The sequence below is a fragment of the Flavobacterium sp. PLA-DH12 genome, from assembly GCF_059511845.1.
Map to the genome: position 1 here is coordinate 1 of NZ_JCAMPD010000004.1, position 230,686 is coordinate 230,686.

Here is a 230,686-nt window from a genome sequence, read left to right on the forward strand (position 1 = left end):
TTTACGATTCAACAAATGATTTGAGAAATTTATCATAAGCTCAACTCCTTGATAACGGGTCTCAAGCCCAAATTTCTATCTGAGTCTTTGATAAAAGGGAAGCTAAAGTCTTAATCGAAATATGAGTCTCAAGCTCAGAGGAACGAATAGTTTACTTTTGCTTCCTTTCTCAATCATAAATCTACTTAAAATTTAAAAAACAAATCTAAAGGAGGAACGAAGAATCACACGCGGGATTCGACAAAGATTGGCGATTTAGATTGCGGAGTTTCTTGTGTGATCTCTCCTTTGTCGAGATGACAAACAGTACTGAAATGTTCTTCTGAAAACGATTGCCCGCGAGAGGGATAGGAGCAAGCTACCGAAGTAGCGCGGATAGCCCGACAGTATTAGGAAGAGTGGGCGTATATAGACAAAGTTAAATTGCCCACTTTTTCTAATACTGGCTCACCCAAATTAATTAGATAATTAGTTAATGTGGCAATTAGAAAATTAGGGAATGTGTCAATTTAAGAATTAGATAATTTTTTACGCTACTTTAAGTAATTATCAAATTATCTAATTGACTAATTTTCTCATTTAAGAATCGGAATATTAAAAGTAATTCTCGTTCCTTCGCCTGGGATTGAGTTCATGAAAACGCGTCCGTTAATGTATTGGATTCTTTCTTTCATAAACAAAAGTCCCATTCCAGATTCGCTGTTGCGCTTTTTGTCGACTGAATTTACGTCGAAACCTTTTCCGTTATCGTCAACAATAATACTTAGTAAAGTTTCACTGTGCGAAAGTTGTACAATAATATGCGACGATTCGGCGTATTTTATGGCGTTGTTGATTGCTTCTTGAGTTAATCGATAAATATTGATTTCGATTAAGGAATCAAGACGTTGATCAAAATCGGTTTTGTTATAAAAAAGGATTTCTTTTCCAGTAAGTTTTGAAAGTTCTTGTGTTAGTTTTGCTAAAGAAGAAACGATGCCGTGATCGCTTAATTCTGGTGGCATTAGGTTGAAAGTTGCCGTGCGAACCCCTTTTATAATGTCTAAAGAAAGCTTCTTTAAATATTCAATTTTTTGCTCTGATTTTTCTCTGTCATCTAAATTGATGCTTTCTAAACTGAATTTTAAACCGGTAAGCATCTGGCCAATTCCGTCGTGAATTTCTTTGGCGATTCGGTTTTGCTCATTTTCTTGATTTTCAACAATTTTACTTGAAATAATCTTTTGCTGATTGATTTTTTCCGTTGTGTTTTCAAGGTTTAAACGTTCGACTTCTCGTTGTGCTTTTTTGCGTTCAGTAATGTTGAAACAAACAATTAAGAGTTCTAGTTCGTCTTTTTTGATCATAACCGGAACCATCGATAAATCTAGCCAAATAGTTTCGTTTTCTTTGTTTAAAATACTGATTTCGCCTTGCCACCCACTTCTTTGTTTTTCAAATATCAAGCGGTCAAAATTAGTCTGTTCTTTTTCATCAACAGTTAAAACTTCAGAGAATTTTTTGTTGGATGAAAACTTGGTGTAATTCAGTAATTTGGCAAATTTTTCGCCAATATGAATGATGGAGCCGTCAGGTGCAATTCGGCAATACAATAAAGTATTTTCCATCGCATAATTAAGCGATTTTAGTTCTTTAACCGAATTTTCTTTGATTTCGCTTAGGATTTCAGTGTCGTATGCGAGCTTTAAAGCTTTCTTTTCGGAAGATAAAAGTCGTGTAATTAATCGCTCGATTTTCTTATTTGTAGGTCTGAAAATGAAGAAGAATTCTAAAACAAGAATCAAAAGTGTGAAACCGAAAATCCAATATTCTATTCGGCGTTGTTCGGTTACTTTTTCGTGTGCTTCGAGGTCGTATTGGGTTACGATTTGATTCATTTTAGAAAGGAAAATGCCTTCGTTTTCTAAAATAATCTGAACTAATTTTTGATTATCAGAAACTGATTTTTTCTGCTGTAAATTCGACAAAAAAGAATCTGTAGTTTGTGCAATTTTATTGAAAATCGGATTGATTTCAAGATATAATTTAGAAAGTGTTTCTGATTTTTCTTTTGGAAAAGCTAGACTGTCGTTGCCGTTTTCGAGCGCATTTTGGTTTTTCTTCCAAAGTGATAAAACTTCGTTTAAATGCGAAATTTGTTTTGCAGAAACTGTATCAGAAACATAGTGCAGGATCAGAACTTCTTTGACGATTTTCTGGCTCAGCATTCTTTGTTTACCAGAAAAATTGATAATCTTAGAATCGCTTAACTGCTGATTCAGATTGTATTGTACTAAAAACTGACTGATAATTATAGTTAAGGCAATAGTAAGAAGCGCAAAAAAATACAGACGACGTAAATTTTTGAATGTGATTTTTTCTGCAGCTTCCTGATTGCTTTTCTTCATATCTTTTTTACAATCCTAAAGAAGCTTTTATCAAGTTTAAGTTTTCTTCAGAATATTTGATCTTTAAGGCTTCTTGGTGTCCTTTGTCGGACATTTTATCCCAAGTTTTTTTGATGATGTTTTTTAGTTTTTCTTCGTCGTGTTTATGTACGAAAGGTTCTAAATAATATTCTAAAAATACCAGACAGATCACGTCTTCAAGTAATTGGGTTTCATGATCTTTTTTAAGTAATTTTTTCTCTATCAAAAATGAAACACGATCGATAAAAGTTTGATCGTAACCAGCTTTTTCCAGAATTTCGGCGGTAGTTTTTGCGTGGAATTTTTTCAATTCTTCTCTCCATTTCAAATAACCCACACGATCCATTGGGTAGGATTCACGAGCTACTTTCCATCGGCAGATGTGTTGTGCTTTTGAGGCAATCTGGATTTCCTCGGATGCATTTGGTTCGAATTGCATCAATCTTTCGTACATCCTGTTGGAGTACAATAATTCTTTTGGATATTCTTGGTTTTGGTCGATTTCAATATTTGGATCTTGAGCGTTTTCAGCATCAATCCATTCGCTTGCTTTTTGAAAAGGTGTAGTCATTTTTTGGTTTGATAATAGAATTTCAAAGATACGGAATTAAGTAGAAAAGTTGAAAGTCGAAAGTCAAAAGTCGAAAGTGAGATGAAAGAAGCAAGAAGCAAGATGATAAAAGTTTTTCAAATCTTACCTCTTGCTTCTTGGCTCTTTAAAAGTCTAATCTGCAAATCCAACAAAAACTTCGTTATCAACAATCTTAATCGGGTAGGTTGCAATGTTATAGTCTTCACCGTTTAAGTTCGAACCATCAACAAGTGAAAAAGTTTTTTTATGCATCGGGCAGGCAATTTTCGGAATATCATCGGCAGAGCCTGTCATTCCTCTGGATAAAACCATTTCCATTTTATGTGGGCAGGCGTTTTGGCAAGCATACCATTCGTTGCGACGAGTGAAGTTGAAAATAGCGATTTGTTTGTTTTTGTATTTGATGCATCCGCCTCGGTTGGTTGGGAAATCTTCAACTTTACCTGCTTTGAACCAAATTGTTGCATCGCTCGCATGAACTGTTTCGTATTGATTTAAGATTTCTTCCATTTTTATTGAGTTTTGGGTTCCTGTTTCTTAGCCCTCTTTTTACAATCAAGAGAGATTTGATGGCGCAGTAAAAAAGAGGGTAAGAGGACAGCAAACGTTTAATGATTTTTTTTCTTTTTTTGGAGCTTTATGGTGTTTTGCCACTAAGGCGCAAAGACGCTAATTTTTTTTTATTTTGACTTTGCGACTTTGTGCCTTTGTGGCAAGATATTTTTTTAAGACCAAGCTTTCGGCATTTTTTGATCTCTAAGCGGAACAAAAATGGCATTATCGTCTTTTTCGTCTGAGTTTATAAAGTGATTGAAACGTTTTAATAATCTCGGTTTTTCAAGAACTTGTTTCCATTCACATTCAAAAGTATTGACTAAAGTCTGCATTTCGGCTTCAAGCGTTTCGCATATTCCCAAACTATCTTCGATAATTACTTCTTTCAAATATTCTAAACCACCATCTAGTTTTTCCAGCCAAGTTGAAGTTCGAATCAGCGGGCCAGCGGTGCGGATGTAATACATTAAGAATCGGTCCATATATTTTATAACCGTTTCTTTATCAATTTTTTCGGCTAATAAAACAGCGTGTTTTGGATTTGCACCGCCATTTCCTGCGATGTATAAATTCCATCCGCCTTCAACGGCGATTAATCCGAAATCTTTTCCGCGGGCTTCAGCGCATTCGCGAATGCAAGCCGAAACACCACCTTTCAATTTATGCGGAGAACGAATTCCTTTGTATCTATTTTCCAGTTCGATGGCAAATCCGGCGCTGTCGTCCATTCCGTAACGACACCAAGCATTTCCAACACAGCTTTTTACAGCACGAAGCGATTTTCCGTACGCATGACCGCTTTCAAAACCATTATCGATTAAGATTTTCCAGATTTTCGGCAAGTCACTTAAATGCGCTCCAAATAAATCAACTCTCTGAGCTCCAGTAATTTTAGTGTACAAATCGAATTGTTTTGCTACTTCGCCTATTACAATTAATTTCTCAGCTGTAATTTCGCCACCCGCAACTCTTGGAACGACAGAATAAGTTCCGTTTCTCTGAATATTGGCCAAAAATCTATCATTTGTATCTTGAGTTGTAACGTGTTTATTAGCCGTATCGTTATAAATACTAGAGAAAATAGAGGCTACTACTGGTTTGCAAATTTCGCATCCATCACCTTTTCCGTGATGATCTAGAACATCGTAGAAATTCTCGTATTTATTGATTTTTACCAAATCAAATAATTCTTGGCGATTATAATTGAAATGCTCGCAGATTACTTCTTTTACTTCTTTTCCTAAAGATTTTTGAGTGGCTTTTACCAAATCAGAAACCATTGGTTTACAGCCTCCGCAGCCAGAAGTCGCTTTTGTAGCTTTGACAACATCTGATAATGAAGAACAGCTTTCGTCTAAAATTTTACAGCAGATCGCGCCTTTTGTCACATTTTCGCAAGAGCAAATTACGGCTGTGTCTGGCAAATCCATTACACTTCCTAAACTTGAACCTTCAGAGCCATCACGAGAACCCAAAATCAAATCTTCTGGATTTTTTGGCAAAGCCATTCCGTTATTGTAGATCTGGAAAAGCGAATTGTAATCGCTAGAATCGCCGACTAAAATTCCGCCTAAAAGCGTTTTAGAATCTTTGGTAACGTTAATTCTTTTGTAGATTCCGCTTAGTTTATTCTCATAAATAATGGCAGTTACGTTTTCATTTTCGACAAAAGGATCACCAAAACTCGCTACTTCAACACCAATTAACTTCAATTGAGTCGACATATCGATGGTTTCTCTCATGGTTTTATTGCCATTTAAGATTTGCTCGGCCGCAACATCGGCCATTTCGTAGCCTGGAGCAACAAGTCCGTAAATATTTTGGTTGTAAAGTGCCGCTTCGCCAATTGCATAAATTGAAGGATCTGATGTCTGCATTTGACTGTTTACTACAATACCACCTCTAACGCCCACTTCAAGCCCTGAAACTCTTGCTAGTTCGTCGCGAGGTTTAATTCCGGCAGAAATAACCAACATATCAACTTTTAACAATTCCTCATTCGCAAACATCATTCCTGTTATACTTTCTTTTCCGTCAATATATTGCGTTGCTTTGTTTAGATGAATTCCAATATTTAGTTCTTCGATTTTAGCTTGCAACATATCGCTTGCGCCTTGATCCAATTGTCTTGGCATCAAGCGTGGCGCAAACTCCACCACATGCGGATTCAAGCCTAAATCTCTAACTGCTTTTGCTGCTTCGAGACCTAATAATCCGCCACCTAAAACGGCAGCTTCAGTTGCGCCTTTTATTTTTATTTTTTTGGCGTAGGCCATAATAGCGTCCAGATCTTCAATGGTTCTGTACACAAAAACACCTTCTTTTTCGACACCTTCAATTGGTGGCACAAAAGCGGAAGAACCTGTTGCCAAAACTAAGTAGTCGTACGTATGTGTTTTGTTTAAGTGAGTGTGAATCGTTTTTGCATCACGATTAATATCTGTAATTAATTCAGATGTATTTAAAATAATATTGTTTTCTGCGTACCACTCGGTTGTCGATAATGATAAATCATCAGCTGTTTTTCCTCCAAAGTACTCGCTTAAATGTACGCGATCATATGCTCGTCTTGGTTCTTCGCCAAATACGGTAATCTGATACTTTTCTTGTCCTGATTTTGCAATGAACTTTTCGCAAAATTTATAACCAACCATGCCGTTTCCAACTACTATTACTTTAATCATGATTTCTTTAATTAAGTATTACTACGCAAATATAAGTATTTATACTTATAAAAATACGTATGTATTTAGATTTTTTAAAACGTATAGTTGAAATTGGTTACGTATTTCTTCGTAAACTGTTACGTAGTAAAGGTTTTTGCGAGATTTAATATGTGGGAAAAATTTAAATTTGAAAAGATTCTAAATAAGTAATTCAGAAAAAAGTCGTAAATTCATAAGAATTTTACTTGTATTTTGTTAAAATGATCTTCAAAATAAAACGTTATGAAAAATATATTGTCATTTTTGCTTTTACTTTTTTTAGTAATAGGCTGTAAATCTTCAGCCGATAAGACTTCGAATACACATAATACTTCAGAATATGGGGCCCAAGAAGATGAGATGAAATACTATTTTAAAGCAACTGGAAACGAGCCGTTTTGGGCAGTAAGAATGGGAAAGGAAAATATCGTTTTTACATCTTTAATTCCAGGGAAAGAAAAACTTGTTTTTCCTGCTGTAGAAGCTATAAAAGCGATGGATGCGAACGTGAAAATGTATAAAGTAAGCAATGAAACTTCGTCGGCAACAATTACGATTCAGCAATTGGATTGTCAGGATTCGATGTCTGGCGTAATTTCACCATATAGTGCGAAAGTAGAAATCAAAAATAATGTAGATTTAGAGACGAAAAAACTCGAAGGCTGCGGTAAATATAATACAGATTATCGCTTGCATGATATTTGGGTTTTGGAAGAACTGAACGGCTATAAAGTTTTTGCAACCGATTTTCAAAAGGAATTTCCTCGAATCGAAATCAATTCTTCAGAAAACAGATTTTCTGGTTACGGAGGTTGTAACGGAATCAGCGGACAAATTTTTTATGAAAAAGATGTATTGCGATTTACAAAAGTGATTTCAACTCTTATGGCTTGCGCACAAGGAAATAAAGAAGGTGAATTTTTGAAAGCGTTGCAAAGTACGACGACTTATTCTATAGAAAATAACAGACTGACGCTTTCGAATCCTTCTGGGAAACTTTTGGTTTTTAAGAAGGTGGATTAGGTTTTATAAGGGCTTCGACTTCGCTCAGCCTGACATTTCGTTTGTCTTCCTGAGCGAAGTCGAAGGATTTATTCTAGTTCTTTAGTTTCTTCTTCATCATCACCTTCAATAAAATCCAATTCCAAAGCTTTTACACTTTGAACCGCATTTCCGGCAATACCTCTAATAGAACCGTACATTCCTAGTGTATTATGAACCACTTTTTCGATTTGTTTTTCGCGTTGTTTCCAGATTCTCTGCATCGCTCTTTTTTCAGAATCTAAGTCGTTTTGCATTTGTGTAAACCCTTCTACAATTCCTTCAATTTGCAAACGAAATTCATTGCTGGTTAAGAAATCGTACAACATCGACATTTTATCGCCTTTGTTTTCCTGCGCTTGTACAGCTTGATTGATCTGAATTAAAGATTGACGTAAAACGGCGCTTAAACCTTTAAATTCTTCATAGGTACAAATCCAGATTCCGTCGCGCATCCCCATTCTGTCCATGCCGTTTGGCATTACTTCGGTAACCAAAACACCAATATTGGCTCTTTTGATTCTGATATCATTTTTGAATTTTTCAATCCATGAAGGCTGAAAAGCTTTTGTACGTTTACTTTCGTAATAAATAGAACCGCAATTTTGATGCTCGCGGGTGTTTACAATTTGAAGACAATCTGCACCATTAGCGCCTTTTTTAACTTCATCAATACTGTCAAGAGGGAAATTATTGGCAAGCCATTCTTCAATTGCCAATTCCATTACTTCGCCTTGCAATTGCATAGAACCTTGTTCTTGCTTGCGTTTCATTTCTTCCGTCAGCTTTTTTTGTTCTTCAAGTTGTTTCTGAAGTTCTTTGAATTTCAGTTCGTTTTTATCGTCTTCCTGTTTTCTGATTTTTTCACGTTCCAAGGTCAATTGTGCGTTCAATTGCTTTTCGGCTTCGGCTTGAATCGCTTCTTTCATTTCCAGTTTTTCGCGTTGCAACTTTGCGATTTCACCTTCCATTTTATTTAATTCCCTGATTTTTTCCGATTTTTCAGAGAGTTCTTTTTCCATCAAAAGCAAACGATCTTTGTTTTCTTCTTCAAGTTTGGTTTTAAGTTTTTCAGAAATTTCTTTTTCCGCAATTTTTCTTTCTCGTTCCAAACGCTCGGCAAAAAGTTCGTTTTCTTGTTTCTTTTTGGCTTCAAATTCGGCTTTGGCTTTGTCCAACTGTTCGTTTTTAAGCTCTAATTCTTTATTTTGAATAGTGGCTTTTTGTTGAAATTCTTTACGGATGCTGTCTTCCAATTGATGTTTCAAAACATCATTGACATCGATTGGAGTTCCGCAGTTTGGACACTGAATTGAAGATTGTTCAGCCATTTTTATAGTAGTTTTATTTTGTAGAATTTTGATTTGCTAAGGTATTTAAAAGTTCTCTTTTTATAATGTGAATTTCTGTACTAAATTGTAACGAATTTTTGTTATGGCCACGAAGACGCTAAGGCGGAAAGTTTTTTTTGCCACAGATTAAAGGATTAAAAGGATTTATTGAATTGCCTCCAGCTTTAGCTGGAGGTATAAAAGTTGAATTGGAAAAGGCTTTAGCCAAATTCGTAGTTTTTTGGCTAAAGCCTTTAAACTTAATTATTTCCCCATCCAGCTAAAGCTGGACGCAACTTTTAAATAAAAACTTTGCGACTTCGCGTCTTTGCGAGATTAATTTCACCACAAAACTTAGCGTGAACCACTTTTATTCAATAAAAAATTAACAGCAGATTTTATGATCTCAGAGTCATCTTCTTTTGAAGTTATAATCGAAACATCCGTGCGTAAATTCACTTTTTTCAATTCGATAAAACTAATCTCAGAATCTTGATTGTTTTTCGCAATATTTGACGGAACAATCGAAATTCCTAATCCGTTTTTGACTAATTGTACAATGGAATTGATGTTGTTGGCTTCGTGGATAATCTTTGGCGTAAATCCGTAAAAAGCGCACAATTCCAATAAAACTTCATGATAATGCGGTGCATAATCTTTGTTGAAAAACACAAAAGTTTCATCTTTTAAATTCAATATCTCTTTTTCAGATTTTAGCTGAATATTCGTTTTATTAAAAACAATTGAAAAACCATCCTGAAACCATAAATGCGATTGTATTTTGGGAGATTTTATAGGGGAACGAATAATTCCCATTTCAATTTTTCCTTGTTCTAAAGCATCGATCTGTTTGGTGGTTGAAATTTCAAAGAGTTTGAAATTGACATAAGGAAATTGTAATTTTAAATGTTTTATCAATTCTGAAATTGTTGCAGAATGTATAGAACTTATGTAAGCAATCCTAAATTCTCCCGACACATTCTCTGCGATCTTTTTTGTTTTTAGCGAAGTGCGTTCCAAATCTTGAAAAAGCGATTTGACTTCTTTTTCAAAATATTTTCCAGCTTCGGTAAGTTCTACTTTTTTATTGTTTCTGATGAAAAGCTTTGCTTGAAGTTCTTCTTCCAATTCAGCTATTTGTCGACTTAGAGGTGGTTGCGAAATAAATAGTTTTTCAGAAGCTTTGGTAAAGTTGAGTTCTTCGGCTACAGCCAAAAAATATTTTAAGTGACGTAATTCCATGATACTTTTAAAGTATTATTAATTGATAAAAATAGTATTTTTAAAGTATTTATGAAAGAGGTAGTTTTGATTTTGAGTTAAATGTTAGAAGTGAATCGTTAAAAGTGAGAATTGTAACGAATAATTGATAACAAAAACTTTTAATTCTTAAAATAAAAACAATTCTCTCGCGGATTATGCAGATAGGGCAGATTACAGATTAATTAAAATTATTTTTATTCTTAATCACCAATATTCCGATCAATAATAGCAAAAAGATCCCCTAAATCTGCTAGATCTGTGAGAGTATAAAAAACAAGAACTATGAAAAAATCAACTATTGAAGAAATCAAAGAACGATTTGACAATGATGTCGAACGATTTTCGAATTTAGAAACAGGACAGTTGTCTACTATTGACGCTAAAATTTCTTTAGAATTAATTACAGAAGCTTCAAAACGAATTGTTCCAAATGCCACTAATATTTTAGATATTGGCTGTGGCGCAGGAAATTATACTTTGATGATGCTTTCGAAATTACCAAATTTAAACTGCACTTTAGTCGATTTGAGTTTGCCGATGTTGAATAAAGCTTTTGAAAGAGTTTCAGCAGAAACAAACGGAAAAGTTGAGATCAAACAAGGTGATATTCGTGAAGTTGAATTGCCAGAAAATCAGTTTGATATTATTTTGGCTGGAGCGGTTTTGCACCACTTGAGAGATGACCAAGATTGGGAAACAACTTTCGAGAAAATATTCAAATTATTAAAACCCGGCGGTTGTTTTATGATTTCAGATTTGATTACTCAAGATACAGAATTATTAAACGAATACACTTGGCAACGTTACGGAGAGTATTTAGAAGGAATAGGAGGGGCAGAATATCGACAAAATGTATTCGATTATATTGCCAAAGAAGATACGCCAAGATCAATGAATTACCAATTGGATTTAATGAAAAAAGTAGGATTCTCAAAAGTCGAAATTTTACATAAAAATATGTGTTTTGGGGCTTTTGGAGGGATAAAGTAGTTTTTTTTTAGCCACGAATTCACGAATTAATTTAAAAATGTTTGCGCATAGATTTTAAAAAATAAATTCGTGAATTTGTGGCTATACAACTATGTATTAACCGGCATTGGATATTTGTTTCGAAGATCGAAAACTAAGTCGGATGGACCGTTTCGCTGAAGGTAATCTAATTTTTCGACAGCTTCTTCAAGATTAGGAATATGGCCTTTTGGAATCCACCACATTGCTGTGTGCGCTTTTCCGAATTTCTGAAACCATTCTTTTCGACGTTTTAAAAAATCGCTGTGAAAGGTTTTGTACATATAATGTTCCAGCGTTTCAATGCTTTCCCAAACCGAAACGTTTACAATGATCTGTTCGTCGTTATACGGATTTAAGTTTGTCGCATTATAGCTGTCGTCTTTAAGTCGCCAGACAAATCCGTCGCTGTTTTCGGCTAAGGTGTTTACAAGATCTAAATTGTCTACAAATTCTTTCATGATAGGGTCATTGATGTCGACTCCTTTCATTTTTGCAATATTGATTTCGGCAAGATGATAATTGCTCATAAAATATAGATTTCTGAATTTTAGGCAATTTAGCTTTTTTCGGAATAATTTAATAGCCACGAAGTCACGAATTTATTTTTTAAAATCTATACGCATAGATTTTATATTAATTCGTGAATTTGTGGCTATTGAAAAAAAACTTATAAAGTCTGTACGGTTTTGTAAACCTGAATTGGGCTTGAAACCAGCGTTTCCGTTTTTTTGATGAATTCTTGCAAGTAGGATTGATTGTTATGCAGGTCTAATCCTGGTTGGTCTTTCCATTCTTCCCAAAGGATAAAAACATTTTCGGAAGTGTGTAAATCGTAACGAATACATGCAACTTCTTTTCTAGTTTCGGTTACTAGATGTGTCAGCAGGTTTTGAACTTCATTTAAATGCTCTGGTTTACTTTTTAAAATTGCTGTAATCGAAATCATAATTATAAGTTTTTAAAAGTTTGCTCTAAATGTTTCGTGTAATTCTCTTTAAAGATAGCAATATTTTCTGGTGTTGCACCTTTTTCGACATCGTGAAAATGGAAGCTGTTTATTTTTTCCATTCCGGTGAATTTGTTCATTTTATGAAAACCAAACATAGCGCCATCATCAACCGAAGTTTGATCGAAGAATTCTCCTGGAAGTGTAAAAGCGGTTGCAGGCGCATTCCAGCTTGTGGTAAGCATGTATTTGCGTCCGTGTAGAAGTCCGCCAGTTCCGTAATTGATGTCTGGATTTACACGGCTTCTTCCGTCGCTTTTGTAAATTCCTTTATTATGGCCAGCTGTAAAAACATCATCGATGTATTTTTTGAAAAGGTTTGGAAGTTGAAACCACCAAACTGGTGTATGATAAATAATTACATCTGCCCAAACAAATTTTTCTACTTCTTGGTCAAGATCAATATTGTCCTCTACGTGGGTTGTTTTGATTTCGTATTCGTTGTTTTTGGAAAGAAAATCAATTGTCCAGTCTTGCACTGTTTTGTTGAATTTTCCGCCTGAATGGGCAAATTTTTGTCCACCGTTAATTATAAATATCTTTTTCATTTTACTTTATGTTGTTATGGATACGTGATGCGTGAGGGATAGTAGCGATATCCTTTTACTTTTTTCTTTAAAAAGTAAAAGATTTAGCGGATAGCCCTCCCGATAGTTATCGGGATTGGGACACGCCCAAATTCTAATTATTTAATTTTTGAAATTGCTTGATTGATAAATTCCAGTTCTGAAGCTGATAAATCGAAATCCATTGTTTTGGCGTTTGAAATGGCTTGTTCTGCGTTTCTTGCTCCAGCTAAAACAATTGAAATTCCTTTTTGCAAAGTCGTCCAGCGTAAAACCAATTGCGAAATTGAAATGTGTTTTGAATGCGCTAAAGAACTTAATTCTTCTATTAAAGTTTTTACCTGCTGTAAATCGAATTTTCCGAAATAGCCGTTTCTGTGGTCGTTTTCTTTTAATTTGCTGTCTGTGAAATATTTTCCAGTCAATAAACCTCTTTCCATTGGGCTGTAAGCAATGATTCCGATGTTTTCTGCCACTGTAAACGGAATTAAATCTGCTTCGATTCCGCGATTCAGCATACTGTAAGCTACTTGGTTTGAAGCTATTTGAACTGTTTTTTGTGCTTCCTGAATTTGTGCAATATTATAATTACTTACTCCGAATGCTCTGATTTTTCCTTGCTGAATTAAAGTTTCAACAGCTTCCATAGTTTCAGAAATTGGAGTTGTTGAATCTGGCCAGTGAATTTGCAGTAAATCTATATAATCGGTTTGAAGGCGTTTTAAGCTTTCTTCGACTTCTTTAATGACGTTTGCTTTTGATGAATATTTGTAAATTGGAACTTTTTTACCGTTGTCGTCTGCGTCGAAAAAGAAATCGCCTTTTCCATTATTGCTTCCGTCCCAAACTAAACCGAATTTAGTAAGTAATTGAATTTTAGAACGATCGTAAGGTTTTATGGCTTCACCGATCATTTCTTCACTTAAACCAAATCCGTAAAAAGGAGCAGTGTCAATTGTGGTAACGCCGTGGTCAATTGAAGCCTGAACAGATGCTATTGAATCTTTCTTTTCTGTTCCTCCCCACATCGTTCCGCCAATAGCAAATGCACCGTATGTAATTGCTGATAATTCAAGTTCTGAGTTGCCTAGTTTTCTATATTCCATGATTGTGATTTTTTATGTTTAAAATTGATGAGGCAAAATTATACTGTTTTTATGATTCTTATTTGGTATATATTTGTCTTTTTTAGGTATATTTGCATCTTCAAATAAAATGGAATTATGAAAAAAGAAAACTTATATGAACCTTTTACGGTTTCTTTTGAAACGCTGAATGAATATCCAGATGTTGGAGATCGTCATAATTTTTTCGAATTGGTTTATATTTTAGAAGGAACCGGAAGGCAGTGTATCAATAAGAATATTTTTGAATATGATCCAGGGCATTTGTTTTTATTAACCCCTGAGGATTGCCATAATTTTACAATTGAAACCGAAACGAAGTTTTTCTTTTTAAGGTTTAATGATATTTATTTGAAAAATTCGAGTTTACAGAATGAAAATATTCAGCGATTAGAATATATACTTCAAAATGCCAATCATCAGCCGGGTTGTATTCTAAAAAATGATCCTGATAAATGTTTGGTGAAAGTGATGATTGAAGCTATTTGTCGCGAACATCAGGATAAAGATGTTTACAATCAGGAATTGATTCAGCAGTTGGTGAATACGCTGATTATTATTGTGGCGAGAAATATCGCGAAATACTTGCCTGAACAAGTAACCATAAATACTGAGGCTAAAGCAATGGATATCCTGCAATATATTCAGAATAATATCTACTATCCTGAAAAAATCAAAGCGGAATCAATTAGTGATTATTTCGGAATTTCGAATACTTATTTGGGACGTTATTTTAAAAAACATGCGAGCGAAACGATGCAACAGTATATCAGTAATTATAAAACGAAACTGATTGAACATCGTTTGCAATTTAGCGAGAAACGTATTAACGAAATAGCCTATGAATTTGGTTTTACAGATGAAAGCCATTTTAATAAGTTTTTTAGAAAGCAAAAGGGGTATAGTCCGTCTGAGTTTAGAAAGACGATTCGATTGAGTGCTTAAGGTTTTGTTTGCTACAAATTTCCTGAATTTGCGCTAATTTTTTTAGCCACAGATTATAATGATTAAAAGGATTTTTTATTTCACGCAGATTTTAAATGATTTAGGCAGATTTAAAATAGATTTTTTAAATAAATCTGCTCAATCTGTGAGAGAAAAGAAAAAATCTGTGTAAATCCGCGTTTTCGCAAAGCGAATCTGTTTTATCCGCGTACTTTAATTCTATTTTTCGATACGAAATAAAAGTTAGATGATTTTTTTAATCACACGAAGTTTATGAGTGTGTTTGTTTATTTCTGGATTATAAATTCCGCTGTGGTCCAAACGGTCAATACGTACTTTTCCACTTGCGTGGATGATGTAGTTGTTTTCCATAATGATTCCAACATGGATGATGTTTCCTTCATCATTGTCAAAAAAGGCTAAATCGCCAACTTCGCTTTCCTCAATAAAACTTAAAGGCTCGCCTTCAAGTGCTTGTTGTGAAGCGTCGCGGTGAATTTTATATCCGTTTAGTTTATAAACCATTTGCGTAAAGCCTGAACAATCAATGCCGAAAGGTGTTTTTCCTCCCCACAAATAAGGTGCATTCAAATACATGAAAGCAGTATTTATTAAGGCACTTTTTGGTTTGATGCCGCTGGTTTTTGTTCCTTCAAAATCAAAATTTGATGTATTGATTTCGCTGTTGTTTAAAAAAGATAACGAAGCTCCAAGCGGAATAGGAAGCAGTAGGTTGTTAGGAGCTGTGATATAATCAATCAAATCAGCATTTAAGATGATTGCCTCTTTGCTTAACTGATTAAATTGCTCTTTAGTAATTTCCTGATATTGTTTAGAATCTACCCAACCAACATAATCGTCATACTGAATTCTTATTTTAGCCCACTGATTATAGCGTTCTAAAATTTCGATATGCTCGCCAAACAAGAGCTGTGTAACAATTTCACTTCTGTCGCTGGCTTCAGCTCGAACAGGTACTATGGCTAAATTGCAAATTCCAAACATTTAAGGAAATTTATAAGTTGAAAATCAGGAGTTATATTAATAACTCCTGATTTTTTGAGATATTGTTTTAAGCTCTTTCGATAACAATTGCCGATGCGCCACCTCCACCGTTGCAAATTGCAGCAGCTCCAGTTTTTGCATTGTTTTGTTCTAAAACATTAAGTAAAGTTACGATAATTCGTGCTCCAGAAGCTCCAAGAGGGTGTCCTAAAGAAACAGCGCCACCATTTACGTTTACTTTATCATTGTCTAGATTTAATATTTTTGAATTGGCTAATCCCACTACAGAGAAAGCTTCGTTGAATTCGAAATAATCAACATCTGAAATTGAGATTCCTGCTTTGTCTAAAGCTTTGGGTAATGCTTTTGCTGGACTTGTTGTAAACCATTTTGGTTCTTGCGCAGCATCTGCGTAGCCTTTTATGTAAGCTAAAGGTTTTAAGCCTAATGCATTTGCTTTTTCTTCAGACATTAATACTAAAGCAGCGGCTCCATCATTTATTGTTGAAGCATTTGCGGCTGTTACAGTTCCGTCTTTTGTGAAAACTGGGGCTAAAGATGGAATTTTATCTAATTTCACATTAGTATATTCTTCATCTTTTGAAAATATAATGGGTTCGCCACGTCTCTGAGGTACTTCAACAGGAACAACTTCATTGTCGAATTTTCCAGCATCCCAAGCTTTTGCACTTCTTTCATAAGATTGAATTGCAAATGCATCTTGTTCTTCACGGCTTATTTTGTATTCAGATGCACACAAGTCAGCGCAAACTCCCATTGCGTTATTGTCGTAAGCATCTGTCAAACCATCTTTTTGCATTCCGTCCAACATAGTTGCAGGGCCAAATTTGTTTCCAGCACGCATTTGCACATAATGTGGAATTAAGCTCATGCTTTCCATTCCGCCCGCTACCACAATTTCAGCGTCACCGCATGCGATTGCTTGAGCAGCAAACATTACAGCTTTCATTCCAGAAGCACATACTTTGTTTACTGTTGTAGCGGCAACTTCTTCAGACAAACCAGCAAAAAGCGCTGCTTGTCGTGCTGGAGCTTGTCCGACACCTGCCTGAATTACATTCCCCATGAAAACTTCATCGACTAATTTTGGGTCAAGATTAATTTTTGAAAGCGCTCCTTTTATAGCAGCAGCGCCTAATTTTGGTGCAGGTACACTAGATAACCCGCCCATGAAACTTCCGATAGGTGTTCTAACGGCAGAAACGATAACAACTCTTTTGTTCATTTTCTGTTTAATAATAGTTAGTAAGCAAATTTAATGTTTATTTGAATAAATTCAAATTTTGTATTGAATAGACGAATTTTAAATTTAAGGTGAAATTTTTGTTAATTCTATTTGTTTGATTGTGAAGTGGTTTTGAAAAAAGATGAAAAAAAACTAAAAAAACTCAAAAAAAAGCTTGTGAGAAAAGGAATGTTGTTATACATTTGCACTCGCAAAACGGAAGCAATTCCGCAAGCAAGGAGAGGTGCCAGAGCGGTAATGGAGCAGATTGCTAATCTGTCGACGGGTAACCGTCGCCAGGGTTCGAGTCCCTGTCTCTCCGCTTAAATTTTGCCTCGGGGTGTAGCGTAGCCCGGTTATCGCGCCTGCTTTGGGAGCAGGAGGCCGCAGGTTCGAATCCTGCCACCCCGACTACAATTGAAATAATGGACGCATAGCTCAGCTGGATAGAGCACCTGCCTTCTAAGCAGGCGGTCGAAGGTTCGAATCCTTCTGCGTTCACAAAAAGCCATTCAAATTGAATGGCTTTTTTGTTCTTATGTATATAGTTTTGATTTCTATTTTTAGAAATTTTGAAATACTGGTTCCATAGCTCAGCTGGATAGAGCAACGCACTTCTAATGCGTAGGTCGAAGGTTCGAATCCTTCTGGGATCACTTTATTAGGATGATCATTTTTGATCATCCTTTTTTGTTTTGGGCCTATTTTGTTTATTTTTAGTTGTTTATAGTTAAAAAATAGTAATGGTATGAGAATAGCAATACTTGGAGCTCATAAGGTTGGTAAAACCACATTTGCAGAAAAACTGCATGAAGCTCTTCCTGATTATCAGTTTTATTCAGAACCGTATTTTGAACTGCAGGAAATGGGTTTTGATTTTTCTGAAATTCCTACTTCAGATGATTATATAATCCAGTTAGAACATTCTTTAAAACAAATAGTAAGAAGTAACAGAAACGCTATTTTTGACCGCTGTCCGATTGATCTTTTAGCATATGCTTTAGCGGTTGATGATAAATTGAATTTTTTGTCAATATTTAATAAAATTCAAAATGCAATTAGAGAAATTGACGTTTTTGTATATGTTCCTATTGAAAAGCCAGATCGAATTTTGTGCTCAGCCTCTGATTTGCCTGAACTGCGGTATGAAGTAAATGATATTATCGGAGAATTAATTGATGATTTTGATTTGGAAGTAATTGAAATAAAAGGAAGTTTATCTGAAAGATTAAATCAAATTCAAAATAAAATAGAACATTAAAGAGATAAAATAAACAAAGACCAAACATTCTTGAACGCTTGGTCTTTATTCGTTTGTAACATTTGTTTTTAATGCAAATTACATTTATCAATAATTGTCAAATTCTCTTCGTTTGTAAAAAGTATCGTCATTACTTTCAGAAGCAAGGCGCGATTCCTCAGTAGGATAATAAGAATTTAATACTCTTCTTTCGTACTCCCGATCAAAATCATTTTGCCAGTTATATCTGCTTGTTTTTCTAAATGTATCATATCCAATATTGTTGGCCATGACAATTTTAGTGTCTTTATTTATACTCACAGAGCCGATTGGTATAATAATGTGGCTGTCTCCATCTTTATAGATAAATTCCTTTCCATTTTCATTCGCAATTGCATCATGTACTTCATTACGACTGTCTTCTATTAATCCTTTATCAAGATTAACGTCTAGATAAACAACACGTTGCATGTCTTTATTAACCCATAGGTTATCAATTTTTCCTATTGTGCGGTTGTCTGAGTCTACAATTTTCCAACCTCTTACATCAGAATAGTTTGAAGCAACTTTATAATCGGAAAGCTCATCTAATCTGTATAAATTTCTATCTTTATTTTCCATAGTTTCTTAATAATTTGCTGTGCTGTCTACACTAGAATTGTTTTCGATTTCCATTCTGTTTTCATTTTGCACTTGATCATCTTTTATAAAGACATAGTATACAAGTGCTGAGATTAATAGGATTGCTACAATCCATGGCCAAATTGGCTTCTTTTTCTCAATTTTAATTTCTGCCATAACCTGTATTTTTATTATGAATATTTAGTTTTATAATAAAGGTACAAATGGAGATTGCGTTTGAAAGTATTTAATTTCATATAGAAGTTATACAATTTCCAGTTGGGTAGAAAATTGATTTACAATGTTTTGTAAGCTTAGTTGCTTGAAATGCATTAATTGAAATTGTTTTTGTCTCTTTAGTTAAATCAATGTTTATAGGAGTTTCTTACGTTCTTAAAATGTTTTGCAGTAAATTGCTTCTTCATTTTTAATTCTAATAACAAATAAAAATTTTTACTACGCCCCATGAATGAAGAAATAAAATTTTACCGAAATGCCAAGAAAACGAGAAACTTACTTTTATATGCTGGCGCAATTAGTACTTTATTAGCAATTATGCTTTTATATGGTATAGGAACTTTTGATGGAGTATTTAAAATAAAACTTTCAATAGTTTCGGGTGCAATTCTTTTAATAATGCTTGTTTTAACATTTAAAGTTCTTGCTGGAATAAAAGATAAATCTCCATTAATTCAAATAGATTCAAATGGTTTTTCTGGAAGAACAACGCCAGTGGCTAAAGCTTTTGGAAGAATAGAGTGGCAAGATGTTACCGATTTGCAATTAACGAAAGTAGGTGGTGATACTTTGGTTGCCATCACAATTGATAATATAGCCAAATATGAGGCTCACGTTTCTAAATTTCTGTGGAAAATGGCTTATGATGAACAAAATTCGAAATTGAATATAATGTACTCCGCTTCAGAAATTGAAATTAATGCGGAAGAATTATTTAAGCTGTTTTTAAGATATTGGAAAAAATAAAAGCAGTTTGTTGTAAAATTTAAAGAGCCACTTTAATGAAGTGGCTCTTTTGTTAGTTCTAAATGCAAAATCGGATAGGGTTTGCCGCATCCATCTAAATCGGATGTTGATTGTATTTCAAAACCAAAATGCTTGTAAAATGCAGTGGCTGTTTGGTTATCTTTATTTACATCAACTTTTGAGATTTTAAGTTTTTCAATTGCATATAATAATAGCTTTTTTCCGATTCCTTTTCCAATTTGGTCTGCTGTTACAAACAACATTTCTAAGTTTTCATCATGAGTTCCAACAAAACCAATAATTTGTTGTTGGTCATTTTTTATACAGTGTAAAGAAACATTATCAAAAAAAATTGGAATAAGTTCTTTGTAAAATATAAAATCTTCAGGTTTTAAGAAGTCATGTGTTGCTTTTACCGAAGATTCCCAAACCGAAATCAGTTCGGGATATTCTGTTTTATTTACTTTTTGAATCACAGTCTTGATTGTTTTATTTTTTGATGACTGGCAAAAATAGCAATTAGGTGGAATACTGAATTATTTTTTGCCTGCCACCCAGAAAATTGAATTTCGAAGTAGGGTAGTATATGCTTCGTTTTGGAATAATTCTGGTGCGTGTCCCATAAAAATGTAAACATTTCGCGAAGGAAATTTATCGTTTGTCCACACTACTGGATGATCTCCCATTTTTATTTTTGAATCTGGCTGATAGGTAGACTCATCAACTGAAGCCAAAACATGCACATTTGGTCTCGGACTTTTGTCATAAATATACCATTCCTCTTTTTGGATAATGAAATCAGATGGAATTCCTTTGGTTACAGGATGAGATTTATCTTCTATATTTACTTTTCCGCTCGCAAAATCTGGAATGTAATTAACGAATCTGATTCCGCCCATAAAATCAGAAAACCATTTCCACATAGAATATCCATCAAACTCTCCAAGCAGAGTAGCATGATGCAAACCAACCCATCCGCCTTTTCCGCTGTTCATATATTTCTGAAATACCTGCATAGATTCTTCACTCCAAGTGTACGGAGGATAATCTAATTGAATAAAAACTTGATATTGCTTTAAAAGTGCCTCGTTGATTGTTTTAGTACCTTCGATATAATCAATTGTAAAGCTGCTGTCAATGGCAAGTTTATTTAACCATGGTTTAGCCGCTTGGGTAAATGGGAGATGATGCCCACCATTTTCATATAAAACCAAAGCTTTAAAACGTGATTTTTTATGTTTTTGAGCCAGACAGTCCTGCTGAATGAAACAGCTTAAAAGAAATAAAGTGGATACTATTAAATTTTTCATCAGAGATTTGCTAAGACAAATTTGTTAGATGGCAAATTACAAAAAAGTTGAAATTTAGCTGAAATAATGTTTTGATGCTAAAATTTCAAAATTACAATACGAATTAATTTTATTGGTTTTATGAAGTGATTAAAAAAAGAGATGATGTGTATTTGATAGAATTTTATTGATAGATGATATATTCCTAATTGATAATTCTTTTCACTTTTTCAATTTGGCTAAAACATTTTAAATGAATTTCAAGTCCTTCTTTATATTGTTCAGGACTCATTCCGTACAAATAAGCAATGTTTTTGAAATCATTTTTATCTGAAGATAAGATTTCAAAATGATTGTGAATAGGCTTTTGTTTAGGGTTTTCTTTTTTATTATTATTTCGGGTTGTCATAAAATGAGCTTTGGTTGTAAATTGTTTTCTTTGTTTTTGAAATTATGAGGTTAGAAGTTTAATTTTTTCGATTGCCTCTTTGTTTTCATTAGCTACTTCTACCAGTGCGAGTAAGATGTCATTTCGAAGTACGGTTTTGTTTCTAACATTTCTAATTAATGCTTTACTTGGAGCTGGCTGTCCTTTTTTTATGATACAAGCAATAGTAAGGTCAACATAGGTAACAGGTAAATGCTTATCTATAAATTCATAAGCTTTTTTATTGTGAGAATTATCTTCTTTAAAATTGCTATTATTGATTAATTTTGACATATATTTGCTAATAATTATTTGTATGTATTTTATTACGAGTAAATGTAAGAATAATATTATACTATTTATTCTTTTTAATGTTAAAAAATATATTTTACCTATATTTCTTTGAATTTTAATAATGATGTATCACGAGAAACTAAGTAAATTCTTTAAGGATAAAGGATTAAAGCAGAAGGAAGTCGGGGCAATTCTAGGATTTAGCCCTGCAATGATTGGAAGATATTTACATGGGACAGCTAGTATAGGTTCTGAATTTATTATTAGCTTGAGTAAAAATTTTCCGGATGTGGATTTGAATGATCTTTTTGCTCCTGATGAGCAAGATATGGTTACTGAAGTCGGCGCAATTTATGAAAAACAAAATATTCTGAATGATTTACAAGAGATTGAAGGTCGTATTCATAATATTAGATTGCGATTGGCAGATAAAAAGTTTGAGGAATAATAAAAAGTTTTCCAAAAAATATCTAACAATTTTAAATGTCAAATTAATTTAAACCACTCTAACAGAGTGGTTTTTTTGTTTAAAATACTCCATTTTTATTTAATTCTACACTTACGATTTAAGTTTTTTTTTACTAAATTTGGTTAACAATTTCTAGCAGTAACCAATATGGAAAAATTAAAACGACCGGTTTATGTTAAACCAGGAGCAGATGATTTTTTTAAAAAGATGCGTTTAGAAGTGAATGAAACGGTCTTAAAAAACTCGTCTTTGTATGTATTAAATGTCGTGAAGTCTTTAGGACTTCTGGCAGTATTTTTTTTGTTCTACGCCTGTATTTTAATTTTCGGAAACCAGACGCCCTTACTATTTCTTTTTTACATTTTGTCTGGCATTACAATGATCGTTTTGTTTATAAATGCTTTTCATGATGCTGCACATGGAGCTTTGTTTAAAAAGCCTAAGCATAATGAATGGTTTTTATATGTTTTAGAATTATTTGGCAGTAATCACTGGCTTTGGATGCGACGCCATATAAGTCTGCATCATGCTTATCCAAACGTGCCAGATTGGGACATTGATATCAAGCAGAGCGATATTATTAGAATATTTCCAAACAGTCCGCTGTTTAATTACCACAAGTACCAGCATATTTACATGTGGTTTATTTATCCTCTTTATAGTCTTAATTGGCTTTATATTAGAGACTTTAAAGATTTTTTTGGAACAAAGGATAATTACGTAAAAAGAGTGGTAGATAAAATACCGAGACAGGAAGTGTATAGACTTTTTGCGGCAAAGATTATTAATCTTATTTATTTGCTTTTTATTCCTATGATGTTGTTAAGCCAGCCTTGGTACATGGTTTTGTTTGCTTGGCTTTCTATGCATCTATGCGGCAGTGCGATTGGAGTTGTAGCTTTAGTTTCTACACATGTTGATGAAGATGCCCATTTTCCGCATGCCGATGAAGATGGAAATCTTTCTGACACTTGGGTAATGCATCAAATGATTGTGACTAAAGATTTTAGTACTGAAAGTAAATTGGCTAATTTCCTTTATGGCGGATTTACGCATCATGTGGCACATCATCTTTTTCCTGCTGTTGGACATACTTACTATCCTTATATTACGCCAATTATAAAACGTTACGCAGAAGAATATAATCTGCCATATACCTCGTATCCGTTTTATCATGCTGTTCGGTCTCATTTTAGAATGTTGAGAGATAAGGGTGTAAAGGAAAATATTTTGATTACAGGAGAGATATAGTTATTAAGAGTAATTTTATAAAAAACAGAAGTCTGGTTCAATATTGAACCAGACTTCCGTTTTTTAACAAGCTCGAAACGGGCATGCTGTTATTTTTTATTTAGGATATTTTGCTTTTTAATTTCGAGATCTTTTAAAAAGTTACCATTAATTTCAATGTCAAAATTATCTTCTTTTAAAACGGTTAGTTTAGATTCGGAAAATTTGTAGACATTGATTTTATTGTTTTTAACATCGATGTACAAATCATAAGAATAATTGCTGCAGTCATGCTGTTTGCATCCCCATGCATGAAGTATATTATCTTGTTTTTCAAAAGGGGTTTCTGTGTTCCAATTTTTTACCATTTGATCATAATCTGCTCCTAATAATTTTTTTAATCTCGGGGCTATACTGCTTTTGGTTAGAAATTGCGTTCCAATAACACTCTTATCTACTAAACCATATAAAGAATCATTCGGGTTTAACACTATGCTGTCTTCTTTTAAAGCTTCTGTTTTTATAGAAGTAGAATCTGTTTTAGGAACTTCTTTTATAATTTCTTTTTTGCAGGAAAACAAAATTAAACTGCTTACGATTGCTGCTGAAATGTATTTAGCTCTGTAATTCATAACATAATTGATTTTTAGAATTAATAATTTAATTTACAAAGACGTAATGGTCTAATTCTCATAAAGATATTAAAAATAAACTTTGGTTTGAAAGTAATTTATGACGAATTCTGGATTCAAAAAAATAGGTTTTTAGTTTTAAAGGAAAATCTTAGAATCGGTTTTTAAGAATTTTTTGTTTAATTTCAATTTTTAAAATCGTTTAACCATGAAATATACTCTCAAGATTTTAGTTTTTTTTCTTTTTGGAATAAGAGGTTTACATGCTCAAAATGAAACGTATACTGCATCAGCTGAAGTGAAAATTTCGGATACTACTTTTGTGAATCTACGAGATTACAGCAACGATTTTGTTTATGATATGAAATATGCGACCGAGGATAATTTCTTAAAAACAAAAGTTTACGATTGTGCAGAATGTATGCTTCGTTTAAAAACTGTAAAAGCGCTAGTTGAAGCCAATAAAGATTTTTTAAAAAAAGGATATAGAATTAAAATTTACGATTGTTACAGGCCTTTGGATATTCAGAAGAAAATGTGGGAGATTGTGTCGAATCCGATCTACGTTGCCGATCCAAAAAAAGGCTCCATCCACAATAGAGGAGGAGCCGTAGATATTTCTTTGGTCGATATAACCGGAAAAGAAGTGGATATGGGAACTTCTTTTGATTTTTTTGGAATTATGGCGAGCCATAATTTTAAACAGCTTTCAAAAGAAATTCTTTCTAATAGAGCTTATTTGAAAAAGACCATGATTAAAAATGGCTTTAACTCTTTTGATTCTGAATGGTGGCATTATAATTTAAAAACAGGTTTAAAAGATAAAGTTTCTAACCAGAAATGGAAATGCGATTAATTACTCAACGCACCTGATATTATCCATAAAATAAGTATTCGGATTCGTTACCTTTCCAGTTAATTCAGAAGTAAGTTCTCGTTTTACAATATAATCTTCTGTATTGGTAAGGTATTTTATTCGCATTATAGAAATTGGAGATTTTTTCAGTTCTTCATAATTGTCTTTCATAAACATAAAAATCCCTGTATTGATACGGTTGTCAAAACCTTTTTCGTCACGAACAAGTGTTCCGCAATTCTCTTGATTGATGTGCATCAATGTCACAATCTTTCCGTTTTCTAATTGCAAAAATATTTTTGAGTTTTTATCAAAACAGTTTGCCTTAATAAAATCTTTGCTTTTTTGGATAGATTGTAGGTTCAATGTTGGTAAACCATCTGTTTGAGCCAAAGAGAAGAAGATATAATTAAAGCTTCCGCCGAAATATTTCTCACTCATCAAATATTCATTTGTTATTTTATAAGATCCAATAGAGTCGTTTACATTTACACTGTATTCACAAGGTTTTTGGGCAAATGTGGTAAAGGTTAATAAAAATAGAGTTAGCGTAATTAATTGTTTCATTGTGTTAGATTATTTTGGTGCAAATTAAAACTATTTTGTTATCTTTTACATCTGTCGTAAAAAAACAATACAAATTTCCTCCATTTTTTATTTTCCATTTTTTTCTAATGTTCTCTACAGTCTCAGGAAAATTACGAGTGGTGATATTAGCCTGCTTATTGGCTAGTTCATTTTTCATTTCATTTTTATTGTATGAAAGGACTTTTTGAACCTCAAATTTTCTTCCAGGAAAATCAATTAAACTTTCTGAAGTATATAAATGAGAATGTTTGTGCAATTTATTAATCTGAAAAGCATTGCTAACTTGATCAAAACCGCCAGATTTCATGATTGCCGCATTTGGCTCGTAAAGATATTGTAATGGAAAACCGTAAGAAAGTGATGGAGTTTCGCTGTCTAAAACAAACTCAAAAGTTTCAGTTTTATCTTTTAAGATATTGGCCGTTTTTAAAGTTATTTCGCCTGCATATCCTCTATGAATTTCGAAAAGCAGTTCTTTAACTTCGTTTTCTAGTGCAATGATGTGAATGTTCTTTACATTTTTTAATTCTGATAATCCTGCTGAAATATCTAATAATGGAGCAGTTTTAATTAAAATGGAATTTGATTTTTCGAAATAAAAATCAAGTAATTCAGGAACATTTGGTAAACAGTCTTTCAGCATGAAAACTTTACCTTTGCTGTCATTTCTTCGAGATGGATCAATGTAGATCCAATCGTATTTTTGGTTTGATTCTTCTAATAAATGGATGGAATCTCCAGTATAAAATGTACAATTTTTAACTTTTAGTTGATTAAAATTGTGGGTTACAATTCCAGATAATTCTTCATTTATTTCGCAATGCGTTATGGCTTTAAACTTCTTCGAAAAATAATAATCGTCAACGCCAAAACCGCCAGTTAAATCAATTAAAGTTTCACCTGAAATCAAAGAAGCTTTGTAAGCTGCTGTTTTTTCTGAAGAGGTTTGTTCTACAGAAATTTTACTCGGATAAATGATGTTTTCGGTTGCAAACCAAGTCGGAAGTTTTTCCTTTGCTTTTGTTCGTGCTTCAATTTGATTTAATATTAAAATCCAGTCTACATCGGGAAATGGATTTTTTTGGAGCGCCAATTTTGTTATATCTGCACCAGTATTTTGAATTATAAATTCTTGAATATCTGGATGCAAAATAGGATTGTTCAAAGCTAAATTCTTTCGGTTAATACGGAGACGATTTTGTTGTCAGGGAAAAACTCTTTTAAAATTACTTTAATCATTGTAAATGCAGGAATTGCGATAATCATTCCGACAATTCCAAACGTAATACCGCTGATTAATATAACCAAGAATATTTCTAACGGGTGCGAATTTACACTTTTTGACGAAATTATTGGCTGGCTAATATTGTTGTCAATTGCCTGTACCAATAAAAAGCCAATAACGACATAGATTGTTGTTGGCAGAATTTCTGATTGAAAATCCTTTCCAATCATGCTTATCATAGTCAGAATTGCAGCTAAAGTTGTTCCAATAATAGGCCCCAAATAGGGAATTATATTTAAAATGGCACATAAAAAAGCAATTACAAAAGCATTTTTATTTCCGAAGATTAGCAATACAACTAGATAGAGAATGAATACAACAATTAATTGTAGTAATAGACCAATGAAATAGCGAGTTAGCAAATGGTTTATTTTTGTGACTGAATTTAAAATTTTATCTTCATTTGAATCTGGCAATATTCTTCTAGCCTGATCTTTAAAGATATCCTGATCTTTTATGAAAAAGAAAGTAATAAAAAATACAGATACCAATCCCATTCCCATATCGGCCATAAAGTTGATTATAGTGTTGATGAATCCTGTAAAATAACTGAAATCTAAGAATGAAATAAGTTTAGAATCTTTTATAACTTTATTCAAATCTATATGCGGAATATTAAAGTATTTTTCAAGACTGTTTTCTGTTTCTATAAATTGAGCCTGTAGATGTGCTGTATCAAGAAGTGCCAGATTATTTGCTTGAGAAATAATTAAAGGAACAAACAATAAAATAAAGCCCACAATTAGAAAAATGAAAAAGATAATTGTCGTTGTAGCGGCAATCGAATTGCTGAATTTTAATTTGTTCTTTAAAAACAACACCATCGGATTGGCAATCAAACACAATATTAGCGAAATGCACAAATAGACAATTACAGTTTGAATTTCATATAAAAAATATAAGACGATGCCAATTATTAAAATTGTAGCTAAGGCTCTTAATATTCCATTAGAAATAGTTTTTGATGTGATCATGCTTAAAATTTAGACTATAAATATAGGAAAAAGCATTCTAAAATTTATGGATAAACAAAAAAAGCGAGATGATTCATCTCGCTTTATTGATATTTTTAGTTTCAGCTTATTGTGCAAAAGCGGCTCTTGCTCCTCCAGTTGTAAAAATAGCCGAAATTCTATTTTTCTGTCCTGTTGAGAACATGTACATTGCTGCATCATCAACATAATCCATGTAGTTCATTGTCATTTCTACAGGAGTACCTGTACAAGTGCTGTAATGAGGGTAAGCAGGAACTCCGTAGTTTGCTGTGTTATGAGTAGGAGTATCAGAAACAAGATCGCTTCCGCAAGTTGCATCTCCCCAAATGTGACGTAAGTTCATCCAGTGACCAACTTCGTGTGTAGCTGTTCTTCCTAAGTTATATGGAGCATTTGCAGAACCAGATAATCCGAAGTATTTAGGATCAATTACCACTCCGTCAGTAGCAGAAGCGCCACCAGGGAATTGTGCATAACCTAAAATTCCGCCCCCAATAACACATGACCATAAGTTTAATTTTGTAGTTGGAGAAGTAGGAGCAATTCCGCCCTGAGCTGTTTTCTTCATAGCGTCATTTGTTCCCCAAGAAGTTTTAGTTGTCGATTTTCTGATAACCTGATCTAAAACAAAAGTAATTCCGATGTTAGCTTTTACTCCTGAGAATAATGCTGGTACATTATTGTAATCGGAGTTTAAAGCATTAAAATCTTTGTTTAAAACATCAATTTGTGATTGAATTTGTGCATCTGAAATGTTTTGTGCAGCAGTTTTGTATAAAACGTTTACTACAACTGGAATTTCAATTTTTCCATTTACCAAACGACCAGTAAAATTTGAACCTGCGTGTTGTGCGGTAAAAGTCTCGATTTCGTTCATTCTAATTGCCAACATAGGATCGGCTTTCAATTGAGCTTCTAAAACTTCTTGTGTTGCACAGCCTCTTCTTGCAGGAACACTTGCATCTGCATTGGCAGAATCAGATTGTTCATTTTGACATGCAAACAGCATTAATGCTGCAAATGTGGTAATAATAACTTTTTTCATAATAATTTGAGTTTTTGTTATAAAAATGTTGATTAGTTAAACATTGCAGCAATTTTATAACAAAAAATTATTGTGGAAAAATATTACAAAGAATATTTTGTCAGAAATTTTACAAAGCCTTACAGGTGCTGATTCCTACAAAAAATGAAATAAAAATATTAATAAGTTTTTTCTTTCTTTTATGTTTTTTGAATGTGTTTTGTCTTGATTATCTGTACTTTATCGATAATTTAAAACGGTTAAATTGATGCAAAAATGAAACAAAATACTTGAAGAATGATTTTTTACAGAGATGTAATTTCATAAAGTGCAATACTCGCAGCCTGCACCACATTCATACTGCTGTTTTTGCCAAACATATTGATATGCACGATTTGATTAGAAAGTTTAAGAAGTTCTTCAGATATTCCGTTAATTTCACTTCCAATCAAAAGTGCAATTTTTTTGTTATCAGGAATCGTAACTTCTTTCAAAGGTTTACTGTTTGAAGTTATTTCTAAAGCAATAATTTCAAAGTCATTGACAGTTAAAAAGGAGTAAATCTCATTGTAGTCTTCTATTACAGAATGCGAAACATGAAGATGTGTGCTTCTAGAAGTTTTGTTGATTTTGCGAGGTGTAAGCGGAATATCTTTTCCAAAAAAAATGATGTTTTCAACTCCGAAAGCTTCAGAAATTCTGAATAAAGAACCAATATTCTGCTGAAAATAAATATGATCACATATCAAAGTAATGGGAAATGTTTTTCTTTCAAATTGATTTTCTTCGTGAGTAAGCTGCACTTTCTAAAATTTAATTGGTAAAAATATAATTGATAATGTTTGCGCCCATTTTTAGGGCTTTGTCTCTTACGTTTGCCGGATCGTCATGAACTTCGAGATCTTCCCAGCCATCGCCCAAATCACATTCATAAGTATAAAGTAGAACCAATTTATTGTCTATAAAAATGCCAAATGCCTGCGGACGCGTTCCGTCATGTTCATGAATTTTTGGCAATCCGTTTGGGAAAGGAAACGGTTTTTGAAAAATAGGATGATTCGCAGGAAGCTCTATTAAATTATTATTTGGAAATATCTTTTTGATTTCTTTTCGAATGTATTGATCCATTCCGTAATTGTCATCAATATGCAGAAAACCGCCGGCTGTAAGATAGTTTCTTAAGTTGGCTACGTCAGAATCGCTAAAAACAACATTTCCGTGACCTGTCATGTGCACAAAAGGATACGAAAACAAATCTGGATTACTTGGTTCTACAGTCGAAGGTTTGCTTTTAATACGAGTATTTATATTGGCATTACAAAAACTAATTAGATTAGGCAAAGAAGTTGGATTTGCATACCAATCGCCACCACCGCTGTATTTTAGCAAAGCAATTTCTTGAGAAAAAGAAGAGATTGAAATTAGTAAAAATAGATAGAATATTTTTTTCATTCTTTTAGATCTTTATTTGTCATTTCGCCGAAGGAGAAATCTCCACAAGCAACTCTACAAAGTTTGGCTTTTCGTTGCGGAGCTTCTCGCAGAGATTTCTCCTTCGTCGAAATGACAATATTGAGTTGATTTGTTCTCTTGAAATGATAAATTTAATTGTCCTTACATTTATTTATTCATTAAAAAAAACAACACTATGACAAGCTACAACAGCAGCTGTTTCTGTTCTTAAACGGGTATTTCCTAAAGTTACAGGTTTGTAATTATTTTCTAATGCCAACGCAATTTCTTTTTCGGAAAAATCGCCTTCCGGTCCAATTAAAATGGTAACATCTTCATTTGGTTTTAGAACTTCTTTTAGCGATTTTTTGTCTGTTTCTTCGCAATGTGCAATTAGCTGTAAGCCATTTTGTTTTTGCTTAATGAACTCTTTAAACGAAATAGCTTCATTTAATTTTGGAAGAAAAGTTTCGTTGCACTGTTTCATTGCCGAAAGAATGATTTTTTCAAAACGATCACGATTAATCACTTTTCGTTCAGAACGATCGCAGAAAATTGGCGTGATTTCCTGAATTCCAATTTCGGTTGCTTTTTCCAAGAACCATTCAAAACGATCATTCATTTTAGTTGGCGCAACGGCCAAATGCAAATGAAACTTTGGTTTTTCAGCGTTCGTAATGTTGAGAACTTCAACAATACATTTATTATCTGAAGCCAAAGTAATCTGAGTTTCAAACAATAATCCAGAACCATTTGTAACATGCAAAATATCGGCATCTTTTTTTCTAAGGACTTTTATAATATGACGGCTTTCTTCTTTGTCAAAAGAAAAACTTTCGGTTGTTTCGTCTATATTCGGATTAAAAAATAACTGCATGATTTAAAATTGGATTCTTGCTTTAGAAACCACAGCAGAAGTTTCAAAACGATTAGATAAGTATTTTTGGTAACCTACAATTCCAATCATTGCAGCATTATCGGTTGTGTACTCAAATTTCGGAATAAAAGTTTTCCAGCCATATTTGCTTTCGGTTTCTTTTAATGTATTTCTAATTCCAGAATTTGCCGAAACTCCTCCGCCAATTGCAATTTGTGTAATTCCAGTTTCTTTTACAGCCAATTTAATTTTATCCATCAAAATTTCGATAATGGTATGCTGGATAGAAGCACAAATATCATTGAGATTTTCTTCAATAAAATTCGGATTCTGCTGTTTGTTTTTTTGAATGAAATATAGAATAGCCGTTTTTAGTCCAGAGAAACTAAAATCTAATCCCGGAACTTTCGGTTTTGTAAAAGGAAACGCTTTCGGATTTCCTTCCTTCGCATATTTATCAATCAAAGGTCCACCAGGATAAGGAAGTCCAAGAATTTTGGCACTTTTATCAAAAGCTTCGCCGACAGCATCATCGGTCGTTTCTCCGATAATTTCCATATCAAAAAAACTATTCACTTTTACAATTTGCGTATGTCCGCCACTTATCGTTAAAGCTAAAAAAGGAAATTCTGGTTTGTCATAACCTTCTTCGTCAATAAAATGAGCCAATATATGAGCATGCATGTGATTTACAGCAATTAACGGAATATTTAAGGCTAATGATAATGATTTGCTGAAAGAAGTTCCCACCAATAATGACCCCATTAGACCTGGACCTTGTGTAAATGCGATTGCGCTTAACTGTTCTTTTTGTACATTTGCTTTACGAAGTGCAGCATCGATCACAGGGACAATATTCTGCTGATGTGCTCGGGAAGCCAATTCAGGAACAACACCTCCGTATTGATTATGAATTAATTGATTGGCAACAACATTTGACAATACTTTGTCGTTATGTAAAACCGCGGCAGCAGTATCATCGCATGAACTTTCGATGGCTAGAATAAAAACCTCTGGATTTTGCATATAAAGGCACAAATTTTGAATTATATTTGACAAATCAAATGATTATATTTCTTTGATTTAAGCAGTGCCCCAAAATTAAAGAATTTTTATCAAAAACAGCCGCTCTTTGTCTGTTCAAAATAAATTATAGAAAAACTAAAATTAAAGAAGCTATCAAAAAAGTAAAGAAAATAATATCAAGAATCCTAATGGGGTTGATTTTACTTTTGTTAGCGCTCGCTATCATACTATCTCTTCCTGTCGTTCAGACACAGATTGCTAATTACGTTACCAACTCATTAAACGAAGATTACAAGGTTAATATTAATGTTGAAAAAACGGCGATTAATATTTTTGGCGGAGTAAAATTGAAGAATGTGACGATTTTAGATCATCATAAAAAAACGATGATTTATTCGGATATCATTACGACTGATATTGCCAGTTTCAGTAGATTGTTGGACGGAGATTTAATTTTTGGAGATTTACGCCTTACAGGTTTAATCTTTAATCTGAAAACGTACAAAGGCGAAGATGAAAATAATATTAATAAGTTCATTCAAGCTTTTGAGGTAGAAAATACGCCAAAGAAAAAATCAACAAAACATTTTCTTTTAACGGCTAAAAACGCGTACATAGAAAAAGGTAGATTTTCTGTTGTTGATGAAAATAAAACGATTCCTAAATTTCTAGATTTCACAAAACTAAATGCTTATATCAGTGAGTTCAAATTATACGGACCAGATGTGAATACAAACATTCACAGATTTTCATTCATGGATCACCGTGGTTTGTATGTTTCTAATTTTGCTGGAAAATTTAGTTATACCAAAAAACAGATTAAAGTTGAAAATCTGGCTATTAAAACCAAAAGATCTTCAATTTATGGTGTTGCAATCTTAAATTATAAACCATCAGATTTTCTTGACTTTACAGATAAAGTTCGATTTGATGTTTTGATAGATTCTTCTTCTATTGCAACCAACGATATTCGTCATTTTTATGATGGTCTGGGTAAAAATCAGCATTTTAAATTGAAAACCAAATTAGATGGTCCGTTAAACAATATGACGCTTACAGGATTGAGGCTAAGCGATACAAATGGATCAAAAATTAATGGAACAATCAATTTCAGAAATCTTTTGGGTAGTAAAACGCAGAAGTTTTCTATGGATGGAAAGTTTAGCAAACTACTTTCCAGCTATGATGATTTGGTGGTTTTGCTTCCTGGAGTTTTAGGAAAAAGACTTCCTACGGAAATGAAGCGAATTGGTAAGTTTAATATTGTCGGAAAAGCAAAAGTTTCAACCACAGCATTGGAAACTGATTTCAAAATTGCCACTGATTTAGGAAATGGACAAGTGGATCTTCATATGAATAATATGGATTTTATTGACCGAGCATCGTATTCGGGAAATATTATTTTAAATAATTTTGATGTTGGTGCTGTTTTAAATCGAAAAGATATTGGCAAAACAACGTTGAATCTTGATGTTGACGGAGTTGGTTTTACTGAAAAATATTTGAATACGGTTATTAAAGGAGATATTGCAAAACTGGATTACAATAAATACACTTATAATAATATTGTAGTCAATGGAAATTTTAAACTTCCATATTATAAAGGACAAATTGCGATAAATGATCCGAACTTAAATTTGAGTTTTGATGGATTGCTTGATTTGAGTAAAAGAGAAAATCGTTATGATTTTCATATTAATGTTGAAAATTCAGATTTGCGAAAACTTAAATTCGTGGGCGATTCGATTTCACATTTTAAAGGAGATGTTGTGGTTCAGCTGTCTGGGAATTCTATTGAAAATCTGCAAGGAGACATTTTTATTAATGATGCAGAATATCAGAATCCAAAAGCGACTTATGTTTTTGATCAAGTAAATTTGAACTCCAGTTTCGATGCAGATCGTTTGAGAACAATAACTATTAGCTCGAATGATGTTGTTGACGGGAAAATCGTGGGTAAATTTAGATTTGACCAATTGGATAAATTGGTTATGAATTCTGTGGGAAGCTTATATACCAATTATAAGCCCTATAAGTTGAAAAAAGGGCAATTTTTAACCTTTAATTTCCGCGTTTACGACAAAGTAGTCGAAATGCTTTATCCAGAAATAAATATTGATTCATCTACAGTTGTACGAGGAAAAATAGATTCTGATTTACAGGAATTTAAATTCCGTTTTAGATCGAAAAAAATTACAGCAGACAAAAATACATTTGATAATATTCGCATCAATATTGATAATAAAAACCCGCTTTATAATGCTTATGTCGAATTAGATAGTATAAAAACACCTTATTATAAAATACGTGATTTTAACTTGATTAACGTTACAGCAAATGACACGCTTTTTGTTCGTTCTGAGTTTAAAGGTGGAGATAAAGGAGAAGATTATTTTAATCTAGATTTATATCATACGATAGACAAGAGTAAAAATAATATTGTCGGAATCAAGAAATCGGAAATGAAGTTTAAGGACTATATCTGGTACTTAAACGAAGATGCTGAAAAAGATAATCAGATTATTTTTGATCAGTTCTTTAAAAATTTCACGTTTGATAATATTGTTTTATCTCATGAAAATCAGAAAATTGATTTAAACGGAGTTATAAAAGGAACAGATTATAAAGATCTCGAACTGACTTTTGAAGATGTTGATATTAATAAAATAACCCCCGTCAATTCTAAGTTTGTATTTAATGGTAATTTGAATGGAAATGTCAATTATAAGCAGAATAAAAATATTTATCAGCCCACAGCATCCATAAAGATTGATCATCTTGTGATGAACAAGACAGAACTTGGTACGCTTAATTTTGATATTTCTGGTGATGAATCTTTTAAGAAATTCACCGTTAATTCATCGATTCAAAATGGTTTTACAGAATCATTTAGAGCAAACGGAACTTTTGCTGTAGAGAATAAAGAAACCATTTTAGATATGAGCCTAAAACTAGAAGGTTTCAATCTTGCTACTTTAGGAACTATAGGAGGTGATGTTTTGTCTAATGTTCGCGGTTCTGTTTCTGGAAATGCTGCTGTTGTTGGTAATTTGAAAAAGCCAGAAATCAACGGGCGTTTGTATGTTGAAAAGGCAGGAATGACGATTCCGTATCTTAATACCGATTATGAATTAAGTGATAGAACAGTTATTGATTTGACTAATGAAAAATTCCTCTTTAGAAATAATCAGTTAACAGATACTAAATATGGCACAAAAGGTCTGTTGAATGGAAGTATCGAACATAATAATTTTGGTGATTGGAAATTAGATTTAAATATTACTTCTAAACGTTTAGTGGCGCTGGATACAAAAGATAGTGATGATGCAGCTTATTTCGGAACAGCATTCATAAACGGAACGGCCAGTATAAAAGGTCCTGTAGAGGGATTATTTATTAAGGTAGATGCAAAATCTGAAAAAGGTACCGAAGTTAAGATTCCAATTAATAATACACAAAGTGTTGGTGAAAGCAGCTGGATTCATTTTGTAACGCCAAAAGAAAAATATAATCTAGAGAACGGAATTGTCGAAAAAACAAGAGATTATAACGGACTTGAACTAGAATTTGATTTTGATATTACGCCAGATGCGGAAGTAGAAGTTATATTAGATCGAAATTCGGGACATGGTATGAAAGGAAGAGGATATGGATCGCTTTTATTTAAAATCAATACGTTAGGTAAATTTAATATGTGGGGGGATTTCCAGGCATACGAAGGAACTTATAATTTTAAATACGGTGGTCTTATCGATAAAAAGTTTACGGTTAAAAAAGGAGGTTCGATTATTTGGGAAGGAAACCCGATGCGTGCTCAGCTGAATTTAGAAGCAGTTTATAAAACTCAGGCCAATCCGGCTGTTCTTTTAGATAATACGTCTTCATTCAATAAAAAAGTTCCAGTAGAAGTTGTAATTGGATTAAGAGGAGATTTGGCGAGTCCAGAACCTAATTTTGATATCCAATTCCCATCGGTAAGTAATGTTTTAAAATCTGAGATACAATATAAGTTAGACGATAAAGATATTCGTCAGACACAAGCACTTTATTTATTATCGACTGGTTCGTTTATGAGTACCGACGGATTTAGCCAAGGAGATTTTTCTGGAACATTGACAGAAACAGCTTCGAGTTTATTGGGGGGCATTATTAAGTCGGATAACGATAAAGTAAATATCGATTTAAATTATATCGCTGCAGACAGAAGAACAGGGCAGGAAGTAGATGGACAGTTTGTGGCTAATATATCTTCTCAGATTAATGAAAGAATCACGATCAACGGAAAATTAGGAGTTCCTGTTGGAGGTGTTAACGAATCTGCAATTGTTGGAGATATCGAAATTCTATATCGTGTAAATGAAGATGGTACAATGAACCTTCGTTTGTTTAATAAAGAAAATGATATTAATTATATAGGACAGGGAATTGGTTATACGCAAGGTGTCGGTATTTCTTACGAAGTAGATTTTGATACCTTTAGTGAGCTTGTAAACAAGCTGTTTAAAAACCATAAAATTGAAAAAGCGGTAAAAAATTCTTCTCATGATGAACTTCAGGATTCCTATCTTCCTGATTATATGAATTTCTCTAGTAAGAAAGATTCAGATAAAAACAAGAAGAAAGCCAAAGAAGAGGAGGAGAAAAAGAAAAAAGAAGAAGAAAAGAAGAAAAAAGAACAGGAACATACACCAAGCAATAATCAAGGACTAATTCCAGACAACGATTATTAACACTTTGTTAAAAATAGCCTTTTATAAAACCATTATTCTCATAATGGTTTTTTTTGTGCTAAATTTAGGCACTCTTTTAAAATTTTCCATGTGAGCGGGAAATTCTATTTTTATAACACTTCATTAGGGTATTGTTAATTTTGACGATTTAATTAAAAAAATAGCGTTTTATTATTTTTAATGAAATTTTTTCCTAGAAAAAACTTATTAACGAAAACGTTTGAATTTAACAGATTTTATTAATTTATGATAATCGTAACCCGAAAAGTGCTGAATGTTTGCTAATTTTACACTTTAATACTTAAATAATGCCAAAAACAATAAAAAAAGTAGGTGTTCTTACCTCAGGAGGAGATTCACCTGGAATGAATGCTGCAATACGATCAGTTGTTCGAACTTGCGCATACCATAATATAGAATGCATCGGAATTTATAGAGGGTATCAAGGAATGATTGAAGGAGACTTCAAAGAAATGGGACCACGAAGCGTAAATAATATTGTAAACAAAGGTGGAACGATCTTAAAATCGGCTCGTTCAGTTGAGTTTAGAACCCCTGAAGGTAGAAAAAAAGCACACGAGAATCTTGTTAAGGCTGGTGTAGATGCTTTGGTTGTTATTGGTGGTGACGGAAGTTTCACAGGAGGATTAATTTTTAATGCAGAATTTGGTTTCCCTGTAATGGGAATTCCAGGTACAATTGATAATGATATTTTTGGTACAAGTTTTACTTTAGGGTATGATACCGCTTTAAATACTGTTGTAGACTGTATCGATAAAATTAGAGATACAGCAAGTTCTCATAACCGTCTTTTCTTTGTAGAGGTTATGGGGAGAGATGCTGGTCACATTGCTCTTAATGCAGGTATTGGTGCAGGAGCAGAAGAAATCCTTATTCCTGAAGAAGATTTAGGTTTAGATCGTCTTTTAGATTCACTTCAAAAAAGTAAAGCATCAGGAAAATCATCTAGTATAGTTGTAATTGCAGAGGGGGATAAAATTGGTAAAAATGTTTTCGAATTAAAAGATTACGTTGAAGCTAACTTGCCTGAGTACGATGTAAGAGTTTCTGTTTTAGGACACATGCAGCGTGGTGGTTCTCCGTCTTGTTTTGACCGTGTTTTGGCAAGCCGTCTAGGAGTTAAAGCAGTTGAATCTTTAATTGAAGGAAAATCAAATTATATGGTTGGACTTCGTGAAGATAAAGTGATCTTAACGCCATTGGAGCAGGCTATCAAAGGAAAATCAGAAATTGATAGAGAATTATTAAGAGTGTCAGACATTATGTCTACATAATCAATATAAAAAGTTTAAAAAGAAGAGAAGTTTATTGTGAGGAAATTAGACTTTGAAATAGTGTAATAAAAACAAAAGCAAAAAATTTAGTAAAATGTCAAAAGTAAAATTAGGAATAAACGGATTTGGACGTATCGGAAGAATCGTTTTTAGAGAGTCTTTCAATAGAGATAATGTAGAAGTTGTTGCAATCAACGACTTGTTAGACGTAGACCACTTAGCTTATTTATTAAAATATGATTCAGTTCACGGTCGTTTCAACGGAACTGTAGAAGTTAAAGAAGGAAAATTATATGTAAACGGAAGAAATATCCGTATCACTGCAGAAAGAAATCCAGCTGACTTAAAATGGAACGAAGTTGATGTAGATGTAGTAGCTGAATGTACTGGTATCTTCACAACTATCGAAACTGCAAGTGAGCACTTAAAAGGTGGTGCTAAGAAAGTTATCATTTCTGCTCCTTCTGCTGATGCTCCAATGTTTGTAATGGGAGTGAACCACGAAACTGCAAAAGCTTCTGATTTAGTTGTTTCTAACGCTTCTTGTACTACAAACTGTTTAGCTCCTTTAGCTAAAGTTATCCACGATAATTTCGAAATCGTTGAAGGTTTAATGACTACTGTTCACGCAACTACTTCAACTCAAATGACAGCTGACGGACCTTCTAGAAAAGACTGGAGAGGTGGACGTGCTGCTGCAATCAATATCATTCCTTCTTCAACAGGTGCTGCTAAAGCGGTTGGAAAAGTAATCCCATCTTTAAATGGAAAATTAACTGGAATGTCTTTCCGTGTACCTACTGCTGACGTTTCTGTTGTAGATTTAACTGTAAAAGTAGCTAAAGAAACTACTTACGAAGAAATCTTAGCTGTATTGAAAAAAGCTTCAGAAAACGAAATGAAAGGTATTTTAGGATACACTGAAGATGCTGTTGTATCTCAAGATTTTATCTCAGACAAAAGAACTTCTATCGTTGATGCTGGTGCGGGAATCGGATTAAACTCTACTTTCTTCAAATTAGTATCTTGGTATGACAATGAGTACGGATACTCAAGCAAATTAATCGATTTATCTGTACATATTGCAGGTTTAAAATAATAATATATATTTTTGCAAAATCCCGTTACTTTACAATAACGGGATTTTCTTATTTTGTTACTTCTATGATTAATGTAAATATCACACTTTTAAATTAAAAAATAGAAAAACCTAATTCCAAAAACGAAACAAATGAAATTAATAGTTGACAGTGGATCTACTAAAGCCGATTGGATTGCGATAGATGATAATGGAAAAGTATTATTCACAACACAAACTTTAGGATTAAATCCTGAAATTCTAGACGAGCCAGAAATTATCGAAAGATTAAATGACCGTTTTGATATCTTACAAAATAAAAAAAATGCTACACATTTATTCTTTTATGGTGCCGGCTGTGGTACAGACAGAATGAAAGAGTGGCTGAAAAGAATTTTTCAAGAATATTTTTCTAACGCAATTGTAGACGTTCAGGAAGATACTTACGCTGCTGTTTATGCGACAACTCCAAAAGGAGAAGAAGCGATTGTTTCTATCTTAGGAACAGGTTCTAACTGCAGTTATTTTGATGGAAAAGTATTGCATCAAAAAGTTCAATCGTTAGGTTATATCGTGATGGATGATTGTAGCGGTAACGTTTTTGGAAAAGAATTAATTAGAAAATACTATTTTAATAAAATGCCTAAAGAATTGGCTGTTGAGCTTGAAAAAGAGTACGACGTTGATCCAGATTTTATTAAAAATAAATTATACAAAGAACCAAATCCGAATGCTTATTTAGCTACTTATGCTAAATTCTTGATCAAGCATAAAGATACAGAGTTCTGCAGAAAAATTATCTTCAAAGGAATGAAGTCTTTCGTTAAGAATTACATCAAACAATTTGATAACTGCAAAGAAGTTCCAGTACATTTTGTTGGTTCTATTGCATTCTATTTGAAAGATGAATTACAAGAGACATTTAATAAATATGAACTTCAATTAGGTAATGTTTTAAGAAGACCTATTGATGGACTAATTGCTTACCATGTCGCTAATCAATAGTTCTGGTTTTATGGAAATTGCCATTATTGCTCATGATGGAAAAAAAGCGGATTTAATTGATTTCTTAATCAAAAATGAAGCTGTTTTGCACAATGAAAAAATAAGATTAATTGGTACAGGAACTACGGGAGGAAAAGCGGAAGCTGCGGGGTTTAAAACCCAAAGAATGCTATCTGGTCCTCTTGGAGGTGATGCGCAAATTGCAGGAAGAGTTGCGGAAGGAATTACGCAAATGGTGTTCTTTTTTAAAGACCCATTATCAAGCCATCCGCACGAAGCTGATATTAATATGCTAATTCGTGTTTGCGATGTGCATAATGTGCCGCTAGCAACCAATGAAGCAACGGCACAATTATTATTAGATGCTATTGCACTGCAATTATAGAAATCTCAACGTTAACATTTTTTGGCAAACAAGCCACTTGAACCGTTTCACGAGCTGGAGCGGTTTTTTCGTTAAAATAAGAACCGTAAACAGTGTTTATTGCTCCAAAGTTGTTCATGTCCATGATAAAAATGGTTGACTTTACAACGTTCTCAAAAGTCATGTTTGCAGCTTCAAGAATAGCGGCAATGTTTTTCATAACTTGATTGGTTTCATCATTAATATTGTCTGTAACCAATTCTCCTGACTCAGGAATGATTGCAATCTGTCCGGAAGCATAAAGTGTGTTTCCAGATAATACAGCTTGATTATAAGGTCCGATTGGCGCCGGAGCTTTTTCGGTGAAAATGATTTTTTTCATAATGAAATTATTTTGATTCGAAAGTAGTTTATCTGTTTGAAACGCTACGCTTGTTCCATTTGATATCGCTAAGCATACCAGATTTAATTCCAATAAAGAAGTTCCAGTTAGAATTTGTTCCTAAAGGCTGCCAGTTAAAAGCCATTCTCCAGCTTAACAAGTCTCTTTCAAAACGGAATTGTGTAAAGGTAACTCCTTTTTGAACAAAATCGTAACCTGTTGAAACTCCCGCTTTCCATTTAGGCGTAAGATCGGTATTAATAGAAACCATGATTGAGTTTCCAGAAATAGTGCTTTCCCTCTTTACGTTTGAGTATGTTAACGAATACGCAAGTGTCATATCCCAAGGGACTTTAGAATTAAAGAATTCTGTAATGACATCATCTTTTTCAGGCTCATTGGCAAACTGGCTATTACGGCTGTCATTTAAGTCTGTATTTGTACCAAATAAATCATCGCTTCGTCCACCATTCCGTTGGCTTTGCGTATTTTTTTCTTTTTCTTTTCCAGTTCCTTTATTCGAGAATGAATAGTTTAAAGTTACGTTTGCACTTGTCATTCTAAACAAACTTCCGCCATTGTCAATGTTGAATTTGTCAATTTTGTTACCTCCGTTGTCAATCGCATATGGATCTAATGTTGCACCAAAATTCATATTCATTTTGTTGTCAAAAAACTGCGTTCCACCGCTAACTAATACAGGCTGCCATCCAAATGTAGATTTTCCGTCAGCATTGAAATTATAGCTTGTGCTGAAGTTTAAGTTGTTTAACAGCATTATTTTTTTAGGTTCTGTTTTTGTGCTGTCACGATCCCTTACCTTGGCTTCAAAAGTGTTGCTTAAAGCAAAACCAACAATGTTAGAGTTGTCTTTTCCTGGAGCTCCATATAATCCGTTTTCGAATCTTGTATACTCAGAAGTAATTCTTCCAGAAGCATCAACAGCATAAGTGTCGTAGTATTTTTCAAAACTTGGCGTATAAGCATATGTTATACTCGGACGCATGACGTGTCGAATAGATTGGATTTTTTTATCGGCTCCAAAATTGAAAGTTCCGTAAATAGTGGTACCTAAATTGGTGCTGAAATTATAAGTTCTAAAAGCATCAAAACCATTTACGGTTTTATTAATGGTTTGTGCAGAAGTAGGATCGTAAACTTTTTGAATGGTTTTATTTACCCATGTTTCTTGATAAGTGGTAGAAGCGCCAGCGCTAAAGTATTTGAAAATCTTAAAGTTAGTGCTCAATGGAATAGTCTGCTGCAATCCTAGCTGTGCATCGTCAAACATTTGAGGCTTAAAAAACAGCGAATCTTTCGTTTTGAAATAGTTTTTACCGCTTACATTATATTGTAAGTTGATGTTTTTGATTAATCCTTTCTTTACGCCATTTTTTCCAACAAAAGGATATACACGGTCAATACTTCCTTGTAAAGACGGAAGTGTCATAATAATGTCTTCTGTCTGCGTATTCTGGCTATGAGTGGCTGATAACGAAATACGTGAACCAGGAATGGTATTAAATGTTTTATTGTATGAAATGGATGAACTTAAAGTGTTGTTTAAGTTTGATCCTATATTGGCTTGGTTAATAGATTGTTTGAAGTACTTACTGCTACCCATGTTGACAGAAGCAGAGAAAGTAGAGTTGGGGTTTGATTTTGTGTCTTTAGAATGTGACCACTGAATATTGTAAATGCTTTGTTTTGAATAATCAGGATAACCACGTTCGCTATTGATTAAGTTCTCAAAACGAATATTCACATTTCCTCTATACTTGTATCGTTTTGCGTATGCCGATTCAAATCGCATGGCGTAACTTCCGTTGGTATAATAATCTCCTAATACGGTTAAATCGTAATTATCACTTAATGCAAAGTAATATCCTCCATTCTGCAATGAAAAACCTCGAGTATTAGAATCGTTATAACTCGGGATAATAATACCCGATACGCTCTTTTCCTGACTCATTGGGAAATAGGCAAAAGGCAGCGCTAGAGGAGTAGGGACATCAGCAATTACCATGTTTGTTAAACCAGTAATTACTTTTTTTCCTGGTATAAATTTAACTTTACTGGTTTGGAAATAGTATTCAGGATGATCTACATCTGTTGAAGTGGTAAAACGTGCTCCTTTTAAAAAGTAAACAGAATCGTTTTCTTTTTTAGTAACTGCGGCTTTAATTTTAAATTCACCTTGTTCTGTTCTGGAATTGTAGATTAAGGCTTTTTTTGTTTTAAAATTAAATCGGATAGAGTCTGGCTGTACCTCGCTCGATCCTTGTTTGAAGTTTGGGTATTGAGTTAAAACGCCAGCAGAATCTTTAATTCTTCCTGCATACACTTCGTCTTTTTCATAATTAAGTACAATGATACCCGATTTTAATTCGACATCTTTGTAGTATAATTCAGCCTCATTATATAAAGTAATCAGCTTTTTTTTCTGGTCAATTTTAGCATAATCTTTTGCTTTATATCTAACTTTTCCGTCCAAAAAAGTCTTTTTCGGTTTAACAGTATCTAGTTTTATGGTGTCTGTAATCGCAACAGTTTCTTTATCTGTTTGTTTTACAGCAGGTAAAGGCTTTTTTTTGTTTTTTATTTCTTGCGAATATAAATTACCACAACCTATAGTTAGGAAAAATGATATTAAAACGATATTAAATAAGTTTGTATGCAAAGGTTTAAATGCTATTTTTGTAAAATTATGGCTTGTTTTTTGACACGTCAAACTTACATATAATTTTTTGGCAAAAATAATCAATTCTAAAAATTATAACAGCTGCGTTTTATTAAAATTAACTTTTAGATTTATGAATGGAATTAACAAATTTAAAGTAATATTTGCTTTATTTCTAATGATATCGTCTTTTTATGCTCATAGTCAGTCAAATGTGTTTAAAGTGACACTTGATGCTGGACATGGAGATCATGACTTTGGAGCTGTTTACAGTGGACGGATTGAAAAAAATATTGCTTTAGCTATTGTTTTGAAAGTAGGAAAGATTTTAGAGCTTAATCCAAATGTTAATGTAATTTACACTCGTAAAACAGATGTTTTTGTTGATTTGGTCGAAAGAGCAAATATTGCAAACAGAGCAAATTCGAATATTTTCGTCTCGATTCACTGTAACGCCAATAAAAATACTGCAGCCGACGGAACCGAAACTTATGTAATGGGACTAAGTAAGGTAGCATCAAACCTTGAAGCTGCCAAAAAAGAGAACTCAGTAATTACATTAGAGAAAGACTACAAACGTAAGTACGAAGGTTACGATCCAAATTCGCCGGAATCAATGATTGGTATGACTTTGATGCAAGAAGAATATTTAGATAACAGTATTACCTTAGCAACTAAAATCGAAGAAAACTTTGAGAAACTAGGGAAAAAACTTCGTCATGGTGGTGTAAAGCAAGCGCCTTTTATGGTACTTCATAAAGCATACATGCCTAGAGTTTTGGTTGAAACAGGCTTTGTTTCGAATCCAACAGAAGGAAATATCTTGAATTCAGAAGAAGGTCAGGATGATATTGCAAAAGCAATTGCAGAAGCTATTTTAAGTTATAAAAGAGAATACTTTGGTTCAGGAACTGAATCAGAGGATAGTCGGCCCATAAGAGATACTACTCCTTCAAAATCTAAAGCAACAACTCCAGTTGCTGTTGCGAAGAATGCTCCAAAAGGAACATTTTTTAAAGTACAGCTTATTGCAAGTATCAAAAAAACACCTTTAGAACCTAAAAACTTTAAAGGACTTAAAAATGTAACAATGGTATACGAAAACAATATTTATAAATATTTCTACGAAGAAACTACAAGTTACGAAACAGCACAGAAATATCTGCAAGAAGCTAAAAGTAAAGGATATGGCGCAGCATTTTTAGTAGCAACTAAAGATGGTGAGAAAATCAGTATTCAGGACGCGATTAAATAATAATCGCAAGTTCGAATATTTATATTAATTTTGTACAAACACTTAGAATTTTGAAACTAACAAGAGAAATTAAAACGGCTATATTAGTCATCGGATCCATTCTACTATTTATTTGGGGATATAGTTTTTTAAAGGGAAGAGACCTTTTTACTAATTATACAATATTATATGCTGAATATGATAATGTTGAAGATTTATCACCATCTGCACCAGTAACAATTAACGGACTTGCGATTGGTAAAGTAAATAAAATTACAATTGATGAAATTACAGGAAAACTATTAGTGGAGCTTCAGCTTAAAACAGATTTTCCGATTACTAAAAGCAGTACAGCTTCTATTTATTCTCCAAGTTTAATTGGTGGGAAACAAATTAAAATTATTCCAAATTTTGCCGATAAAGAATTAGCTGAAGACGGGCAGAAATTGACTTCAACAGTTGAATTAGGATTAACAGAATCTTTAGGAGGAAAAATTGAGCCAATTCAGCAAAAGCTTGAGAAAATGCTTTTGAATATTGATGTTTTAGTTAGTGGATTAAATAATACTTTAGACAAAAACACTCAAGAAAACCTAAAGAAGACTATTGCGGAATTAAGCCAAACAATGTCGCAGTTTCATAAAGCTTCAGGCAGTATTAATAATATTTTGGATACTAATAAAGGACAGATTAATGGAGCGGTTTCAAACTTCAATAAAATGTCTAGTAATTTCAATAAAATTTCAGATTCGTTAAATAAAGCAGATTTAGGCAAAACAGTTCGTAACTTGAACCAGACTTTAGCTAAAGTAGATGCTTTAATGGCTAATTTGAATTCTGGAAAAGGAACAGCAGGTAAGTTGTTGAACGATGATGCATTGTATAATAACTTGGCAAAAACTTCAAAAGAGCTTGAATTGTTATTGCAAGATGTTCGCCTTTACCCAACTCGTTATGTAAATGTTTCTCTTTTTGGAAAGAAAAATAAGCCATACGTAGCACCAACAGAAGAAACAAACTCAACTGATAAAAAATAAGTATAAATGAGTTATTTAGATAATATTTTATTCGCAGTACTTCTTATAGTAGGTTTCGGTTTTTTTGCAGCGAGCGTAAAAAAAATCATCCGAAATATTAATTTGGGAGTCGATGTAGATCGAAAAGATAATCCTAAAGCTCGTTGGAAAAACATGGCATTGATTGCTCTAGGGCAATCAAAAATGGTGAGACGCCCTGTTGCAGGAATCCTTCATATCATTGTATATGTAGGTTTCGTAATTATTAATATCGAATTACTTGAAATCATCGTTGATGGTTTATTTGGTACTCATAGAATATTTGCGCCTTATTTAGGTGTAGTTTATGATGTTCTAATTGCTTCATTTGAAATATTAGCTATACTTGTAATTTTTGCTGTTACGGTATTTTGGCTAAGACGAAACTTTATTCGATTAAAGCGTTTTATACATTCTGATTTAACTGGTTTTCCAAAAAGTGATGCCAATTACATCTTGTATTTTGAAACTGTTTTGATGATTTTGTTTTTATTGATGAATGCTTCCGATTTTCATTTGCAAAATGTTCCAGGAGGATATTCTCATTTCCATAAAGCAGGAAGTTACCCAATAAGTCAGTTTATTGCGCCAATTTTTAATGGTACATCTAATGAAACAGTTGGATTGTTATTTGAAGTTTTCTGGTGGTTGCATATTGCGGGTATTTTAGTTTTTATGAACTATTTATACTTCTCAAAACATTTACATATTCTTTTAGCATTTCCAAATACATATTTTGCGAATTTAAACCCAGAAGGACAATTTGATAATTTAGCTTCGGTTACAAAAGAGGTAAAATTAATGATGGATCCAAACGCTGATCCTTTTGCAGCAGCTCCAGCTGATGAAAATGCGCATCCGGCTAAATTTGGTGCAAGTGATGTTCAGGATTTAAACTGGGTTCAGTTATTAAATGCGTATACGTGTACAGAATGTGGACGTTGTACTTCTTCTTGTCCAGCAAATCAAACTGGTAAAAAATTGTCTCCACGTAAAATTATGATGGATACAAGAGATCGTTTGACAGAAGTTGGTAAAAATATCGATGCCAATAAAGGTGTTTTTGTTCCAGATAACAAAACATTATTAAACGATTATATCACGCCAGAAGAGTTATGGGCTTGTACGTCTTGTAATGCTTGTGTTGAAGAATGTCCTGTAAATATTAGTCCATTATCTATTATTATGGATATGCGTCGTTATTTGGTTATGGAACAAAGTGCCGCTCCAATGTCATTAAACGCGATGATGACTAATATTGAAAATAACGGTGCTCCATGGCAGTATAGCCAGCAAGACCGTTTAAATTGGAAAAACGAGAATTAAGATTTATTGATTAATCGGTTAGTTGTTTAACCGTTTAATCGATTTTAAAATAATATTTCGGTTTTTATAGGATTGTCATTTTGCTTTTAGCGATCAAACAATTTCACGACTAACCGATTAAACAAAAGTGAGAGAAATGTCAGAAAATTTAGTAGTACCAACAATGGCAGAAATGCTTGCCGAAGGAAAACAGCCAGAGGTTTTGTTTTGGGTAGGTTGCGCAGGAAGTTTTGATGATAGAGCAAAAAAAATTACTAAAGCGTTTGTGCGAATTTTAAATCGTACTAATGTTTCTTTTGCAGTTTTAGGTACAGAAGAGAGTTGTACTGGAGATCCTGCAAAAAGAGCTGGAAATGAATTTTTGTTTCAAATGCAGGCCATGATGAATATCGAGGTTTTGAATGCTTATGAAGCTAAAAAGATCGTTACTGCTTGTCCGCACTGTTTTAATACTTTAAAAAATGAATATCCTGAGTTAGGAGGTCACTACGAAGTTATTCATCATACAGAATTTTTGAAATCATTAATTGATGATGGAAGATTGACTGTTGAAGGCGGACAATTTAAAGGAAAGAAAATCACTTTTCATGACCCTTGTTATTTAGGAAGAGCAAATAAAGTGTACGAAGCGCCTAGAGATTTAATTCAGAAATTAGACGTTGAATTAGTCGAAATGAAACGTTCTAAAGCAAACGGTTTATGCTGTGGAGCTGGAGGAGCACAAATGTTTAAAGATGCAGAACCTGGAAACAAAGAAGTAAATGTTCTGCGTACAGAAGATGCATTAGAAGTAAAACCAGATATCATTGCAGCGGGATGCCCATTCTGCAATACGATGTTGACGGACGGAATTAAACATCAAGAAAAAGAAGGACAGGTTAAAGTTCTGGATATCGCTGAGTTAATAGCGAATGCACAGGATTTGTAAAAGAGGTGCTAAGGTTCTAAGATGCTAAGCTACTAAGTTTTGAAACCTGAGGCCTGAAACAAAAACAAACAAAAAGAGAAAAAATGTATATACCTTTTGAAAATTTACCAGGTGAATCTAGAGTCTGGATTTACCAGTCGAACAGAAAATTTTCTGAGGAAGAGTTTTCTGAAATAGAAACGGACTTAAAAGCTTTCGTAGAACAATGGGCTGCACATGGCACAAGTCTGGAAGCTTCATTTTTATTGAAATACAACCGATTTATAATATTGGCAGTAAATCAAGAAGTACAAGCGGCAACTGGATGTTCTATTGATAGTTCTGTTGAATTTATTCAAAGTTTAGAGAAAAAGTATAATGTTGATTTGTTAGATAAAATGAATGTTACTTTTAAACTAGGCGAACATATTGCTCATAAACCATTAATTGATTTCAAGAAAATGGTAAAAGATAAGTCAGTTTCTGAGAATACAATTGTTTTCAATAATTTGGTAAACAATATCGAAGAATTCAACGAATCTTGGGAAGTTCCTGCTGCCGATAGCTGGCACAGCAGATTTTTCTAATAGTATTTAAGATATATTTAAAAGGCATAAAATGTAGATTTTATGCCTTTTTTTATGGTTTCAAGTTTTAAGTTTCAGATTCCAAGTTTGAAGCCTAACAGGTTTTTAAAACGTGTCAGGTTTCGTTGCTTAAAAAACTTTTGAAAGGGATGAATTATAAAGTCGATTTGCGCATTTTTGTCAATTTCGACGAAGGAGAAATCTCCGTTAGAAGCTCGACAAAGATTTGTTCTTCGTTGCGGAGCTACTTGAGGAGATTTCTCCTTCGTCGAAATGACAATGATTGTGGTTATTTTGTGTAATACTAATGTTTCTTACAACCTTGGTTTTAAACCTTGGCAAAGTAGGTAAGATAGGTTTTTCTGAAAAACAAAAACGTCTAATCTAGCTCCGATGGGAGCGGTATCTCCCGATTTAGAAAAACAAGGCTTTTTCAGCCGTAGTTTTTGTTAATCGGGAATTTAGCGGACAGCGGGACTGCAAGCTGTTTTAACCGATATTGTTCTGCTTCTAAAAAATATTTATCAACCAGAGTTAATCTAATTTTGTCAAAAATCTAACAATTTAAACGGTTAATTAAACGCTATTTTTGAGTATTTTCGTAGAATTAAATTTTATCCATGAAAATAGCAATCGTTTGTTATCCTACTTTTGGAGGTAGTGGTGTAGTAGCCACAGAGTTAGGTCTCGAATTAGCCAGAAGAGGACACGAAATACATTTTATTACATATAGCCAGCCAGTGAGATTGGCACTTTTGAATCCGAATGTTCATTATCACGAAGTAAATGTTCCGGAGTACCCTTTGTTTCACTATCAGCCGTACGAATTAGCGCTATCGAGCAAATTAGTCGATATGGTTAAATTGTATAAAATAGAGCTTCTGCACGTTCATTACGCCATTCCGCATGCTTATGCAGGTTATATGGCAAAACAAATGCTTAAAAACGAAGGAATTAATCTTCCGATGATTACAACGCTTCACGGAACTGATATTACGCTTGTTGGAAATCATCCGTTTTATAAACCTGCGGTGACTTTTAGCATTAATAAATCAGATTATGTGACGTCAGTTTCTCAGAGTTTGAAAGATGATACTTTGAAATTGTTCAAAATCAAAAATAAAATTAAGGTGATTCCGAATTTTATTGAATTGGACAAAGTCAAAAAAGATCCAAACGCGCCTTGTCACCGTTATGTAATGGCTAATGAAAACGAACGTATTATTACGCATATTAGTAACTTTAGAAAAGTAAAACGAATTCCAGATATCATTAAGATTTTCTATAATGTTCAGAAAGAAATTCCAGCTAAACTGATGATGGTAGGAGACGGACCTGAAAAAGAAAAAGCAGAAATTTTATGTCAGGAATTAGGAATTTTAGATAAAGTCATTTTCTTTGGAAATAGCCACGAGATCGACAAAATCTTATGTATGACCGATTTGTTTTTGTTGCCCTCAGAAACAGAAAGTTTTGGTTTGGCAGCATTGGAAGCAATGGCATGTGGTGTTCCGGTAATTTCAAGTAATTCTGGTGGATTGCCTGAAGTTAATTTTGATGGCTTTTCTGGATACTTAAGCAATGTTGGAAATGTTGAGGAAATGGCACAAAATGCATTAAAGATTCTAAAAGATGATGCAGTTTTAAGTCAATTTAAAGCAAATGCTCTGGAAGTGGCAAGGAAATTTGATATTAAAAACATATTGCCTAAATATGAAGCTTTATACCAGAAAGCGGTTGACGATTACAAATTGGAGAAGCACTAATTAAAAAAGATAAAATGAAAAAAGTAATTTCTGTTTTAGCGATTTTTGTTTTGGTTTCGTGCGGAGTGAAGAAAGTTGAAAATTCAAATGCATTGTACGAAGTTTTAACAACGCAATCGGACGGTGGAGGAAATATTAAATTTTTCGAGATTTTAACTGAGCCTAACGAAATTAAAATGCTTGAAAATGATCCACTTTTGGCTAATAAGATGAAAAATCCAGATGTTCACGATTATAATTATGTAATTTTGAATATGGGCGAAAAAAATACAAGTGGTTATACTATTGATGTAGAAAAAGTCGAAGAAACAGATAAAAATATCATTATAACAGTAAAAGAAAATAGCCCTGCAAAAGACGCGATGACTATGTATGTTATTTCATATCCTTATACCGTTGTGAAAATCCATTCTAAAAAACCGATTATCATTAATTAAGAGCTAAAGTGTTTTGAAGTAATAAAAAAAAGCCTGTCGCTTAAACGACAGGCTTCTTCTTACAATTATTTTTTATTTTTATTTAGAATCTGAATTTGACACCTAAACCAACATCAAATCCGAAATTATCATCGTCATAATAACCTGAACCAATTTCTGGTCTTGCGTCCAATGATAAAGTAAGTGGCACTTCTTTAAATCTATATTCTATACCGATATCTCCAGCTGCAAAAACATAAGTTCCGCTATCGTTATATTTGTAGTTGTTATTGTAGTAATCGTGATCCCAAGCAGCTAGTCCACCTCCGACACCAGCATACCAGTTAAAACCTCCGTCGATATTCCAAACCCATTGGTAAAGAGCAACTCCTTTTATTGCGTCTACATCACTGCTGTTTCTCCATCCTAAATCAAATTCAAGTCTGTTTTTTTGATTTAATCCTAATTGGTATGATATTTCTCCTCCAAATCCGTTGTTGTCCCCTAAACGTAATCCTAAAGCGTGCTTCGAAATTTCTTGCGATTGAGCCGTAAATGCTAAACCAAGAAGCATAATGGCAGATAAAAGTATCTTTTTCATAAAAGTGGTAAATTAATTTTTTTCAAATGTATTATTACAGTCAGATAGAGAACGTATAATATTTTTGAAAATTGTTATATAATTTACATTTTTGGAAATTTGAAGCGTTAAAATTCTTAAAAAAACTGTTTCTGAGCGTCCTATTTTAGTATTATCGAAGAAATTAGCTGAGAAGTGAGAAGATCTTCCATTTCTAATAGATTTTCTTCTTCGGCAAAATTGCTGGCTTTATAAGAAAACAGTTTCCAGCGTTTTTTATGATATTCTAAAGCGGTTAAATTTTCTACCCAGTCACCAGAATTCAGGTATAGAGTGGAACCATGTTTGTTTTCTTTTGTGACGATTTTAGGCTCATGAATGTGCCCACAAATAACATAATCGTAATTTTTTTCTATGGCTAGATCGGTTGCAGTAGTTTCAAAATCGGAAATAAATTTTACTGCTTTTTTAACGCTTGCTTTTATTTTTTTAGAAAAAGAATAGGGTTCACGTCCTAGTTTAGCCAAACACCAGTTAGCAAATCTATTGGTTAGAATTAGATAATCGTAACCTAATCCACCTAGTTTTGCAATCCATTTTGAGTGCTGAACAGAGGCATCAAAAACGTCTCCGTGAAAAATCCAAGCTTTTTTATCGTCCAATTCTAAAACCAATTTATCAACAAGAGCAAAATTTCCCATATTCATATCACTGAATTTTCGAAGTATTTCGTCATGATTTCCAGTGATATAATACACCTTTGTTCCTTTAGAAGCCATTCCGATAATACGTTGAATAACTCGTAAATGTGCTTTTGGAAAATAAGATTTACGAAACTGCCAAGCATCAATTATATCACCGTTTAAAACTAAAGTTTTGGGTTTAATGCTTGAAAGATAGTTGTTTAGTTCTTTTGCGTGGCTTCCGTAAGTTCCTAAATGAACATCAGAAAGAACGACCAATTCGACATTTCTTTTTTTCAATTTTTCTTGATTTGAAGTTTTACAAATGAAAGAAAGTTTGTGAAATTTGAGTTTATTAAAAGGTTATTAAAAAGAGGATAATTTTACCAAATTGTGATTTTTATCCCATTTAATGTTTCGTTAATAATACCAGTTTTAAATTTTTTAATTTAATTCATAAAACTTACATTTGCTCAAAACAAAACACAATGGCAGGAAACAGCTTCGGCACACTATATAAAGTAACTACATTTGGAGAATCTCACGGTGAAGCTTTAGGCGGAATTATTGACGGATGCCCTCCAGGAATACAATTAGATTTTGAAGCAATTGAAGTAGATATGGCTCGTAGAAAGCCTGGTCAATCGGCAATTGTTACACAAAGAAAAGAACCAGACAGCGTTCAGTTTTTATCGGGAATATTTGAAGGTAAAACTACCGGAACTCCAATTGGTTTCATTATTCCAAATACAAATCAAAAATCAGACGATTACTCTCATATAAAAGATAACTACAGACCAAGTCACGCCGATTATGTTTACGATCAGAAATACGGTTTTCGTGATTATCGCGGTGGCGGAAGAAGTTCTGCAAGAGAAACAGCAAGTAGAGTAGTAGCGGGTGCAATTGCAAAGCAAATGCTGCCTGAAATTAAGATCAATGCTTATGTTTCTTCAGTTGGTCCAATTCATTTAGAAACACCTTATCAGGAATTAGATTTTTCTAAAATTGAAAGCAATCCAGTTCGTTGTCCAGATGAGAAATCTGCAGTGATCATGGAAGAATATATTCGTGACATCCGTAAACAGGGAGATACTGTTGGCGGTGTTGTAACTTGTGTAATTCAGAATGTTCCAGTTGGCTTAGGAGAGCCGGTGTTTGATAAACTTCATGCAGAATTAGGAAAAGCAATGCTTTCTATTAATGCAGTAAAAGGTTTTGAATACGGAAGCGGTTTCTCTGGTTCTGAAATGAAAGGAAGTGAACATAACGATTTATACAATCCTGACGGAACTACAAAAACAAATCTTTCTGGCGGAATTCAAGGTGGTATTAGCAACGGAATGGATATTTATTTCAGAGTTGCTTTTAAACCTGTTGCAACTATCATGCAGACTCAAGATTCTTTAGATAATAAAGGAAATATTACACCAATGACAGGAAAAGGACGTCATGATCCGTGTGTAGTGCCTCGCGCAGTGCCAATCGTAGAAGCGATGGCCGCAATTGTTTTGGCAGATTTTTATTTAATCAACAAAACATATTAATAAAAGGTAAGACAGTGAGGGTCTTATATTTTAATAATTAAAAAATAATTTAATGCAAGAAGTTACAGAAACTAAAAAACAATCATTTTTTTCGGGATTAACAGGGCAGATTATAATTGCAATGGTTCTTGGAGCCATCTTAGGAATTATATTGCATAATACCATTTCACCCGAAGCGGCGCAGGCATTTAGCAGTAAAATAAAAATGCTGGCCACCATCTTTATTCGTTTGGTGCAAATGATTATTTCCCCATTGGTTTTTACAACTTTAGTGGTTGGAATCGCGAAATTAGGTGATATTAAAACTGTTGGAAGAATTGGAGGGAAAGCTATTGGGTGGTTTTTTACAGCTTCATTTATTTCTCTTCTAATAGGATTGTTTTACGTAAATGTTTTACAGCCAGGTGTTGGTCTAAAACTGGATCACGTTGATATGGCAGCAGCTTCTGAAGTTACTGGTAAAACACAAAACTTGTCTTTTGATAATTTTGTTGAACATATCGTACCAAAAAGTATCGTTGAAGCAATGGCAACGAATGAGATTCTGCAAATTGTGGTTTTCTCGATTTTCTTCGGATTGGCAGCGGCTTCTTTAGGGCCTACTGTAAAGCCAATAATTAGTGCTTTCGATAAATTGTCGCACATCGTTTTAAAAATGGTAAACTATGTAATGAAATTTGCGCCAATTGGAGTTTTTGGAGCAATTGCAGGTGTGTTTGCGATAAGAGATGCAGAAGAATTGGTAATTACTTACTTTAAATTTTTCGGTTCGTTTTTAATTGGTATCAGTACTTTATGGGTTATTTTAATTGCCATTGGATATATTTTCCTTAAAGGAAGAATGACTGAATTGTTAAGACGTATTACTGGACCTTTGGCTATTGCTTTTGGAACAACAAGTAGCGAGGCCGTATTTCCTAAATTGACAGAAGAATTAGAAGCTTTTGGAGTAAAAGATAAAATCGTTTCTTTCATGTTGCCACTTGGATATTCATTTAACCTTGACGGAAGTATGATGTATATGACTTTTGCGAGTATTTTTATTGCTCAATTCTACAATGTACATTTAGATTTAGGAACGCAAATGGCAATGCTTTTAGTTTTAATGCTTACTAGTAAAGGTATTGCAGGCGTGCCAAGAGCAAGTTTGGTTGTAGTGGCTGCAACCTGTGGTATGTTTGATATTCCGATTGAGGGTATTGCGTTAATTCTTCCAATTGACCACTTCTGCGATATGTTTAGAAGTGCTACTAATGTATTAGGAAATGCATTAGCGACTTCTGTTGTAGGACAATGGGAGGAAAGTAAAGAATAAAAATAGTACTGAGATTTTAATTTTTTATCTTAGTTATTGAAATAATATTTGAAAAGCTGTATTTTTTTATGAAATGCAGCTTTTTTTTATTTTAAAGTGTATATTTGATCAAATTAGCCGATTAATGCCCCACAAACGGATTTTTTTACTTTTTCTATTGGTTCTGAATTGCCTTGCCAATTCAGCAATCGCGCAATCTAATTGTAACCTCGATCCTAAAATTGAGAACAATGTAAAGAAAGCGCTTTTAAATTTTAGAGAATCCAATTTCGAAAAATCACTCATTTATTCCAGAGTTGCCCTTAATGCTGCAACAGCAATAAAAGATTATTGCCTTACGGCTCGCTCGTATAATATTATAGCTGCCAATTATAACGAATTGGAAGAGTATGATAAAGCCATTTTTTTCTATAAAAAAGGTTTGTATTATGCTAATAAAACTACTAACGATTCTTTAAAATGTAACCTTTATAATAATTTAGGGAACATGTATTGTTTTGGAAAAGAACAATTTGATGAGGGAATTCGGAGTTATAAAAAAGCAGTAGCTTACGCTTTGAAAATAAATGATTTAAAAGAGGTTTATTTTACAAACGTAAATATTGCATGGGCTTATTTTGATATTGGAAATTACAATCAGGGATATCTATTTTTAAAGTATGTAAATAGTACTAAAATAAAGTACAATGACGAATCGACAGAGGTTATTGTTGCTATGTTGAATGGTATTTACGCCAGCTATAAAAATGATAATAAGGAAGCCAATGCTTATTTTTTGAGTGCTATTGAATCAGGTAAAAAATGTCAGGAAAAAATAGATCTGTCACGTGCTTATTTAGAATATTCACATTTTTTAAATAAAACCAACAGACATAAAGAAGCTTATGATGCACTTGTTAAACATTATGATATTTCAAATAATCTATACGATGTTAAGAAAATAAAAAAGGCATCTCAAGCTGGTTTAAGTCTAGAATTGGACGAATATAAAAGACAGATTGATAAAGTTGAGGGAGAAAAAGTAGAGCAATCTCAAAGTTTAAGGAAATCAAAAATTATTGTGATTCTCTTTGTTTTGATTTCACTGATTCTTTTAATTTTGATTATTACGCTAATAAAGAACATTCGATACAAGAAAAAACACAATTTAGAGCTTCTTAAAGCGAAAGAAATTGCAGAAGAAGCCTCTTTACTTAAAACGCAGTTTATATCGACTATAAGCCACGAATTGCGTACTCCGCTTTATGGTGTGGTCGGAATAACTAATATGTTGCTCGAAGAGCATAAAGAAATTTCAAGAAGTCAGCATTTAAGTTCTCTTAAATTTTCTGCTAGATATTTGTTATCCTTGGTGAATGATATTCTGCAGATTAATAAAATTGAAGAAAATAAAATTGTTCTCGAAAACTTGACTTTTAATATTTCTGATGAAATTACAGTAATTAAAAACTCGCTTTCTTTTCTTTCCCAAAAAAATAATAATAGAATTTCTACCAATATAGACTCAGATATTCCTGAGTATTTAATAGGAGATAAACTGCGTCTTGCCCAAATATTAATGAACTTGGTAAGTAATGCATTAAAATTTACTAAAGATGGACAAGTTGAAATTAATGTAAAGCTGAATAAAGTAGAAGGGAAGCTGTATTATTTAGATTTCTTAATTAAAGATAACGGTATTGGGATTGCGATTGCAGATCAGAATAAAATTTTTGAGAAGTTTGTTCAAGTTGGCAGAAGAGACGAAGATTATCAAGGGACAGGTTTAGGGCTTAGTATTGTAAAAAGATTGTTAGGGCTTTTTGGAAGTACCATTACATTGGATAGTGATCTCGGAAAAGGAACTGCGTTTTCGTTTACAATTGCTTTTGAACATGATTTAGCGAAAACTAAAAGTATTATTAATGAAATAGAAGTTGATCTGACTTCAAGCGAAATTTATAAAATTTTAGTTGTCGAGGATAATCTTATCAATCAGCTTGTGACGAAGAAAATTATTGAAAAGAATAATTATTCTTGCAAGGTTGTAGATGACGGTTTTGCTGCACTTAAAATTTTAGAAGAAGAAGCGTTTGATCTGATTTTAATGGATATTAATATGCCTTTAATGAACGGATTTGAAACTACCAAACGAATACGTCTTCAAGGTATAGAGACTCCAATTGTAGCCTTGACCGCTTTTGATAAAGATGAAATTACAGATGAAGCGATTTCATCTGGAATGAATGATATAATTATTAAACCTTTTGAGCCGGTTAAATTATTTAAAATAATCAATTTCCTTATAAAAGAAAAAAACGCTGTTTAATACCAGCGTTTTTTGTTTTTCTTAGCGTTTGTTGATTTTCTAGATTTATGAGCACCGCCGCTTCTGTTTGAGCTTTTAGGCTTTTCTCCAGCTTCCGGACTTCCAGAATGCCATTGATACGGATGATCTGCAATTGTTTTTACATCAACCTTGATTAATTTCTGAATGTCTTTCCAATATGGAAGTTCGTCTTTTCCGCAGAAAGAAATTGCAATTCCGCCGTTTCCAGCACGACCTGTACGACCAATGCGGTGAACATAAGTTTCTGGAATATTCGGCAAATCAAAATTGATTACATAAGGTAATTGCTCGATGTCAATTCCTCTTGCCGCAATATCAGTTGCAACTAGAACACCAACTTCTTTATTTTTAAAAGCGTCTAGAACTCTTTGTCTTGCATTTTGTGATTTGTCTCCGTGAATTGCTTCTGCAGGAATATCTTTTTTGCGAAGTGCTTTTACAACATTGTCTGCACCGTGTTTTGTTCTAGAAAAAACAAGCACGTTTGATAAATTTTCTTCTTTAATTAAAGTATATAGCAAGTTTCTTTTTTCTGTTTTATCAACAAAATAAACACGCTGCTCTACATTTTCGGCAGTAGATGAAACGGGAGAAACTTCTACTTGCGCTGGATCTTGAAGGAACATTTCTGCCAGTTCGCGAATTGCGATTGGCATTGTTGCAGAGAAAAGTAAAGTTTGTCTATTTTTAGGGGTAAGCTTTACGATTTTTTTTACGTCGTTTATAAAACCCATATCCAACATCTGATCGGCTTCATCAAGCACTAAAGTGTGCAGATGGTTTAGATCAAGAAAACCTTGTTTGTGAAGGTCAAGCAAACGTCCCGGAGTGGCAATTAAAACATCGACTCCGTTTTTTAAAGCATCTACTTGGGGATTCTGAGAAACTCCTCCAAAAATAGTCAGCTGTGTTAAATTGGTATATTTTGCGTAAGTGTCAAAGCTTTGCCCAATTTGTACCGCCAATTCACGAGTAGGTGTAACTACAAGCGCACGAATAACTTTGGCTTTTTTTGACGAGCCAACAATTCGGTGCAATTGGTGTATGATTGGAATAGCAAATGCTGCCGTTTTTCCTGTTCCTGTTTGCGCACAGCCAATTAAATCGCGACCTTCTAAAACAATCGGAATTGCTTTTTCTTGAATTGGGGTCGGATTTAGATAGCCTTCTTCAAATACGGCTTTTTGTATACTTTTTGAAAGTGATAGATCTTCGAATAACATATCTTGGTGATTAACTATTTTAGTTTTAAGTCTAAAATGCCGTGCAAAGATAGGTTTATTCAGTCAATCGTTTGTTTGAATTGGCTTTTATTTGGCAAAAACCAATTTGTTATACTCGCAATTGGCTTTTTTAAATCAGTCTTTTTCGATGTTTGCTTTGACAAAATCGGTTACTAAATAACCAATTAATTTGCCGATTAAGTTATTGTTCGGAGAATTGTCTAAATCTGGCGCGCCTTCGCAAATATGCAAATAAGCTGCGTTTTTATGTTCACCAAAGAAAGAAACAAACTGTCTTAGCTCTTCAACCGAAAATCCGCTTATCGTCATGGCACTGCTGGCAATATTCGGAATTGCATCAAGGTCAACTTCGATTCCAAAAGCATCATTTTTAATAAAATCCAAAGCTGTAATCATTTCGCGATTAAAATCTTTTTCTTTTCTAATATTAACGCTATCGTAGGTATTATAGCGAACACGATCTTCCAGTTTTTTTATAATATCTAAAACGCTTTTTGAAGTGTAGTTTTCGTGAAGTCCAAAAATGAAATATTTCTTTAAAAAACCTTCTTCATAAGCATACGAAAAGCCATTTCCGCTATGACGGCCTTCTAAAATCCTGAAATCAGAATGTGCGTCAAAATTTACGGCGTTTACAGGTTTCCCTTTCGCAAGAGCGGCACCTTTAATATTTCCGTAAGCATTATTATGGCCTCCACCAATAATTATGGGTGTTTTTCCCGCTTTAATTATTGTAAAAATAATATGAGATACTTCTTTGTCTATTTTTTCAACCAGCTGGCTTAATTTTGAGCGATCATCAATGTCGTTAAAATCAAGATTTTCGACATCGCGCATTTCTTGAGAAACATTAATTTGACCTAAGACAATAATGTTACTGCCTTTGCAAAATCTATTATGCTGAATATTGGCAATACTTTTTATAGCAGACTGCCATGCCGAAGCAGCTCCAGGTCTTCCGTAATTGGCACGCACACCAATATCTTCTGGAATTCCTAAAAGCACATATTTAGCTTCGCTTTCTTTAAGAAAATTAACTTTGTCAACTCCTGGCGGAATGACAATCATCTTTTCTCCGAACTTTATTTCACCACTTCTATGATTTGTGACTTTTGCCAAATCATTTATAGTGAAAGGGATTAATTTTTCCATGAAAAAAATTTATTTTCCAAAAATAATATAATTGTAGAAACTTACGTTATTACCTTATATTAATTCTTAAATTTGTTATTAAAGAAAATTATTTAAATATGGAAAACCCAAAGAACAACAATTCAAGTCTAAAGGCGGTAATCGCAGTTTTAGCAGTCCTACTAATCGGTAGTTTAGTGTATATTTTTAAATTATCTTCTGATACAGAGGTAGTTAAAACAGAGCTTACAACAACTTTGACTGAGAAAGAATCTGTAATGAAAGATTTACAGGAGTTAAAAGCGACTTATGATGCTGCAATTGCTGAAAACACTTCTATGTCTGACGAATTAATCCAAGAAAGAGATAAAGTAGTGGCTTTAATGGATGATTTGAACAAGTCTAAAGGAGATGTTTCTAAATACAGATCTCAAGTTCAGGCAATGCAGAGCAAAATGAAAACTTTAGTTGCTGAAAACGATGAGTTGAAAAAACAAAATGGTGTTTTAACTACTCAAAGAGATAGTACTATTGTAGTTTTAGGAGAATCTAAGAAATATAACGAAGTATTAGTTGGTCAAAACGAAGAACTAGCTAAAACTGTAGAAAAAGGTTCTAAATTATCTGTATTAAATACAAAAACTTCAGCTTACAAATTGAAAAGCTCTGGTAAACAAATCGAAACAGATAAAGCAAGCCGCGCTGATATTTTGAAAGTTAGTTTTACAATTGCTGAAAATCAAATTGCAAAATCTGGAGACAAAACGTATTATGTTCAAGTTATCGATGCTAAAAACAATGTTTTAGGCGAAAAGAAAACAGAAAGCTTTGGAGATAATACATTAACTTACAGCTTCAAAACTACAGTGAAATATGAAAACAAAACTGTACAAGTTAGTGAAGACCTTCCAGGAAAAGATTTCGCAAAAGGAACTTACTTCATCAATGTTTTTGATAATGATGAATTAGTTTCTAAAACTAGTTTCAGTTTAAGATAATTTGCCAAAGGGATAAAATACCACTTAGATATTAAAGGTCTGTGATTTTCACAGGCCTTTTTTTTTATGAATGAGATTGAATGGTTTTATTGTTTGAAAAACAATACGTTTCCCGTGGTTGAAACCACGGGCTGTACTTAAATCGTTGAAATGATTATTCTAAAATTTTACCTTCAACAAAAACAGATTCAATAAGATTGCTTCCAAATGCGTAAGGAATTTGGTAGTAAGATGAAATCGGTTTTGTCAAGATTAAATTGGCTTTTTTGCCTTTTGTAATGCTTCCGTGAGTTTCTGAAAGTCCCATTGCGTATGCTCCGTTTATTGTTGCGGCATTAATTGCTTCTTCTGGAGTCATTTTCATTTTAATACACGCCGTTGCAACTACAAAATTCATATTTCCTGATGGAGTAGAGCCAGGGTTGAAATCTGTTGCTAATGCTATCGGTAAACCAGCTTTTATCATTTCGCGGGCAGGAGTATATGGAATACTTAGAAAATAAGAACACGAAGGTAATGCAACAGGCATTGTTTCAGTTCCTTTTAATGCTTCAATATCTTCTGGGTTCATTATTTCTAAATGATCTACAGAAAGGGCGTTAAATTTAATTCCAGCCTGTATTCCGCCAATAGAATTAAATTGGTTGACATGGATTTTTGGTTTTAAGCCAAAAGCTAAACCTGCTTCCATTATTTTTTCGGTTTCTTCTACAGAAAAGTAGCCACTTTCGCAGAAAGCATCTACATAATCAGCAAGATTATTTTTTGAAATTTCAGGAAGCATTTCATTGATTATTTCATCAATATATCCTGCTTTGTCGTCTTTGTAGTGAGTAGGAAACGCATGTGCGCCTAGAAAGGTAGCTTTTATGGCAATTGGGTAATTTTCTGCCAGTTTTTTTATAACTCGAAGCATTTTTAATTCTCCGTCAACAGTTAATCCATAGCCAGATTTTATTTCTACTGCGCCAGTTCCTAAATGCATTACTTCTTCTAAACGAATTTTAGATTGTTCGTAAATTTCTTCTTCTGAGGTTTCATTTAGTTTTTTAGCCGAATTAAGAATTCCACCGCCACGATTAGCAATTTCTTTATAAGAAAGCCCGTTGATTCTATCTACAAATTCTTGTTCGCGATTTCCTGCGTATACAATGTGTGTATGGCTATCACACCAAGACGGAAGCACAACTTTTCCAGTTGCATCAATTGTTTTGTCGGCATTTATTTTTGGAAGATTGTCCATTGAGCCGAAATCTTCAATCAGATTGTCTTTTAGTATTAAAAAAGCATTTTTAATAGTTGGAAGCTTAGCCATCTCAGAACCTGACACTTTAGCAATTGAAGTTTCGCGAACCTGTAATAGCTCTTGTATATTTATGATTAATGTTGTCATTATAGATATTGTTATAAAACACAAATTTCACAAATTTTCACGGATTAATATGTGAAAACTTGTGAAATTCGTAAAATTGTTTTTCTCTAAAGATTATTCAGAAACTGTTATTTCGAATATTTTATCCCAATATTTACCTGTAACAAAAATGGTTTTCGTAGCAGGGTTGTAAGCTATACCGTTTAAAACTTCAGCATTTTTGCTTTTTACAAATTTGCGTAGTCCAGATAAATTGATAATTCCTTCAACTGCACCAGATTTTGGGTCCACAACGGCAATGGCGTCTTTTTGCCAAACATTAGCATAAAATTTTCCATTGATTAATTCTAATTCATTTAATGCTTTAATTTTTGAACTGCCAGAATAAACATTGATGTAATCAATTAGCTTTTGATTAGCAGGATCCATTTTCCAAATTTTCTCTGTTCCATCAGAATGATAAATGTATTTGTCATCATGCGTCATTCCCCAACCTTCAATATCTTTATCGTATTTGAATGTTTTTTCCAGTTTAAAAGTTTTAGCATCATAAATAAAACCAGTTTTTTCCTGCCAAGAAAGCTGATATAATTTTCCATTGAAGAAGGTGATTCCTTCCCCAAAATATTCTTTCGGAAGATCAACTTGTTTGATTACTTTTCCCGTTTTATAATCTACTTCCCTGAAGTATGAATCTTCTTTTTGCCCTGTACTTTCAAAAAGTTTTCCGTCATGAAATTCTAAACCTTCAGTAAAAGCTAAAGAGTCATGTGCAAAAGTATTTACGATTTTATAATTTAAAAGTTTTGGTTCAACGTCAGAAACAACTTCAATTCTTTTAGTAGCATCAGAAGAATCTCCACCAAAATAAACAGTAGCTTTTAGGTATTGATAACCTAATTTTTGATCTATTAATTCAAATCTAAAATTTTCTTTGCCTTTTGTACCTCCAACTCTTTGGTCATTTATGAAGTAAGCAACGCTGTCGATTTCTTTCGAATTTGGGTTTAAAATTCCAATATTAAGCACTTCTTTTTGCGTAAAATGAGCTGGAAAAGCAGAATCGTCGATAGTAAACAAAGAATTTTCACCTTTTTTTGTGTCTCCACATCCAATTAATGTGATTCCTAATAAAATGACAGCTAGGAAGTTATATTTTTTCATAGTTTAAAATTTCAATAAGCCAATATACGATGTTATTTTTATAGCAACAAAGCTCTTGCAAAAATATAAAAAGATTGTATATTTGCACCGGCAAGTCCTACACGACCAGCTCCTGCAGACTCCCCCAGGATGGGAACATAGCAAGGGTACGTGGTTGAGCGGTGCGATGTAGGTCGCTTGCCACTTTTTTTAGAATTTAATTAGTTTGCAATCTTCCTTTCAGGAGGATTTTTTTATTTTTGACCCTATCCAAAGTTAGAAGTTATATGTGAAAAGTTAGAAGTTTTTCTCAAATTGCATTAAAGTTCTCTTTTAAGGATAAATAGCATTTAACTTATAACATTTAACATCTAACTGCAAAATGAGCAAAGTCGTTTTAATTACCGGAGGATCATCAGGAATTGGAAAATCAATTGGTGAGTTTTTACATCAAAAAGGTTTTGTTGTATACGGAACAAGCAGAAATCCTGAGAAAGTTTTAAATTCAGTTTTTCCTTTAGTAGCTTTAGATGTCCGAAATGTTGATTCTATTAAAAACGCAGTAAACAAAATTATTGAAACTTCTGGAAGATTAGATATTGTAATAAATAACGCTGGAGTTGGAATTACAGGACCTCTAGAAGAAATTCCGACCGAAGAAATTAGAAATAATTTTGAAACGAACTTTTTTGGGCCGATTGAAGTTATGAAAGCTGCGCTTCCTCAAATGCGCAAACAGAATTCGGGACTTATCATCAATATAACTTCGATTGCTGGTTATATGGGATTGCCGTATAGAAGTGTTTATTCGGCTTCAAAAGGAGCTTTAGAATTGATTACTGAGGCTTTGAGAATGGAAGTGAAGTCTTTTGGAATTGAAATTACCAATGTTGCGCCTGGAGATTTTGCAACCAATATTGCAGCTGGACGCTATCATGCACCAGTTATTAAAGATTCGGCTTATGAAAAGGTGTACGGAGATGTTCTGGCAACTATGAATGATCATGTTGATGCAGGAAGCAATCCTAACGAAATGGCAGAAGCAGTTTATAAAATCATTCAGACTAAAAAACCAAATGTGCATTATAAAGTGGGCGCTTTTATGCAGAAGTTTTCGATTGTATTGAAACGTGCGCTTCCAGATAAAATGTACGAGAAGATGCTTATGAATCATTATAAGTTATAAATCGCAATTAATTGCTTGTTTTTAGATTTAAATCACAAATTGATTTGATTTTTGAAATTGTTATTGGTATTGATTTCGTAATTTTGCAGCTGCGTTTGCGTGAGGGATAGAGGCGGTATCCTTTTGTGAAGAGAAACGGAACAAAAGATTTAGCCGAAAGCCCGACCCTTGGGGCACGCCCAGAATAAATCAACACAATTTAAATAATATAAATTATGAAATTTTTTATTGACACAGCTAATTTAGCTCAAATTAAAGAAGCACAAGCTTTAGGTGTTTTGGATGGTGTAACAACTAATCCGTCATTAATGGCAAAAGAAGGAATCACTGGAAAAAACAATATCCTTAAGCATTATGTTGATATTTGCAATCTTGTTGAAGGTGATGTAAGTGCTGAAGTTAATGCTCTTGACTTTGAAGGTATGGTTAAAGAGGGTGAGGAGCTTGCTGAATTGCATGAGCAAATCGTTGTAAAACTTCCTATGACTAAGGAAGGTGTTATGGCAGCTAAATATTTTTCTGATAAAGGAATTAAAACTAACGTAACTCTTGTTTTCTCTGTAGGACAAGCGCTTTTGGCAGCTAAAGCTGGAGCAACTTATGTTTCTCCGTTTGTAGGCCGTTTAGATGATGTTTCTACTGATGGATTGAACTTGGTTCAGGAAATTAGAGAAGTTTATGATAACTATGGTTATGAAACTCAAATTTTAGCGGCTTCTGTACGTCATACAATGCATATTGTAAACTGTGCTAAAATTGGTGCAGATGTTATGACAGGGCCACTTTCTGCAATTTATGGTTTATTGAAACACCCATTAACAGATATCGGTTTAGCTCAGTTTGTAGCTGACTTCGAAAAAGGAAATAAATAGTCCTTAGATACTTATAAAATTAAAATCGTCTTTTTTCTAACGAGAAGAGACGATTTTTTTTACTTTTATATTGAATCTTAAACCATTAGATATGAAAGTTATAGTGCTTATATTGTCTTTTTTTGCAGCGAGTTTTTCTATAAACGCCCAAGCCGCTAAAGTAATTACTTCTGTAAATGAAGCGGGTGATGTTGCTACTTATGAATTAGATTGTTCGGTTAAATTTCAAACTCTCGCAAAAGGTCTTCGGTATAATATTACGAGGTACGAATTTAAAGGGCCAGAATTAAAAAATTCTTATCGTCTTTTGCTGGTAATGGATGGTTTTTATTCGAAAACATTAAATAGTCAAATGACTATTTCGGCAGTTTTAAGTGATGGGACAATTATTGAGGCGAGAAAAACCATAGAAGATGATGGTTTTTTTGACGGAGCCTGCACGTTGAAAATTAAAGATCCCCAAGCGCTTTTAAATGCCAATATAGACAAAGTAATTGTTCATGCTGATAAAGATGTTGTTTATTCTTTAACGGCGCAAAATAAGGCAATTTTCAAGAAGAATCTTGAGAATATTATTAATGCGAAGTAAAGGGGCTAATGGGCTGAGATACTGAGGTTCTGAGGTTTCTCTTCTTTGGAAATAAAAAAAAATCCAAATTCCGTTTTAAAATTGGAATTTGGATTTTTTTATTGATGTTTTTTATTTTTTAGTGTCCTCCACCAGCACTTTCGATGTGGCTGATTCCTTGTCTTTTTAAAATTTTAGGACAATAGAAACCATAGAATCCTAAATAAGCAAAGCCTAGAAGTGGCACAATATATGAGAAGTGTGTGTAAGTGATGCCTAAAATTCCGTTTGGATTTGTTGCATCTAAATCACAGATACTTCCTTGCAATAATGGAATTACTCCACCACCAAGAATCATCATGATCAAGAAAGAGGACGCTTTTCCTGTATTTTTTCCTAATCCAGCAATGGCTAAATCGAAGATTGAAGGCCACATAATAGATAAGAACAATCCTCCAGAAATAAAGAAGAATTTAGCTATTGAAGGATCTGGCCAAGCTAATCCTAATACCATCATGGTTAATCCTGAAATTCCGAAAAGCATTAATGTTTTTCCAGCGTTTTTACCACCAACAAAACTTACGGCGATAAATAATAAAATCCAGATTGGGTAGATGTAGAATGAAGAAACGTCGTGTGCGGCAAAGATATTTGCTCCTATGATTACTCCAAATGCAGCAGCAGGAACGATAAATTTAAGCGCCGTATTTACTAAGTTTGAAGTGTTAAATACGTTCGCTCCACCATTCCAACGACCGATCATTAAACTTCCCCAATAAAGCGCAATAAATGGTGCAACAGCATCTTCTAGAACGTTTCCGAATTCGTGAGTGTGTAATAATGCTGGTAGATTACTGATGATAGTAACCTCAGTTCCAACATAAATAAAAATTCCTAACATACCCAAGTATAATTGCGGATAGTCAAGAATGTTGAATTTACTGTGTTTGTCTTTTATGATTGCTTCTTCCTCTTTTACTGGATCTTCGATTTTAGAAAAATTCATAAATACGGCAACAGCAATAAAAGCAAGACCTAAAATGATGAAAGGCAATTTAATATCTTCTAATGAAAGAGCTGTTTTTTTGTTGTCTCCCATTCCAAATAAAGCAATTCCTAGTAAAATAGCTCCGATTGTTGTTCCGAAAGAGTTGATTCCGCCAGCAAGAGTTAAACGGTGTGCTCCAGTTTCTGGACTTCCCATTTTAATAGCTAAAGGGTTTGCTACAATTTGTTGGATTGAAAATCCTAGTCCTACTGTAAATAAAGCTGTTAAGAAGAAAGGGAAGCTTTGAGTGGTAGCAGCAGGAACGAATAAAAATGAACCAATAGCAGATAGAACTAATCCTGCAGATAAGGTTCTTTTGTAGCCGTATTTTTGTAAAACGTCTACTTTTAACGAAACGATAAAGAATATGATTGATCCAACAAAATAAGCTGCATAGAAAGCCCATGCTACTAATTGAGATTGTACTTGCGATAACGTAAATACTTTTTTGAATACTGGAATCAGGATGTCATTGGCTGAACCAACAAAACCCCAAAAGAAGAAGACGATTATCAAAGAGATAAATTGCCCCCATTTGGTTTGCACATTTTCTGAACTCATAATAATAAGGTTAATTTTTTATTTTATTGTTTTTTGAAGACCGTAAATATATTTGTTAGGATTATCAAAAAAAAATAAAAAGGTATAAATAATGTTAAATTTAAACCAACGACTATGTTTTTTCAACAAAGTGTTAATTTTAACCTACTTAGAAAATGTAATTCGTAATTATATTTATTCCAATATCTTATTTTTAACTTCTTTACTGTAGTTTCTGCCTATCGGAATGTTGTAAGATTGAATTTGAACGCGGTTTCCTTCTATAGATTTTACCTTATTTAGCGCAATTACATAAGATTTGTGGATTCTAAGGAAACGATCTGCTGGTAATTCTTCAGATAATGATGTAAGAGATTTATGAGTAATATAAGTTTTGTCAGGCGTGACAACTTTTATATATTCTTTCATTCCTTCAACAAATAAAATTTCTTCAATATTAATTTTCATCATTTTTTTATCGACTTTAATAAAAATATGAGAATCACCTTTTGAGGTTTCAACCTTAATATTGTTTTTAAGATTGTATTCGGTTGTAATTTTATTGATACATTTTATAAATCTTGGAAGTGGAATTGGTTTAACGAGATAATCCAGTACATCCAAATCATAACTTTCGGCAGCAAATTCTCTAAAAGCAGTAGTAATAATAACTTTGGTTTTATTTTCGATGAGACTAATAAGTTCAAAGCCAGTCATCATAGGCATGTTTATATCTAAAAAGACGGCATCGACAGGAGTACTGTTTATAAAATCGAGCGCCTCTAAAGAGTTATTGAATGTCGCGACAACTTCAAAATCTGTAAAATTGGTAAAATAATTTTGCAGGACTTTGATAGCTAAAGGCTCATCATCAATTAACACGCATTTAATCTTCATTCTGGGTAGGTATTTGCAATCGGATTATGTAGAAATTTAGTTTAGTGGTATGTTTAAGGCTGAAATTGTTTCTGTAAATTAACTTTAACCTCTTTTTTGTATTAACTAAACCGATTCCTCGTTTTGGATTATGATTTTGTGAAATTACAAAATTATTTAAGATTTCAAAATCGAGCGTTTTATTGTCGATAACTCTGCAATTGATCTTTATTTTTAGATTTTTATTGTTTAATCCGCCATGTTTGAAGGCATTTTCTACTAATGAAATAAAAATAAGCGGAGGAACGACAACATCATCAATGTTTGACTCTAGATTTATTGTTACTTCTACATTTTCAAAACGCAATTTTTCAATTTCAATATAATTCTGGATATAATCTATTTCTTTTATAAGCGGAACAAACTTGGTTCCTTTCACATCGTATAGAACATACTCCATCAAATTAGAAAGTTTGATAATTACATCTGGAACTTTCTTTGAAGACTCTAATGATAAAGCGTAGAGATTGTTTAATGTGTTAAAGAAAAAGTGTGGCTGAATCTGATTCTCGAGATACTTTAGTTTTATTTTAAACTGATTTTCTCTTAAGGATCTATTTCTTTCTCGCTCTCTTAACCATGTCAAGGTAAGGTAAACAGATGATGCCATTGCGAGAACATACAATTCTCCAATGCAAACAGCCACAATATGATTGATTTCAAAAGGATGATATTCTCTATTGGCTTCTGGCCAGATATTTTCGGATATTATATAATAGGTGAGGGCAGTTTTAGCCAAATAAATCGCAAATAGGCTGAGAAGCAATAAAAATGTATACATAATATATTTTTGCTTCAATACATATTTTGGGACTAAAACAAATAAATTTAAATACACCAAAGGAATAACCAATGAGAATTCGATTAAGTTTGATTTGAAAGAATAAGGATAATCATTAAAGTAAGCACCCCATCTTAAGAAGTTTAAAGTAAAATAAACACCCCAGAACCAAACATGATTTTGCAGTTTAATATCAAATTTAACTTTTCTTATTTCTTTCAACTGTTTGGTTTATTAGATAAATTTAGTTTTTCTTAACAATATTGAAATATTGTACAACTTTAAACAATTAACTGCAAAGAGGCAATTTTTTTGAATAAAATTTTGCCAAAAAAGGATATTAGTGCTTAATTTTTCAAGTAGAACGTTTTCGTAAAGCGTATTATTGAATGATTTATGTCGTTGGTTTAAATTTTGTTGTCGTTGGTTTAATTTATTTTTTTTAACAATGCCTTAAGAATAATTTTACTTCATAACTAACAAAATAAAATAAACATGAAAAAAATTTTCTTAATCTTTATGATTGTTTTTACGGCGCAAGTTTCGCTTGCACAAGTAAAAAATGTCAAGGGTGTGATTACAGATTCTGACGGTATGCCATTACCAGGAGCTTCTGTTTCTGTACAAGGAGGTCAAAAAGGAACAACTACCGATTTTGACGGATTGTATGCTATTGAAGTTCAAAAAGGTCAGAGTTTGGTTTTTACTTATGTAGGCCTAGAAACTCAAACAATAGTTGTAGGAGATGCTGCTACAATTAATGTGAAAATGGTTGCAGCTGCATCAAATGCTTTGAACGAGGTTGTTGTAACTTCTTTAGGTGTTAAGAAAACAAGAAAATCTTTAACATACGCTGCTCAAGAGCTTAAAGGTGAAGAGTTAACACGTGTAAAAGATGCCAACGTTATTAATACTATTGCAGGTAAAATTGCAGGTGTTGCTGTAACAAAAAGTGCTGGAGGTACTGGTGGATCTACAAAAGTTGTAATTCGTGGTAACTCTTCTATCATGAATAGCCAGCCACTTTACGTTATTGATGGTATTCCTATGTATAATGGTACTTCGAATCAGCAGGGTAATACAAATGCGTCAAATGATTCATTTGGTAGTACTGCTGGAGGTAACCGTGACGGAGGAGATGTTATTTCTTTGATTAATCCAGACGATTACGAAGGAATGACTGTGCTTAAAGGTGCTGCGGCTTCTGTATTATACGGATCACAAGGAGCAAATGGGGTTATTTTATTGTCTTCTAAAAAAGTTAAAGAAAACACAGGAAATTTAGCTGTTTCTTCTGTTACTACTTTTGAATCTGTTCATTCATTACCAGAATTTCAGTATGAATATGGTACAGCTGGGGCACAAAAATCTTGGGGAGGAAAAGTATCTTCAAATGATTTTGTAAAAGACTTCTTTGGTACAGGAGTTACTCAAATTACTTCTGCAGCTTTTACAACTGGATCTGATGTTTCTTCAACTAGTATATCTTACGCTAATACTACAGCTTCAGGAGTTATTGAAGGTAACGGCTTAAAGAAAAACAACTTTGGAATCCGCCAGACAGGTAAATTTTTCAACAATAAATTAACTGTTTCTGCTGATGCAAAATATACATCGCAAACAATTAATAACAGACCTGTAAACGGACTTTACTCAAACCCATTAACTGGAGTTTATTTGTTCCAAAGAGGAAATGACTTTAATTATTACAAAGATAATTTCGAAACATTTATTCCTTCTAGAAACCTATACGGTCAAAACTTCTACAGCGCACCAAATGCTGATATCTATGTTCAGAATCCATATTGGTTAATCAACAGAAATAAATCTATTGATAAAGATAATTTCTTCAACGGAAATTTAGCTTTAGAATACAAAGCAAACAATTGGTTAAGCATTGCTGCAAGATATAGCTATAATAGAGTTGAAAATGATTATGATAAAAAGATTTATGCTACAACCAATACTTCTTTATCTAATATAAACGGTAGATATATAAACGTTGCTAATTTAAGCACACAACGTTACGGAGATTTGATTGCTAAAATTAATACTAATTTCAACGAAGATTTTAGCTTTAATGCTATCGTAGGAGCAAGTATCAATAACACATTGGCAAATCAACAGACTACGTTGGATTCTGGTATTGTTGGCGGACTTGTAAATGCTAACTTATTTACTTTAGGGAATTTTGCAAGTGCAAGTGGTTTAGATAACTTAAGCCTTCAGGCTACAGGTTCTTCAAGAGAGGTTCAATCAATTTTTGCTTCAGCAACTTTTGGTTATAAAAACATGTTATACTTAGATGTTACAGGACGTAATGATTGGTCTTCTACTTTAGTAAATACTGATACTTCATCTTATTTCTATCCATCTGTAGGGGTTACTGCTCTTATTAGTGAAATGGCAACAATGCCAGAATGGATTAACTTCGGAAAAGTGAGAGGAACTTATGCTCAAGTGGGTAATGACGTTTCTGCTTTTGTAACTTCTCCAAAATCGACTATTCAAGGTGGTAATATTATTCCTCCTGTAGTAGGTCCAAGACCAGGAGAAGGATTGAAACCTGAATTGAAATCAGAATTTGAATTTGGTACTGAATGGAGAATGTTTAACAATAGATTAGGTTTCGAAATTTCTTACTATAACTCAGAAACTAAAAATCAATACATTCAAGTTCCTGCTCCGGCAACAAACCCTTACGGTTATACTTTTTACGGGATAAATGCTGGTAGTATAGAAAATAAAGGACTTGAGCTTGTTGTTAGCGGTAAAATTATTGAGGGACAAAAATTCTCATGGGAAACTATGGTAAATTATTCTCACAATAGAAATAAAGTAAAAGAAATTCCAGCAGAATTAGGAGGGAAAATTCCATTAACTCCTGTAAATAATATTAATTACAGATACTCTTTAACCGAAGGAAGACCATTTGGTGTGATTGAAGGAAAAGGTATTGTTAGAAATGATAAAGGAGAAATTGTTTTAGACGACAAAGGAAACTTAGCAGTTGAAGCTGATTTCCATGAAGTTGGTAATGCAAACCCTGATTTTATGTTAGGCTGGTCAAACACATTCAAATTTGGTGCTTTTACAGCTAACTTCTTAATCGATGGACGTTTTGGAGGAGATGTAATGAGTATTACAGAATCTATGAATGATTTTTATGGAGTGTCAAAAAGATCTGGAGATGCTAGAAATGCTGGTGGTGTTGCTGTAAATGCAGTTATGCCTGATGGTACAAAAGTAACTAAAATGGATCCTCAGAAATACTATGAAGCTGTAGGTGGTCTTAACGGTGCTACTGCCGAGTATGTATATGATGCAACAAACGTAAGTTTAAGAGAGGTTTCGCTTGGATATACTTTCAACAAAAAAGCAATTCCATTTGTTAATACAGCAACTTTATCATTAATCGCAAGAAACTTATTCTTCTTTTATAAAGATGCACCATTCGATCCAAACATTGCTTTAAGTACAGGTCAGGGCTTACAAGGAGTTGATATTTATGGTTTACCATCAACAAGAAGTATTGGTCTTAATTTAAATGTAACTTTCTAATTAAAACATCATGAAAACAAATAATATAAAAAAATCACTAATCTGTCTTGGTCTTTTGGCTTTAGTTGGTTGTACAGATAATTTTGACGAGATTAATAGTAATCCTGATGGTTTTACACAAGAGGAACTAACGCAAGACTTTAATCATATTAAAGGGCCTTTTACTACGATGTTTGACAACGTGATGGTAAATGTGCCAGGGTGGAAGTATCAGGTAGCTATTGATTTATCGGGTAACACTTGGGGTGGATATACTACAGCACCAGGTTTTGACGGTAATAATAATCTTTCTTATGCGCTTGCTGACAACTGGAACCTTTGGGGTTGGGAAGCTATTTACACGCAAGTAATGGCAAATTACTTGAAAGTTGAAGCTGCATCTAAAGGAAAATATGATGAGTTTTATGCTTTGGCAACAATAGTAAAAGTACAGACTTTACATAAAGCTGCAGATTCATGGGGACCAATAGTTTATTCTAAATTAGGGACTACAGATGCAGCAATTGGATATGATTCTCAAGAAGAAGCTTATGGCTTAATGTTTAAAGATTTAGATTTTGCTGTTACAGAATTAACAAAAAGAATTGATGCAGGAGAAGCAAGTTCTTTTACAAAAATCGATCGTTCGACTTATAAGGGAGACTATACAAAATGGGTTAGATATGCAAACTCTTTACGTTTAAGATTAGCAATGCGTATTGTAAAAGTTAATCCAACATTAGCTAAAGCGGAAGCTGAAAAAGCAATTAGCCAAAAATTTGGTGTAATGACAGTAAATGCAGACAGCTTTATTGTAAATAAAGATGTTTCACAACACCCACTTAGAGTTGCTGCTTACGAATATAATGATAGCCGTATGTCTGCAGATATGGAGTCTATCATGGGAGGTTACAATGATCCTAGAATAAGTGTTTATTTTAAAACTTCAGAACAGTTTCCTGGAGAATATAAAGGAATCCGTACTGGCGGTATTCTTGGTGATAAGTCAAAACACATTAATTTTTCGAATTTTGGTAAGATAATAGACGAAGACAAACAAGTTGTTTGGTTAAATGCAGCTGAGGTTTACTTCTTAAGAGCAGAAGGGGCTTTAAGAGGCTGGAATATGGGTGGTGACGCTGCAACATTCTACAAAGCTGGTATTACGGCTTCTTTTGAACAGCTTTCTGTAGGTGGTGCTTCTGACTATATTGCAAATAATGTAAAAACAGCTAAAGATTATGTAGATCCAGTTGCTCCGTTCAATAGTGGTTTAGCTGTAAATAAAGTAACTGTTGCTTGGGATGATGCTGCAAGTAACGAAGTGAAACTGCAAAAAATCATTACTCAAAAATGGATTGCTAATTTCCCTGACGGTATGGAAGCTTGGGCTGAACACCGCAGAACTGGTTATCCTAAATTATTGCCAATTCTTAACAACCAAAGTGCTGGTGCAATTACGACTGAATATGGTGTAAGAAGAATAAACTTTGTTTCTACTGAAAAAGATGGAAACCCAGAAGGTCTTAAAACAGGTATTGCAAAACTTAACGGACCTGACAACGGAGGCACCAGAACTTGGTGGGATGTTAATGCTCCGAACTTCTAAAAGAAAAAACAAGAATATTAAGTTTGGTTAGTAGTGTGGTATAGATGGCGAAAGCTGTCTATACCATATCTTAAAACCATGATGGTAATTACTACAAAAAAGAAAAGAAATGAAAAGTGCTTTAGAAATAAAACCTGATATCAGTTATAAAAGCGCGGGAAAATTTGAAGAAACTCGTTTTGAGAAAATTCATAACGAAATCTTTAAAAGTTCTATTGAAGCTTCTGTAATTGTAGCACAGGAAATTGCGCAGCTAATTAGATCTAAACAAGAAAAAAATAAACCTTGTGTTTTAGGTCTGGCAACAGGTTCTTCTCCGATCAAAGTTTATGAGGAACTAGTGAGAATGCACAGAGAAGAAGGACTTAGTTTTAGCAATGTAATCACTTTTAATTTGGATGAATATTATCCGATGACTAAAGAGAACAATCAAAGCTATCATTATTTCATGCATCAGCATCTTTTTAATCATATTGATATCAAACCTGAAAATATTAATATTCCTGATGGTACTGTAGCAATTGATGAAATTAATCAATACTGTATTGATTATGAAATGAATATTAAAAATGCGGGTGGTCTTGATTTTCAATTGCTTGGAATTGGTAGAACAGGACACGTTGGATTTAACGAACCTGGTTCGCACATCAATTCAGGAACAAGAATTATTACCTTAGATCATATCACAAGAGTCGATGCTTCATCTGCTTTTAATGGTATAGATAATGTGCCGAAACGCGCCATAACAATGGGAGTTTCAACCATTATGAGATCAAAGCGTATTGTTTTGATGGCTTGGGGACAAAATAAAGCAGATATCATCAAAAGAACTATTCAAGGAGATATCAGTTCAGAAGTTCCAGCTACTTTTTTACAGAACCATCCAAATGCAACTTTTGTTTTAGATCAGTCGGCAGCGTCAGAATTAACCCGTTTTAAAACGCCTTGGTTAGTTGGCGAATGTCTGTGGACTCCCGAATTAAAAAGTAAAGCAATTGTCTGGCTTTGTCAGAAAACAAAACAATCTATTTTAAAACTGACAGACCGTGATTATAATAATAACGGAATGTCTGATCTTTTGGCTCAGGAAGGTTCTGCTTATGATATGAACATCAATATGTTTAATATTCTACAGCATACTATTACTGGTTGGCCAGGAGGAAAACCAAACACAGATGATTCATTTCGTCCAGAAAGGGCAAATCCGGCAAAAAAGAGAATTATTCTTTTTAGTCCGCACCCAGACGATGACGTGATTTCTATGGGAGGAACATTTTCAAAATTAATCAAGCAAGGACACGATGTTCATGTGGTGTACCAAACTTCGGGAAATATTGCAGTTTCAGATGATGAAGCTTTAAAATTTGCAGAAGTTGCCAGTGATTTTATCGGAGAAGGTCAAGCTGATATCAATTTCAAATCGGTTATCGAGTTTTTAAATAACAAATCTGAAAATCAAATCGATTCTTTGGAAGTTCGAAAATTAAAAGGATTGATTAGAAGACGAGAATCTTACGGAGCAACAAGATACATCGGACTGAAAGATGAAAATACGCACTTTTTGGATCTTCCTTTTTACGAAACAGGACAGGTTAAAAAGAATCCGTTAGGGCCAGAAGATATTGCTATCGTAAAAAACATTATTGCTAGAATAAAACCACATCAAGTTTTTGCTGCTGGAGATCTTGCAGATCCGCACGGAACGCATGAGGTTTGTTTAAATGCCATTTTTGCGGCATTAAAAGAGCTTAAACCAGAACCGTACATGAATGATTGCTGGTTGTGGCTTTACAGAGGAGCTTGGCACGAATGGGATATTCATGAAATTGACATGGCCGTTCCGTTAAGTCCTTCAGAAGTATTATTAAAACGTCATGCCATTTTACATCACCAGTCTCAAAAAGATAGAGTAATGTTTCAAGGAAATGATTCTCGTGAATTCTGGGTTAGGGCAGAAGATCGAAACAAAAACACAGCAATTTTATACGACGAACTAGGTTTGGCTGAATATGAAGCAATAGAGGCCTTTAAGCGTTTTGATTACTAAAAAAATCCGATTCGTTTTTTAATGAATCAAATAGCAAAATTCAGAATGATCTCATAGCAAAAGTGAGGTAAAGCTGAAATCATTCTGAGTTTTGTTTTTAATATAAATTTAGGATAGTCATTAAAAGCTATCCGACCAAAAAAAAGAAAAATGAAATATTTATTTGTACTATTATTTGCAGGTATATCGGCAGGTGCTCAAGTCCAGAAAGAGCAGCTGAATCTTATGCCTTGGCCTCAGAATGTTGTAATTAATGAAGGTAATTTTAATTTAAGTAAAAATTTTAAAGTAAATATTACTGGTAATCCAAATGCTAGAATTTTTGGAGGAGTAACTCGTTTTTTGCGCCGTTTAGATGGTAGAACAGGTATATTTTTTGAACAAGGTTTTATTACCAAATTAAATGAATTTCCAAATGCAGAATTACAAATTAATTGTACTAAAAGCGGTAAAATTGGTTTGTACGAAGATGAAAGCTATCATTTGGATATTGCTGCAAACAAAATCACTTTAAATGCTTCGAGCGATTTAGGAGCTTTGCATGGTTTAGAGACATTGCTTCAAATGCTTCAAAACAATTCGAAAACATTTTATTTTCCAGTTTCAAAAATTTCAGATTTTCCAAGATTTACATGGAGAGGTTTAATGATGGATGTTTCAAGACATTTTCAGCCTATCGATGTAGTTAAAAGAAATATCGATGCACTGGCTGCAATGAAAATGAATGTTTTTCACTGGCATTTGGTTGACGATCAAGGCTGGAGAATTGAAATGAAAAAACATCCAAGGTTTACGCAAGTAGCTTCAGATGGAATGTATTACACACAAGAGGAAATTAAAAATATCGTAAAATATGCCGATGAGCGCGGTATTTTAATTGTTCCAGAAATAGATGTTCCGGGTCACGGATCTGCAATCTTAACAGCTTATCCAGAAATTGGAAGCAAAGTGATTACGCTGACAGGGGGAACATCCGAAAAAAATATTCAAGGTACAGCAATTGCTACCTATGGAATTGAAAGAAATGCTGGAATTTTTTCTCCAACATTAGATCCTTCAAATCCTAAAACATACCAGCTTTTAAGCGAAGTTTTTGATGAGGTTTGTCCGTTGTTTCCGGGAGCATATTTCCACATTGGAGGAGATGAAAACGAAGGAAAAGACTGGGACGAGAATCCTAAAATTCAGGAATTCAAAAAGAAGCATAATTTAAAAAACAACCACGAATTACAAACGTATTTTACAATGCAGTTAGCTCCGATGTTAAAGAAACACGGAAAACAATTGATGGGTTGGGAAGAAATTTTGACTAAAGATTTATCAAAAGAAGCAATTGTACATTCTTGGAGAGGTCCAAACGAAGGTATGCCAGCCGGTCAATCTTTGGTAGAAGCAGTAAAAAAGGGATACAAAACCGTTTTGTCTAACGGATATTATATCGATCTAATGTATCCAATTGCAAGTCATTACTTAAACGATCCGATGCCAAAAGGAGCTAATTTAACAAGTGATGAAAAAGCAAGAATTCTAGGTGGCGAAGCTACTATGTGGACAGAATTGGCTACGCCAACAACAATAGATTCAAGAATCTGGCCGAGAACAGCCGCAATTGCAGAAAGATTATGGTCTGCAGAAGATATCGTTGACGTAGAAAATATGCGCAAACGTTTAGAAACGATTTCTTTTAGATTAGAAGAATTAGGCATTACACATATTCGTAACAAAGATGTGATTTTAAGAAATATCGCAAATAATCAGGATATCAAATCATTGGAAGAGTTTTCAAATGTAAGCGAACCGCTAAAAGGATATACTCGTAATAAAGGCGGAACAGAGTATCAAATGTATTCTCCGTTTACCTTATTTGCAGATGCTTGTGGACCAGACGCAAAAGATGCTCTTGCATTTGATGCAGCTGTAAATCAATATTTAATCAATAAATCTGAAGATAATAAAACTAAAGTGGCAGCATTTTTTACCAAATGGATTGCTGTTCATAAAGGGTTAACAGAATTAAGCAATAATGCACCATTGGTACAGCCTATATTGCCATTATCTAAAAAACTAAATGATGCTTCACAAGAATTGCTATTGGCTTTGGATAATAAATCGGCTTTAAAAGCTGATGATTTGAAAAAGTTAGTAGAAGATTGTAATACGAAGGATCATGCCGATGTAGAACTAGCGGTTTATGCAAGCTTGAAGAAACTATTGTAAAATTACTTTGAATTAGTGTTTAGTATTTTATTGCCTTTATTAATTTGAAATGATTTATCTCTGCCGGAAATATTTTGGCAGAGATATTTACAAAAGACATTTTTCTGGTCTTATTATAAATGACTAGAATCAGATATATTTTCAAGAGTTAATAACAAAGTTCATGAAAATTAAGTGAAGTAAAATTTTTTACTGGGTTAAAATTGAGTTTGGTTATTTATTTTTTAATCTAAATTTTATTTCAAAACAATGTGCCAACTTTAGGTAATTTGTTATTTGGTTTTTGCCTGAATTAGGACATTTTTAAACCTGACAATTCGTTGTCAGGTTTTTTTATGATTTCTTTTTGCTAAAACAAATTATTGAGTTTTAAAATGTCTTTTCCTAAGTAAAAAAAAACTTTTATAGGCTAAACGTGATATTTAGTAGAATTATTTTTATGCAAATTTTTAATAGAGAAAAATGAATATTATATCAATTATTAAATATGTATTTACTGCTATAGGTTTGGCTTTATTGGCTGGAGCACTTTATCTTTATTTAGATAAACAGGCTTTTGTAGAAAAAGCTGAAGTTGTAGATGGTAAAGTGGTTGAATTACTTTCGAGAAGATCCAACAATTCAATAATGTATACTCCAGTTATATCTTTTATTACAAAAGAAGGAAGTAAAATTGAATTTATTTCATCTGTAAGTAGTAATCCGCCAAGTTACGGTATAGACGAAACCGTATCGATTATATATGATCCTAAAGAACCCAATAAAGCAGATATTAATGGTTTTGAATCTTTATGGCTCGCAGTCTTAGTTGTGGGAATTTTGGGGACGGCATTCTTTTTAGTTGGCTTTTGTATTATCTTGTATGGAATTAGAAAACAAAGGAATAAGCTGTATCTTCTCGATAATGGAAAACGTATTTTTACAGCATTTACTAAAGTGCATATAAATTACAGTTTCGAAATAAACGGAAGATGTCCGTATCAAATATCAAGTCAATGGTTCGATAAGCAGACAAATAAAATGTATATTTTTGAAAGCGAAAATATTTGGTTTGACCCAACTGAATTTATAAAAACAGATCAAATTACGGTTTTGATTAATCCAAATGACCCTAAAAAGTATCATATGGATATTTCGTTTTTACCTGTGTTAAACAATTAAATTTTTGAAAATCTCTTTTAATAAACAAAAAAACTGACAGTCCTTACTGCCGGTTTTTTTGTTTAAAGCAATTTCTATTTGTTTTTTAAGCCTCCAAATATGGATCTATAGTTTCTGCAAGTTGATTAAGCCAATAAAAATTATCATCGACATTCTTTATTCCCGATTCTATCGTTTCACATTTTCTCATAACTGATAACGAAAGTGCATTATTTACTTCGGGTATCATTTTTGCCATTTCTTTACAATCTATTTTATCTGTAAAGAAATCGTGTAATCTTGTTTCAAGTTCGGCTGTAAATTTATCTGTAATCATAATCTTATAATTTTTGTAAATATATTGAAATTTGACACAAATTTGTGTCAAATTAAAAAATAATTGTTATGACTTTTGAAATATGGATATTTCAGAAGAAGCTTTTATTATAAATCTTGGAGTTCACATTAGACAATTGCGTGAAAAAAAGGGCTTATCTCAACAGGATTTAGCTGATGATTGTGGTATTCCGAGAAATCAGATTGGTAGAATTGAAAGAGCTAAAATAAATACAGGAATAAAAACTCTTATAAGAATTGCGAATGCATTAGATATTGAGCTTAGTGAATTGCTCCGTTTTCAATCAAAATAAAGAAAAAAACTTAGCGAACTTTAGCGTAAACCTTTGCGCCTTTGCGGTTAAAAAACTTTCACTATTTTTGAAATCAAATACAATTGTTTCAGAATCCATGCAGAAATTCATTACCTTAGTTACACTACTTTTTATTTTTACAATAAGTACAGCTCAAAACAAATTCGGAAATCCAGAAGTAGATCCCACTCAAATTCAAAAAACATATCCAGAATGGTCCGTTTATCAGAATAAAAAAATAATGCTTTCTAGAGACTTTATCGCTTTAGATGCATCTTCAAAAGAAATTACTAAAGAAGTTTTTTTAGATCAATTGGCAAACGGAAATTTTATTCCAGTTCGATTAAAATCAGAAGAAAGTGTATTCGTTTATAAGCTTTTTAAAATCTTGCCAAAAACAGATACGAGTATAAAAGCAACCATCAATCAAATTGGTTTTGATGCTTATAAGAACTATAAAATGGAAGGAACCGCTTTTCCGCAATTCTCATTCAAAAATCTAAACGGAAATCTGGTGACCAACGAATCCATGAAAGGAAAAATTATTGTGATAAAATGCTGGTACATTCACTGCACGCCATGCATTAGAGAATTTCCGCAAGTCAATAAATTAGTCGAAGAATATAAAGACAGAAAAGATATCGTTTTTATGAGTCTAGCCGAAGATTCAGCAGAAGAATTAAAAACATTCTTAGCAAGAAAACCTCTTTCATATTCTGTAATTCCAGACATGAAAGTGTATATGAATGAATTGTTGCAGTTAAATTCGTTCCCAACACATTTTATTCTAAACAAAGAAGGAATGATTGCAAAAGTGCTTCCAAATTTTGAGAGTTTAGAAGTGGCTTTAGCTAAAGAAAGTAAATTGTAATGTATTAATTAATCTCGCAAAGTAGTCCCATTTTTGTCATTTCGACGAAGGAGACCCGAGCGATAGCTATCGGTACTGCGAGAAACCCACACAAGTATAAAAAACCTTAGCACCTTAGCATCTTTGCAACTCTGAACCTTTTTCACTACTTTTGCACCAAATTAATTAAAAAGACATTCATGTTAACAGTCAATAATTTATCAGTTCAGTTTGGTAAAAGAATTTTATTCGACGAAGTAAATACTACGTTTACTCACGGAAATATTTACGGCGTTATTGGAGCAAATGGTGCAGGAAAATCTACTTTCTTAAAAGTAATTTCGGGTGATATTGATCCAACTTCAGGCCACATTCATTTAGAGCCAGGAAAACGTATGTCGGTTTTAAACCAGAACCACAACATGTTCGACGAACACACTGTTTTGGAAACCGTTTTAATGGGAAATAAAGTTCTGTATGCTGTTAAAAAAGAAATGGATGAACTTTATTTAGATTATAATGATGCTAATGCAGACAGAATAGGGGAGTTACAAGTTCAGTTTGAAGAAATGAACGGATGGAATGCCGATTCTGACGCTGCAGCGATGTTATCTAACTTAGGAATCACAGAAGCAGATCATTATACTTTAATGGCTGATATGGAGGGAAAAATGAAAGTACGTGTCCTTTTGGCACAGGCACTTTTTGGAAATCCTGACTTGCTGATTATGGATGAGCCTACCAACGATTTGGATTTCGAGACAATCGCTTGGTTAGAAAACTTCTTGGCAAACTACGAAAATACTGTAATCGTTGTATCTCACGACCGTCACTTTTTAGATGCGGTTTGTACACATATTTCTGATATTGATTTCGGAAAAATCAATCACTACTCAGGAAACTATACGTTCTGGTATGAGTCTAGCCAATTAGCGGCAAAACAGCGTGCTCAGCAAAACAAAAAAGCAGAAGAGAAGAAACAAGAGTTGGAAGAATTTATTCGTCGTTTTAGTGCAAACGTAGCGAAATCGAAACAAGCTACTTCTCGTAAAAAAATGATTTCTAAATTAAATATTTCTGAAATCAAACCATCTAGCCGTCGTTATCCTGCGATTATCTTCGATCAAGATCGTGAAGCAGGAGATCAGATTTTGAATGTAGAAAATTTAGCAGCTTCTGTAGACGGAGAAGTTTTATTCAAAGATATTAACCTGAATATGGCAAAAGGCGATAAAATCGTTCTTTTCTCTAAAGATTCACGTGCTACAACTGCTTTCTACGAAATCTTAAATAACGAACAAAAAGCAGATGCTGGAAATTTTGATTGGGGAATTACAACCAATCAAGCCTATTTACCAGCTGAAAACCATAAATACTTTGAAAACGATTTGAGTTTAGTTGACTGGTTACGTCAGTACGCTAAAACAGAAGAAGAGCGTGATGAGGTATTTATTAGAGGTTTCTTAGGGAAAATGATTTTCTCTGGAGAAGAAGCTTTAAAAACTTCTAGAGTTTTGTCTGGAGGAGAAAAAGTACGTTGTATGTTGTCTAGAATGATGATGGAGCGTGCAAACGTTTTAATGCTAGACGAGCCTACAAACCACTTAGATTTGGAGTCTATTACAGCTTTCAATAACTCATTGAAAAACTTTAAAGGTTCTGTAATTTTTACAACACATGACCACGAGTTCGCGCAAACAGTTGGTAACAGAATCGTAGAATTGACACCAAACGGAGTAATCGACCGTTACATGACATTTGATGAATATCTTGATGATGAAAAGATTCAGGAACAAAGAAAAAAGATGTACAATCTTTAATTTTTGAAATTCCAATATATTAAAATCCCAAATTCCAAGTTTAATCCGGAATTTGGGATTTTTTTTGTCTTAATAATTTTTCCGTGTGAATTTTCATTCAATTATAAAATGTTATATTTGTAAGAAAAATATATTTATTTTAAAAAAAGTAAGTGAGCATGAAGAACATTCAAAAAGGTATAAAAGTACTATTGTTGATGATGGCTACATTCCATGTAGGCATAGCGCAGGAGTATAATAAAATTAATTCGTCGTCGATTTCATATTTAAACAATGGCTTCTTGTCGGATAATTTTATAAGTATAGAAAATGTAAATAAAACGAAACTCAAAAATGGTTTTTATGAAATGAATCTTGATGGCAGGAAAATGCAGTTTTATATTAACGAAAAAGGAAATGTAGACGGGACTTTTAAAGAATATAATTCAAATGGAGTTTTGGCAATACAAACATTACTAAGTAATGGCAAGTTGATAAGTATGACTGCGGTTGATTCTAATGGAAAAACTATCGAGAGTTTAAATGTTGGAAAGGATGCCAAAAGTGGGCATCAATTTTTCAATAGAAAAAAGTATGATTCTTTGGGGGCGTTAGTTGAACAAATCGATTATAATTGGGATAAAAAAGAAATAAAAACGTCAGATTATGAAAATAAGAAACTTGTTTCTGAAATTATCATTTTTGATGAATATAAAATTTGGAATCCAAATGGAGATATAACAGAAGCCAAGTTGACTAATCCGAAAAATACAAGCTATAAAATAGAAAAGAAATACTATCCAAATGGAAAATTGAAAAGCTCTAGATTTACAGACAGTCAATCTATTGAAGGAAAATTGAAAGAATATACAGAAGCTGGCGTTTTGATAAAAAGTAAAAAGAAATCTAATTCAAAAACGGTCAATGCAAGTGCTAAAATTAATAATGAAAAAATATATAAATTAGAAGAAGTTGAGGTAAAACCAAGCTATTCATCAGGAATAGAATCATTCTATAAATTTTTCTACAAAAATTTTGTGAAGCCCAATCAAGAAGGGGTTCAAGGAACAATTTATATGGATTTCGTTGTTGAAAAAGACGGTTCTTTGTCTGCTTTTCGCTGTTTTAAAGATATTGGATATGCTACAGGAGCAGAAGCAATTCGGGTTTTGAAACTATCTCCTAAATGGAATCCTGCCAAGATAGACGGTAAAAAAGTCAGATGTGTTTATGTATTAAAAGTTCCAATTAAATAAATAATAGAAAAATCCCAAACGCCAAGTTTTACATTGGAATTTGGGATTTTTTATTTGTTTATTTTACTACTATTTGCTTCCGAACATTTTAGCAAAAATCCAGATAATAATCGCAATAATAAATATTACGATAAAAATCCCGAATCCCATTCCGGCTTTAAAAATGTCTCCAATAACTTCACAGCTTGTAAATGAAAACAGTATTACAAATACCATTAACAATCTTAGTATTTTATTTTGCATGACTTCTGATGTTTTAAATTGATACTTAAAATTACTTTAGGAATCAGCAAAATGCGTTATAGAATTTTTTGGAAATGTTTTAGGATTTGGAGTTTGAATATTTTTCGTTTAAGTCCTTAATGAAACTTATGCGATTGAACTTTTTTAGAAATCCAGACTTTTCGCCTCTTTCTAATTCCTTATTAAGTTTTTTGATTTTGATTAATTTTTGCTTTGACATTATTATTTTATAACTTTTATTCTCAATAATTATTCTTTAGGATTATTATTTGTTTTTATTTTTGAAAGTTTAGTTTGTAATTTGCTTAAAGAATCACTTTCAATTTTCGTGTCAAATATTTTTTCGTAATTTTTAAAATGATCTTTAATGTTTGGAGTGTTTTTAAATAATAATGATAAATCACTCACACCTCTAAAACGATTAATTACTTTTTTTTCTCTGAAGTAATCAATAGTTTTTTTTGTGCTTTTTCCAACTACTTTACCAATATTGAAATCTTCTATTATTTTTGATAATGATTCCTTATCTACTATATTATCGATTGATTTTTCATATTCTGAGCTTTCAGCTATTTCCCAAAAATTATATAAAATTCTACTGCTTGTTGAATATTTTTTATTGAATACTTCCCAAAAAGAATTTATTTCATTAATAGCATCTAATTGATCTTTCATTGTATCTGCTTCTGCAATTCTTTTCTCATATTTTACTATTGAATTTCTTAAATTTGTAAAATCGTCTCGTAATTGAAAAAGTTTTGTCGAAATTTCAGTAACTTTTTCGCATTGCCCTAGTAAAATACTTACTAAAGGAGGTATTTGTTGATTCTTATAACCTAAATAAGAGTTTATTTCGGAATGATTAATGTTATAGCTTTCTGTCAGTTTGGATATGATGTCTTTTCCTATTCCTCGTTTTGGAATTTCATTTATTTGAAATTCATATGAATAAAATGGTAATACCGCTTGTACATTCGAATGAAAAGTTATTTCATTTATTTTTTGATAAAATTGTTCGGGACTATTTTTACTTTCTACAGCAATAAAACCATCATTTACTTTTCCAATATTTATGAATGAGATGTTTTTTACATCTTCGTCAAGTGTAGCAATTCTTAAATATTTTTCCTTCGCATGAGGTATACTTTTTTTATTATTAATAAAATCAGTAATTGTTTCTTGATAGCTTTTGTTTGGATCAGTTTGCCCTATACTTACAACAGTTCCAATATTATTGCCAATACCCATAATTACTTTCAGACATCCTGTTCTTGAAAGCATTTCTAGAATTGGTCGTCCATTTGGGAATATTGTTTTAGAAACAATCTGTGCATGTTTTAATTCTTGGTCAGAAACATAAAAAATGCTGTTTAGTATAAAAGATTCAATAAAAGAGTTTAAAGTGTAAAGAAATACAATATCTGGTTTTCCATATCCTCCAATTATATAATCTAATTCATCAATGAGGTTTAGACTTATATAAGTGGAATTATAATCTAAGTTAAGCTCTTTCATTTATATGTTTTTGTTAAGTGACTTGTTTATACTCTTAAGATTAAGATCATGATATAAAAGTAAGGTTTTATTGCAGAATATAAAATTTTGAAAATTGTAGATAATATTTTCGTTTTAGGGAGATTTATTAAAATATAAAACATTTAAAACTTCATTTGTTTAACAAATAAAATCAGATTCCGTATATTTGCGCAACCAAACATTACAATCACTTATGAGTCAAAAAGTATTACTTAATTCGAAAGAAGTTACTATCATACTCCATCGTTTGGCTTGTCAGTTAATCGAAAAACATCTTGATTTCTCTAATACAATTTTGGTGGGAATTCAGCCAAGAGGCGTTTTTTTAGCTGAACGTTTAAAACAACTATTAGAAAACGAATACAAGGTTCCTGAAATTACTTTAGGATATCTGGACATCACTTTTTTCAGAGATGATTTCCGTCGTACTGATAAACCGCTTGAAGCCAATAAAACCCAAATCAATTTTATAGTCGAAGACAAAAAAGTCATTTTTATCGATGACGTTTTGTTTACTGGACGTAGCATTCGCTCTGCCTTAACTGCCATTCAATCTTTCGGAAGACCTTCTGAAATTGAATTGTTGGTTTTAATAGACAGACGTTTCAGCCGTCATTTACCAATTCAGCCCGATTACAGAGGGCGTCAAGTCGATGTTATTAATGGTGAAAAAGTAATTGTAAGCTGGAAAGAAAATGATGGTGAAGATGTTGTTCACCTAGTGACGAATTAAGTTTAATCGGTTAACCGGTTAATTGTTTAATCGGTAGTAATTCCGATTAACAAATTTGACAAAAAAACGATTAAACAATTCAACGATTAAACATATAAACACACACAATGAAAGAATTAAGCGTAAATCATTTATTAGGAATAAAATATATCAATGAGAATGATATTAACCTGATTTTTGAAACGGCAGATCATTTTAAAGAAGTCATCAATAGACCGATTAAAAAAGTTCCTTCATTACGAGATATTACCATTGCCAATATTTTCTTCGAAAACAGTACCAGAACCAAACTCTCTTTCGAATTAGCGCAGAAACGTTTATCTGCTGATGTCATCAGTTTTTCTGCAGCTCAGTCATCGGTTAAAAAAGGAGAGACCTTGATTGATACTGTAAACAATATCCTTTCGATGAAAGTGGATATGGTTGTAATGCGCCACTCTAATCCCGGAGCGGCTTATTTTTTATCTAAAAATGTAAAAGCAAGTATCGTAAACGCTGGAGACGGCGCGCACGAACACCCAACTCAGGCTTTATTAGACAGTTATTCGATCAGAGAAAAACTGGGCGATGTTGCTGGAAAAAAAGTAGTTATTGTAGGCGATATTCTGCATTCGAGAGTTGCCTTATCCAACATATATGCTTTGCAGATGCAAGGCGCAGAAGTAAAAGTTTGCGGACCAAAAACATTGATTCCGAGATATATTGAATCGCTTGGTGTTACGGTTGAACCGAATTTAAGAAAAGCGTTAGAATGGTGCGACGTTGCGAATATGCTTCGTGTACAAAACGAACGTATGGATGTGAATTTTTTCCCATCAACTCGTGAGTACGCACAGCAATATGGAGTAGACAAACCGCTTTTGGATTCGCTAGGAAAAGAAATCGTAATCATGCACCCAGGACCAATCAATAGAGGAGTAGAAATTACTTCTGAGGTGGCCGATTCTGATCATTCAGTTATTTTGAATCAGGTTGAGAATGGTGTTGCGATTAGAATGGCGGTTATTTATTTGCTAGCTTCTAAGATTCAATAGTTTTTTAGTTTTCAGTCACAGTCGCAGTTTTCAGTATTGAAATGAGTGTTACAGTGAGCATAAAACTTGAAACCTGAAACTTGAAACAACAAAAAAACTTAGTAAATTAGCATCATAAAATATAAGCCCCCTCAAATTATAAAATGAAAGTAGATCAAAAAGGACATACCGTTACGATTAAAGATACTCAAGGAGATGTAAATGCTTTCTTGGAAAAAGTAACGCAACAATTTAAAACTTTTGAAAAACAAAATATTATAATCGACTTATCAGCAGATTCTAATATTTCAGAAAATGATTTAAAAGCTTTTTTACCACTTTCTAAAGTTCAGAAAAAAGCAAAAAAATCGTTTGTAATTGTAGCTACCGATCTTGATTTTAATGCTATTTCAGATAAATTATTGGTAGTGCCTTCTCTTTTAGAAGCTCACGATATTATCGAAATGGAAGAAATCGAAAGAGACCTAGGTTTCTAATAATTAACAATTGATAATTAAAAATTAATAATTGTCAATTATCAATTTTTAATTGAGAAATGAAGTTAACTATACTTGGCTGTTATGCCGCAACTCCTAGAACGCTTACCAATCCGACTGCGCAGGTTTTGGAGATTAAAAACAGATTGTTTTTAATTGACTGTGGTGAAGGAACTCAGGTACAGCTTCGCAAAAACAAGATTAAATTCTCAAAAATTAATCACATTTTTATCTCGCATCTTCATGGAGATCATTTGTTTGGATTAATTGGCACTATTTCAACTTTTTCCCTTTTAGGAAGAACCACAGATTTACATATTTATGGTCCGAAAGGAATTAAAGAATTGATCCTTATTCAATTAAAACTGACTGAATCTTGGACAACATATTCTTTGTTCTTTCACGAATTAGAATCGAAAGAAAGTGAAGTTGTTTTTGAAGATAAGAAGGTCATTGTGAAAACAATTCCGCTAAAGCATCGTGTTTATACAAATGGATACCTTTTTCAGGAAAAACCAGACGAAAGAAAGTTAAACGTAGAAGCTGTTCAGCGCTATAATATTCATGTAGCGTATTATCAGAAAATAAAAAATGGCGGAGATATTACACTTGATGACGGAACAGTAATTGAAAATGAAAAACTTACTTTTGATCCGCCGCCAGCAAAAAGTTATGCATTCTGTTCTGATACAGTTTACAATGAAGAGATCATTCCGATTATACAGAATACAGACATTTTATACCACGAATCTACATTTTTAGAATCAGAAGCAAGATTGGCTGAAAAAACACTGCATTCGACTGCAAAAGAAGCAGCAAGCATTGCTTTAAAAGCAAATGTAAAACAGCTTATTTTAGGTCATTATTCGACACGTTATGATGGTTTGAAGCCATTTAAAAAAGAAGCAGAAGAAGTATTTCCAAATGTGCTTTTGGCAGATGATGGAGTTAGTTTTGAGTTTTAATCTAAGGTTCTGAGATGCTAAGTTGCTAAGCGACTAAGTTTTGGTGTAGTTATTTTAAGTTTAAGTTGATGGAATCGTAGTATATGATTATCACACTTAGCGAAGTCGAAATGCTTTTTTTGAATAGAATATGCTTTGTGAACGTTCGACTTCGCTAAGCCTGACAGACTTGAAACTTGAAACCTGAAACAAAATAAACTAAAATCAAAAACTATGAACGATTTAAGTAATTATAGAAAATCTTACGAGAAGAGTGAATTATTAGAAACGAATATTCCAGAAGATCCGATTAATCTTTTTAACCGATGGTTTCATGAGGTGGAAGATTTTGGGGGAAGCGGGGAGGTGAATGCCATGACGGTTTCAACGATTGGATTGGATGGTTTTCCTAAATCGCGTGTGGTTTTATTGAAGAAATTTTCTGAAGAAGGGTTTATATTTTATACCAATTACAATTCGGAGAAAGGAAAAGCAATAGAAGCAAATCCAAATATTTGTTTGTCTTTTTTTTGGCAGGAAGCAGAACGTCAAGTAATCATAAAAGGAATTGCGCAGAAAACATCTGAGATTATTTCTGATAATTATTTTGATTCACGTCCTGATGGCAGTAAGCTAGGAGCAATTGTTTCTAATCAAAGCGAAGTTATTCCGTCAAGAACATTCTTAGAAGAAAACTTAAAAAAACTAGAAACCGAATTTGAAGGAAAGCCAATTCCACGACCTGAAAATTGGGGTGGTTATATAGTGACTCCACTTCAAGTTGAATTTTGGCAGGGAAGACCAAATAGACTTCACGATAGAATTCGTTATACAAGCCAGTCAGATTTTTCTTGGAAGATTGAAAGATTATCTTCCTAAAATTGCTTTTACGTAAGAATTTTACACATTAAATATAAAAAATAGTGCATTTCATCGATTATTTTTGCACTTTAACGGTAAATTGAATACGTTTGGTATACAATAATACGAACGAATTTATTCAAAGATAAATTTAAAGGATTTGCCCCAACATTTACTTTAAACCGCTAAAATGCTGATGATTATGAAAAAGATAATGCGCACCATGTTGTTCATTGCGATTTTAGTCGCAATGAACGCATGTTCTGCCGACACCGCCGAAGCAAGCGCGGATACTGCCACTCCAACAGAAGTGCTTGTTGCTAATTATACTTATAATGACACCGAAATAGAAACAATGAGGTTAATAAACGAATACCGCGTGAGTATTGGTTTGAATGCCTTGGAGAGAGTTAATCATATATCTTTTAAATGCGAAGAGCATAACAAATATATGATTGAAAATAATGTGGTAAATCATAACGATTTTGTGGCAAGATCTAATAATATTACTAGTGTATTGGGAGCAAAAAAAGTAGGCGAGAATGTTGCCTACAATTATAAAACTCCTGAAGCCGCTTTAAGAGCTTGGCTAGATAGCCCAGGGCACAAAGAAAATATAGAAGGAGATTATACTCATTTTGGATTATCTGTAACAACGGATCCAGCTACAGGAAAAAAATATTACACTAACATTTTTGTTAAGATTTAAAAGTTTATTGAACAGGTTGGTTTTTTAGAAGTCGTTGCAATTCCTAGAAATGTGACGACTTTTTAAATTAAAAAAAGCTGCCATGTAGGCAGCTTTTTTTATCTATTACGAAATTTATAAAGCGGTTATAATAAATTCGCTTCTTCTATTGGCTTGATGTTCTTCCTCAGTACATGGTACGCCATCGGAACATTTGTTTACGAGTTCTGTTTCACCGTAGCCTTTTCCAGTTAAGCGGTTAGGAGAAATTCCGTTTTTAACCAGCCATTGTATAGTCGATTTTGCTCTTCGGTCAGATAAGGCTTCGTTGTATTGATTAGAAGCCCTGCTGTCTGTATGTGAACGGATATCTAATTTCATAGTAGGATTATCGTTCAGAACAGCCAATATTTTTTCTAAATCTAATGCTGCTTCGGTTCTAATATTTGATTTATCGAGGTCGAAATAAATCATTTTAATTCCAAAACATTTTCCTAAATCATCACCCACAGTAACTTTACAAGTTGATTTTATGAGTGCAATAGGAAGGTTTGTTTTACCACTTGTTTTGTCTACAGTTATGCTAACTTCTTTTGTAGCAAATTCTGGTTTTTCTGCTCTTACATAATATGATTTTCCGCATTCTACATCAAAAGAGTATAGTCCAGAGCCATCTGCAACGGCAGAATTTTTAAGTGCCATTCCTGCGTCATACAACGTTACTTTTGCTCCAGGAAGCGGTACGCCGGTTTCTGCATCTGTAATTGTACCGTATAATACCTGAATGCATTTAAGCTTTCTAGTTTCTAAGAATTTATAAATATCATCAGAACCTTGACCTCCATCTTTGTTGGAAGTAAAAAATCCTCTTCTTGTTTCCGGATCAATAATGTAGGCAAAATCATCTTTTGGAGAATTGATATCTGCTCCAACATTCTGAATATTGCTAACTTTTCCGTTATTGTCAATATTTCCAACAAAAACATCTAAACCTCCCAAGCCTGGGTGTCCGTCAGATGAAAAATAAATTTCATTTTCGCTGGTAACATATGGATAGGTTTCTTTTCCTTCCGTATTAATACTACTTCCTAGATTTTCTGGAGAGCCATAACCTCCGTTTGAATTGATGCTGACTTTATACAAATCTGACTCGCCAATAGTTCCTGGCATGTCAGAAGCAAAATACAGTGTTTTTTCGTCTGGACTCAAAGCAGGGTGAGCTGTACTGTAGTTATTGCTATTGAATGGAAGCTCTGCAATGTTGGTCCATTTGCCATCTTTTCCCAATTCAGCTTTGTAAAGCTTGATTAAGGTGACTTTGTTTTCGTCTTTTCCTTTTTTTCCGTCGATGTAGTTATTTCTGGTAAAATAAACTGTTTTTCCATCTTTTGTGAAGACAGGAGAAGCTTCATGGAATTTGGTATTAATAGCCGATTTAAATTTATTTACTTTTGATGTGGTTCCAGTTGCAGGATCCAAATCAGCATTATAAATATTTGTAAAATATTCTCCTGTCCATTTGTGTTTACGTTGTGTAAAATTTCCTGTATCTCGCGCTGATGCAAAATAAATTTTATTGTTATACACAAATGATCCGTAATCTGAATATTTGCTGTTAATTCCAGCATCTTCTATCTGGTACCTCCCAGAGTTTGCTTTAATTTGATCCAGATAATTTACGTCTTCTTTGTAAAGTTTTCCTCTGCTGTCATTTTTTGAGATAGCATTAAATTCATCCAGAAGTTTATTTGCTTTGGTAATGTCTCCAGTCGATTTTAGAGATTGTGCATATCTAAAATAATATTCTGGTTCAACATTTGTGTTCATTGCAAATAATTCGCCGTACCATTTTGCCGCATTCTGGAAATCTGAATTGAAATAATAAGCATTTCCCAGTTTTTTAAACATGTCTTCAGATTTGTAGCCTTTAGCGGCAACTTTTTCATAGGTCTTTATAGCATCGACATAAGCATAGCCGTCATATTTTTTGTCTGCAGCATTTATTTTAGACTGCTGTGCATAACTGCTAAATGAAAAAGCACCTAGAATTGTAAGGAAAAGTAGTGTATAGTTTTTCATGATACCTTATTTTTTAGAAGAAACGAGGAGTTGTCATTTTACCTTTGTTGGAGAAGAATTCATAACGAAGGAAAATTTCGTGTGAACCTGAATTGTAATTATTTAAATGAGTGGTTTCTCTGTCATAACCATAACCTAAATAAAGTCCGTCTGTAATCTGAAATCCGACCATAGCACTTAATGAAGCGCTCCATCTGTAAGCTACACCAGCCATGAATTTGTCGTAGAACATAAAATTGGCAGAAACATCTACTTGTAGCGGTGCACCTTCGACCATTTTGGTTAAAATAGCTGGTTTGAATTTAATATATTGATATTTGTCTAGATCGAATACATAACCTGCCATTAAATAGTAATTGATTTTGTCTTTGTAAATTGCTACATCATTGTCGTCGTAACGATTTGTTTCAATAAAATTTGGAACAGATAAACCAATGTAAGCCTTGTCTGAATGCCAGTAAACCCCAGCACCAACATTAGGAGAAAATTTATTGCTTAAATCCTGAAATTGCGGATCGCCCTGATCTGCTGGATTTAGTTTGTTTACATCCAAATTGAAGATATTTGCAGTTCCTTTAATACCAAACGAAAGTTTAAAATCTGCAGATGTCTGGACAGTATACGATAGATCAACTGAGATATTGTTTTCGTTTGTTGGACCAATTTTGTCGTTAACCAAAGAAGCTCCTATACCTAGTCTGCTATTGTTTAGCGGTGTATTAATTGAAAAACTGCTTGTTTCCGGTGCTCCGTCAAGACCAACCCATTGAGTACGGTAAAGACCAAAAACACTAAATACCCCACGAGAACCTGCATAAGCAGGATTTATATTTATTGTGTTGTACATATACTGTGTATACTGCGCGTCTTGCTGTGCATACCCTGAACATGTAACTAACAGAATGACGAAGAAAAATAGCTTTGTTCTCATAGTAGATTATATTATTTTAATACTATTGACTTTTAAATCATTGTAATTCAATGTGCTCTTATTCAAGATTGATTCATTTTTTCAGTTTTAAATACGCTGTAAAAGAGCTTTTACAGCGTATTCTGAAAAGAATTATTTTGATAGGTATAAATACCCGTCTAGTTTATGATCTTGAACATTGTTGTTTCCATCTAGAGATTTATAATTAATAATGTAAAAATAAGTTCCAGTTGGTAGTCCGTCAGATTGCTTAACAGTTGTTCTTCCTCTAGAAGTACCATCAAAAGCATTTGTTGTATTATTGTAGTTTGTAGTTTCAAAAACTAAAACTCCCCAGCGATTATATATTTCGACAGAATTGCTTGGATAACAAGTGGTGTCATCGATATTGTCAATTTTGAAGAAATCATTTTTGTTATCGCCATTTGGAGAAAAAGCATTATGAACTAACACGTCACCACAAGCTAAGACTTTACAATCATCATTGATTTCCATGTTTAAAACTATACTTCTTGGACATTTTTCATCAGCTATTGCATATTCGAAAACGTAATTGCCTAATGCTAAACCAAACGGATTAAGAATTGTTCCCTGAAGGGCATTAGTATTATTTTTATCAATCCAAGTTCCTGTTGAAGGACTTCCTTCAGGAAGCAGACTGCTTAGATTTACCAATGTCGAATCATCGTTACAAGCTGTTGCACTAGTTTGAGTGACACCATTTGGAACAACTATAATCGTAACAGTTGCAGTATCACAATTTTCAGAACTTAATTTGTCGCAGATTCTGTAGCTGTACGTATAAGTGCCGGCAGGTGTTAAACTTGATACCGTTACATTTCCAGAACCATCAAAAGTGATATTTGGATTTGATTTAGTGCCAGTTGCTTCAGTAAGAAGTGTAAAGTTTACTAATTCTAATGATGCGCGAGTGATTCCTTTCGTATCATTGCTCAATACATTTCCAACTAGTCCGAAAGAGTTACATCCAATATTACTGTACGTATCGTCATTTGCAACTACTGGTGTAGGTGGCGCTGGCGGATCTAGAACTACTGCTGTTACAATTGCAGTATCGCAGTTTCCAAAATCGGCTTTTTCGCAAATTTGGTAAGTTAACGTGTAAGTGCCACCTGGCGTGTTTGGTGCAACATTTACAGATCCGTCAGGATTTAATGTCAAGGCACCAGTTGGGTCAGGAACAGTAGTTGTTAAGGTAACATCGTTTATATTTACTGACGAACCATTTAATGTGTCATTAGTTAAAACATTCACTATGTTGATTTGTCCTGCAGGTCCTGTTATTGGTGCTGGATTATCATCAGTTGCGACAATGGCAAATGTTGGTCTCGCAGTACAGAAAGGATCTGCTGGTGGATAACTAAGTGTGATAGTTTCACTAGGATTTACAGAAACGGTTAGGTTAGCAGTTGGACGTAATTTCTCAAATCCATCAGCGGCTTCAATCCATTTGTTGTTTTCAAAAATCCAGCCTGGCCAATCAATTCCTTTTCCTTGCCCATCTACAACAGCTCCAGGCCATAATACACGACCGCTCAATGGTAAATTGGTCATTGTTGTTACGACATTGTTGTTGCTATCGGCCCAAGCAATTGTCACACCATTTACAGGAGTGAAGTTTACTGGCGTTACCACATAATCAACGTAAGGAACGTCGTTCACACATATTGATGTTGCTGTAACAGTCATTACTGGTGCTTCAATTGTAATTGTAACCGTTGCAGTGTCACAATTATCTGTCTGATCGGCTTCGCAAATTTGATATACCATTGTCAATGTTCCTACTGGAGCATTTGGTAACACATCAACAGAACCATCAGAATTTAGCTGTAAAAACTCGTTTGGAGTTACAGTCGTTATAATTACATCAGAGGCAGTTATCGCTGCTCCTTCTAAAGTATCATTTGTTAATACATTTAATACGTTAGTTGTGGTATGATTTACACCAGCAATAGGACCTGCACTGTCATCATTGGCAACAATATCTTTGTATTCTTTGCAGCTTACGCCGAAGTCAATGTCTAAGTGAACTAAATCCTCTGGCGTTACAGTTACTACATAACCCGCATCTGTTGTGGTTTGACAAACGGTATGCATTTGCATTTTGCTCGTTTTACCACTTATGTTTTTAGAAGATGAAGAAGGAATAACTTTTACCAGACCAGTAGCGCCTAAAGCAGCAGCCACAGCATCGAAATTAGCATCTCTTACTAATTTTATTGTATAATCTCCATACGGATTTGCAGTTTCTGGACGTTCTCTCCAGAATCCTTCAATTCCGACAATTACATCTGCATGGTAGCCATTTGGACCATCAACAATTATATTTGAACTAAGAGCATTACCGAAACCTGCTGCATTTAGCTCTCCATTATTTTCAGGACCAGTATAGCTTCCGTCTCCGTTAAGATCTATCCATTCCCATTGGTTGTAATCGATAGAGCCATTCGAATCTGGAATATTTTTAGTAACCACTCCATCATTATTGGCATCGTACCATTCATCTTGAATTCCATTATTATTAAGATCATACCAAACATAATCTCCAAGTACAGGAAGAGTAGATTTTCCATATTCGAAATTATGAGTCTGAACTTTACAATCTTCAAGAGTTGTAAAGAATAAACTAGAATCTACAGGATATAATTGATGTGCACTATTTAAGTTTGCATCTTGTACTTGTACTAAGTAACTTCCAGCAGGCATTCCAGAGAAACTGTACATTCCATCAGTTCCTGTAATACGCATTTGTATTGCTCCAGGTGTTGTTCCTTGCGGAATTAAAGTAACAGGTACATTGGCAAGAGGCGTATTGGTATCTACATTTATTACTTGTCCAGAAATTTTTACAGTATATTCTGGTTGAGAAATCACTACTGTAGCTGTAGCAGAACAAGTTTGATTTTCGCCGTTGACTGGTGCCGTTGCAGTAAGAGTATAAGTTCCAGCTGGTAAATTTGTATTGCCAACTATTTCATTTCTCTCATTTGTAATTACTACAATAGAGCCAGGACTGCTTGTTACCGTGATTTTACCATCACTACCGCCAAAACAGCTTGTGTTTGTTGCAACTCCGCTAACAGTAACTTTGCTTTCAACTGTAAAGGTTTGAACCAATTCGGTTTTGTTTCCAGCACAGTCTGTTAAAGTATAAGTTCTTGTTAAGATATAAGGTGTTCCGTCGCAGCCGTTTCCTCCATTGTTAGTGTCCGAAACAGTGATATTTACAGTAGAGCTGCAATTATCAGCCGCGTCTTTAATATCTGACGGATTTCCTGCTGGTATTAAATCAATGCTAGCTAAGTTTGTTATACTTTCTGGAGCTGTTCCAGTTGGAGCAGTTTTATCTCTTACTGTGATAATTTGAACGTGAGTGCTAGTATTTCCACCGCAGTCACTAATTTTCCAAGTGCGAGTTAAAGTATAATTAGATGAACATTCATTCTCAATACCAGATTTTACCTCTGAAAATACTATTGGTAAATTATCATTGCAATTATCTGAAACATGCATTTCTGCTGGTTCAGGAACTGCATCGCATGATACTTCAATATCTAAAGGAAGATCGCCAGTAAACATTGGAGCAGTAGTATCTTGAATTGTAATCACTTGCGTGAAAGTTTCAGAAGTATTTCCACAATCATCTTTTACAGTCCAAGTGTTGGTGTAAGTTCCTGCATTTGAACAATTTTCAGAAGCTACAAACTGTCCGCTTACTTTAGTGATGTTTGAAACATCAGTATCGCATGAGTCAGAAGCTATAGGAAACTGAGCCTGAGCTGCTGCAAGTCCTTGAGTATCGCTGCACTCTAAAGTTGCGTTTAGGGTTCCTGCAGCAGTTGTCCACGTCGGAGCAGCAGTATCCTGAATTGTAATCACTTGCGTGAAGGTTTCAGAAGTATTTCCGCAGTCGTCTTTTACAGTCCAAGTATTGGTGTAAGTCCCTGCATTTCCGCATCCTTCAGACGCTACAAACTGTCCGCTTACTTTAGTGATGTTTGAAACATCAGCATCGCATGAGTCAGAAGCTATTGGGAACTGAGCCTGAGCCGTCGCAAGTCCTTGAGTATCGCTGCACTCTAAAGTTGCGTTTAGGGTTCCTGCAGCAGTTGTCCAAGTCGGAGCAGCAGTGTCCTGAATTGTAATCACTTGCGTGAAAGTTTCAGAAGTATTTCCGCAGTCGTCTTTTACAGTCCAAGTATTGGTGTAAGTCCCTGCATTTCCGCATCCTTCAGACGCTACAAACTGTCCGCTTACTTTAGTGATGTTTGAAACATCAGCATCGCATGAGTCAGAAGCTATTGGGAACTGAGCCTGAGCCGTCGCAAGTCCTTGAGTATCGCTGCACTCTAAAGTTGCGTTTAGGGTTCCTGCAGCAGTTGTCCAAGTCGGAGCAGCAGTGTCCTGAATTGTAATCACTTGCGTGAAAGTTTCAGAAGTATTTCCGCAGTCGTCTTTTACAGTCCAAGTATTGGTGTAAGTTCCGGCATTTCCGCATCCTTCAGAAGCTACAAACTGTCCGCTTACTTTAGTGATGTTTGAAACATCAGCATCGCATGAGTCAGAAGCTATTGGGAACTGAGCCTGAGCTGTCGCAAGTCCTTGAGTATCGCTGCATTCTAAAGTTGCGTTTAGAGTTCCTGCAGCAGTTGTCCAAGTCGGAGCAGCAGTATCTTGAATTGTAATCACTTGCGTGAAAGTTTCAGAAGTATTTCCGCAGTCGTCTTTTACAGTCCAAGTGTTGGTGTAAGTTCCGGCATTTCCGCATCCTTCAGAAGCTACAAACTGTCCACTTACTTTAGTGATATTAGAGACATCAGCATCGCATGAGTCAGAAGCTATTGGGAACTGAGCCTGAGCTGTCGCAAGTCCTTGAGTATCGCTGCATTCTAAAGTTGCGTTTAGAGAACCCGCAGCAGTTGTCCAAGTCGGAGCAGCAGTATCCTGAATTGTAATCACTTGCGTGAAAGTTTCAGAAGTATTTCCACAATCATCTTTTACAGTCCAAGTGTTGGTGTAAGTTCCTGCATTTGAACAATTTTCAGAAGCTACAAACTGTCCGCTTACTTTAGTGATGTTTGAAACATCAGCATCGCATGAGTCAGAAGCTATTGGGAACTGAGCCTGAGCTGCTGCAAGTCCTTGAGTATCGCTGCACTCTAAAGTTGCGTTTAGAGAACCCGCAGCAGTTGTCCAAGTTGGAGCAGCTGTATCCTGAATTGTAATCACTTGCGTGAAAGTTTCAGAAGTATTTCCACAATCATCGTTTACAGTCCAAGTGTTGGTGTAAGTTCCTGCATTTGAACAATTTTCAGAAGCTACAAACTGTCCGCTTACTTTAGTGATGTTAGAGACATCAGCATCGCATGAGTCAGAAGCTATTGGGAACTGAGCCTGAGCTGTCGCAAGTCCTTGAGTATCGCTGCACTCTAAAGTTGCGTTTAGAGAACCCGCAGCAGTTGTCCACGTCGGAGCGGCTGTATCCTGAATTGTAATCACTTGCGTGAAAGTTTCAGAAGTATTTCCGCAGTCGTCTTTTACAGTCCAAGTATTGGTGTAAGTTCCGGCATTTCCGCATCCTTCAGAAGCTGTAAATTTTCCGCTTACTTTTATAATGTTTGTTACATCAGTATCGCAGGCATCGCTAGCACTAGGAAATAAGGCTTGAGCCGATGCTAGAGCTTGTGTATCGCTACACTCAACAGTTTTATCTAAAGATCCTGTCTGAGTTGCCCAGATTGGAGCAGTATTATCTTGAACTATTATAGTTTGACTTACAGGAAGAGAAATATTTCCGCAAGCATCTTTTGCGGTCCAAGTTCTTGTTTTAGTATAAGAGCCGGCGCAATTCCCTTGTATAATAGTATCTTCGAAAGTTAATGAAGAAATAGTTCCATTATTGTCAGTTGCTGTTGCTTGTGTAAAAACAGGTACTGCTGGACAATTGATAGTAGTAACCTCAGGCAGCGGATTTACAATTGGTTTAATTGAATCTCCATCCAAAATAGTAAACGATTCAGAAAGTGTACATCCGTTTGCATCAGTAATAAGCACAGTGTAATTTCCAGCAGCAAGATTACTTGCAGTTGCAGTTATTTGTACAGGAACTGAGTTCCAAGAATAGTTGTATTGAGCAGTTCCACCTGAAACAGTTACTGTCGCAGAACCATTATTTCCTCCGCCACAAGTAACATCTGTTTGGCTTTTTATTGCACTTAATGCTTTTTGAGGTTGCGAAATTGTTACAGAACAATTTGTTGTATAACCTAATTTATCGGTAACAGTAACAGTGTGTAAACCGGCAGTTAAAGCAACTGCTTGCGCACTTGTTTCACTATTGTCCCATAAATATGTATACTCTCCGTTACCACCTACAGCAGTTACAGTTGCTTTACCTGTGTTACCTCCAAAACATTTTACAGCGCTATCTTGAGAAATACTGCAAGAAAGTACATTTGGTTCTGTAATTAATACGGTACATTCTGTAAAACAGCCATTTGCATCTGTAACTTTTACAGTATGCGTTCCAGCATTTAATGCTGTTGCTTTGGGTGTATTTTCACCATTATCCCATAAGTAAGTATAGGTAGGAGTACCGCCAATTGGAGATACAGTTGCTTCGCCATTGCTTAAACCATTTGCAGTTACTGGTTTGTTTTGCACAACAGAACATGATAAAGCAGCGGCAGGTCCTGTGATGGTCACAGAAAGCGGAGCAGAGGTACATCCTTTAGAGTCTTTCACCGTAACGGTGTAAGTTCCGACAGGAAGTGTCGTTCTGTCTTCAGGATCATCAGTTCCCGAAAGATCTGCCCAATCGTATGTGTAAGGTCCAACACCTCCCGAAGCTGTTATGTTGATGGCTCCCGTTGCAGCGCCGAAACATAATACATCAGTTTGAGAAGTTTTGGCTACAGTTACTGCAGCGGCAGGTCCTGTGATGGTCACAGAAAGCGGAGCAGAGGTACATCCTTTAGAGTCTTTCACCGTAACGGTGTAAGTTCCGACAGGAAGTGTCGTTCTGTCTTCAGGATCATCAGTTCCCGAAAGATCTGCCCAATCGTATGTGTAAGGTCCAACACCTCCCGAAGCTGTTATGTTGATGGCTCCCGTTGCAGCGCCGAAACACAATACATCGGTTTGAGAAGTTTTGGCTACAGTTACTGCAGCGGCAGGTCCTGTGATGGTCACAGAAAGCGGAGCAGAGGCGCATCCTTTAGAGTCTTTCACCGTAACGGTGTAAGTTCCGACAGGAAGTGTCGTTCTGTCTTCAGGATCATCAGTTCCCGAAAGATCTGCCCAATCGTATGTGTAAGGTCCAACTCCTCCGGAAGCTGTTATGTTGATGGCTCCCGTTGCAGCGCCGAAACACAATACATCGGTTTGAGAAGTTTTAGCTACAGTTACTGCAGCGGCAGGTCCTGTGATGGTCACAGAAAGCGGAGCAGAGGTACATCCTTTAGAGTCTTTCACCGTAACGGTGTAAGTTCCGACAGGAAGTGTCGTTCTGTCTTCAGGATCAGTCGTTCCTGTAAGATCAGTCCAATCGTAAGTATAAGGTCCAACTCCTCCGGAAGCTGTTATGTCAATGGCTCCCGTTGCAGCGCCGAAACACAATACATCAGTTTGAGAAGTCTTAGCAACTGTTACTGCAGCAGCAGGCTGTGTAATGACAACTCCATTCACATTTGCAGAACATCCATTTGCGTCAATAACTTTAATATTGTAAGTTCCTGCAGGTAAATTTTGCAAAGTATTTGCGGTTGTTTCTCCGTTGATGTAATATTTAAACGGACCAGTTCCGTTAGTTACATTTATTTGAACTTTACCATCATTACCGCCAAAACAGGTAACATTGCTTGTTGTTCCCAGTGCAACAGTGTAAAATGGAGGTAAAACTATATTAGATGTTACAAAATCTCTATTGGCGTACCACCACGTATTTATTGTATTTAAATTTCCATATTGTGGAGTACCATTATTGCCATTAAACCCATTCCATCTATGACAATTGCTAGGAGGGGTTCCGTTTGGTGTACATCCAGTAAGATTTACTTTTTGATCAAAACTTCCTCCACCATAACTAATATTGCCGTCATCCCAATAGAATTTTAAAATATATCCAGCTGGAGCTGCAGGTCTAACAGTTGTACATGAAAAACCATATTGATTTTCTTCTACATCATATATTGGGAAATGGAAAGCAGCTTGTCCAAAAGTTACTACTATTGGTATCGAAGTGCCTTGTGCTATAGTGTTGCCTAAACCATCTTTTCCATTCCAAGGAACACTTACAGCATAAGGAGGTGCCCCTGATGCTGTAACAGTCTGCGTGGTTAATACATCTTTTGTACCAGGGGTATAAATTCCATCTCCACCGTTAAAGTCAAGAAGTATTTCAATAGTTCCGCTTTTAAAAACGCTTATGTTTATATTGCTTTCTCCAATACCACAATTTGTAATTCCGTTAATTTGTATGTTACCATTATAGGTTCCATTTTTCCATATATTAATATCAGGATCATTTAAGAAGACCTCATATTTAGGACTCATTTGTGTAGCATTTGGCGCGTTATAAATACTTTTTTGATCATTAGCCGCGTTTCCTGAATTTCCAGGTCCTGTATTATTAAACGCTACATTAAAATACCAAGGTCTAAAACCAGCACCATTAAAATTGATTTTATTTACAAAACCGTTTTGAGTAACAGCTCCAGTTGTAGAACCGTTATCTGGAGCAAAGACGTAAAAGGAACCATTAAAATCGGTGTCAACATCATCCATAGCAAATGCCCAGCGTTTTGAATAAATACGGCCTGGAATTGATTTTTTAGTGGAATTATTAGCAACCGTAATGTCATAATAGTTGTAATAAATCTCCCCATTAGTATCGGTTGGGTTTTGAAATTCAATCCAATAATCACCAGCAGGCATGCCTGTAGGATCAAAGATTATTGGAGCATATCCTGCAGTAGCTCCATCAATGCCATTTGGACCATTTTGAGCTAAAGCGAGCCTCTGAGCTTCAGTACCAGTAATTTTTGAATTAGTAGTGTTCAAAGTGTATTCGCCAAAAGCAACTGTTCCATCTGGTTTAATGATTTTAAATACAGAAGTAATTTCAGTGCCGGTAGGGCTATCTCTTCTAGCTCTGCTAAAACCTAAATATACTTTCTCGCTATTAGGATTTTGAATTCTGATATACAAACGCTGTGCATCTGCCGAACCATATTTGGCAAAATTTCCATAAGTACCATTGTTTATCGCAAGCGAAGCCCTATGATTAATGTCAGGAGTTGTTTGTTTACTTCCTTCTCCGCCATAAACATTTAAAAACAAAATGCTTAATACAAAACTTAGAAGGATTTTTATTTTTTTTTCGAAAGTAAAGTTTTTCATATTAAAAAATTTAATATTGATATAGTATTTTAACTAACTGAAAACGATTTGTACCTACATGGAGTAGTAAAAAGCACGTAATGTTTTTGGAGTTATATTATTTTTTTGATGTAATGTTGGCATAATATAGCCAACTCCCTTTGTCTTTTTGGGTGGAATAAAAGTATACACAACAGTCTGACTTTTACTGTCTGGACAAGTTGTAGATGTTGCTGTTACCGAAGTGCCATTCCATTGATCGAGTTTAGAGGGATCTGCTACATTCAGTTTAATATAAAATTCAACAACCTCCCCTGGAGCAAGTGTAAGTGTTTTATTCAGAGGAGAATAATTTTTACTTTCCAGTCGATTGTTCATTGAAACATTGCCTTTTGTAGTACTGCCATCTGGATTTTCTTCAAAATTTGAAAAGTTCTCAGCAGATAATTGATAAGTATCCGTATTGGTTCCAGTATTTTTAACCTGCAATAAAAACGAAACTTCAAATCCATTGTACTTTTGATAATTTTCTCCATCAATAGTTATTTCAGAATTACATGAGTTAGATTGCGAAAACGCAATTGAAGTAATTAAAAAGTAAAGCAGGGTAAAAATGTTTTTAGTAAAAATGTTTTTCTTCGAGAAAAAAATAAACTTACAATCGCTTACAAATTTTACTGCTTTTTCAAGAGTAGATTTTGTTTTCATAACTTAAGATTTAGTTTTAAAGTATTTATGAAATTTTAACAGAATCAAAGTTATATTAGAGTTTTTCTAATATTATTTTTTTATCTGTAACTAACCAAAAAACTCGTTGAAGTGTTGTTTTTTTATCCAAAATTGACTCAAAAACGCTTTTTTTTAACTCTAAAAAGTGAAATTTTTTCGTACATTTTTTTGCTTTATTAGCGGTAATTGGTTTATTTGAAATATTATAAATAACTAATAATCAAATAATTAGTTAAAATATTGCGAACTGTTACATTATCGACTAAATACTAATTTTATAGACGAAGTACATAAAATGTAGTTTTTGTTTTTCTATGATTTTCCAATTGTTAACATTTTGAGGATTGTTTATTCTTGTTAAAATTTCGTTATAATGTTAACAGAAATAAAAAAAGGAGAAGGTTTAAAATATCTTTTGTAAATTAGAACTTAATTAAAAATAACCTGTACATCAGGTTTTTAAATTCTGCTGTTTATGAAAAATCTTATTTTAATTCGTCATGCCAAATCTAGCTGGGAAGCACCTTTAAAAGATTTTGATCGTCCGCTAATGAAAAGGGGAATTTTAGATGCGCATGATGTTTCACTAAATATTTCAGGATATCTTCCTAAGACATATATAATGTGGAGCAGTACTGCTGCAAGAGCCTCAGAAACTGCATTAATTTTTGCGCAAAACTTATCCTATCCATTAGAGAGTATCATTTTTAGAGATGATTTATACACTTTTGATGAAAGGCAACTCGAAAAAGTTATTAAATCATGTGATAATAGTTTTGAAAGCGTTATTCTTTTCGGACATAACGAGGCTATTACAAATTTTGTTAATAAATTTGGTGATGTTTTTATAGAAAATGTTCCAACTTCAGGCTTTATATCTTTACAATTTGATGCCGACAGTTGGGATACGATCCATAAGGGCAAAACACATAAAACTATTTTCCCCAAAGATTTAAAATAATTACAGTGTACGAACAGAAATATATCGATAGAGAAAAAAGCTGGCTAGCATTTAATGCAAGAGTGCTTCAGGAAGCAGCAGACAATACAGTGCCACTTTTAGACAGACTGCGTTTTGTTGGAATTTTTTCAAACAATTTAGACGAATTTTTTAGAGTTCGATATGCGGCAATTCGACGATTAAGCCTCTCTGGTATTTCTGGCGAAAAATATTTGGGCGGTATTTCTGCCCATCAATTAATTAAAGACATTACCGAAATCGTAATTCAGCAGCAATCTGAAAGTTTACGTATACTTGGAAATATTGAAGCAGAGCTTGAATCTGAAAATATTTTTATTATAAACGAAACACAGATTTCACCAAAACAAGAATGTTTTTTAAAGGATTTTTATACCCAAAAGTTAAGTCCAGAATTGGTAACCATCATTTTGAATGATTTAGCTGTTTTTCCAATTCTAAAAGACACCTTAGGGTATTTGGCCGTTCGTTTAGAATTGGCAAATGATGAGGTTCGCTATGCCTTAATTGAGATTCCTAAAAATATCAACAGGTTTGTTGTTCTTCCTTCTGAAGACGAAAAGCAATATGTCATTTTAATTGACGATGTAATTCGTTTCAAGCTAAAAAACATCTTTAATATATTTGATTATAAGAGCGTTTCTGCTCACATGATTAAAATTACCCGTGATGCGCAGTTGGATATCGATAGCGATTTGAGCAAAAGTATGCTTGAAAAAATTTCGAATTCTGTAAAAGATCGCCGAATTGGAGAGCCAGTTCGTTTTATTTATGATAATTTAATTGAAGAAGATACTCTGCAATTTTTCTTGGATAAAATGAAAATTGTAGAAACAGATAGTATAATTCCGGGAGGGAGATATCACAACCGCCGTGATTATATGAGTTTTCCAAATCTAGGAAGATACGATTTATTGTATAAACCAAACGAACCATTACCTGTTCCAGGTTTGAGTTTGGAAGGAAGTATTCTGGAAAAAATCTCTAAGAAAGATTATTTGGTTCATGCCCCATATCAGTCATTTTCGTATCTGACTAAATTTTTGCGTGAAGCTGCTTTAGATCCAAAAGTAACAAGCATTAAAATTACCTTGTATCGTTTAGCAAAGAATTCGCAGATTATTAGTTCGTTGATAAATGCTGCTAAAAATGGTAAAAGGGTAGTAGTGCAAATCGAGCTTCAGGCACGTTTTGATGAAGCATCGAATATTTCGTATGCAGAACAAATGCAGACAGAAGGCATCGAACTTATTTTTGGTATAAAAGGATTGAAAGTACACAGCAAGATTTGTGTAATTGAAAGAATGGAAGAAGGTAAAAACCGTCGTTACGGATTTATTTCAACTGGAAACTTCAACGAATCGACAGCAAAAATCTATACCGATGTAACACTTTTTACTTGTCATCAAGGAATTTTAAAAGACACATCAAAAATATTTGAATTTTTTGATATCAATTATAGAGTTCACAGATACAAACATTTAATCGTATCGCCTCATTATACGAGAAGCAAATTTATAAAACTGATTGATCGCGAAATTCTGCATGCTTTGGCAGGTAGAAAAACTCATATAAAGTTAAAAATGAATAGTTTATCCGATTTTAAAATGATCGATAAATTGTACGAAGCGAGCAATGCAGGAGTAAAAATCCAGTTGCAAGTTAGAGGAATATGTTCTTTGATTCCTGGGATTCCTGGAATGAGTGAAAATATCGAGGCTATAAGTATTGTAGATAATTACTTAGAACATTCGAGAGTTTATATTTTTGGGAATGCCGGTTTAACCGAAGTTTATATTTCGTCTGCCGATTTTATGACCAGAAATCTTGATGGAAGAGTTGAAGTGACGTGCCCGATTTACGATCTTGAAATCAAAAAAGAATTGATTGACAACTTCAATATTGCTTGGAAAGGAAATGTAAAAGTGAGATATCATTCTTATAAATTAGATAATAAATACAAGCCCAAAAATCATCATGCCCCATTTAGAGCGCAATTTGAAACCTATAAATATTATCAGAATAAAGTAGCGATACTAGAAGAGGTTCCTCAAAAAATAAATTAATAATAAATACCAATTTCAAATCATAAAGTGAGCATGATTAATATTAGGAAGTTTGCAGCGATAGATATCGGTTCAAATGCCATGAGGCTTTTGATCGCTAACGTTGTGGAACAAGAAGGCAAAGAACCGCAGTTTAATAAAAGTTCCCTTGTTCGTGTGCCAATTCGTTTAGGACAAGACGCCTTCACAGTTGGAGAAATTTCACCAGAAAATATAGATCGAATGGTTGATGCGATGAAAGCATTCAATCTTTTGATGAAAGTACATAAAGTAGAACGCTACATGGCGTTTGCAACTTCTGCAATGCGCGAGGCATATAATGCAAAAGAAGTTGTGGCTTTAATTAAGAAAAAAGCCGATATTAAAATAGAGATTATCGACGGTAAAAAAGAAGCAGCAATTATTGCTTCTACAGATTTACATCATTTAATCAAATCAGACGAAACCTATTTATTTGTGGATGTTGGAGGTGGAAGCACCGAGTTTACTTTATTCTCTGACGGAAAAATGATTACTTCGAGATCTTTCAAAGCGGGAACTGTACGTTTACTGAATAATATGGTTCATGATTCAGTTTGGGATGAGATCGAAAAATGGATTAAAACCAATACGGCAGATTACGATGAAGTAACACTTATAGGTTCTGGTGGAAACATCAATAAGCTGTTTAAAATGTCAGGAAAACAACAGGAAAAACCGCTTTCTTACATTTATGTTAACTCGCAGTACGCATTTTTAAATTCATTGACTTACGAACAGAGAATTGCCGAATTAGGTCTAAATTCTGACCGTGCCGACGTAATTATCCATGCAACACGTATTTATCTCAATGCGATGAAATGGAGTGGTGCACGCCAAATTTATGTTCCTAAAATCGGACTTTCTGATGGAATCGTAAAAGCAATGTATTTCGGTAAAATTTAATATTTATATTTTCTTTGTAAATGAATAAAGGCAGACTTGAAGCTTTTAGTGATGGCGTTTTGGCAATCATTATTACGATTATGATCTTGGAAATCAAAGCGCCCGAAGGGCATGAGTTTTCAGATTTAAAACCCCTTATCCCGAAGTTTTTAAGCTATATTTTGAGTTTTATTTACGTTGGAATATACTGGAATAATCATCATTATTTACTTCACGGCTTGTCAAAAGTAAACGGAAAAGTATTGTGGAGTAATCTACACTTTTTGTTTTGGCTTTCCTTAATTCCTGTTTCTACCGCATGGATGGGAGAGCATAATTTTGAAAAAGCCGCAATGAGTTTATATGGAACTATTTTGCTGCTTTCTGCAATTTCGTATGTTATTCTGCAATATACCATTATGTGCAGTGAAGGAAATGATTCGGCTTTGAGAAAAGTGCTTAAAAAGGATTTTAAAGGTAAAATCTCCTTAGTTTTATATGTAATCGGAATTGTTGCTGCATTTTACAATCAGTGGATTTCTGGAGGAGCTTATTTTATTGTAGCTATGCTTTGGCTTATTCCAGACAAAAGAATTGAACGTGTTTTTGCTTCTGAGGATTAATTTATGAAAACTGTTTTCCAGTCCATTCAAGATTTTTCTGATGATGAATTAAGCCTTTTAGATAGTTTGATTACATTTCGGACATTAAAAAAAGGAGAACTTCTCTTGACTGAAAATCAGGTTTGCAATGAAATAGCTTTTATCGAAAAAGGAATCCTCCGTTCTTTTTTTGTCAATCATAAAGGAGATGAAATTACCAATTGTTTTGCTTTTGAAAATGAATTTATGGCTTCTTTTGCCAGTTTTATTACCGAAGAAAAAGCAGAAGAAAACATACAAGCCTTAACCGATACAGAATTACAGATTTTAGACCGAAAAGGTTTAGAAAAGCTCTATCAATCAGGTTTTAATTGGCAGGAAACAGGCAGGAAATTGACTGAATTAGAATTTGTAAACCTGCATAAAAGAATGATTTCGTTTCAAAAATTATCAGGCGCAGAACGTTACGAAGAACTTTGCACAAATCATCAAAACTATATTCAGTTAATCCCGTTGCAATATTTGGCTTCGTATTTAGGAATTACACCAAGACATTTAAGCAGAATTAGAAAGGCTATAGTTTAATATTTATGTTTCCCGCAGATTTTGCAGATTAAGGAGATTCTTTCTTCTTAATTAATAAGTTTAAAATAAATCTGCAAAATCTGCGAGAGAAATAAAACTAAACAATTTTTCAGGACATTTGTCCAGTAAAAGAAAATGTACTAATAGTATTTTTGAAAAAACATAAATATGAAAAAAATACTAATAATAAACGGACACCCAAATTCCGAAAGTTTCAATTTTGGAATTGCCGAATCTTATAAAAAAGGTGCAATTGCTTCTGGCGCAAAAGTTGAAATCATAACAATTGCCAATTTAAACTTCAATCCGAATCTCAAATTCGGTTATCAAAAACGTACCGAGTTAGAACCAGATTTATTAGAATCGTGGGAAAAAATAAAAAGAGCAGATCATCTGGTTTGGATTCATCCCGTTTGGTGGGGCGGACTCCCAGCGATAACAAAAGGATTTATAGATCGTTTATTTTTGCCAGGAATGGCATTTCAGTATCGCGAAAATTCGGTTTGGTGGGATAAATTGCTAAAAGGTAAAACAGCTCATATTATCACAACTTTAGATCAGCCAGGCTGGTATTATCGCTTGTTTTTTGGAAGGCCAAGCGTAAATCAGCTAAAGAAATCGACTTTAGAATTTTGCGGTGTAAAACCCGTCAGAGTAAGTTACATCGGAATTATAAAAGGTTCTAACGAAGAGCAAAGAAAGAAATGGCTTGAGAAAGTCTACAATCTCGGACTCAATAACAAATAAAACTTTGTTATAAATTACCAGAATGAATTGATTCATGGTAGAAACAAGAGATTAAAGATTTATATCCAATCCAAATGTAGTGCGTAAAAGTTCAATGCTTGGATTGATTTCTAAGAAACGATTGTATCGATCTTGATCGTTAAGAGCTCTTACTGCTTTAATCTCTTCGTTTACAATTACTTCAATTGTAATATCATGATTATGTAAGTGACCTTTTAAGTATCCTAATAAACCATTCATTTGACCTTCAAAATCCAATTTAGAACCTTCGTTTGGCAATTCATAAGAGATTGTTGTGCCATTCAGAACAGGATCGCTAATCAATAGAATCGATTCCATAATCTTAAGACCTTTTTGGCCTAAACGTTCTGCATATTTGTTCCAGTGCAGACGCATATCAGTTTCGTTAAATTCTTCAGTTAAATAAGCAGTAGTAGGTTTAACATATGTCTTGCCGCTGGCTTCCATTTCTTTTTTCTTGCGAATACTGGCTAGAGAAAAAGCAGAAACTTTAGGAGCACCGTTTGCCTCTGTTTTTGGAGCTTCCGGAGTTTGAATTTTTGGAGTTTCAGTAGCTTGTTGCGGTTGAGAAATGGCAGTTTTAGTTTCAGTTACAGCTTGAGAAGTTTGATTCTCAGTTGCAACAGAATTTTCAACTTTCGGTTTTGGACTTTGGACTTCAACTATAGAATAGCCTCCATTTTTAAAGTAAACGGGTGGAATTATGAATTGCTCAGCTTTTTTTTTTCTCCATCAAAGTTGATAGAGGCCAATTGCATCAAGCATAGTTCAACTAAAAGGCGTTGATTCTGACTTAATTTGTATTTTAAATCGCAGTCGTTTGCAATGTCAATCCCTTTAAGTAAAAATTCCTGAGAACATTTCTGTGATTGAACGGCATACATTTGCTGCGCTTGCTCGCCAACTTCTAATAAAGCAATAGTCGAAGGCGTTTTGCTCACTAATAAATCTCTGAAATGTGAAGCTAAACCTGCAATAAAATGATGTCCATCAAAACCTTTTGCTAAGATATCATTGTATGCTAATAAAAGTTTCGGAATTTCATTTTCCAAAAGTAAATCAGTAATCGAAATATAAGTTTCGTAATCTAAAACGTTTAGGTTCTCGGTTACGGCTTGACGAGTCAAATTTGTTCCGCAATACGAAACCACACGGTCAAAAATAGACAAAGCGTCACGCATGGCACCATCTGCTTTTTGGGCTATAATGTGCAATGCATCGTCTTCAAAAACGATTCCTTGACTTTCGGCAACATCTGCTAAATGTTCTTTAGCGTCTTTTACCGTAATTCTTTTGAAATCAAAAATTTGACAGCGAGATAAAATCGTGGGAAGGATTTTATGTTTTTCTGTTGTAGCCAAAATAAAAATAGCATGTTTTGGCGGTTCTTCTAATGTTTTAAGGAAAGCATTAAAAGCGGCCGAAGACAACATATGAACCTCGTCAATGATATAAACTTTGTATTGTCCAGTCTGTGGCGGAATTCTAACCTGATCGATAAGATTACGAATATCATCAACCGAGTTGTTTGAAGCAGCATCCAGCTCAAAAACGTTAAATGCGAAATCTTCGGTAGGATCATCATATCCAGGCTGATTTATTTTTCGAGCCAAGATACGAGCGCAGGTTGTTTTACCAACTCCACGTGGTCCTGTGAATAAAAGAGCAGAAGCCAAGTGATTGGTTTCTATAGCATTTAACAAAGTGTTGGTAATGGCTTTTTGCCCCACAACATCCTTAAAGGTCTGCGGGCGATATTTACGTGCCGATACTACAAATTGTTCCATATTCTTTTTTATTCGATAGCAAATATATGACTTTTGTTTCGTTGTTTAAAACCGATTTTAGTTATTTAGCGAAATTCTTTTTCTTCAAAATAACAAAGAGTAAAGTCAGAAATAATACGATGTTGACAATCAAAGAAATGATGCTATATCTGCCATAAGATTTAAGTTTTGTCGCTGTTTTTTCTTTATCAGAAATTTCTTTTTGCGTTTTTTTTGAATAATTTTTAGAAGTTGATAAAAGTTAAATTGCTGGAAAATTTACAAATATCATAACAATATCATATAACTTGTTGATATTTAATTTGTTTAACTTTAAGGAGTTAATTATTAAAACCTATCATTATGAAAATTAGATCAATTTTATTAGGAATGAGTCTCAGTGTTTTTTTGGTGTCGTGCAAACCCAGTGATGTCGATATTGAAAAAGCAATTAATGAAAAATTAAATGATCCAGACATCCACGTTACAGTGCATGAAGGTGTGGCTACAATTACAGGTGTTTGTGATGATGAAATGTTCAAAAAAAATATTGGAAAAAGCGTAAAAGCGACCAAAGGTGTTAAATCTGTAGTTAATACCTGCGAAATTGAAAAAGCCAATCAGGAACCAGCTGCGGCTACTGTTGTTATTAATTCAGATGCCGATTTAGACAAGTCCGTTAGTAAAGTTGTAGATGCTTATGATGGTGTTAGTGCTACTGTTGTGGGAGGAGTTGTAACACTTTCGGGAGAAATAAAAAGAGACAAACTACAGCCTCTTATGCAAAGCATTCAGGAATTGAAACCTAAAAAAGTAGATAACAAATTAATTATAAAATAAGTTGTTATGAGTTTACAAGATAAATATAGAGAAGTGACAAATTTGGCATCCGAATTAGGAATTGAAAATTTGCAAGTAAGAGAGCAGGATAATGTGCTTTATATTGACGGAACAGCAAAATCCGCAGCAGATAAAGAAAAGCTTTGGAATGCTTATAATACTATAGATCCCGATTTTAGATCGGCCGATTTGGTTATGAATATTGAAGTTGAGGAAGGCGTTTCGAGAGAATATACAGTTGAAGTGGGAGATTCTCTTTCGAAGATTGGAAAAGCATACGGAGTTTCTTGGCAGGATATTTTTGAAGCGAATAAAGATATTATTTCGAATCCTGATTTAATTAAGCCAGGATGGAAGTTGAAAATACCGACAGTTTAGTTTTTTTTCTTTAAGGGCTTAGAGCTTCAAAAGAACAAAGGTTTTTATTTTATGTCATTCCTAAAAACGAAAAAGAATTTCGGCTTCTAGGAATGACATAGATTATGTAATATTTTTTTTGTTCTCATTTTTTTACTTGATTTTCTAACGTCCTCGAATGCTTAAATCAAATAAAAACTTCGCTGTTTCCTGATCTGAATCGGCTGAAAAACCAGCGACATAAACTCCCTTTTTGCCCGAAATTGATTTAATTCCGTATACAACTGCTTCATCTGCTGGGTCTGACTCACCCTCGTATCGATACACATGAACAATTTCAAATTTCTCAGGATTTTTTTTAATCGCGTCTGCATTACGATTAAAGTCGCACGTAAATCCTTTTTCATTCAATTGATCTAAAGCCTTTGAAACAGTTGCGTAATGATACATTCTTTTCATGATAAACCGAATTTAAATTATAGATTTTTAAAGATAACTATTTTAAAATTAAAAAGTTATGATAAAATTCATAAAATCTGAAATTTAAAATCATTATTGTTAGTTCTTAAATCGCTACTTTTGTAGCGCAGACCGCCTTATCGTCGTTTCGTCCCGATAGCTATCGGGATCGGGAGGGAGGAAAGTCCGGACACCACAGAGAAGCATAGCGGGTAACGCCCGTCGGTTCCGAAAGGGATTAGGACAAGTGCAGCAGAAAGTATGTACAGGTAATGCTGTAGTGAAACCAGGTAAACTCTATGCGGTGAAATACCAAGTATATCGGCATTTAAGGGCTTCTCGTTCGTTGTCGAAGGGTAGGTAGATTGAGTCCCGAAGTAATTCGGGATCTAGATAAATGATAAGGTATTGTATCATTGCAAAATGAGACAAGAACAGAATCCGGCTTACAGGTCTGCATTTTTTATATATTTGTGAACTATCTAACTTATTCTCATGAATATTACTAGTCCAAATCCTTCGCCAAAATCTAAAAAAAGCCTTTTTAGAGCCATTGTAACCAATCTTACTTTTTGGGTTTTAATAGCTATTATTTCGGGTATTTTACTTGGACATTTTTCTCCAGAAAATGGTGTGAAAATGGAATTTCTGGGTAAAAAGTTTATTCAGTTAATCTCACTCTTTATTGGGCCAATTATCTTCCTGACGATCGTTCTGGGAATTTCGGGAATGGGAAATCTAAAAAAAGTAGGTCGAATTGGAGTTAAAGCTTTAACGTATTTTGAAGTAGTTTCAACCGTTGCTTTGGCAATTGGTGTAACTGTTGCTTATATATTTAAACCAGGAAAAATTGATAAATCGGGACTGACTTTTGGCGATGCAAGCCAATATACAAACGGAGCAGCAAAAGATTTTTCGTGGTTGCAATTCTTTTTGTCCAACTTTACATTACAGGTTTTATTAGCTGCCATTATATGCGGAATCGCGCTGAACTTTTATCAGAAAAGAGAACAAACAATTTTGGTTTTGGAACGATTTTCAAAAGTCGTTTTTACTGCTTTAAAATATGTAATGTATCTTGCTCCAGTTGGTGCTTTTGGCGGAATGGCCTATACAATTGGGAAGTTTGGTCTTGCCACTTTGATTCCGCTTGGAAAACTGATGTTATGTGTTTATCTAACAATGGCATTATTTGTCTTTTTGGTTTTAGGAAGCATATTACGATATTATAAAATAAGTATTCTTTCGATTTTAAAATACATTAAAGAAGAACTTTTACTGGTTCTTGGAACTTCCTCTTCTGAGGCTGCTTTGCCAAGTATTATGGTAAAACTGGAAAGAATGGGCTGCAGTAAATCGGTTGTAGGTTTGGTGATTCCGACTGGTTATTCTTTTAATCTTGACGGAACTTCGATTTATCTTTCAATGTCCGTTCTTTTTATAGCACAGCTGTATGACGTGCACTTAACCTTTTTTGAAATCATGACCGTTATCGGAATTTTGATGATTACTTCAAAAGGAGCAGCGGGCGTAACCGGAAGCGGATTTATTGTTTTAGCATCAACCTTAACAGCCTTGCATAAAATTCCAGTTGAAGGTTTGGCCTTTTTACTGGGTGTAGATAAATTTATGAGCGAAGCTAGAGCGATTACCAATTTAATTGGAAACACAGTCGCAACTATAATAATTTCTAAAACAGAAAGAGATTTTACAGAGTTGAATCTGGATCCTTTTTCGGAATGATTGGCTACAAAGGCGCTAAGTCGCAAAGCTTTTGTTTTTCTTTGAGCTTAAAATTGCTCGCAAAGTCGCAGAGTCGCAAAGAGTTTTATTAATTTTTAAAACTTTGCGACTCTGCGCCTTTGCGAGATTAAAAAACTTCGTGCTTTTGTGTCTTCGTGGCAAAAAAAAACTAAGATTCGTCTTTTGTTGTTCGCACAAGACTTATGCCCGATGTAAAAAATACGATTCCGAGTATTCCGTAAATAATAAGCGATTTTATATCTCTAGTTTCTCCAGATGTGCCGGCAAAAATAACCGCAGTATAGATAAGTCCTACAATTCCGAGGATTGTAAGTAATCCGCCGAAAAATCTTTTTAGGTTCATGATTGTTAGATTTAAAAGTTCTCTAACAAAGTTAAATTCAACTGGTTAATTGCTGTTATACAATTGTTTAGAAAAATTATATGATTTTAATTCTTGTATTTGTAAGAAAATAGTTTCGATATTCAGTGATTCGTATCATTTAAATACTATTTTTGCCCTAAATAACCAATTGAAAAACAATGAAGAAAAATTACATTTTATTACTTCTATTTACTATTTCATTTACGACAATTCAAGCACAAGACGAAGCTTCAGTTTCTGTAAAAAATCAATTTAAAATTAATCTGCTATTTCCAGGTTTTGTCTATGAACATGCATTGTCAGCAAAAAACACACTTTACTCGGAGGCAGCTTTAGGTTTGGGATATCGATACAACAGTTATTATGACGAGAGCAATGTCTATCTTTTTCCTTTAATTAATGAGCAGTTCCGTCATTATTATAATTTAGAAAAGAGAGCTAATAAAGGAAAAAGAACAGCTTTTAACTCAGGAAATTATATTGCAGCAAATGTACTTTATAGTTTTCCTTCGATTTCGACGAATGATAAATTCGGGAATTACGTAGGATCATTTACAGTTGCAGCATTATGGGGTTTGCAGCGAACTTATAAAGGAAGATTTAATCTCGAATTTAATATTGGGCCAGGAGTAAATTTTGATAAATATGATACAGAATTTGTACCTGTTGGAAACTTTACCTTAGGTTGGGTTATCAAATAAAAAAAAATAGAAAAACCTTGATTTGTCAAGGTTTTTCTATTTTAAATTCTAATCCGATATTGCGAACGCTTTCTATTTTGATTTTTGGGTCTGAATTAAAATACTTTCTAAGTCTGCTAATAAAAACATCCATGCTTCGTCCTGAGAAATAATCGTCTTTTTTCCAAACCGACATTAAAATCTGATCTCTCTTTAATAATTGATTATGGTTGAGATAGAGATACTCAATAAGTGAAGCTTCCATCTCTGTAAGCTGCTGAACATGGTTTTTGTTATTGAGAGTCAGACGTTCGTTATCAAAAATATACGAACCAATTTCAATTATATTATTCCCCTCCAGACTTCTTTTTTGCTCTATTCTCTTTAGAATATTCTGTAAACGAAGAACCAGTTCGTCGACTTCAAAAGGTTTTGCGATATAATCATCTGCGCCAAGTTTTAGACCAATAATTTTATCTTCTTTGAGCTTTCTAGCTGTTAGAAAAATAAAAGGAATTTCTGGATTAATGTTAATTATTTTTTCAGCCAATGAAAATCCGTCCATTTTGGGCATCATGACATCAAAAATGCAAATATCAAAAGCCTGGCTTTTAAAATAGTCTAAAGCTATCTCGCCGTTTTCTGCCCAGATTACTTCAAATTGATGCAGTTCTAGATATTGTTTTAAAATTGCAGCAAAATCAAAATCGTCTTCGGCTAAAAGTAATCTTTTCAAAATAAGGTAATTAAACTTTTAATAAAATAGTAAATTGAGTTCCTTTTCCTAACTCGCTAATAACGTTAACAGAGCCTTGATGCGCTTTTACAATCTGATCAACATAATATAATCCTAAACCTAAGCCTTTTGTATTGTGCAGGTTTCCTTGTTCGACACGGTAAAACTTCTCGAAAAGAAAGGCTTGTTTGTTTTTGGCAATTCCAATTCCGTCATCTTCAAAACTAATAGAAAACTGGTTTTCTGCAATTCTTGTTTTTACCGTTATAGTGTTCGATCCGTATTTTACAGCATTTTCTAGAACATTTAAGAAAGCAGTTGTCAAATGAAATTTATCCAAAACTAGAATAGTTTTCGCTGTCTGAAAATCGGTTTTAAGATTGATTTTTGGAAAAGCAATTTTAAAATCATTGACAATAGAAAGCAGGAAATCTTCGGCATCTATTTTTTCCTTTTGCAATTCAATTTCATTTTCTGCTAAAGAATTCGCCATAACCTGATCGATTAAATTTTGCAGACGGCTATTCTGACGTGAAATTGTACTCACAATGTCATTAAAATTTTCTTCGTTCTCGCGAATGCTTTTCTGCGCCAAAATCTTTGTCGAAATCCCTAAAGTTGCTAAAGGTGTTTTAAGTTCGTGTGTAATATTATTGATGAAATCGGTTTTTACATCACTCACTTTTTTCTGTTTGATTAAAGCTTTTAAGGCAATAACAAAAAGTGTAATTAAAGTCAGAATTGATAATAGAGACAGAATGAGAATAAAAGTCATTCGCTTTAAAATAATCATTTCCCAATCTATTACAGAAACATACATGGAGTCTTCTGTCAGTAATTGATATTCCTGATTTTCAAAAATTCCGTTGGTTGTTCCAACATAATTTCGCACTAAAAAAGCATGATTGAGTGAAGCCAGATTTCCGTACAATTTATTCTGTATAAAAGGCTTTTCCGAGAAAATCGTATCGGCTTTTTTTGCACTTTGATACAAAATAAACTTGTTGAGAACAATCGCAAAATCAATTTTAAAATTTGGTAAATCTCTTTCAAATTTTCGTTGAAGATCTTGTGTTAAAGCATTTTGATATTCATTTTTTAAAACTCCAATTTTAAGATCCAGTTTGGTATTTTTTCCTTTTATATATTTTTCCGAAAGGCTTTTGTAAAGCATTTCTCTTTTTGCAACCAAAGCCGAATCAATATCACTATAATTATTCGAAATCTGGGCAATTTCATTTTTAATCTGCGTATGAAACTGTGCCACTTTATATTCGTAGGCTGTTTTTACTAAATAACATTGTACTGTCATGAGCACAATTAGTGCAATGACAGAAAATGTGATTAATAAATTGATTCTTTGTTTCATACTCTTTTAAAATTCTGTTTCAAAAATACGGCTTTTACCATACAAATAGCAGATTAACCTTGCATTAACCTACGATTAACTTTCGGAACTAGATTTTCAAAGCATTTTTGCAGCTCTACTAATCAATTTCAATTTTAAAATGAATCTTTATCTGCCTTTAAAACTTCTAATAACACTTTTACTTTTTTGTCTTTCATGTATTGCCAATGCTCAGAACGAAACACCAAAAGATTCTATTTCAAATCAATTGGATGAAATTGTAATCAGTCAGGAGAAAAAGACTTTTACAAACTCAAACGGAAACATAAAAGTTGATGTTGCCAATTCGGTTTACAATTCAATTCCAAATCCGGTTGATTTGCTTTCGAGGCTTCCTTTGGTTCAGATAAGTTCAAATCGCGAAAGTATTTCGATCGTGGGTAAAGGGAATCCGTTAATTTATATTGATAATCAGAAAGTCGGAATGAACGATTTAAATGCTTTAGCTGTGACCGATATCAAAACTATTGAAATCATTCAGAATCCGTCGTCTAAATATGAAGCTGAAGGGCGTGCTGTAATTTTAATTACACGGAAACTCAGTAAAAAAGATAGTTTTAGAACCGAAATTTCAGAAACAGCTTCTTTCAAAAAGAATTACAATAATTATTTAGGTTTTAATTCTAGCTTTAAGAAAGGCAAATTAGAATGGAAAGCCAATTTCAATTATAATAAACTAAATCCTTGGGAAAGCCACAGTATTGCGTATCAAATTCCAGAGGCCAATATTGTTTCAGATTATAATGTTTCGGCGGTTACGTATAGAAATCAGTACATTTTTGGTGGAGGTTTATTTTATAAAATAAATGAGGAAGATTATTTTTCGGTAAATGTAAATGGGAAAATGCAAAGCGATACTTTCGATATCAATACGTTTACTTTTAATAAAAATCAAGATCACATAAATAATGTTTTTACTTTTAGCGATAATTCAAGCGACAAGAATTTTATTAATTCATTTATAAATTATTCGAAAAAAATAAAAGCTATCGATACAAAGATGTTTGTTGGTTTTCAAGGTTCCAATTTCAATCAACATTTATGGAGTTTGGTGGAGAACAATTATAATGAAACCGAATTGGAGCTGTCGCAGAACCGAAATCAAAAGTTTAATGTTGATGTTTTTTCTGGAAGAATTGATTTAGAGAAAAAGTTCAAGAATGATATGAATTGGGAATACGGCGGACTTTATTCATCGGCTAAATCCAAATCAGATTATGATGTTTTTGCTTATAATAAAAACGAAAACACTTCTTTTGATTATCATTTTAAAGAAGCCAATTTAGCAGCCTATACACAACTTACGGGAAAAATTAAAAAAATCAGTTTCTCTGCTGGTTTAAGAATTGAAAACACCAATGTCAGTGGTAAATACAGTACAGATAACGCGTTTTTAGTTGATAAAAACTATACTAATCTTTTCCCAAAGGCGCAGTTTTCGTTTTCAATAGATAGTACCAAGAGTTTGACTGTAGATTATTCTAAAAGTATTTCGAGGCCTAATTATTCGTCTCTGAGCATGATTGCAACATATATAAATCCGTATTTTATTTATGGCAGTAATATCAATCTTGGACCGACATTTATAGATGTCATTTCAACGGTTTTTCAATATCATGATAAATCTGTAAAACTGACTTTATATCAAAATAAAAATCCCATTTATCAAGATTTTGTATTTGACAATCAGAATAATGTTTTGACTCTTACCGAGAAAAATTTCCAGAAAGAATCGGGTTATAATATTGAATTTACGTTGCCGTTTACTTATAAAATTTGGACAAATACCAATTCTTTAGTTTTTACAACTAATAAAATTGAGGATGAATCGGCGTTGTTTAATTCTTCTAAAACTTACTTGTATTATTATTCGAATAACAGTTTCAAACTGCCAAAGGATTTTACTTTTGTTCTATCTTTTTGGGGTGCAACTAAACAAAAAGAGGGAGTTTTTGAAAGAAATGCAAAACTGATTTTTGATTTGTCTCTGGCAAAATCATTTGGTAAAAACTGGAATTGTACTTTAAATTATAATGATATTTTTAAAAATACAATTTATACTGAACGATTTACAATTAATAATATAAGTTCTAGAGCAAGGTACTTAGTTGATGCTAACGAGATTTCCGTTACGCTTCGTTATTCTTTTGGAAAAATAAAAGATTCTGAATTCAAGGAAAAAAGCGTGAATGAAAGTGAAAATAGAATCAGATAAGGTTTGAAAAACCAAAAAAGAAAATTCCAAATTCCAATCCTGATGTTTCAGGCAAAATTGGAATTTGGAATTTGATATTTTAATATTTAAAAATTTATCCTTCGTCTTCTTCAGATTCTTTTTTAGAAGCATCGTGTGGTAATTCTTCATCATCGTCTGTCGAATTCAATTCAAAAAAACTAAAGAAAGAACCGCCATAGCTTTTCTGGAAAGAAAAATTACTCATATGATCCAATTTGGTATATTTTGAATGCTCGATAATCATCATTCCGTCATCTTCCAATAAATCTCTTTCAAAAACCGTTAGAACAATTTTCTCAAAAGTTGCCTGATCCAATCCGTAAGGAGGGTCTGCAAAGATAATGTCGTAAGTGGTTCTGCAGTTTTCTAGAAATTTGAAAACATCGCTTTTGGTCGCAGCAATATCAAAATCATATTCTGATGAAACTTGCTTAATGAATTTTACGCATCCAAAATCGCCATCAACAGAGGTGATAGGAGCACTTCCGCGTGAAGCAAACTCATAACTGATGTTTCCTGTTCCCGAAAATAAATCCAAAACCTTTAAACTGTCAAAATTAAAATGATTATTCAAAACATTAAACAATGCTTCTTTACTCATGTCAGTCGTTGGTCTTACAGGTAGATTTTTTGGCGGAAAAATTCGGCGTCCTTTGTATTTTCCTGAAATGATTCTCATGATTGAAATAAGATATAATGTTTTTGATTTTGAGCAGTTGTAAAGCTGTTTTTCTCTTTTAGTTTTGATACATCCATAAAAGAAATATGGCGCACATATTTGTAAGCTATGGCATAAAATGGATCGTTTTCTGAAATAGTCCCTAACAATTCTAATTTGAAACTCTCCGGATTCATGCTCATTTGCTCTGCCGTAAATAATATATAGTAGATAAAATCTTCTGGGGTATTGTATTCGAACGAATTAAACAATAAAAGTTTCTGATTCTGCACCACGATAATTTCAAAATTACCTGGGTTAAAATTCACAATCATCTTTTTATCGTCGTTGTTTCTAGAATTGTCGAGAATTTTTTCGACCAAAATGCTGTTGGCATGCTTAGAATTAAAAGAACCTACATTATCAATCAAGAAATTGTTGATATTCACATAAGGAATATAAACTGAATTCATCTGATAATTCGGAATTTGATCAAAAGTAAAGTGATCTGTTTCAAATACTTTTGTAGTGTATTGCAGATAGCTTCCTAAATAATTCTCATCAAATAAAGCAGTCGGAACAAAAGTCGAAAAATTGTTATTGTGAATAACCATTACTTCGTCGTAAGTCTCTTTTAATTCAGGATTTAGTTTGAAAGCGTTGCTGAATAAATCTTCAATTCGAGGTGTTTTGTTGTTAGTGTCAAACTTTATTTCTTTAAAAGAAGTAATGACATTATTTAAAGTATCAAAACAGCAGTATGAAAATCCAGTCAGGGAAACCTGAATAGAAAGTTTTCTGTAATTTTTTGAAGTAATGTTAGTATTTTGTAATGACATAGTTGATTTACAATTCGTTACCTGTTTTAAATCAAGAAAGAATTTAAGCGACCACAAACTTACAAATTAAAAAGGAACAATTATAATTGCAATTTCAAAAAACAATTTGAATCTAAGTTTAAAATAAGGTTAAGAAAAAGTGTATTTATTTGAAATTAAAATGGTTATGTTTTATTTGTGCCGATTTGATTGTTTTTATTGAATATTTGAGGCTGTTGAAATTTGAAATTGACATTGAAATTGAATTTTGTCATTGCCATTAAAAAAGTCGACCTTTGTATTTCAATATTATTTTATGAATTCTGCACAGTTTTACGGTATTTTACAAAAACGATTTCCTTTTCCTCCAACATATAAGCAGGATATTTTTTTTCAGAAGATTGCAATTTTCCTGACTGAACCTCAAAACGACACCATTTTTGTCTTGAAAGGATATGCTGGAACGGGAAAAACAACCGTTATTTCTACTATTGTCAATAATTTAGGAGATATTAATAAAAAGTACGTTTTGCTTGCGCCAACTGGTCGTGCTGCCAAAGTAATTGCCAATTATTCTAATAATCCAGCTTTTACAATTCATAAAAAAATATATTTCCCGAAGAAGTCTTCTGGTGGCGGAGTCGCTTTTACCAAACAAGTCAACAAACATAAAAACACCATTTTTATCGTCGATGAGGCGTCGATGATTTCAGACAGTACTTTGGACAGCGGATCACTTCTAGACGATTTGATTAATTATGTGTATTCTGGTCAAAACTGTAAAATGATTCTTTTAGGAGATACAGCTCAGCTTCCACCAGTCAATTTGGATGTTAGTCCTGCTTTAGATATTGATACTTTGGGTTTTCATTACAATAAAGAAATTGATCATATCGAATTGGACGAAGTAATGCGTCAGGAAGAAAATTCTGGAATTCTATACAATGCAACCGAATTGCGTGAATTGCTTAAAGAGAGTTTTATAACTGAATTTAAGTTCAACGTAAAGAGTTTTAAAGACATTGTTCGCCTGACAGATGGCTATGATATTCAAGATGCGATAAATACGGCGTACAGCAATTATAGTATTGAAGATACTGCTTTTATTGTGCGTTCAAATAAACGCGCCAATCAATATAATGAACAGATTCGAAGCCGAATTTTGTTTAAAGAAAGCGAACTTTCGGTAGGTGATTTTTTAATGGTAGTGAAGAACAATTATTTCTGGCTCAAAGAAACCGACGAAGCGGGATTTATTGCTAACGGAGATATCATTGAAGTTCTAGAACTTTTCGGAATCAAAGAATTATATGGATATACGTTTGCAAAAGTAAAGATCAGAATGGTCGATTATCCTAATCAGAAACCTTTTGAAACCGTTTTGATTTTAGATACTTTAAAAAGTGAATCGCCTTCTTTAACTTATGAAGAATCAAATCGTTTGTATGAAGAAGTGATGAAAGATTATGAAGACGAACCGACTAAATACAAAAGATTTCAAAAGGTAAAGGAAAACGAATATTTTAACGGATTACAGGTTAAATTCTCATACGCTATAACCTGTCATAAATCGCAAGGTGGGCAATGGAATACTGTTTTTATCGAACAGCCTTTTTTGCCAAACGGAATTGATTCTGATTACATTAGATGGCTTTATACCGCTATGACACGTGCCAAAAATAAGCTATATTTGATAGGATTTAAAGACGAGAGTTTTGAGGAATAATAGTTTGCCACGAATTCCACCAATTAGCACGAATTTTTTTTAAAACTAAGTAAATTAGTGTAATTCGTGAAATTCGTGGCAGAAAAAAAGTTTTAGCAAATGACAACACTAAACGATTTACATTCGATTTCATCTACGTTTTCGAATACCGATAAAATGCCTGTTCTATTTTTAGGACACGGCAGCCCAATGAATGCTATTGAAGAAAATCAGTTTGTAACTGGTTTTCGTAATCTGGCAAAAACATTACCACAGCCTAATGCTATTTTATGCGTTTCTGCACATTGGTTTACAAAAGGGACAAAAGTAACTTCTATGGAAATGCCAAGAACCATTCATGATTTTGGAGGTTTTCCGCAAGCACTTTTTGATGTCCATTATCCAGCAAAAGGAAGTCCTGAATTAGCAGTTGAAACTAAAAAGCTCTTAGATCCTGTTATGGTCGAATTAGACGAACATTGGGGATTGGATCATGGTGCTTGGAGCGTAATTAAACATTTGTATCCTAACGCCGATGTTCCTGTAATTCAGCTAAGCATCGATTATACAAAATCGGGGCAATATCATTTTGAATTAGCTCAGAAACTGCAAGCGCTTCGCTACAAAGGCGTTTTAATTATCGGAAGTGGCAATATTGTCCATAATTTAAGAATGGTAGATTTTAGAAATTTTGATAAAGACAATTACGGCTACGATTGGGCTATAGAAGCACGCGAAACGGTAAATAATTATTTATTAGATGGAAATTTCCAGCCTTTAATAGATTTCGAAAAAATGAATAAAGCTATTCAATTGGCAGTTCCAACACCAGAACATTATCTTCCGTTATTATATACTTTAGGGTTAAAAGATAAAACAGATGATTTAAGCCTGTTTAATGATAAATTACTGGCAGGATCTCTGAGTATGACTTCAGTAAAGCTTATGTAGTGAATTTTGCGAATCTCTGCGCAATTCTTTGCGGTATAATTATTACACAGAGACTCACAAAGAATTATGCAGAGATTCGCAAAAGAATTATTTTTCTTTTTTCAAGTTGTAAGCATAAAGATAACCATCTGCACTTCCATAAAAAATAACATTATTATCGACAAATGGAGAAGAAACAATCGGGCCTAATTTGTAAAATTCATTCATAACTTTTTGGTTTTCGGTATAGCTAGATAAATCTGTTTGTTTGGCTACGAAACCAAAATCTAAAAGATTGTTGTTGAGAATGCTTCCAGCATATTTAGTTCTATTTTCTGTTGGAATTATATGCGATTCTTTTCCATCAGAAAGCAGATTTAAGTCAAAGAAATTTCCAGAAAAATCACCGAAATAGATTGTGTTTCCAGCAATTGCAGGTGAAGAGTAAACGTAACCATTGCCTTTGAATCGATATTTTTCTTTTCCTGTTTTAGCATCCAATGCCAATAAAGCATAAGTATCTGAAGTTCCAACATAAAGTATATTGTCTTTGACAACAGCCGTACTCAAAATCCAAGAATTTTCAGCGTTGTATTTCCAGATTACTTTTCCTGTTTCGGCATCTAGTGCAAACAAATAAGGGTCTCTTGCGCCAAAATAGACGATTCCATCATGAACAGTGGCAGAAGCTTGAATTCCGGTAAAACCCGTTTTGACTTCGGTAGTAAATTTCCATTTCTCTTTTCCTGTTTTGCAATCCAAAGCATAAAAGACGCCATCCCATCCGCCAAAATAAACTGTGTTTTTTTCTAGAACCGGAGTACTGTGTATAGCGGCTTTTGTTTGAAAGTTCCATTTTAAACTTCCAGTTTTAGCATCAACAGCATATAGATTTCCGTCGCTGCTTCCAAAAATTGCCAATGCAGAATTATGGTTTGTATAAACAACAGGAGTAGAAAGATAAAAATCCCATAAGTCAGCCATAAGAAGATCGCTTGGTTTCATACCCCACATTCCAATTTCACTATACCAATGTTCGCCTTTGGTTTTAAATCGCCATATTTCTTTTCCTGTTTTGGCATTTACAGCATAATAATGTCCATCAAAACTTCCAAAATAAACAATATCGTTATAGAGGCTTGCAGAACTGTGAATGGCCCCATTGGTTTTGAATTTCCATTTTAGAGTTCCAGATTTTTCATCAATGGCATAGAAATAACCATCTTCACTACCAATATAAACTGTTCCGTTTTGAACGATTGGTGAAGAAAAGATTTTTCCTTCTGTTTTAAATTTCCATTTTAAATCAGTCAATGGTTGATAACCTTTTCCATCAAAAATTCGATTTGTAAATGCATTGATGGTTTTATTCTGAGAAAAAGCATTGGAGGTAAATATTAAAAAGAAATAGAGCAGGAGAGAAGTAAAGTTTCTTTTCATAGTTTTTTATATAAAAATAAAAATATTCTAAGAAATTAAATAACAATGCTTTAATGAAAATGTTATAAAAATATTTTAGAAAATTCTTTGTGAATAGTGTCTTTGTTTTTGTGTGAAAATAGAGAAAATCTCGTCAAAGTTTTTCCAATCTTTTTCCATTTATGTGGTATTGGTTTAAAAGTTATAATCTAGACAGTTTGTTTAAAAAATAAATTTTATGAGATAGTAAAATGTTTCATCTAAATTTTGTTTATTTTTGTGTAAGTAATTGTTTATCAGTTGATTGTTTTATTTATGTCTTCTTTTTAAGTAGTTTTTTTAAATGCCTTTTATGATTAACTGGTGATCATTTAAAAAACGATAGAAGGTATTTATAAATTAAGTTAAAGTGCGGCATCAGCACTATAATCACTGATAAAATTAAGATGAATCCAAACAAAGCATTATGGGAAAAAGGCGATTTTACGCGTATTGCAGAATCTATGAGAGAAAGCGGTGCGGAATTGGTTGCCAAAATTGGAATTAAAGAAAATAGCAACGTTTTAGATCTTGGCTGTGGCGATGGTACTACCGCAATACCTTCGGCAAAATTAGGAGCCAATGTTTTAGGTGTTGATATAGCAAGAAATTTAGTTGAAGCGGGTAATCTTCGAGCAAAAAAAGAAGGATTAGATAATGTTGTATTTAAAGAAGGTGATGCAACTGATTTGAATGAATTGAAAAACCAGTCTTACGATGTTACGATGAGTATTTTTGGAACAATGTTTGCTCCAAAACCTTTTGATGTTGCTAAAGAAATGCTTCGTGTTACACGACCTGGAGGTAAAGTTATTATGGGTAATTGGATACCAGGAGATCCAACGTTGGTTGCACAAATCTTGAAAATTAGCTCAGAATTTACGCCACCTCCTCCTGAGGGTTTTGTAAGTCCAATGCTTTGGGGGATTGAGGATAACGTAATCGAAAGATTTACAAATGCGGGTGTTTCTAAAGAAAATATTTCTTTTGAGAAAGATACCTTTACATTTAAAGCAACATTTCCACCTTCGGAGTGGCTAGATCGATTGAAAAATTATTATGGTCCAACTATGAATGCTTTCGAAGCTGCTGAACAAAATGGGAAAACCTCGGATTTGTATGCTAAACTTGAAGAATTAGTTAATAGCCAAAACAAAAGTAATGACAAAAATTCTACATTAATTCCCGCAACTTATCTTCGTGTTACAGTTTTGGTTTAATTTTTTGTCTTAATAAATAGCGCAAGAAAGTTACTAATAACAATCAATGTATTGTTTGCTACTAGGCAGAGAATTCATGAACATGATTTTCATCCCTTACAGAAATAGAAAAACAGAAAATTTAAAAGTAATTTTTGCATATTTGTAAACACTTAAAAGAAGTGAAAATTAAATTACTAAATTTTGAGTTTTTAAACTCAGTAAAATATAAGAATGAAAATAATAGCAGTAATTCCGGCCAGATATGCTTCAACACGTTTTCCTGCAAAACTAATGCAGGATTTAGGAGGAAAAACAGTAATTTTAAGAACCTACGAAGCAGCAGTTTCTACAAAATTATTTGATGATGTTTTTGTTGTAACTGATTCTAATCTGATTTTTGATGAAATTGTTTCCAATGGAGGAAAAGCCATAATGAGTATCAAAGAACATGAATCTGGAAGCGATCGAATTGCTGAAGCTATTGCCGATCTCGATGTTGATATTGTAGTGAATGTGCAAGGCGATGAACCATTTACAGAAGCTGAGCCTTTAGCTCAAGTATTATCTGTTTTTAAGAATGATTCAGATAGAAAAATTGATTTGGCTTCGTTAATGCGTGAAATTACCAATGAGGACGAAATCAATAATCCGAATAATGTAAAAGTGGTGGTAGATCAGTCACAGTTTGCATTATACTTTTCACGTTCTGTAATTCCGTATCCGAGAGAGAAAAATGTTGGAGTAAGATATTTTCAGCATATCGGAATTTATGCTTTTAGAAAACAGGCGTTATTAGACTTTTACAGCCTTCCAATGAAATCTTTAGAAGCTTCTGAGAAACTTGAACAATTAAGATATTTAGAGTTCGGAAAACGTATCAAAATGGTCGAAACAACTCACGTGGGAATCGGAATTGATACTACAGAGGATTTGGAGAGAGCGAGAGCTATGTTGAAGGATATTTAATTAATTTGAATAACATTCCACAATTTTGTCATTTCGACGAAGGAGAAATCTCCGCAAGTAACTCTACAAAGATTGTGTAGAACTTTGTCAAAGTTTCAAACTTTGACAAAGTTGATAAAAGATATAAAAACAAAAAAACGCTCCAAAATTTCGGAGCGTTTTTTAATATCTAAAAATCTTAATTACTGGTATAAAGCAGGATATTTAGAAGGGTTAACTTCGTGCATCATATCGTACACTTTCTCGTAAATATCTTCTGCAGATGGTTTAGAGAAATAATCACCATCAGTTCCGTATGCAGGTCTGTGTGCTTTAGCAGCTAAAGTTTGCGGTTTGCTGTCTAAATGTTTGTAAGCGTCTTGCTCTTCTAAAATCTGCTGTAAAATGAAAGCTGAAGCTCCTCCAGGAACATCTTCATCAATTACTAAAAGACGGTTTGTTTTTGCAATACTTTTTACAATGTCCTTGCTAATATCAAACGGAAGTAAAGATTGAACATCAATAACTTCACACTCAATTCCTTTTTCTGCCAATTCATTAGCTGCTTGCATAACCAATCTTAAAGTTGATCCGTAAGAAACTAAAGTAATATCAGAACCTTCTCGTAAAGTTTCTACAACTCCAATTGGTGTTTTGAACTCACCAAAATTCAAAGGCGTTTTTTCTTTTAAACGGTATCCATTCAAACATTCAATAACCAAAGCAGGCTCGTCACATTCTAGCAAAGTATTATAAAAACCAGCGGCTTGTGTCATATCTCTAGGAACCAAAACATGGATTCCGCGAATAGCATTGATAATCATTCCCATTGGAGAACCAGAATGCCAGATTCCTTCCAAACGGTGTCCACGAGTTCTAATGATTAGTGGTGCTTTCTGTTTTCCAACAGTTCTATATTGTAATGTAGCTAAATCGTCACTCATGATTTGAATAGCGTACAATAAATAATCTAAATACTGAATTTCAGCAATCGGACGTAAACCTCTCAAAGCCATTCCAATTCCCTGACCAATAATTGTTGCTTCACGAATTCCGACATCGGCAACACGAAGTTCACCGTATTTTTCCTGCATACCTTCAAGACCTTGGTTTACGTCTCCGATGTTTCCAACATCTTCACCGAAAATTAAAGTTTCAGGATATTTTGCAAATAAAGCATCAAAGTTATCGCGCAAAATCATTCTTCCGTCTAAATCTGGTTTTGCATTTTCAGCATATTTAGGAAGAACTTTTTCTACAGAATATACATTTTGTTCAGACTCAGAATGTAGATTGCTGCTGAATTTTTCCTGTGTTTCGGCTAAGAATTTTGTAATCCAGTTAGATAAAAGAACTTTGCTGTTTGGAACTTCAATAAAACGAAGAATCTTTCTTGCATAAACCAATAATTCTTTCTTAAGCGGTGCTTTAATTGCAGCTAATTCAGAAATTAATTTTTTGATTCTTTCTTTATGATTGATGCTTGCCTCGGCAATTTGCTCCAATAAAGCTAAAAGATTTTTTTGTTCATCAATAATTGGATTAATAAAGCTATTCCAAGCTTCTTTTTTAGCTTCTAAAACTTCTTTCTTTAATTCGAAATCAAGTTCTGCTAATTCTTCTGGAGAAGCGATATTAATTGCAATCATCCACAAACGCATTTGGCGAATACAGTCAAAATCTCTTTCCCAAGCCAGTCTTTCTGAACTTTTGTAACGTTCATGAGAACCAGAAGTAGAGTGGCCTTGTGGCTGTGTTAATTCGTTTACGTGAATTAAAACGGGTATGTGTTCTTCTCGTGCAATGGCTCCAGCTCTTTCGTAAGTAGAAACCAGTTCGGCATAATCCCAGCCTTTAACTCTAAAGATTTCATAACCTTTAGAATCTTCATCACGCTGATATCCTTTTAAAATTTCAGAAATATTCTCTTTCGTAGTCTGATGTTTTGCATGAACAGAAATTCCGTATTCATCATCCCAAACGCTCATTACCATCGGAACTTGTAGAACTCCAGCAGCATTTATGGTTTCAAAAAACAAACCTTCAGAAGTACTTGCGTTTCCTATAGTTCCCCAAGCAACTTCATTACCATTTACAGAAAATTTGTCTTTAATAGTAATTCCGTCTACGTTTCGGTAAATTTTTGAAGCCTGTGCCAATCCCAATAATCTTGGCATCTGACCAGCAGTAGGAGATATATCTGAACTTGAGTTTTTTTGTTTAGTTAAGTCTTTCCACGAACCGTCTTCGTTTAAACTGTGCGTTACAAAGTGTCCGCCCATTTGTCTTCCCGCAGACATTGGATCAAAAGCTAAATCAGTATGACCATATAAACCAGCGAAAAATTGCTTAGCATCCAATTCGCCAATAGCCATCATAAAAGTTTGATCGCGATAGTATCCAGAACGGAAGTCTCCATTCTTAAAAGCTTTAGCCATTGCCAACTGTGGCACTTCTTTTCCGTCTCCAAAAATACCAAACTTAGCTTTTCCGGTTAATACTTCTTTTCGACCTAAAAGACTACATTCACGGCTTGTTACCGCAATTCTATAGTCATTCAATACCTCAGTTTTGAAATCTTCAAATGTCAGTGTAGTATTGCTTTTTTCTTTTATCATAATCTTGCAGGGTCATGTTGTTTATGTCGCGAAATTACTTAAAAACAATCAATAATCATAATTCTTTGAAATAAATATAATTTAATTATTTGTATTCAAATCTAAAAACTATGTATTTTATTTATGTTATTTTTATATTAAATTTAATTTTATTGATAATTTCGCAACTTTTTGTTTAATTTTTATTTGATTAAAACCATTTTCTAGTAAAAAGTGTGACTAACGTTTTTGGTGAAAAGGTGATTATAAATCGTATTTTTTCATTGTATTTAGGTTGTGATATTTCCCATCCATTATTTGAATAAACAGGAAAATAGAGTTCAAAGTAATCAGGAACAAGGTTTAAGCGTACTCCAGAATCGTAAGCAAAGAACTCACTCTGATGCTTGTTTTTCAAAAAACCAATGTCACCGTAAAGTTCTACCCAATTCCAGATTGCATAACTCGCATTTAGAGTGGCCATCCATTGATTGGCATACGAAGGTTCTATTTGCGATTTGAAACCTCCTTCGGCAATAACATATTGCTGACTGAAAAATCCTGTGCTTTCTGATCTTCCAAATAAATTATAATCAAATAAATAATCAGTCGGACGGTCTAAACCAAAACTAAAATAATCTGAGTTTGTTGTATTGTACAGGAAACTTCCAGCGTATAATCTTAAATTTAGCTTTTTGTTATTTTCAAATAATCTTCTGTATTCGACTTCACCAGAAACTTTTCCGAATCCTCCAGAAAACTGCAGATCAGTCATAAAACTAAAATGATCAATCAATTCTGTTTTTGTATTAGAATATCGAGCATTAAATACCGAATAATTAGGTTCTGAATTATCTGTTATATAACTGCTAGCTTCACGATTTACGATGATCTCACGAAACATGATCGCTTGTTTTCTATTGTCTCTGAAATCTTTTTCGCGAATACGAAACACTACCATCGGATTTAATCTCAAATATGTAGCATCTGGCGCATAATGGTAATAATTCTGACTGATAGAATATCGAACATTAAATAAAGTGCTGTTGCGATAGTATTGGTTCCAAGAGAAAGCTGATGAGCCAGAAATAGTTCCTGCCTTTATTGAATAAGCGGGATTAATATCAAAATTAAAAGGTTTGTCTAGAATGGTTTTATTATGAAAACGAATTCCAGGTGTAAAGCCATCATAATAATTATAATTTAATGTTGGAATGTATAAAATTTGATTGTAATCTGGGTCTTCTAAATCTTTAGCAAAATTAAATTTTACTGGACGATTTAGTGAAACATTTTTTAGAGATCTCCAGTTGTTTCGTTGGTTATATTCTGGAACTTCGTTATTGTAATTGATAACGATTTTGTCCGCATTTTTTCGGCTGAACTCATAAACAGAATCTTTTTTAACAGGCTCAATCCATTCTTTAAATACGACTTCTTTCTTTTTAATTCCGTAAATCGGAATAGGAGCGTAAATTCCAGTTTTATTTTTTACCGAAAATGTAATGCTGTCTGCTGTTTTTGAAACATTAGTAAATTTATAATCGATTATATCTCTAGAGTCGATAATAGTTTTAAAGAACCAATCGATATTTTTTGGACTTTTTTGAGTTAAGATTTTTTCAAAATCATATCTATTTGATTGTCCAATCTGGTTAAGATTATAGAACTCCTTTACACTTTTAGGAACAATATCGTGATTAAGATAATCGTCTAAATAACTCAAACTTAAACCCGCACGATATTTACTAGCAATTTGTTCATTAAACTTTATCAGCGTGTTTTTAGGATCTCCGAGAGGCTGATCCAGATTTTTACGCGCCATTAGCATGTAATAATAACTGTATTGCTCATTAAAAGTCAGATTGGTAATGTTATAGCTTTTAAAGAGTTTCATGTCTGAAAGTTTTCCCAGCATTTTTTCATCCTGATGATGTTCTTCCATATACTTCATCATGGTGTAAATCTGGATTCCATCATAAATCCAATTGTCTTTTCTTGGATCTAAACGCAAACTGTTTTTGAGATAATTGTTTAAAAAAGTCTTTAAAAATTGAATCTCAAAAATAAAATCATCTTCAAACGGACTGATAAACGATGGCAGCTGATTTAAACCATAAAATGGATTTCTATCATAATCTATCTGAGAAACTGTGATTTTTTCATGCGGATATTTACCAATAAATTTCTCAGCATAAGAAACTACGCGATTAATAATAATCGCCTTCTGATACTCGTCTATTTTTTTGTTTTTTAAATTCGTTAGAACCACCAAAGAACCATTGTCGTATGCTCTAAAACTATTTTGCTTTTCAATATAAAGACTAAAATCGGTTCTATTTTGCCCAGAATAAGAATAAATACTGTAATTCTGATTGGTAGTATCTTTTGAAACCGAATTTAAATCGGTAGCAATAGAATATTGATTTGGGATTTTGATTTCAACATCATAATCACTCACTGCATTTGCAATATCATCCAAATTGAAATTATTGTACTTTACAAAAAGACCATTTTCAAAACGGGCAGGACTTAAAAACCAGTTTTTTAATGCCATTCCTCCATTTTGGTCAAAACCAAAATGACTGAATTTGTCATTCGGTATTTTTACAATGTAATTAAGATGTAAATCGATTTTTTCGTTTGGAAGAAGTTTACGATCCAGTCGGACAGTAATATAATCCGGATTCTCTGCACTTCTTTCCCATTCTAAAGCCGAAAAATTAGTATCAGTTAGATTTATAATTGTAGTTTTTCCTCGGTCTGCAGCTTTTGCTAAATGAAAACCTCTGTAAAATTCGTCAGAAAAACGCTTAGCCAATGGCGTGTTTTTGTCTGCATAAGCATTATTCCAATCATTAAGCACAATCGAAACCAAAGTGTCGTTTGTATTATTATGATAGGTAATATCCTGTTTTATGTTCAGTGTTTTAAGCTCAAGATTTACCGCCACTTCCATCTTAGATTGATGTTGTGCAGTTAGTTTTATCGAAAATGATAAAACCAAAACGAGGCAAATAATTTTATAAAGTGCTTTCAAATATTGGCTTAAAAATTATCAGACATACTTATGTTACGGATGTATTGAAGTTACGGATTTTTGTAAAAATAGTATAAAAAAAGCTGTTTAAAAAAACAGCTTTCGATTTTTGTGTATTTGCAGTATATTTTAACCCTATAAGTGATATAAGTTCATTTAAAAAGATTGCTTTAAACGCTGTGCTTATATCACTAATTGTGGTTGGAAAAATTAGAAATTCGGACTTAAATCGTACTTTTTGTAGAATTTATCCAATGCCTCAACAACTTCGTCTTCAGTATCTACAATTTTAAATAAATTCAAATCTTCAGGGCTTACTGTATGCATTTTTTCCACCAAAACAGTTTTAACCCATTCAATCAAGCCAGACCAGAATTCTACTCCAACCAAGATGATTGGGAACTTTCCAATTTTCTTAGTTTGAATCAAAGTGATAGCTTCAAACATTTCGTCTAAAGTTCCGAAACCTCCTGGCATAACCACAAAACCTTGCGAATACTTTACGAACATTACTTTTCTCACAAAGAAATAATCGAAATTCAGGTTTTTATCATGATCAATATACGGATTAAAATGCTGCTCAAACGGTAGCTCGATATTTAAACCAACCGAAGTTCCTCCGCCCAAATGTGCACCTTTATTTCCAGCTTCCATAATTCCGGGACCACCTCCTGTAATCACACCGTAACCTGCTTTACTGATTTTATAAGCTATTTTTTCTGCCAATTGATAATACTTATCTTCTGGTTTTGTTCTCGCCGATCCAAAAATAGAAACACAAGGCCCAATACGTCCCATTGCTTCGTAGCCATTTACAAACTCAGACATAATCTTAAAAATTGCCCAGCTGTCATTGGTTTTAATTTCATTCCACGTTCTTTGTTTCAAACGATCCTGAATTACTTTATCTTCATCATTATCAAAATCTTCTAATCTCATTTTAGGTATTTTAATTTATTATTTTATTTATGTTTTTGTCCCTGTATTTGTCATCCTGAGTATAGTCGGAGTTAGGAGCTGTTTCCTGCTGTCCACTATATCTTTTGTGGCGAACCCCGCCACAAAAGGATGCCGCTCCCATCAGGGCTAGGGCAATTGGTTTCAAATAAACATTCAGTTTAATCGAAACATGTTTTCTTTAAAAAGCGTGAATTTTTCAAAAAAAGCGGACACTAAATTAACGCTTTTTTCTAGAATTGTTATAAAAAACAGGAATTATAATCCAAAAGTAATGTTGCGATAATGATGAATATGGGGTTTTCGTTTCATTATCAATGAATTAAATTTGAATCAAAATTAATTATAATTTCAAATATGATCTTCCGTAATTTCAATAAATGATTGGATTGTTGACCTTTTATATCAAAAAAATTACTATTTCAAATTTTCTATTGTAATAGTACGGAACGTATCACAATAGGTATTTTTAGGAACATTATTTCTTTTGCCTGGTTCTATTGTTTCATTAAAGGATAATATAACACGATCAATTTCGTCTTTAATCACTTTGTTTGGTGCAATAGAATTTACGTTTATAATTTTTCCTTCGCTATTAATTGTAAAACGTGGTCTGAATATGATTTCACCTCTTAATTCTTGATCGTTAAGTGTTTTTAATGAAATGTTTTTTAAAATGTAATCATATAATCTGTCATAAAGACATTTATTTAATTGCCAGTATGACGAAGCATCTTCACATCCTTTTAGTATTGGAGGTACATCAACTACAGCAAATTGACTTGCTTTTATAACAACTTCATTATCTTCCTTAGTAAATAGCTGCACACTGATTTTTCCTAATTTACCACTCTCTTTTATTCCCAGTTTTTCTAATGGAAATTTTTTGAAAACTTCGATAATGTTTTTTTCTAATTCTTTGTCTTTGGTATTGATACGGCAGTTTGTTGCTTTACCTGTTTTGCTTAATTCAAAAGTTAATCGAACGCTTAGAGTTGTTTTATTCTTTGAAATTTCTTTATAAAAAGCAGACCATTTAATTGCCGAAAAATCTATTTTTTTTAGAAGTCTTTTTTCCAAGTAGACCTTGAAATGATTTGCTAAATCACTATTTTTACTTGGTTGAGCTAAAGCCAGAAAGGTATTAATTTCGTTTTTATAATTGTCTTCGAGTTCTTGCTGGCTGTAATAGGGGTTTTCGGATTGATCTTCCTCTATGTTTTTAATTCGTTCTTGAACAACTTTATTGAGGCTGTCTTTTTGAGACTGAGAATAGGAGTTAAGTGAGAATATCGATATTATAATAAATAATACGGTGGTTTTCATATTTCGCTTTTTTAAAGCTAAAATATAAAATAATTATTGTTAAATTGTTAAAATATTTAAATCTTTGTCAAAGTTTCAAACTTTGACAAAGATATTCTTATTACTCTAGCTCTTTTTTCAAAAACTTAGCTGTATAACTCTTTTTATTCTGAGCCACTTCTTCTGGAGTACCTTTGGCAACCAATTGTCCCCCGCCTTTTCCACCTTCTGGACCAATATCAATAATATAATCGGCAAGTTTTATAACATCCATATTGTGTTCGATGACTAGAATGGTGTTTCCTTTATCAACCAGTTTATTGATTACTTCCATCAAAACACGAATGTCTTCAAAGTGTAAACCTGTTGTTGGCTCATCTAGAATATAAAATGTATTTCCAGTATCTTTTTTAGATAATTCTCCCGCTAGTTTTATACGTTGCGCTTCACCTCCAGAAAGCGTTGTGCTTTGCTGACCAAGTGTAATATAACCTAAACCAACATCTTGAATGGTTTTGATTTTTCTGTAAATCTTCGGAATATTTTCAAAGAATGGAACAGCTTCATCAACTGTCATATCCAAAACATCAGAAATTGATTTTCCTTTATATCTAATTTCTAAAGTCTCTCTGTTGAAGCGTTTTCCTTGACAAGTTTCGCATTCTACATAAACGTCTGGTAAAAAGTTCATTTCTATTGTTCTTACACCAGAACCTTCACAGGTTTCGCACCGTCCACCTTTCACATTAAAACTAAAACGTCCTGCTTTATAACCTCGAATCATACTTTCTGAAGTCATAGTAAACAGATTTCTTATTTCTGTGAAAACCTCCGTATAAGTTGCTGGATTCGAACGTGGCGTTCTTCCAATCGGACTTTGGTCAATATCAATAACTTTATCAATGTGTTCTAAACCTTCAATCTTTTTGTAAGGTTGCGGTTTTTTTACGCCATTAAAATAATACGCATTTAAAATAGGATAAAGCGTTTCATTAATCAATGTAGATTTTCCGCTTCCAGAAACTCCCGTAACGCAGGTTAATTGCCCTAACGGAATTTCAATCGTAACGTTTTTAAGATTATTTCCTGTTGCGCCAGTCAGTTTCAAGAATTTGCCATTTCCTTTTCTTCTTTTCTTCGGAATATCAAACTTCATTTTACCGTTCAAATATTGAGCGGTAATAGTGTCTGAAGCTAAAGTTTCTTTAGGAGTTCCTATACTGATGATTTCTCCACCGTATTTTCCGGCTTTTGGGCCAATATCAATTACATAGTCAGCCGTTTCAATCATGTCTTTATCATGTTCGACCACAATAACTGAGTTTCCGATATCGCGTAATTGTTCGAGAGAATGAATCAGTTTTTCGTTATCTCTTTGATGCAAACCAATACTCGGTTCATCTAAAATATAAAGAACCCCAACCAGCTGAGAACCAATTTGAGTTGCTAGACGAATACGCTGTGCTTCACCGCCAGAAAGTGATTTTGAACTTCGGCTTAAAGCCAAATAATTCAAGCCAACGTTCATCAAGAAGTTCAAACGGTCTTTGATTTCTTTTACCACTTCGGAAGCAATTAAAAGCTGTTTGTCTGTCAAATGGCTATTTAAATCTTGAAACCAAGCTGTTAAATCTGAAATATCCATATCACACAATTCGGTTATATTTTTTTCATTTACCCTAAAAAATAATGCTTCTTTTTTAAGACGCGAACCGTCGCAAACAGGACAATTAATTTCGTCCATAAAATCTTTTGCCCAACGTTTTATGCTAGTTGTAGCACTTTCATCGTATTGATTTTTAATGAAATTAGAAATTCCCTCAAAATCAATTTTATATTCTCTCGTTACGCCAAGATCTTTAGAATTGATAGAAAATTTATCTTTTCCGCCATACAAAATCATTTGCATCGCTTCTTCTGGAATTTTCTCGATTGGATCGGTTATTTTAAATCCAAATTTTTCACCAATGGTTTCCAATTGTTTAAAGATCCAAGAAGATTTATATTCGCCAAGAGGAGCAAAACCACCAGCTTTTATAGATAATTTCGGATTTGGAATAATCTTCTTAACGTTGATTTCGTGTACAGTACCCAATCCGTTGCAATGAGGACAGGCTCCTTTTGGGGAGTTGAACGAAAATAAATTTGGTTCTGGATTTTGATATGAAATTCCTGTTGTAGGACACATTAAATTTCTACTGAAATAACGAACCTCATTAGAATCCTGATCTAAAATCATCAAGACATCTTCACCGTGATGCATCGCTGTATTGATACTTTCAGATAATCTTTTTTGAGTATCTGGATTGTCCTCAATCACCATTCTGTCCACCACAATTTCGATATCGTGCGTTTTGTAACGATCCAGTTTCATTCCGGCTACTAAATCCTGAACATCTCCGTTTACACGAACTTTTAAGAATCCTTGTTTGGTAATTTGTTGGAATAATTCGGCATAATGTCCTTTTCTGGCTTTAATAACTGGAGCAAGAATATTAATTCGTTTTCCGTTATAATCCTGAATAATCAGATCTTTAATCTGTTCATCAGAATACGAAACCATTTTTTCACCTGTGTTATAACTGTAGGCATCTGCGCCACGTGCGTATAAGAGCCTAAGGAAATCGTAAATTTCAGTAATAGTTCCAACTGTAGAACGCGGACTCTTACTGGTTGTTTTTTGTTCAATCGCGATTACAGGAGAAAGTCCATCTATTTTATCTACATCAGGACGTTCTAATCCGCCAAGGAATTGTCTGGCATATGCTGAAAAAGTTTCAACATAACGACGCTGACCTTCAGCATAAATAGTATCAAATGCCAAAGAAGATTTTCCAGAACCTGATAAACCAGTAATTACAACCAGTTTTTCACGCGGAATGGATATATCGATATTTTTTAGATTGTGAACTCTTGCACCAAGAACTTCAATAGTATTGTCTTTATCTAACATAATTTTGAGCAAAACGCAAAGTTACCACTTTGATTTGTTCTTTTAGTGCTCGATAGCAAAACTTTATGTTACAATTAGTAACAAAAAACGCTAGTTTAAACTAGCGTTTTCTTTTTCGGGTTGCCATATAGTTTTCTATTGCTTCTTTGGTGGTGTACCAATTTCGGCCTTCTTTGTAAGCATCGATTTTTCCTGTTCTGGCCAATAAACTTATGTATTCTTGGCCGAAAGGGGTATCTGGTTCACTAACAATGTTTTGAATAGATTGATAGTCATAAGTGCTTCCTGGCATCGCGCTTAGATAAATATTGAGTGTTCTTTCGAGTGCTTGGCACATTAAAAGGGTTAGTTTCTGATAATTACCATTATTAGCTTGATTAAGCGCTTCGTAATATTTTTTTCTGTCATTTTTAAGAATAATGGCTGGCGGAAAACCACATCGCATCAACAATAAATTCATGCTTAATCGAACGGTGCGCCCATTTCCATCAAAAAAAGGATGAATCCAGACTAATTTGTGATGATATATTGTTGCGAGTTCAATATCATTTAAACCAAGCGGATTTGTATTAATAAACTCGATTAACTCATCTAGATAATCGGAGACTTTATTGGCATTTGGAGGCATAAAACTAGCACCTGAAATGCGAACTCCTCCGTTACGAATTCTTCCAGCAAAATCTTCTTCGATAGAGCGCATTACCAAACCATGAATAGAAAGAATGTCTATACTTCTTAGTTTGTAATTTTCATCTACAATAGAGTATAGGTAATCAATGGCTTTATCATGATTATGGGTTTCAAAATGTTCACGAAGTGATTTTCCTTTAATAGTAATCCCTTCTTGAATAACCATTTGAGTTTCTCTTAGACTGAGTGTATTTCCTTCAATGCTATTAGAATTATAAGTCCATTCTAGAGAAAGACTTTCTCTTATTTTATTCAAGGCAATATTGGGCAATGGTCTGCTGTTTTGCAGTTCTTGCCTTTTTTGGTACAATCGATCAAAGGTTGATTGAAATTCTTCTCGGTATGTTAGGTCAATATTAAACATAATCCTACAAAGATACTTCTTAATATCGGATAAATGAAATTTTTAACGTATCCGATATTAAAGATTATTCAATCGTCATAGAACGAAGTTTTGTTCTATAAGCTTCAAGTGCTATCGATTTTGAAATGAATCCGTGGTATTTTCCATCTCTTAGAACAGGTAGAAAAGCAGATTTGGTAGTTTCAAATTTACGCATTACGATTTCCATACTGTCAAGTGTAGAAATTGTGGCAGCTGGCGCTTTCATTACATCTCTAATGAAAGTATATTTTACGCGGTAAGAATTAAATATAATTTCTCGAATATCGTTAAAATGAACTACTCCGACCAAATCTTTATCATTGTTTACAACTGCAAAAACCACTTGGTTAGAGTGCGAAATCAGGTCTACCAACTTGCTCATGTTTTCATCTGGATGAACAGTCAGATAATCGCATTGAATAATGGAATCGATGTCTAAAGTCGATAAAATATTAGAATCTTTATTGCTTGTAAAGGCATGGCCTTTTTTCGCTAATCCTTTTACATCAAGCGAATACTTCTCAAAACGTTTAGAAATGGCAAAACTAATGGAAGAAACAATCATTAGCGGAATCATTAATCCGTAACCTCCTGTAATTTCTGCAATTAAGAAGATTGCAGTTAAAGGCGCGTGAAATAAACCACTTAAAATTCCAGCCATTCCGACCATAGTGAAATTACTGATAGGAAGTTTTGATAGACCTATCATCGTAACTAGTTTAGAGAAGAAATATCCTAAATACGATCCTAAGAATAGAGAAGGAGCGAAGTTTCCTCCATTTCCACCGCTTCCTAGGGTTAATCCTGAAGCAAATACTTTAACCATCATAGTGGCTCCAATAAATAAAAGTAAGACCCACTGATTATTTCTGAAATCAGCAAATAATGTGTTGTCTAATAGTTTTCCAGGATCGGTTTCAGATAAGGTTTTGATGCTTTCGTATCCCTCACCAAACAGAGTAGGAAAAATAAAAATTAACAAAGCAAGAAGAGAGGAACCAATTAAAGCTTTTCTGTAAGGATTGATTTGCTGTTTCGCAAAATAATGCTCTACTCTCTGGAAATTTCTTGAATAATAAATCGCTGCCAATCCAGTAAGCACACCTAAAATAACATAAAATGGAATGTTATGATAATCAAATGTTTCTTGTTTTTTGAAACTTAAAAGAATGCTTTCATCCAAAACAATTGCTGAAACCAAAGCACCTGTTGCAGCAGAAATCATAATTGGAGTAAAAGCAGAAATACTAACATCTACCAATAAAACTTCAATAGCAAAAAGAACTCCTGCAATTGGGGCGTTAAATGCTGCTGCGATTCCAGCCGCAACTCCGCATCCAATTAATAAAGTTCGATCCTTATACTGCATCTTATAATTCTGGGCATAATTGGAACCAAATGCTGCTCCAGTAATTACGATTGGACTCTCTAAACCAGCAGAACCTCCTAAACCTACAGTTAACGAACTTGTCACAATTTGAGCGTACATCTGCTTTCTCGGAATAATACTAGCTTTTTTGGCAACTGCATATAAGATTTGAGATGTCCCTTTTTGGATACTTCCATTAAGAACTTTATTTACTACGAAAACGGTTAATGTAATACCGATGATAGGCAGGATACTGTTAATGAAACTCAATTTCAGGATTCCATTAATATAGGTGGCAAAAGAGAATACGCTATGTGCGAAAGTTTTAAGCACGATAACCGCAAGGGAACAAGATATTCCGATAAGAACGCTTGACAAAAAAAGAAACTGCTTTGGAGTCATTAAGGATTGTGCCAAAGCAATGATGCTTTCGAGTCTTCTGAAATATTTTTTTAGCATTCTGTTTTAAAATTATCGTTCTTACAAAATTAGTTTATAATGTTAGATTAAAAAAATAAAAACTGAGAACTCTTAAAAACCAACGGCTTTATCATCGCCTCTAAAGTCTGCTCCCCCTTCTAATTTATTGTCAGGTAAAACCAAAATAGCATCTACTTTTCCTATTATTGGAGTTGGTTTTTCGTTGATAATATAACTTTTAGCTTTAAGGTTATCTATGGTTTTGGATGCAAAAGTATTCGGCTCGAAAGTAATTAAATCTGGAAGCCACTGATGATGAAAACGAGGAGCATTAACTGCTTCTTGCATGCTTAAATTATATTCGTAAACGTTTAAAATAGTCTGTAAAACTGAAGTTATAATAGTTGAACCTCCCGGCGTTCCAACTACCATAAAAAGTTTTCCGTTTTTTTCTACAATTGTTGGTGTCATAGAACTTAGCATTCGTTTTTGCGGAGCGATGCTGTTGGCTTCATTTCCAACCAGACCAAACATATTTGGAGAGCCAGGTTTAGCACTAAAATCGTCCATTTCATTATTTAAAAAGAAACCAAGTTCATCACAATAATATTTAGAACCATAACCATCATTTAAGGTTGTTGTCGCAGCAATAGCATTTCCGAATTGGTCTACAATCGAATAATGTGTAGTTTCTGTACTTTCGGCATAATTTACTTTTCCTTCTTTTATTTCGCTAGACAAAGTTGCTTTTTCCGGATTAAAACTGGCCATTCTTTCATGAAGATAGTTTTCATTTAATAATTCTTTCATCGGAATTTTGACAAAATCTGGATCGCCTAAAAAATAGCTTCTATCGGCATAAGCTCTTCTTTCAGCTTCAACAATTACCTGAATGGCTTCTGCAGAATTATGTCCCATTTTGGCTAAATCATAAGGTTCAAGCATTTTTAAGATTTGAGCCAGACAGATTCCGCCGCTACTTGGCGGAGCCATCGAAGTGATTTTTAAATCTTTATAAGTAAATTGTAAAGGTTTTCTCCATTTGGCTTCATATTTGGCTAAATCTTGCATGGTAATAATACCGCCTTTTTCCTTAAGATAATTGACTAAGATTTTTGCCGTTTCACCTTTATAAAATTCGTTTCTTCCTTTTTTCTGAATTCTTTTTAAAGTTTTGGCTAAAGCTGGATATTTGATGGTATCGTTTTCTTTGTAAGCTTTTGATGCTGGAGAATCCTCCCCGTTTATTTTTACAATGCTTTCATGATAATCCTTTAAGCTTTTCTCTTGTTTTTTGGTCAATACAACACCTCTTTCTGCTAAAGCAATTACGGGCTCAAGAATTTTAGAAATAGGCATTGTGCCGTATTTTTTATGTACAGCAAAAACACCTGCAATAGTTCCTGGAACGCCAATGGCAAGTGCTGTTTGAGTGCTTTTTCCTTTTATAACATTTCCTTCACTATCTAAAAACATATCTTTTGTAGCAGCTAGTGGCGCTTTTTCGCGATAATCCAAAGAACCGACTTCGCCATTTGCTTTTCTATACACCATAAATCCGCCACCGCCTATGTTTCCCGCAAACGGAAAAGCAACTGCTAGAGCCAATTCAGTTCCAACCATGGCATCAAAAGCATTTCCGCCTTTTTTCATAATATCAGAACCAATTTTTGAAGCTTCTTCGCGAGCTGAAACTACCATTGCTTTTGTAACTACCAATCCATTCGGATTTGGAGCTGTCTGTTGTGCATTAGTGCTGCTTATATATAAAAGGGCGATTAAAATCGTAATTTTTTTCATGTGTAATAAAATTAAATTGACTTAAAGAGAGAGTAGTTTTTCTTGAGCCTTCTTTCTCATTTCCTCAAAAAAAAGTGTGAATTCTTTTTCAAATTCGTCATAAAATTCAGTAAGCTCTTCAACGGCATACTGCATCTGCGAAGTATTTTTAGATCTTCTATCCATTTGGGTCAAAATGTTCTGGATTCCTTCGGTAGTGCGATAACTCAAAAGCCAGTTTCTTTCAATCATATAAGGCATCAAACCTTGTGTTTTTTCGGTTAAAATATCATAATTATCGTGTAAGGAATTGTAAAAACGTTTCACAAAAAGCGCTAATTCTTCATTAGAATATTGTGTCCAGTTTTTAGCTAAGAAATGATCGTAAACGATATCTACAATAACTCCCGCATAATGATGGTATCGCTCATGAAGACGTTTAGTGCTTTTTCTAAAGATATCATGAGAATCGGTATAAGTGTCAATGAATCGATGCAGTAAAATTCCCTTTTGTACATCTTCAGGAAAATGTTCAAGCTGCTTACCGCGAATTCCATCCGCCATAAAATTCCCGATTTTAATTAAATCATTGTCTCCAGAAAGATATATATGGGCTAAGAAATTCATTTTTTAAAGTTTCTAAGAATCTAAATGCTGTAAAGATTCTAAGTTATTTAGTAAATGTATAAAAACTTTTTTAAATCATTTTGTTATAAAAACGACTAGATGCAAGTAGGTTCTTACAGGTTAAATTTAAAATCTTAGAAACTTAGCACCTTAGTAACTCAGTAACTTTTTTATATTTGTAAAAAAATAACCCTAACTCATTAAAATGACTCTAATAAAATCTATTTCTGGAATCCGCGGAACGATCGGAGGAAAAGTAGGAGATAATTTAACTCCTGTTGATGCTGTAAAATTTGCATCGGCATACGGAACTTTCTTAAAAAATAATATTGCTAAAGATAAATTGACAGTTGTAATTGGCCGTGATGCTAGAATTTCTGGACCAATGATTCATAATTTAGTAGTTAATACTTTAATTGGTTTAGGAATCGATGTAATCGATCTTGGACTTTCTACAACGCCAACTGTTGAAGTAGCTGTTCCTTTGGAAAAAGCTGACGGCGGAATTATCTTAACAGCATCTCATAATCCAAAGCAATGGAATGCTTTAAAATTATTAAATGCTAAAGGTGAGTTTTTAAGCGGAGCTGACGGAGCAAAAATCCTTGAAATTGCTGAAGCTGAAGCTTTTGATTTTTCTGATGTAGACAGTTTAGGTGAAGTTATTTCTAATGACGCTTACATGGATATTCATATCGATGAAGTTTTAAACTTGCCATTGGTTGATATCGAAGCTGTTAAAGAAGCTAAATTTAAAGTGGTGGTTGATGGTGTAAACTCTTCTGGAGGAATTATTATTCCGAAACTGCTAAAATTAATGGGAGTTGAAGTGGTTGAATTGTACTGCGAACCAAACGGACATTTTCCTCATAACCCAGAACCTTTAAAAGAGCATTTAACTGATATTTCTGAGCTTGTTGTAAAAGAAAAAGCTGATTTTGGAATTGTAGTAGATCCAGATGTAGATCGTTTAGCTTTTATTAGTGAAGATGGTGAAATGTTTGGTGAAGAATATACTTTGGTTGCCTGTGCAGATTATGTTTTAAGTAAAACTCCAGGAAACACAGTTTCTAATATGTCATCTTCTCGTGCTTTAAGAGATGTTACTAAAGCCCACGGCGGAAGCTACGAAGCAAGTGCAGTAGGAGAAGTGAATGTGGTAGAATTAATGAAGAAAAACAATGCTATTATTGGTGGTGAAGGTAACGGTGGAATTATCTATCCTGAGTTGCACTACGGACGTGATAGCTTGGTTGGAGTAGCCTTATTTTTAACGCATTTAGCAAATAAAAAAATGCCAGTTTCTGCTTTGAGAGCTTCTTATCCAGAATATTACATGAGTAAGAATAAAATTGAATTGACTCCGCAAATTGATGTTGATGCGATTTTAACTCAAATGACAGAGAAATACAAAAATGAAGATATTTCGACAATTGACGGTGTAAAAATTGATTTTGCAACAGAATGGGTTCATTTAAGAAAATCAAACACAGAACCAATTATCCGTATTTATACTGAAGCTCCTTCTCAAGATGCAGCAGATAAATTAGCACTAAGAATTATTGATGAGATTAAAGTAATTGCTGGAATTTAATATTTCAGTCTTTAAATAAAAAAAACCTCTTTGGAAATTTCTAAAGAGGCTTTTTCTGTTTGATTGTATTTATATTAACACATAGCAACATAGCTTTTTGGAACTTATTAAAGGCGTTTCACTTTGAATAAATACACATAGAGCTATGTGTTAAAGCTAGCTTTTTCTTTAATCTTAAAACAAAACAATAAAATTCTATGTTTCTATGTGTTAAAATTAAATTTATTCAATTCTGTGTTTCCATCTTTTGTGTGTCCACAAATAGAATTCTGGAGCTTCTAGAATTTGTTTTTCTACTTCTTTAAGATACATTTCAGTGATTTTAAAGTTTTCAAATTCTTTAGGATTATCAGCAAGAGGAATAAATGTAGCCTCATAATATCCTCTTCTAACCTTTTTAACCTCCACAAAAAGTACAGCCAAATCATATTTTTTGGCTAATGTTTCGGCACCCGTATGCACAGGAACTTCAACACCCATAAATTTCATCGAATGAAAAATCCTTTCCATCTTTGGCGATTGGTCGCTTGCTAAACCATAAAGGCTTAAAATGCCTTCTCGCTGGTTTTTTGCCATTGTTGGAATTGCTTTTTTGGTTTCAATCATCTCGGTGTTGTATTTAGAGCGGATTTTTCGAATTAATCTATCAAAATAAGGGTTAGCCAGCCTTTTGTAAACAGCAACTCCTTGAAATCCAAGTTTAGGATTAATGGTTAAAAGCCACTCATAACTTGCATAATGTGAAGCCACAAGAATCACGCTTTTTCCTCTTTTAGCATAATCAAGTACAAGATCAATGTTTGTTACATGAAATCTTCTTTCCATTTCCTCAGGAGACATGCTCATGGTTTTTACCATTTCCAGAAACAGGTCACACATATGTTTGTAGAATTTTTTTTCGATCACTTTTCTTTCCGCATCATTTAAATGAGGCAAAGTAAGTGCCAAGTTTTCACGCACTACTTTTTTACGATAACCGATAACTCTGTATACCAAAAAGCAGACAAAATCTGAGAATAAGTAGAATATCGGAAATGGTAATATAGAGATAAGCCAAAGTAGAGGATAGGCCAAAATATAAACAAGAAACTGCATGTAAATTTTTTTTACAAAGATAAATTAAAAATGATTAACGACTGCTATTTTGCTTTCGTGCTAACTTATCTTTAAGAATGATTATATTTACAATTCTGAATTCACAATATACTATTACTTATGAATATTATTTTAATAGCGATTATCGTTGCGAACGTTGTTATTAGTTACAAGGGATTTAACGATCTTTATTTTTTTAGAAAATACGAATTTCATGTAGGAAGTATTCGCTCTGGAGAACAGATCAGAATGCTGTCTTCGGGCTTTTTGCATGTAGACATGATGCATTTAATTTTTAATATGCTGACTTTGTATTTTTTTGCCCCCGTTGTTTTAAACTGGCTCGGAAATTTTTCTTTTGTTTTGGTCTATTTCGGAAGTTTAATTTTCGGAAGCCTTCTTACTATGTTATTCCATAAAAACGATTATAGCTATAGAGCCGTTGGAGCATCTGGCGCTGTAACCGGAGTTTTGTATTCGGCAATATTGCTGCAGCCTGACATGACGCTTGGAATATTTTTTATCATCCCGATGCCTGCTTATCTTTTCGGAATTTTGTATTTATTATACTCAATTTATGGAATGAAAGCCAAAAATGACAATATTGGGCATACAGCGCACTTTGGGGGCGCTATAGGTGGGTATTTGATCACTTTGATAAAAATGCCATCATTAATTACAGACCATACAATGATGGTGATCCTCCTTGCAATACCAATTTTGATACTTTTTGGAATGGCAAAATTGGGGAAATTGTAATGTTGGCACAACTTTTGAAAAGTTTCAATTAAACATTAAAATATAACAAAAATGAAAAAACTAGTATTATTTTTAACAATCATGTTTATGACTATGTCTTACGGCCAAGAAATCAAACAAGTTCCTCTAATCAATGTTAACGGGGAAGGAAAAGTAAAAGTAGCACCTGATCAGGTTTGTATTTCAGCTTCGGTTGAAACAAAAGGGAATAATGCTAAAGACGTCAAAAAGCAAAATGACGAAAAGATGGATGCTGTTCTAAAATTCATCAAAAAAATGAATATCCCAACAGCAGATTTCAAAACAAAACAAGTAGCTCTAAATCCACAGTACGATTACGAGAAAAAGAAAACTTCTTATAACGCTACACAAACTGTAGAAATCGTAGTAAAAGATTTGGCTAAGTATGATGAATTAATGGAAGGGTTAGTTCAGCAGGGAATTAACAGAATTGACAAAGTTTCTTTTGAAACATCTAAATTAGCGCAATACGAATCTGAGGCTAGAAAACTGGCTATGAAAGATGCTAAGACAAAAGCAGAAGAGTACGTTTCTGTTTTAGGACAAAAAGTAGGTAAAGCGTTTACAATTTCTGATAACTCTCAAATTTACCGTCCACAGCCAATGTATGCTGCTATGAGAATGAAAGAAGCTGACTCAATGGGAGGAGCTGCAAACGAAACTTTAGCAATTGGCGAAATCGAAATTACAGCAAATGTTAGTGTAAGTTTTGTATTAGACTAAACTTTTCTAAATTCTAATATTAAAAATCCAAATTCCAATTCAAACTGGGATTTGGATTTTTTTTTGTTCAAGATTGGAATTTGGATTTTAATTTAAAAGTAGCGGAAGTGTAAATTTAAATGAACTTCCTTTCCCCATTTCACTTTCTACCCAAATGGTTCCTTCGTGAATACTTACGAACTCTTTACAAAGCAACAATCCTAGTCCGCTTCCAAGTTCATTTTCAGTTCCTTTCTGCAATACCTTTCCGTTAATTTTAAATAACTTTTCTTTTATCGCGTCTGGAACTCCGATTCCGTTATCTGTAATAGAAATTTCCACTTTTTGATTTGCTTTCAGCAGTTTGACTTTAACCTCGCCGTTTTTGTCCGTAAATTTTATGGCATTGCTCAGCAGATTTCGTAAAATCGTACTGATCATATTTTGGTCAGCTGCCGTTTCTACAAGTTCGTCCGATTCAAATAAGATTGAAATATTTTTATTTAAAGCCACATTTTTACTCAATTCGATATTCTCTTCGATTAAAGCATTTAGCAATATGTTTTTAGGATTAAAAGTAATCATTCCGGTTTGGACACGCGACCATTCCAATAAGTTTTCAAGCAGTTTGTAAATGTTCTTATTTGAATCATGTAGCATTTCTGATATTTCCTTAATTTCTTCACGGCTGTATTGATCTATATTTTCAAGCAAAATTTCAGATAATGAAACCGATGATCCTAAGGGACCTCTTAAATCGTGAGAAATAATAGAGAAAAATTGGTTTTTATCGCTTAAAAGCTTTTTGATTTTATTATCCTGTCTTTCTTTTACCAAAAGCAAAAAACCTACGATTCCAATTAAGGTCAAAAGAAATAGGCAAATGCTGTACAAGCTATCCAGAGTGTCATTTGAAATAATTAAATTTTGCGGATAAAGATACCTGTGAACCACTCTTATTGCGATTAAAACTTCAAATGCCATATAACACATAACATAAAAAGTCTTAAAAAAGCTTTTTTCTTTTTCTGTAAAATAAGTTATAGTAGGCAATAAATAAATGGCAAATATACCAACGCCACCTATTATTACTCGAGTATTCATGCTTGCATCAAAAAGCGTAGCAATATTAAAAAATAGTATTGCCACAGTGGTAATGGCAATCTGGATCTGAAAAAGCCTTTTTGCTTGCGCTTTAATGAGCGATAACATGGCGATCGTTTCAAAGCAGCAGGCTCCAAAAATCATGGAATTGGCAATGTTGATAGAAGCAAAATCTGGAATAATATTGCGCAAAAGAGCCAGTATCCAAGCGAGCGTAAGTATTAATTTACCTAATCCAAACCATTTTAGTATTTTCTTATTATCGCTAGTGGCATACGAAAAAGAAAAACTAAAAATAAGGATGCAGGTAAAAAAATTACCCCAGAAATAAAGTTGAAAAATAGTTTTTGGATCTACTTGTAAAAGTTCAAACATTTATTGGATTTTGCTTTTTAGAAATCGATTTTACAAATATACGAATAAAGTAAACATTCAAACCCGCGATGAGCGTACGTAGAGCGCTGTTTCTCTATATTTAACAGTTAATTTTCAGTTGAATCTGTTTTTGTATTCTAAGGTTTTTTTAAATTTACATAGAGATAAATTATCTGAAAAAGAGAGAAAAATAAAATTAAGAATTAATTTACATATTGATTTCTTAGATTTGTAATAAGTACCATAAAAACGCTTTGTTATGCCACTAATTGAACAATCAGAATATATTTCTCCTTCTATTATTCATCGCAATAGGCATGTTTCTACTATTTATGCTGCTTTGTTTAAAAAATTTGAAGTTCCAAAATATACAAGAGATAAGCATGAGTTAAATGACGGTGATTTTATCAATATCGATTATATTTTAAATGATTCTAAGAAAGCAGTTATTTTATGCCACGGCTTAGAAGGAGATTCGCGCAGAACGTATAATAACAGTTGTGCGGCCTATTTTCTACAAAAAGGTTTTTCGGTTTTTGCTTGGAACAATCGTACTTGTGGCGGAGAAATGAATCGTCTTCCGAGACTGTATCATCATGGCGCAATTGACGATCTTGATGAAGTGGTTCAGTTTGCATTGCAAAAAGGATTTGAAGATATTTATTTAATAGGATATTCGATGGGAGGTGTTCAGCTCCTTAATTATTTAGGATGGACAAAAATCGATGAACGTATAAAAGCAGCAGTTTCTATTTCCGTTCCTACTCATATTGCGACAAGCGCAGAAGTGCTTAAGCAAGGTTTTAACAGAGTGTATCTAAAGAATTTTACAATAGATATTAAGAAGAAACTGAAATACAAAGCTGCACAATTTCCTGATTTCATCAACCGTGATCAAATTGATAATATTTCAACTTTTGATGAAGTAGATCAATATTTTACGGCTCCCTTGCATGGATTTGCTAGCCGTGATGATTATTACGAACGTGTTTCTCCAGAGTTTTCACTTAAAGATATTACTACTCCGGTTTTGATTATAAATTCGCTAGACGATCCTTTTTTGGGCGAAAGATGTTATCCGAGAACTATCGCCAAAAATAGTGCATTTGTTTATTTGGAAACTCCAAAATATGGTGGGCATTGTGCTTTTCCACTTCGTGATTCTGAATATTCTTATGCCGAGAAAAGAGCTTTTGAGTTTTTTGAATCTTTCAAATCTAATGATACTTTCAATTTAGGAAATCTTTAATTTATTCATCTCCAGAATTCTCAATCTCAGAGGGCGCTTTTTTTCTAATGCTAGTACTCAGATAAAAAAACAATCGTATCGTGTGATTCATATCATATTGATAGCCAGAATATTTTTGCTGGTAGACATTCATATATCCAAAATCATAACTCCATTTAGGATTGATATTTTTTTTGATTCCGATAAAAAATCGATTTTGATCAAAAGTATTGTAAACAACTTCTTCTCCAAAATGCAGTAAAATTTCATCTGAAAGGACCATTTGAGGCCACGATTTTTTATCGGAAATTCGGAAAGTGAAACTCATCAGATAGCGAATTCTATCGGTAAAGCGCCAATCGCCGCTGGATTTATCATTGACGATTTTTTCCTGCCAGCGCTGTTCATTTCGCAAACGTTGCAAAATGCTTACATTTCCAAATTTTGTATTTAACTGAGCCTGCTGATAAATTCTGTTTTCATCCGAAAAAGTACTCCAATCGGGATTTGATGGAGCAAGCCACATGTGCGCATATCCTAGATTTAAGGAAATATTTGAATTTGGTATATAACTGATACCGCCTCTTATAAAATAAAAACTCGGATCGGAAACAAAATCATTTCGCCTGATATGAAAATCACCAATCACACCCCAATGATCTGCAAATTTGGTAACGGTATTGATAGAAACCCAGGTCTGAAGCTGTTGGTTAATGTCTTTTTTTTGAGTTTGTCCTAATGTGCTTAAAGAGAACAATATAATTAGCAATCTAATAAAATTGTTTTTCATATTAAAAACGCTAGAAATTAGTAAAAAATAAATTTCTTTTGAATCAGTCTAAGGCAATTATGGAAACAATTAGTACAAGTAAAGATATTGTTTTTTAATGAGAATATTCGAATTAAATAAAAAGTTTAATACTCTTTAAATCAGTATTTTGTGTTTTTATTTTTGAAGTTTAAAAATGTTTTTAGCTAATTGATTTTATATATTAATCAAAATATTTAATCATTTGATTAAAATTATTGTTTAAAGTATTTTAAAATAATTTATATTTGTATGTAAATCATTAGAAATGAGTGTTTCAGAGAAAAAAGATTCAACTACAGAAGAAAAAATAAAAACGGCGGCCAAAACTGTTTTTTATAAAAAAGGCTTTTCAGCAACCCGAACGAGAGATATTGCCGAAGAAGCCGATTTGAATCTTGCTTTGCTTAATTATTATTTTAGAAGTAAGGCTAAACTTTTTGAAATCATAATGACCGAAACTTTATCTGGTTTTATAGGAAGTATGAAAGTGATTTTGAACGATGAAAAAACTTCTTTGGAGCAAAAAGTGCAAATTATTGCCGAGCGATATATTGATTTCATCAGCGTCGAACCAGAAATTCCAACCTTTATTTTAACTGAAATCCGCAATAATCCAGAAGGACTTTTAAAGAGACTGCCAATTAAAGAAATCGTAAATGAATCGTTTTTTATTCAGCAATTTCAGAAAGCAGTTCAAAATAAAGAAATAGCAGAGCCGAATCCGTTGCATTTTATAATGAATGTAATGGGATTAGTGGTTTTTCCATTTATAGCAAAACCAATAATTATGGGAAGTAAAAATCTTGAAGTTTCTCAGTTTCATGCTTTAATGCAAGAGCGCAAGAAAAAAATTCCAATATGGATTAAAATGATGTTTACAGCTGTCTAATACTAACTAGAAGTTAATTTTATATACGATGAGGAAATTATACTTTAAATATATAGGAATCTTATTCTTTATAACTTCACAGGCACAGACTTTGACAATTGATCAGAGTTATCAGCTTGCCGTTGAAAATTATCCTTTAATCAAACAATATGAGCTAATAGAAAAAAGTAAAGAATATACTTTGAGTAATGCGAATAAAGCCTATTTGCCTCAGATAAGCTTAACTGCAATTGAAGGATATGTTTTTGGAGATTTTCCAAGTTTGGGCGGTTCTGGTAATGACAGCAAATTTAAGTTTATTGGTCTCGGGCAAGTCAATCAGGTTATTTGGGATGGAGGAGCCACTAAGACACAGAAAAAGATAATTAATGCCTCTTCAGAGATTGATAAAGCTTCTCTAGAAGTTTCGCTTTACGATTTACGTTCTAGGGTAAATCAGCTTTATTTCGGCGTATTGCTTATAGACGAGCAATTGAAACAGTTGCAGATACAAAACAGTATTATTGCCAATAATATTGATAAGGTTAAAAAACTTCATGAAAATGGTTTAGCATACAAAACTGATGTTGATGAAATGAAAGCCGAACAGCTCAATCTCAGCAGACAGAAAAAAGACTTTGAGTATACTAAATCGGGTTACCAAACCATGCTTTCCTATTTGATTGGGAAAAATATCAATCAGGAAAAATTGGGAAAACCTTTAAATTCTTCCAGTATTGACACCATAATCAAACGTCCCGAACAGCAGCTTTTTGCCAATCAGCGTAATCTGGTAAATGCACAATCCGATATGCAGAAAGTCAGTCTTATGCCCAAAGTCGGATTATTAGGAGCGGGTATTGCATTGGCACCAGGAATTAATTTAGGCGCTAATAAAATTTCTACGGTTGGCGTTGCCGGATTAAGCGTCGGATGGGACGTAAACGGGCTGTATAAAAACTCCAATGAAAAACAGCTGAAAGAGCAGAATTTGAAAAAAATAGAAGTGCAGGAAGAGACATTTTTATTTAATACGAGATTTCAAATGAATCAAAAAACAGCAGATATCGAAAGACAAAAAGCCATTTTGAAAGACGATGATGAAATTGTAAAACTTCGTCAGACTATTCGCGAAGGATATCAGCTGAAATATGACACTGGCGCTGGCCCGTTGATCGATTTACTGAATGCAACCGAAAAAGAAGGAAATGCGCGTGCAGAAAAAGCATTGCACGAAATTCAATTGCTTATGACAGAATACGAGTATCAGACAATCAAAGGAAATTAATACTATACATTATGAAAAAGATAAAGCTTTTATATTTTCTTATTCCAGCAATATTCATGTTTTCCTGCAATGATAAAGAAAATGATTTTGATGCTTCAGGTTCTTTTGAAGCTGTTGAAACCATTATGTCAGCAGAAGCAAATGGGCAGATTTTACAATTAAATGTAGAAGAAGGTCAGCAATTAGAAGCAGGACAAAAAGTAGGTTTTATAGACAGTACACAGCTTGCTATAAACAAAATGCAATTAAGGCAGAACGAAAAAGCGATTCTTAGCGGTAGGCCGCAAATACAAATTCAGACTGAAAGTTTAAAAAGACAGCTTGATAATGCCATTTTAGATCGAAATAGAACAGAAAAATTGGTAAAAGGCGGAGTGGCTTCTCAAAAACAATTAGATGATATAAATTCTAAAGTCGCTGCTCTACAAGCTCAGATAAAGGCTCAGAAAAGCTCATTGGAAACTACAAATGAAAATTTAACTCAACAAGGAAATACGGTTGGTGTTCAGTTAAAAGGAATTGAAGATCAATTGAGTAAAAGTGTAATTGTGAATCCGATAAAAGGAACCGTTTTGGTAAAATATGCAGAACAGTATGAAATGGCTGTAATTGGAAAACCGTTATATAAAATTGCCAATTTAGAAACTCTCGACTTGAGAGCTTATATTACAGGAACACAATTACCACAAATAAAAATAGGACAGCAGGTAAAAGTGCGTATTGATCAAGGCGAAAAGAAGTACAAAGAATATCAGGGAACAATTGGCTGGATTTCGGACAAATCGGAGTTTTCTCCAAAAACAATTCCAACCAAAGACGAACGCGCCAATTTGGTTTATGCTATAAAAGTAAGGGTGAAAAATGATGGATATTTGAAAATTGGTATGTATGGAGAAGTCCTTTGGTCCAAATAAAACAATAATTTATGCCTGCAGTTACATTAAAAAATATTACTAAAAAGTATGGTGATTTTGTCGCTGTAGATGAGGTGTCTTTTGAAGTGAAGAAAGGAGAACTTTTTGGACTAATTGGCCCGGATGGTGCGGGAAAAACTTCAATCTTTCGAATCTTAACGACATTGCTGCTTGCAGAAGGGGGCACAGCAACTGTTGAAGGACATGATGTTGTAAAAGAGTTTCAGGAAATTAGAAATAAAGTGGGCTATATGCCTGGTAAATTTTCCTTATATCAGGATTTGACAGTAAAAGAAAACATCGAGTTTTTTGCCACTATTTTCGGTACTACAATTGAAGAAAATTATGATCTGATTAAAGATATTTACGATCAGATAAAACCTTTTAATGACAGACGTGCTGGAAAACTTTCGGGAGGAATGAAACAGAAATTGGCTTTATGCTGTGCGCTAATTCATAAACCTGAAGTATTATTTTTAGATGAACCCACTACTGGTGTTGATGTAGTTTCAAGAAGTGAGTTTTGGGAAATGCTGGCAAAACTTAAAAAGCAAAATATCACAATTGTAGTGTCAACTCCTTACATGGATGAAGCAAAATTATGCGACCGCATTGCTCTTATTCAAAACGGAAAAATAATGACAGTCGATGAGCCGCAGCAAATTATAAAAAGTTTTCCTAAAACACTTTTTGCGGTCAAAGCAAAAAATATTTATAAGCTTTTACAAAATCTTAGAACCGAAAAAGAAATCGAGTATTGTGATGCTTTTGGAGAATTTCTTCATCTTACTCTAGTCTCAGAAAAAGGAGATGAAGAAAAAATTAAAGCTATTGCTCAAAAATACAATCCAGAAGATTTAGAAGTAAAAAAAACAGAACCTACAATAGAGGACAGTTTTATTCGTCTAATGCGAGAACAAGACAATTCTAGAGAACCAAAAGAAATGCTGAATGGAAAATAAAGCTATAATTTGTAAAGATCTGACCAAACAATTTGGAGATTTCAAGGCGGTTGATAAAATTAGTTTTGAAGTGAATGAAGGCGAGATTTTTGGTTTTTTAGGAGCCAATGGTGCAGGAAAAACTACAGCCATGCGAATTCTCTGCGGACTTTCTTTTCCAACTTCTGGAGAAGCTCATGTAGCTGGATTTGATGTTTACAAACAACAGGAAAAAATCAAGAAGAATATTGGTTATATGAGTCAGAAGTTTTCGCTGTATGATAATCTGACTATTTTGGAAAATATTGAATTTTTTGCCGGCGTTTATGGAGTTTCGAGATCTGAAATTAAAGAAAGAAGCAAGGATCTGATTTTGACTTTAGGACTGGAAAAAGAGGCGAAAAAAGTGGTTGGAGGATTGCCTTTAGGATGGAAACAAAAATTGGCTTTTTCTGTTGCAGTTTTTCATCGTCCTAAAATTGTTTTTCTAGACGAACCCACAGGAGGCGTTGATCCAATAACAAGACGTCAGTTTTGGGAAATGATTTATCAGGCGGCAGCTGACGGAATTACGGTTTTTGTCACCACGCATTATATGGATGAAGCCGAATATTGTGATAGAATCAGTATAATGGTTGATGGGCGTGTAGCAGCAATAGATTCTCCATCGGCCTTTAAAAAACGCTTCAATGCCGTTTCTATGGATGAGGTTTTTTATGAATTGGCGCGAAATGCCAAAAGAACATCAGATTAGTATGAAAAGATTATTGGCTTTTATCCGAAAAGAATTTTATCATGTTTTCAGAGATCAAAGAACGCTTTTGATTCTCTTTGGACTTCCTGTTGTGCAGATCATTCTTTTTGGTTTTGCCTTGAGCAACGAAGTCAAAAATATAGGAATCGCCATTCAGGATAATTCACACGATATTCATACCGAAAAAATGATAAGAAAGATACAGTCCAGTTCTTATTTTCATGTCGAAAATCCGATCTTGAATTACAATGATATTGAAAACAGATTCAAGGACGGAAGCATAAAATGTGCAGTTATTTTTCCGTCCAATTTTGGTTCTGATGTACAGCGTCTCGGAGGAGCAAAAATTCAGGTAATTGCAGATGCATCAGATCCTAATACGGCAACAATAGTGACTAATTATCTAAACGCCATTATTAGAGATTATCAGCAGGAACTAAATCCGTCTGCGAAATTAAATTATCAAATAATTCCAGAGCTAAGACAGCTTTATAACGAAGAGCAAAACGGTTCGCTTAATTTTATTCCTGGCGTAATTGCCTTGATTTTTATGATTGTCAGCACAGCTTTGACTTCTGTTTCTGTTGTGCGCGAAAAAGAGCTCGGAACCATGGAAATTTTGCTTGTGTCTCCTTTCAAGCCCATCATGGTTTTAATCGCAAAAGCAATTCCGTATTTAGTGCTTTCTATAATCAATTTCATATTGATTATTCTTCTTTCGGTATATCTGCTGGATGTCGAAATTAAAGGGAGTTTCTTGCTTCTTTTTGCAGAGAGCATTTTGTTTATTATCACTTGTCTTTCTCTTGGTTTGCTTATCTCAAACGTAACCGATTCGCAACAGACCGCAATGCTTATATCCATGATGGGAATGATGCTGCCAACTTTATTGCTTACAGGATTTATGTTTCCGTTAGAAAATATGCCTTGGATATTTCAGGCTATTTCACATTTAATTCCGTCGCATTATTATTATATCATTGTAAAAGCTGTAATGCTCAAAGGTTTAGGGTTTTCTTATGTCTGGAAAGAAACTTTAATATTGGCTGTAATGACAGTTGTATTGCTGACAATATCTTTGAAGAAATTTAAAATTAGACTGTCATGAAAGTGCTGGGTTTTATATTACAGAAAGAATTTCGCCAGATATTTAGAGACAAAACCATACTGGCTATGATGTTTTTTGTTCCGATTTTTCAGCTCATTATTTTGCCTTTGGCGGCTAATTTTGAAGTGAAAAGTGTAAACATCGTTTATGTAGATCACGATCATAGTTCTTATTCTCAAAAATTAATTAATAAAATCGGTTCTTCAGGATATTTTCATATTGTTGGAGCTCCATCTTCTTATCTAGAAGGTTTGGAGTTTATTGAAAGAGAAGATGCTGACTTAATTTTAGAAATTCCTTCTGGATTTGAACGAAACTTGGTAAGAGAAGGCAGTCAGAAAGTAAATATTGCTGCAGACGCCATTAATGGAACGAAATCAAATATCGGAAATGCTTATTTAAATGTTGTGTTGGCAGATTTTAGCAACGATCTTGATATACGGTATAAATTACCGCCACAATCTGCTTCTGTTTCCCCATCGCTAATTACTTTGAACAGTACAAATTGGTACAACCCGAGAGCAGAATATAAGTACTATATGGTTCCAGGAATTCTAGTTTTATTGCTCACTTTGATTGGCGGATTTATTACGGCACTAAATATTGTAAAAGAAAAAGAAATTGGTACAATTGAACAGATAAACGTAACGCCAATTCAGAAATGGCAATTTATTCTAGGCAAACTCATTCCTTTTTGGATTGTCGGAATGATTGTATTTACAGTTGGTCTTATCGTAATGTATTTGATTTACGGAATTTTTCCGCAAGGAAGTTTCTTAGTTTTATACCTTTTTGCAGGAGTTTATCTGACCGCTTTGTTAGGATTAGGACTTTTGATTTCGACATTTGCAGATACACAATTGCAAGCTATGTTTATTGCGTATTTCTTTATGATGATTTTTATGCTCATGAGCGGATTTTTTACCAGTACCGACAGCATGCCGAATTGGGCAAGAATTTTTTCAGAATTTACTCCTGTTACGCATTTTATAAAAGTGGTTCGGCTTATTGTTTTGAAAGGAAGTGGCTTACAAGAAGTGGGGACAGAGCTTCTGTACTTGCTTATTTTCGCCATTGTTTTGAATTCATTGGCGATTTATAATTATAGAAAGACAAGTTAAATTAATTTTTAGGAATTTGTTTAAATCAATAGTAAGCGCTTCCTCAGCAAGAAATGTTATAGAAAAACATTGAAAATGATTTTTTTTTGATTTTAATTCGTAAGAAAAAAAAGTAAAATTTAATGTATGCTGTTATATGTTAGTGTATTATCTTTTTCTTTTTACGTGTTTTTACATTGCAGTACGGGAAACCGTATTTAAATCATAATTTTAAAAACTACTTTTGTTTTTTTAACATAGAAATAATTACATCTTATGCCCCCAAATATGTATATTTTTTTCTTCTTTTTATTTATATCGTTATACTATTCGCATACCAAAAGCGCTGCTGTTATCGTAAATGCCAGAGCGCAAAAGGATAGAATCTTAATTCGCTGGGCTGTTAATTCTCCAATCGAATGGCAGAAAGCAAATAAAAAAGGATTTACAATTACCAGAACTACAGTTTTAAGTGACGGGAATGTTCTGTCTCAACCAGAAAAAAGTCATCTTACCCCAAAACCATTAACTCCTGAACCATTATATTCTTGGATCGATTTTGTTCAAAAAGATAATAAGGTTGACATTGCGGAAAAACTAAGTTATACATCTAACATTGAAGGGTGCCGTTTTGTCGATGAAGATACGTTTGTTAAAATTTCATATGATAAAAAAATAGCTTTTGCATCAGATATTATAGTAGAATATTTGGAGGGCTTCATTGATATTCAAAATGTTGATAAGAGTAGAATTCATCTGGCTCAAGAAAAAATAAAGGTAAAAAGTAGTTTTCCGCTGCTTGTACGTGAATATTACTCATGAACAAATACAATTGTGGCAATGACAAGAGAAGAATTAATCGAATTGGGTAGAAAAATAGTAAACTGTGAAGGAACTGAAGAAGAAATAAACTCTATGTATGAGTTGTTTAGTAATAATGTTCCTCATCCAAATGGAGCAAATTTATTTTATTATCCTGAAAATTATAATGCTAGAAAGTTTAGTATAGCAGAATATAACCCGACTGTTGAAGAAGTGGTAGATAAAGCTTTGGCTTACAAATCGATTCAGTTATAAAAGTAAGGCCTCTCGTAGTATGGGGTTATTGCTCATAAAATGTAAAGTGACATTAAATAATAAAAAACAAAAACTAAAAATTTAAATATGAAAAAAAATCTTTTAACTCTATTAGTAATATTAATTGGAGCATGCGGTTTTGCACAAAAATTAAAAATTGACAAAGGAGAAATACAGCTAGATGAAAAAACAATTGGTTTTGTAGAGGGAAAAAAACCGCTTTTTACCATTTTTAGCTTAGATAAAAATTATTCAATTACGGCAGAACTAAAAAAGGCCCCAAACGAAGAGTCTTTGGTATTGCCATGGATTGAACTTAAAGATCTAGCGACAGGAAAAACTAACGAATTAGAATTTAAGAACAAAAGCAGAAAATTTAGTGCTTTCAATTATGATCGCAGTATTATCTACGAACTCTTAGATAGAGGTATGATAGGAGCAGAAGGTTTAAACAAAGAAACAATTGAAAGTTTTATCAATGGCGAATCAGCAGGTATAGCCGCAAAACGTTTAGGAGTTCAGGGAGAAGTGGGTAATGCAAATAAAATAGCCGATACGTACCAATTAACAATTGATGATTCAGGAACTATTTACAGCATTAAGGCACAAAATCAAAATCCAGACGATAAAAGAATTGGGTTTATAAGAGTGACATCGCCTTCTTCAAATGGAGATTTAAAATATGAAGTTTTAGACCTTAATAGTAACTTAATCGGAACTTGGTTTGCCAGAGGGGGAATGTTCTCAGGATATGATAAACTTCTGAACGAACAGGTGATCACTTTTGACAAAAAAGTGATGAAAGCAACCTTTGATAATAGAGGAAATCCTATAGGCTATAAAATGAGTAAAGATATTACAGCTATGAATATTGTTAGAGTATTAGTTGGAAATGGCTATACTTTAGGAAGTAAGGCTAAATAAAATAATGAATTATATACAAAATGATAAAAATGAAGAAAAGAGTTTTATTAGCAGTAATGTTACAGCTTTTTATGGTGTTAGGAGGTTGTAGTTCAGATTCAGGAGATGGTGCAACACCAGAACCGCCAGTTGTGGTAGTAAAAAAACCAAAAATGATTTCCTATTCTAAAAATTCTGGTGAAGTTGGTGAAACAATTACAATCAATGGAGAAAACTTTCCTGATAAAGTTAGTGACGTCAAAATAACATTTGATGGAATTTCAGCAACAATTGTTTCATCGACAGCTACTGAAATTAAGTTTGTTTTGCCACAAACTGAAAAAATATTGCCAAGAATTATTTTAAAAATTCAAGACAAAGAGATCTATAATGGAATCACGGATGGTTATGGTGGAAGTATTGCTATTTTGCCAGCTCGTTCACTGACAAATTGGGTAACGCAAGAAAATACTTTAAAGGAAGATGGGGGAATACCACGCCTTATAGCTATTAGTGATAAAGTAATCTATGTAAATTCTGATAGAAATGGAGCTGGTGTTTACAGAACATTAGATGGTGGAGTTACCTGGAACCGTTGGGCACTTAATGGCTTTGGTGCTGGATTTTATGCAACTAAAAATGACGAAGGATGGTCGCACACCGGTTTTGGAGTTTCAAAAATTGGAAAAGGTGGGTACTACGGAATTGATACATTCGGAAATTTTGGTGGCGCAAAGGATATTCAAACTTCGTATTGCATGTATGTTGATGATAGCATGACAAGGGGAACGATGGTTACACAATTTGGAGATGTCTATGTAACCTCTAATGGGGTTGACTTTACAAAAGCTTATGATGCACATTTAGACGAGCAAGGTTATGATCGTGGATTTGCGAATAAATCTTTTGAGATTGATAATGACCATATTTGGATAGGTGGACAAAAAACGGTATCGACAATAAATTATCCGTATGTTTTATTTAAAAATAATGAAACAGACGGTTGGAAAGAACATTACTTAAAAAATGAACCAAATTCTTCAGCTGTACAAATAGCTTTTACAGATAAGATAAATGGTTTTGTTTTAATTAGTAATGCAACAATCTACAAAACCAAAAATGGTGGTGATACTTGGGAAAAAAATTATACTGGAGAAAAATTTACAAAATTTACGTTTAAAGATGCCAATACAGGTTGGGCAATTTTAGATAACAAGATTTATAAAACAGTAGATGGAGCTAAAACATGGACTCTTGATTACACACACGATCAATCTATAAAAACAATTGCTTTTAAAGACAATGTTGTTTGGGCTATTTCTACAGATAAGATTATCAAGCGTTATCTGTAATTCCTTTAAATAATTTAAAAATGTATAAACATATAAAAATGAGAAAAGGTATTTTATTAGTAGTACTGCAGTTTTTTTTAATACTAAGTAGCTGTTCAGGTCCAGAAAGTCAGCCGGGAGGAATGCCTGAAGAGAAAGGGGAAATAAAAGCAGATTACATAACAAGTTTCTTTATCAATGACTTTGTTGTTGGCGCTGATAATACACTTTATAGTATTGGGCAAACTAACGACGAAAAAGGATATTATGTAAGTTTAAAAAAGACTGATCTTGATGGTAAAGAAACTACGCTTAAAAATCTTGATCTTGCAACTTACACATTTGCCAGACTTGCTTTAGCAAATAATGGAGATCTTCTATTGGTAGCAAAAGGGAATAATGAGCCAAATCAGGATAAGATAATGCGTTTCGAAAATAACTTTTCGGTGTTGAACCCATTTTATACTATGAAACCAATAAGTTCTCCATTTGCTAGTAAGATTAATCTTTTTCGTATCTGTAATAATAACGATAATACTTATTTTGTTTTTGACTTGAATGCAAGAAATATAAAACGAGTTTTACCAGAGTTAAACGGAGATGTTTTTGTTGCTGGTTCGGGTAAAGAGGAAATAAAAGATGGTACAGGGCTAGATGCAAGTTTTGCTGCTGTAACAAAAATAATTAGCTTGAATAGTGTTTTGTATTTAATTGATGAAGTTTATGATCCAAGTACAGGGACTTACAAAAACTCTGCGATTAGAAAATTAGAATATGTAAACAATGAGTGGAAAGTAACAACTCTAGTTTCGGTAACAAATGGTGATCATTTTTCGGATCTTACTTTTGATACAAAAAATGAGTTGTACGTAGTAAATGCTGGAAAAGGAATCTTTAAATTAAATCTTCAGAATAATAGTCTGTCTCTTTATAAAGATGGAGATTTAAGAGTAAAAGCATCCACTTCCGGTAGAGGGGTTTACTCTTCTTTCAAATACACTGAAATGCTTAAGTTTAAAGGAAACGATATTTATTTGCTAGTTTCTGGGAACTTAATTAAAATCTCTGACTTTCAAGCAAAATTTGCAGCTGCAGAAAAATAATATAAAAGAAAGCACTGCGGTTTTATAAATAACTGCTGCGCTTTAAAATGCTCTGAACGAAAAATACTTTATTCCTATTTATTGCTGTTACTTCTTGTTATCAAGAAACCGCTATAACCATAGAAAATGAATTACGACTTCGTATGTCGTCAGGTAAAAACAAAAAACCGTTTGAATATTTCAAACGGTTTTTTGTTTTTATAATCCAATTAGGATTTTTCTTAATTAAGTTTTTTTTCTTAATTTTCATAAGCTATAAATCGAGTTTCTATCTAAAACTATATGATGCTAAACGATAAAGAAGAAAAAAAAGAGCAAAATGCGGTTCGTCTGCTTCCTTGGGTAACGGCAATTGCTATGTTTATACAATCCTTAGATGGCACTATTCTGAATACTTCGCTTCCTTCAATAGCTGGAGATATGGGATATTCTCCAACAGAAATGCACTCCGTTATTGTAACTTATACGCTTACACTGGCAATGTTTATTCCGCTTTCTGGATGGCTGGCAGACAAATTTGGCACAAGAACGATGTTTATGATTGCCGTATTTTTATTTATTATGGGATCTTTATTTTGCGCACTTTCTACCGATTTAAAATCTTTTAATATGGCTCGCGTTCTGCAGGCAGTTGGAGCTTCAATGATGGTTCCAGTTGCGCGATTGGCTATTTTGTATCAATATCCGAAAAGTGAACTGCTCAAAACGATGAATTTTATAACTGTATTTGGGTTGTTAGGAATGGTTGCTGGTCCAAGTTTAGGAGGGTTTCTTTCTGATAATTTAAGCTGGCATTGGATATTTTTGGTGAATATCCCTATTGGTATTATCGGAATTTCGATGGCATATCGAATAATGCCAAATTTTAAACATGCCGTTGGAAGGTTCGATTTTAGAGGTTTGATGTATTTTAGCTTAGCGCTGATTTCTATCACTTTGGTTTTAGAACTTATAGGAGACGAAAGAACTCACATGATTGTCATTTTAAGTTTATTATTTCTATCAGGGCTTCTTTCGCTTTTTTATTATATCCATTATAAAAGAACTGAAAAACCTATAATTGATTTACATCTTCTAAATATCAGAACCTTAAAAATTGGATTAATTGGCAGTTTGATCACCAGATTAGGAATAGGCGGATTGCCTTTACTATTGCCACTCATGCTCCAGACAAGTTTTGGCTATTCGGCTTCTGTATCGGGACTATTGCTGTTGCCTTCGGCCTTGTCAAATGTAGCTGTAAAACCATTTATGGTAAGTATTATAAAGTTTTTTGGTTATAGAACAGTATTAATAAGCAACACCATTCTGTTAGGAATTATATTGATTGTTCTAGGTTTTGTAACAAAAGAAATACCACTGGGCTACTATATTTTACTGATGATATTTTATGGAGCTTTTACTTCTGTGCAAATGTCGGCAATGAATACCATAACACTTTCAGATTTGGATCAAGACACAGCGAGCGGAGGAAATACAATGCTAGTAATTATGCAGCAGCTTTCGGTTAGTTTTGGAGTTTCTGTTTCTAGTCTTGCACTTTCGTTATTTCAGACAGGTATTTTTGATTTAAACACAGACAAAGCATTTAAATATACTTTTATTACATTGGCTATTTTCACTATTCTGTCTAGCTATACCTTTTCTAAGTTAAGTAAAACAGATGGAGAAGGCTATATGTAAAACTACTGGAGTTTTTATATTGGATTATGAATTTACGGTAAGTATTTCGTTTCGCTGATTCAGTTAAAAAAAGAATGAGTCACTGTTGTTTTTTATAAAAAAATAGAGCCTTAAAGCACAATCAATCGGTACTATATTAACCCTAAATTGACCTATATTATCTGATTTTAGGTGAAATAGTATTGCGATAAAATAATCTTCTATTTTTAATGAAATTTCAAAAAATACATGGAACCAATACAGTTTATTTCAGATCATTTCATTGAAGAAAAATGCAATTTTAAGGAACTTATAGAAAGGCTTCGGACTGGGTTTTCGACCCCAGACATCAAAGTGCCTATGCGTCATCATCATGATTATCCTAGTCCAGAAGAAGGTAAAGATTCTACACTATTGTTAATGCCAGCGTTTCAGGCGGGTAAAGATTTAGGAGTAAAAATAGTCACTGTAAGTCCTAATAATGGCAAATTTGACTTGCCTTCAATTCAAGGAGCTTACATTTATCTCGATGGGCATAAAGGAAATATAAAAGCAATTCTAGAAGCAAAATCACTGACAGGTAAACGTACTGCGGCAACATCTGCTTTAGCGAGCAGTTACCTCTCGCGAAAAGATGCTTCGTCTATGCTGATGATTGGTACAGGAGCGCTGGCTATTAATTTAATTAAAGCGCATGCAAGTGTTAGACCGATAAAAGAAGTTTACGTTTGGGGAAGAACTATAGAAAAAGCACAAATGGTGTGCGATGCCTTCAAAAAATCTTCTCTGATCTGTAAACCAATTTCAACTATAGAAGAAGTTATTTCTCAAGTTGCCATTATTTCAACGGCGACTTTATCGCCTGTTCCTCTTGTTTTTGGTAAATGGCTCAAACCAGGACAGCATTTAGATCTTGTTGGAGCATATAAAAAGGACATGCGTGAGGCCGATGATGAAGCGGTCTTAAAATCAAGTATTTTTCTTGATACATATCAAGGCGGACTAAAAGAAAGCGGCGATATCTTGATTCCGCTTACGAATGGAATTATCACCAAAGAAACAATCAAAGCAGATTTGTTTGAACTGTGCAGTAATACAAAGCAAGGCAGAACTTCGGATACCGAAATCACTTATTTTAAGTCTGTTGGACATGCTTTAGAAGATCTTGTTGCTGCAGGATATTTTTATGAAGAATATAATTTAAAAACACAAAAAAATGTCTAATACCTACCAAAATATTTGTAATAATATAGATTATAAAGCAGACGCCTCTATACTGCAAATCAAAACAATCGATATGCATACAGGAGGTGAGCCTTTACGCGTAATTGTTTCTGGTTTTCCCAAACTAAAAGGAAATAACGTTTTAGAATACCGAAGAGATATAAAAGAAAACTACGATTATTTAAGAACAGCATTGATGTTTGAACCTCGCGGTCATGCTGATATGTATGGCTGTATTTTGCTTCCGCCAAATGATGAAGATGCAGATTTTGGAATTCTTTTTATGCATAATGAAGGATACAGCAGCATGTGTGGTCATGCGATTATTGCGATAAGTACTCTTGCAGCAAAAATGAATTGGATAAAAGTAAAAGAAGGTGAGAATGAGTTAAAAATTGATGCGCCATGCGGCCGAATTTTTTCATTTGTGACCGTATTAAATGGAGAAGTAACAGGAGTGAGGTTTCATTGTGTGCCGAGTTTTGTCGTAGGTTTAGATCGTGTAGTCAATGTTCCGGGCATTGGTGATATTGTTTATGATTTGGCTTATGGCGGTGCTTTTTATGCTTATGTAGATTTGAGAAAAAATACACGTTTGAATTTTGGTTTAACCGAAGAGAATTACAGAGCGATTATTCAAAACGGCATCGACATAAAACATGCCGTAATGAATCGTGATAAAGAAATTCAGCATCCATTTGAAGAAGATTTGAGCTTTTTATACGGAACTATTTTTATCGATGAACCGATAAATATTTCAAATCATAGCCGAAATGTTTGTGTGTTTGCCGATGGAGAAGTAGATCGGTCTCCAACAGGTTCTGGTGTTTCTGGAAGAGTTGCTATTGAAAAAGCTAGAGATGCTATAAACTTAAATGAGTTTATTACCATAGAAAGCATTACCGGAAGTACTTTTAAAGGATCTCTTGTTAGAGAGGAAAAATTTGGGCCTTTTAAAGCTGTAATTCCACAAGTTGAGGGGACAGCTTTTGTGACAGGCATAAATACATTTTTAATAGATCCAAAAGACCCAATGAAAAACGGTTTTATACTTAGATAAATAAAAAAAACTGCAATCTACTTAGGATTTGCAGTTTTTTATTTTTAGTTCCATTGTACAAAAAGACCTAATCTCTGACTAGGATTTTTTGCAGTGAGATGAAGCTCCTTTTTTAATGTTTTATTAGCTACATATTAATCATTTAGAATATTATATTTTAAGTTTCCAATTGTGTTTTTGACATTAATCTCAGAAAACCTCATGATGATATCAAACTCATCAGCGAACTTTTGTATAAAACGCATCTCGCTAAATTCAATTTTGGATTCTTCGATAAACAAGAGTTGTTAGCTTTCTTAATTTCTGTGGTTGCTGTGTTTAGGTATAATTCTGTGGCGCATTTTTCCGAATGTTAAATGTGCCACGATGCCACCGTAGAGATTTTGTACGTTTTTAGAAAAATTGAAAAGCACAAAAAAATAAAAAAAGCTCGATTTAGTGTCATTAGTGTTAAAGTGTAAAAAAAAAATAATCTAAATAATTGATTATCAATATAAAAGTTTTAGATTTGTAAGAGGTTTAATACTATTATTGAAGTTTATCAACTTTCGTAGTCAGAGATTTTATATAATAGTATGATTGAGCGAGTAGATTAACTACTCAAATTTTAAATCTTTAGAGATCTTAAAATTATTTTGTTTGATTTTTTCTTAATGCAGACTGCTAACCAGTTCTCATTTTAAAAGAAATGATATGAGAATTAGATTTCCTTATTTTATCTGATCAGTAAAATGAGTTATTATTAAGTGAATTTCTGCCCTCAAATTTTTTGCCTACCCCATCATAAATCAATTCATGATAAACTTAATTGGTTTGTCATCGATTTTTGGCCCCACTTTTTTTGAGTCATTTTGTACTTAAAATGTAAGATTCTTTATTAGCCAAACCAATTGAAGCCTTATAATAAAGTGTTGATACGCTTTATATTTTCCAAACCGGATATTACACTCCTGTAATTTTTATCATTTCCCTTTGATTTAGTCTTTAAGATTCCAATAAAGCTGTTGGAACTAATTTGACTAATCAGACATGTATTTTATTGATTTTGTTGAAGAGCGTCAGTTCTTATGACTAATTCGTCATGCCTTAATGTTAAATTTAAAAATTTGAAAGATGAGGAAAAAAATACTTTTTTACATATTTCTATTTGGATATTGCGGCAGTTATGCACAGCAGGACGCACAGTATACGCAATATATGTATAATACCATAAACATAAATCCGGCCTACGCTGGCTCTCGTGGCGTACTTAGTATTTTTGCATTGCATCGCGACCAATGGGTAGGGTTAGATGGTGCACCAAAAACAAATACAATTTCTGTAAATACTCCGATAAACAATAGCAATATTGGAATTGGCGCGTCTTTAGTCAATGACAAAATTGGACCTACAAATGAAAATGAGTTTTCTGTAGATTTATCTTATACTATTCCGACTTCCGAAACTTGGAAACTTTCTTTTGGGATTAAAGGCTCGGTAGATGTTTTTAATCTTGACGCAAGTAAGCTAAATCCTGAAAATCAAGGTGATCCTCAATTTCAAAACTTAGACAGCGATGTATCTCCAAATATAGGAGCTGGAATTTATTGGCATTCAGATCGAGCTTATATTGGATTGTCTGTTCCGAACTTTATTCAGACCAACAGATATGACGACAATGATGTAGCAATTTATAAAGACAAAATAAATTACTACTTGATGGGCGGTTATGTTTTCAATTTTTCTCAGGAAATAAAATTTAAACCAGCATTGTTGACAAAAATGGTAGAGGGAGCGCCACTTCAGGTTGATGTATCCGCTAACTTTTTATTCTTTGAAAAACTGACATTAGGAGTTGCCTATCGTTGGGACGCCGCTGTGAGTGCCATGGCTGGATTTCAAATCACAGATGGATTATATATTGGGTATGGATACGATCAAGAAACCACCAAATTAAGGAACTATAATTCTGGCTCGCACGAAATATTTCTGCGCTATGAATTCTTCATAAACAATGGCAAAATCACAACTCCTCGTTTCTTCTAAAAAAAAGTATCATGAAAAACTATACACTACTTTTCCTTACAGCTGTAAGTACTTTTTCTTTTGGCAGTTATGCGCAGCAAGCCAAAGTAAATTCCGGAGATAAAAAATACGATAACTACGCCTATATCGATGCCATAAAAACATACGAAAAAGTAGCCAACAAAGGATACAAGTCTGAGGATATGTTCAAAAAGCTAGGAAACTCCTATTATTTTAATTCCGATTTCGCAGGCGCTGCAAAATGGTATGGCGAGTTGTTTGCAATGAATACAGCCGTTGAACCCGAGTATTACTACAGATATGCACAATCACTAAAATCAATAGGCGAGGCTGACAAAGCAAATAAGCTTATGGACGATTTTTATCTTAAATCAAAAAATGATAATAGGGGCAAGCTTTATAAAGAAGATGTCAATTATTTGGATATTATTAAAGCAAATTCTGGTCGATATAAAATTGAAGATGCCGGGGTAAACAGCAAATACTCAGATTACGGATCATTTGTTTACAACAACAAACTTTATTTTGCTTCAGCTAGAGATACCGGAAATTTTACACAGCGAAAACATAAATGGACTGGCGAATATTTTACGAATATCTACAATGCAGATCTTGACCCTGAAACCGGAAAATCGGCAAAAGTAAATAAGTTTAAATCTGCGATTAATACCAAATTTCATGAAGCTTCTCCCGTTTTTACACGTGATGGAAAAATGGTTTATTTCACTAGAAACAATTACCTCAACGGAAAAAAAGGAAAAGATGAGAACAAGACTACCTTCATAAAAATCTATAAAGCTACGTTAGATAAAGATAATAAGTGGTCAAATATTACCGAACTTCCATTTAATAGCAATACATACAGTGTAGCGCACCCTGCCTTGAGTCCAGATGAGAAAACACTTTATTTTGCTTCTGATATGCCGGGCACAATCGGGCAATCTGATCTGTATAAAGTCAGCATAAATTCGAACGGCGGTTATGGCACACCAGAAAATCTTGGCAATACAATCAACACAGAAGGAAAAGAAACATTCCCGTATGTAACAAGTGAAAATGAGATTTATTTTTCATCCGATGGTCATCCAGGTTTGGGAGGTTTGGATGTTTTTGTTGCTAATATTGATTCAAATGGCAAAATAAGCAATGTTCAAAATATAGGTTCAGATGTTAATTCACCCAAAGATGATTTTGCTTATATCATTGACCCTACGACCCGTAAAGGATATTTTAGTTCAAATAAAGACGGCGGTCATGGCTCTGATGACATCTATAGTTTCTTAGAAACCAGAAGACTCAATTGTATTCAGGAACTTTATGGAGTCATAACCGATGTTCAAACAGGAGCAGTTTTGCCAGAAACTAAGGTTACTTTGTTTGACGATCAGATGGCTGTTAAAAATACTACCATTTCAGACGATTCAGGAAATTATTCTTTTTCTGTAGAATGCGGTAAATCGTATCAGGTCCGAGCTGAAAAAGCAGAATATGAAACTAAAGAAGTAGCCATAACTATTCCCAAAAATAACGGAAAAACCAGCTTACCAATCGCTTTAGACAGAAGCATTTGCAAGGTAACTGTTGGCGATGATCTAGGAGTTTGTTTTGGTATAAAAATGATCTACTTTGATTTGGACAAATCCAATATTAGAACAGAAGCGGCTATAGATTTAGAAAAAATATTAGCGGTATTGAATGAGTATCCTAAAATGAAACTTGATATTCGTTCGCATACCGATAGTAGAGCATCACATCAATATAATGACGCTTTATCTGACCGAAGAGCAAAATCAACAATTAATTGGTTGATTAAAAATGGAGTAAAAGCCGATCGCTTAACTGGAAAAGGATACGGAGAGACACAACTTGTCAATAAATGTTCAGATGGGGTTCAATGTACCGAAGAAGAACATCAAGCCAATAGACGAAGCGAATTTATTATTACTGCTTTGTAATTCTGGCTGCAACTTATCTGAAAGAAAAAAATATAGCACACTAAAATTTATCGATAATGAAAAATACAGTTAAAATCTTATTAGTATTTATTACAGTGTTTTTAATAACAAGTGTATCTGCTCAAACGAATTACAGTTTTTCAATTGCTGATATTTTAAGCTCAATGCCAAATGGAAAAAGAATGCCTGATGGAACTATTGTAAAAGCGCAGATGATAACTACAGGTAGCGCCACACATTCTACAGGAGCTGCGGGTTCAGGAACCGCGGGACCAGATATTGGAGGATTGTTCACTGGAATTACGCTTCCGGCTTATGTTGGAGACAAAACACCAACAAATTTCACCAAAATTCAAATGGCGAATACGCAGAATGCCGATAACGGAATGGGAAATAACTGTACAAACAGTATTGGTTTTAGAATTTATTTCAGCCGACCTATTTCCAGCATTAATTTTCTTGCTTTGGACATCGATGGTGTTCACGGAACACCAAATGGAAACGCTGAATGGGTTGCTTTTTTTGGTTATGATGGCAATACGTATGTTCCATATATCATCAGCGGTCCCGTAACACAGCTTACAAATCAAACAATCAATACTTCTGCAGCAGGTCATAGCTGGAGAACTTTAGTAAGCAATTCAATTGGAGCCACAGCCGCGGCTGCATTGCCTAATAATATGACTATTAGAAGACAAACAACTAGTGGAGGATCTGGTACTCCTGATGATTTAAACCATCAGGTTTTATTTACTCCACCATCAACGACTACTAAAGTAACTGATTTCTTTTTGATGACAGGAATTTGGAGTGTTACTGGTCAAGCCAATGTTCAAGCATCAGGTTTAAGTCCGATAGTAATAACCATTAGTTCAGATTTTGGAGACGCACCAGATAGTTATAAAACATTGCTAGCTTCCGGTGGGCCATCTCACGGCGTTGTTGGAACACTTATTTTAGGAGACACTAATTATACAGAGCCAGATGGTTCGCCATCTGTATTGGCAGACGCTTCTGTTGATGATGATGGAATTCAGACAATTCCACCATTGACAAACAATGGACAATTAATCAGCAGTTATACAGTTGCTACTACTTTTCACAATAATACAGGATTGCCCGCAAATTATGTGGCGTGGATTGACTGGAATAATGACGGCGTATTTCAGCCTTCAGAAGGAACTAGCGCAACAACGCCGGCAGGAACATTGACAGGAAGCGTTAATCTTACTTGGAACAATGTTACTTTGACTAACACAGCGGGTCATGCCAGAACTTATTTAAGAGTAAGAACAACTACAGAAGCCATTACCACCTCGGATACTGGCGGCGCATTTATGGATGGAGAAGTCGAAGATTACGCAATTGGACTTCCAGCTGCTACGCCAGATGTGGCTTGTTTTAATGTTGGAAGCTCTTCAGGTGCTATAAACATTTTGTCCAATGATACTACTGGAAATACGATTGTTCCTTCAACGGTAAGTCTGGTAAATCCGGGAACGGGAACAAATATTATTACCGATGGAGAAGGGGATATTGTTTCAATAACTATTCCGGGGGAAGGAGTTTGGAAAGTTAATTCAGCTGGTCAAGTTACCTTTGAACCTCAATCCAGTAGTGTAATTGCTCCAACTCCAATGGCATATAATGGCAGAGATACAGATGGGAACATTTCAAATAATGCACTCATTACGTTGACGGCTGCAAGCGTACCAGTTGATACAACGGTTTCCGCTCAAGGATGTTTTCCAACGACACTAACAGCAACTGCGAGCGTTCCTACAGGTCAATCTGTAGTTTGGTATGATGCCGCGGTTGGTGGAAATATAGTAGCTTCTCCAATACTCAGTACTGTTGGAACTGTCACATATTACGCGCAAGGAAATAATGGCACTTGTACTACTTCTGTAAGGACTCCGGTAACTTTGACTATAACAGCGCCTCCAAATGCTGGAAATTTATCGGGAACGCAAAATATTTGTCAAGGAACAACAACAACTTTTAGTTCTGATGGTAATGCGGGTGGCTCATGGTCAAGTCTCGACACAACGATCGCAACTGTTGACAGTGGTGGCCTTATTACAGGATTATTGCCGGGTACAACATTTATAACGTATACAGTTAGTGGAACAGGAGGTTGTGCCGATGTATCATCTACAAGATCAGTTACGGTTGAAGATGCTGCAGAATCAGGTATAATATCTGGAAATCAGGATATCTGTGTTAGTGGTACTTCTGCATTAACTTCGACTGGAACTCCCGGTGGATTATGGGAAAGTGAAGATCCAACCATTGCAACAGTTGATGTAAATGGTGTGGTAACAGGTGTTTCCAGAGGTACAACGAATATAAAATACACAATAATTCAAACTTTGAGTTGTCCAGTCATACCTTCTGTTTATTCAGTAAATATTATTCAAGCTAATCCGGGAACTTTATCAGGAAAACAGAATTTATGTCCTGGAGATACAACCCTTTTTACTACTGATGGCGACCCAGGCGGACTTTGGAGTACAGATTTTCCTGGTATTGCCACTGTAGATGCAAATGGCGTAATTACTGGTATTGGACCGGGAACTGCAACAATTACCTATACAATAACTGGCTTGAGTGGTTGTCCATCAGCTGCAACAACAAGAATGATTACTGTAGATGTTAATGCCTCTGCGACCGCATCTGATATTACGGGTGCAGACACTGCAGTCTGTCCCGGCGGTAGTGCTACGCTAACGGTAAGTACATTGACTATTGGTATTCCTACCTTTACATGGTATGCTGATCAAACCAGTACGACAGCAATTAATACTGGTACAACGTATACTGTTTCTCCAACCTCAACTACAACGTATTATGTAAGTGTAAAAGGTAATGATGTCTGTGAGAATGAGATCAATAATAGAAAACCCATTACAGTAACAATAAATTCTTTAGGACTTGATTCTGATATAGTAAGTACAGACGCAACAGTATGTGCCGGTTCTTCTGCAGCACTGGCAGTTTCATCAACTACCGTGACCACGCCCGTTTTTAGATGGTATGCTGATCAAACAAGTGCTACAGTTCTCTTCACTGGAGATACTTATACTGTTTCTCCCGCCGTAACTACAACGTATTATGTAAGTGTAAGCGGGGACGGAGTTTGTGAAAATGCAGTAAATACAAGAAAAGCAGTAACCGTGACTGTGAATACTTTGGCTTTGGATTCAGATATTGCTGCTGCGAATGAAACAATTTGCGCAGGATCTTCTGTGAGTCTTGTTGCCTCAACAACCAATGTTACCACACCAGTTTTTAGATGGTATGCAGACCAGACAAGTACTACAGTTTTGAGTACTGGAGATACATATAACGTTTCTCCCGCATCAACGACAACGTATTATGTCAGCGTGAGCGGTGACGGAGTCTGTGAGAACGCAATTAATACACGAAAAGCCGTTGTTGTGAATGTTGATCCTTTGGGAATTGCTACCGATATCACCGCTGCTGATACTACAACATGTCCAGGCGAAGCTTCAGTTCTTAGTGCTTCATCGACAACAGTCACCTCTCCAATTTTTAGATGGTATGCCGATCAAACGACAACAGTAGTATTAAATATCGGAGATACTTATACGGTATCTCCAACAGTAAATACAACTTATTATATAAGTGTTAGCGGAGACAATGTTTGTGAAAATGCGCCAAATACAAGAAAGCCGGTAACGGTTACTATGAATCCTTTGGCGACGGCAGCAGATATTGATGCTGCTGATCAAACTATTTGTTCAGGAGACGTCGCAGTACTGACCGCATCATCAACAATTAGTAATCCTGAATTTTTTTGGTATGCTGATCAAACTTCTCCCGATCCGCTATCAGTTGGAGCGGTATATGATCCTTCGCCACAAACCACGACTACCTATTATGTTAGTGTGAGAGGAACTAATATTTGCGATGATGCCATCAACACTAGAAAAGCGGTTGTAGTAAATGTCAACAGATTAGGCTTGGATTCTGATATCACAGCCTCCGATGCTGTCATTTGCGCGGATTCATCAGCTTCGCTCACAGCTTCAACAACTATTACAACACCAATTTTTAGATGGTATGCGGATCAGACAACGACTACGGCGCTATTTACAGGAGATACTTATAGCGTAACACCTGCAATAACAACAACGTATTATGTGAGTGTAAGCGGTGATGGAGTCTGCGAGAATGCCATTAACACCAGAAAAGCGGTTGTGGTTACTGTGAATAGATTAGGCTTGGATGCTGATATCACGGCCTCAGATGTCGCAATTTGTACGGGTTCATCGACTGCGCTTACAGCTTCAACGGCTATTACAACGCCAATTTTTAGATGGTATGCGGATCAGACAACGACTACGGCGCTATTTACAGGAGATACTTATAGCGTAACACCTGCAATAACGACAACGTATTATGTGAGTGTAAGCGGTGATGGAGTCTGCGAGAATGCTATTAACACCAGAAAAGCGGTTGTGGTTACTGTGAATAGATTAGGTTTGGATGCTGATATTACGGCTTCAGATGCTCTAATTTGCGCGGGTTCATCAACTACACTTACAGCTTCAGCTACTGGAATAACAAATCCAGTTTTCAGATGGTATGCTGATCAGACAAGTACCACAGTATTAAATACAGCAGATACATATACTGTAACTCCAACAATAACCACAACGTATTATGTCAGCGTAAGCGGTGATGGAGTTTGTGAAAACGTGATCAACACTAGAAAAGCGGTCGTGGTGACTGTCAATAGATTAGGTTTGGATGCTGATATCACAGCCTCCGATGCTGTGATTTGTGCTGGTTCATCGACTACGCTTACAGCTTCAACAACTATTACAACACCAATTTTCAGATGGTATGCGGATCAGACAAGCACAACGGCGCTATTTACGGGAGATACTTATACCGTAACACCTGCAACAACGACAACGTATTATATCAGCGTAAGTGGCGATGGCGTCTGTGAAAATGCCATCAATACCAGAAAAGCGGTTGTGGTTACTGTGAATCGATTAGGTTTGGATGCTGATATAACGGCTTCCGATGCTGTAATCTGTGCAGGTTCATCAGCTTCGCTTACAGCTTCAACGACTATTACAACGCCAGTTTTCAAATGGTACGCTGATCAGACAACGACTACCGCACTTTTTACAGGAGATACTTATAGCGTAACACCTGCAACAACGACAACGTATTATGTGAGTGTAAGCGGTGATGGAGTCTGCGAGAATGCTATTAACACCAGAAAAGCGGTTGTGGTTACTGTCAACAGATTAGGCTTGGACTCTGATATCGCAGCTTCCGATGCTGTAATCTGTGCGGGCTCATCGGTTGCGCTAACTGCCTCGTCTGCAGGAGTAACTACACCAGTATTCAGATGGTATGCTGATCAGATAACAACTACGGCACTTTTTACAGGAGATACTTATAATGTAACACCTACAGCAACGACAACGTATTATGTCAGCGTAAGCGGTGATGGAGTCTGCGAGAATGCTATTAACACTAGAAAAGCGGTTGTGGTTACTGTGAATCGATTAGGCTTGGATGCTGATATAACGGCTTCAGATGCTGTAATCTGTGCAGGTTCATCTACTATTCTTACTGCTTCAACTACCGGAATAACAACGCCAGTTTTCAGATGGTATGCGGATCAGACAACAACTACCGCACTTTTTACAGGAGATACTTATAATGTAACTCCTGCAACAACGACAACGTATTATGTGAGTGTAAGCGGTGATGGCGTCTGCGAGAATGCCATTAACACCAGAAAAGCGGTTGTGGTTACTGTGAATCGATTAGGTTTAGATTCTGATATAACGGCTTCTGATGCTATAATCTGTGCGGGTTCATCAGCTTCGCTTACAGCTTCAACTGCCGGAATAACAACGCCAGTTTTCAGATGGTACGCCGATCAGACGACGACTACGGCACTTTTTATAGGAAATACATATAGCGTAACACCTGCAGCAACGACAACATACTACGTCAGCGTAAGCGGTGATGGTGTCTGTGAAAATGCCATCAATACCAGAAAAGCGGTTGTGGTTACTGTAAATAGATTAGGTTTAGATGCTGATATTACGGCTTCAGATGCAATAGTTTGTGCAGGTTCTTCAGCTTCGCTTACAGCTTCGTCTGCTGGTGTGACGACACCAATTTTCAGATGGTATGCCGATCAGACAACAACTACGGCACTCTTTACAGGAAATACTTATACCGTAACACCTCCAACAACGACAACGTATTATGTCAGCGTAAGCGGCGATGGCGTCTGCGAAAACGCCGTCAACACCAGAAAAGCGGTTGTGGCAACAGTCAATCCTTTGGCTTTGGCTTCTGATATTTCAGCAACTACTTCAAATGCTTCTTTATGTACTGGAGGCAGTGCATCAATTACAGCTTCTAGTGCTATTACTAATCCTATTTTCAAATGGTATCAAGATGCTAATTTATCTGTTTTGCTTTATACAGGTCCGACCTTTGTAACGCCTGCTATAACGGTAAATACATCTTACTACGTTACAGTGCAAAACAATGCTATTTGCGAAAATAGTATTGGCAATGCGTTAAAAGTTGATCTAACAGTTATTTTGTGTTCTGATATTGCTTTGACAAAATCGGTAAGCAATATGTCGCCTTTCGTTGGTGATCAGGTTGATTTTACAATAACTGTAAGTAATCTTGGGCCAAATGATGCTACTGGTGTACGTGCTAATGATGCATTACCTTCTGGTTATACTTTTATTAGTGCAAACAACGGTGGAGTGTTATCTGGAAGCACAATTACTTGGCCGATTTTTAATGTTTCTGTTAGTAATCCTGTTTCGTTGGTTTACAGAGTCAGAGTTAATACAGCGACTGGAACAGCGGATGAATATAAAAATGTAGCTCAAGTAATTGCTTCGGATAATTTTGATCCAAATTCAACTCCAAACAATAATGATCCAGCAGAAAATGATCAAGATAGTGTGATTTTGACTCCAATTATTCCACAACCGTCAATTTTATTATATAAAGACGCTTCTTTCACCGCATCTAATGATAGTAACGGAAATGGTTTTCCTGATGTAAATGAAACAATTACATACACTTTTGCAGCGCAGAATACAGGAAATATTAGATTAGAAAATGTAAAAATCAACGATCAGTTTTTAGGCATAACTAATTTATCAGTAACGCCTAGCACTTTGGATCCTGGACAAACGGGCAGGGCTCAGTTAATTTATACAATCAAGGATTCAGATTTTGAGAAAGGAGTGATTTACAATAGCGCGATTGCTCAAGGTAACACACCGCCGACACCAGATAATCCGGGAGGTACTACTGTTACCGATACTTCTGAAGATCCTACAAATCCTGTTAAGCCGGGTGATGAGTATTATGATCCAAACTGCCCGACTTGTACTGTAGTTCCTTTGCCAAATATTCCGAAAATTGCAATTATTAAGGAAATTTCTTCGTTTAGCGGAGATTTTAATAATGCAAAAGTGGGCGATATCATAAGTTATCTTTTTACGGTCAGCAATATTGGAAATACGCGTTTAAGTAATGTAAAAGTGACAGATCCGCTTCCTCGAATGTCAACGCCTGCTCTTGATCCTGTAGATTCGAGCAGTAAAACGGGAGACCTTAATTCAAATGGTTATCTAGACACAAATGAGAAATGGCTGTACAGAGCTCAGTACATTATCACTTCAGATGATTTAGCAAAAGGTCAAGTTGTCAATCAGGCTTTGGCGGAAGCGAAAGGACCTCCAACACCTGTAAATCCTAATGGGGAAGATGTTAGTGACTTGTCAGATAAATCGTCGCCAACTAATGAGGACAATGATCCAACAGTTCTTGATATAGTGGGTTGTCAAGTAGTCGTTCATAATGCATTTTCTCCAAATGGAGACAACGTAAATGATAGGTTTAAAATTGATGGTATTGAATGTTACCCAAACAATACGGTTGAAATTTATAACCGCTGGGGAGTAATTGTTTTTCATACCGATGGATACAATAATCAAAACAATGCTTTTGAGGGGTATTCCAATGGAAGAGCAGTGATCAATCAAAGCAAAGGACTTCCAACTGGTACTTACTACTATATTCTCAGATATCAAAATTCAGATCAAAAAGAAGTAACAACTGCGGGTTATCTTTATTTAAGCATGAACCAATAATGAGACCTTGAGCATCTTTGCTTTTTAATTTAAGTTTGAACTGTTTTTTTATTTTAGTTATTGTAAAAAAAAAGTTTTTTAAAATTAATGTGAAATATTTTTGAAAAGCCTGATTGCGCAATCAGGCTTTTGTCATATTTATATCAGTTTGGAATCTCATATATTGAAAATTATTTATATGAATACTCACTATTTTTTGCATTTCAAATATGCAAAAAGGTATGAGACAGGATTCTTGAACAAATTTTAAAGTGTTTTTTTTCTTTATCTTTTTATAGCTATGAATTTAGGCTTCTGTCGTATCTGTTACATAACTATTATCTTGAAATCTAAAAAATACATTAAATGAATACCAAACGTGATTGTTATCCCAAAGCTATTATTTTGCAAACCATTTATTTCAAATTGCGATTTACATTGAGTTACCGTGATGTTGAGGAAATAATGAAAATGCACGGAATAACAGTTGATCACACTACTATTTGGTGTTGGGTATTTAAATTTTCGACTCTAAGTGACTCGGCACTCAAGAAGAGAAAGAACATAGTATAGGAGCCAGCTGGCGAATAGATGAAACCTATATAAAAGTAAGTTGTAGATATGTTGAGAAAGAATCAGATGCTTAATTAAGCCAGGAACAAGTATGTTCAAATCATTTTGTAAATTGGTTGCATAATTTTAAGGCAATTGATTTATCTTTAATTGATATGGCAGATGCAACAGAACTCACGATTTTGTCACAGAAATTTTGGGCGGTCTTAAAAAATTTGGAAAGCATTATAAAGAAAAAAAACTGTGAATCTAAGGATTTTCGGGTTTTTGTATATATAAAAAAAGTCCTAATTTTCATTAGGACTTTTTTGTGGGGAGAGCAGGATTCGAACTTTATCGCTGAAGTCCTGTCTATGCTAGGTTTTATATAATGTCTTTGACCAACGTGCACCGATTCTGCACCCAAAATTCAATTTTTTATTATTTCAATATTAAGTAATTCACAAAAATTAAAATACTAACAAATTAAAAGACAGTAGTATTATTCTTTTTTTTTGTATGACAAATATATTAAAAATACTGAATATTTTGGAATAAGAAATTAAAAGCTCAAGTGTATAATAGCCTAAATGGCATCAAGTCCATTACACAACGTTTCCAATAAAGATTCTTTTTTCTTGCTTCATTTGCCCGAATTCCTGTTTTTGATTTATTTTTCCTATATTTGTTAGGTAGCTCTTTTATCTCTTTAGTAAAACTTCGTTTATAACAGCTCTGCATTTAGTATTCTATTTCTTTGGAATTTAAGGTTTATGTCAGATTTTTTTCTGATTATTTTGCGTTTAACTTAAAATAAAAAAATTATATGCAGCACTTTTCCAAAATAAGAACAACACTCAGCAGGGGCGTTACGGTGCCCAGTTTAATTTTTATTATTGGTATTTGTATGCTTTCTGCTATTGCTCCAGATTTTACGGAAGAACTTCTCAATGCGGTTAAAAATTTTATTTTCGTTAATCTGAACTGGGTGTATGTCTGGTCGGTTACCATTTTTGTGCTGTTTTTGATCTATCTGATGGCGAGCAAATACGGAAATATCCGGCTTGGAAGAAATAACAGCAGGCCGGATTACTCTTTTTTCTCTTGGATTTCAATGCTTTTTGCAGCTGGTATGGGCATCGGTCTGATGTATTTCAGTGTCGCAGAACCGATGCAACATTATTCAAATGAAATTTTTGCTGGAAAATCTGTTGTTCAAAGAGCACAGAATGCCCAACTTTATACCTTTTTCCATTGGGGAATTCATGCTTGGGCAATTTACGGAGTGGTTGGGCTGTCTTTGTCTTATTTTACCTATCGATACCGTCTGCCGCTTTCTCTTAGGAGCTGTTTCTATCCATTGTTGAAAGATAAAATTAAGGGGAAGTGGGGAAATGTAATAGATGTTTTTGCGCTTTGCAGTACATTTTTTGGAATTACCACAACGCTGGGTTTTGGTGTAGTGCAGATTAATTCAGGATTACAGACGCTTAATGTTGTGCCGGAAAACAGTTTTGTCTATCAGGTCTTGATCGTTGCTGTATTGGTTTCTTTATCCATTTTTTCGGCGGTCAGCGGATTGGATAAAGGGGTCAAAATTCTCAGCGGAATCAATATTGTAAGTGTAATGTTACTGCTTCTTTTTGTATTGATTCTGGGGCCGACGGTTTATCTTATTGGCAGTTTTACTGAAGGAATTGGGACTTATATCAATAGTTTTTTCAGCCTTACTTTTAATACGCACATTTACGAAGAAAATGCCCAGCCGTGGTTTTATAACTGGACCATTCTTTATTGGGCTTGGTGGATTTCCTGGTCCCCTTATGTCGGGCTTTTTATTGCTAAAATTTCGAAAGGGAGAACTATTAGGGAGTTTATCGGAGCTGTTCTGATATTGCCGACTCTGTTTAATTTTATCTGGATGTCTGTTTTTGGAGGCAGTGCCATTTGGTTTGATTTGCATACAGCCAACGGAACACTCACTGCATTAGCGGGTAATCCCGATGCTTTGATGTTTAGTTTTTTGGAATATCTCCCTCTGACAAGAGCGTTGAGTTTCATCGTAATTTCAATCATTATCATCTTCTTTGTGACTTCGGCTGACAGCGGGATTTTTGTAATGAACAGCATTGCAACCAAAAATGCTGAAAATTCTCCAAAATGGCAGACAATAGGTTGGGGGATTCTATTGGCAGTGCTTGCATTGATGCTTCTCAATGCAGGTGGATTAGCAGCATTGCAGAGTATGACGCTCATTACGGCGCTTCCCTTTTCGATAATAATGCTGCTCTTTATCGTAAGTCTTTTGAAAGCACTTTCTGTAGATAGAAAGTATTATGAAAAAGATTTTTCGCGTACTACGGTTCCCTGGTCGGGAGCATCTTGGAAAGAACGCCTCAAGCAGATTGTTTCTTTCCATGATAAATCATATGTTGATGAATTTATCAATACCACAATCCAGGATGCTTTCTCAGAATTGGAATCTGAATTTGCAAACAGCAATATTGAGGCCAAGATCAATTGCTATGAAAATCCTCTAAGGATAGAAATTGAAATCAAGCACGATATCGTCAATAATTTTCTTTATGGCGTTAAAAATGAATCAAGAATTGTTTCCGATTATCTTTTGGCTGACCAAAACCTTCCTGAAGTAAACGACAATGTTACCCATTTTCCGAAATCTTATTTTGGTGATGATAGAGAAGGTTATGACGTGCAGTTATTTACTAAGAATGAACTTATTTCAGATGTTTTAAAGCATTATGAAAGATTTCTGGAAATTGTCTCCGAAGAGAATAATGAAATGTTTATTAGCAGTGATTTGAATCATAAATACAAATGATTCAGAATTTTAAAATATATTTTCAATTACTTTTATAAGTTCCCATCTGCATTCATAAAGCCATGCCCTTCTTGTTAGTCTTTCATAAAAATTGGCTTAGCTTTTTATGGCATAATTGGAAGAATTTGCCGAACTGCTCGACCTGTTTGTGTTTTTATAATTTTTTAGTTTGTTTAAAAAGAAACGAGAAAAATTTACTTTCTTAAGCGAAACCTCTTGTCCATTTATATGGAAATCAGTTTCCTGGCTATTGTTTTTTAAAAACCAAGGTATTTTTGCCAGCCAGTCTTTGGTTTAGCCAGTTTTTTAATTTCTCACTCTCAGCCGTATTAAGGATTCTAATTCCATCATATATTACAGAAGTTAAAGCAATTGCGCTGTCCGTTTGAGTAGTCAAGGCAGTTTTTGCTACTGACAGGGAGGTGACAGAAGGAAATAGCGCAGAAGTTTCTTTTAATAGCTGGCGGCTATCAATTTTATTCTTGCTTAATTCTTTCTCTAGCTACATTGTTCCTGATACGGTGAGTAGGCCAGATAACTGCTTGGCAGCAGCATTACTACGGTTAAAAAGGCAACAAAGTATTTTACTCTCTTCTGATGTTTTTCATCTATCTGCTTTACAGCAGGATAATTTAGGTACTTTATAATTAAAAACGTAGCAATTCCGATAAACACGCAGTTTATGCAGTACAGATATACTGCCCCCAGAAAAAAAGGCCATTGTGCTGTGGCCAAGCCATAACCCGCTGTACAGAGAGGGGGCATAAGCGCGGTGGCGATGGCAACTCCGGCAATGGGATTCCCTTTTTCTGATCTAGTTGCAGCTATTACCCCTACAGTGCCTCCAAAAAAAGCAATAAGAATGTCATATATATTGGGAGAGGTCCGGGCCAGCAATTCGGAATGCACCTCCTTGAAGGGGCTCAGGTAAAAATAGAGGGTAGAAACTATAAGGCTTGCTGCTGTTGCATTAAGCAGGTTTTTAAGTGATTTTTTCAGTAAAGAAAAGTCATAAATGCCAAGTGCAAATCCTGCTCCGACGATTGGACCCATAAGTGGAGATATAAGCATTGCCCCAATGATGACAGCTGTTGAGTTTACATTTAAACCAACTGATGCTATGATGATGGCACAGGCTAAAATCCAAAGGTTCGCCCCTCTGAAAGCTATATTCTTCTTTACGTTTTCCAAAGTTTTTGCCCTGTCTTCTTCTCCTTCTCCTTCTCTTAAATTGAATATATCTGTAATATTTTTCATAATCTATGTCTAAGTCATCTCCAAAGATAAATATTGCGCTCTTTTTTTAAGTCGATATTCAAAATTACATTTTTTTTTGCTGCTAAGTTTTAGGCCAATATGGATAAGCATGGCATTCGGATATCCAGCATAAGAAAATTAAACGCTTAGGAGTATCTTAAGCGCTTATTTTTAGTTGTTTTTTTAGCCTCTACTGGCGATATGGTAAAATATGAACTTGGCATCGTATTGCTGATTTGATTACTTAGGGCATGCACAAATCTTGTATGGTCCGTAATTGACAATTTTTGATTTTTGGCAGATATAAATTGGTTGCACTTTTTACTTTTATGTTTCAAATTATAAAATGCAACCATTTTATCGGTATTGTGTGTAGGTTCTTTCTTTAAATTTATAATTCCTTCAAATGAGTGGCACCTTAAACATAGATTTTTACATCGGCGTTTATAGGGCAGCACTTTCATGACATGCAAATTTAATCTCTTGTGTAATTATAAATCTCTTATTATGAAAAAAAGAAAACATCTATTATCAATTTTGGCGCTGTCGTTATTTACCTGCGCCGCTATTGATGCCCAGACCAAGAAAAGCCCGAATATTATCATTCTGCTGTCGGATGATACCGGATGGGGCGATTTAGGCCCTTATGGAGGAGGGGAAGCCAGAGGGGCGGCAACTCCCAATATTGACCGCATGGCAAACGAAGGCATGCAGTTCTGGTCCTTTTACGGCCAGCCAAGCTGCACACCCGGGAGAGCTGCCCTAATAACGGGAAGAATTCCCAACCGCAGCGGTATGACAACAGTTGCTTTTCCAGGAGATGGAGGGGGGCTTCCAAAAGCCGAATGGACTTTGGCGTCTTTATTGAAACGCAAAAATTACAATACTTTTTTCGCTGGGAAATGGCATCTTGGCGAGGAAGACTATTCTATGCCAATTGCGCAGGGGTTTGATGTGATGAAAAACGTGACTTTATATCACTTGAATGCCTACACCTATACAGATCCGGACTGGAATGCGGACATGCCTGAAGATATTAGAGCACAATGGGTCAAAGGGACTAAAGGAGCACTCGAGGGAGAGGCAGGCAAACCATACAGGGAAGTCAGAAAAATCGATGGAAAAGTGATTCCGTTTTTAGATCAGTATACGGAAGAGGAATCCATAAAATGGCTGAAAGAGAATGCTAAAAAGGACAAGCCTTTTTTTATGGAAATTTCTTTTGCCAAAAACCATCAGCCTAACCTGCCCCATCCGGATTATGTGGGGAAATCTGCCGGAAAAAATAAATATGCCGACTGTATTGTCGAGCTGGATTCAAGAATAGGCCGCATCATGGACGAGGTGCGCAATCTTGGAATTGCAGAAAACACTTTGGTTATCTATACAGTGGATAACGGCACCTGGCAGGACGTATACCCTGACTGCGGCTATACGCCTTTTAGAGGAACAAAAGGAACTGATCGTGAAGGTGGCAGCCGTATTCCTACACTGGCTTGGTGGCCTGGAAAAATCAAGGCAAACAGCAAGAACAGCGACATTTTAGGAACACTTGATTTTATGGCAACATTTGCCGCTTTATCAGGACAGGAGCTGCCGACTGTAGACAGGGAAGGAAAACCGACTATTTTTGACAGCTATGATATGTCGCCGGTTTTATTTGGCACAGGCAAATCAAAAAGAAATATGTGGCTTTATTTTACGGAAGACGAATTGGCTCCGGGAGCAATCCGAATTGGCAAATTCAAGGCGGTATTTAATCTGCGCGGCGATGATGGCGCCCATACGGGAGGTCTGGCTGTAGATGCCAATTTAGGGTGGAAAGGGCCGGCAAGCTATGTGGCCACCGTACCGCAGATATTTGATTTATGGGCAGATCCCCAAGAACGCTATGATCTGTTTATGAACAACTTTACCGAGAAGACATGGTTTTTGCCAACTGTTCAAAACATTCTTGCGGATTTTGTCAAAACGTATGAAAAGTATCCGCCAAGTCCATTGCAGAGCCAAATGTATCCTGGACCAATAACAATCAATGATTATATAATGATGAAAAATGTTCAGGAAAAACTTAAAGCCACAACTACTGCAAAAAGAAGCGGCGGAGGGTGATAAAATGCAGGACAAAGATTAAAAAAATATCATTTGGCCGTTATTGTAAAAATAACCTCTCAAAGAAAGGGTCGGCTATGCTTGCAAATAAGCAGCTGGCTCTTTTTTCTAATCCTTTCTTCAATAGTTTTTTGTATCCTATTTTTATGCATTGGCTTTTAGGCCAAAAGCAGGCAGGGGCATATATAAAGAAAAAATTTTTTTTGTAAAAGCAGGGCAGAAAAAAAGTTTTAGCAAAAGGTATGAAGGGGGCTAATGATTTTAAACAATAAAATAAATATTTAGCTTTAATAAAGAAGGAGCTGAGATTCCAGTTTTTTTATTAAAGTTTCCTACAATGACAACCAGAAATATTAAATCAGATAAGATGAAAAAAATAAACGATTCATTAAGTTTTAGATTAGTCTTTTTTCTTGTTCTGCTGATTGCTGCCCAAGGATGCAAAAAAGAAGGCGTAAAAGAAGATGGTTCTGCTAAAGAAAAAACTATGGCATCAGCCTCCGGAAGTGATCCGCTTCCTTCATGGAATGATACTAAAGTGAAAAAGGATATAACCGCATATATAGAAGATGTCACAAATTCGCAGAGTCCTAATTTTATTCCAGTTAAAGATCGTATTGCAACTTTCGATAATGACGGAACCCTATGGGCTGAGCAGCCTTTCTATTTCCAGCTTTTTTTCGCCTTGGATCAGGTAAAAGCTCTGGCACCCAAGCATCCTGAGTGGAAGAACAGGCAGCCTTTTAAGGCAGTGCTGGAAAATAATATGGGAGAGCTGATGAAGCAGGGCAAAGCAGGACTGCTGCAGATTGTGGCCGTCAGCCATGCAGGAATGTCTACTGATGTGTTTGAGGGAAATGTCAGCAAATGGATCAGCACCGCACAGCATCCCACAAAGAAAAAGCTTTATAAGGAACTTGTTTACCAGCCTATGCTGGAGCTGGTGAAATACCTTCAGGATAAACAGTTTAAAGTATTCATCGTATCTGGCGGAGGAGTTGATTTCATGCGCGCATGGGCGGAAGATGTCTACGGAATTCCAAAGGATCAGATAGTGGGAAGCACCCTTCAGGCAAAATATGATTACAATAATGGCAAGCCCATTATTACTAAAATGCCTGCATTGGATTTTAATGATGATAAGGAAGGAAAACCTGTCGCAATTGAAAAGTACATCGGAAAAAAACCTGTTTTTGCCGCCGGGAATTCAGATGGGGACCTTCAGATGCTGCAGTGGGCCGCTTCCAATAAATACAAGAATTTTGAATTGTATGTCCACCACACGGATTCTGTCCGCGAGTGGGCTTATGACAGGAAATCTCCTGTGGGCACCCTTAATAAAGGACTGGACGAAGGCAAAGCCAAAAACTGGGCTTTTGCGGATATGAAAAACGACTGGAAAGTGATTTTTCCGGGCAATTAGGAGGAAACTAAAATACGAGTTATGAAATTAAAAATGCTTAACAAAGGAACAGAAAACGCGAGAGATTATACAGTGCTCCTATTACTCTTGTTTGCAGGATGTTTTTCTGGATCCGCACAGGAAACTGAGGAAAATAAGGAGCCCCAGAGCGGCGGCACTTCTGTGAAGCTATCACAGGAAGTGATGAATCCAACTACCTTGGCCTGGCAGCTGCAACTGGAAGAATTTGCTATTTTTAAGACTGAAGGGCAGGATGGTTTCGCACAGAACTTCCGCTTGAGAGGGATTATTCCCATGAAAGAGGGATTCTTGATTAAGGTGCCCCAGCTGATAAGGGTGATCACTTTCTTAAATACGGCACCTGACGGAAAAACAGGATTGGGCGATCTGGTTTTAAACCAGTTTTTTGTTCTCAGCAAGAAAGATTGGGGACAGTTTGGGGCTGGCTGGAATATACAGATTCCGACACGAACCGATGATCAGCTGGGCTCTCCCCAGTGGAGTCTTGGCCCGGCTTTCACGATCACTTTCACAGATCTGGGCAAATGGCAGATGTATTGGATCTGGGAGAATTTTTTCTCGATATCCGGAAATGATAAGTACGGCTCCTCTGCTTATGCGGTTTTGCAGCCCAATGTGTTTTATACCTGGCCAAACGGTGTCTATGCCGGGATTGAGCCCGAGTGGCAGATTGATTATAAGACAGGGAAAGTGGCCCTTCCAATGGATTTCAGGGTGGGATACATATGGTCAGGCAAGTTAAAGTACAATGCCTATATCGAGCCTGAGATTATGGCCTACAGGTCTGAAGGGTATCCGAGAAACGCGTCTAATTTTGGGGTGCGATTAGGCTTTAGATGGTACCTGCCGATGTAAGTGCCATTTGAGGCTCAGGAAGTTTTAAATTAGGAATTTCGGGAAATATGGCACATAAGCATTTTAAAACGATTCTAATGCCTCTGCCGGATGAGTTATATAATATAAAATTCGCCGGGTATTTTGAATCAATCAAAGAAATGTATAAATCAGATAAAAAATTCAAAACATTATGTGATGAATACTGCACCTGTGTATCGAATGCAAAAAATTATGAGAAGCAGATCAAAAAAGATCTCCATCATAAAACGGCATCTGAAAACCTGTCACTAGAACTGGAAGAGGAAATCCTTTTCTATATTGTTAGAAACAGATAATTGAACTCCAGTTTATGATTATCCAAATAAGATGCAAGACAAAAAGCAAAAGAATGACCTGACAGTTCAATTGAAAAATGCCGATGGGCGCTGTTTTGCAGACCGCAAAAGAATAAAGGCAGCTTTAAAAATAAAAAGGCCTGTCTTTTGATCTTTCTTGACAGGAAAAAAAATATTTATTTTAGACGAAACAATGATTGATATAATACTTTCTATGTTTTTTTTTGTGGCAATAATTGCCGGGACAGCCGTTTCTTTTTTGCTGCTTTTTTTTCAGAGCCAGTATCATAAGAGCCTCTATTTGGGGTTTCTGCTGGTGAGTCTTGTCTTGATATGCCTTTACGGTTTTTATCTGTCTGCAGGAACTTACAAAAACTTTCCGGTTTTGTTTGCAGTGTCAAAATCCTTTATCTTTTTGATTGCCCCATGCTCATTGTTTTATGTCAGGGATATGCTCTCTTCTGGTATTGCCCGCAGTGAGTATGACTGGATCCATTTTCTCCCTTTTGCGATGTATTTTGCTGTTGATCTTGCTTGTACTGGAAATGTCAGCAGTTTAAAATTTATGGCTGAAGGTGGAATTGCTCTGAAAGGCCGCTTTTTTGCCCTAATGTCCGCAATATGGCTGGCTTATGCATTTTTTCAAACTGGACAAATCTTAAAATTTAATCTCTTGACTGAAGCGGAAAACTCGATCGTCGGCAGGAAGTTTCTATCTTGGATCCGAATCTTTAATCTGGCTATCCTCTTATTATTCTTATCACTGTCTGCGTATCATTTTTTATTTCTGGCAGATAATATTATAGATATATTGGGCTGCGCCACGGCGGCTTCTGTTTTATTTCTAATTGCTGGAGGGATTTACTTTTCCCCAAATATTTTCCGGAATCAGAACAGTGCAGAGGTTTTTGCTGAACCTAAAGATATTAAAACTGATCTGTTGGAATTTTACGAATCTGTGCCTTATACAAAAGAAGAGTGTCTGCTGGAATTAGATTATACTGTGAATTTTGGAAAATTTTTTCTCAGAAAGGATGTTAAAATTAAAGAGGTGGCAAAAGAAGCTGGAATTGCCCCCAACATTATTTCCCATCTTATCAATTCCCAATTTGGTTTTCATTTTAACGATTATATTAGTTTAAAAAGGATTGAATATTTATTGGAAAATATGGACAAGCCAGAATGGAAGGGGCTATCGCTGCAGGAGATGGCGCAAATTTGCGGGTTTGGATCCAGGACGAGCTTTTTCAGGGCATTCCAAAAGCATAAAGGGGCGTCTCCTTCAAAATATTTGAGAGAGATTGTGCAAAAAGATCAAGATGCATTATCTGTTTAAACTTTGGCAAAATGAAAAAAAGAACAGTTTTGGGGATTTAAATTCCGATGCTTATGGGCAAGTATTCAAAATGGATTTTAATGGTCTGCATGGCAGGAGGTTTTTCAGCTTCTGGGCAGACAGAAAAGCTGCAGCAGTTTTGGAATGAATATGCGTTCACCCGGGATCTTAATGAGAAATGGGTCGCTGAGCTTGACATTGGATTGAACTCGAGCGGCGTCCCGGATCATAATACCATATTCTACGGATTTACACAGTTCAGTGCGCGTGCCTGGATACATTATTATCCCGCCGACCGCTGGAAACTGTCTTTTTTTTATGCGTATTATTATAATGTAAATGTGCCGGAACTCAATCAAAACCAGGCTCCTGAATATAGGTTTGCGCTGCAGGCAACTTATAATTTATTAAAACACAACAGGCTTAATGTAAATATTAGGGCAAGGGTTGAAGACCGCAATATTCAGAATGAGGAAGGGATTTTTGAAGCGGTGGAACGTTTCAGGCTTCAGGGCCGAGCCGTTTATCCTATCAATGGAGATAAAATTGATAAAAATATCATATATGCATTTTTATCCGATGAGATTTATTTTAAGACTGAAAGTGAAATCAGCGGGAAAGAATTCTTTGACCGCAACAGGGTCACCTTAGGCTTGGGGTATAAGGCTTCGAAGGATTTTCAGATTGAAGTCTCGTATGCCAATGAATACTTGCCGCGTTCTGCCGCTGATAAGCTCTACAATGCCCTGCAAGTGAATCTTACTTTTAATAATCTGCTATCAAAAGCCATTAAGCCGTTTAAGCGTAAAGAAGCTTCGGTAGATGATGGGGCTCCAAGCGGTGGTGGAGGATAATATGAACTTAGGTAGCAGTTCAGAGTCTGCCAATTTCGAGAAGTCATGTTTTATCTGCAGGTAATTACGCCCAACCATTATACCGCTAATAGTCGTATTAAATTGAAATAATTTTTAAAAAAAATAAGGATATGGGGAAGATGTTTCGCAAACTGACCAAGGCAGAAAGAGAGGAATGCTTAGTAAGAATAGAATTTTTCATGAATTCCAAAAAACTTTTTTTAAATAAAGATTTGTGTCTGGCCCAGATATCGGAAGAAACGGGAATTACCCGGCATAAAATTTCTTATCTGATTAATGCCGAGTTTGGGTTTAATTTTAACGATTATATAAATTTAAAAAGAATTCAATACCTGCTAGAAAATATAAATGACCCTACATTAAAGAATCTATCTATTGAAAAAATGTCGCTTATCTGCGGATTTGGCTCCCGAGCAAGCTGTTTTAGGGCACTACGCAAACATAAAGGCAAATCTTTAAAATATTTAAAAATAAGCTCGCACCTTTCATAATATTTATTTTATTAAGTTAGATCACAGATAAATCAATTTTTAAGGCTCGGCAGAGCATCAATATTACGAGCAGTTAATTTGTAACTGTTTCATGGAAAGGGTTCTTTGTAGTTAATTCTAAGTCACAACCCTTTATATTTATATTATTACTTGGCGCAAAAGAAGTTAGTAATGTTTCTAACTTAAGCTTTTAAGTAGTTTTATTGCAGTGTTTTAAATTGTCTACTGAAAATGGATGCACCGATTCTGCACCTAGATTCAAATATTTCTACTTCAGTATTACAACTGTCCAAAAATGAATTATACAGTTTTGAACTTAAGTCTCTTAGAGTGTTATTTTGCTGGATTTACTTTTTTAAACCACTATCACCATGATTTTGCCAGACTTGTTTTGGGCGGATTTATTATAGTCAGTTAAGAAAATTAGTTTTTACGTTGATTTTAAGTTCCTTTTCAATAGTTGTCCTTATTTAAGAAAAGAACAATGTTGTGTAAGTTTAACTGTTTTAATAGCAGTTACTTAGGTTTCTATTAATCTTAATAATTGCAATTATTAAAGCAGCTGTTATACATGGTCCCGGATCGATAAAATATGATACGGCTGATGACCCGAAATTAAACGCCAAAGATGATATCATCCTAAAAGTAACGTCGACGGCAATTTGCGATTCTGACCTGCATATTTTTTCAGGCGGATTTCCACAGCCCAGGCCTATGGTCTTGGGACACGAATTTATGGGAATAGTGGAAGAAGTAGGTAATGAAGTTACCCATCTTAAAAGGGGGAACAGGGTAGTGGTTACATTTCCGATTGCCTGCGGGAATTGTTTTTTCTGCAATCATGATATGCCGGGCAATTGCGAGCACAGCAATCCGGAGCATTATGGACCAGAGGGAGGCTTGACTACAGAAAAGGCGGTGCCCTTTTTGGGTACACAGATCTTTATGGTGGCTATGATGGGGGACAGGCGCAGTATGTCCGTGTTCCTTATGCGAACTATGGGCCCCGTGTTGTTCCGGACAGCCTGACCGATGAACAGGCATTATTTCTGACCGATATATTTCCTACCGGTTATACCGGCGTGGATTGGGGAGAGGTTAAAGGAGGGGAAACGGTAGCGATTTTCGGCTCAGGGCCAGTCGGTCTGATGGCGGCAAAAAGCGCATGGCTGAGAGGGGCAGCACAGGTTATTGTGGTGGACACGCTTCAATACCGAGTCGATAAGGCAAAAGCCACAACAGGATGCACTACAATTTTATGGGAGGATGGGCCAAAAGATGTTGTTGAGCAGATCCGTTCGCTGATTCAGGGTCGCGGAGCAGATGTCTGCATAGATGCTGTGGGATTTGAACCGGACCGAAACCTTGGCGACCGTATCAAGGCTACCATCAATTTCGAGAAAGGGTCCATCAAAGTTTTGGAGGCCTGTATGAGCGCGGTTAGAAGAAGCGGAATCGTTTCAGTCCTTGGTGTTTATCCTGTGAATTACGATAATTTTCCGTTAGGCCAGTTTTTTGATAAGGGAATTATCCTAAAAGGCGGACAGGCTCCAGCGCATAAACATATCGATAAACTACTGGAATATGTAGTTCAGGGCAAGGTACAGCTCGACGATATCATAACGCACCGCCTTCCGTTATCAGAAATTTCACATGCCTATGATATTTTCAACAAGCGTGAGGACGGCTGCGTGAAAGTGGTTCTTGATCCATGGAAGTAGAAGTGTAGAAAACTACAGATGTTTCAGATTATGGGGCTGCTTCAATTTTAATCAGTTTTAAGGCTGCACGATTAGAGCTGAGAGCAGGAAAGTATTTTATAATGCAGAAAAAGGAAGTCTTTTAGCAAAGCTAGAGACTTCCTTTTTTGTTTGTTATAGTTCAAATTGGCGTGGCTGTAAAAAGCTAGGCAAGAAAATTTTCAACAGCTTTATTTAAGTCTTGACGCAGCAGTTCTATGGAATACTGTTTGGTTAGAAACTGTGATGCCTGATTCTCTGAAGCAAATTGTTTGTCTATGTCGCTTGATGATGTACTGTAGATAATTACGGGAATATCCTGCAGGTCTGTTTCTTTTTTGATCTGCTGGAGAAAAGCCCGTCCATCCATTATAGGCATGTTCAGGTCAAGAAAAATAAGATCCGGTTTTGTGAAACCTTCCGATCTTAATTTCTCAAAGGCAGCGGCTCCGTTCTCGGCCTGCTGAAAAACAATTGACGGATGTTCCTCACCCAGAATTTCCTGAAAAATTTCACGGTCGTCGGGATCATCATCAATTAAAAAAATGGTTTTCATATTTAAGTTTAAGGGGAAGTAAATATACAGTTTTCCCCGTGACTTTACTGCAATGCCCCATTTTTTTCATGCTCTTTGGGTATTATGACAGTAAAGGCGGTTCCGACCCCTTCCTGTGAGGCAGCGGTAATCTCGCCGTTATGGTTCTGCATGATTTTTCGGCACATGGCAAGTCCAATTCCCGTGCCTGAAAACTGGTCGTTTCCATGCAGTCGCTGGAAGATATTGAAAATCTGCTCGGCATGCTGCTGCGAGAAGCCGATTCCATTATCGGATACTTCTATTTTGATATATTCCAATTCCAGATTCAGTGCATGAAGCCTCTTTTCGGATTCCGGCATAGGAGCTGAGGTAATGCTTATTTGAGGAGCAGTATCCGGTTTGGTATATTTCAAGGCATTGGAAACCAGATTGCCGAAGAGCTGTGACATCTGAAGCGGAATGGCCTCCACAACGGGAAGCTCTCCAATCTGGACCACAGCGTTTTTCTGTTCAATGATCAGGTCAAAATCAGTCAGGATGTCCGTTATCACATCATTGAGGTCAACTTTTTCAAATGTCTGTGAAATACTGGAAAGTTTTGAAAACTGAAGCACGTCCTTGATCAGGTTTTCCATCCTTCTGGAGGAAGTCAGGATCTTGTCGATGTAGAAATTTACTTTTTCCGGATTCTTGCCGAGATTGCTTTTCATCATATCGGTGAAGACGCTTATCTTTCTGATGGGTTCCTGAAGGTCATGGGAGGCTATGTAGGCAAACTGTGATAATTCCTTGTTGTTGGCTTCCAGTTCTGCATTTGCAGACTGGAGCTCGGCGGTTTTCTCCTTTACCTTGAAGGTGAGCTCCTGCTGCAGCTGGCGTTCTTTTGTCACATCCTGCGCCGTGCCGCTCAGCGAGTCCACCTGTCCTTCCTTGCCGAACTGCACCTGTGCGTTGGCATGGATGATGCGGTGCTGTCCTGTTATTTTGTTTATGATTTCAAATTCATAGTCATAAAATTGTTCGGCCGAACCGCCCAGTGCTTCCTGGAGCGCATCGGCAACTTTATTTCTGTACGGTGCGCTGATCCGCTGCAGGAACTGCTCGCGGTCAGCGGTATTGGTTTCCAGTCCGAGCCACTCTTTAAAGCGTTCGGAGCAGGTTATGTTTTTATTTTTTGCATCCAAAGACCAGGTGGAGAGTTCGGCCAGTTCTACGGCACCTGCCAGAGTGATACGGGTCTCCTCAAGTTTTTTTGATGCGATGACCTGATCGGTCACATCAACGGCAATATCCATTACCCCGTAGATTTCACCTTTTGAATCCCGTATAGGAGTGTAGGTGAACTCAAAGTAATAGGTGCTTATTTCTCCATTAAGCTTCAGGTCTGCCGGCATAGCGCGGCCGTAGTAGGTTTCGCCGGTTCGGTACACATCGCGCAGAATGTCCATAAAAGGCTGACCTTCGAGTTCAGGCACCGCCTGCAGAAATGGCTGTCCGATAACGGAGCGGTCTTTTCCCCAATACCCTATCATGATGTCATTGGCGATCTCAATTTCCATATCATATCCGGTGAACAGGCAGATGCCTACGGGCGACTGTTCAATCATGGCCGTAACCTGATACTGGCTTTCGGTTACCGCTTTTCGCCCTGAGATAATCTCATCCATATCCATGCAGAAACCCGCATAGCCGCCGTAATTTCCTTCGCTGTCCATAAAAGGGTCGCCTGCGGCTCTGCACCAGATCAGCTCTCCTGTATGTTTTCTTGCCCTGAAGAGCACATCGAAGTGTGTTTTGTTTTCCAAGGCATTCAGATAGGCTTCTTTTGTCTGTTTGAAGTCTTCCTCAAAAATGACGCGTGTCCATTTGCCGGCCAGCAGCTCCTCATAGGGAAGTCCTGTAAAATCGATAAGAGTTTTATTAAAATAGGTAAGCATGCCCTCTGTATTGGAAAGCCATAAGCCGGTAGGCGAGCTGTCGGTCACGTTCTGGAAAAGCCGCTGGGCATCTCGCTGTGCCTGCTCCAGACGGGATTCAGCCAGTTTCAAGGCGTCGCGGTTCTTTTCCTGCTCTGAGATGTCGGCTATGGTGCCTGAAAATGCGGATACTTTTCCTTCCGGGCTTAAGATTCTCGCAGCAGATACCGCAATGCGGTGTATGCTGCCGTCGTCCCATATCACGCGGGGCGTGTAAAAAAAGGTCCCGTTTTCAATTCCATTCTGGATGGCCTGGGAGCGAAGCTGCAGGTCCTCGGGATGCACATATTTGAGGAAATCCTTGCGGTTCAGATTCTGTTTGTTTTTCCCTGTCAGAAGCAGGCTGAACTCGGGTGAATATTCGATATGGTTATTGGCAAAGTCGACATTGAAAAGGCCAAGCCCCATGCTTTTTATGGTAAGGTCTGTAAGCTGTCTGGATTTATAAAGTTCCTCGGCCGCCTTTTTATGTTCGGTTATATCCTGCAGCGTGCCGTTGAAGCGGTAAGGCTTGCGGTTCTGGTCAAACCAGGCTTTCCCCAGAGCGTGTACGATGCGGTGTTTTTTGGTGCGGGGATGAATGATGGTATATTCCACATCATATTTTCCTCCTGAATTGTAATCCAAGGCATGCTGGATGCTGTTGACCACACGCTCCCTGTCCCAGTCGGCTATCGCCCCGAGTGCTGTGGGCAGCAGGATTTCCTCTTCCGATTTCAGGCCGAACCAATTCTTAAGCCTTGCGTTGGCGGAAAAGCTGTTGGTCAGCGGATTAAGGTCAAAAGTGCCGAATTCCGCGGCGTTGATGGCAAACTCGAGTTCGTCCCTGTTTTCGGTAAGCTTTCGGTTGTAATTTACCTTTTCGGTGGTTTCATTGCAGACCACCAAGACCCCTTTGATCAGGCGGTCGTCATCCCTGATCGGGCTGTAGCTGAAGGTCCAGTATACATCTTCCATTTTACCGTTTCGGTAAATGGGAAGCAGCAGATCATCATACCATACGCTTTCTCCGGTGCTTAAAACCTTTGTGATCAGCGGGAAAATAAAGTCCCATATTTCAGGCCAGCAGTCCATGCCTTTCTGTCCCATGGCTTTGGGATGCTTCCCTTCATTGCCGAAGCTCGGGCGGTAGGAGTCGTTATAGAACTGGATCAGGTCATCGCCCCACCATAAGAACATTGGAAATTTCGAGGATACGATGGTCGCAATAGTATTTTTAAGGTTTTCGGGCCAATTTTCAGGTGTTCCCAAAAGGTGGTTTTCCCAGTCAATATTTCTAATCAGCTCGGCGGATTCTCCTCCATTTTGAAGAAAGTAATAATCTGAAGTATTTAGGTCTTGATTCAAGTCTGTTGTTTTAGGCGAAGGGATGCTGTAATTTGCAGCGGTCTATGGTTGTTGTAAAAGTACGCAATTTTATTCTTCCCACTCCAGCTCATAAAACAGCAGGTCTTCTTCGTATGATTCTTTATCTGCTCCAAGTCCCTCAGGCGCGTAATAGTGTTTTTCGTATTCCATGACATTGTTTTTGGATAGTTTGGCAGCGGTTTTTTTAGAATGCGGCTAATATTTAAAATTAATTTTCTTGCTGTCTGGCGTTTTATATAATTTCATTTCACGGTTTTAAAATTTTCACTTTCGAAATACCCTTTTTTTAACAGTAAATAGGAGAAAACTTACCATTGAAAGGAGTATATTTGATCTGACAATACCCATAAACCCATAACAAATCTTTCACCCATGGAAAAAGCGATACAACTGAAAGTGAGAAAAGATTTGGATGCACATCAGCAGCACACAATCCTTAAGCTCAAAGGCAGCCTGATTTCAAAAGGCTATACTGAGATTATTCATATCCAGGACCAGGATGATGAGTTCCATATCAATAGTTTCGAAACAGCGGCTGAACAGAGAAATGAAGTGAAGCAGTATATTTCTGCTTTTATCAATGACGAAGACCTTGCCGGCATGGTCTCTTTCAAATAGGTGCTGCAGGTTCAGCAGCTGAATATTAAAATCAGTCCCATTGCTTATAAAAATAAAACCACCACTGAAGCGGTGGTTTTGTTTTTTGTCGGGATTACTATTGTTGAATCAAGGGTTTCCTTCACCGCCGCTTGCTCCGTATATCTGTCCTGTAGCATAACTGGCATCATTGGCGGCCAGCTGCACGTAGATGGAGGCCAGTTCAGCCGGTTGCCCCGGCCTGCCCATCGGCGTCATCGAACCAAATTCCTTCAGTTTTTCCATTGTGGCACCGCCGCTCACCTGAAGGGCCGTCCATACTGGTCCCGGAGCAACCCCGTTGACCCTGATCCCTTTTGGCGCAAGCTGTTTGGCAAGCGATTTGATGTAATTTGTTGTTGCGGCCTTGGTCTGTGCATAATCATATAGATCCTCAGTAGGGGCATAGGCCTGTACAGAACTTGTGCCAATTATGGACGATCCGGCTCTGAGATAGGCAAGGGCTGCTTTGATGATCCAGAAAGGCGCATAAATATTGGTTTTCATGGTCCAGTCGAATTCCTCTGTGGATATATCCCGTATGGAGGCATGGGTCTGCTGCCTGGCGGCATTATTCACTACGATGTCTAGGCCTCCGAGTTCCTTGGCTGCCTGATGCACAAGATGTGCGCAAAAGGCTTCATCTCTAAGATCCCCGGGAATAGCAATGGCTTTTCTGCCTTCAGCCCTGATGAGCTGGATTACTTCCTTGGCATCTTCTTCTTCGGTCGGAAAATAATTGATGGCCACATCGGCGCCTTCCCTTGCATAGGCGATGGCGGCTGCCCTTCCCATACCGGAGTCGCCTCCTGTGATCAGGGCTTTTCGCCCTTTCAGGCGGCCTGAGCCTTTATAGCTTTTTTCACCGTGGTCTGGCCTAGGGTCCATTCTGCTGACAAGACCAGGCCAAGGCTGCGACTGCTCTTTAAAAGGCGGTCTCGGGTATTTTGTATTGGGATCTTCCGATCCATTTGATGGATGTGTCTGTTCTGTGTTCATAGTATTGGAAAAAATAGGGTTATAGCTGCAGCTGCCAGAACTGCTCCCATGCCTGTAAGGGCTGTTTGGAGCGATATATTGTTTTTAACTTCCATAGCTGTCTGTTTTGAAGTTTCTGCAAACTCATTGATTATCATTTTTAAATTTTGCAATCCTGCATTTGCGGCAGCAGATCTGCTGCTGCGTCTTTACCTGTATCAAATCCTATACCTGATGCAGTGAGGATAAAAAATCACGGCCGATTTCTGCCGGATATGGGGCGTGCTGGAATTGCTTTTAAGGCGATGCAATAAAAATTATTCTGCGGCCGCAAAATTTATGGCATTAAGGGCGGTATTGCTCAGCACGCAGTCGGCTTCTTTCTCTTCGGCCAGCGTCTGGGTGAGCAGTTTGGCGGCATCGTTTTCACCCAGCGTTTTGGCAAAGGCGGCAAGAGTGCCATAGGTGGCGATCTCATAGTGCTCTATCTTCTGTGATGCGGCTATGATGCCGGCATCCCTGACAGGGCCGGGCTGTGTTTCCTCCAAAATGCTGTCGCCTTCCTTTAGAAGGCCTGCCATCGCTTCGCACTTTTTTCCTTCAGGCTTTTCGCCCAGCAGTTTAAAAACTTCTTTGAGCCTTGCAACCTGATTCTGGGTTACGGCGTGATGCTCCTTAATGGCTGAAGCAAGAGCCGGCGCGGAGGCGTTCGCCTGCATTTTCGGCAGTGCCCCGACAAGGGCATTTTCAGCCCAGTAGATATCCTTTAGGCTGTCGATAAATAATGTTCTCAATTCTGTGGCTGCATCTGCTGCCGGTGCAACGATGTTGTTTTTACTGCTTTTTTCTGCAGGTTTTGCATCTTTTGGTTTATCTGAATTTTTCATGATCTTCTATTTAGATTTTTAATTGTAAAGGTTTGGTTCACGTTCCCAGAAACGGTGTTTTCCCATTGCCGCTATAAAATCGGAGGCAAATTTTTCAGAGGCAGCCTGCGAGCTGATAATGATTCCCTGATCCTCATTTGTGATTCTGGATGCAAATGGCGCTGCACTTAGTACCGCTTCAGCACGGCCGTCAGCCGCTATCACTTTGCAGTGCTTATAGGCATCATTCAAAAATTCGTTCACTTCGTCGCTTTCGGCAAGCACGCTGAGCCCGAGCCCGTCCGGCAGATACACGGCATCAAAAAGTACTGATGCGGTCGTTAAATAGCTGAAATCGGCATGAATTTCCCCGTCTGTATCAGTCAGAACGGCTCCGAGGTTCGGTGCTATGATACAGCCTTTGGCATCTTGTTTGAGCAGCGCCGTTTTAATATTGGAAACAGCAGCTTCGGAAACCCCGTCGGCGCAGATGATGGCCACTTTACGGGAAGCAATCACAGGGGAATTGGTCGGGTTGTTGAGCATGCTCAGCGCATCGGAAGATTTTACGGACTGCTCAACGGTCTGTGATTCCTGATTCCCATTTTCATTTTCGGGAGAGACCCCATGGTTCGGGGGAGTTTCCAAAATGGGCGGCACGAGCGCCCCAAGTCCTGTGGCAACGCTTTGGGCCAGCTGCTGGTCAATTTGGGATAAAAGCCCCAGCATCCTGATCCTTATGGCTGCAGTTTCGACTTTTCCGAGTTCAAAACGAAGCGCTTTGACAATATGGCTTTTCTCTACAGTAGTCTGGCTGTTGAAGAATAATTTGGCTTGTCCGAAATGGTCGTTGAAGCTTTCGCTTCTTTCCCTTACTTTATGCGCATCGATGCGCTCATTGAAACTGGAGAAGCCTCCCTCGGCAATTTTTGCCTGATATGGGCATCCGCCCCCGAGGGAGTTGGGATGATAGCTCACCCTTCCGGTGTTGATTTCCTGGCGCATATGCCCGTCGCGCTGATTATTGTGCACAGGGGCAATGCTTCGGTTGATCGGGATTTCATGGAAGTTCGGGCTTCCGAGTCTGGAGAGCTGGGTATCGGTATAGGAGAACAGACGTCCCTGAAGCAGCGGATCGTTGGTAAAGTCAATCCCCGGCACCACATGTCCCGGGTGAAAGGCTATCTGTTCTGTCTCGGCAAAGAAATTGTCGGGATTCCGGTTGAGCACCATCCTTCCGATAATGCTAACCGGCACCAGTTCCTCGGGCACCAGTTTGGTGGGGTCCAGAAGATCGAATTCATACTTGTTTTCATCTTCGGCGGGAATGACCTGAATGCCGAGTTCCCATTCGGGAAAATTGCCTGCTTCTATGGCTTCCCAAAGATCCTGCCTGTGGAAATCGGCGTTTTTCCCTGAGATTTTCTGCGCCTCGTCCCAGGCCACGGCATGGGTGCCGAGTTTGGGCTTCCAGTGGAATTTCACAAAAGAAGATTCCCCTGCCTCATTAACCAGCCTGAAAGTATGCACCCCGAAACCTTCCATCATCCTGAGGCTTCTTGGAATGGCGCGGTCGGACATGGCCCACATGATCATGTGCATGGACTCGGGCATCAGGGAGATGAAATCCCAAAAAGTATCGTGGGCGGATGCCGCCTGTGGCATCTCATTGTGGGGCTCGGGTTTTACGGCATGGATCAGGTCCGGAAATTTAGAGGCGTCCTGAATAAAAAAGACAGGAACATTGTTGCCCACCAGATCATATATGCCTTCCTGGGTGTAAAATTTCACGGCAAATCCGCGGACATCACGGGCCAGATCGGTTGAGCCCCTGGATCCCGCCACGGTGGAGAACCTTGCAAAAACAGGTGTTTTCTGTCCTTTTTCCTGAAGGAATCCCGCTTTGGTAAGCTGTGGTATCGGACTAGTCACTTCAAAAAAGCCGTGTGCGCCCGAACCCCTTGCGTGCACAATCCTTTCGGGGATACGCTCGTGGTCAAAATGGGTAATTTTTTCCCTGAGTATAAAGTCCTCGAGCAGGGATGGGCCCCTTTCTCCGGCTTTTAAGGAATTATTGTCGTCGTTGATTCTCACACCCTGATCGGTGGTCAGGAATTTATTGGTGCCGTCTGATTTGTTGATCAGCAGATCCCTCTGCTTTTCATCCTGCAAATTTTTCATAAGATGTAGTGATTATGGGTTAAGTAAGACCTGATAAAGAAGAAGTGCGGCGAAGCATCGTAACGTGTAAGACGCTCCTGCCGGTTTCAGGTTATCAAATTTACCTTTACCCAGACGGTTCGGGTTACACGATTTCGTCTGCTTGTTATACAATTACCGTTTTTAAGTTGTTGAAAAATAATCACTTATATTTTTAATCCGATAAATAATGTAAGAAACGACTGTAATTGTATAAGGGGTAACGCATCTTGGTTCTGTACTTTTATTCACGGCTGCAGACAGCTATCAGTCAGGAAACTAATCGGTTTATAATTAGGGAAACTATGAAAAAATTAATACGCAATAACGGGCTGTCGATCTGTTTTCTGCTGCTGTTCCTGTTTTCATTTGCAGGACAGATCGGCTTTGGATTCGCCCAGTACAACAAGGAGCTTCTGGAAGAGGGCAGTGCCCGCATCAGCCTGTTTTCGTATTTCAGCACGGGTCATTTCATAGAGGCCACTTTTGAGAATTGGGAAAGCGAGTTCCTTCAGATGGCGCTGCTGGTAGTGCTGACGATCTTCCTGCAGCAGAAAGGCTCTTCAGAGTCCAAGGATTTTGACAAGGAGGAAGAGGTTGACAGGGAGCCTTCGGCGAAAAGAAAAGATGCGCCCTGGGCGGTCAAAAAAGGAGGGTGGATACTGGCTTTATACAAGCATTCTCTTACCATGGCCCTGCTGCTGCTTTTCGTACTGAGCTTTGCCGCACATTTTTACGGCAGCCTAAAGGATGAAAACCGTGAGCTTGCGCAGAAAGGCCAGCCGGCAGAAACAGCAGGGGAGTATATCGGGGATTCTCGCTTCTGGTTTGAATCTTTCCAGAACTGGCAGAGCGAGTTCCTTTCGGTATTTGCCATTATCGTCTTTTCAATCTATCTCAGACAGATCGGCTCCTCGCAGTCCAAACCTGTTGATTCCCCGCACAGCCAGACGGGGAATAAAAAATGAAAAAACGCAGGTTCTTTTAACCAAAAGCCTGATTTAGATAAAGGCTTGTACCTCTACAGCCTTGGTTGATTATTAATGTTTTTGAACCTGCGGCATTTGCTGGCCGCAGGTTTATTTTTTTGATTACCAGCCACAAGAAGCATCACAACATTTAAAACATCAGAATTATGAAAGCGATTATACTTTTAGGGACGCTCAAGAAAAAGGGCAGGTCCAGTACCGTAACCCTTGTTGAATTTCTGGGAGGGTATCTTAAAAAGGAAAAAATAGAGTATGAGGTCATCAAGCTCGCTGACCATCATATCGTTTCAGGGACCTACCTGCACATGGACGAAAAAGACGACTGGCCGGCTGTATACCAGAAAATACTCGAAGCTAAGATTATGATTTTTGCCACCCCTTTATGGTGGAACAGCCATTCTTCGGAGCTACAGCGCTGCATAGAGCGTCTGGACGAGGTCTATGACAAGATCCTTGCGGGGGAAGATTCGCCGCTGGAGGGAAAAATTGGCGGGGTGGTGATCACGGGGGATTCCGACGGTGTGGAGCATGTGACGGGAAACATAGCCAATTTTTTCTGCAGCATCGGCATCACGCTTCCGCCTTATGCCTCGCTTGGGGTGATCTGGCAGGGGCATGCCAAAGGCGAAAAACGGACCAAGACCCAGCTTCTGCATTACTACCAGCGCCATTATGCCAAGGATGCGGGAGCCATGGCGGCGTCGCTTTCCAAAGCGGCAAAGCGAATCTAGATCCAAAAAAAAACCTTTTGGGCAATCCCAAAAGGTTTATTTACAAAACGGGCAAGTCCTGTTTAGTGTTTTCCGTTCTCCAGATACGATTTCACCCCTGCAATGTCGTCGTGGACGATCTTTTCAAACAAAGAGTTCAGCAGTTTGGCGGTTGCCTGTCCGGCGATGCCAAGGGGTGCGCGGTAGGAAATCGTGACTTCTATTTCTGTAGCGTTTCCTGTAGCCTTGAAAAGTACTTTTCCAAAGTTTTTTATCGGCGCGCCTTCTATGGACTGCCAGCTCAGGAGTTTTTCCCTGTGGTCTTTGATGATTTCGGCTTTCCAGCTCAGCGATCCGATGCCTGCAGGCCCTTTTGCAGTCCATTCGGACTGGGTGCTGCTTATGGTTTTAACCGACTCCAGATGGTCCATGAATTTGGGAAGGTTTTCCAGATTGCGCCAAAAGGCATATACCTCGCTGATGGGCCTGTCGATGGTTATTTTTGTCCTGATGTTGACATTAGAGCCCTTGTCGTTTTTCAGATGGTCCACGGCGCTGTATACCGGGCAGTAGCCGCTGATCCCCCTAGCTAGCATGGCGCCGCCTGAGGTAATCTGACTTATATTTTTCTTTTCCTGTGAAAGCCCTTTGTATAGGAGATAGGAACCGGCAACGGTCATCAGGACGCGTTCCAGTTTCGATACATTTACCCTGTTTTTTGACTGTGATAGTGCTGTAGTCTGCATATGTTATATTTTTAAATTGATCTTTAGGTTAGCTGTTGGTGGCTGCGCTTCCTGAACTTCCCGCGCCGCCCGAGTTGTTGTTTCCGCCTTCTTCTTCGTAGCGGTCCGGGTCTGTCCCGTCCTGGTCGCGCTCATCATCCCAATCTCCAGTATTGGCATCCTGTTCCGCATTTTTATCCTCTGCCGCGCTGAGCTGCTGGTTGTATGGGCATTTTTTAAGTTCCTCTTCGCTGTAATTATGTAAATTTTCCATGACTCCTATTTTTTAAAATTATGTTACCTTAAAATTAAGCCATGAAGGCTGGTTCGGGCTTACAGGAAAACTGCGGATTATTATCTAATTAACATGTTGTCCCAAAAGGGATTGCTGATTCTGATAAGGATACTGTACCTTCAAGTGTCTGCGCGCCAAAAAAAAGCCGATAGTATTATCGGCTTAGGAGTGAACGGCTTTGGTTTTGCGTTTTTTCAGACGGTCCCTTATCTGATACAGGTTCTGACCAAGCAGGCTCAGAATCTTTTTGTGGTGCTTGGACGGCTTGTTCTTCAATCCCCTGCATTGCAGGACTTCCATACGGCTGAGCGAGATTTCAATGGTTTCCACGGATTCCCCGTCCATTTTAGCCGAGAGTATCAGCGAATCCTTTCTATCATAATACTCGTTGGCAAATACGCAGTGGTGCAGGTCGTCGCCCTCTGTCATAAAATCCCTTACGTTCTCGATTACGGATATGCTCAGTTCATTCTCTTTAAAGAGCAGACCGAAGAAACGTTTTTTTTCGCCTGCGTATTTTTTCTGCGCCTTTTCTATTTCAAGGCGCAGGTCTTGGAGCTTTTTCTTTCTGAGCAGTTCCCTTTTCTTTTTGACTAAATAGTCGTGCGCTTCGCCCAAATTAACGGGACATACGTGCATGGCGCAGGAAAGGTCTTTTTTGAAATAACGCAACAGCTCCAAATAATCCTCCCAAATTGGCACATCAGCAATTTTGTAACTGTTCCTGATTACCGTTTTTACAGCAATCCAATTTCGTCTTATCTGTTGTCGCGATGCACCGAGGTAATACTGCAACAGGTTCAGCTGTCGGGATTTCAAAAGGGTCTCGGCTATGGGATCGGACAGAAGCGATGCAAAGAGCAGGTGCGGGGCGATGTCGTAAACCGAGGTCTTGAAGCCGTTGCGTTTTAAAATCGGAAGCACTTTCATCTGCGGATAAACCTTGAAGGGGTTGATGTAGTATTTGGCATTGCGGATGAAATCCTTTGGCTTTATTTCAAGCGGGGAATAGAATTTCCATGCATCGAGCGTGCTGGAAAACACATTGGTGGAGAGCGCCAAGGTGCGCACTTCGCCTTTTGGGTTTATCCAATGCTGCATGACCTCTTTGTGGAAATAGGTCGGCGTGAAATTCTTTTTCATGTGTTTGTAGGCAATGACCAAACGTACCACCTGAAACCCCGCACAGCTCTCGATAACGGCAAAGTATTCGGTTTCCTTGAAATGCACCTGATTATAGGGCATCATTTTGAGCCTGCCCGAGCAGGCAGGGCAGGACACATATTTATCGCAGGTGCTTTGGCAGGAGGGTTTCCAAACGTGGGCGCACTGCAAACAGTAGAATTTGGAGCGCGAGAGCACGCCCCATTTCAGAAAGATGCTTTTTTCCGCCCACGCGAAAACCTCAGGTCTTATCGGCGCAAGGGAGGCGCTCAAAGCAGTGAGCTGTTTTTCGATGCTGGTTTTGGGTATCATAGGTCAAAGAGGGTCAGGGCGGTCTGCACCGCAGGTTTTACATCTTTTTTTACTGTTGGAGCAGGTTCGCTTTTGACAGGCAGAGCAGGGACTGCAGGCTGTGAGAACAGGTCTGCGGGTGCAGGGGTCTGCACCACGGCTCTGCACGCAATCGGTGCGGGCGTGCCGATGGAATCATCGGTGTAGTAGTTGACTGCCATGTCAAAGATTTCCTGATTGTCAAAGGCGCACAAGCCTGTTTTTTTGACCTCGCCGAAGATGTAGTTCAGACAGCTTTCCAAGTTTTTGGAAGCTTTTCCATAGTGTGGCGCAAAGGCTGTATCGCCCTGCGCCAAGGTGCTGAGATAGCCCTCTATGGCTTTTCTAAAATTTTCAGAAGCTTTCATAGGAAGATAGTCAAGTTTGAAAATTTCACTCAAAGAGCTTTGTATACAGGTCATAGCAGTATTCCTCAAAGCAGAGCCAGCATACAAAAGTGTAGTGCAGGGTCTGAAAGCGGTTCTCGATCGGTTCGCCGATGGCTTCCTCCAGTTTGGTTCTGATATTTTCAAGGTCATCGATATGTTCGATGTAAAAGGTTTTGCAGTCATCGTGATAGATGAATTCGGAAATCATCCCGCTGATGCACCCGCCTCTCTGCAAGTCAAGAAAAAAGGATTTCAGCTGTGCTGAGCGCTTGCCGTCATAGGAAGTGATGCTTCGCAGAATGATTTGGTTAAAGGCACCGCTTACACGATACTCGGAATAAGAAGATTTTTGTAAGGCTTTCATAATACTGTATTTAGGCGTGTATAAAAATGAATGGCAGATAGGATTTAGAAAGGCAGGTCGTCGGGATTATCCGATTCCTTCTGCTGTTTGGGTGCAGGAATGGCTTTTGCAGTTTCCCCCTGCGCAAATACAAGGATTTTAATATCCGAGGTGTGAAAGGTCAATGAACCGTGCGCGCGGGCGTCATTTCCGATATAGACATTCAGCCCAATGCGCCCGAAGAGCTGTACGAGCGTTCCTTTTTTGAGCCACTGCGCCAGACCTGCGCTGAGCCAATACGAGCAGTCGATATAGGTTACAATCTTTTTGGTTTCGGTGCTTCCTTTGGGCTTGTAGCTGTCGCTTATCGCTATGGAGAAGTTCACCACCTCACGGTTTTCTTTTACCTTAAAAACTGAGGCATCTTTTACAATTCGTCCTGTGATTTCCATGACATAAAATTTTTAGTGAATACTTGTTCAAGTTTTTTCCCCATACCCCGCAACGCAAATTTTTCAAAAGAAAAAACGGGAAAAAAGAAAGCAAAAAGCCAGTGGGCGCAAGGAGCCGGAGTGCTATAAGTCCCGAAGGGCGGCGGGGAGCCGTTATGCGCATGCAGGTGAGGGCGGACACTACTTTGGCTGCCCTTTTAACCCGTTTTGAATTGAAAATTGGCCTTCTTTTTTGTGTTTTTGAGATTCCGCTCCAGAATAGCTACCTTAGCGGCGAGAAGAAAACACAAACAGCAGCAGACCCTAAAAACATATGGGACCCGAACAGCATATCAGACTCTCACAGCTCAACGACCAGATCCAGGACACGATCAATTCGCGTTTCAGGGGACAGACGTACTGGGTGGTGGCTGATATCACCAACCATTCCTTCAAGGCCGACAAGAAGATCCATTATTTCGAGCTGGTGGAGAAATCAGAGACAAGCAGCGTGATCACGGCCAAGATACTGGGCAAGAGCTGGGGAGCCGGAGCACTGAAGATCCTTGATTTTGAAACCACAACCGGACAGCGCTTCACCAACAACCTGCATGTGCTGGTGCAGGTGAGCGTGGACTACCATCCGCTGTACGGCCTTTCGGTGAACCTTCTGGATATCGACAGCAATTTCATGCTTGGCATTCTGGAGCAGCAGCGCAATGCGACCCTTGCAAGGCTTGTAAAAGAAAATGATTTCATACGCAAAGAAGGCGAGGGGTATTCCACGCTCAACAGCCGTCTGAAGCTGCCTATTGTCATCCAGAGGGTTGCGGTGATCTCGTCGAGCAGTTCTGCCGGAAACGAGGATTTCCGCCACACGATGCAGCACAACGATTTCGGGTATGTTTTTCAGATCGATGACTACCATACCGTTGTCCAGGGGGACAATAACGCCAAACTGTTCCTAAACAAGCTTATCCAGGTCTACAATACGGGGATTCCCTATGATGCCGTTGTCATTGCAAGAGGAGGCGGGTCGCAGTCGGATTTCCTGATTTTTGACAACTACAATATCGGAAGGGCGGTCGCCAAGTTCCCCATTCCAGTGATAACCGGAATCGGGCACCAGAAGAATGTGAGCATTACAGACCTTATGGCGCATACCCATACCAAAACCCCGACCAAGGCGGCGGAGTTCATCATAGCGCACAACCGCAGTTTCGAGCAGCACATACTCTCCCTGCAAAGGACCATAGCCATCAAATCCCAGCAGCTTTTCCTCGGGCATTACAAGGAACTCACCGAGATCAAAAATCTGGTCAGCCATAATGCAAGGGAATTGATTGGCGCGCAGAAAGAAGGGCTTATGCTGCAAAAGCAGCATATTTTGCAGGCTAGCCGAAACCTGCTGGCAGAAGAAAAGCAGCACCTGCTGCTGACTGCGCAAAAAACGCTGCAAAGGCCGCAGCGCATCATCCAGCAGGAAAACAGCAATCTTCAGCATCTAAAAGCGAACCTGAAGATCTTTACCAGCCAGTATCTGCGCAGCCGCACACTGCAATTGGAGGACCACCAGAAAACCATAAAACTGCTGTCCCCACAGAATGTGCTGAAAAGAGGGTATGCCGTGATACGGAGAAACAGCAAAATTGCAAACGGGGCAGAGGACATACAAGAAGGAGAGGAAATAGAAATAGTATTAAAAGATGCCATACTGAAAAGTACGGTCAACGAAAAAAGAGAATATGATGGAAAACACACTGACTTATGAGGCGGCGGCCAAAGAGCTGGCCCTGATTGCAAAAGAAATGGAAGATGAGGCCATTTCCGTGGACGAGCTTGCCGCCAAAGTAAAAAGGGCATCCGAACTCATCGAGTTCTGCCAGGCCAAGCTTAAATCCACCGAGGCTGAAGTGGCCAAAATCATCAGCGGCATGGAGAACCCAAAGGAGTAAAATATACACCCAGACACTAAAAAGGCATTTTCCGGCGTTATAGCAACAGATATAAGCCGATCAAGCGCCTGCAGACACCTATTCTGCGGAAACGATACAAGCCAAAAATACATACAAAAGCCCAGTGTTTACATAAAAAAACACCGGGCTTTTGCATTGTTAACGGATGAAACAAAAAAGCAAAAACAAAAAACTAAAAAAATAGATTTAGAAACATAAAATGGCAATCCTCAGGTTTCTTACAGCTTCCACCATTTTTTTGTATCCTTTTTGTCTTTTCCAGCATTTTCATTCGGCTCCTGCGTCTGGTCCGCATCAAAAACAGAATCAGACGGCAGGTCCATATTGTCCCGGGCTTCCGATGCAGAATCGTTTCCAAAAGGGTCCGGCGCTGTCTTCAAATGCTCTGCAAGCTCCAGAAGTTCCTTCAGGCCCTCAGAATCCCCATTGTGATCCCCGGTTTCTTCGGAAAAAGCCGTGAGATGCCTGAAGCCGAAATCGATGGGCTTTACTTTTCCGATATCGAAAAAATCCACCAGATATTCTTTTTTCTCCAGATTTACCGCCTGTATTCTTCCTTTGTTCCAGACGGGGTGCATGACGATGTCCCCTTCCCTGAAAGAGGTGTTTTCCAAAGACTGGGCAGTGCCCAGACTGTTTTTGCTGTTTTCTATGATCTGCTGGGAGAGCACCCCTTTTCGGACATAGAATTCCTCCTTGATTTCAAAAAGAAACCTTGATGGATATTTATTGAGTCCCGTGGTAAAATTAAAGCCTTCCGAATCGGTCATATAGAAGCGTTTTTCGGCGCGCGTGACGGCCACATACATTAGCCTTCTTTCTTCTTCAATAGCACGGGCCCTTCTTTCCTTGACCGACAGCGCGCTTGGCAGCACGCCTTCTGTGAAGCCGCACAGGAATACATACGGGAATTCAAGCCCTTTGGAAATGTGGATGGTCATCAATTTGACCTTGTCCTGATTGTCGGTATCGGCATCCAGATCGGTATACAGCGATACTTCCTGCAGGTATTCGATAATGTCCACAGGAGCATTGTTTTCCTTTTCGAGCAGGAGCATCGAATTTACAAGCTCCTTGATGTTCTCCAGCCTGTCCTCGTCGCCGTCTTTACGGTAGAGCTCGGAAAGTCCGCTTTTATCGAGTATAATCTTCACAAGGTCCGATATGGATTTTGTCTTGGCTGTTTCGCGCAGTTCTGCAATCAGCTCCAGAAATTCAACAGCGCCTTTTTTTGCCAGTTCCTTGTCGGTGATATTGTTTTGCAGCGCCTGCAGGAGCGATAGGTTCTGTTCGCCTGCCAGAAGGCTGAGCCTTTCAAGGAATTTTTTGCCCAGCCCCCTTGAAGGATGGTTGTGCATGCGCAGGAAAGAGAAATTGTCCCCCTGTACAATGAGCCTTAAAAGGGAGAGCACGTCCTTGATCTCTTTTCTTTCAAAGAAACGGATGCCCCCAAAAATGGAGTAGGGAATATTGTCCTTGATAAGGGCCTGCTCAATATTTCTGGAAAGATGATTGGAGCGGTACAGTATCGTGATGTCCGAGTAGGAGGCCTGCTCGGCCTGCAGTATCTCCTTGATTTCAGCGGCTATCCACCGGCTTTCCTCAAAGTCATTCTTTCCGTGAAAGTGCACCACTTCAAAACCTTCAGGCTTGTCGGTTATCATATCCTTGTCCACCCTTACCGTATTGTTCTTGATAATGTGGTTCCCTATCTTCAGTATGTTCGGCGTAGAGCGGTAATTACGGTTCATGATAATGGTCTGCGTATCTGGGAACATGCTGTCAAATTCCACCAGATATTCGGGCTTGGCACCGCGCCACTCATAGATGGTCTGGTCGGGATCCCCGACAAGGAAAAGGTTCTGGTGCAGTCGCGAGAGCATTTCCACCAGATGGAACTGGTTCTCGGAGCTGTCCTGCGCCTCATCCACCTGGATGTAATGCAGGTTTTCCTGCCATTTCAAGAGCACATTGGGATTGTTGTCCAGAATAAAGGCCGTAAAATGGATCAGATCGTCAAAATCCAGGGCATAGTTGCGTTTTAGCTTGTCGAGGTAAATCTGGAAGATGCGGCTGGAGAGCGAATCGCTCTGGTCGGGCTCAAAGCCTTTGTTTTCAAGGATGTAGCCCAGGTAATTTGAAGTGCTTTTCTGCTTGGATATAAAGCGCAGCACCTGTTTGAAGGTCAGGTGTTTGGAATTGATCTGCAGCTCGTTGAAAATATCGCGCAGTATGCTTTTCTGGTCTTCGGCGTCCAGTATGATAAAGTTCTTCGGGTAATGTATCTTGTTGATTTCCTCGCGCAGGAACCTTACGCAGAATCCGTGATAGGTGGTGATGAAAGCCAGGTCATAGGTATCGCCGATGAGCGCCTTGACACGTCTTTTCATTTCCTGGGCGGCCTTGTTGGTAAAGGTTACGCAGAGTATGTTGGAGGAGTTTATCCCAAGCCTGTCCACAATGTAGGCAAAGCGGGAGGTAAGGGCTTTTGTTTTCCCGGATCCCGCACCCGCAATAACACGCACGTATCCTTCTGTGGTTTTCACGGCCTGGAGCTGGCTGGGATTAAGGTTTTCTAGAATCGGGTCGTTCATTTTCTGCAGCAATAATTTTTTGGCCACTTTTATTTCAAAACAGGCAGACCAATGCCTGTAATGCAAATTTAGGCAATTATTTCCAAGCTGTACGGCACACTGTCGCGCAATTATAATTTTGGATAAAACCTACTTGCAACCTGTTGTAAAATATTTTATATAAAGGGTTTTATATGACGCTATCTAAACTGTCTGTTTATTATACACAGCAAACTACAGAAAGGGAAGAGGGAGAGGTCAGACAAAATAAAAATCCTGAAGGGAACCTGCAGCGCATAAGGCCGGCAGATTCTCTTCAAGATCTTATTTCATGCTTAAGATTCCCAATCGTTACAATCTTGTTTTCTTATACTGTTTACAAGCGATCTGTGCTGTTTATTTATCATCAGCCTGATCTGATTCATAAAATAGTCTTATAACCGTCACAGGGCATAAAAACCACCTTAATCTAATCTAAATGGCAACCAAAATTCAAGGAATCAATTATCCTCATCGTCATCCTCAACGGCTTTTTCTTCGTCAAGGGTTCTTCTGTCAGCATCTGGATCACGCTCATCCGGACGGGGATTGTGATGTTCTGAATCTTCGCTGTGGATTCCGGTGGCATCATTTTCGTGCTGGTTGATTGCCGGATCTTTTTTCTCCATAAGTTCTGAATTTATGGAATCGTCTGCTGCATGATAGGTACGTTCATCCTGATCGCAGCTATCGTGATTTTCTCTAGACATAATCTTCTGTTTTAGTATTATATTAAAATTTAGAAAGTATTCAATAATTTGATTTATAATGTTGATTTTTTATTCTTCATTTAAAGTTTTAATATGGATAATTAAAGAAAAAATAAAACTATAAATCCGTGAATACTGGTTTTTAAAAGCTTAAAGCTTTGATAATTTTGAAGGGTCTGTCGCCTCTTCAATGCTTTTCCCTTCGGGATTATGGTGATCATCATCATGCCACGGGCCGTCTTTGAGGCGGACCGCTTCCGAGGCGCTTTCCCTTGAAGGGGGATTCTCGCTGATATGCTCCACAACTTCTTCTACCGTTGTCCCTGCCGCCCTTACGGCATCTTTTAAGATCTCTTCAGGCACATTGAGCTTTTCTGCCCACTCCTGTATTTCGTTTTGATTGGAGATATCGATATGGGCATTTTCCTCTTGCCCTGTTCTGTTTATATTTTCCATGATTCCTAATTTTAATGGTTTATCCAAAGTTACCTTGAGTAAATTCAAAGCTGTTATATTATAAAACAGGAATATTATAGGATTGCTATGATTTTCAATGAATTACAATCGCCATATAAACCACTGGATCAAGGGCGATAGGCATGAAAGAATAAGGCCCCATAAATCAAAAACAATAAAACAATAAAAAAAACTTAGGTTTCCCTGAGCTGTCGAAAAGTAAGATTGATCCTTGGCAGGACAGGACGGGCGGTCTTGGGCACCTGATGTTCCCAATAGGTATTGGTATGGCCTGCCATGAGCAGAAAGGTGCCATGGTGCAGCGGAATTTCTATCGGCGCAATATGTTTGAGCGTTTTATGGCGCAGGCGGAACAGGCGCGTTTCCCCGAAAGTCACGGAAGCTATGTTCATGTCCTTGTTGCTCGATGAAGTCTTGTCGCTGTGCCATCCCACGCCATCGGTGCCATCCCTGTAAAGGTTGAGCAGCACGGCGTTAAAGTTTATGCGGGTTTCCTTTTCCACACGCTCCCTGATCTGGAGCAGCTCCAAAGGCCAGTCGGGGTTGGATCTGCGTTCGGGCCTGCCCGAATCCCCGTACCATGAGATCATGCGGGGAGCCGTGACCACCTTGTCATACATCGGCATTTCATATTCCCTCCACTGGGTGCCATGATATAAGACATTGTAATAATGATCGGACTGGGCTTTGCTGAAAAAATTATCAATCAGCAGCAGGTCGGCATCGGGGACGTCAAATATTCTTCTGCCGCCATTACCCGATGAAAAAATTTCGGTGTCATCAAAAAGCATCATCTCTTTATTTTTTTAGTTCATATTAGACTGCCGCCGTAAAGCCAAAAAACAGCCTGTCAATTGCTCATTTTAAGCCTTGGAATATTGATTTCATGTTCCTGCGGATAGGGCGCGCGATGGGTCATGCTCACATCTTCGCGTATTTTCTGCTGCGTTCTGTATTTCCAGTCGTTCTCATGCTCATAGCGTGGATCCGGGATAAAGGGCATCTTGGCCATCTTGGTGACCGTTATGGTCGGGAAATGGTAATCCACCTCAACACTGCCCAAGAGCAGGTAGCATCCGCCTCCCTGAAAAGGATACGACGCCAGGCTGTCGGTAAAATGCGCCGTATCAAAAAGCTGCCCTTCAGCATCTATCCAGGTCCCGAAATACATGGCGCCCATCTTTGTGGGCACATGCTTGCGAGAGATCAGATAGGCCAGCATACGCACCTGTTTTTTATGATGGTCCAAAAGGTCCTTTGCCATCACATTGCCCCTAAAAGGGGTCTGCAGCAGGTCAAAAGGGGAGCAGGAGACCGGAAAGCCCAGAAGCTCGATCTCATCAAAGGCATCTTCAAAAGCGGAGCGCTCCAGCTCTGGCAATACAAATTCCTTAACAGGCTCCTGAAGCAGCATCGGGGTGCGGTTCTCAGGTCTAAAGTTCACAAGGATCAGACGGGCAATGACCAGCAGCTGGTTTTTTGTTTTTCCTGTGAAGCGGAATGCGCCGATGAAAATCAGGATCTGTATGGCCTCAATGCCGATGGGTATGCGGTTGATGAAATCCTCCAGTGATCTGTAAAGCCCGTTTCTTTCGCGTTCCTGCTGGATCAGAAGGGCTGTTTTGGATTCAAGGCTCTGCAGGTGCATGAAACCCAGATATACATCAGATCCGTACAGCGTAGTTTCAAACTCGCTTTTGTTCACGCAGGGATTGTGCACTGCGGCCCCCGACATCTTCGCCTCATGCACATACACCTCCGTGCGGTAGAAACCGCCCTGATTGTTGATCACCGCCACCATAAACTCGATGGGATAATGCACCTTCAGATACAGGCTCTGGTAGCTTTCCACGGCATAGGAGGCTGAGTGCGCCTTGCAGAACGAATAGCCGGCAAAGGACTCGATCTGACGGTATATTTCCTGGCTCAGCGCCATGGGATGCCCCTGCGCGGCGCAGGATGCAAAGAAGTTGTCCTTTACCTTCTGCAGCGCCGCTTTGGAACGCCCTTTTCCCGACATGGCACGGCGCAGGATATCCCCGTCGGCGGCCGGAAGCCCGCCGTAATGCAGGGCAATTTTGATCACATCTTCCTGATAGACCATAATGCCGTAGGTTTCCCCGAGCTGCTGCTCGAACACCGGATGGAAATATTCAAACTTGTCTGGATGATTGTGCCTGAAGATGTATTCCTTCATCATTCCCGACTGTGCCACCCCGGGACGTATAATGGAGGAGGCAGCCACAAGGGTTTTATAGTTGTCGCATTTCAGGCGGCGCAGCAGGCCCCGCATGGCAGGGCTTTCGATATAAAAACAGCCTATGGTCTTTCCCATCGAAAGATAGCTGTTGCAGCTTTTCTCATCCTTTGAAATGGTGGTGTCACGAATATTGAGCCGCAGTCCGCGGTTTTTCTCAATGAGCTTAACGCTGTCATCAATATGCCCGATTCCGCGCTGGCTCAGGATATCAAACTTTTCAAGGCCGATATCTTCGGCCGTATGCATATCAAAAAGCACTATGGGAAAGCCCTTGGGAGGCATCTCCAGCACGGAATAATTGGTGATGGGCTCTTCGGAAATCAGGATCCCGCAGGAGTGCATGCTTCTCTGGTTGGGGTATTTCTCCAGCATCATTCCATAGCGCTGCACCTCTCGGACCACTTCATTTGTCGGATGCAGGGTCATCGGGTTTTTGGCGAGCGCATCAAGCTCTTCCTTTGGAAGCCCGAAAACCTTGCCGACCTCACGGAATATGGAGCGGTATTTGAACTCTACATTGGTGCCGCAGAAAGCCACATGCTCACAGCCGTAACGGGAAAAGATATATTCCAGGATCACGTCGCGCTCCTTCCAGCTCCAGTCGATATCAAAATCCGGAGGGCTCTTGCGGTTCAGGTTCAGAAAACGCTCAAAGTACAGGTCGAGTTCCAGAGGACAGATATCGGTGATGCCAAGACAGTAGGCGATGATGCTGTTGGCGCCGCTTCCTCTCCCTATATGCAGAAACCCCTGTGAGTTGCTGAAACGGATGATATCCCATGTGATTAAGAAATAACCGCTGAATTCCAGCTGGTCAATTACCTTGAGCTCCCGGAACATTCTTGATTTTGCCTCCGCGTTATTTTTCCCATAGCGCCATTCCAGCCCCTGCTGGGCAAGGGTGGTCAGAAGCTGCAAGTCGTCCTTTTTGTTATTGGTGTAGTATTTCTTGTTTTTCGGCGTTTTGAAATCAAACTTAAAATCGCACTGCCCAATAATCATTTCCGTATTGGAAATGATCTGCGGATAGTCTTCATAACATTTTAGGATCCTCTCCATATCCACCATAACCTCCGTCTGCCTGCAGTAATACGATTCAGAAAGGCGCGAAAGGATCACATTCAGGTCAACGGCCCGCAGTATCTTATGCAGCTTGTATTCCGTTTTGGTGCGGAAGGTAACAGGCTGGAGCACAACCATCTTGTCTATTCTGGTCTTCCAGCTGCTCAGCACCAGCGCCTGTCGCTGTTCGGGGCGCAGGCCGATGAATTCATGTTTCTTTAGAACAGCTGGCACATTCTCCAAGGGATAGATCACAAAAACATTTTCAAAGTCGGGAGCAGACAAAGGAAGCGGGGTATTCTCAAAATTATGGCGGGTCAGAAAGCGGTTCATCTCGGCAAGTCCTGCCGCATTTTTCGCCAGCCCGATATAGCGCAGTTCATGTTCTGAGCGGAATTCCATCCCGACAACAGGCTTGATGCCTGCAGCCTGGCATCCCTTGATAAAGTCATAGATTCCTGTCACGGTATTAATGTCAGTGAGTGCCATAGCCTTGACACCCAAGGCCGCAGCCTTGGATATCAGGTCTTCCAGCGGTATGGTGCCATAACGAAGGGAGTGGAAGGAATGGCAGTTGAGATACATGATTTATTTTTTGCGTTTTAGAATTTCATTTTTGGTATTGGGTTTGAAGGAGGCTCCTGCGCAGCGCATCACCGCATCAAAGCCGTAGCGGTTTTTCATCCGGTCCATGGCCTGATAGAGCGCCAGCATTTCTTCGGTATCATTGAAGAGGTCAATCTGGTAGGTCCCCCGAACCAGTCCGCTGAAACGCACCCCGATCAGACGCAGCCGCATGCGGCGCTGGTAGAGCCTGTCAAAAAGATCCATTGCGGTCTGGGTCAGGATATGGTCAGCCGAAGTATACTGGACCCTGCACTGCTTGGTTTCGGTATCAAAATTGGCATACCTGATCTTGACCGTTACGGTCGAAGTGAGCCACTGTTCGGAGCGCAGCTGATAGGAAAGCTTCTCGACCATCCCAAGGATAACCCTTCCCAGTTTATCGATATCAATGGTATCCTGGGAAAAAGTATGTTCGGTGGAGATCGACTTTCTTTCCGTATAGGGCTCCACGGGATTGTTGTCAATGCCATTTGCTTTTTTCCAGAGTTCGATGCCGTTCTGTCCGATCATGCGCTGCAGCGCTTCGGCAGGCATTTCCGATAGGGTCTTGATGGTGCGTATCCCGATGCGGGAGAGCAGCTGGAAGGTCTTGTCGCCTACCATCGGTATTTTGCGCACCGAGAGCGGGTTCAAGAAAGACTGCACAAGATGCTCGGGGATCTCCAGGTTCTGCTTCTGTTTTCCTTCACCGGTTCCGATCTTCGATACCGTTTTATTGACTGAAAGGGCAAAGGTGAGGGGAAGCCCGGTTTCCTTTGTGATGCGCTGTGCGAGCTCATCGGTCCATTTGTAGCTTCCGTAGAATTTGTCCATTCCGGTGATGTCCAGATAGAACTCATCAATGGAGGCTTTCTCCACCACAGGGGCTTTCTCCTGAATGATTTCGGTCACATCATGGGAGAGCCTTGAATAGAGTTCCATATCGCCTTTCATGACTTTGGCCTGCGGACAGAGCCTGAGCGCCATCTGGATCGGCATGGCCGAGCGCACCCCGAAACGGCGTGCCTCATACGAGCAGGAAGCCACAACGCCGCGCTCACCCCCGCCGATAATGAGCGGAATGCCGTTAAGCTCAGAATTGGCAAGCCTTTCGCAGGAGACAAAAAATGTGTTCATGTCGATGTGTACAATTGCCCGGTTCATAATCTTGATCATTTTATACAAACCAAAATTAGTACAGGTAATAACAATTTTTAAAAATTAAATGTTCTAAATAATAACAAAATTCAAAAATCCTTATTTTTCAGGATCTCTGAAATCGTGCTTTTTTTGCGTTTTTCCGCTTTATTCAGAATTTACGCAAAGGGAGGGCAGTTTTAGTCCGGCGCTGGCATCGGGGAAGAATGCCGGGATGAAATTTATGTTAAGGCAGGTGTCGGACTGCGTTATATTTTGATTATTTTGGAGGTATCTGGAGGATTTGCAGCGCTTTTTCTAAAAATTAGCCGTATATTTGCTTTTCACCATACATCTTAAGACATAATTCTATCGTTTGCCTATTTGCAGAGCCTTATTGATTCTTTAAGTATAACTCTTGCAGATTACCAAGGCCCTGCCTTGGACTGCCCTAAATGTGAAAGCGATGGCACATCAGAATACCCATAAAATTATTTATCACGCAGATGACGATGAGGATGACAGGCTGCTGTTTTTAGATGCCCTCGAGGATTTAAGCCTTCCTGCTGTCGTCCAGGGCGCGAGCGACGGGCAGGAACTGCTCCATACGCTTGACAAGAACAAGGACCGCCTGCCTGATATGATTTTTCTGGACATCAATATGCCCATCAAGAACGGATTTGACTGCCTTGCGGAAATCCGAAGCAGGGAAGATGCCCTGAAAGAAGTAAAGATCATTATGCTCTCCACAAGCAATAACGCTGATAATATCGAGCTCTGCCATAAGCTCGGCGCTGATTTCTATGCCGTGAAGCCAAGCACTTTTCAGGGACTGAAAGACCTGCTCCAGAAAGTATTTGAAATGGATTGGAGCAGCATCCAAAAAAACAGCAACAGATTCCTGCTAGCCTAAGCAATATATCCGCATTATGCCTAGAAAACAAAAACTTTATCGTTCGGAAAATCACAGATCAATATGAGAATCCATTGCATCCAAAGTTTAACCTATTTCCGGCCTCTTTTTTGATTCGCTAAAGCAAATAAAGAAAAATGGAGAATTCCTGGTATCCTTAAAAATTTCTGCACTCAGAAAATTCATTATGGCATCATTCGATAAAATTCGAATTATGATAAATGGAAAGGTAAAGCTGTAAATGTTTCTCTGCCTTGCGTAATAATTTTGCGCTTATTCAAATAATTAAAATATCATATCATGAAAACGCACGAAAAGAAAAGAACGAGTGAAATAGAAAAAGCGCAGGATTCAGTAAAAAGAAAAAGCATGATCATCAATGCAATGGTTTTTTCGATACTTTCTTTTATAGCAGTCCTGCTGATTACCCAAATTGCCTAAAAGCATTTCCCTGCCGCTTTACAAAACTGAAAAAATATATTTAAGGCTCTGTCTTCTGTTCTTCAGGAGCGGTTCGCTTGATCAGTAGATAAAAATCTTTAAGATGCCACCAGGCAGGGCACATTTCCAAAGGGCCGTTGAAAGTCCTTATCCCTGTATAGCAGCTTTTTAAAAAAAGCTGGGAATCGGTAATCTTTGCCCATGGCTTCCAATCCACCTCCATAGGAGGAGGCGTATTGTCAAAATATCGTTTAATTTCTTCGGGATTCATAAGGCAAAATTAGCCAAAAAGCAGAAGTCTGTCAAGACCTAAAGCCTTAGAAGGACCGTAATATCTTAGCTCTTTCAGTTTCAATTTTCTGCATCAGACTGAGCATCATAGAATTGTCAATCTGTTTTGCAAAGGCTGCTTTTTAAATCTTTCACCATTGGTTCCTACTTATTGTTTGTTTCGGTATACAGTTTCGAACCTAAAGCCGTAAAGCATTGATTTTGCTGTGTTTCTTGTTTTCAAAAACACCGTGTGCCACGATTTTGCCACAAAATTTAGGTTGATAGTCTTCAGTATATTTAACTTACTATTTTGGAGGGAAGAAATTAATTATCTAACCATTTATTAAACATTATTTATATTATTATTGCATTTGCATCTTAGAAATATGCATTGAAAATTCTCTGGAGGTACTTTTAAAAATTTGTCCTCTTCAAGAAAGGGATAATTGGGTTGTTTTTTTATCCGTTAACATTATATTTTACAGTCGCGGATTACAAATCTACGTGATCGCTTAAGCAAATTCATGAAAAATTATTTTTTACTGCGCAAAATCACTGCGTACTAAAGAAGTATTTTTGAGTAATTAATACCTAAATAGATAATTACTGATTCTAATCAAAAACAAAGCGCCAGTTATGGAAAAAAATGTTGTAAAAATAAAATCCAACAATAATGAAATTAATTTGTATTGTTTTCTTGGCGAAGCTGTATTGAAAACCCAAATGGTTGAACAGGCGTTGAGTTATTCAATTACTCTTAAAATGAATCCCGCAGAAACAAAAGAACAAGCAGATGAATGTTTAAAACAATACCAGAGTTATACTTTAGGCCAGGCTATTAAAATTGCAATTAAAGAGGAACTATATAATTTGTCATTGCAAAATGACTTAAATGCTTTTTTAAAGCAAAGGAATTGGCTGGTTCACAAAGTTATCATTGGAAATGAAGAAAATTTCAATGCCGGAAACATAAAAGAGGAATTGTTTCATAAAATTAAAGATATTTCCGATAAAGCAGAAAGTATTCTACGTGTAATACATTATGATTTGTTAGACTTTTGTTCTTCTAAAGGTAAAGATATGCCAGAAATCCACGCATTATTAAAATTAGAAGAACAAGGGATAAGAATTCGAAAGTAGATAAAAAAAGGACTCTCTGGCGTGAGCGTCATGCTCGCGAACAAGGCAGGCTATTCAAAATCAAGTATACAAAAAAAAACTACAGATTTTTCTGAATTTTTTTGTTCCAGTAGCGGAAAAAAAACTTGAAGAATGTTTTTTGCTGATGGTCTTAGAATATTGCAGTAAAGCTTTCTTTTAATAATGTTTTCTAATTATGATTTTGTCCAGTGACAGTAAAATGGATTGCCTTGGGCATTTATTTAAATAGGCAGGCTATTTAAAAGTCAGTTAGTTACTTAGGGGTGGATTTTTTCTTTCAGATTGTTCTTCAATTTTTGAAGTTTTTTATTTTGATTCTAGCCGGCAGTCGATGTCACTGCATATGAATTAGCTACAATTACGGAAAACCATAAAATTTAGTAATCAGCTTTCTTTATGTTTGTCTGAAAACTAACTATTTACCTGCTGTTAATTATGAAACACTAAAGCTGCGTGAAGAACCGGGAAATTATTTGACTTTACTTAATTTTTATAAAAAATAAAATTATACATATGAGATTTATTGATACGATTGATATTAAGAAATGGGCCGACTCCGTAGACTGCAAGTACAATCTGCCTCATTTAGTCAGAAAACTGATTTTAGCAACAATAGATAAAAAAAGCATAAAGAATATTCATTTTCCATACGGAGAAGAAGTATATACAGGCGGATTTGATGGAGAGCTTTCAACGGATACCTCGAATGTTTTTGTCCCCTCAGGAGACAGCATCTGGGAATTTGGAACAACGGACAACAAAAAGGGCAAAGCCGATGAGGATTATGAAAAAAGGAAAAGTAATCCTCTTGGTAAAGATCCTGCTGTTACAACATATGTAAATATAAATGCAAAAAAATACCGCGATAAAGGCGGTTGGGCAGCTGAAAAGAAATTAGACGGATTTTGGAAGGATGTTGTATATATTGATGCGGTAGATATCGAACAATGGCTGGAACTTGCCCCGAGCGTTGAACTGTGGCTGGCAGAAAAATTAAGAAAACCGACTTTAGGCATTTATACCATAGATCAGTATTGGAAGCTCTGGAGTGAAAGCGGTTCCCTTAAAATCGTACCTGAAATATTGCTTGGAGAAAGCCGCAAAAACGAAGCTGAAACAGTGAAGGCGTTTTTGGCAGGGGAAGAGAAAGTACTGTATATAAAATCCATTACCACTGATGAAGCGGCAGCGTTTCCTCTGGCAGTAATACTACAGCAGGATGATATCCTAAGTTTGAAAACTGTAGTCATAGATAATAGGGACTCCTTTCATAGGTTTATCCAGACTGATGAGCAGCTGGTGATAATTGCAAAGTTTAAGCTGGAAGGCATGGAACTGCGTGAGGCAGCTGAGAAAGGACATAAAATAATTGTTCCGATAAGTCTTTCGGAAGAGGTCAATAAACCTGAAAAAATCCAGCTCTCCATCGTATCGCGTGAAAGTTTCGAAGCAGGGTTAAGAAAAATGGGTATAGACCATGAACAGGCAGATATTCTTATGAAAAGCTCGGGACGCAATATATCCGTTTTAAAAAGACTGCTGAAATTCGATCAGGGCACCAGACCAAAATATACAGAAAGCATAGAATCCAGGGATATTATGCCGATGCTACTTCTTAATCGTTTTTCAGAAGATTTTGACGGGGATAAACAGATTGTTGAAAAATTGACAGGTAAAAGCTTTACAGAATATAATCAGTTCCTAAAGGTCTTGGCCACACTGGAAGATTCTCCTGTATATTATATAAACGGCATTTGGAGACTTGTTTCTCCTACAGATACATGGCTCTATTTTGCAAAATATGCAACTGCTGATGATTTTGCAAATTTTCAGCAGGCCTGCCTTGAAGTGTTAAGCGAAGTGCTTTATAAATACTCTCTGCCAGCAGGTGAGCGCGGACAAATATTTCAGACTCGCGGAAACAGGACAAAGTTTTCGCCGAATCTCCGTGAAGGGCTATGCGAAACACTTGTTGCCATTGCAGTCTTTGGAGAAAGTTACGGAATAAATTCCATACCGGACGTTACATCATATGCTTATGGTATTTGCCAGAGTTTATTCGAGATGGACATTGTGGTATGGCGCTCGATGTCAACTAATTTAATGCTGCTGGCGGAAGCATCGCCATCAGTTTTTTTAAGAAATCTGGAAAGGATTATAAAAGACAAATCCGTTTTGGGCTTCTTCGAAGAGGAAAAAGGTTTTATGCATGCATCAAACGATCTGGCTCCTCTGTTGTGGTGCCTGGATATTACTGCCTGGTTTCCGGAGCATCTGATGAGGGTCTCAAATGCATTGTGCGAATTGGTCATAATGTCCCCTTCTAAGCTGCCGACTACAAACACGCCGTTCAATAGTCTCCAAAACATATACAGGGCATGGTATCCCCAGACAAATACGAATGCTGAAGACAGAATAAAGATATTGGAAATCCTGATCAAAAGATATCCTGATCAGCTGTATTCCCTGCTTTATAATCTAGTGGACAGTAAGCATGACACCGCATTTCATACTCCTCGTCCAAAATGGAGGCTTTTCTCCGAACTTAGGCAGATACAGGTCAGCCAGCGCGAAGTGTCTTTCATCCGGGCGTTCTGTCTTAACAAGATTGTTGAAATGTCTGAAGGCGGCATCAATAGGATTTTAGCCCTGATAAATCTATTGGATGATATGGAATGGGACAGGATAGATCAGGCATTACAAGCCATAGAGACAGCCTTATCGCTTGAGGCCGAACAAAAGAAACTGATCTTTCACCACTTTCGAAAATTGATAGGAAACCATAGAACTCATCAGACCGCCCACTGGGCGCTTCCTGCAGTTATAACCGACAAGCTGGAACAAACGGCATTGAAATTCCAGGCTGAGGTCGATGTATTGAATGATTCCTATCTTTTTGAGGAAAACTTTCCGCAGTTTATGTCGGGCAGGCAGAATGCCGATTATACAAAGCATGGGGAAGAAATCGCAGCTAAAAGGCTTGAGTTTGTGGAAAGTGTTATAGAGAAATATGGTATCCCGAAAATCTTTGAATTGGCCTGCACATTGGAATATCCATATCTATACGGCCATGTTCTTGGTTTATCAGATAAGATTGGCTCAGGGGACAGGCTCTATATCTGTCAGAAGATTGAAAGTGAGGAAGTAAAGGTATTGGCGGTTGTACAGGCCTTTATAAAAATTTCAGAAGGCAGAAACGGTTTGGCGCCTCAAATTGATATATTGAAAGAACTGATGGATTCCGGCCTTTCGGTGCAGGGGACTGTTAATTTCCTTGATTCCATGCGAGAAAGGGTCGAGTTGTGGAAATTTATAGAAGAGATGAAAAATGAAGATGTCCAGAAGCTGTATTGGGAGATACAGCAGGGGTTTATCTATACAGAAGATAAAGACGAACTGTTCTTTGCCCTTGACAAGCTGACGTACTATGGCAAGAGTATTACCATGATAAATACATTGGCATGGGCCGCTTATTCTCTGAGGGAAGCACTGACATCTGAAGAAATATTAAGCGCGCTTGAAAGGGTTTCTATCGCCGAGTACCGAGATTCATCACAATTTGAACATGATTACTTTAGAAACCTTTTGGATCTGCTGTATTCGAAAGAAGACTACGATCTGGAAAGGGCCGCTAAAATGGAGATGAAATTTATTTTTGTTTTCACTGGAGGCAGTTCCTATGCTCCTAAACCTAAAAACCTATATAAGCTGATGTCGCAAAATCCTGAGGAGTACTTTGGACTTTTAAGCCAGGTTTACCTTCCTGATGATGATGAATTCAGGGAAGCTGAATTGCAGCAAAATGAGCACGGTCCTGTATCTCAGGAAATCGTGAGGGCCGCATGGGAAATTTTGGACTCGTTTAATGTAATACCTTCGCAGACTGCCGGCGGTTCTTTAAATTTGGAGATTTTGAGGAATTGGGTGACGCAGGTACGGGAACTGGCTGAGAAAAGTTACAGGCTGAAGAGTGCCGATAACCAATTAGGCAAGCTGTTTGCCAAGCCTCCAATCAAGATGGAGGAAGGAACCGGCTATCCTGTTGAAATTTATGATATTATTGAAGAAGTCGGAACCGATGATATTATATTGTCATTTAGGATCCAGATTTCAAATAATTTAGGATTCACAAGCAGGGGTGCGTTTGAGGGTAGCAATATAGAAAGGTTCAGAGCAGGATATTTCGACTCTTTGTTTGAAGAAACGAAAATCACCCATCCAAACGTTTCATTAATCTTCAAGGAGCTGGCAGACCATTACAGGTCAGATGCGAAAAGGGCGGACGAAAGCGCCTTGTTGAGAAGCCTATAGAACATTTTGGCAGTTAAAGCTTATGGAAATTTCTTGTCTAAAAGGCCAGTACTTGTATAAAACTGTTTAAAATGTGAGGATATAAGCGGTACTAAATTATGGTGCATTATGCTGCTGTTTTTTTTAATAATATTTTAAAATAATGAAAGTTCCCATAGTTTTTTGTGGAATGAAATTGTGAAAATCTTAAAAGGAAAAGCCTGCCCATTGCAGGCTTTTTCGATTGATTTAAATGTGAAATTTTCCTTCTGCTGCTAAGCCAAAAGGAAATTTCTTCTTTGTCCCAAAAAAAAACAGCCCTGCAGATGAAGGCAGGACTGATGCTTTAATAAGTAAGTGATTTTATCGGGCAGGTTTTATTCGGTGCTTTCGGCTTGAGTTTCCGTAACTGTTTCATTCGGGGAAGCATCCGCAATAGTTTCTGCGGTGGCTTGTTCTGCAGCAGTCTGTTCCATATTCTGTTCACCTAAAGGGGGTTGCTGAGAAGTTTTTTTCATCAGAATATAAAAATCTCTCAGATGCCACCATGCTGGACATCTATCCACGGGGCCGTTGAAGTTTCTGATGGTGCTGTAGCAGCTCCTCAGAAAAACCTGAGTATCGGTGATATTTGCCCATTCAGTCAGTCTTATTTCCTTAGGCGGGGGATTGTTCTCAAAATAGCGTTTTATCTCTTCGTGGTTCATGGGGCAAAATTACTAAAAAACGGCTGTCCTGTCAAGGGATGCAGTGCTTTTGTATCAGGATGTTTTTGGCTTCAAACAGTAGATAATGGCTTTCAGGTTTTAAAGCGGCGGGTATTTTGAAGTTTGAAAAATGTTTTTTAGGAGCTATTCCCGCTATCCGCTCCAATCTTCTGCGCCGAACACCGGCGCAGAAGGATTTCCACTGCTATCGGGGCTAAAAGTAGAATCCGTTTTCCTTGATTTTGCCGCAAAATTTGAATTACTGAATAGGTATAAAAAACTGATTTAATTTTTGCGGCCCTAAAAATAGCAGTTCCACTTTTAAACAAGTCAAAATAAGTATTGATTAATATGAGTTAATAATAAGTGTTAAAGCGGTGTAAACTTAATGTTTGTGCTGTTTTTTAATCGTTTTTAACTGTAAACTCTTATATTAGCTTTAGAAATTAACTAACCGACTATAATTGTTATGGATAAAGAAAATGCATTTCTGCACCATGAGATATATCCCAATGCAGCTGCTATCTTCAGTGTCGATATTAAACCCATTGAAGAGATCAAAGATGACTGCATCTTTATTATAGATACCAATGTACTGCTTCTCCCGTATGCGACTTCAAGTTCGGGATTTGGGGAAATAAAAAAGGCATTCTCTAAACTGATTGCAAAGGGCCAGCTGCTGATTCCTGCGCAGACCGCCAGGGAATTTGCAAAGAACAGGCCGGAGCATATCAAAACGCTGTTTCAGCATCTCATTACGTTAAAGAGCAAGATCAGCAAGCCGGTGATGCCGCAATATCCGCTGCTGGAATCCCTTGCGGAATACAAGGAGGCGTTGGAGTTTGAAAAGCAGATCCAGGAGCAGCAGAAGAAGTATTCCAAAAAAATAGATGAGATTCTGGAGAGGATCAGGCAATGGCGCTGGGATGATCCGGTAAGCGTCGTCTACAAGGAACTATTCAAGCCGGAATTCATTCAGGAGCTAAGCATATCGCAGGACGAGATACTGAAGGACCTGGAAAGAAGGAACAAGCACAGTATTCCTCCAGGCTTCAAAGATAAAAAAAAAGACGATTATGGCGTGGGCGATCTGATAATCTGGAAGACGATATTGGAGGTGGCGAAAACTAGAAACAGGGATATTGTATTTGTCTCTGGCGATGAGAAGAATGACTGGTTCTACAGAAGCGACAGCCAGTCTCTCTATCCCAGGTTTGAACTTATAACCGAGTTTAAGAACCATACCGACGATAAGACGCTGCACATCATTAAATTGTCAAAACTTCTGGATCTTTTAGGCGCCGCAGAAGAAGCAGTTTCCGAAGTCCAGATAAAGGAATTAGAAATGGATCTTGATGGGGATGTGTTTCCTCTAGTATTGGAAGGTTCTCAGGCAGAGGATGCGGTCTTCGAGTGGCTTAGGGAAACTGAAGGCGACAAGCTGATAGTCAGAAGCAGCCGATTCCCGGATTTTCTCATTGAGGATGATGATTCGAGAGAAGGGGTAGAAGTTCTTTCAACGGCCAACATGTCTAGGTTCAAAGTGAAGGATAGGATAAGGGAACGTATGAAAAAAGCAAGAGTGGTGATGAAAATAAAAAAAATGGATCGCTTTAGGCTCGTAATAGTAGCTCCGACATATGCTTCCGTAGATAATCTAAGGAGGAGTATAATAGAAGATTTGGATGAAAGCGAGACAGCAATTGTCCAAGTTGTATATGGAGTAGTTACAGATAAAGGACGATTTGCGAAGGTGGTCTGATTAAAAAAAAATAAAATGGCATTAAAAACAAAAGGCGCCTGAATATTTTAGGCGCCTTTTCCTTTTTTTTTACTCATTATTCTTTAGGACTTAAAATATTTAAGTTGAATGAAATTATGTGCTGTTGTAAGATGAGTTTTTTTAACTATTTAATGGAATAAATTTAAAAATGTTCTATTATTGGCAAGCGCCTGCTTCAAAACTCCTTCATAATGATTTCTTCCAAATGAATGAAAATGATTTTCTGCTTCTTGCATTAAATCCTGTTGTATCAGTGAAGGATTATTTTTATAGACATTCTTATTTTTAAAGGCATTTACTGTTCGCTCGTAAATATTTCCTGTTTTATCTTTATATTTCTTGAGGAGCTTAATTCGGGAAATAGACCAATTTTTTGCTTCAGTCGAGCAACAATTTTAATAAAAAAAAATAAGAACAGGAAATTCAAATATAATGAAATTTTAAATCATTTTAGAGATGGTTTTACTTTTGCAATTGTAAAGCCTGGTCTTTCAGAAAGTACTTTTTCTCCTAAATCAAATTATATTCTCGCGGCTGGTGATGATTAATTAGTTTGAGATGCCTGCCGGCTGCATTAATAGTTTCATAGATATATTTTTGTTAACCCTCTACATTGTATTATTTCGATGTTTAAGTTTAATTTTAAAACTATATCAGAACCTGCCTTTTAAACGAGAAAATAAATGACGCTTTTTTGATTTCTATTTTTTTTTGGGACGCAGTTTATATAGCCGTATTCATTTAAATCCTTTATGCACCTGTGATACGTGGCAGGACCGGTTGTATTATTTTAGGTTTAATGTTGTTTTTCAGGAGCTTTTTCCCGCTATCCGCTGCAATCTTCTGCGCCGAACCCCGGCACAGAAGGATTTCCGCTTCTATCGGGGCTAAAAAGTTAAATAGGACAATTTGGAATAAACCAATTTTTTGCTTCAGCCGGGCAGCAGTTATATTAAAAAAAATAACGGCAGGAAATTCAAATATCATGAAATTTTCAATCATTTTAGAGCTGGTTTTACTTTTGCAGCCGCAGAGCCGGGTCTTTCGGAAAGTGTTTCTTCTCCTAGAACTAGTTCGCAGCTTATAGAGCCGTATTCATTTAATTAAGCTGTTTTTTTAAAGAGAATTCAAAGATTTTTTAAAATTATTTATTGTAAAAGAAAGCAGTTAGGTAGTTATTTGGATTATAAAAAAACAAAAGAATAGTTTTATAATTTGCATCTTTTTATATGATTTTGATAAAAATATTTACTAAATGATTCATTTCAAAAAATGTAGAAAAATGCTTATCTTTAGAACCATCTAAAAAAACATTTATTATGATTAAGTTTTGGTCAATTACAATTTTAATATTTATTATTTCAACTTATATAATTGCGAAATTCACGTTAAAATCTTATAGAAATGAAACGGGTGAAAGAATTTGGAGATATGGTTATGGGAGATCAACTTATTGGCGTGTTCTTACCTTGTGTAGTATTGCAATAACAATTGCAACAATGTTTATACTGTATTGGGTAGGAGTTCCAATTGTTTAAAACCATGATTTATTAGACATATTTTTTTCAAAAGTAATCAAGCAGATTTGTAATCATGCCCACAAAGCAATCTCAAAACATGTAAATAACCAAAAAAGCTTCAGATTTCTCTGAAGCTTTTTGTCTGTGTAGCGGGAACAGGACTCGAACCTGTTAAACCATAAAAAAGAAATAGAACAAAAAAGCGGTATACAGTTTCGAACCTAAAGCCGGCAAGTCTGATTTTGCTGATTTTCTGTTTTTTAAAATCATGATATGCGATGATTTTGCCATAAATCTAAAAGTGATAGTCTTAAGTATGTTTAAATTGCTATTTTGTAGCGTGAAGCATCAAATATCTAACCAGTTTTGTGAGGATTATCATTTGATTTTGGCATTAGCCTCTTAAATTAATATTGTAAAAACTAGTATAAATCAATTGGTTCAATCTCGTCAGCTTCATGCTAAACTTATGGGGAATAAATTATATCAATTTCATGATTTCCTTCATAACAATAAGACTATTTTAATGATTAATCAAAATTTTGCGGGCATTTTCCTTGTATAAGTCAACTTTCTCCGATTTAATTTTTACTGGTAAATTAATTATTTCTTGCGCCAGTTTCCTTTTTTTTATGGTTTGATTTGTTTGAATATAAAATTGCAGCAATTCTATTCTTGGCTGAAATCTGAATGGTTCTATATAAATGCTAAATTTCATCAATTCTTCAGCCTTCACTAAATTCCCAACTTCTTCATATACTTTGGCCATAGCAATAAGGGCATCTGGAATTGGACATCTTTTAATGGAATTTTCCATCATATCTATCCCCAGTTTAATTTCACCTTCTCTATATTTTTCAAAACCAATTTTAAATTCAACGAAAGCATCATCTTGAATGCATTTTATTGATCTGTCATTTAATTTATAATAGAATTTTTGATTCTCTCCTGTCAGAACCTGATTGAAACTAGTTAGCGATTGTGTTTTAGTATAAAACAATATTGATATTAAAGCTCCAGAAATTATTATCGAGGCTCCTAAGAATTTAATGCATCCACCACTGGCAATTACAGTCATTTTTTTCCTGTTTTCTCCACTGAAACTAAATGCTATCGCTAAAGCCCAAACAACAAAAATCATAGCATTAAGATTATACAGCACTGAGGTAAATAGGGCTAAAAAACAGTGCGCCGCAAAAATTGAAATGCCAAATCTGGTATATCTGTTAAATTCCATATTATTAAAAACAGACATTATAATCAGGACTATTAGTACTAATCCAATAATCCCAATTTCAAATAAAATTTGCAGATAATCATTATAGCATATAGTAATATAATTAGAAACTTTTACTTCTTCCCAATTTCTATTTATATCTTTAAAATATATCGCCTTTGAATCGTTGTAAATACCGGTAAAATTAAAATTGCCATAACCCATAATAGGTTTTTCTTCAATCTTCATCAATGTGATTTTTTGTATTAAAAACCGGCCATTAACAGACTCTTTGTTAATCTGGTATAATAGATATAT

At 35.8% G+C, this 230,686-nt stretch carries 185 protein-coding genes, 4 tRNA genes, 2 other RNA genes and 2 pseudogenes (1 of these 193 cut by a window edge); 104 read left to right on the forward strand and 89 right to left on the reverse strand.

Features of this window, described 5'->3' with window-relative positions:
- Positions 1-575: 575 nt before the first annotated feature.
- The 4 genes from AC5ZCW_RS08730 to nirB all read right to left on the reverse strand — a co-directional run bounded on the left by AC5ZCW_RS08730 (position 576) and on the right by nirB (position 6,239).
- A complete protein-coding gene (locus tag AC5ZCW_RS08730; protein ID WP_496119158.1) occupies positions 576-2,387 on the reverse strand; it encodes an ATP-binding protein in 1,812 nt (603 codons plus the stop codon).
- 7 nt (positions 2,388-2,394) lie between these two features.
- Positions 2,395-2,979: a DUF4202 domain-containing protein gene (locus AC5ZCW_RS08735; protein WP_496119160.1), complete on the reverse strand. Its 585-nt coding sequence runs from the start codon at positions 2,977-2,979 to the stop codon at positions 2,395-2,397.
- Between the two features lie 153 nt (positions 2,980-3,132).
- Positions 3,133-3,510: a nitrite reductase small subunit NirD gene (gene nirD / locus AC5ZCW_RS08740; RefSeq protein WP_343541830.1), complete on the reverse strand. Its 378-nt coding sequence runs from the start codon at positions 3,508-3,510 to the stop codon at positions 3,133-3,135.
- Positions 3,511-3,725: 215 nt separating this feature from the next.
- Positions 3,726-6,239: a nitrite reductase large subunit NirB gene (nirB, locus tag AC5ZCW_RS08745; RefSeq protein WP_496119162.1), complete on the reverse strand. Its 2,514-nt coding sequence runs from the start codon at positions 6,237-6,239 to the stop codon at positions 3,726-3,728.
- 264 nt (positions 6,240-6,503) lie between these two features.
- On the opposite strand from nirB, the gene AC5ZCW_RS08750 reads away from it, so the two are divergent.
- On the forward strand, positions 6,504-7,283 hold the full coding sequence (locus AC5ZCW_RS08750) for an META domain-containing protein (RefSeq protein ID WP_496119164.1): 780 nt from the start codon (positions 6,504-6,506) through the stop codon (positions 7,281-7,283).
- A gap of 68 nt (positions 7,284-7,351) precedes the next feature.
- Here the strand turns inward: AC5ZCW_RS08750 and AC5ZCW_RS08755 are convergent, their stop codons facing one another.
- Positions 7,352-8,632 (reverse strand): DUF2130 domain-containing protein, encoded by a 1,281-nt coding sequence (locus AC5ZCW_RS08755; protein ID WP_496119166.1) that lies wholly within the window; start codon positions 8,630-8,632, stop codon positions 7,352-7,354.
- 354 nt (positions 8,633-8,986) lie between these two features.
- Positions 8,987-9,874: a LysR family transcriptional regulator gene (locus tag AC5ZCW_RS08760; protein ID WP_496119168.1), complete on the reverse strand. Its 888-nt coding sequence runs from the start codon at positions 9,872-9,874 to the stop codon at positions 8,987-8,989.
- A 303-nt stretch (positions 9,875-10,177) separates the two neighbouring features.
- Here AC5ZCW_RS08760 and AC5ZCW_RS08765 point away from each other — a divergent pair, with 303 nt between their 5' ends.
- A complete protein-coding gene (locus AC5ZCW_RS08765) occupies positions 10,178-10,885 on the forward strand; it encodes a class I SAM-dependent methyltransferase (protein WP_496119170.1) in 708 nt (235 codons plus the stop codon).
- An 89-nt stretch (positions 10,886-10,974) separates the two neighbouring features.
- Here the strand turns inward: AC5ZCW_RS08765 and AC5ZCW_RS08770 are convergent, their stop codons facing one another.
- The 4 genes from AC5ZCW_RS08770 to AC5ZCW_RS08785 form a co-directional block, all read right to left on the reverse strand.
- Complete coding sequence (locus tag AC5ZCW_RS08770) at positions 10,975-11,433, reverse strand: DUF3291 domain-containing protein (protein ID WP_343541841.1); 459 nt, start codon at positions 11,431-11,433, stop codon at positions 10,975-10,977.
- Between the two features lie 140 nt (positions 11,434-11,573).
- Complete coding sequence (locus tag AC5ZCW_RS08775) at positions 11,574-11,852, reverse strand: putative quinol monooxygenase (RefSeq protein ID WP_281633257.1); 279 nt, start codon at positions 11,850-11,852, stop codon at positions 11,574-11,576.
- Positions 11,853-11,854: 2 nt separating this feature from the next.
- On the reverse strand, positions 11,855-12,460 hold the full coding sequence (locus AC5ZCW_RS08780) for an NAD(P)H-dependent oxidoreductase (RefSeq protein WP_496119173.1): 606 nt from the start codon (positions 12,458-12,460) through the stop codon (positions 11,855-11,857).
- Between the two features lie 137 nt (positions 12,461-12,597).
- A complete protein-coding gene (locus AC5ZCW_RS08785; RefSeq protein ID WP_496119175.1) occupies positions 12,598-13,584 on the reverse strand; it encodes an aldo/keto reductase in 987 nt (328 codons plus the stop codon).
- 117 nt (positions 13,585-13,701) lie between these two features.
- Here AC5ZCW_RS08785 and AC5ZCW_RS08790 point away from each other — a divergent pair, with 117 nt between their 5' ends.
- Entirely contained in the window at positions 13,702-14,547 is an 846-nt protein-coding gene (locus tag AC5ZCW_RS08790) for an AraC family transcriptional regulator (RefSeq protein ID WP_281633254.1), read from the forward strand.
- A gap of 243 nt (positions 14,548-14,790) precedes the next feature.
- Here AC5ZCW_RS08790 and AC5ZCW_RS08795 read toward each other — a convergent pair whose 3' ends face one another.
- Entirely contained in the window at positions 14,791-15,552 is a 762-nt protein-coding gene (locus AC5ZCW_RS08795; protein ID WP_343541846.1) for a C40 family peptidase, read from the reverse strand.
- A 67-nt stretch (positions 15,553-15,619) separates the two neighbouring features.
- Entirely contained in the window at positions 15,620-16,798 is a 1,179-nt protein-coding gene (locus AC5ZCW_RS08800) for an acetyl-CoA C-acyltransferase (RefSeq protein WP_496119177.1), read from the reverse strand.
- Between the two features lie 238 nt (positions 16,799-17,036).
- Here AC5ZCW_RS08800 and AC5ZCW_RS08805 point away from each other — a divergent pair.
- The 5 genes from AC5ZCW_RS08805 to AC5ZCW_RS08825 all read left to right on the forward strand — a co-directional run bounded on the left by AC5ZCW_RS08805 (position 17,037) and on the right by AC5ZCW_RS08825 (position 18,059).
- Positions 17,037-17,120, forward strand: a tRNA-Ser gene (locus AC5ZCW_RS08805).
- A gap of 14 nt (positions 17,121-17,134) precedes the next feature.
- Positions 17,135-17,209, forward strand: a tRNA-Pro gene (locus AC5ZCW_RS08810).
- Positions 17,210-17,225: 16 nt separating this feature from the next.
- Positions 17,226-17,299: transfer RNA gene (locus AC5ZCW_RS08815), tRNA-Arg, on the forward strand.
- A gap of 81 nt (positions 17,300-17,380) precedes the next feature.
- Positions 17,381-17,454: transfer RNA gene (locus tag AC5ZCW_RS08820), tRNA-Arg, on the forward strand.
- A 92-nt stretch (positions 17,455-17,546) separates the two neighbouring features.
- Positions 17,547-18,059 carry an AAA family ATPase gene (locus AC5ZCW_RS08825; protein ID WP_496119179.1) on the forward strand — a complete coding sequence of 171 codons (513 nt, stop codon included), beginning with the start codon at positions 17,547-17,549 and terminating at the stop codon, positions 18,057-18,059.
- Positions 18,060-18,146: 87 nt separating this feature from the next.
- Here the strand turns inward: AC5ZCW_RS08825 and AC5ZCW_RS08830 are convergent, their stop codons facing one another.
- Together AC5ZCW_RS08830 and AC5ZCW_RS08835 are read right to left on the reverse strand one after the other, a co-directional pair.
- Entirely contained in the window at positions 18,147-18,659 is a 513-nt protein-coding gene (locus AC5ZCW_RS08830; RefSeq protein ID WP_281633250.1) for a PRC-barrel domain-containing protein, read from the reverse strand.
- Between the two features lie 6 nt (positions 18,660-18,665).
- The gene (locus tag AC5ZCW_RS08835; RefSeq protein ID WP_281633249.1) at positions 18,666-18,836 is read right to left on the reverse strand and encodes a hypothetical protein; all 171 of its coding nucleotides are present in this window, start codon (positions 18,834-18,836) and stop codon (positions 18,666-18,668) included.
- Between the two features lie 288 nt (positions 18,837-19,124).
- Here AC5ZCW_RS08835 and AC5ZCW_RS08840 point away from each other — a divergent pair, with 288 nt between their 5' ends.
- On the forward strand, positions 19,125-19,643 hold the full coding sequence (locus tag AC5ZCW_RS08840; protein WP_496119182.1) for an STM3941 family protein: 519 nt from the start codon (positions 19,125-19,127) through the stop codon (positions 19,641-19,643).
- Positions 19,644-19,675: 32 nt separating this feature from the next.
- Here the strand turns inward: AC5ZCW_RS08840 and AC5ZCW_RS08845 are convergent, their stop codons facing one another.
- From AC5ZCW_RS08845 to AC5ZCW_RS08860, 4 genes are all read right to left on the reverse strand, one after another.
- A complete protein-coding gene (locus AC5ZCW_RS08845; protein ID WP_343541853.1) occupies positions 19,676-20,119 on the reverse strand; it encodes a GNAT family N-acetyltransferase in 444 nt (147 codons plus the stop codon).
- Positions 20,120-20,179: 60 nt separating this feature from the next.
- Positions 20,180-20,953, reverse strand: coding sequence for a ThuA domain-containing protein (locus AC5ZCW_RS08850; RefSeq protein ID WP_496119184.1), 774 nt, complete (start codon positions 20,951-20,953; stop codon positions 20,180-20,182).
- A 184-nt stretch (positions 20,954-21,137) separates the two neighbouring features.
- Positions 21,138-21,341 carry a hypothetical protein gene (locus tag AC5ZCW_RS08855; protein WP_343541857.1) on the reverse strand — a complete coding sequence of 68 codons (204 nt, stop codon included), beginning with the start codon at positions 21,339-21,341 and terminating at the stop codon, positions 21,138-21,140.
- A gap of 42 nt (positions 21,342-21,383) precedes the next feature.
- The gene (locus AC5ZCW_RS08860; RefSeq protein WP_343541858.1) at positions 21,384-21,653 is read right to left on the reverse strand and encodes a hypothetical protein; all 270 of its coding nucleotides are present in this window, start codon (positions 21,651-21,653) and stop codon (positions 21,384-21,386) included.
- A gap of 121 nt (positions 21,654-21,774) precedes the next feature.
- Here AC5ZCW_RS08860 and AC5ZCW_RS08865 point away from each other — a divergent pair, with 121 nt between their 5' ends.
- Positions 21,775-22,101 carry a helix-turn-helix domain-containing protein gene (locus tag AC5ZCW_RS08865; protein ID WP_343541859.1) on the forward strand — a complete coding sequence of 109 codons (327 nt, stop codon included), beginning with the start codon at positions 21,775-21,777 and terminating at the stop codon, positions 22,099-22,101.
- A gap of 168 nt (positions 22,102-22,269) precedes the next feature.
- Positions 22,270-23,373, forward strand: coding sequence for a fatty acid desaturase family protein (locus AC5ZCW_RS08870; protein WP_496119187.1), 1,104 nt, complete (start codon positions 22,270-22,272; stop codon positions 23,371-23,373).
- An 89-nt stretch (positions 23,374-23,462) separates the two neighbouring features.
- On the opposite strand, the gene AC5ZCW_RS08875 is transcribed toward AC5ZCW_RS08870, so the two are convergent.
- Positions 23,463-23,984 (reverse strand): Ivy family c-type lysozyme inhibitor, encoded by a 522-nt coding sequence (locus AC5ZCW_RS08875; protein WP_343541863.1) that lies wholly within the window; start codon positions 23,982-23,984, stop codon positions 23,463-23,465.
- Between the two features lie 208 nt (positions 23,985-24,192).
- Here AC5ZCW_RS08875 and AC5ZCW_RS08880 point away from each other — a divergent pair, with 208 nt between their 5' ends.
- On the forward strand, positions 24,193-24,840 hold the full coding sequence (locus tag AC5ZCW_RS08880; protein ID WP_496119189.1) for a M15 family metallopeptidase: 648 nt from the start codon (positions 24,193-24,195) through the stop codon (positions 24,838-24,840).
- Here AC5ZCW_RS08880 and AC5ZCW_RS08885 read toward each other — a convergent pair whose 3' ends face one another.
- The 8 genes from AC5ZCW_RS08885 to tsaD all read right to left on the reverse strand — a co-directional run bounded on the left by AC5ZCW_RS08885 (position 24,841) and on the right by tsaD (position 32,087).
- A complete protein-coding gene (locus AC5ZCW_RS08885) occupies positions 24,841-25,407 on the reverse strand; it encodes a hypothetical protein (RefSeq protein WP_496119191.1) in 567 nt (188 codons plus the stop codon). It lies immediately after the preceding gene.
- 4 nt (positions 25,408-25,411) lie between these two features.
- The gene (locus AC5ZCW_RS08890; RefSeq protein ID WP_496119193.1) at positions 25,412-26,593 is read right to left on the reverse strand and encodes a class I SAM-dependent methyltransferase; all 1,182 of its coding nucleotides are present in this window, start codon (positions 26,591-26,593) and stop codon (positions 25,412-25,414) included.
- A gap of 2 nt (positions 26,594-26,595) precedes the next feature.
- Entirely contained in the window at positions 26,596-27,687 is a 1,092-nt protein-coding gene (locus tag AC5ZCW_RS08895) for an AI-2E family transporter (RefSeq protein WP_281633238.1), read from the reverse strand.
- Between the two features lie 106 nt (positions 27,688-27,793).
- Positions 27,794-28,753 carry a zinc metalloprotease gene (locus AC5ZCW_RS08900; RefSeq protein ID WP_496119195.1) on the reverse strand — a complete coding sequence of 320 codons (960 nt, stop codon included), beginning with the start codon at positions 28,751-28,753 and terminating at the stop codon, positions 27,794-27,796.
- Between the two features lie 284 nt (positions 28,754-29,037).
- Positions 29,038-29,535 carry a TrmH family RNA methyltransferase gene (locus AC5ZCW_RS08905; RefSeq protein WP_496119197.1) on the reverse strand — a complete coding sequence of 166 codons (498 nt, stop codon included), beginning with the start codon at positions 29,533-29,535 and terminating at the stop codon, positions 29,038-29,040.
- 10 nt (positions 29,536-29,545) lie between these two features.
- The gene (locus AC5ZCW_RS08910) at positions 29,546-30,184 is read right to left on the reverse strand and encodes a DUF4159 domain-containing protein (RefSeq protein WP_496119199.1); all 639 of its coding nucleotides are present in this window, start codon (positions 30,182-30,184) and stop codon (positions 29,546-29,548) included.
- A 172-nt stretch (positions 30,185-30,356) separates the two neighbouring features.
- Positions 30,357-31,061, reverse strand: a complete 705-nt coding sequence (locus tag AC5ZCW_RS08915; protein ID WP_248727526.1) for a 16S rRNA (uracil(1498)-N(3))-methyltransferase — start codon at positions 31,059-31,061, stop codon at positions 30,357-30,359.
- A gap of 3 nt (positions 31,062-31,064) precedes the next feature.
- Complete coding sequence (gene tsaD / locus AC5ZCW_RS08920; RefSeq protein ID WP_343541875.1) at positions 31,065-32,087, reverse strand: tRNA (adenosine(37)-N6)-threonylcarbamoyltransferase complex transferase subunit TsaD; 1,023 nt, start codon at positions 32,085-32,087, stop codon at positions 31,065-31,067.
- 188 nt (positions 32,088-32,275) lie between these two features.
- Here tsaD and AC5ZCW_RS08925 point away from each other — a divergent pair, with 188 nt between their 5' ends.
- From AC5ZCW_RS08925 to AC5ZCW_RS08945, 5 genes are all read left to right on the forward strand, one after another.
- On the forward strand, positions 32,276-36,817 hold the full coding sequence (locus tag AC5ZCW_RS08925; protein ID WP_496119202.1) for a translocation/assembly module TamB domain-containing protein: 4,542 nt from the start codon (positions 32,276-32,278) through the stop codon (positions 36,815-36,817).
- Positions 36,818-37,125: 308 nt separating this feature from the next.
- On the forward strand, positions 37,126-38,112 hold the full coding sequence (gene pfkA / locus AC5ZCW_RS08930) for a 6-phosphofructokinase (RefSeq protein WP_281633232.1): 987 nt from the start codon (positions 37,126-37,128) through the stop codon (positions 38,110-38,112).
- 94 nt (positions 38,113-38,206) lie between these two features.
- Entirely contained in the window at positions 38,207-39,211 is a 1,005-nt protein-coding gene (gap, locus tag AC5ZCW_RS08935; protein ID WP_012026555.1) for a type I glyceraldehyde-3-phosphate dehydrogenase, read from the forward strand.
- Positions 39,212-39,343: 132 nt separating this feature from the next.
- On the forward strand, positions 39,344-40,195 hold the full coding sequence (locus tag AC5ZCW_RS08940) for an N-acetylglucosamine kinase (protein ID WP_095930500.1): 852 nt from the start codon (positions 39,344-39,346) through the stop codon (positions 40,193-40,195).
- Between the two features lie 10 nt (positions 40,196-40,205).
- Positions 40,206-40,580 carry a methylglyoxal synthase gene (locus tag AC5ZCW_RS08945; protein WP_053470300.1) on the forward strand — a complete coding sequence of 125 codons (375 nt, stop codon included), beginning with the start codon at positions 40,206-40,208 and terminating at the stop codon, positions 40,578-40,580.
- On the opposite strand, the gene AC5ZCW_RS08950 is transcribed toward AC5ZCW_RS08945, so the two are convergent.
- Positions 40,561-40,941: a RidA family protein gene (locus tag AC5ZCW_RS08950; RefSeq protein WP_496119206.1), complete on the reverse strand. Its 381-nt coding sequence runs from the start codon at positions 40,939-40,941 to the stop codon at positions 40,561-40,563. The two genes, AC5ZCW_RS08945 and AC5ZCW_RS08950, sit on opposite strands and share 20 nt — an antisense overlap.
- Before the next feature lie 28 nt (positions 40,942-40,969).
- Complete coding sequence (locus AC5ZCW_RS08955; protein ID WP_496119208.1) at positions 40,970-43,672, reverse strand: putative LPS assembly protein LptD; 2,703 nt, start codon at positions 43,670-43,672, stop codon at positions 40,970-40,972.
- Positions 43,673-43,754: 82 nt separating this feature from the next.
- Between AC5ZCW_RS08955 and AC5ZCW_RS08960 the strand changes: the two genes are divergently transcribed.
- The 7 genes from AC5ZCW_RS08960 to AC5ZCW_RS08990 all read left to right on the forward strand — a co-directional run bounded on the left by AC5ZCW_RS08960 (position 43,755) and on the right by AC5ZCW_RS08990 (position 50,933).
- Positions 43,755-44,876 carry an N-acetylmuramoyl-L-alanine amidase family protein gene (locus AC5ZCW_RS08960; RefSeq protein ID WP_496119210.1) on the forward strand — a complete coding sequence of 374 codons (1,122 nt, stop codon included), beginning with the start codon at positions 43,755-43,757 and terminating at the stop codon, positions 44,874-44,876.
- Between the two features lie 50 nt (positions 44,877-44,926).
- Positions 44,927-45,892, forward strand: a complete 966-nt coding sequence (locus AC5ZCW_RS08965; protein WP_496119212.1) for an MlaD family protein — start codon at positions 44,927-44,929, stop codon at positions 45,890-45,892.
- 6 nt (positions 45,893-45,898) lie between these two features.
- Positions 45,899-47,236: a 4Fe-4S dicluster domain-containing protein gene (locus tag AC5ZCW_RS08970; RefSeq protein WP_496119214.1), complete on the forward strand. Its 1,338-nt coding sequence runs from the start codon at positions 45,899-45,901 to the stop codon at positions 47,234-47,236.
- Between the two features lie 136 nt (positions 47,237-47,372).
- On the forward strand, positions 47,373-48,164 hold the full coding sequence (locus AC5ZCW_RS08975) for a (Fe-S)-binding protein (RefSeq protein WP_281633226.1): 792 nt from the start codon (positions 47,373-47,375) through the stop codon (positions 48,162-48,164).
- Between the two features lie 83 nt (positions 48,165-48,247).
- Positions 48,248-48,730 (forward strand): hypothetical protein, encoded by a 483-nt coding sequence (locus tag AC5ZCW_RS08980; protein ID WP_026730146.1) that lies wholly within the window; start codon positions 48,248-48,250, stop codon positions 48,728-48,730.
- 620 nt (positions 48,731-49,350) lie between these two features.
- Positions 49,351-50,496, forward strand: a complete 1,146-nt coding sequence (gene bshA / locus AC5ZCW_RS08985) for an N-acetyl-alpha-D-glucosaminyl L-malate synthase BshA (protein WP_095930507.1) — start codon at positions 49,351-49,353, stop codon at positions 50,494-50,496.
- A gap of 14 nt (positions 50,497-50,510) precedes the next feature.
- Positions 50,511-50,933, forward strand: a complete 423-nt coding sequence (locus tag AC5ZCW_RS08990) for a protease complex subunit PrcB family protein (protein WP_496119217.1) — start codon at positions 50,511-50,513, stop codon at positions 50,931-50,933.
- Between the two features lie 82 nt (positions 50,934-51,015).
- On the opposite strand, the gene AC5ZCW_RS08995 is transcribed toward AC5ZCW_RS08990, so the two are convergent.
- Together AC5ZCW_RS08995 and AC5ZCW_RS09000 are read right to left on the reverse strand one after the other, a co-directional pair.
- Entirely contained in the window at positions 51,016-51,513 is a 498-nt protein-coding gene (locus AC5ZCW_RS08995) for a hypothetical protein (RefSeq protein ID WP_281633224.1), read from the reverse strand.
- Between the two features lie 140 nt (positions 51,514-51,653).
- Positions 51,654-52,475, reverse strand: a complete 822-nt coding sequence (locus tag AC5ZCW_RS09000; protein ID WP_202003969.1) for a UDP-2,3-diacylglucosamine diphosphatase — start codon at positions 52,473-52,475, stop codon at positions 51,654-51,656.
- 188 nt (positions 52,476-52,663) lie between these two features.
- On the opposite strand from AC5ZCW_RS09000, the gene aroC reads away from it, so the two are divergent.
- The 3 genes from aroC to AC5ZCW_RS09015 all read left to right on the forward strand — a co-directional run bounded on the left by aroC (position 52,664) and on the right by AC5ZCW_RS09015 (position 57,345).
- Positions 52,664-53,722, forward strand: a complete 1,059-nt coding sequence (gene aroC / locus AC5ZCW_RS09005) for a chorismate synthase (RefSeq protein ID WP_496119219.1) — start codon at positions 52,664-52,666, stop codon at positions 53,720-53,722.
- Positions 53,723-53,774: 52 nt separating this feature from the next.
- Positions 53,775-55,037, forward strand: a complete 1,263-nt coding sequence (locus AC5ZCW_RS09010) for a dicarboxylate/amino acid:cation symporter (protein WP_343541902.1) — start codon at positions 53,775-53,777, stop codon at positions 55,035-55,037.
- Positions 55,038-55,161: 124 nt separating this feature from the next.
- Positions 55,162-57,345: a response regulator gene (locus AC5ZCW_RS09015; RefSeq protein ID WP_343541905.1), complete on the forward strand. Its 2,184-nt coding sequence runs from the start codon at positions 55,162-55,164 to the stop codon at positions 57,343-57,345.
- On the opposite strand, the gene AC5ZCW_RS09020 is transcribed toward AC5ZCW_RS09015, so the two are convergent.
- Both AC5ZCW_RS09020 and AC5ZCW_RS09025 read right to left on the reverse strand, forming a co-directional pair.
- Complete coding sequence (locus tag AC5ZCW_RS09020) at positions 57,342-58,589, reverse strand: DEAD/DEAH box helicase (RefSeq protein ID WP_343541908.1); 1,248 nt, start codon at positions 58,587-58,589, stop codon at positions 57,342-57,344. The two genes, AC5ZCW_RS09015 and AC5ZCW_RS09020, sit on opposite strands and share 4 nt — an antisense overlap.
- 135 nt (positions 58,590-58,724) lie before the next feature.
- Entirely contained in the window at positions 58,725-59,762 is a 1,038-nt protein-coding gene (locus tag AC5ZCW_RS09025; protein ID WP_496119222.1) for a formimidoylglutamase, read from the reverse strand.
- A 98-nt stretch (positions 59,763-59,860) separates the two neighbouring features.
- Here AC5ZCW_RS09025 and AC5ZCW_RS09030 point away from each other — a divergent pair, with 98 nt between their 5' ends.
- Positions 59,861-60,739 carry a DUF8428 domain-containing protein gene (locus AC5ZCW_RS09030; RefSeq protein ID WP_343541914.1) on the forward strand — a complete coding sequence of 293 codons (879 nt, stop codon included), beginning with the start codon at positions 59,861-59,863 and terminating at the stop codon, positions 60,737-60,739.
- A gap of 154 nt (positions 60,740-60,893) precedes the next feature.
- On the opposite strand, the gene hutI is transcribed toward AC5ZCW_RS09030, so the two are convergent.
- Together hutI and AC5ZCW_RS09040 are read right to left on the reverse strand one after the other, a co-directional pair.
- The gene (hutI, locus tag AC5ZCW_RS09035; protein ID WP_496119224.1) at positions 60,894-62,132 is read right to left on the reverse strand and encodes an imidazolonepropionase; all 1,239 of its coding nucleotides are present in this window, start codon (positions 62,130-62,132) and stop codon (positions 60,894-60,896) included.
- A gap of 93 nt (positions 62,133-62,225) precedes the next feature.
- Positions 62,226-63,275, reverse strand: coding sequence for a glutaminyl-peptide cyclotransferase (locus tag AC5ZCW_RS09040; RefSeq protein ID WP_496119226.1), 1,050 nt, complete (start codon positions 63,273-63,275; stop codon positions 62,226-62,228).
- 88 nt (positions 63,276-63,363) lie between these two features.
- Between AC5ZCW_RS09040 and ffs the strand changes: the two genes are divergently transcribed.
- From ffs to AC5ZCW_RS09060, 4 genes are all read left to right on the forward strand, one after another.
- Positions 63,364-63,461: signal recognition particle sRNA small type (ffs, locus tag AC5ZCW_RS09045), an RNA gene on the forward strand.
- 175 nt (positions 63,462-63,636) lie between these two features.
- Entirely contained in the window at positions 63,637-64,440 is an 804-nt protein-coding gene (locus AC5ZCW_RS09050; protein WP_343541920.1) for an SDR family oxidoreductase, read from the forward strand.
- A gap of 215 nt (positions 64,441-64,655) precedes the next feature.
- Complete coding sequence (fsa, locus tag AC5ZCW_RS09055; protein ID WP_111426268.1) at positions 64,656-65,312, forward strand: fructose-6-phosphate aldolase; 657 nt, start codon at positions 64,656-64,658, stop codon at positions 65,310-65,312.
- 91 nt (positions 65,313-65,403) lie between these two features.
- Entirely contained in the window at positions 65,404-65,901 is a 498-nt protein-coding gene (locus AC5ZCW_RS09060) for a hypothetical protein (protein WP_496119229.1), read from the forward strand.
- Positions 65,902-66,019: 118 nt separating this feature from the next.
- On the opposite strand, the gene AC5ZCW_RS09065 is transcribed toward AC5ZCW_RS09060, so the two are convergent.
- The 3 genes from AC5ZCW_RS09065 to AC5ZCW_RS09075 form a co-directional block, all read right to left on the reverse strand.
- Entirely contained in the window at positions 66,020-67,489 is a 1,470-nt protein-coding gene (locus AC5ZCW_RS09065; RefSeq protein ID WP_343541926.1) for an MFS transporter, read from the reverse strand.
- 174 nt (positions 67,490-67,663) lie between these two features.
- Positions 67,664-68,365, reverse strand: a complete 702-nt coding sequence (locus tag AC5ZCW_RS09070) for a LytR/AlgR family response regulator transcription factor (protein WP_125722852.1) — start codon at positions 68,363-68,365, stop codon at positions 67,664-67,666.
- Positions 68,355-69,407, reverse strand: a complete 1,053-nt coding sequence (locus tag AC5ZCW_RS09075) for a sensor histidine kinase (RefSeq protein ID WP_281633211.1) — start codon at positions 69,405-69,407, stop codon at positions 68,355-68,357. The genes AC5ZCW_RS09070 and AC5ZCW_RS09075 overlap by 11 nt, the downstream gene beginning before the upstream one ends.
- A 273-nt stretch (positions 69,408-69,680) precedes the next feature.
- On the opposite strand from AC5ZCW_RS09075, the gene AC5ZCW_RS09080 reads away from it, so the two are divergent.
- From AC5ZCW_RS09080 to AC5ZCW_RS09100, 5 genes are all read left to right on the forward strand, one after another.
- Entirely contained in the window at positions 69,681-72,746 is a 3,066-nt protein-coding gene (locus tag AC5ZCW_RS09080; RefSeq protein WP_496119231.1) for a SusC/RagA family TonB-linked outer membrane protein, read from the forward strand.
- Positions 72,747-72,756: 10 nt separating this feature from the next.
- Complete coding sequence (locus AC5ZCW_RS09085) at positions 72,757-74,334, forward strand: RagB/SusD family nutrient uptake outer membrane protein (RefSeq protein WP_343541934.1); 1,578 nt, start codon at positions 72,757-72,759, stop codon at positions 74,332-74,334.
- Between the two features lie 109 nt (positions 74,335-74,443).
- Positions 74,444-76,381, forward strand: coding sequence for a glucosamine-6-phosphate deaminase (gene nagB, locus AC5ZCW_RS09090; protein ID WP_496119234.1), 1,938 nt, complete (start codon positions 74,444-74,446; stop codon positions 76,379-76,381).
- Between the two features lie 150 nt (positions 76,382-76,531).
- The gene (locus AC5ZCW_RS09095; protein WP_496119236.1) at positions 76,532-78,598 is read left to right on the forward strand and encodes a beta-N-acetylhexosaminidase; all 2,067 of its coding nucleotides are present in this window, start codon (positions 76,532-76,534) and stop codon (positions 78,596-78,598) included.
- 462 nt (positions 78,599-79,060) lie between these two features.
- On the forward strand, positions 79,061-79,759 hold the full coding sequence (locus AC5ZCW_RS09100; RefSeq protein WP_496119238.1) for a DUF3592 domain-containing protein: 699 nt from the start codon (positions 79,061-79,063) through the stop codon (positions 79,757-79,759).
- Between the two features lie 85 nt (positions 79,760-79,844).
- Here AC5ZCW_RS09100 and AC5ZCW_RS09105 read toward each other — a convergent pair whose 3' ends face one another.
- On the reverse strand, positions 79,845-80,075 hold the full coding sequence (locus tag AC5ZCW_RS09105) for a hypothetical protein (RefSeq protein ID WP_496119240.1): 231 nt from the start codon (positions 80,073-80,075) through the stop codon (positions 79,845-79,847).
- Positions 80,076-80,157: 82 nt separating this feature from the next.
- On the opposite strand from AC5ZCW_RS09105, the gene AC5ZCW_RS09110 reads away from it, so the two are divergent.
- The 4 genes from AC5ZCW_RS09110 to AC5ZCW_RS09125 all read left to right on the forward strand — a co-directional run bounded on the left by AC5ZCW_RS09110 (position 80,158) and on the right by AC5ZCW_RS09125 (position 84,293).
- A complete protein-coding gene (locus tag AC5ZCW_RS09110; protein ID WP_496119242.1) occupies positions 80,158-80,388 on the forward strand; it encodes a helix-turn-helix domain-containing protein in 231 nt (76 codons plus the stop codon).
- A gap of 67 nt (positions 80,389-80,455) precedes the next feature.
- Positions 80,456-81,259: a TlpA family protein disulfide reductase gene (locus AC5ZCW_RS09115; protein WP_496119244.1), complete on the forward strand. Its 804-nt coding sequence runs from the start codon at positions 80,456-80,458 to the stop codon at positions 81,257-81,259.
- 179 nt (positions 81,260-81,438) lie between these two features.
- On the forward strand, positions 81,439-83,058 hold the full coding sequence (locus tag AC5ZCW_RS09120) for an ABC-F family ATP-binding cassette domain-containing protein (protein WP_496119246.1): 1,620 nt from the start codon (positions 81,439-81,441) through the stop codon (positions 83,056-83,058).
- A 158-nt stretch (positions 83,059-83,216) separates the two neighbouring features.
- Positions 83,217-84,293 carry an energy transducer TonB gene (locus AC5ZCW_RS09125; protein ID WP_496119248.1) on the forward strand — a complete coding sequence of 359 codons (1,077 nt, stop codon included), beginning with the start codon at positions 83,217-83,219 and terminating at the stop codon, positions 84,291-84,293.
- A 69-nt stretch (positions 84,294-84,362) separates the two neighbouring features.
- Here the strand turns inward: AC5ZCW_RS09125 and AC5ZCW_RS09130 are convergent, their stop codons facing one another.
- Both AC5ZCW_RS09130 and AC5ZCW_RS09135 read right to left on the reverse strand, forming a co-directional pair.
- Positions 84,363-84,536 (reverse strand): hypothetical protein, encoded by a 174-nt coding sequence (locus AC5ZCW_RS09130; RefSeq protein WP_008468862.1) that lies wholly within the window; start codon positions 84,534-84,536, stop codon positions 84,363-84,365.
- A gap of 249 nt (positions 84,537-84,785) precedes the next feature.
- Entirely contained in the window at positions 84,786-86,051 is a 1,266-nt protein-coding gene (locus tag AC5ZCW_RS09135; RefSeq protein ID WP_496119250.1) for a hypothetical protein, read from the reverse strand.
- A 214-nt stretch (positions 86,052-86,265) separates the two neighbouring features.
- Here AC5ZCW_RS09135 and pyrR point away from each other — a divergent pair, with 214 nt between their 5' ends.
- The 6 genes from pyrR (at position 86,266) to AC5ZCW_RS09165 (ending at position 90,829) form a co-directional block, all read left to right on the forward strand.
- Positions 86,266-86,805: a bifunctional pyr operon transcriptional regulator/uracil phosphoribosyltransferase PyrR gene (gene pyrR / locus AC5ZCW_RS09140; RefSeq protein WP_496119252.1), complete on the forward strand. Its 540-nt coding sequence runs from the start codon at positions 86,266-86,268 to the stop codon at positions 86,803-86,805.
- Between the two features lie 107 nt (positions 86,806-86,912).
- On the forward strand, positions 86,913-87,839 hold the full coding sequence (locus AC5ZCW_RS09145) for an aspartate carbamoyltransferase catalytic subunit (protein ID WP_029273654.1): 927 nt from the start codon (positions 86,913-86,915) through the stop codon (positions 87,837-87,839).
- Between the two features lie 143 nt (positions 87,840-87,982).
- Positions 87,983-88,315 carry a ribonuclease Z gene (locus tag AC5ZCW_RS09150; RefSeq protein ID WP_343541966.1) on the forward strand — a complete coding sequence of 111 codons (333 nt, stop codon included), beginning with the start codon at positions 87,983-87,985 and terminating at the stop codon, positions 88,313-88,315.
- Between the two features lie 59 nt (positions 88,316-88,374).
- On the forward strand, positions 88,375-89,280 hold the full coding sequence (locus AC5ZCW_RS09155) for a ribonuclease Z (RefSeq protein ID WP_496119254.1): 906 nt from the start codon (positions 88,375-88,377) through the stop codon (positions 89,278-89,280).
- Positions 89,281-89,493: 213 nt separating this feature from the next.
- Entirely contained in the window at positions 89,494-90,138 is a 645-nt protein-coding gene (pdxH, locus tag AC5ZCW_RS09160) for a pyridoxamine 5'-phosphate oxidase (protein ID WP_343541968.1), read from the forward strand.
- A gap of 184 nt (positions 90,139-90,322) precedes the next feature.
- The gene (locus AC5ZCW_RS09165; RefSeq protein WP_343541969.1) at positions 90,323-90,829 is read left to right on the forward strand and encodes a CAP domain-containing protein; all 507 of its coding nucleotides are present in this window, start codon (positions 90,323-90,325) and stop codon (positions 90,827-90,829) included.
- A gap of 114 nt (positions 90,830-90,943) precedes the next feature.
- On the opposite strand, the gene AC5ZCW_RS09170 is transcribed toward AC5ZCW_RS09165, so the two are convergent.
- The 4 genes from AC5ZCW_RS09170 to AC5ZCW_RS09185 all read right to left on the reverse strand — a co-directional run bounded on the left by AC5ZCW_RS09170 (position 90,944) and on the right by AC5ZCW_RS09185 (position 103,925).
- Entirely contained in the window at positions 90,944-92,887 is a 1,944-nt protein-coding gene (locus tag AC5ZCW_RS09170; RefSeq protein WP_496119256.1) for an OmpA family protein, read from the reverse strand.
- Positions 92,888-92,900: 13 nt separating this feature from the next.
- Entirely contained in the window at positions 92,901-93,818 is a 918-nt protein-coding gene (locus AC5ZCW_RS09175) for a PorP/SprF family type IX secretion system membrane protein (protein ID WP_281633197.1), read from the reverse strand.
- Between the two features lie 132 nt (positions 93,819-93,950).
- Positions 93,951-103,238, reverse strand: coding sequence for an HYR-like domain-containing protein (locus AC5ZCW_RS09180; protein WP_496119259.1), 9,288 nt, complete (start codon positions 103,236-103,238; stop codon positions 93,951-93,953).
- Positions 103,239-103,292: 54 nt separating this feature from the next.
- Positions 103,293-103,925 (reverse strand): COG1470 family protein, encoded by a 633-nt coding sequence (locus AC5ZCW_RS09185; RefSeq protein ID WP_496119261.1) that lies wholly within the window; start codon positions 103,923-103,925, stop codon positions 103,293-103,295.
- A gap of 496 nt (positions 103,926-104,421) precedes the next feature.
- Between AC5ZCW_RS09185 and AC5ZCW_RS09190 the strand changes: the two genes are divergently transcribed.
- The 6 genes from AC5ZCW_RS09190 (at position 104,422) to AC5ZCW_RS09215 (ending at position 109,828) form a co-directional block, all read left to right on the forward strand.
- A complete protein-coding gene (locus tag AC5ZCW_RS09190; protein ID WP_496119263.1) occupies positions 104,422-104,907 on the forward strand; it encodes a SixA phosphatase family protein in 486 nt (161 codons plus the stop codon).
- A gap of 5 nt (positions 104,908-104,912) precedes the next feature.
- Positions 104,913-106,991 (forward strand): polyphosphate kinase 1, encoded by a 2,079-nt coding sequence (ppk1, locus tag AC5ZCW_RS09195; RefSeq protein ID WP_496119265.1) that lies wholly within the window; start codon positions 104,913-104,915, stop codon positions 106,989-106,991.
- Between the two features lie 33 nt (positions 106,992-107,024).
- Positions 107,025-107,915, forward strand: coding sequence for a Ppx/GppA phosphatase family protein (locus AC5ZCW_RS09200; protein ID WP_281633193.1), 891 nt, complete (start codon positions 107,025-107,027; stop codon positions 107,913-107,915).
- Between the two features lie 20 nt (positions 107,916-107,935).
- On the forward strand, positions 107,936-108,517 hold the full coding sequence (locus AC5ZCW_RS09205) for a TMEM175 family protein (protein WP_343545192.1): 582 nt from the start codon (positions 107,936-107,938) through the stop codon (positions 108,515-108,517).
- A gap of 3 nt (positions 108,518-108,520) precedes the next feature.
- Positions 108,521-109,081 (forward strand): Crp/Fnr family transcriptional regulator, encoded by a 561-nt coding sequence (locus AC5ZCW_RS09210; protein WP_496119267.1) that lies wholly within the window; start codon positions 108,521-108,523, stop codon positions 109,079-109,081.
- 168 nt (positions 109,082-109,249) lie between these two features.
- Positions 109,250-109,828, forward strand: coding sequence for an NAD(P)H-dependent oxidoreductase (locus tag AC5ZCW_RS09215; RefSeq protein ID WP_496119269.1), 579 nt, complete (start codon positions 109,250-109,252; stop codon positions 109,826-109,828).
- Positions 109,829-109,879: 51 nt separating this feature from the next.
- Here AC5ZCW_RS09215 and AC5ZCW_RS09220 read toward each other — a convergent pair whose 3' ends face one another.
- Positions 109,880-110,296, reverse strand: coding sequence for a DUF8439 domain-containing protein (locus AC5ZCW_RS09220; RefSeq protein WP_343545195.1), 417 nt, complete (start codon positions 110,294-110,296; stop codon positions 109,880-109,882).
- Between the two features lie 254 nt (positions 110,297-110,550).
- A complete protein-coding gene (gene dnaX, locus AC5ZCW_RS09225) occupies positions 110,551-111,636 on the reverse strand; it encodes a DNA polymerase III subunit gamma/tau (RefSeq protein ID WP_066034110.1) in 1,086 nt (361 codons plus the stop codon).
- 342 nt (positions 111,637-111,978) lie between these two features.
- Here dnaX and AC5ZCW_RS09230 point away from each other — a divergent pair, with 342 nt between their 5' ends.
- The gene (locus AC5ZCW_RS09230) at positions 111,979-112,455 is read left to right on the forward strand and encodes a BON domain-containing protein (RefSeq protein WP_496119272.1); all 477 of its coding nucleotides are present in this window, start codon (positions 111,979-111,981) and stop codon (positions 112,453-112,455) included.
- A gap of 6 nt (positions 112,456-112,461) precedes the next feature.
- On the forward strand, positions 112,462-112,833 hold the full coding sequence (locus AC5ZCW_RS09235) for a LysM peptidoglycan-binding domain-containing protein (protein WP_496119274.1): 372 nt from the start codon (positions 112,462-112,464) through the stop codon (positions 112,831-112,833).
- A gap of 144 nt (positions 112,834-112,977) precedes the next feature.
- On the opposite strand, the gene AC5ZCW_RS09240 is transcribed toward AC5ZCW_RS09235, so the two are convergent.
- Positions 112,978-113,271 carry an SH3 domain-containing protein gene (locus tag AC5ZCW_RS09240; RefSeq protein ID WP_496119276.1) on the reverse strand — a complete coding sequence of 98 codons (294 nt, stop codon included), beginning with the start codon at positions 113,269-113,271 and terminating at the stop codon, positions 112,978-112,980.
- Positions 113,272-113,395: 124 nt separating this feature from the next.
- On the opposite strand from AC5ZCW_RS09240, the gene rnpB reads away from it, so the two are divergent.
- Both rnpB and AC5ZCW_RS09250 read left to right on the forward strand, forming a co-directional pair.
- Positions 113,396-113,736, forward strand: an RNA gene (rnpB, locus tag AC5ZCW_RS09245) — RNase P RNA component class A.
- Positions 113,737-113,766: 30 nt separating this feature from the next.
- On the forward strand, positions 113,767-115,014 hold the full coding sequence (locus AC5ZCW_RS09250) for a cation:dicarboxylate symporter family transporter (RefSeq protein ID WP_496119278.1): 1,248 nt from the start codon (positions 113,767-113,769) through the stop codon (positions 115,012-115,014).
- Between the two features lie 169 nt (positions 115,015-115,183).
- Here AC5ZCW_RS09250 and AC5ZCW_RS09255 read toward each other — a convergent pair whose 3' ends face one another.
- Positions 115,184-115,378, reverse strand: a complete 195-nt coding sequence (locus tag AC5ZCW_RS09255) for a hypothetical protein (protein WP_129747656.1) — start codon at positions 115,376-115,378, stop codon at positions 115,184-115,186.
- A 179-nt stretch (positions 115,379-115,557) separates the two neighbouring features.
- Between AC5ZCW_RS09255 and AC5ZCW_RS09260 the strand changes: the two genes are divergently transcribed.
- Positions 115,558-116,100 carry a hypothetical protein gene (locus AC5ZCW_RS09260; protein WP_496119280.1) on the forward strand — a complete coding sequence of 181 codons (543 nt, stop codon included), beginning with the start codon at positions 115,558-115,560 and terminating at the stop codon, positions 116,098-116,100.
- Positions 116,101-116,125: 25 nt separating this feature from the next.
- Here the strand turns inward: AC5ZCW_RS09260 and AC5ZCW_RS09265 are convergent, their stop codons facing one another.
- Positions 116,126-116,815, reverse strand: coding sequence for a response regulator transcription factor (locus AC5ZCW_RS09265; RefSeq protein ID WP_496119282.1), 690 nt, complete (start codon positions 116,813-116,815; stop codon positions 116,126-116,128).
- 10 nt (positions 116,816-116,825) lie between these two features.
- Entirely contained in the window at positions 116,826-118,184 is a 1,359-nt protein-coding gene (locus AC5ZCW_RS09270) for a sensor histidine kinase (protein ID WP_496119284.1), read from the reverse strand.
- 139 nt (positions 118,185-118,323) lie between these two features.
- On the opposite strand from AC5ZCW_RS09270, the gene AC5ZCW_RS09275 reads away from it, so the two are divergent.
- Entirely contained in the window at positions 118,324-120,438 is a 2,115-nt protein-coding gene (locus AC5ZCW_RS09275) for a TonB-dependent receptor domain-containing protein (protein WP_496119286.1), read from the forward strand.
- Positions 120,439-120,532: 94 nt separating this feature from the next.
- On the opposite strand, the gene AC5ZCW_RS09280 is transcribed toward AC5ZCW_RS09275, so the two are convergent.
- On the reverse strand, positions 120,533-121,138 hold the full coding sequence (locus AC5ZCW_RS09280) for an RsmD family RNA methyltransferase (protein WP_281633181.1): 606 nt from the start codon (positions 121,136-121,138) through the stop codon (positions 120,533-120,535).
- Complete coding sequence (locus tag AC5ZCW_RS09285; protein WP_343545210.1) at positions 121,135-121,956, reverse strand: DUF3822 family protein; 822 nt, start codon at positions 121,954-121,956, stop codon at positions 121,135-121,137. The genes AC5ZCW_RS09280 and AC5ZCW_RS09285 overlap by 4 nt, the downstream gene beginning before the upstream one ends.
- A gap of 295 nt (positions 121,957-122,251) precedes the next feature.
- On the opposite strand from AC5ZCW_RS09285, the gene AC5ZCW_RS09290 reads away from it, so the two are divergent.
- Both AC5ZCW_RS09290 and ygiD read left to right on the forward strand, forming a co-directional pair.
- Positions 122,252-123,661, forward strand: a complete 1,410-nt coding sequence (locus AC5ZCW_RS09290; protein WP_496119288.1) for an ATP-dependent DNA helicase — start codon at positions 122,252-122,254, stop codon at positions 123,659-123,661.
- A gap of 99 nt (positions 123,662-123,760) precedes the next feature.
- Positions 123,761-124,591, forward strand: coding sequence for a 4,5-DOPA-extradiol-dioxygenase (ygiD, locus tag AC5ZCW_RS09295; RefSeq protein WP_496119290.1), 831 nt, complete (start codon positions 123,761-123,763; stop codon positions 124,589-124,591).
- Between the two features lie 87 nt (positions 124,592-124,678).
- Here ygiD and AC5ZCW_RS09300 read toward each other — a convergent pair whose 3' ends face one another.
- The gene (locus tag AC5ZCW_RS09300) at positions 124,679-126,010 is read right to left on the reverse strand and encodes an outer membrane protein assembly factor BamB family protein (RefSeq protein ID WP_496119292.1); all 1,332 of its coding nucleotides are present in this window, start codon (positions 126,008-126,010) and stop codon (positions 124,679-124,681) included.
- 425 nt (positions 126,011-126,435) lie between these two features.
- Between AC5ZCW_RS09300 and AC5ZCW_RS09305 the strand changes: the two genes are divergently transcribed.
- Both AC5ZCW_RS09305 and kdsB read left to right on the forward strand, forming a co-directional pair.
- Positions 126,436-127,248: a class I SAM-dependent methyltransferase gene (locus AC5ZCW_RS09305; protein ID WP_496119294.1), complete on the forward strand. Its 813-nt coding sequence runs from the start codon at positions 126,436-126,438 to the stop codon at positions 127,246-127,248.
- Positions 127,249-127,461: 213 nt separating this feature from the next.
- Positions 127,462-128,196 (forward strand): 3-deoxy-manno-octulosonate cytidylyltransferase, encoded by a 735-nt coding sequence (gene kdsB / locus AC5ZCW_RS09310; RefSeq protein WP_496119296.1) that lies wholly within the window; start codon positions 127,462-127,464, stop codon positions 128,194-128,196.
- A 182-nt stretch (positions 128,197-128,378) separates the two neighbouring features.
- Here the strand turns inward: kdsB and AC5ZCW_RS09315 are convergent, their stop codons facing one another.
- The 9 genes from AC5ZCW_RS09315 to AC5ZCW_RS09355 all read right to left on the reverse strand — a co-directional run bounded on the left by AC5ZCW_RS09315 (position 128,379) and on the right by AC5ZCW_RS09355 (position 144,297).
- Positions 128,379-130,793 (reverse strand): alpha-ketoacid dehydrogenase subunit alpha/beta, encoded by a 2,415-nt coding sequence (locus tag AC5ZCW_RS09315; protein WP_496119298.1) that lies wholly within the window; start codon positions 130,791-130,793, stop codon positions 128,379-128,381.
- 190 nt (positions 130,794-130,983) lie between these two features.
- Positions 130,984-133,731, reverse strand: coding sequence for a gluzincin family metallopeptidase (locus tag AC5ZCW_RS09320; RefSeq protein ID WP_496119724.1), 2,748 nt, complete (start codon positions 133,729-133,731; stop codon positions 130,984-130,986).
- Positions 133,732-134,022: 291 nt separating this feature from the next.
- Complete coding sequence (locus AC5ZCW_RS09325; RefSeq protein WP_111425481.1) at positions 134,023-134,751, reverse strand: LOG family protein; 729 nt, start codon at positions 134,749-134,751, stop codon at positions 134,023-134,025.
- 435 nt (positions 134,752-135,186) lie between these two features.
- A complete protein-coding gene (locus AC5ZCW_RS09330) occupies positions 135,187-136,095 on the reverse strand; it encodes a hypothetical protein (RefSeq protein ID WP_496119300.1) in 909 nt (302 codons plus the stop codon).
- A gap of 100 nt (positions 136,096-136,195) precedes the next feature.
- A complete protein-coding gene (uvrA, locus tag AC5ZCW_RS09335) occupies positions 136,196-139,027 on the reverse strand; it encodes an excinuclease ABC subunit UvrA (protein ID WP_343545217.1) in 2,832 nt (943 codons plus the stop codon).
- 100 nt (positions 139,028-139,127) lie between these two features.
- Positions 139,128-140,081: a Fic family protein gene (locus tag AC5ZCW_RS09340; protein ID WP_496119302.1), complete on the reverse strand. Its 954-nt coding sequence runs from the start codon at positions 140,079-140,081 to the stop codon at positions 139,128-139,130.
- Positions 140,082-140,145: 64 nt separating this feature from the next.
- Positions 140,146-141,930, reverse strand: a complete 1,785-nt coding sequence (locus tag AC5ZCW_RS09345; RefSeq protein ID WP_281633170.1) for a chloride channel protein — start codon at positions 141,928-141,930, stop codon at positions 140,146-140,148.
- A gap of 72 nt (positions 141,931-142,002) precedes the next feature.
- Entirely contained in the window at positions 142,003-143,691 is a 1,689-nt protein-coding gene (gene ggt, locus AC5ZCW_RS09350) for a gamma-glutamyltransferase (RefSeq protein WP_496119304.1), read from the reverse strand.
- A 21-nt stretch (positions 143,692-143,712) separates the two neighbouring features.
- Entirely contained in the window at positions 143,713-144,297 is a 585-nt protein-coding gene (locus tag AC5ZCW_RS09355; RefSeq protein ID WP_496119306.1) for an acyl carrier protein phosphodiesterase, read from the reverse strand.
- Between the two features lie 205 nt (positions 144,298-144,502).
- On the opposite strand from AC5ZCW_RS09355, the gene glmM reads away from it, so the two are divergent.
- Positions 144,503-145,891 carry a phosphoglucosamine mutase gene (gene glmM / locus AC5ZCW_RS09360; protein ID WP_198856239.1) on the forward strand — a complete coding sequence of 463 codons (1,389 nt, stop codon included), beginning with the start codon at positions 144,503-144,505 and terminating at the stop codon, positions 145,889-145,891.
- Positions 145,892-146,113: 222 nt separating this feature from the next.
- Here the strand turns inward: glmM and AC5ZCW_RS09365 are convergent, their stop codons facing one another.
- Entirely contained in the window at positions 146,114-146,986 is an 873-nt protein-coding gene (locus AC5ZCW_RS09365) for a lysophospholipid acyltransferase family protein (RefSeq protein ID WP_496119308.1), read from the reverse strand.
- A gap of 120 nt (positions 146,987-147,106) precedes the next feature.
- Between AC5ZCW_RS09365 and AC5ZCW_RS09370 the strand changes: the two genes are divergently transcribed.
- Together AC5ZCW_RS09370 and AC5ZCW_RS09375 are read left to right on the forward strand one after the other, a co-directional pair.
- Entirely contained in the window at positions 147,107-147,745 is a 639-nt protein-coding gene (locus tag AC5ZCW_RS09370) for a rhomboid family intramembrane serine protease (RefSeq protein ID WP_343545222.1), read from the forward strand.
- A 51-nt stretch (positions 147,746-147,796) separates the two neighbouring features.
- On the forward strand, positions 147,797-148,489 hold the full coding sequence (locus tag AC5ZCW_RS09375) for an SIMPL domain-containing protein (protein WP_281633164.1): 693 nt from the start codon (positions 147,797-147,799) through the stop codon (positions 148,487-148,489).
- An 87-nt stretch (positions 148,490-148,576) separates the two neighbouring features.
- Here AC5ZCW_RS09375 and AC5ZCW_RS09380 read toward each other — a convergent pair whose 3' ends face one another.
- Positions 148,577-149,947 (reverse strand): sensor histidine kinase, encoded by a 1,371-nt coding sequence (locus AC5ZCW_RS09380; protein ID WP_496119311.1) that lies wholly within the window; start codon positions 149,945-149,947, stop codon positions 148,577-148,579.
- Between the two features lie 259 nt (positions 149,948-150,206).
- Here AC5ZCW_RS09380 and AC5ZCW_RS09385 point away from each other — a divergent pair, with 259 nt between their 5' ends.
- Complete coding sequence (locus tag AC5ZCW_RS09385; RefSeq protein ID WP_496119313.1) at positions 150,207-151,196, forward strand: YheT family hydrolase; 990 nt, start codon at positions 150,207-150,209, stop codon at positions 151,194-151,196.
- A 1-nt stretch (position 151,197) separates the two neighbouring features.
- Here AC5ZCW_RS09385 and AC5ZCW_RS09390 read toward each other — a convergent pair whose 3' ends face one another.
- Entirely contained in the window at positions 151,198-151,965 is a 768-nt protein-coding gene (locus AC5ZCW_RS09390) for a DUF2490 domain-containing protein (protein WP_281633161.1), read from the reverse strand.
- 286 nt (positions 151,966-152,251) lie between these two features.
- Between AC5ZCW_RS09390 and AC5ZCW_RS09395 the strand changes: the two genes are divergently transcribed.
- The 19 genes from AC5ZCW_RS09395 to AC5ZCW_RS09485 all read left to right on the forward strand — a co-directional run bounded on the left by AC5ZCW_RS09395 (position 152,252) and on the right by AC5ZCW_RS09485 (position 182,861).
- Entirely contained in the window at positions 152,252-152,875 is a 624-nt protein-coding gene (locus tag AC5ZCW_RS09395; protein ID WP_496119315.1) for a TetR/AcrR family transcriptional regulator, read from the forward strand.
- 28 nt (positions 152,876-152,903) lie between these two features.
- Positions 152,904-154,142 (forward strand): TolC family protein, encoded by a 1,239-nt coding sequence (locus AC5ZCW_RS09400; protein ID WP_496119317.1) that lies wholly within the window; start codon positions 152,904-152,906, stop codon positions 154,140-154,142.
- An 11-nt stretch (positions 154,143-154,153) separates the two neighbouring features.
- Positions 154,154-155,056, forward strand: coding sequence for an HlyD family secretion protein (locus AC5ZCW_RS09405; RefSeq protein ID WP_496119319.1), 903 nt, complete (start codon positions 154,154-154,156; stop codon positions 155,054-155,056).
- An 11-nt stretch (positions 155,057-155,067) separates the two neighbouring features.
- Positions 155,068-156,018, forward strand: a complete 951-nt coding sequence (locus AC5ZCW_RS09410; protein WP_496119321.1) for an ABC transporter ATP-binding protein — start codon at positions 155,068-155,070, stop codon at positions 156,016-156,018.
- Entirely contained in the window at positions 156,008-156,751 is a 744-nt protein-coding gene (locus AC5ZCW_RS09415; protein WP_496119323.1) for an ABC transporter ATP-binding protein, read from the forward strand. The genes AC5ZCW_RS09410 and AC5ZCW_RS09415 overlap by 11 nt, the downstream gene beginning before the upstream one ends.
- A 1-nt stretch (position 156,752) precedes the next feature.
- Positions 156,753-157,859, forward strand: a complete 1,107-nt coding sequence (locus AC5ZCW_RS09420; RefSeq protein ID WP_496119726.1) for an ABC transporter permease — start codon at positions 156,753-156,755, stop codon at positions 157,857-157,859.
- Positions 157,856-158,980, forward strand: a complete 1,125-nt coding sequence (locus AC5ZCW_RS09425) for an ABC transporter permease (RefSeq protein WP_496119325.1) — start codon at positions 157,856-157,858, stop codon at positions 158,978-158,980. Before AC5ZCW_RS09420 ends, AC5ZCW_RS09425 begins: the two co-directional genes overlap by 4 nt.
- Positions 158,981-159,247: 267 nt before the next feature.
- Positions 159,248-159,781 carry a hypothetical protein gene (locus tag AC5ZCW_RS09430; protein ID WP_496119327.1) on the forward strand — a complete coding sequence of 178 codons (534 nt, stop codon included), beginning with the start codon at positions 159,248-159,250 and terminating at the stop codon, positions 159,779-159,781.
- A gap of 18 nt (positions 159,782-159,799) precedes the next feature.
- Complete coding sequence (locus AC5ZCW_RS09435) at positions 159,800-160,036, forward strand: bacteriocin immunity protein (protein ID WP_496119329.1); 237 nt, start codon at positions 159,800-159,802, stop codon at positions 160,034-160,036.
- 87 nt (positions 160,037-160,123) lie between these two features.
- Entirely contained in the window at positions 160,124-160,960 is an 837-nt protein-coding gene (locus AC5ZCW_RS09440; RefSeq protein WP_496119331.1) for a hypothetical protein, read from the forward strand.
- 29 nt (positions 160,961-160,989) lie between these two features.
- On the forward strand, positions 160,990-162,291 hold the full coding sequence (locus AC5ZCW_RS09445) for an IPT/TIG domain-containing protein (protein WP_496119333.1): 1,302 nt from the start codon (positions 160,990-160,992) through the stop codon (positions 162,289-162,291).
- Positions 162,292-162,329: 38 nt separating this feature from the next.
- Complete coding sequence (locus tag AC5ZCW_RS09450) at positions 162,330-163,373, forward strand: hypothetical protein (RefSeq protein ID WP_496119335.1); 1,044 nt, start codon at positions 162,330-162,332, stop codon at positions 163,371-163,373.
- Positions 163,374-163,655: 282 nt separating this feature from the next.
- Positions 163,656-165,056 carry a DHA2 family efflux MFS transporter permease subunit gene (locus tag AC5ZCW_RS09455; RefSeq protein ID WP_496119337.1) on the forward strand — a complete coding sequence of 467 codons (1,401 nt, stop codon included), beginning with the start codon at positions 163,656-163,658 and terminating at the stop codon, positions 165,054-165,056.
- A 228-nt stretch (positions 165,057-165,284) separates the two neighbouring features.
- A complete protein-coding gene (gene lhpI / locus AC5ZCW_RS09460; RefSeq protein ID WP_496119339.1) occupies positions 165,285-166,259 on the forward strand; it encodes a bifunctional Delta(1)-pyrroline-2-carboxylate/Delta(1)-piperideine-2-carboxylate reductase in 975 nt (324 codons plus the stop codon).
- On the forward strand, positions 166,252-167,319 hold the full coding sequence (locus AC5ZCW_RS09465) for a proline racemase family protein (RefSeq protein ID WP_496119341.1): 1,068 nt from the start codon (positions 166,252-166,254) through the stop codon (positions 167,317-167,319). Before lhpI ends, AC5ZCW_RS09465 begins: the two co-directional genes overlap by 8 nt.
- A 1,113-nt stretch (positions 167,320-168,432) precedes the next feature.
- The gene (locus AC5ZCW_RS09470) at positions 168,433-169,344 is read left to right on the forward strand and encodes a PorP/SprF family type IX secretion system membrane protein (RefSeq protein WP_496119343.1); all 912 of its coding nucleotides are present in this window, start codon (positions 168,433-168,435) and stop codon (positions 169,342-169,344) included.
- A gap of 11 nt (positions 169,345-169,355) precedes the next feature.
- On the forward strand, positions 169,356-171,299 hold the full coding sequence (locus AC5ZCW_RS09475; protein WP_496119345.1) for an OmpA family protein: 1,944 nt from the start codon (positions 169,356-169,358) through the stop codon (positions 171,297-171,299).
- A gap of 56 nt (positions 171,300-171,355) precedes the next feature.
- Positions 171,356-179,488, forward strand: coding sequence for an Ig-like domain-containing protein (locus tag AC5ZCW_RS09480; RefSeq protein ID WP_496119346.1), 8,133 nt, complete (start codon positions 171,356-171,358; stop codon positions 179,486-179,488).
- Positions 179,489-180,845: 1,357 nt separating this feature from the next.
- Entirely contained in the window at positions 180,846-182,861 is a 2,016-nt protein-coding gene (locus AC5ZCW_RS09485) for a BCCT family transporter (RefSeq protein WP_496119347.1), read from the forward strand.
- A gap of 247 nt (positions 182,862-183,108) precedes the next feature.
- On the opposite strand, the gene AC5ZCW_RS09490 is transcribed toward AC5ZCW_RS09485, so the two are convergent.
- Positions 183,109-183,336: a DUF8492 domain-containing protein gene (locus AC5ZCW_RS09490; protein WP_496119728.1), complete on the reverse strand. Its 228-nt coding sequence runs from the start codon at positions 183,334-183,336 to the stop codon at positions 183,109-183,111.
- Between the two features lie 32 nt (positions 183,337-183,368).
- Positions 183,369-184,118 (reverse strand): annotated as a pseudogene (locus tag AC5ZCW_RS09495) (TIGR00341 family protein); the annotation flags it as partial.
- A 507-nt stretch (positions 184,119-184,625) separates the two neighbouring features.
- Between AC5ZCW_RS09495 and AC5ZCW_RS09500 the strand changes: the two are divergent.
- The 8 genes and pseudogenes from AC5ZCW_RS09500 (at position 184,626) to AC5ZCW_RS09535 (ending at position 193,269) form a co-directional block, all read left to right on the forward strand.
- Positions 184,626-186,230, forward strand: a complete 1,605-nt coding sequence (locus tag AC5ZCW_RS09500) for a sulfatase-like hydrolase/transferase (RefSeq protein ID WP_492445264.1) — start codon at positions 184,626-184,628, stop codon at positions 186,228-186,230.
- 367 nt (positions 186,231-186,597) lie between these two features.
- Positions 186,598-187,653, forward strand: a complete 1,056-nt coding sequence (locus AC5ZCW_RS09505; protein ID WP_496119349.1) for an HAD family hydrolase — start codon at positions 186,598-186,600, stop codon at positions 187,651-187,653.
- Between the two features lie 21 nt (positions 187,654-187,674).
- The gene (locus tag AC5ZCW_RS09510; RefSeq protein ID WP_492445268.1) at positions 187,675-188,529 is read left to right on the forward strand and encodes a hypothetical protein; all 855 of its coding nucleotides are present in this window, start codon (positions 187,675-187,677) and stop codon (positions 188,527-188,529) included.
- Positions 188,530-189,039: 510 nt separating this feature from the next.
- Positions 189,040-190,182 carry a helix-turn-helix domain-containing protein gene (locus tag AC5ZCW_RS09515; protein ID WP_496119350.1) on the forward strand — a complete coding sequence of 381 codons (1,143 nt, stop codon included), beginning with the start codon at positions 189,040-189,042 and terminating at the stop codon, positions 190,180-190,182.
- A gap of 53 nt (positions 190,183-190,235) precedes the next feature.
- Positions 190,236-191,036 (forward strand): DUF2490 domain-containing protein, encoded by an 801-nt coding sequence (locus AC5ZCW_RS09520; protein WP_496119351.1) that lies wholly within the window; start codon positions 190,236-190,238, stop codon positions 191,034-191,036.
- 131 nt (positions 191,037-191,167) lie between these two features.
- The gene (locus tag AC5ZCW_RS09525; RefSeq protein ID WP_492445277.1) at positions 191,168-191,548 is read left to right on the forward strand and encodes a helix-turn-helix domain-containing protein; all 381 of its coding nucleotides are present in this window, start codon (positions 191,168-191,170) and stop codon (positions 191,546-191,548) included.
- Between the two features lie 681 nt (positions 191,549-192,229).
- Positions 192,230-192,406, forward strand: a pseudogene (locus AC5ZCW_RS09530) (alcohol dehydrogenase catalytic domain-containing protein); the annotation flags it as partial.
- The gene (locus tag AC5ZCW_RS09535; protein WP_496119353.1) at positions 192,406-193,269 is read left to right on the forward strand and encodes a zinc-binding dehydrogenase; all 864 of its coding nucleotides are present in this window, start codon (positions 192,406-192,408) and stop codon (positions 193,267-193,269) included. The pseudogene AC5ZCW_RS09530 and the gene AC5ZCW_RS09535, both read left to right, overlap by 1 nt.
- A 184-nt stretch (positions 193,270-193,453) precedes the next feature.
- Here the strand turns inward: AC5ZCW_RS09535 and AC5ZCW_RS09540 are convergent, their stop codons facing one another.
- Together AC5ZCW_RS09540 and AC5ZCW_RS09545 are read right to left on the reverse strand one after the other, a co-directional pair.
- Entirely contained in the window at positions 193,454-193,843 is a 390-nt protein-coding gene (locus AC5ZCW_RS09540) for a response regulator (RefSeq protein ID WP_496119355.1), read from the reverse strand.
- Positions 193,844-193,887: 44 nt separating this feature from the next.
- Positions 193,888-197,148: a PAS domain-containing sensor histidine kinase gene (locus tag AC5ZCW_RS09545; protein WP_496119357.1), complete on the reverse strand. Its 3,261-nt coding sequence runs from the start codon at positions 197,146-197,148 to the stop codon at positions 193,888-193,890.
- A gap of 393 nt (positions 197,149-197,541) precedes the next feature.
- Here AC5ZCW_RS09545 and AC5ZCW_RS09550 point away from each other — a divergent pair, with 393 nt between their 5' ends.
- Entirely contained in the window at positions 197,542-197,787 is a 246-nt protein-coding gene (locus AC5ZCW_RS09550) for a hypothetical protein (protein ID WP_496119358.1), read from the forward strand.
- 108 nt (positions 197,788-197,895) lie between these two features.
- Here AC5ZCW_RS09550 and AC5ZCW_RS09555 read toward each other — a convergent pair whose 3' ends face one another.
- From AC5ZCW_RS09555 to AC5ZCW_RS09565, 3 genes are all read right to left on the reverse strand, one after another.
- Positions 197,896-198,804 (reverse strand): SDR family oxidoreductase, encoded by a 909-nt coding sequence (locus tag AC5ZCW_RS09555; protein WP_496119360.1) that lies wholly within the window; start codon positions 198,802-198,804, stop codon positions 197,896-197,898.
- Positions 198,805-199,100: 296 nt separating this feature from the next.
- Complete coding sequence (locus AC5ZCW_RS09560; RefSeq protein ID WP_496119362.1) at positions 199,101-199,670, reverse strand: YciE/YciF ferroxidase family protein; 570 nt, start codon at positions 199,668-199,670, stop codon at positions 199,101-199,103.
- Between the two features lie 18 nt (positions 199,671-199,688).
- The gene (locus tag AC5ZCW_RS09565) at positions 199,689-201,830 is read right to left on the reverse strand and encodes a catalase (RefSeq protein ID WP_496119364.1); all 2,142 of its coding nucleotides are present in this window, start codon (positions 201,828-201,830) and stop codon (positions 199,689-199,691) included.
- A 323-nt stretch (positions 201,831-202,153) separates the two neighbouring features.
- Between AC5ZCW_RS09565 and AC5ZCW_RS09570 the strand changes: the two genes are divergently transcribed.
- Both AC5ZCW_RS09570 and AC5ZCW_RS09575 read left to right on the forward strand, forming a co-directional pair.
- Positions 202,154-202,816: a DUF6766 family protein gene (locus AC5ZCW_RS09570; RefSeq protein ID WP_496119366.1), complete on the forward strand. Its 663-nt coding sequence runs from the start codon at positions 202,154-202,156 to the stop codon at positions 202,814-202,816.
- Positions 202,817-202,983: 167 nt separating this feature from the next.
- Positions 202,984-203,568 (forward strand): flavodoxin family protein, encoded by a 585-nt coding sequence (locus tag AC5ZCW_RS09575; protein WP_496119368.1) that lies wholly within the window; start codon positions 202,984-202,986, stop codon positions 203,566-203,568.
- Positions 203,569-203,630: 62 nt separating this feature from the next.
- On the opposite strand, the gene AC5ZCW_RS09580 is transcribed toward AC5ZCW_RS09575, so the two are convergent.
- The 6 genes from AC5ZCW_RS09580 to AC5ZCW_RS09605 all read right to left on the reverse strand — a co-directional run bounded on the left by AC5ZCW_RS09580 (position 203,631) and on the right by AC5ZCW_RS09605 (position 207,245).
- Complete coding sequence (locus tag AC5ZCW_RS09580) at positions 203,631-204,293, reverse strand: SRPBCC family protein (protein ID WP_496119370.1); 663 nt, start codon at positions 204,291-204,293, stop codon at positions 203,631-203,633.
- A 28-nt stretch (positions 204,294-204,321) separates the two neighbouring features.
- The gene (locus AC5ZCW_RS09585) at positions 204,322-204,546 is read right to left on the reverse strand and encodes a hypothetical protein (RefSeq protein ID WP_496119372.1); all 225 of its coding nucleotides are present in this window, start codon (positions 204,544-204,546) and stop codon (positions 204,322-204,324) included.
- Between the two features lie 183 nt (positions 204,547-204,729).
- Entirely contained in the window at positions 204,730-206,043 is a 1,314-nt protein-coding gene (locus AC5ZCW_RS09590; protein WP_496119374.1) for a PcfJ domain-containing protein, read from the reverse strand.
- Entirely contained in the window at positions 206,040-206,429 is a 390-nt protein-coding gene (locus tag AC5ZCW_RS09595) for a PcfK-like family protein (RefSeq protein WP_496119375.1), read from the reverse strand. Before AC5ZCW_RS09595 ends, AC5ZCW_RS09590 begins: the two co-directional genes overlap by 4 nt.
- A 25-nt stretch (positions 206,430-206,454) precedes the next feature.
- Entirely contained in the window at positions 206,455-206,814 is a 360-nt protein-coding gene (locus tag AC5ZCW_RS09600) for a DUF7222 domain-containing protein (protein ID WP_496119377.1), read from the reverse strand.
- A 44-nt stretch (positions 206,815-206,858) separates the two neighbouring features.
- Positions 206,859-207,245 carry a single-stranded DNA-binding protein gene (locus AC5ZCW_RS09605; protein ID WP_496119379.1) on the reverse strand — a complete coding sequence of 129 codons (387 nt, stop codon included), beginning with the start codon at positions 207,243-207,245 and terminating at the stop codon, positions 206,859-206,861.
- 313 nt (positions 207,246-207,558) lie between these two features.
- Between AC5ZCW_RS09605 and xseA the strand changes: the two genes are divergently transcribed.
- Positions 207,559-208,995: an exodeoxyribonuclease VII large subunit gene (xseA, locus tag AC5ZCW_RS09610; protein WP_496119381.1), complete on the forward strand. Its 1,437-nt coding sequence runs from the start codon at positions 207,559-207,561 to the stop codon at positions 208,993-208,995.
- Positions 208,970-209,179 (forward strand): exodeoxyribonuclease VII small subunit, encoded by a 210-nt coding sequence (xseB, locus tag AC5ZCW_RS09615; protein WP_496119383.1) that lies wholly within the window; start codon positions 208,970-208,972, stop codon positions 209,177-209,179. Before xseA ends, xseB begins: the two co-directional genes overlap by 26 nt.
- 239 nt (positions 209,180-209,418) lie before the next feature.
- Here xseB and AC5ZCW_RS09620 read toward each other — a convergent pair whose 3' ends face one another.
- The 6 genes from AC5ZCW_RS09620 to dinB all read right to left on the reverse strand — a co-directional run bounded on the left by AC5ZCW_RS09620 (position 209,419) and on the right by dinB (position 218,091).
- The gene (locus AC5ZCW_RS09620) at positions 209,419-211,821 is read right to left on the reverse strand and encodes an ATP-dependent helicase (RefSeq protein WP_496119385.1); all 2,403 of its coding nucleotides are present in this window, start codon (positions 211,819-211,821) and stop codon (positions 209,419-209,421) included.
- Between the two features lie 452 nt (positions 211,822-212,273).
- Positions 212,274-212,522, reverse strand: a complete 249-nt coding sequence (locus AC5ZCW_RS09625) for a hypothetical protein (RefSeq protein WP_496119387.1) — start codon at positions 212,520-212,522, stop codon at positions 212,274-212,276.
- Positions 212,523-212,672: 150 nt separating this feature from the next.
- Positions 212,673-212,978: a DUF3606 domain-containing protein gene (locus AC5ZCW_RS09630; protein ID WP_496119389.1), complete on the reverse strand. Its 306-nt coding sequence runs from the start codon at positions 212,976-212,978 to the stop codon at positions 212,673-212,675.
- Positions 212,979-213,172: 194 nt separating this feature from the next.
- Complete coding sequence (locus AC5ZCW_RS09635; protein WP_496119391.1) at positions 213,173-213,793, reverse strand: alpha-ketoglutarate-dependent dioxygenase AlkB family protein; 621 nt, start codon at positions 213,791-213,793, stop codon at positions 213,173-213,175.
- Positions 213,794-213,849: 56 nt separating this feature from the next.
- Complete coding sequence (locus tag AC5ZCW_RS09640) at positions 213,850-216,906, reverse strand: DNA polymerase III subunit alpha (protein WP_496119393.1); 3,057 nt, start codon at positions 216,904-216,906, stop codon at positions 213,850-213,852.
- A gap of 3 nt (positions 216,907-216,909) precedes the next feature.
- The gene (gene dinB, locus AC5ZCW_RS09645) at positions 216,910-218,091 is read right to left on the reverse strand and encodes a DNA polymerase IV (RefSeq protein ID WP_496119730.1); all 1,182 of its coding nucleotides are present in this window, start codon (positions 218,089-218,091) and stop codon (positions 216,910-216,912) included.
- 439 nt (positions 218,092-218,530) lie between these two features.
- On the opposite strand from dinB, the gene AC5ZCW_RS09650 reads away from it, so the two are divergent.
- Together AC5ZCW_RS09650 and AC5ZCW_RS09655 are read left to right on the forward strand one after the other, a co-directional pair.
- Positions 218,531-218,977 (forward strand): response regulator, encoded by a 447-nt coding sequence (locus AC5ZCW_RS09650; RefSeq protein ID WP_496119395.1) that lies wholly within the window; start codon positions 218,531-218,533, stop codon positions 218,975-218,977.
- A 300-nt stretch (positions 218,978-219,277) separates the two neighbouring features.
- Positions 219,278-219,418, forward strand: coding sequence for a hypothetical protein (locus AC5ZCW_RS09655; RefSeq protein ID WP_433831343.1), 141 nt, complete (start codon positions 219,278-219,280; stop codon positions 219,416-219,418).
- Between the two features lie 40 nt (positions 219,419-219,458).
- On the opposite strand, the gene AC5ZCW_RS09660 is transcribed toward AC5ZCW_RS09655, so the two are convergent.
- The gene (locus tag AC5ZCW_RS09660) at positions 219,459-219,689 is read right to left on the reverse strand and encodes a DUF6965 family protein (protein ID WP_433831341.1); all 231 of its coding nucleotides are present in this window, start codon (positions 219,687-219,689) and stop codon (positions 219,459-219,461) included.
- A 638-nt stretch (positions 219,690-220,327) separates the two neighbouring features.
- Between AC5ZCW_RS09660 and AC5ZCW_RS09665 the strand changes: the two genes are divergently transcribed.
- Positions 220,328-220,831, forward strand: coding sequence for a hypothetical protein (locus AC5ZCW_RS09665; RefSeq protein WP_492445321.1), 504 nt, complete (start codon positions 220,328-220,330; stop codon positions 220,829-220,831).
- 534 nt (positions 220,832-221,365) lie between these two features.
- Entirely contained in the window at positions 221,366-225,163 is a 3,798-nt protein-coding gene (locus AC5ZCW_RS09670; RefSeq protein ID WP_496119397.1) for a hypothetical protein, read from the forward strand.
- A gap of 356 nt (positions 225,164-225,519) precedes the next feature.
- Here the strand turns inward: AC5ZCW_RS09670 and AC5ZCW_RS09675 are convergent, their stop codons facing one another.
- Entirely contained in the window at positions 225,520-225,849 is a 330-nt protein-coding gene (locus tag AC5ZCW_RS09675) for a DUF6965 family protein (RefSeq protein WP_496119399.1), read from the reverse strand.
- 469 nt (positions 225,850-226,318) lie between these two features.
- Here AC5ZCW_RS09675 and AC5ZCW_RS09680 point away from each other — a divergent pair, with 469 nt between their 5' ends.
- Positions 226,319-227,611, forward strand: a complete 1,293-nt coding sequence (locus AC5ZCW_RS09680; protein WP_496119401.1) for a PIN domain-containing protein — start codon at positions 226,319-226,321, stop codon at positions 227,609-227,611.
- 771 nt (positions 227,612-228,382) lie between these two features.
- On the opposite strand, the gene AC5ZCW_RS09685 is transcribed toward AC5ZCW_RS09680, so the two are convergent.
- A complete protein-coding gene (locus tag AC5ZCW_RS09685; RefSeq protein WP_496119403.1) occupies positions 228,383-228,634 on the reverse strand; it encodes a hypothetical protein in 252 nt (83 codons plus the stop codon).
- 1,041 nt (positions 228,635-229,675) lie between these two features.
- A protein-coding gene (locus AC5ZCW_RS09690; protein WP_496119405.1) for an O-antigen ligase family protein crosses the window boundary here: on the reverse strand, positions 229,676-230,686 show its 3' portion. Its footprint extends 792 nt past the window's final position; 1,011 of the gene's 1,803 nt are visible here — the last part of the coding sequence; the start codon falls outside the window, past its right edge; its stop codon occupies positions 229,676-229,678.

Bases quoted from the DNA above. Each gene is read 5' to 3' on its own strand.
- AC5ZCW_RS09085 (WP_343541934.1), top strand. From the start codon at position 72,757: ATGAAAACAAATAATATAAAAAAATCACTAATCTGTCTTGGTCTTTTG.
- gap (WP_012026555.1), top strand. From the start codon at position 38,207: ATGTCAAAAGTAAAATTAGGAATAAACGGATTTGGACGTATCGGAAGA.
- AC5ZCW_RS09105 (WP_496119240.1), bottom strand. From the start codon at position 80,075: ATGATTACAGATAAATTTACAGCCGAACTTGAAACAAGATTACACGAT.
- AC5ZCW_RS08755 (WP_496119166.1), bottom strand. From the start codon at position 8,632: ATGGCTGAACAATCTTCAATTCAGTGTCCAAACTGCGGAACTCCAATC.
- AC5ZCW_RS09180 (WP_496119259.1), bottom strand. From the start codon at position 103,238: ATGAAAAACTTTACTTTCGAAAAAAAAATAAAAATCCTTCTAAGTTTT.
- AC5ZCW_RS09025 (WP_496119222.1), bottom strand. From the start codon at position 59,762: ATGGAAAAATTAATCCCTTTCACTATAAATGATTTGGCAAAAGTCACA.
- AC5ZCW_RS09390 (WP_281633161.1), bottom strand. From the start codon at position 151,965: ATGAAAAACAATTTTATTAGATTGCTAATTATATTGTTCTCTTTAAGC.
- AC5ZCW_RS08970 (WP_496119214.1), top strand. From the start codon at position 45,899: ATGAGTTATTTAGATAATATTTTATTCGCAGTACTTCTTATAGTAGGT.
- AC5ZCW_RS09370 (WP_343545222.1), top strand. From the start codon at position 147,107: ATGAATATTATTTTAATAGCGATTATCGTTGCGAACGTTGTTATTAGT.
- AC5ZCW_RS09660 (WP_433831341.1), bottom strand. From the start codon at position 219,689: ATGAATCCCGAAGAAATTAAACGATATTTTGACAATACGCCTCCTCCT.
- AC5ZCW_RS09580 (WP_496119370.1), bottom strand. From the start codon at position 204,293: ATGCAGACTACAGCACTATCACAGTCAAAAAACAGGGTAAATGTATCG.
- AC5ZCW_RS09095 (WP_496119236.1), top strand. From the start codon at position 76,532: ATGAAATATTTATTTGTACTATTATTTGCAGGTATATCGGCAGGTGCT.
- AC5ZCW_RS08800 (WP_496119177.1), bottom strand. From the start codon at position 16,798: ATGAACAAAAGAGTTGTTATCGTTTCTGCCGTTAGAACACCTATCGGA.
- AC5ZCW_RS09150 (WP_343541966.1), top strand. From the start codon at position 87,983: ATGAAAGTAGATCAAAAAGGACATACCGTTACGATTAAAGATACTCAA.
- AC5ZCW_RS09675 (WP_496119399.1), bottom strand. From the start codon at position 225,849: ATGAACCACGAAGAGATAAAACGCTATTTTGAGAACAATCCCCCGCCT.
- AC5ZCW_RS08880 (WP_496119189.1), top strand. From the start codon at position 24,193: ATGAAATATACTCTCAAGATTTTAGTTTTTTTTCTTTTTGGAATAAGA.
- AC5ZCW_RS09330 (WP_496119300.1), bottom strand. From the start codon at position 136,095: ATGAAAACCACCGTATTATTTATTATAATATCGATATTCTCACTTAAC.
- AC5ZCW_RS09270 (WP_496119284.1), bottom strand. From the start codon at position 118,184: ATGAAACAAAGAATCAATTTATTAATCACATTTTCTGTCATTGCACTA.
- AC5ZCW_RS08975 (WP_281633226.1), top strand. From the start codon at position 47,373: ATGTCAGAAAATTTAGTAGTACCAACAATGGCAGAAATGCTTGCCGAA.
- AC5ZCW_RS09190 (WP_496119263.1), top strand. From the start codon at position 104,422: ATGAAAAATCTTATTTTAATTCGTCATGCCAAATCTAGCTGGGAAGCA.
- AC5ZCW_RS09665 (WP_492445321.1), top strand. From the start codon at position 220,328: ATGGAAAAAAATGTTGTAAAAATAAAATCCAACAATAATGAAATTAAT.
- AC5ZCW_RS08730 (WP_496119158.1), bottom strand. From the start codon at position 2,387: ATGAAGAAAAGCAATCAGGAAGCTGCAGAAAAAATCACATTCAAAAAT.
- dinB (WP_496119730.1), bottom strand. From the start codon at position 218,091: ATGAACCGGGCAATTGTACACATCGACATGAACACATTTTTTGTCTCC.
- AC5ZCW_RS09235 (WP_496119274.1), top strand. From the start codon at position 112,462: ATGAGTTTACAAGATAAATATAGAGAAGTGACAAATTTGGCATCCGAA.
- AC5ZCW_RS09470 (WP_496119343.1), top strand. From the start codon at position 168,433: ATGAGGAAAAAAATACTTTTTTACATATTTCTATTTGGATATTGCGGC.
- AC5ZCW_RS09420 (WP_496119726.1), top strand. From the start codon at position 156,753: ATGAAAAGATTATTGGCTTTTATCCGAAAAGAATTTTATCATGTTTTC.
- AC5ZCW_RS08760 (WP_496119168.1), bottom strand. From the start codon at position 9,874: ATGGAATTACGTCACTTAAAATATTTTTTGGCTGTAGCCGAAGAACTC.
- AC5ZCW_RS08790 (WP_281633254.1), top strand. From the start codon at position 13,702: ATGAAAAAAGAAAACTTATATGAACCTTTTACGGTTTCTTTTGAAACG.
- ygiD (WP_496119290.1), top strand. From the start codon at position 123,761: ATGACAACACTAAACGATTTACATTCGATTTCATCTACGTTTTCGAAT.
- AC5ZCW_RS08910 (WP_496119199.1), bottom strand. From the start codon at position 30,184: ATGAAAAAAATATTCTATCTATTTTTACTAATTTCAATCTCTTCTTTT.
- AC5ZCW_RS08885 (WP_496119191.1), bottom strand. From the start codon at position 25,407: ATGAAACAATTAATTACGCTAACTCTATTTTTATTAACCTTTACCACA.
- AC5ZCW_RS09275 (WP_496119286.1), top strand. From the start codon at position 118,324: ATGAATCTTTATCTGCCTTTAAAACTTCTAATAACACTTTTACTTTTT.
- AC5ZCW_RS09560 (WP_496119362.1), bottom strand. From the start codon at position 199,670: ATGAAAAATTCAGATAAACCAAAAGATGCAAAACCTGCAGAAAAAAGC.
- AC5ZCW_RS09210 (WP_496119267.1), top strand. From the start codon at position 108,521: ATGAAAACTGTTTTCCAGTCCATTCAAGATTTTTCTGATGATGAATTA.
- AC5ZCW_RS09015 (WP_343541905.1), top strand. From the start codon at position 55,162: ATGCCCCACAAACGGATTTTTTTACTTTTTCTATTGGTTCTGAATTGC.
- AC5ZCW_RS09605 (WP_496119379.1), bottom strand. From the start codon at position 207,245: ATGGAAATCACAGGACGAATTGTAAAAGATGCCTCAGTTTTTAAGGTA.
- AC5ZCW_RS09395 (WP_496119315.1), top strand. From the start codon at position 152,252: ATGAGTGTTTCAGAGAAAAAAGATTCAACTACAGAAGAAAAAATAAAA.
- AC5ZCW_RS09135 (WP_496119250.1), bottom strand. From the start codon at position 86,051: ATGAAAGAGCTTAACTTAGATTATAATTCCACTTATATAAGTCTAAAC.
- AC5ZCW_RS08870 (WP_496119187.1), top strand. From the start codon at position 22,270: ATGGAAAAATTAAAACGACCGGTTTATGTTAAACCAGGAGCAGATGAT.
- AC5ZCW_RS09220 (WP_343545195.1), bottom strand. From the start codon at position 110,296: ATGGAAGCCAGCGGCAAGACATATGTTAAACCTACTACTGCTTATTTA.
- AC5ZCW_RS09130 (WP_008468862.1), bottom strand. From the start codon at position 84,536: ATGCAAAATAAAATACTAAGATTGTTAATGGTATTTGTAATACTGTTT.
- pfkA (WP_281633232.1), top strand. From the start codon at position 37,126: ATGCCAAAAACAATAAAAAAAGTAGGTGTTCTTACCTCAGGAGGAGAT.
- AC5ZCW_RS08750 (WP_496119164.1), top strand. From the start codon at position 6,504: ATGAAAAATATATTGTCATTTTTGCTTTTACTTTTTTTAGTAATAGGC.
- fsa (WP_111426268.1), top strand. From the start codon at position 64,656: ATGAAATTTTTTATTGACACAGCTAATTTAGCTCAAATTAAAGAAGCA.
- AC5ZCW_RS09060 (WP_496119229.1), top strand. From the start codon at position 65,404: ATGAAAGTTATAGTGCTTATATTGTCTTTTTTTGCAGCGAGTTTTTCT.
- AC5ZCW_RS09440 (WP_496119331.1), top strand. From the start codon at position 160,124: ATGAAAAAAAATCTTTTAACTCTATTAGTAATATTAATTGGAGCATGC.
- AC5ZCW_RS09050 (WP_343541920.1), top strand. From the start codon at position 63,637: ATGAGCAAAGTCGTTTTAATTACCGGAGGATCATCAGGAATTGGAAAA.
- AC5ZCW_RS08945 (WP_053470300.1), top strand. From the start codon at position 40,206: ATGGAAATTGCCATTATTGCTCATGATGGAAAAAAAGCGGATTTAATT.
- AC5ZCW_RS09525 (WP_492445277.1), top strand. From the start codon at position 191,168: ATGGGGAAGATGTTTCGCAAACTGACCAAGGCAGAAAGAGAGGAATGC.
- AC5ZCW_RS09465 (WP_496119341.1), top strand. From the start codon at position 166,252: ATGTCTAATACCTACCAAAATATTTGTAATAATATAGATTATAAAGCA.
- AC5ZCW_RS09375 (WP_281633164.1), top strand. From the start codon at position 147,797: ATGAAAAAACTAGTATTATTTTTAACAATCATGTTTATGACTATGTCT.
- AC5ZCW_RS09410 (WP_496119321.1), top strand. From the start codon at position 155,068: ATGCCTGCAGTTACATTAAAAAATATTACTAAAAAGTATGGTGATTTT.
- AC5ZCW_RS09670 (WP_496119397.1), top strand. From the start codon at position 221,366: ATGAGATTTATTGATACGATTGATATTAAGAAATGGGCCGACTCCGTA.
- pdxH (WP_343541968.1), top strand. From the start codon at position 89,494: ATGAACGATTTAAGTAATTATAGAAAATCTTACGAGAAGAGTGAATTA.
- AC5ZCW_RS09340 (WP_496119302.1), bottom strand. From the start codon at position 140,081: ATGTTTAATATTGACCTAACATACCGAGAAGAATTTCAATCAACCTTT.
- AC5ZCW_RS09500 (WP_492445264.1), top strand. From the start codon at position 184,626: ATGAAAAAAAGAAAACATCTATTATCAATTTTGGCGCTGTCGTTATTT.
- AC5ZCW_RS09120 (WP_496119246.1), top strand. From the start codon at position 81,439: ATGTTAACAGTCAATAATTTATCAGTTCAGTTTGGTAAAAGAATTTTA.
- AC5ZCW_RS08900 (WP_496119195.1), bottom strand. From the start codon at position 28,753: ATGAAAAAAGTTATTATTACCACATTTGCAGCATTAATGCTGTTTGCA.
- AC5ZCW_RS09145 (WP_029273654.1), top strand. From the start codon at position 86,913: ATGAAAGAATTAAGCGTAAATCATTTATTAGGAATAAAATATATCAAT.
- AC5ZCW_RS09315 (WP_496119298.1), bottom strand. From the start codon at position 130,793: ATGATAAAAGAAAAAAGCAATACTACACTGACATTTGAAGATTTCAAA.
- AC5ZCW_RS09300 (WP_496119292.1), bottom strand. From the start codon at position 126,010: ATGAAAAGAAACTTTACTTCTCTCCTGCTCTATTTCTTTTTAATATTT.
- aroC (WP_496119219.1), top strand. From the start codon at position 52,664: ATGGCAGGAAACAGCTTCGGCACACTATATAAAGTAACTACATTTGGA.
- AC5ZCW_RS08850 (WP_496119184.1), bottom strand. From the start codon at position 20,953: ATGAAAAATTTAATAGTATCCACTTTATTTCTTTTAAGCTGTTTCATT.
- AC5ZCW_RS08785 (WP_496119175.1), bottom strand. From the start codon at position 13,584: ATGGAATATAGAAAACTAGGCAACTCAGAACTTGAATTATCAGCAATT.
- AC5ZCW_RS09640 (WP_496119393.1), bottom strand. From the start codon at position 216,906: ATGTATCTCAACTGCCATTCCTTCCACTCCCTTCGTTATGGCACCATA.
- lhpI (WP_496119339.1), top strand. From the start codon at position 165,285: ATGGAACCAATACAGTTTATTTCAGATCATTTCATTGAAGAAAAATGC.
- AC5ZCW_RS09480 (WP_496119346.1), top strand. From the start codon at position 171,356: ATGAAAAATACAGTTAAAATCTTATTAGTATTTATTACAGTGTTTTTA.
- AC5ZCW_RS09485 (WP_496119347.1), top strand. From the start codon at position 180,846: ATGCAGCACTTTTCCAAAATAAGAACAACACTCAGCAGGGGCGTTACG.
- AC5ZCW_RS08960 (WP_496119210.1), top strand. From the start codon at position 43,755: ATGAATGGAATTAACAAATTTAAAGTAATATTTGCTTTATTTCTAATG.
- glmM (WP_198856239.1), top strand. From the start codon at position 144,503: ATGACTCTAATAAAATCTATTTCTGGAATCCGCGGAACGATCGGAGGA.
- AC5ZCW_RS08940 (WP_095930500.1), top strand. From the start codon at position 39,344: ATGAAATTAATAGTTGACAGTGGATCTACTAAAGCCGATTGGATTGCG.
- AC5ZCW_RS09080 (WP_496119231.1), top strand. From the start codon at position 69,681: ATGAAAAAAATTTTCTTAATCTTTATGATTGTTTTTACGGCGCAAGTT.
- AC5ZCW_RS09425 (WP_496119325.1), top strand. From the start codon at position 157,856: ATGAAAGTGCTGGGTTTTATATTACAGAAAGAATTTCGCCAGATATTT.
- AC5ZCW_RS09515 (WP_496119350.1), top strand. From the start codon at position 189,040: ATGATTGATATAATACTTTCTATGTTTTTTTTTGTGGCAATAATTGCC.
- AC5ZCW_RS09290 (WP_496119288.1), top strand. From the start codon at position 122,252: ATGAATTCTGCACAGTTTTACGGTATTTTACAAAAACGATTTCCTTTT.
- AC5ZCW_RS08950 (WP_496119206.1), bottom strand. From the start codon at position 40,941: ATGAAAAAAATCATTTTCACCGAAAAAGCTCCGGCGCCAATCGGACCT.
- AC5ZCW_RS08865 (WP_343541859.1), top strand. From the start codon at position 21,775: ATGATGTATCACGAGAAACTAAGTAAATTCTTTAAGGATAAAGGATTA.
- AC5ZCW_RS09255 (WP_129747656.1), bottom strand. From the start codon at position 115,378: ATGAACCTAAAAAGATTTTTCGGCGGATTACTTACAATCCTCGGAATT.
- AC5ZCW_RS08840 (WP_496119182.1), top strand. From the start codon at position 19,125: ATGAATGAAGAAATAAAATTTTACCGAAATGCCAAGAAAACGAGAAAC.
- AC5ZCW_RS09600 (WP_496119377.1), bottom strand. From the start codon at position 206,814: ATGAAAGCCTTACAAAAATCTTCTTATTCCGAGTATCGTGTAAGCGGT.
- AC5ZCW_RS09230 (WP_496119272.1), top strand. From the start codon at position 111,979: ATGAAAATTAGATCAATTTTATTAGGAATGAGTCTCAGTGTTTTTTTG.
- AC5ZCW_RS09435 (WP_496119329.1), top strand. From the start codon at position 159,800: ATGACAAGAGAAGAATTAATCGAATTGGGTAGAAAAATAGTAAACTGT.
- AC5ZCW_RS09125 (WP_496119248.1), top strand. From the start codon at position 83,217: ATGAAGAACATTCAAAAAGGTATAAAAGTACTATTGTTGATGATGGCT.
- AC5ZCW_RS09185 (WP_496119261.1), bottom strand. From the start codon at position 103,925: ATGAAAACAAAATCTACTCTTGAAAAAGCAGTAAAATTTGTAAGCGAT.
- AC5ZCW_RS09655 (WP_433831343.1), top strand. From the start codon at position 219,278: ATGAAAACGCACGAAAAGAAAAGAACGAGTGAAATAGAAAAAGCGCAG.
- AC5ZCW_RS09020 (WP_343541908.1), bottom strand. From the start codon at position 58,589: ATGTTATTCGAAGATCTATCACTTTCAAAAAGTATACAAAAAGCCGTA.
- AC5ZCW_RS09380 (WP_496119311.1), bottom strand. From the start codon at position 149,947: ATGTTTGAACTTTTACAAGTAGATCCAAAAACTATTTTTCAACTTTAT.
- AC5ZCW_RS09320 (WP_496119724.1), bottom strand. From the start codon at position 133,731: ATGGAAGTGGCGGTAAATCTTGAGCTTAAAACACTGAACATAAAACAG.
- xseB (WP_496119383.1), top strand. From the start codon at position 208,970: ATGATGGAAAACACACTGACTTATGAGGCGGCGGCCAAAGAGCTGGCC.
- uvrA (WP_343545217.1), bottom strand. From the start codon at position 139,027: ATGTTAGATAAAGACAATACTATTGAAGTTCTTGGTGCAAGAGTTCAC.
- AC5ZCW_RS09250 (WP_496119278.1), top strand. From the start codon at position 113,767: ATGAATATTACTAGTCCAAATCCTTCGCCAAAATCTAAAAAAAGCCTT.
- AC5ZCW_RS09400 (WP_496119317.1), top strand. From the start codon at position 152,904: ATGAGGAAATTATACTTTAAATATATAGGAATCTTATTCTTTATAACT.
- xseA (WP_496119381.1), top strand. From the start codon at position 207,559: ATGGGACCCGAACAGCATATCAGACTCTCACAGCTCAACGACCAGATC.
- pyrR (WP_496119252.1), top strand. From the start codon at position 86,266: ATGAGTCAAAAAGTATTACTTAATTCGAAAGAAGTTACTATCATACTC.
- AC5ZCW_RS08780 (WP_496119173.1), bottom strand. From the start codon at position 12,460: ATGAAAAAGATATTTATAATTAACGGTGGACAAAAATTTGCCCATTCA.
- AC5ZCW_RS08915 (WP_248727526.1), bottom strand. From the start codon at position 31,061: ATGCAGTTATTTTTTAATCCGAATATAGACGAAACAACCGAAAGTTTT.
- AC5ZCW_RS08830 (WP_281633250.1), bottom strand. From the start codon at position 18,659: ATGGAAAATAAAGATAGAAATTTATACAGATTAGATGAGCTTTCCGAT.
- AC5ZCW_RS09110 (WP_496119242.1), top strand. From the start codon at position 80,158: ATGGATATTTCAGAAGAAGCTTTTATTATAAATCTTGGAGTTCACATT.
- AC5ZCW_RS09550 (WP_496119358.1), top strand. From the start codon at position 197,542: ATGGAAAAAGCGATACAACTGAAAGTGAGAAAAGATTTGGATGCACAT.
- AC5ZCW_RS09065 (WP_343541926.1), bottom strand. From the start codon at position 67,489: ATGAGTTCAGAAAATGTGCAAACCAAATGGGGGCAATTTATCTCTTTG.
- AC5ZCW_RS09475 (WP_496119345.1), top strand. From the start codon at position 169,356: ATGAAAAACTATACACTACTTTTCCTTACAGCTGTAAGTACTTTTTCT.
- AC5ZCW_RS08795 (WP_343541846.1), bottom strand. From the start codon at position 15,552: ATGTTTGGAATTTGCAATTTAGCCATAGTACCTGTTCGAGCTGAAGCC.
- AC5ZCW_RS08980 (WP_026730146.1), top strand. From the start codon at position 48,248: ATGTATATACCTTTTGAAAATTTACCAGGTGAATCTAGAGTCTGGATT.
- AC5ZCW_RS09100 (WP_496119238.1), top strand. From the start codon at position 79,061: ATGAATATTATATCAATTATTAAATATGTATTTACTGCTATAGGTTTG.
- AC5ZCW_RS09520 (WP_496119351.1), top strand. From the start codon at position 190,236: ATGGGCAAGTATTCAAAATGGATTTTAATGGTCTGCATGGCAGGAGGT.
- AC5ZCW_RS09170 (WP_496119256.1), bottom strand. From the start codon at position 92,887: ATGAAAAACTATACACTACTTTTCCTTACAATTCTAGGTGCTTTTTCA.
- AC5ZCW_RS09635 (WP_496119391.1), bottom strand. From the start codon at position 213,793: ATGATGCTTTTTGATGACACCGAAATTTTTTCATCGGGTAATGGCGGC.
- bshA (WP_095930507.1), top strand. From the start codon at position 49,351: ATGAAAATAGCAATCGTTTGTTATCCTACTTTTGGAGGTAGTGGTGTA.
- AC5ZCW_RS08875 (WP_343541863.1), bottom strand. From the start codon at position 23,984: ATGAATTACAGAGCTAAATACATTTCAGCAGCAATCGTAAGCAGTTTA.
- AC5ZCW_RS09405 (WP_496119319.1), top strand. From the start codon at position 154,154: ATGAAAAAGATAAAGCTTTTATATTTTCTTATTCCAGCAATATTCATG.
- AC5ZCW_RS09625 (WP_496119387.1), bottom strand. From the start codon at position 212,522: ATGTCTAGAGAAAATCACGATAGCTGCGATCAGGATGAACGTACCTAT.
- AC5ZCW_RS08775 (WP_281633257.1), bottom strand. From the start codon at position 11,852: ATGATTTCGATTACAGCAATTTTAAAAAGTAAACCAGAGCATTTAAAT.
- AC5ZCW_RS09385 (WP_496119313.1), top strand. From the start codon at position 150,207: ATGCCACTAATTGAACAATCAGAATATATTTCTCCTTCTATTATTCAT.
- AC5ZCW_RS09430 (WP_496119327.1), top strand. From the start codon at position 159,248: ATGTATATTTTTTTCTTCTTTTTATTTATATCGTTATACTATTCGCAT.
- AC5ZCW_RS09345 (WP_281633170.1), bottom strand. From the start codon at position 141,930: ATGCTAAAAAAATATTTCAGAAGACTCGAAAGCATCATTGCTTTGGCA.
- AC5ZCW_RS09685 (WP_496119403.1), bottom strand. From the start codon at position 228,634: ATGATTGAAAATTTCATGATATTTGAATTTCCTGCCGTTATTTTTTTT.
- AC5ZCW_RS09590 (WP_496119374.1), bottom strand. From the start codon at position 206,043: ATGATACCCAAAACCAGCATCGAAAAACAGCTCACTGCTTTGAGCGCC.
- kdsB (WP_496119296.1), top strand. From the start codon at position 127,462: ATGAAAATAATAGCAGTAATTCCGGCCAGATATGCTTCAACACGTTTT.
- AC5ZCW_RS09010 (WP_343541902.1), top strand. From the start codon at position 53,775: ATGCAAGAAGTTACAGAAACTAAAAAACAATCATTTTTTTCGGGATTA.
- AC5ZCW_RS08765 (WP_496119170.1), top strand. From the start codon at position 10,178: ATGAAAAAATCAACTATTGAAGAAATCAAAGAACGATTTGACAATGAT.
- AC5ZCW_RS09070 (WP_125722852.1), bottom strand. From the start codon at position 68,365: ATGAAGATTAAATGCGTGTTAATTGATGATGAGCCTTTAGCTATCAAA.
- AC5ZCW_RS09445 (WP_496119333.1), top strand. From the start codon at position 160,990: ATGAAGAAAAGAGTTTTATTAGCAGTAATGTTACAGCTTTTTATGGTG.
- AC5ZCW_RS09305 (WP_496119294.1), top strand. From the start codon at position 126,436: ATGAATCCAAACAAAGCATTATGGGAAAAAGGCGATTTTACGCGTATT.
- AC5ZCW_RS09680 (WP_496119401.1), top strand. From the start codon at position 226,319: ATGGATAAAGAAAATGCATTTCTGCACCATGAGATATATCCCAATGCA.
- AC5ZCW_RS08770 (WP_343541841.1), bottom strand. From the start codon at position 11,433: ATGAGCAATTATCATCTTGCCGAAATCAATATTGCAAAAATGAAAGGA.
- AC5ZCW_RS09510 (WP_492445268.1), top strand. From the start codon at position 187,675: ATGAAATTAAAAATGCTTAACAAAGGAACAGAAAACGCGAGAGATTAT.
- AC5ZCW_RS08825 (WP_496119179.1), top strand. From the start codon at position 17,547: ATGAGAATAGCAATACTTGGAGCTCATAAGGTTGGTAAAACCACATTT.
- AC5ZCW_RS09365 (WP_496119308.1), bottom strand. From the start codon at position 146,986: ATGCAGTTTCTTGTTTATATTTTGGCCTATCCTCTACTTTGGCTTATC.
- AC5ZCW_RS09570 (WP_496119366.1), top strand. From the start codon at position 202,154: ATGAAAAAATTAATACGCAATAACGGGCTGTCGATCTGTTTTCTGCTG.
- dnaX (WP_066034110.1), bottom strand. From the start codon at position 111,636: ATGGAACAATTTGTAGTATCGGCACGTAAATATCGCCCGCAGACCTTT.
- AC5ZCW_RS09455 (WP_496119337.1), top strand. From the start codon at position 163,656: ATGATGCTAAACGATAAAGAAGAAAAAAAAGAGCAAAATGCGGTTCGT.
- AC5ZCW_RS08895 (WP_281633238.1), bottom strand. From the start codon at position 27,687: ATGATCACATCAAAAACTATTTCTAATGGAATATTAAGAGCCTTAGCT.
- AC5ZCW_RS09240 (WP_496119276.1), bottom strand. From the start codon at position 113,271: ATGAAAAGAATGTATCATTACGCAACTGTTTCAAAGGCTTTAGATCAA.
- AC5ZCW_RS08855 (WP_343541857.1), bottom strand. From the start codon at position 21,341: ATGACAACCCGAAATAATAATAAAAAAGAAAACCCTAAACAAAAGCCT.
- AC5ZCW_RS09585 (WP_496119372.1), bottom strand. From the start codon at position 204,546: ATGGAAAATTTACATAATTACAGCGAAGAGGAACTTAAAAAATGCCCA.
- AC5ZCW_RS09175 (WP_281633197.1), bottom strand. From the start codon at position 93,818: ATGAGAACAAAGCTATTTTTCTTCGTCATTCTGTTAGTTACATGTTCA.
- AC5ZCW_RS09215 (WP_496119269.1), top strand. From the start codon at position 109,250: ATGAAAAAAATACTAATAATAAACGGACACCCAAATTCCGAAAGTTTC.
- AC5ZCW_RS09280 (WP_281633181.1), bottom strand. From the start codon at position 121,138: ATGAGAATCATTTCAGGAAAATACAAAGGACGCCGAATTTTTCCGCCA.
- ggt (WP_496119304.1), bottom strand. From the start codon at position 143,691: ATGAAAAAAATTACGATTTTAATCGCCCTTTTATATATAAGCAGCACT.
- hutI (WP_496119224.1), bottom strand. From the start codon at position 62,132: ATGACAACATTAATCATAAATATACAAGAGCTATTACAGGTTCGCGAA.
- AC5ZCW_RS09165 (WP_343541969.1), top strand. From the start codon at position 90,323: ATGAAAAAGATAATGCGCACCATGTTGTTCATTGCGATTTTAGTCGCA.
- AC5ZCW_RS09565 (WP_496119364.1), bottom strand. From the start codon at position 201,830: ATGAAAAATTTGCAGGATGAAAAGCAGAGGGATCTGCTGATCAACAAA.
- AC5ZCW_RS09575 (WP_496119368.1), top strand. From the start codon at position 202,984: ATGAAAGCGATTATACTTTTAGGGACGCTCAAGAAAAAGGGCAGGTCC.
- nirD (WP_343541830.1), bottom strand. From the start codon at position 3,510: ATGGAAGAAATCTTAAATCAATACGAAACAGTTCATGCGAGCGATGCA.
- AC5ZCW_RS09650 (WP_496119395.1), top strand. From the start codon at position 218,531: ATGGCACATCAGAATACCCATAAAATTATTTATCACGCAGATGACGAT.
- AC5ZCW_RS09200 (WP_281633193.1), top strand. From the start codon at position 107,025: ATGATTAATATTAGGAAGTTTGCAGCGATAGATATCGGTTCAAATGCC.
- nagB (WP_496119234.1), top strand. From the start codon at position 74,444: ATGAAAAGTGCTTTAGAAATAAAACCTGATATCAGTTATAAAAGCGCG.
- AC5ZCW_RS09595 (WP_496119375.1), bottom strand. From the start codon at position 206,429: ATGAAAGCTTCTGAAAATTTTAGAAAAGCCATAGAGGGCTATCTCAGC.
- AC5ZCW_RS09030 (WP_343541914.1), top strand. From the start codon at position 59,861: ATGGAAAACCCAAAGAACAACAATTCAAGTCTAAAGGCGGTAATCGCA.
- AC5ZCW_RS09285 (WP_343545210.1), bottom strand. From the start codon at position 121,956: ATGTCATTACAAAATACTAACATTACTTCAAAAAATTACAGAAAACTT.
- AC5ZCW_RS09260 (WP_496119280.1), top strand. From the start codon at position 115,558: ATGAAGAAAAATTACATTTTATTACTTCTATTTACTATTTCATTTACG.
- AC5ZCW_RS09505 (WP_496119349.1), top strand. From the start codon at position 186,598: ATGAAAAAAATAAACGATTCATTAAGTTTTAGATTAGTCTTTTTTCTT.
- AC5ZCW_RS08835 (WP_281633249.1), bottom strand. From the start codon at position 18,836: ATGGCAGAAATTAAAATTGAGAAAAAGAAGCCAATTTGGCCATGGATT.
- AC5ZCW_RS08990 (WP_496119217.1), top strand. From the start codon at position 50,511: ATGAAAAAAGTAATTTCTGTTTTAGCGATTTTTGTTTTGGTTTCGTGC.
- nirB (WP_496119162.1), bottom strand. From the start codon at position 6,239: ATGATTAAAGTAATAGTAGTTGGAAACGGCATGGTTGGTTATAAATTT.
- AC5ZCW_RS08735 (WP_496119160.1), bottom strand. From the start codon at position 2,979: ATGACTACACCTTTTCAAAAAGCAAGCGAATGGATTGATGCTGAAAAC.
- AC5ZCW_RS09415 (WP_496119323.1), top strand. From the start codon at position 156,008: ATGGAAAATAAAGCTATAATTTGTAAAGATCTGACCAAACAATTTGGA.
- AC5ZCW_RS09540 (WP_496119355.1), bottom strand. From the start codon at position 193,843: ATGAAAACCATTTTTTTAATTGATGATGATCCCGACGACCGTGAAATT.
- AC5ZCW_RS09450 (WP_496119335.1), top strand. From the start codon at position 162,330: ATGAGAAAAGGTATTTTATTAGTAGTACTGCAGTTTTTTTTAATACTA.
- AC5ZCW_RS09630 (WP_496119389.1), bottom strand. From the start codon at position 212,978: ATGGAAAATATAAACAGAACAGGGCAAGAGGAAAATGCCCATATCGAT.
- AC5ZCW_RS09040 (WP_496119226.1), bottom strand. From the start codon at position 63,275: ATGAAAAAATATAACTTCCTAGCTGTCATTTTATTAGGAATCACATTA.
- AC5ZCW_RS09325 (WP_111425481.1), bottom strand. From the start codon at position 134,751: ATGAGATTAGAAGATTTTGATAATGATGAAGATAAAGTAATTCAGGAT.
- AC5ZCW_RS08925 (WP_496119202.1), top strand. From the start codon at position 32,276: ATGGGGTTGATTTTACTTTTGTTAGCGCTCGCTATCATACTATCTCTT.
- AC5ZCW_RS08995 (WP_281633224.1), bottom strand. From the start codon at position 51,513: ATGAAAAAGATACTTTTATCTGCCATTATGCTTCTTGGTTTAGCATTT.
- AC5ZCW_RS08860 (WP_343541858.1), bottom strand. From the start codon at position 21,653: ATGTCAAAATTAATCAATAATAGCAATTTTAAAGAAGATAATTCTCAC.
- AC5ZCW_RS09355 (WP_496119306.1), bottom strand. From the start codon at position 144,297: ATGAATTTCTTAGCCCATATATATCTTTCTGGAGACAATGATTTAATT.
- AC5ZCW_RS09155 (WP_496119254.1), top strand. From the start codon at position 88,375: ATGAAGTTAACTATACTTGGCTGTTATGCCGCAACTCCTAGAACGCTT.
- AC5ZCW_RS09555 (WP_496119360.1), bottom strand. From the start codon at position 198,804: ATGAACACAGAACAGACACATCCATCAAATGGATCGGAAGATCCCAAT.
- tsaD (WP_343541875.1), bottom strand. From the start codon at position 32,087: ATGCAAAATCCAGAGGTTTTTATTCTAGCCATCGAAAGTTCATGCGAT.
- AC5ZCW_RS09205 (WP_343545192.1), top strand. From the start codon at position 107,936: ATGAATAAAGGCAGACTTGAAGCTTTTAGTGATGGCGTTTTGGCAATC.